Source organism: Streptomyces sp. NBC_00885, assembly GCF_045207475.1.
Taxonomy (GTDB): Bacteria; Actinomycetota; Actinomycetes; order Streptomycetales; family Streptomycetaceae; genus Streptomyces.
In genome coordinates, this window is the sequence record NZ_CP108796.1 from 7,849,542 (window position 1) to 8,080,227 (window position 230,686).

Sequence of the window (230,686 nt, forward strand, 5' to 3'; positions counted from 1 at the left end):
CGCGGCACAGCAGGACGGGTCCCAGCTGGCAGTGTCCGCAGTGCCCGGTCGCGCAGCGCATGTTCCGCTCCAGTGAGACCCTGATGCGTTCGGCGGGCAGCCCGCGGTGGAGGAGCTCGCGGGCGGTTGCGCGGATCATCACCTCGGGCCCGCACACGAATGCTGTTGTCCTCTCAGGTTGGAAGCGGGCGCCGTTCAGCAGGGTGGTGACGACCCCGACTCCGCCGCGCCAGTCCCGGCCCGCCCGGTCGACGGTCACGGCCATGTGCAGGCCGCCGCGGTGCGCCCAGTGCCGAAGCTGCTCACGGAAGACGACATCGTCCGGGCTGCGGGCGCCGACCAGCAGGTTCAGCCGCCCGTACGCGCCTGGGTCGAGCAGCGCGGCGACCATCACCGGCCGCAGCGGAGCCAGTCCGATGCCGCCCGCGACGACCAAGAGGTCATGCCCGGCCGCCCGCTCCAGCTCCCAGCCGGTGCCGAAGGGGCCGCGCAGCCCCACCCGGTCCCCGGGCAGCAGTGCGTGCAATGCCCCAGAGGTCGCACCGACGGCACGCACGGTGTGTTCGAGGGACGGGCCGTGGATGCCGGACACCGAAACCGGGATCTCGCCGACCCCGAAGGCGTACATCATGGCGAACTGACCGGGTGCAAAGGCGGGCAGCGCGTCGGGACCGACCGGGGACAGCCTGAGCGTGATGGTGTCGGCGGTCTCGGTATGGCGGCGCACCACGCGGTACGGGACGGGGGGTGCGGTCATCGCGGACTGCCGCTGCCATAGGGGGCGTACAGGTCGAGCAGCCGGGTCCTGGCCGCTTGCAGCCGGTGGGCGATCACCTGGCCCACCCACTCGGCGACCGCTGCCCTCAGCTCGGTGTCGGTCTGGCACATCAGGCGCACCGCAGTGGCGTCGAACTCGTAGGCGCGCACCGGACTCATCGCCTCTGCCCCCAACTGCCAGGTGTGCGGCGGGAACAGCCAGGACCAGCCGACGAGCTCGCCCAGGCCCAGATTCTCGATGACAGCTGCCCGGCGGCCCGGCACATGCATGTCGAGGGTGACCGTGCCGGAGCGGATGATCCAGAAACGGTCCGCCCGCCGTCCTTCCTCGAAGATGCGGGTTCCCTGCGGGAAGTCGACCTCGCGCGCGATACGCAGCAGCTCGTTGCGGTGCTCGGCGGGCAGCGCCCGCATCATCGTGGTCGCGTTCATCGGCCTGCCTCTTCCTGGAGTTCCTCGTTGAGCGCCGTGATCTCTTCGGTGAGGTCTATGCCGACGGGGCACCAGACGATGCAGCGGCCGCAGCCCACGCAGCCGGAACTGCCGAACTGGTCGTGCCAGGTGCCGACTTTGTGCGTGAGCCACTGGCGGTAGCGGCTGCGCGCGGAGGAGCGGACCGGCCCGCCGTGCAGATAGGAGAAGTCGAGGTCGAAGCAGGAATCCCAGCGCTGCCACCGCTCGGCGTGGTCGCCGGTCAGATCGGTGACGTCCTCGGTGGTGGTGCAGAAACAGGTCGGGCACACCATGGTGCAGTTTCCGCAGGTCAGGCAGCGCTGTGCGACGTCGTCCCAGCGCTCGGCGTCCAGGCTCGCGCCCATCAGCGCCCGCAGGTCGACCGGCGGCACGGACCGGCCCATCCGGTCTGCGGCTCCGGCGACGGCGGTGCGCGCGGCGGTTTCGGTTTCCGGGTCGGCGGGCTGGTTCGGAATGTCCGCGAGCAGCGCCGCGCCTTCGTCACTCCCGGTGCGTACGAGGAAACGATGCCCGGTACCGTCCACGATCTCGGTGAGCGCCAGATCGAAGCCGGCATCGGCTGCGGGCCCGGAGCCCATGGAGGCGCAGAAGCAAGTGGACCCGGGCTCGGTGCACTCGGCGGCGATCAGCAGCGCGCCCGTCCGCCGCCCCGCGTACCCGTCGTCGCGGAACCGGCCCCCGGAAAGTACCCGGTCCTGGATCGCGATGGCCCGCAGATCGCAGGGCCGTACGCCCAGAAACGCATACGAGGTGGGAGGCGCTTGCTCGGCCCGTACCGTCAGCTCACCGTCGGGCCCACGGTCCGCGCTCCACAGCTTCTCCCGCTGCGGGTGGAGGAACGTCTTCCACGACTGGGGCCCCGCGCTGTGCGCGAAGGCCGCCCCGTCCTCGCGCGGGCGCAGCCGGTAGTGACCGGCCTCCAGCTCGACGCCCCACCCGAAGGGCAGTTCGTCGGCGGAGGTCAGCTCGGCGAGGACGACCGCTCCGTCCCGTACCGTGGGTCCGACGACAGTGCGCCCCTGCGAAACGAGCAGCCTGATGAGCGCGTCGAGTCCGGTCCTGTCGAGTACGGCGACTGCCGGATTGTCATCCATGTCGTCCCCCTGGACGTATGTATGAGGCTGACACCCTCAGCGTCCGGCAGGCACCGCACCGCGACTACGGGCCGCCCGGCCCTTGGCCTGGGTCGTTCGGCCCTCAAAAGGGAAGCTCGGCACCCCTGTGTCGCACTCCGCGCCGCTATGTGATGGAAGGGAGAGAGCCCACAGCCGGGCGGGACAGGAGGCCCGGATCGCGCGGCCGCCGCCGCGCCGGCGATGATGTACAGCAACGCGGTGACGGCGGCGAGGGACACGGCCGAGACGTTGACCGCCGACCGCGGCATACCGGATTCCGCAAGCTTGTGCGGACATGCTCGCTGTCCCAGCAGGGCCGCGAGTCGCGCGGGGAACAACTCTGAGCCGAGCGGGGATGGTTGGCGGCGTCCGCAAGGACGACACGGACGGCGAGCGGGGGGCGTAATCCGGGGCGTCTCAGGTCGGCGGCGCCGGCCCCGCCCCTTCGCCGATTTCCTTCGCAATGCTGCGGGCCCAGGCTCGTATCCGCTCCATGTCGCGGAAGTCACCGCCCCGCCCCTGCTTGACGATCATCCGGGCGACGAAGCCCCGGGCTCCCTCCTCGAGCCGGCCGCCGAACGTGACGTGCTCCCGGGCGTCGAGCCGGGTCGCCGCGCGGGCAGCACCCGGCACCGCAGGGATGTCGCGCTCGCCTGCCGAGGCGTCCAGCGGACCGCTGCTGAACAGCCACACCGGGCGTTCGGCCAGGGCGTGCTCGTGGCGGCGGGCGAAGCGTACGGCGTCGCGGTGCCAGCGGCCCGCGTACAGGGCGCCGCCGAGCACCACCGCGTCGTACGCCGTGACATCGCGGGCCTCCGCCGCGGGCCGTGCCTCGGAGCGCAGTCCCTCCTCTTCCAGGGCGTCGGCGATGACACCGGCGATCTCGGCGGTCGAGCCGTTCTTCGTGCCGTACGCGACAAGTACTCTCGCGTTCATCCGTACACCTCCTCAGTGCCTGCGCAGCCACTCCTCGCCGACGCCATAGACGGCCGGGTCGTCGGGCCGCAGATGCGAGTCGTCCACGCGGTACGTCAACTTGTCGACGACGGCCACGACTCCGTCCACCTGGCTGACCATCCGCAGCGCAATCGGTACGTCGCTGCGCCGCTCCAACTGGCCGCCGAGCGTGACGACGCCCTCGCTCACGTCGACCGTCACGGTCTCCGGCTCGAGCCAGAGGGCGTTGACGATCACTTCGTCCACCACCGCGCGGCGGACCTCCTCGTCCGGCCGCAGGAAGACCTGGAGCAGATCCCGGCGGGTGACGATGCCGACCAGCCGGTCCTCCTCGTCGACCACGGGCAGCCGCTTGATCCGGCGCTGCGCCATGGTCCTGGCGGCGTCCGCGATGGTCGACTCGGCCCGCACGGTGATGGCAGGCCCGGACATCAGGGTTCCCGCAGTACGCGCATGGGCCTTGTCCGCATCATGCCCCTTGGAGATGTGCAGCCAGCTGAGCCAGTGCGGCCGTCCTTGCTCGTCCAGAGGCGGTTCCTCGGCCTGCCGGGCCATCAGGTCGGACTCCGAGATCACCCCGATGACCTTTTCGTCCTCGTCGACCACCGGCAGTCCGCTGATGCGGTGCTCGCCGAGCAGCCGGGCCACTTCCTTGAACGGAGTGTCGTACGTGACCTTGACGACGTCATCGATCATCAGCCCACCGATCTTCATGTGCTTCATGTCCGTAGCTCCTCTCAGCGCAGCCGGCGCAGATACGGGTCGCGGGCTCGCCGCGGCACCAGCCGGACGCGAACGTCCAGGGCCGTGATGCCGCCCGGGCGGGCGATCACGGGATTGAGATCGGCCTCGGCGAGCTGGGGAAGGTCGCAGGCCATCCGGGACAGTCGCAGCAGCAGTTGCTCCAGTCCTTCGAGGTCGACGGCGCCGCCGCCGCGGAAGCCGAAGAGCAGCGGCGCGCAGCGTGGCGAGGTGATGAGGTCGTGCACGTCGTGGTCGGTCAGCGGGGCGAGCCGGGCCGCGTGATCGGCCAGGAGCTCGGTCGCCGTGCCGCCCAGGCCGAACAGGACCAGCGGGCCGAAGACTTCGTCCTGAACGACGCCGGCGAACAGCTCGATGCCGCGTTCGGAGAGCGGCTGGACGACCACTCCGGTCATCAGGTCTCCGAAACGGGTTACCAGGTCGCGGTGCGCAGCCCGCACCTGCGAGGCATTCTGAAGATCGAGGTGGACGGCGCGCTGTTCGCTCTTGTGGACCAGGCCCGGCCAGTGGGCTTTCATCACGACTCGTCCGTCAGGTCCCGCCAGCCGTGCCGCGGCGGCGACGGCGGCTTCTTCGTCCTCGGCCCACTCCCAGCGGATCTGAGGGATGCCGTAGTGGCCAAGGAGTTCGGCCGTCGCGCGGGGGTCGAGCCAGTCCCCGTCGGGGTGTTCGGCGAGGAAGGCGTCGACCATCGCTTTCGCCGCCGCGGTGTCCACGTCCGCGAGTTCGGGGACCGTGCCCTCCGGGCGGGCGCGCCAGCGTGCGTAGGTCACGGCGTGTGCCAGGGCGCGGGCCGCGTCCGCCGCGTCGGAGTAGGCGGGTACAAATCCGCCGCCCGCGGTGGGCAGCAGCTCCACCCGCGCCGCCTGGGCGGGCAGGACCGCGGCGACCGTTCGGGAGCGACGGCGGTCCGGGCCGGGGGAAAGGGCCCGGACGAGATCGTCGCCGGTCGCCGCGGCGACCGCGGTGGGGACCAGCACCACGAGTACGGCGTCGACGGCTCCGTGCGCCGCGAGCCGGTCTACGCACTCCTGCAGTTGTGTCTCGCTGACGGCGGCAGTGGCGTCGACGGGATTGATGGCGGCGGCCCCCTCGGGCAGCCCGGCCAGCAGCTCGGCGACCAGCTCGCTGCCGAGCTCGGGAATCCTCAGCCCGGCCTCTGCGCAGGCGTCGGCGGCCAGTACGCCTGCCCCGCCCGCGTTGGTGACGATGGCGACCGAAGAGCCGGAGGGCAGTGGCTGGGAGTGCAACAGCGCTGCACTGTCGAGGAGTTCGCCGATCGTGCGGGTCGCGATGATTCCGGCCTGGGTGAACAGGGCCTGCCGGGTCATGGTGCGGGTGGCTGCCGCCGCGGTGTGCGAGGCGGCGGCCCGGCGCCCGGCCTCGGAGCGACCGGCGTCCACGGTCAGGACCGGCATCGTGCGGGCCACCCGCCGCGCTGTTCGCGAGAACGCGCGCGGATTGCCGAAAGACTCAAGGTGCAGCACAGCAAGGTCGGTCTGCCCGTCGCTCTCCCACCACTGCAGCATGTCGTTGCCGCTGACGTCGTACTTGTCGCCCAGCGAGACGAAGGTGGACACCCCGATGCCGAGCCGGGACAGCCCGTCGAGCAGCGCGATGCCCACCCCTCCGGACTGCACGGCCACTCCGGCCGTGCCCGCCAGGGGGCGGTCGGCGGCGAAGGTGGCGTTCAGCCGCAGATCCGGGTCGGTGTTGGCCAGACCGAGGCAGTTGGGGCCGACCAGCCGCATCCCGTACGCACGGCACGTGGCGAGCAGCGCGGCCGCCTGGTGGGCGTCGAGGCCGGAGGAGACCACCAGCAGCGCCCTCGCGCCAAGCTTTCCGCAGTCCTCGGCGGCCTGCGGTACGGCGGCCGCGGGGACGGCGAGCACGGCGAGATCGGGCGGGAAGGACAGCTCGGCCACGGAGCGGTGGCAGCTCACCCACTCGATCGCGTCCGCATGCGGATTGACCGCGTCCAAACGGCCGGTGAAACCACCGGTCCGCAGATTGCGCAGCACGGCCCGGCCGACCGAGCCCGCCTTGCGGCCCGCGCCGACGACGGCGACCGTGCGGGGCCGCAGCAGCGGCTTCAGGCTCGCCACGTCCGCCGTGCTGCCTCGGTTGTCGACTGCCGACAAGTAGTCCTCGTCCACGGCCAGTTGGACCGTCCACCGCACCTCGGGACCGTCGAAGCGACGGGTCGTGCGCAGGCCGAGGTCGGCGAATACTTTCAGCATCTGGTGGTTCTCGGACAGTGCGTCGGCCGCGAAGGCGGTGATGCCCGCCCGGCGGGCGGCGTCGACGAGATGCTCGAGCAGCAAGGTGCCGAGTCCCCGGTGGTGCCAGTCGTCCGCGACGGTGAGTGCGATCTCGGCCGTGGTCGATTCCGGTATGGCGTCGTACTCAGCCAGTCCGACGAGCCGCCCGCCGCTTTCCGCGACCAGAGCGCGGTAGCCCGACCGGTCGCGCCGGGTGAGCCGGTCGGCCGCCTGTTCGGCGGACAGGTGGCTCACCGTGAAGAAGCGCCGCCGCAGATTCTCCGCCGACATGCCCTCATACAGGGCCAGGACGGCGTCGTGATCAGCCGGCTCCGCCTGCCGTATCCGCACTGTCGTGCCGTCCGTCAGCAGCGCGTGCACCTGCTGGGCGTTGCTCGCGGGGCTGTGGATCTGCGTCATGACGGTGCCTTCCTCGTGGGGAATCCACGTCCAGACTTGGGCGGGAGTGCGGCAGGCCGCAGGGGTCGGCCGGGCCATTGAGCGGGGCCGACCGGCCCTCAGGGCGCGTCCGGTCGGTCCCGGGGCGCCTGCGGCAGCGGCTCGCCCAGCTCGCCGGTGACGGCGTCCGCCATCGCGCGCAGCACCCCGAGCGTCCGCTCGGCCTCCGCCTCGTCGACGGTCGTGATCGCGAAGCCGACATGGACGATGACGTATGTTCCGGCCTCGGCCTCAGGGGTGTACTCCAGGCACACCTCGCGCCGCACTCCGCCGAAGTCGACCGTCGCCATGCGCAGTCCGCCGGAGTCGTGGACCTCAAGGACCCGGCCTGGAATGCCCAGACACATCGCGCTCACCCCTTCGCCTTCGCCAGCCGGGCGGCGGCCACCGCCGCCTGGCCGTAGCTGATGCCGCCGTCGTTGACCGGGACCGCGCTGCCCACCAGTACGCGCAGACCCTGGGCGCGCAGCAGCGTTCGTACGGCGGTGAGCAGCCGCCGGTTCTGGAAGCAGCCGCCTGACAGGCACACGGTCCGCGGGGCTCCGGCAGCCACGGTGCGCTCGACGAGTGCGGCGGTCGCCTCGGCAATGGTCGTGTGGAAGGCGGCGGCGATACGGGGCACAGGGACGCCCGCCGCGAGCTCTTCGAGGAGTGCGGTCAGGGTCGCGACCGGATCGTAGACCCACAAGCCCTCGGCGCGAACCAGCCGCCACGGCAGCGCGTCGGTGTGGATGTCACCGGCCGCGGCTTCCAGTGCGACGGCTGCCTGGCCTTCGTACGACACCTCGTTGCCGAGCCCCAGCAGACCGGCGGCCGCGTCGAACAGCCGGCCCGCGCTGGAGGCGCGCGGACAGTTGATCCCGCGTTCGGCCATCGCCCGCACCAGCCGCACCTCGCGGGGATCGAGCCGTTCGGTGAACGGCTTCGTCAGCCAGGGCGCGGGGCGGGGCGTACCGAGCGTCTCCGCGCCGTACAGGTAGCCCAGTGCCATCCGGGACGGGTGGCGCACCGCCGCCTCGGCGCCCGGCAGGGGTGCGGTGGCGAACCGGCCGACGCGCCGGTAGCCGGCCAGGTCCGCGACCAGGATCTCGCCGCCCCACAACGTGCCGTCGTCGCCGAGCCCCAGCCCGTCGTAGGCCACCCCGATGAAGGGGCCGTGCACGCCGTGTTCCGCGGCGCAGGCGGCCACGTGGGCGTGGTGGTGCTGAACGGCGATGCGGTGCTCGACGGGCCAGGAGTGGGCCCATTGGGTGGAGAGGTATCCCGGGTGGAGGTCGTGGGCGACGGCGCTCGGGGTGATGCCGGTGAGGCGTCGGAGATCGGTGTACGAGGTCGCGAAGGCGTCCAGGGTCGCTGCCTCGGCGAGATCGCCACCGTGCGGGCCAAGGTGTGCGTGCCGGCCCTCGGCGAGGGTGAAGGTGTGCTTGAGCTGTGCACCGGCTGCGACCAGAGGCAGCGCTGCCGGGACGGGGAGCGACAGCGGCGCGGGGGCGAGGCCGCGGGCCCGGCGGAGGGTGAGCACGGCGCGCCCGGCGACGATGGCCACGGAATCGTCGTAGCGCGCGCGGATCGGCCGGTCGTGGGTGAGGAAGCCGTCGGCGACCGATGCCAGGCTCCGGCGGGCCTCGGCGTCGTCGATGGCGGTGGGCTCCTCCGCCCGGTTGCCGCTGGTGACGACGAGCGGCCGGTCCAGATCGCGCAGCAACAGATGATGCAGTCCGGTGGTGGGCAGGAACAACCCGATCCTGTCGGTACCGGGGTGGACCTCGGGGCACAACTGCCCCGCACGGGCGGTGAGCAGCACCACGGGCCGCGACGCAGACGTCAGCACCGCCTGCTCCGAGCGGGTGGTCCGCGCCAGACGCTCGACCGCGGCCCGGTCCCGCACCATCACCGCGAACGGCTTCGCGGGACGCCGCTTGCGGCGGCGGAGTTCGGCGACGGCGGCCGCGTTGCCCGCGTCGCACACCAGTTGGTAGCCGCCGATGCCCTTCATCGCGATGATCCCTCCCGCTGTCACGGCGGCCACGGCGGCGCACAGCGCGTCCTCCCCGGCCAGGCCGTTCCATGCGAGGACGGGGCCGCAGTCGGGGCACGCCAGGGGTTCAGCGTGGAAGCGGCGGTCGGCGGGATCGGCGTACTGGGCCGCGCAGGGCGGGCACAGGCGGAAGCCGCGCATGGCGGTGCGCACTCGGTCGTACGGGAGATCGTCGATGACCGTGGCACGGGGGCCGCAGTCGGTGCAGTTGATGAACGGATAGCGGTAACGGCGGTCGGCAGGATCGAACAGTTCGCGCAGGCATGCCTCACAAGTGGCCGCGTCCGGCGGGATCTCACGGGGCGCGTCCGGCGCGTGGGCGGAACTGCCGCGGACGGTGAACCCCGTTCCGGGCGCCGGGGGTCTGCCGGCGATCCCCGTCACCCGTATCCGGCGTACAGCGGCCAGCGGGGGCGCATCGCTCCGTATCCGGTGGACGAAGTCGCGCAGTGCGGACGGCGGCCCGGCAACGGTAAGTTCCACATGGCCGTTCGCGTTGCGCACCCAGCCGTCCAGCTCCAGGCCGGTCGCCAGGCGGTGCACGTGCGGGCGGAAACCCACACCCTGGACCGTGCCGAAGACCTCGATGCGCTGGGCGGTGCGCTCGCCGCTCATGGTGGGCCTCCGCTGTGTGTATCGCGGAGGCCGCGCGCGGCCGCGTCCCGGCGGCGGACGATCTCGTCCTCCACCCGTTCGACGAGTGCTTCGACCCTCGCAGCAACCGGCTCCGACAGACCCGTGCCGAGCGAGGTGTCCGCCCCTTCGACGGCGTACACCACGAGATGGCCGGGCAGTCGCCCCAGCGCCCGCGACAGCTCGACGGCCTCACCGAGGCCCAGCCCGTGTGAACTCGTCGTGTGCGGCTGCCCCAGCTCGGCGGCGTCCAGCTCCAGCCGGTGCAGCCGCCCCGGGTGGCCGGGATGGGCGTGTGCGGCGTCCAGTACCACGGCCAGGTCCGCGTTCTCCCACAGCCCGATCAGTCGGCCCGGATCTCCGTCGCACCCCGACAGGACTGTTCCCGGGGGCAGGGGACGGCCCTCAGCCCGCTCCCGCAGCCGGGCGATCACCGCCCAGGCCACCCCGTCGTCGTGGCGGAACTCGTTGCCGACCCCGATGATGGCGATACGGGCGGAATGCGTGGAGCCGGACATGATTCCTCTCCCTCCGCTGCGTTTGCCTCCAGCCTGCGTGCGGACCTGCCGGGGAGCGTTGGGCCGAAGGGCCCCAGGAAGGGTCTGTGTGGCCCCTGCGCACCCGACCGCGCGCACGCCAGGCTCGACGGCAAGGCACGAAGCAGTCCCTGCACAGGAGGTGCGGATCATGCATCGACACGTCGTCGCCGGAATCGACGGATCCCCCGAGAGCCTCGCCGCCGCGCACTGGGCGGCCCGGGAGGCCCTGCGCCGCGGCCTGTCGCTGCGGCTGGTGCACGCCTGGCAGTGGCAGCCGCGTCCCCCCATCTACGTGCCCGCCGGCACGACCCAGCGCTACTGGGCGCACCGGACCCTCAGCCAGGCGAGCGACAGCGTGCGTGCCTCACACCCCACGCTGCACATCGATGACGAGTCGGTGGCCGAATCGACGGTCACGGCCCTGCTCACGGCGGCCGAGCAGGCCGAGATGCTGGTACTCGGCTCCCGAGGACTCAGCGGCGTCGCGGGGTTCCTTGTCGGCTCGGTGTCCCAGGCGGTCGTCGCGCGGGCGGAGCGCCCTGTGGTCCTCGTACGCGCCGGTGAGGAGGCGGCCGACGAACAGTTCCCGGCCCCGGAGGGAGCCTCCCCGGACGGGTACTCGGTCAAGACCTCGTACCGGAACATCGTCCTCGGCCTCGACACCAGCAGCCCCTGCGACGAACTGATCGAGTTCGCCTTCGACGTCGCACAGCACCGTCATGCTGCGCTCCGCGTGATCCACACCTTCAGCGCCCCGCCGCCGTATGCCGCCATCGACCAGTTCGTCCCGACGCCCGGCCCGGAACTGCTCGCAGAGCAGGAACACGCCGTGAGTGCGGCGCTGCACCCGTGGCTGGAGAAGTTCCCCGAGGTCACTGTCACCGGGACGGTCACCGAAGGCCGGGCGGCCTCCGAGCTGACGCGCGCCTCGACCGGGGCGGGTCTGGTCGTCGTCGGGCGCCGGATCCGCACCGGGCACCTCGGCATCCACATCGGCCCCGTCGCTCATGCGGTGCTGCACCACGTCGGCTGCCCCGTGACCGTCGTCCCGCACGTCTGACCCACCTTCTGCAGGAGATCGAGACCATGAGGCAGTACGTGTACGGATTCGGAGAGGGCAGCCGTGAGATGGCTGACCTGCTGGGTGGCAAGGGCGCCAACCTGGCCGAGATGACCCGGCTGGGGCTGCCCGTGCCCCCGGGGTTCACCGTCACCACGCAGGCCTGCCGTGAGTACCTGGCCGCCGGCGAGGAACCGGTGGAGCTCGGGGTGCAGGTCGCGCGGGCACTCGCGGATCTGGAGCGGCGAGTCGGCCGGCAGCTGGGCGAGAGCGACAACCCGCTGTTGCTGTCCGTGCGTTCGGGCAGCAGGTTCTCGATGCCCGGCATGATGGAGACGATCCTCGACATCGGCCTGAGCGACGCATCCGTACGCGGACTCGCCAAGGCCACCGGACAGGAGCGGTTCGCCTGGGACTCGTACCGCCGACTGCTGCAGATGTTCGGCCGCACAGTGCTGGGCATCGACCCGGAGCTGTTCGAGAAGGCACTGGCCCGGCACAGGGCGGACCGCGGAGTGGCGAGCGACACCGGGCTCGACGCGCATGATCTCGCTCTGCTGGCCGACGAGTTCAAGACGCTGATCCGTGAGGCGACCGGTGAGGAGTTCCCACAGGACCCGGTCGAGCAGCTCTACCAGGCGATCCGTGCCGTCTTCCGTTCGTGGAACGGCGAGCGCGCCCGCCTCTACCGCAGGCGGGAACACATTCCCGACGACTTGGGCACCGCCGTCAACATCCAGGTGATGGTGTTCGGCAACCTCGGTCCCGATTCCGGCACGGGCGTCGCCTTCACGCGCGACCCGGCCACCGGAGCGCGAGGTGTCTACGGCGACTACCTGACCGACGCGCAGGGAGAGGACGTCGTCGCGGGCATCCGCAACGCCGTACCCCTCCAGGAGCTCAAGCGTCTCGATCCGTCCTCCTATCTGCAGCTCGGCGACCACCTGCGGACCCTGGAACGCCACTACCGGGACCTGTGCGACGTCGAGTTCACCATCGAACGCGGCAAGCTGTGGATGCTCCAGACCCGGGTCGGCAAGCGCACCGCCGAGGCCGCGTTCCGTATCGCGCACGAACTGGTCGACGAGCGCCTGATCAGCGAGGACGAAGCACTCGCCCGGGTCGGCGGGCACCAGCTCGCCCGGCTGATGTTCCCCCGCTTCGCCGAGGACGCGACAGGCCAACCGCTGGCACACGGTGTCCCGGCCTCCCCGGGCGCTGCGGTCGGAGCGGCCGTGTTCGACTCCGCCGAAGCGGTACGCCGTGCCGCGGCCGGGGAGAAGACAGTCCTCGTACGACGTGAGACCACGCCCGACGACCTGCCGGGGATGGTCGCGGCGGAGGCCGTACTGACCAGCCGGGGCGGCAAGACCAGCCACGCGGCGGTAGTCGCGCGGGGCATGGGCAAGGTCTGCGTGTGCGGGGCCGAGGAACTCGCGGTGGACACCGGGGCACGGCAGTTCACCGCGACCGACGGGACCGTGGTCACCGAAGGCACGGTGATCTCCGTGGACGGCACCGCGGGCACGGTCCACCTCGGCGCCCTGCCGCTGACCGAATCCCCGGTTGCGCGCTTCCTGGAGACGGGCGAGCAGGACGGGGCGCTGACGAGCGCTGTGGCCCGAACCCTCGAACGGGCCGACGCCGTACGCCGACTTGAGGTCCGAGCCAACGCCGACACCCCCGAGGACGCGGCCCGTGCCCGGCGCTTCGGCGCCCAAGGCATCGGGCTCTGCCGCACCGAGCACATGTTCCTGGGCAAGCGCCGCAGCCTCGTCGAGGCGATGATCCTGGCGGAGGACGAGGCCGGGCGGCGCGCGGCCCTGGACGCCCTCTTGCCGCTCCAGCGCAGCGACTTCACCGGAATCCTCGCCGCCATGGACGGCCTGCCGGTGACGATCCGCCTCATCGACCCGCCCCTGCACGAGTTCCTGCCCGACCGCACCGAACTCGCCGTGCGTGTCGCCACCGCCCCGACCGACCACGACAGGCGGCTGCTGGCGGCCGTGGAGCGGATGCACGAGAGCAACCCCATGCTCGGGCTGCGTGGTGTGCGCCTCGGGCTCGTCGTCCCGGGACTGGTGCAGATGCAAGTACGAGCGATCGCCGAGGCCGTCGTGGAGCGAACGCGGGCCGGCGGCGATCCACGGGCCGAGATCATGGTCCCGCTGGTCGGTACGGCCGAGGAGCTGCGGATCGTACGCGCCGCCGCGGAGCGCGTCCTCGCCGAGGTGTCGGACGCCTCCGGCATCGCTGTGCGGTGCCCAGTCGGCACGATGATCGAACTGCCCCGCGCCGCGTTGACGGCCGGCCGCATCGCCGAGGCAGCCGACTTCTTCTCCTTCGGCACCAACGACCTGACCCAGACCGCCTGGGGCCTGTCCCGGGACGACGTGGAAGCCTCGTTCTTCCCCGCCTACCTCGACCAGGGCATCTTTGCCACCTCGCCCTTCGAGACGCTCGACAGGGACGGAGTCGGCCGGCTCATCCGCATCGCCGTCGAGGAGGGCCGCGCAGCCCACCCGGGCCTCAAGATCGGTGTCTGTGGCGAACACGGCGGGGACCCGGACTCCATCCACTTCTTCCACGACGCCGGACTCGATTACGTCTCCTGCTCCCCGTTCCGAGTCCCGGTCGCCCGACTCGAAGCGGGACGCGCCGCCATCGAGGTCCGGTCGGCCTGAGCAGCCATGCCATCAGGCGTCTCGCCGGGTGGTCACTGAGCCTGGTCGTTCCCCTGGGCGCTGCTCCACTTCCGGTATGCGGCCACGGCGGTCGGCAGCGTGGGGAAGATCCGGTCGGTGCCGACCGATTCGGTCAGCCCGTACGCGTCCAGATCTTCGCGCAGCTCCTGTTTCACGCGGGCGAGTGCGAAGACGATGCCGCGACCGGTCAGTTCGTGGCGCAGCGAATCGACCGCGTCCAGCGCGGTGATGTCCACCTCCACATTGGCCTCGGTGTTGAGGACGAACCACGACACGCGACCTTCCTGCTCGTCAACCGAGGCCAGTGCGCGGTGTCTGAAGTCCTCGGCGTTGGCGAAGAACAGCGGCGAGTCGTAGCGGTAGACGAGCAACCCGGGGATGGTGCGGGCCTGCGGATAGTCGTCCACGTCGTGCATCCCGGCCACACCGGGCACCAGGCCCTCGACGGCATCGTGCGGCCGGGCCACCCGCGCCAGCAGCTCGGCCACCGAAAGCCCGACCGCCACCAGCACGCCGTACAGGATGTCCAGGGCCAGCACGCCGGCCAGGCAGCCGAGCGCCAGCAGCAGTTCCCGGCGGCGGAAGGAGGCCAGCCGCCGGAACCCCGCCAGGTCGATCATCCGGACGGCGGCGTAGACGACCAGGGCGCCGAGCACGGTCGCGGGCGTGTCCGCCAGAAGCGGGCTGAGGAAGAGCAGCACCGCCAGCACGGCCGCGCACGCGACGAGCGAGTACGCCTGGCTGCGGCCGCCCGCCGAATCGGCGAGCGCGGTACGGCTGGTGCTACTGCTGACGGGGAAGCCGTGCAGGACGCCGGCGCCGAGGTTCGCCGCTCCCAGGGCCAGCAGTTCCTGGTTGGCGTCGAGCCGTCGGCCCCCGTCGCGTGACGCGAAGGCCCGCGCCGTGAGGATCACATCGGTGTAGGCGACGAGGAGGACTCCGAGTGCGGGCAGCAGCAGGTGCGGCAGCTCGCCCAGGTCCGGTACATCGGGCCGCGGGAGTCCCGCAGGAATCTCGCCGATCACCGCGATGCCGTGGTCCTCGAGGTCGAATGCAGCCACGGCGGCGGTTCCGAGGACCAGGGCCAGCAGCGGGGCGGGCACGGCGTGGGCGTACCGCGAGAGGGCGAAGAGAAAGATCAGCGTGGCCGCGGCGAAGAGGGTTGTCGCCGCGTGGATCTGAGGAAGATGCCGTACGAAGGAGGCGAGCTGGGGGAAGAATCCGGACCCCTCGGTTCGTACGCCGGTGAGCTTGGGCAGCTGGTCCACGATCAGGATGAGCGCCACGCCGGCCAGATAGCCGATCAGGACCGGCCGCGACAGCAGATCGGCGACGAAACCCAGCCGTACCGCCCACGCCACCAGGCACAGCAGCCCGACCGCGACAGCGAGCGTAGCCGCCAGCACGGCATATCTGCCCGGATCTCCGACAGCGAGCGGCCCGACCACCGCGGCGGTCATCAGCGCGGCAGTCGACTCAGGGCCGACCGAAAGCAGCCGCGACGAGCCCAGCAGGGCATACAGCGGCAGTGCGGGAAGGATCGCCCACAGCCCGGCGACCGGCGGCAGCCCGGCCACGCCCGCGTACGCCATGACCTGCGGCACGAGATACGCAGCCACCGTCACCCCGGCCAGCAGGTCGCCGCGCAGCCAGGAGCGCTCGTATCCCACCAGCACCGCCATCCCGGGCAGCAGGCGCCACCTCTGGCCGCCCGTACCGGTCCGCTGGGACATGGGACTCCTTTCGTCGCGGCCCCTCAGCATCCCGCCGCCCCCGCGCAGTCGCGAGGGCCGACCGGCCCCATGATCCGCTTCCGTACCCCAACGAGCCGCGGAACCAGGGCCGTTCAGCCCCTGCAGTAATGCCCTTCGGCCTCCGGCGGCGCGGGCGCCGGGGCACGACAGTGAGCGATGTCAGGCACCGACCCGGCATCCTCCGAAGGGAACACCACCATGGCTGTGCACGAGCACCCCCACAAGCGCCCTGTCTTCCACTTTCCCTCGTGGCGCAGGACCAGGACCGCCTCCGCGACGGCCGCCGGAACACGGACCGGGTCGGCCTACGCCATCGCGGCCCTGCGCCTCCTGACCGGCTTCGTCTTTCTGTGGGCGTTCCTCGACAAGACCTTCGGCTGGGGGTATGCCACCCCGTCCGGCAAGGGCTGGATCGACGGCGGTTCGCCGACCAAGGGCTTCCTGAGCTCCGTCGCAGCCGGGCCGATGGAGTCCACGTTCCACGACTGGGCAGGTGCAGCCTGGGCGGACTGGCTGTTCATGCTCGGCCTGCTCGGCATCGGTGCCGCCCTGCTGACCGGTACCGCGCTGCGCCTGGCGGCAGTCGCCGGCACGGCGATGATGGCGCTGATGTGGCTCGCGGAGTGGCCGCCTGCCCAGCACCTGTCCGACGGCTCGCCGAGCATGTCCACCAACCCCGTCGTGGAGTACCACGTCATCTATGCGGCCGCCCTTGTCGCCCTCGCCCTGACGTCCGCGGGCGAGACCTGGGGGCTCGGCCGGATCTGGGCGCGATTGCCGTTCGTACGCCGCAACGGCTGGCTGCGCTGACCCCTGTGCCACTTTCCGAGGAGGGGGCTGCCGGTCTCCGGCCGCCGACCGCCGACCGCCCAGGTATGGGCCGGTCGGCCCCGGCCGGGGACCTGCGGCCCCTCCAAGACGCCCGCCCCGCCCATGACGCTGGAAGCGGGACGTCCGACAGATCCGCTCGCCACCCAGGAGGTACGCATCATGTCCCGCACCGTCACCGTCGGCTTGGACGGTTCGCAGGAGAGCCTGGCCGCCGCCGAATGGGCCGCCCGCGAAGCGCGGCTGCGCGGTCTGCCGCTACGGCTCGTCAACGTCTGGGAACCGCAGCCCTACATTCAGGCTCCGCTCCTGGGCGGCGAGACGGTGCAGCACTGGGCGGAGCGTATTCCCCGCGATACGGCCGACGAGCTGCGGCTCCGTCACCCGGATGTGGAGATCACCGCGGATCAGGTCGCCGGCCGGCCCGGTACCGTCCTGCCCGACGAGGCCCGGGGCGCCGAGCTGCTGGTCCTGGGCTCCCGCGGCCTGAGCGGCGTCGCCGGATTCATGGTCGGGTCCGTCGGCATGGCAACTGTGGCCCACACGGAGCGGCCCGTCGTCCTCGTACGGGCAGAGGAGAAGGCCAAGGACGAGCGCGCGCCCGGTTCCACTGCGAACCGGCCCGTTGTGCTGGGTCTCGACACCGAGCACCCGGACGACTCCGTGATCGAGTTCGCCTTCGACGCGGCTGCGCGCCGTGCAACCGCCCTGCACGTCGTCCACGGCTGGAACTTGCCGCCCTACTTCGCATACGGGCTTCCTGCCGACCCGAGGATGAACGCCCAACTGGCCGCCCACGAGGCGGACTCCCTGGCCGAGACGCTGCGCCCCTGGCGGCAGAAGTTCCCGGCCGTCGAGGTCGTCGAGCGGTCGAGATCGGGCAAACCCGCCAACCACCTGGTGGACGCCTCCCGAGACGCGTCCCTGGTCGTCGTCGGTCGCCGTACTCGCCGTTCGACGCTCGGCGCCCACATCGGGCCCGTCACACATGCCGTGCTGCACCACGCCACCTCGCCGGTCGCCGTGGTCCCACACGACTGACGCCACGCCGAGGAAACACCCCCCGGGTGAAAACGGACCGTGAAGCGTCAGTCGTCCTGGGAGAAGTCCGAACTCCTATGGAGAAGGGAAGAAGGTGGGGACAATGGAGTTGCCCCTCGTCGTAGGCGTGGACGGATCCGAGTCCAGCCTGCGGGCCGTTGACTGGGCGGCCGATGAGGCAGCCCTGCACGGTGTGCCGCTGCGCCTGGTGAACGCGTCGATGTGGGAACGGTACGAAGGGGCGGCGCTCGCCGATGATTTGGGACGCCCCTCGGAGCGGGTCATGGCCGAGAACATCGTCGGTACGGCCGCCGAACGCGCCCGCCGTCGCGACCCGGACCTCAAGATCCAGACGGACATCCTGCCCGAGGACACGGTGAGCGCCTTGCTCAGCGAGGGCCGCAACGCCTCCGCCCTCGTCACCGGCTCGCGCGGTCGTAGCGGAATCGCCGAGATGCTGCTCGGCTCGGTGAGCCTGGCAGTCGCCGCCCGCGCCGACTGCCCGGTGTTCGTCATTCGCGGCAACCACGATCCGCGGGGCGGCACGCACCGGCGGATCGTCCTCGGCGTCGACGAACCCCCGGAGGGCTCGGCCGCTGTGCGTTTCGCATTCCGCGAGGCGGAGAGGCGCCGGGCTGCCCTGCACGCCATCCGGGCGTGGCGCCGCCCCGCGCACGAGGCGGCCGACCATCCTCTGGTCGCCGCAGACGCCGCCCGATACCACGAAGGCCGGGCCATGGAGATCCTCGAAGCGGCGCTGCGTGAAGCCGTAGCGGACCACCCCACCGTGGAGCTGCACCGGGCAACGACCGAGGGTCCCGCCCGCATGGTGCTCATGAACGCCTCGGCCGCGGCAGATCTGCTGGTTGTCGGCGCCCAGCGGCGGCACGGGCACTTTGGACTCCAGCTCGGCCGGGTCGCCCACGCGGTGCTGCACCACTCGGTGTGCCCCGTGGCCGTCGTACCGCAACGGGCGTGACGACATGAGCGCTCGGCCCCGCGCGCTGCGGGGTATGGCGGCCGTGGTCCTCGACACCGACGGAGTGATCACCGACTCCGCGCGGTTGCACGCCGCCGCCTGGAAGACGGCCTTCGACGCTTACCTGCGCGATCACCCGCCCGCCGATCCCGCCGAGCGGCGCCCCTTCGACGTGCGGGAGGACTATCTGCGGTACGTCGACGGCAAGTCACGGATGGACGGCGCAGCGGCTTTCCTGGAGTCCCGGGGGCTGCGGCTGCCCGACGCGGAGCTGCAGGCCGTGGCCGGGAGCAAGGAGCGGTTGTTCACAGGACGGTTGCGGGAACACGGTGTCAACGCCTACGAGGGCACGGTCCGGCTGCTGCACGCCCTGCGCTCAGCCGGCGTACCCCTGGCCGCCGCCTCCGCCTCCCGGCACGCCCGCGAACTCATCGAACACGCGGGAGTGCTGGACCTCTTCGATGCCCTGGTGGACGGCGGTGAGGCGGCGCGCCTTCACTTGCCCGGCAAGCCCGACCCCGCGCTGTTCCTGGAGGCGGCCCGCCGCCTCGGTGTCCCCGCCTCCCGTACCGCTGTCGTCGAGGACGCTCTGGCCGGAGTCGAGGCCGGGCGCCGCGGCGGCTTCGGCCTGGTCGTCGGCGTGGACCGGGCGCGTACGCCACAGACGCGTGCTGAACTGCTCAAGCACGGCGCGGATGTGGTGGTCCGCGACCTCGCGGAACTTCTCACCGACAGCGACTGCCCGAAGGGTTGACGATGCGTGACTGGACCTGGGAGTACGAAGGCTACGACCCGGCACACGAGCGCCTGCGCGAGTCGCTGTGCACCCTCGGCAACGGCTACTTCGCGACCCGTGGCGCGGCCCCCGAGTGCACGGCGGACTCCGTCCACTACCCGGGCACGTATGCGGCGGGTTGCTTCAACCGGCTGATCTCGGACGTGGCGGGGCGGCACGTCGAGAACGAGGACATAGCCAATCTGCCCAACTGGCTGCCCCTGCGTTTCCGTACGGGCTCCGGGAGTTGGCTCACTCCGGACACCCACAGGCTCCTCGACCATCACCAGGCGCTGGACCTGCGCGTCGGCACGCTGGAGCGCACGTTGCGGTACGAGGACGAGGGCGGCCGACGCCTCCGGGTGCGACAGCTGCGCCTGGTCCACATGGCTCACCCCCATCTGGCGTTGCTGCGCACCGAGTTCACCGCGGAGGGCTGGTCCGGGGAGATTGAGGTCGAGTCGGCCCTCGACGGCGCCGTTGCCAACACCGGCGTCGAGCGTTACGGACTGCTTGCCGGCCGTCATCTCACCCACGTTCACACGGGGACCTCCGCGTCGGACACCACGTGGCTCCGCTGCCGCACCAGCACCTCTGACATCCGGGTCGGCCTGGCCGCACGCACCGTGGCCGACGTCCCGGCCGAGCCCACCAACCGCCACGAGGACTTGCGGGTTGCTCACGTCCTGCGCCTTCCCTTGGCCGAAGGCCGGACCGTCACCGTCGACAAGACGGTCGCCCTGCACACCTCCCGGGACCGGGCGATCAGCGACCCGCTGCACGCCGCCGTCGACCGGGTGAGCCGTGCCCCGGACTTCGACGCCCTGCTGGCCTCGCACCGCGCGGCCTGGCGCCAGCTGTGGCGCACGGCCGAACTCGACGTGCCGAACAGCTCGGGCCCGGTCCTGCGGCTCCACCTCTTCCACGTGCTTCAGACGCTCTCCCCGCACACCGCGGACCTCGACGTCGGAGTTCCGGCCCGGGGACTGCACGGCGAGGCGTACCGCGGTCATGTCTTCTGGGACGAACTGTTTGTCCTGCCCTATCTGAACCTCCACTTTCCCGAGGTCTCCCGGGCCCTGCTCAGCTATCGCCACCGGCGTCTGGAACGAGCTTGCTTCGCAGCCCGCGACGCCGGACGCGCCGGGGCCATGTACCCCTGGCAGAGCGGCAGCAACGGCCGGGAGGAGACCCAGCAGCTGCACCTCAACCCGCGCTCGGGGCGCTGGCTGCCCGACCACTCCAGGCTCCAGCACCACGTCGGATCGGCGATCGCGTACAACGTGTGGCAGTACTGCGAGGCGAGCGGCGACACGGAGTTCCTGCACACCAAGGGCGCCGAAATGCTGCTGCAGATCGCCCGGTTCTGGGCGTCGTCCGCCGCCTACGACGAGACGCTCGGCCGCTACCGGATCCGCGGAGTCGTCGGCCCCGACGAGTACCACGACGCCTATCCCGAGGCGAAGGAACCTGGCCTTGTCGACAACACGTACACCAATGTCACCGCGGCCTGGGTGCTCGCCCGCGCCGTCGACGTGCTGCATTCTCTCCCGGAACCGCGCCGCCGGGACTTGGCCGAGCGCATCGGGCTCGACGACGGCGAACCCGCGAGGTGGGAGGAGGTCTCCCGCAAGCTGCACGTCCCCTTCCATGCCGGGGTGATCAGTCAGTTCGAGGGCTATGGCGAGCTCGCTGAACTCGACTGGGACCGCTACCGGGACCGCTACGGCGACATCCGGCGCCTCGACCGGATCCTGGAGGCCGAGGGCGACACGGTCAACCGGTACCAGGCATCGAAACAGGCCGACGTGCTGATGCTCGGCTATCTCTTCTCACCGGCCGAGCTCCAGGGGCTCTTCCGTCGGCTGGGCCACGAGGTGGACGAGACCATCTGGCAGCGCACCGTCGACTACTACCTACGTCGCACGAGCCACGGCTCGACGCTCAGCAGCCTCGTGCACGGCTGGGTGCTGGCGAGAGTGCGGCGCGCGGAAGCATGGACGTTCTGCCAGGAGGCACTGGCAGGAGACATCGCCGACCTGCAGGGTGGCACCACCGGCGAGGGCATCCATCTCGGCGCCATGGCCGGCACCCTCGATCTCGTGCAACGAGGACTGACCGGCCTCGAGACCCGGGGCGGCGCGCTGTGGCTCAACCCGGTGCCGCTGCCGGAGCTGTCGGAGTACGGCTTCGCGATCCGCTACCAGGGCCACTGGGGCGTCCGGCTCCGGCTGCGCGCGGGGGAGCTGCAGATCACCGTGCCCGAATCCGACCGGTCACCGATCGACATCGCCCTGCTGGACCGCACGGTCTCGGTGGCGCCCGGGGAATCCTGCACACTCACCCTGCCAGGGGAGCGATAGGGATGTTCGGCGCCGGCGGCGGGTTCGGGATCGCCCCGCCGAGTCTGATGCCCCTCAGATGGTCGTCGGCGGCGTGACCGAGCGGCCCCGCTCCGTGGACAGACGGTTCGAGGTCCGTGCCGTGCCAGACCTGACCATCACCTTCGACCACAACGTGATCGGAGGTGCTACGCGCACTCGACGGCACGAGCAGCATCCAGCCGAGTGAGGCCGGGACCGCGTGCCGCCGGCTCACCGACGGCACCTGAACCGACGTCGGCGGGTCCGCTGCCCCGATCGATGACTTCAATGGCGCTGGGTGTATCCGACGACGCTGTCGGGGTTGGTCGCTTCGGCCGCTCCAAACTCGTCGTCGCCGGGTGAGTCGAGAACCCCGTGCACGGTGACGACGCCGTCGACGGCCTGACACAGCCGCATCGCGATCGGGATGAGGCTGCGCTGCCTGACCCTGCCGGTCAGCGTCACCACACCGTCGACCACACTGACTTGGACCTCTTCGGAAGAGAGGGACAGCGTGTCCCTCAGGACCTCTCGGGTGATCTCCTCGCGGATCGCGCTGTCCTGCCGCAGAAAGACCCGAAGGAGATCGCTTCGGCTGATGATCCCGACGAGGTGTCCGGCCTCGTTGACCACGGGCATCCGCTTGACCTGGTGGCGGGTCATTTCCCGTGCCGCTTCGACGATGCTCCACTGGGCGCGGGCGGTCACGGCGGGCGAGGTCATCAGCCCTTCGGCGGTCTCTGCCGCGGCGCGGTCGCGGTCGCCGGGGCGCATCCCCAGCGTCGCCGCACGGCCTCCCGGATCGGGCCTGGCTGCCTCGTGGCGGAGCAGGTCCGCCTCCGAAACCACGCCGACGGGGTTGTCCTGCTCGTTGACAACGGGCACTGCGGTGACGCCGTGCTCGGCGAGCAGCCGTACGACGTCCTTGAAGGGCGTGTCGGGGCGGACCCGGATCACTTCGCGCGTCATCAGGTCTTCGACGGTTCGGTGCTGCATGGCTTCCTCATCCCTCTGCTGCGCCCCCTCCGCGAGAGGCGCGGTCCAATAGGGGAGCGGGCGTCCGGAGGGCGTGTGCCGGTCCAGGGGCGGGCGTCGCTCGCTGGTTGTCGGCCGGACGATGGCTCTGATGCGGATCACCTTGGCCACCTCCCGACGGACCGGAAGGATCCGACGGTCCGGGCTTTCACCCTCGTTCTGCGCCGGGCTGAGCGGAAGGGGACAAAGGTCCTCCGCAAGGGGCCGGTCGGCCGTGCCGGAGACCTCTGCGGGCTGTGCGGCGGCCCGCCGCTTCGCAGGCCGGGCCACTGTCGCGGGCAGCACGGACACCCGGGTACGGCTCTCCGCCCGGAGAGGGACGTTCGGCCCCCACGTTGGGCCTGAGCGGCCCTCCTGGCCTCGCGGGCACCGTGGCAGCGTGAGCAGATGTCACCCCCGGCGATCGCGACACGGGAGGAGGACACGATGGCTGGCAGCGCTTCGGCGTCCGTTGGAGGACACCCGGGCGCGTCATGGTCGGCACGGACGGTTTGGCCCATGCGCCAAGGGCTGGCTGTCGTGCCCCACCGGGACGCGACGCCTCGGGCGCACAAGGGACTGAACGGCCTTTGTGCCGACGGTGGTTGGGTCTTTACGCCCCGATCGTCAATGGCTCGCCCGCCGTTCGCGGGAACAGGCCCGGAGTGTCACGGTCGTCCCCGGCCACCAGGGGGTGTGGAGTCAAGATGAGGAGCAACGGGCGTACGAGTACGAGGTTCTGGCGATGGCGGCGCAGCCCGCTCAGGCGCCGCAGCGACGTGGTCGAGGCCTGGATCGTGCTGGCCGTATGGGTGCTGGCGGTGATCGGCGGAGCAGCCGTCACCCTCGCAGCGGGCTTGGCCGTCGTGCACACCCAAGAGCGGCATCGGGCGGAACGGTACGCCGTCAAGGCCGTGCTCACCGAGGCCGTGCCGGAGGCGATTCCCACGGCAGACGGTGTGAAGGCGCAAGTCCGGGCGCCGGTGCGCTGGACGGACCGATACGGCGTGGTCCGTACCGCGACGGTGAGTGTCGAGGCGAGCGGCCGTGCCGGATCGAAGGTCGTGTTCTGGACGGCCCGCTGGGGGACTCCGACCACGCCCCCGGTCGCCGGTGCGGAGGTGGCGGCCCAGGCGGTTGCCGCCGGAGCACTGGCCCTCGGCGTCTGGGGTGGGCTGGTGGTGGCCGCCGGCTGTGTCGCACGCGGGCGTCTTGACCGTATCCGCATGGACCAGTGGGCGAAGGAGTGGGACGAGGTCGGTCCGGGGTGGCGGCGCAGGATCACCTGATCCGGACCGGCCGGTCCCCGACGGGGGCCGGCCGGCCCTGGCATGCCGACCGGGAGCGGCGGAGGGCGACGGCCCGTGCCGCACATCTCGCACCCGCGCGCCTTGGAGTACCGAAGCGCGCGGGTGCTTCTCACCGTGAACATTGCTGCTCACACCGCCCGGCACGGGCCGTTCGCCCGATGACCAGGGACTCTCGGCCCCTTCCCAAGCACAGGCCGACACCGGAGCGTTGGGAGCGTACAACCGCAGTTCCGGACAACGGGAGGTATCGGCGAGGCCTTGCGTGCCCTACCTCGATCCGGGCGGACCGCCCTAAGGATGGACGCCATGCACCACCACGACGGCTTCCGAGAGCTCGACCGGCAGGAGTGCCTGCGTCTGCTGGGGCAGGTGTCGATCGGCCGTATCGTCTACACCGACCAGGCCCTGCCTGCCGTCCTGCCGGTGAACTTCTCCCTGGACCACGACTTCTCGGTGGTGCTGTGCACGTCGGCGGCCTCCCGTGTGGCCCGCGCAGTGGGCCAGGCAGTGGTGGCGTTCGAGGCGGACCGGTTCGACGAGGCGGCCGGCACCGGTTGGAGTGTCGTCGTCATGGGCCCGGCGATCCTGGTCACTGACCCGGGGGAGCGCGAACGGCTGCTGCGGACCGGACCGCGCTCGTGGGTGCCGGTGCCGGACGGAGTATTCATCCGGATCCGTCCCGAGCTGGTGACCGGACGTGTTGTGGACCGCAATGAATTCCGTTCGGACGGGCGCGTGTCGCACGAGCAGCAGTCCGCCCCGTGATCCCGGTGGAACCTGGGAGTGGGACTCAGGGGGTGTGTACGGGTACGCGCCATACCAGCGAGGTTCCGCCACCGGCCGGGCAGGTCAACTCCACCTCACCGCCCAGCTGCTGGGCTCGCTCCGAGATGTTGGCCAGGCCGCTGCGGCGCCCGTCGGGAGGGAGCCCCACCCCATTGTCGGAGACGGTCAGCACCACTTCCCGTCCGTCCGTCTCCAGAGCCACGTCGGTCCGGGTGGCGTGCGCATGGCGGCAGACATTGGTCAGCGCCTCCGAGAGGACCGCCACCAGGTGGTCTGCAGTCTCCCGCGGCACGTCGGTGTCCAGCAGCCCCTCCATCCGGAGGCTCGGCGCGAAGCCCAGGGCCGGAGCCGCTTCCCCGACCGTCCGCACAGCGCGTGCCCGCAGGCCCTGCCCGGCCCCCGTCTCGTGCGAGCGCAGCCCGAAGATGGTCGAGCGGATGATCTTGATGGTCTCGTCCAGGTCGTCAACCGCGCGCAGCACACGCTCCGAAGCTGGGGAGTTCTCGATCAGACGCCCCGCGCTCTGAAGTGTCATGCCGGTGGCGAAGAGCCGTTGGATCGCGAGGTCGTGCAGGTCACGGGCGATCCGGTCGCGGTCCTCCAGCAATGCGATCTGCTCCGCGTCGTTGCGTCGCTCCGCCAGCTCCATGGCCACCGCCGCCTGACCGGCGAAACTCCGCAGGGGGTCGATCTCCTCGCCCGCGAAGACCGTCGCGCCCGCCTCGCGGGCCAGCAGCAGCACTCCTCGTACCCCGTCCGCGGTGCCAATGGGCACAGCCACCGCGGGCCCCAGCCCGGCGAACCGCGGCGGCCCGGCCGAAACGCGCTCGTCGTGGGCGACATCCGCACTCGTCACCGGCGCGCCCGCGCCGAACGCGGCGCCGCTCAGGCTTCCCTCGACCGGCAGCACCAGCCCCCGGTGAGCATCCGCGTCCCGCCCGATCGCCAGCTCGACCGCCAGCGTGCCGGTGTCGGGCATCGGCAGCGCCACCACAGCCAGTTCCGCGCCGGCGATCTCCTTGGCCCGTTCGGCGATCAGAGTGAGGACTTCGCTGCGGGGGCTGCCCGACATAAGGCTGTGCGTGATGTCCGCGTTCGCCCGCAGCCAGCGCTCGCGCCGCTTGGCCTCCTCGTACAGACGGGCGTTGTCGATCGCCACCCCGGCCGCGACAGCCAAGGTGGACAGGACGGACTCGTCCTCTTCGTCGAACTGGACTCCGCCCCGCTTCTCGGTCAGATAGAGGTTGCCGAAGACGTGGTCGCGCACCCGGATCGGGACGCCGAGGAAGGTGTTCATCGGCGGGTGATGCGGTGGGAAGCCGTACGACGAAGGGTGCTCGGAGATCTTTGGCAGCCGCAGCGGCTCCGGGTTCCTGATCAGCTCGCCGAGGATGCCGTGCCCGGACGGGTACGGGCCGATCGCGGCGATCTGCTCGTCGCTGACCCCGACCGTAAGGAACTGCGAGAGTGACGTCCCGCTCGGCGCGATCACACCCAGCGCAGCGTATTCCGCGTCGACGAGCACGGCCGCAGCCTCAGTGATGCTGTGCAGCACCTGCTCCAGGTCCAGCTCCCGCCCGACCGACAGCACGGCCTCCAGCAGGCTGTGCACCCGGTCCCGGGTGCCACGCGCCGCGTCCAGGCGGGCCTGCAGCTCCTCCAGCAGCTCGTCCAGCCTCAGCTGCGGCAGCCGTACGCGGCCGTCCTCCGAGCTTCCCACCGCTGCTCCCTCCGGGTGTGCCTCGACGGGCCGACGGCTGACTCTGGCGGTCATGGCTACCGTACCGGGCCTCATGGCGTGGCGGCATGGGGAACTGTGGCTCGGTGGCCGGGTGTCCGGGGTCGGGTGTACTCGTCGGGCGGCGGCAGCGGCTGCGGGCACGCGGAATCAGCGGACCAGAACGGCCTCACCTGAGCGGGGCACGACCGTGGTCCAGCCCAGCTCCTGGTCGATACGGTCGCGAAGCGCCCCGGCGGCGCCGGGCTCACCGTGGACCATGTAAGTCGTATCGGGGGCGGGAGCGCCACGAAGCCAGTCGACGATCTGTCCCGCGTCGGCGTGCGCCGAGAAATGCGGCACATTGGCGATCTCGGCCCGCACGGGCACGTACTGGCCGAACATCTTGAGCGTCCGGGCGCCGTCGACCAGGTCCCGGGCCCGGGTGCCCTCGGCGGCGAACCCCACGATCACAACTGCGTTGCGCGCGTCGGGAAGCACACGCCGCAAATGGTGCAGAACGCGTCCGCCAGTGGCCATACCCGCCGACGACACGATCACGGCAGGCCCCGGGGCGTCGTTGATGTCGATCGACTCCTGGACCGAACGGGCCGCGAGGAATGGGTCCGGACTGATCGCGGTCATGCCCTGGGAGATGACGGAAGGGAGCAGCTCGGGAGAGCGGGCGAGGATCGCATCGCGGTAGACGTCAAGGGCGGCCAGTGCCATCGGGCTGTCCACGAAGACAGGAACTGCGGGCGGCAGTACGCCCTCGCGCCGGAGGCCTGCGAGCTCGTGGAGGACCACTTCGGTGCGGTCGAGGGCGAAGGACGGGATGACGACAACGCCTCCTCGGCCGAGCGTCCGGATCAGCACGGAGGCGAAGCGTTCCCTGCCAACCGCGTCATCGTGCCGGCGATCGCCGTACGTCGACTCCATGAGCAGCACGTCGGCCCCGGAGAACGGCTCGGCGGGACGCAACAGGGGGTGCCCGGGCCGCCCCAGGTCGCCGCTGACAGCGAGAGTGTGTCCGTCCTCGAGAGTGAGATGCGCCCAGGCCGAGCCGAGGATGTGGCCGGCATGGTGCAGCGTGAGCCTGGTGCCCGCGATGATCTCGGTCTCGCTGTTCAGCGGTACCGGATCGAACATCTTGACCGTGTTGTCGACATCGGCGTCGTCGTACAAGGGCTTGGCCGGACGGTGCTTGGACCAGCCGTGCTCATTGGCGTGCTGGGCGGACTCGATCTGGAGCCGGGCACTGTCGCGCAGCACGATCTCCGCGAGCCGCGCGGTATGCGCGCTGGTCAGTACGGGCCCGCGGAAACCCTGCCGGACCAGACGGGGAAGGTAACCGCAGTGATCGAGGTGGGCGTGTGTCACGACCACGGCGTGGATGTCGGAGGCATCGCACGGCAGGCGCCGCCAGTTGCGCCGCCGGAGGTCGGCGAGCCCCTGGAACAGGCCGCAGTCGAGCAGGATCCGGGCGTGATCGCTCTCGACGAGGAACTTGCTGCCCGTGACGGTGCCGACACCGCCGAGAAAGGACAACAGTGCGGGCCTCGGCGCCGCCGCCGGATTCGAGAGTGTCACTTCTTTCATGGCTGCACACTCCTCGCTTCGCGGAGTCGACCTCCACTGTCACACTCCGGGCGTCTCGTTCGGATGGGCCGACAGGTCCCGGCGCAGGGTCGTTCGGGCCCGTTTCGGCCCAGTGGGTGCACTCACTGGAACGCCGAGTGGATCTCCTGCTCGGTGGCGCTGTGCGAGACAAGAAGCAACTCGTCACCGGGCTGGAGGCGGACGGCCGGTCCGGGCACGGTCGGCCGGCCGTCCCGTATGACGGTGGCGACGACGGTTCCGTCGGGCAGAGGGATGTCCGAGAGGGGTTTGCCGACTGCGCGAGAGTGCGTGGTGATCACGGTTTCGATGATGTCGACGCCCGCCTTGCTGAGGCGCAGCAGGGCCACGGTATCGGTGGCACCGGTTGCCTCCTCGATGAGGGAGATGAGCGGAGTGGCAGCGGGGACGGCGATGTCGACACCCCAGCGCCGGTCGAACAGCCAGGCGTTCTCACTGTCGTTGACGCGGGCCACGACGCGTGGCGCGGCACACTGCCGTTTGGCCAGCAGGCTGATGACGAGGTTGTCCTCGTCCTCTCCCGTGGCGGCGATGACGAGGTCGGCCGTGTGGGCGCCGGCCTGGTCCAGAACCGCAGGTTCGCAGGCGTCCCCCAGGATGAGGTGTACGGCGAGCTGTCCCTGAAGCGTATTGATGCGGTCGGCGTTCGCGTCCACCACGGTGACGTCGTTCCCGGCGGCGGCGAGCACCTGGGCGATCTGGGTGCCCAGTCGCCCGGCGCCGGCGATGAGGGCCTTCATGTCCCCAGCTCCTTGTCGATAAAGCCACGCAGACGGCCGAGCGCGGTGGCGGCGACGGCGAAGGTGACGAGATCTCCGGGCTCGGCTGCCGTGCCGTGGGCGGGCACCAGCGAGCGGCCCCCTCTCGTCACTTCCACGACACGGATCTCACTGTCGACGTCGAACTCGGCGAGCTGGCGCCCGGTGAGGTAGGCCGGGAGCTGCGAACGGACCAGGAGCGTTTCGCCGTTGCCGAAGGTGAGTTCCGGTGTGAGATGGCGGTGCAGCAGCATCTGATGGATCTGGTTCACGGTCCAGCGGACACTGGCGATGGTGGGGATGCCCAGTTCCCGGTACATGTCGGCGCGCCATGGGTCGTAGATGCGGGCGAGCACGATGGGTACTCGGTACGTGTCCTTCGCGGTCCGCGCGGTGACGACGTTGCTGTTGTCCCCGGAGGTGACGGCGACGAGCGCGTCGGCGTGCTCGATACCCGCTCGCTCCAGGACGGCGCGGCTGAATCCGTTCCCTTCGAGGAACTGGCCGGGGAACCCTGCGGGCAGGCGCCGTCGGCTGCTCTGTTCGCGGTCGACGAGCCGTACGTCATGGCGTTCCTCGGTGAGCCGGACGGCGAGTGCGGATCCCGTCCGGCCGCAGCCCACGATGATGATTCTCATCGCTTTCCTCCCTGCTCGACGGCTCTGGAGCTGCGGCGTTGCCGCAGCCACCACTTGCGGGCCTCATCGGCGGCCAGCGGCAGGGTGCCGAGTCCGGCGAGGACCGCCCAGTCCGTGACGGCGATGGGGGCCGTGTTGAACACGTTCTGGAGCAGAGGCCAATAGCTGATACCCGCCATCCAGACGAGCCCGATACCCCCGGCGGCAAGCAGCCAGGGATTGCTCAGCAGACCGGCCCGGAAGACGCTCTCGCGTTCCGTGCGCAATGTCAGGGCGATGAAGAACTGGCTGATGACGATCCCGGCCTGCACCAGAGTGATCGCCTCGCGGTAGACGGTGTTGTCCTCGGTGAAGTGGGAGTACGGAATGCCTGAACCGTTGACGTGCCAGAAGAAGACGGCGCACCCACACAGTGCCTGGATCCCACCCAGGAAGAGGATGCGTCCCATCACGGCCCCCGAGAACAGCCTCTCGTGCCGCGAGCGTGGCGGACGGTCCATGACATCGTCCTCCGGGCGCTCGGCACCGAGGGCGAGTGCGGGCAGGACGTCCGACCCCAGATCGATGGCCAGGATCTGTACCGCGCTGATGGGAACCAGGGGGAACCCGGCGAAGGTCGCGGCGATGATCGGGCCGAGTTCCCCGATGTTGCTGCTGAAGACGTAGACGAGAAACTTCCTGATGTTCTGGTAGACGGAACGGCCCAGCCGCACAGCCGTGGCGATGGAGGCGAACGAGTCGTCGAGCAACACCATGACGGCGGCTTCCCGGGCCACATCCGTTCCCGACGCGCCCATGGCCACACCGATGTCGGCGTGCTTCAGTGCCGGGGCGTCATTTGCGCCGTCGCCCGTGACAGCGACCACCTCGTGACGCCGCTGGAAGGCGGTGACCACTCGCATCTTGTGCTCGGGGCTGACCCGGCACAGCAACAGATCGCCCTGGCCGGCCAGCAGTCCGTCGAGGGCTTCGTCGTCCAGTTCGTTCAGCCGGGCGCCGGTCACGACCGTCGGAGCGGAATGCCGCACGATCCCCACGCGCCGGGCCACGGCCTCAGCGGTCAGCGGATGGTCCCCGGTCACCATGACGACACGGATACCGGCCCGGTGGCAGGCGGCGACCGCCTCTCGTACCTCGGGCCTCGGCGGGTCCAGCATGCCGACGAGTCCCAGGAAGGTCAGCCCCGACTCGACAGTGTCCCGGTCGGGATGCGGGCCTGAGAGTTCCCGCCGGGCGGAGGCAAGGACCCGCAGTCCCTGCGTGGCCAGCTCGTCATTGACGGCCATCACCTCCGCACGCAGCGCGTCGGTCAACGCGATCACTTCGCCCTGTCGGTCGATGGCCGTGCACCGTTCGAGCAACTCCTGGGGAGCGCCCTTCACACAGGCGTGGTAACCGTGGTCCCCGGAGTGCACCGTGCTCATCAACTTGCGTACGGAGTCGAAGGGATGCTCGCCGACGCGCGGAGCGGCCGCCTCTTCGGCGGCCCGATCGAGCCCGGCCTTGGCGGCGGCTACGAGCAGCGCACCCTCGGTGGTGTCCCCGAGAACATGCCATCGACCGCCGTCGGAGGGCGGCACCAGACGAGCGTTGCTGCACAGCGCCGCGGTCCGCAGGACAGCGCGCACCGGTTCGGGATCCGTGACCTCACCGGTCGGCTCGTAACCCACCCCGGACACGGTGTGGATGGCGCCTCCGGCCCAGACCTGGACGACGGTCATCTCCGCCTGCGTCAGTGTCCCGGTCTTGTCCGTGCACACCACCGTGGTCGAGCCCAGCGCCTCGACGGCGAGCAGTTGCTTCACCAGAGCATGGTGGCGGGCCATGCGCCGGACGCCGATCGCGAGGGACACGGAGAGCGTGGCGGGCAGCCCTTCGGGGACGAGCGCGACCATCACGCCGAGGGCGAAGACGAATGCCGACACGAGGTCCTGCCCCGCGGGCAGCCGTACGGCGAACAGAAGCGATCCGACGGCCAGTGCCGCACCCGCCACCCGACGCGCCATCGAGGCGACCTGGTGCTGCAACGGAGTTTTCTGCCGCGGTGCGGCGGCTGTGAGCTGGAAGATCCGCCCGAACTCGGTCGACCGGCCGGTGGCGAAGACCACGGCCTTTGCGGTTCCCGCCACGACGTCGGTGCCCATGAAGACACAGTTGCGCGCCTCAAGGACCGGGCCCTGCCGCTCGGGCTCGTGGCCGCGACGGACCGCGTCGCTCTCCCCGGTGATCGCGGCATTGTTCACGGTGATGTCGTGCGCCTCCACCAGGCGGCAGTCGGCGGACACCGCATCCCCGGCTTCGAGAATCACCACGTCCCCCCGCACCAGCTCCCGCGCGGGCAGTTCCCGGAGCACGGCGTCGCGCAGCACGCGGCAGGTGTGCGGCACCATCGCCTGCAGCGACTCCGCCGTCCGCTCGGCCGAGTACTCCTGGGCGAACCCGATGGACGCATTCAGGACCACCACTGCGAGGATCGCCACGGCGAGTTGCAGTGTGCCGGGGTCCCGTGGCTCCTGGAGTGTGTACGCGAGAGCGGTGATCGCCGAAGCGATGAGCAGGACGACCGCGAAGAGGTCCGTGAACTGGGCTGCCAGTTGCCGCCACAGGGCCGGGTGCGCCGCTCGCGGGAGTTCATTGGACCCGAACCGCCGGAGCCTGGCGCCGGCTGCCTCGGTCGTCAGGCCACGGGGCGACGTGTCCAGCGCGGAGTACACGTCGGCGGGCGACAGCGTCCGTATGGCGGGACCCTCGGCATCCGCCGAAGCGTCCCCGCCCGAGCCGCCGGGAGTCAGCACATCCGTCGGGGCGGCCACTACCGCGTCCCTGAAGCGCGCCGACCCAAAGGGCGGGCCGGGCACCCGTGCGGGTCACGTGAATTCGAGGACATCGCTCACCGACCGGCGCGGGGTCGCGGGACCTTCGGGGCCGTATCCGAGGCGGATCACCATCTGTACATGACCCATCGCCGACCCCGGGTCGCGTACCGCCCACCGCAGTTCCGGCCATTCGAGGGCCTGCGACGTCAGGGACGTGACCAGCCCGTCCAGCGTGGCCTGGAGCAGAACCCGCTCCATCGCCTGACCCGCGCGCAGCCAGTCCTCCGCCCGGTCTCCGGCCGTACCGAGCAGAGCGAGGCGGGGTTGCTTCTCGAAGGTGGCGGAGCCACGACCGGGAACGGGATGCCGGCCGGCGAAGTCCCGCATGGGAGCGGTGACATCGTGCTGACGGGGGCCGAAGGCATATGCGGGGATTCCTTCCCGCCGCGAAGTGTCGGCCTTGGCGCCGGTGTCGGTCCAGCGCGCCATCTCTTCCCGCACTTCGGGGTGGAGCGCTTCACGGCCCTCGGCGTCGTGCACCAGGTTCAGTACGGACTTCACGTGCCACGCTTCGGGAAGGTACAGCCGGGCGCCTTCGAGCAGGGCGGCGCCGCGCAGCCCGTCCAGGATGTCGTCCGGGATCTCCTCGTCGGTGAAGGGGTGGCGGCTGGTGTGCCGTTTGCGGACAGCGGGGTGAAGTACGGCGAGATCGTGCTCTGGGCCCGCGGGTTCGGCGAGGTTCACCTCGGCCAGCAGCCACGGATCGGAGGGGTCGGGGAGCAGTGTGGTGACCGGTTCCCGGCCGGCGTGCACGGCGGCCACCCGCAGATTGAACAGCGCGGCGGCACAGCCGAGATGGACGGCACGGTGCGTCGGGTCCGACTTGGGCATCGTGCGCTCCGGATCGGCGCGCAGCTGCATCGTTCCGGTGCCGCTCAGGTACCGGAACTTCCAGGGCTGTGCGTTGTGCATGGACGGGGCTGCCGTGGCGTCCTCGACAAGGGCTGTCACGGTGGTCGGGTCGAGCGGTGGTGAGGGCACTTGATCCTCCTCCCGAGCGGGGTCAGTCGTGGGCGACGACGGCGACAGGTGCGGCGCTGTGGTGCATCACCGCGTGGGCGACCGGGCCGATGTGCCCACCCAGTGGAGCCCGGCGGAGGCGCCGGCCGACGACCACCAGGTCGGCGTCGGCCGCCGAGTACACCAACTGCTGCCCAGGCGAACCGATGAGAGCCCGCTCGACAACCTGCACCGACGGGAACTTCTGCCGCCATGGCAGCAGCATGTCGCTCAGGGCCCGCTCGAATTGCCGGCCCACTTCCAGCTGGATGCCGGGGTCGAGTATCGGTGCGTAGCTGAACACGAGGGGGAGCGTCCAGCCGTGTACGGCGCGGAGAGTGCAGCCACGGCGTGCGGCCTCGTCGAAGGCGAAGGCCAGGAGCTTGTCGCAGGACTGGTAGACGTCCAGGCCGACGACCACGTCGCGGTACGGGGACGCGGTGTCCAGCTGCTCGGCGTCGCCGGATCCGGCCCGGGGCTCCTTGTCCTGGTGTTTGGGTGCCCGTACCAGCACGACCGGCTGCTCGGTGGCACTGACCGTGGCCATGCCGACCGAGCCGATGAGGAAGCCCATGATGCTGCCGAGACCCCGTGAGCCGAGCACCAGCATCTCCGCGTCACCCGCCTCGATGGGCAGGGCGGCGGCGGGCCTTCCGGAGAGCCGTCGTGCAGTGATCTCCAGTCCGGGATGGCGCTGCCTCAGCTCGTCCGCGGCATCGGCCAGGACCTTGTCGGCCCACTGCTGCTGCACTTCGGGTCCGACCATGGGAATGGCCGCGGTCGTGGGCCACTCCTCCGCGTGAACGAGGTGCAGGGGCACTTCGCGCAGCAATGCCTCCTGGGCAGCCCAAGCGGCGGCGGCGCGGCTCTCGGGCGACCCGTCCAGGCCGACGGTCACATTGCGAGTCATGGTGCGGACCTCCTCAGGGCCGCGCGTGCGGCCACAGTTCCAGCGTCATGGTCCGGCGGCCGTGACAGGAGGGGCCAAGGGGCCCACGAAGGGGCCGACCGGCCCCGGCGCCCCGCGGGACCTCCCCTGATCACGGCCGGGCGACCGGATCCGCGCCACCCATGTGCAGCCGGAACGGTGGGTACTCGTCCGTCGTCAGACCCGCGTACGCGACGACCCGCAGCACCCACCGGTTCAGCCCGATGATCAGCTCGAAGAGGTCGTGCTGATGGCGTTGCTGTTTCAGCTGTCACGGCTCCAGGCTGGGCCCGCCGGGGACTGCGGCGCGAGGGCCGGGCCGGCTGCTCCGGCAGGGCCGGTCGGCCTTGGGGGTGTCGTCCCGGGCTCACCAGGGCCACCCGTACTCCGCGCCTTCGGGTGGTGTCAGCCCGGAATCGTTGACGCGTGACGAGAGGCGGTCCACCACCGACACCACTCCGTCCAACCGCTGCGTGAGCTGCAGGACCACACGGATCTGACTGCGCCGCTCCAGCTGCCCCTCCAGCGTGACCACCCCGTCGACGACATGGACCTCGATCACGTTCGGGGCCAGTCCGAGTGTGTCCGTGAGCACGTCTTCGATCACGTGGCGGCGGATTTCGGAGTCGGGGCGCAGGAACACCTGGAGAAGATCGCGCCGTGTGACGATGCCGACCAGGCGGTCTTCGGCGTCCACCACCGGAAGCCGTTCGACGCCGCGCCGGAGCATCGTCCGGGCGGCCTTGGCAACCGTGTCTTCGGCATGGACTGTGATCGCGGGTGCGGACATCAGCAGGCCGGCGGTGAGGCCTTCCCGCTTGTCGTCCCGCGTGTCCGCAGCCGAGCCCGCGGTCCGGCCGTGCCGAGGTCCCTGTTGTTCCTCGTCCGCCCCGCCGGCTGACGCCTGACGGACGAGAAGGTCGCTTTCGGAGACGACCCCGAGCACTCTGCCGTCGTCGTCGAGGACGGGCAGCCCGGTGCTGTCGTGCTCGGCGAGCAGTTTGGCGACATCCTTGAACGGCGTGGCAGGCATCACCGAGATGACCTCGCCCACCATCACGTTTCCGACCTTGCTCAGTTTCATGTCCGTATCTCCTCCTCGATACGGTGACGCACGGCCGCGGTCAGGGCCGCCAGCCGCTCGGATGTGACCGGACGGAGTGATTCGGGGCCGTGGATACGCCGTGCCGAGGCCGGGAGAGCGGCGAGATCGGCGTCGAACCGCGCGCGGGCGTCCGACAGGCTGTCCGGCCTCCCCGTCCTGCTGCCCCTGCGCATGACCGTGCGGAGCAGAGGTTCCGCGCCGGGTGGCATGTCCTCGCTCCACACGCCGATCACGTCGGCGAGGCCGGACCGGCGGAAGACCTGCTTCGGCGCAGGGGCCGTGACCTTCGCGGAGGAGAGCTTCATGACCGGCCGCCCGTCGTACTCCACCAGTTTGTACGCCGCGTCGAGGTAGGGCGCGTCCGCGGCCACGCCGACGCGGGTACCCACCGCATACACGTCGATCGGGGCGCCGGCCCGCACGAGCTCGTCCACTGCGTACTCGTCGAGGCCACCGCTGGCGATGATGCGGACGTCCATGAGCCCTGCGGCGTCGAGAATGTCCCGCGCCCTGCGCGCGAGAGCCCCGAGGTCACCGCTGTCGAGGCGAATGGCGCAGCCGGGACCGCGCCCGAGCTCCTTGAGCACCCGCGCCGCGATCGCGACTCCGCCATCGGTGTCATACGTGTCGACGAGGAAGGTCACCGGTCCTGGATGGGCACGTGCGAATCCCCGGAACGCCTCCTCCTCGCCCTGGAAAGCCTCGATGTACGAGTGAGCCATGGTGCCCGAAGCGGGTATACCGAGGCTCGTGGCCGCGGCGACGTTGCTGGTGCCCGCGAAGCCGACCAGTGCGCCCAGCCGGGCGGCCTGGAATCCCGCCTGAGGCCCGTGCGTACGACGCAGTGAGAAGTCCACCAGGGGCCGCCCCGCGGCGGCAATGACACAGCGGGCCGCCTTGGAGGCGACCGCCGTCTGATGGCACAGCTGAGTGAGCAGGTAGGTCTCGACGAGCTGGGCCTGCGGCAGTGGCGCGGTCACTTCCAGCAGCGGCTCTCCGGCGAACACGAGCCGCCCCTCGGGGACAGCACGCACCTCGCCGTCGAATCCCAGGCCGAGCAGCGGTTCAAGGTCCGCGGCCGGCCGGTGCAGGGCGTCGGCGAATTCCTCCACGTCGTGCGGACCGACGCGGAAGCGGGACAGGTAGTCGAGCGACGGCTCCAGGCCGGCCGCCACAAGGAACCCGCGGTCGGGCGGCAAGTCCCGCACGAACAGACTGAAAGTGGCCGGAGCACGCATCCCCTCCCGCAGGTAGGACATGGCCATCGTCACTTCGTACAGATCGGTCGTGGTCACCTCAGACATGGCGGTCGCCGCCCTTCACAGCCGCGGAGTCGTCCACGTCGTAGGCGAGCCGGTCGATCACGTCCACCACCCCGTCGACGCTCTCGCACAGCCGCAGGGTGATGGGGATGAGGCTCTTGCGCGCCACGGTGCCGCTGAGAGTGACGCTGCCGTCGGTGACCTCTACCGTCAGCGCAGAGGGCGGCAGCCCAAGGGTGTGGGTGACGACGTCCTCGAGGATTTCCTCCTGGATCGCCCGGTCCCGCCGCAGGAAGAGCTGCAGGAGGTCGCTGCGGCTGATCACACCGACCAGACGGCCCGACCCGTCGACGACGGGCAGCCGTTTGATCCTTTTCTTCTCCATGACCCTGGCTGCACGGACCACGCTCCACCCCGGCTGCGCGACGATCGCCGGACTGGACATCAGTCCCTCGGCAACGCTGGATGTGTCTCTCGATGTCTGTTTACGTAGCAGGTCGGCCTCGGAGACGACTCCGACGGGCCGCTCGTTGTCGTCGATCACCGGTACGGCGGTGATGCCGTATTCGTCGAGGAGGCGGGCGATCTCTTTGAACGGGGTGCCCCGCTGCACGCTCACGGCCGTGGGGGACATCAGGTCCGCGACACTGCGGTGCCTCATGGCGCGCCAGTCCTTTCCATCACGTGCCGGATCAGGCCGTCCTGAATGCAAGCGTGGAACGAATCCCGCCCGCGTGCACAGGGCCGAGAGGTCCTCGGAGGGGACCGAATGGATCAGCGGCGGCCGGAGAGGGACCTTCGGCCCTGCCACGGACCCCTGTGGCCCTCACCCTGCCCATCTCGTGGTGACACCGTGAGGGCGTGATCCCCGATGGAACTCGGCAAGGAGTAGACATGGGCAGCAGCACTGCGGCCGAACCGGAGCTCGGGACGGTCGTCGTGGGCGTGGACGGTTCGGCGAATGCGGCGACGGCTGCCGACTGGGCCGCGGCCGAAGCCGACCGGCGAGGAAGGCCGCTGCGCCTCCTCTATGCCGCCGACACCTACCGGAGAGCTCTGTACGCCTCGGTCGAGACCGTCGAGCGCGTGCGCCAGCGCGGGCGCGACGTGCTCAAGGACACGGCGGACCGGCTGGCGGAGCAGTACCCCGAACTGCAGATCAACAAGGAACTGAGCCCACGGGAGCCAACCGTCAGCCTGCTCGACGCTGCAGGCAGTGACGGCACGATCGTCGTGGGGAACCGCGGCTACGGAGGCTTCGCCGCGTTGCTGCTCGGCTCCGTCGGGCTCCGCGTGGCGGCGGGTGCGACGGTCCCCGTCGTGGTGGTCAGGGGCGCAGCACAAGGGGCGGGGGCCGGTGTGGTGGTGGCCGCCGTCCGCGACGAGGACGACCTCGACTGCGTCCGGCACGCGGCGCGCGCCGCGGAACTCCGCAAGGCGTCGCTGCGTCTGCTGAGCGTCTGGCAAGTGCTGCGGTACGTGGGCATGGTGGCCACCATGCTGGACGACGTCGACGAGATCGCCCAGCAGCACCTGCACCGTGTTTCCACGCTGGCCGACCGGATCCGGGATGAATTCCCCGAGCTGACCGTGACCGCGGACGTGGAAGAGGGCGCCTCCGTCGCCGGGACCCTCGTGGAGGCATCACGTCAGGCCGACCTGCTCGTCATGGGCGGCCGGCGACCGCCCGATGCCTTCGGCCCCACGCTGGGACGGGTGACGCATGCGGTTCTCCACCATGCCGAATGCCCCGTGGAGCTCATTCCGCGCGAGAGCAAGCGACACCGGGAGGAACAGTGACAGCCCTCGCAGAGCGCCGCGAGATGATCGTCGGCGTCGACCCGCAGCACCAGTCCCGCCCCGCACTTGCCTGGGCCGCCGACGAGGCCCACCGCCGACAGCTTGCCCTTAGGCTGCTGCTGGCCGTGCCGCCGTCGCACGACACACGCCACGCCGATTCCACCGCGCACCACATCGAGCTGCGGCGTCGAGGAGCCGAGGCACTCACGTCCGCTGCCTCCTGGATACGGGAGCGGCACGGGAAGCTTGAGGTGATCACGGACCTGCTCGACGGGGTTCCCGCCCCGGCGCTATGCCGCCACTCGGCACAGGCCCGGATGGTGGTCCTCGGCTCTCGTCGGCTCGGCCGGGCGGAGGAGTTCTTCAGCGCGAGTTCGGTGGTGGTGCCTGTCAGCGCACAGGCGAACTGTCCGGTCGTCGTCGTGGGAGAGCCCGAGCATGTGACGCAGCAGCCGCCCTACCTGGTGGTCGGCGTCGACGGCAGCCAGGCTTCGCGCGCTGCCGTCGCCCAGGCCTTCGAGGAAGCAAGCCTGCGGGGGGCCGGCCTGCGTGCCCTCTGGGTGTGGCCGCCCCCGGTGGTCTCGTTCACGGACGAGGCGGAGGCGGTGCAGGAGCGCCGACGGCTGCTCTCGGAAACAACGGCGGGCTGGTCGGAGAAGTACCCGGATGTGGCCCTGACGCACGAGGTGGTCCGCGGGCATCCGGTCGAGGAGCTTGCGCGGGCCTCCGAGCACGCACTGGCAGTCGTGGTCGGCCGTCGGGGCCGGGGCGGACACAGCGGCATGCGGCTGGGATCGGTCGTCCACGGCGTGCTGCACCGGGCTCGCTGCCCGGTGATCACGGTTCCCACGCCGTGAACCGCGCCTCGCGATGCCACGACCCGATCCGCTTCATACCAGCCCCGTCGCCGTCGATCGGAGCACCCACGTGACCTCGCACCCCGTCCGCACCCCGCAGTCCACCGACGAGCGCCATCGAGGGCTCACGGAAGAGGATGCGGCACGCCGCCTCGCCGAATACGGCCGCAACGAGGTGGCCACCCGGAGAACCGTGCGCCTGCATACGCGCGTTGTGGCGCAGCTCCGGGATCCGCTGATCATGGTCCTCCTCGGGGCCGTGGCACTGACCGTCGCGATCGGGGACCACGCCGACTCCGTCGTCATCGCCCTCGTGATCGTCGTGAACACCATGGTGGGAGTGATCCAGGAGGTCAGAGCCGACAACGCGGTTGCCGCACTCTCCGCCATGTCGGCCCCGAACGCACGTGTCCTGCGCAGCGGTTGCGAGCGGGAGGTGCCCGCGGCCGAAGTGGTCCCCGGCGATGTGCTGGCACTCGGCGAAGGGGACATCGTTCCCGCCGACGCGCTCCTCACGCAGGCATCGGCGCTGCTCCTCGACGAATCCATGCTGACCGGTGAATCCGTACCCGTGGACAAGGACCTGCGCTCCGGACGGCCGGGGGCCGCGACGCTGAGCGCGGGCACTGTCGTGGTCCGGGGGAGGGGCATCGCCACGGTGACAGCCACCGGGGCCGCCAGCGCCCTGGGCCGTATCGCCGCGTTGCTGGAAGGGCGACTCGAGGCGACACCTCTGCAGCGGCGGCTGGCCTCACTGGGACGGGTTCTCGCCGTGGCCACCCTGGCACTGTGCCTACTGGTGTTCGCCCTGGGACTGATCCGTGGCCTGGCACCAGGCACCATGGCAGTGACCGCGATCAGCCTCGCCGTCGCCGCCGTACCCGAGTCGCTCCCGGCCGTCGTCACGCTGGCACTGGCCCTGGGCGCTCGGCGCATGGCCGCACGCCACGCCGTCGTACGACGCCTCCCCGCCGTGGAGACGCTCGGATCGGTGACCGTACTCGCGACGGACAAGACCGGCACTCTCACCGAAGGCCGCATGGTCGTCGAACGCGTATGGACACCTGAAGGCGCCGTCGATTTCACAGGCGCCGGGTATGAGCCGTTCGGCGACGTATCCGTCGACGGCCGGGCAGCGGAGCCCGCCGAACTCGGCCCCGTACAAAAGCTGTTGACCACCGCAGCGCTGTGCAACGACGCCGCGCTGCGCCCACCGGACGAACCGTCCGACGGCACCGGCAGCCGCTGGACTGCCCTCGGCGACCCCACCGAAGCCGCGCTCCTGACGGCCGCGGCCAAAGCGCACTGCGAGGAACCGAGCACGCTTCACCAGACCTACCCGAGGACCGACGAAGCGCCCTTCGACAGCCTACGCAAGCGCATGAGCACGCTCCACGGAACGCCGTCGGGGCAATTGATGGTGTGTCTGAAGGGCGCTCCGGAAGCAGTCCTCGACCCCGCTCTGCTCGACGAGTCCGCGCAGCTCCTCGATCGGGCCCGGGACGAGGCAGCGCTGCTCGCCGCGCAGGGATACCGGGTGCTGGCCGTGGCTTGCGGCGAGCGGACCGAGGCTCCGACGCGGGCAGCGGACGCCGAATCGGGGCTGCGGCTGCTCGGCCTGGCGGCGATCAACGATCCTCCCAAGCCGGCTGCGGCCGCCACGCTGGCCGCGTGCCGGGCTGCGGGCATCACCCCCGTGCTCATCACCGGTGACCATCCCGCCACCGCACGGGCCATCGCCACGCGCGTCGGTCTGCTGTCCCCCGACAGCGAGCCGGGCGAGGTCGTCACAGGTCAGTCGCTGGCGGCGGGAACCGTGGACGACCTCACGGCGGTCAGGGTGTTCGCCCGCACGGACCCGCAGCAGAAGCTGGACATCGTCGAAGCCTGGCGCGACCGCGGGGACGTGACGGCGATGACCGGTGACGGCGTCAACGACGGACCTGCACTACGACAGGCTGACATCGGCGTCGCCATGGGGCGGCGAGGCACCGAGGTGGCGAGACAGTCGGCCGATCTGGTGCTCACCGACGACGAGTTGTCCACCGTGGTCGCGGCGGTCGAGGAGGGGCGCCGCGTGTACGACAACATCCGGCGCTTCCTCGTCTACGGACTCGCCGGGGGCACCGCAGAGATCCTGGTGATGCTGTTGGGCCCGTTGCTCGGATTGTCACTGCCGCTGCGTGCGGGTCAGATCCTGTGGATCAATCTCCTCACCCATGGCCTGACCGGCGTGGCGATGGGGGCGGAGCCAGTGTCCCCGCGCGCCATGCACCGGCCCCCGCGTCCGCCGCAACAGCACGTGCTCGGGCACGGCCTGTGGCAACGGGTGCTCTTCCTCGCAGCCGTGGTCACCATGGCAAGCCTCGCTGCAGGACTCTCGGCCCGTGCCGTGGACGCAGCTTGGCAGAGTGTGCTGTTCCTGTCCCTGCTGGCCGCACAGCTCGGGGTCGTCATGGGGCTGCGGGACCGCCTTCTCACACGGGAAAACCTCTTCCTGCCGGCGGCGGTGCTCGCCTCGGCCGGTCTCGCGATGGCGGCTCTGTACGTACCGTTCCTGCGATCTGTACTTGAGACCCAGCCACTCGGCGGGACGGAGGTCGCTGTGGCCGCCGCCGTGGGCCTGGCCGGATTCGCCGGCGCCCGCCTCAGCAGGCAGCCGTGGCTGCGCCGATTGGTCGTCAAGCAGTAGTCGTCACGCAGTAAGGGAGGGGTGGGAGGGGTGGGGCCGAGCGGCACCGAAGGTGGGGCTGTTCGGCCCTGGCAGCAGCCCACCTCCCGTGTTTCCATGGAATTGACGGAAAGGGCCCCTGAGGAAGACGTGGAGAAGCGGCTCGTGGCCGTGCACCACGCAATCAGGATCCGGGAGAACCGGATGGGCCCTTTTCGCCTTGATGTGCCCGGGCTGTACCGATGCCTCAGGGCGCTGGGGGTGCCTGGTTGTTGAGGCTCAGGCGGACGTCCACGACGCCTTCGACCGCGCGGGCGGCCCGGGCAAGCAGGGAGACCAGCGCCCGGTCCCGGAGGTTGCCGTGGAGGGTGACCACGCCGTCGGTGACGGAGACTTCCACGTGTGCCGTGGGTGGCAGGTGCTCGATGACGGTACGACGGATCTCGTCGGCGATGGTCTCGTCCGGCCTGAGGAACACCTTCAGCAGGTCGCTGCGGCTGACGACACCTTCCAGCAGGCCGACACCGTCGACCACGGGCAGGCGCTTGACCCGACGGCGCGCCATGATCCGTGCGGCCTCGGCGACCGTGGCGCTCGCGTGAACAGTGACGGCCGGGCTCGACATCAGCTCCTCCGCCGAGACCGCCCTCGCCTTCGCCACGTCGGACAGCGGCCGGTCTGCCTGTGCGGGGTCGTCGAGGCGGTACTCCTCCTTGGGGAGCAGATCCGCCTCCGAGACCACGCCGATCACACGGCCCTCGCCCTCCAGCACCGGCAAGGCACTGACCTTCCACTGCTCCATCAGCTCCACGATCTCCTTATAGGTCGCACGGCGCCCCACCGCGACTGCGGTGTGCGTCATGACATCGCTCACTGTGTGTGGGGAATCGGGCATGGCGGGCCTCTCGGACGTCGGTCACAGAGTCATGCCGCTGCCGTGCGGCGCGTACAGATCGAGCAGCCGTATACGGGCGGCATGCAGCCGGTGAGCGAGCACCCTGCCGACCCAGTTTCCGATCGCGGAGCCGAAGGCGGGGTCGGCATCCATCATCATCCGCACCGTTGACGCGTCGAACTCCTGGGCGCGTACGGGTGTCATGGCCTCGGCGCCGAACTGCCACACATGCGGTGGGAACAGCCAGGACCAGCCCACGAGTTCACCGAAGCCCAAGTTCTCGATCACCGCCGGGCGCCGTCCCGGAACTTTGATGTCGAGAGTGACAGTGCCGGACTGGACGATCCAGAACCGGTCGGCGCGGCGGCCTTCTTCGAAGATGCGGGTTCCTTCAGGGAATCTGACGTCCCGGGTGATGCCCAGCAGCCGGGCACGGTGCTCGGGGGAGAGAACGGCGGTCATACGAATGGGGGAGGGGGTGCTCATTGCTGGGCCTCCGTTTCGAGCGCGCGGCTTCTTCGGTGATGACCGGTGAGCCTTCCGGGCCTCACTCGCCGGTTGTCCTGCGGGGCCGCTGTCTGTGCTCAGCGTCTGTCATCCGATCGGCGCCGGGGAAGGGCCGGGCGGCCCTGTCTGCGGCCCCAACAGGGCCAGTTCTGCCCCGCTTCGGTTTCGCGGTCAGGCAGGCGGCGATGCATTCGGCCCACATGGCGATCCGTTTGAAGTCGCGGCAGTCGTCGCCGTCCTCCTCCAGGATCACCCGGGCGATGCGTCCTCGCGCTCCGTCCGCCGGCCGTCCGCCGAACGTGACGTGCTCCAGCGCTCCCAGTCGACGCTCGACCTGGCGGACGCCGCGCACAGCAGGGATGTCCCGTTCCAGTGCCGACGGGTCGAGGGGGCCACTGCTGAACAGCCACAGCGGCCGTCCGGCCAGAGCATGGCGGTGGCGCCGGGCGAAGCGCCGTGCATCCCGGTGCCAGCGCCCCATGCGGAGCGCGCCTCCGAGTACGACGGCCTCGTACGGGCGGATGTCAGGCACCTGGGCCGCAGGCCGGGCGTCGGCCTTCACTCCTTCGTCGCGCAGGATGGAGGCGATGAACTGGGCGATCTCCGCCGTCGAGCCCTTCTTGCTGCCGTAGGCGACGAGCACGGTGCGAGTCATCGTGACCACTTCTCCTACAGTGTGCCCCTCCGGCCGCTGTCGCCGTGGAACTCTTCCTCGGACAGCCCACCGCGCGAGTCGGTGACGCTGAAGGTCAGCTCGTCGGCGACCGCGATCACACCGTCGATCTGGAGGGTCATTCGCAGCGCGACGGGTACGTCGCTGCGCCGTGGCAGCTGCCCTGTCAGGGTCACGACGCCGTCACGCACGTCGACCCGGACAGTCTCGGGCGGGAGCCAGAGCGCGCGCACCAGAACCTCGTCGATCACCTCGCGGCGGATCTCGGGGTCGGGCCGCAGGAAGACCTGGAGCAGGTCGCGTCGCGTGACGATGCCGACGAGACGTTCCTCCTCGTCCACGACCGGGAGTCGTTCGATGCGGTGCTCCGCCATGGTGCGGGCCGCCGCGGCGATCGACTGGTCGGCGTGGACGGTGACGGCCGGGTGAGTCATCAGCTGCCCGGCGTTGCGAGCCTGTGCCTTGGACTCACGGACGCGTGCCCTGCGGGTGAGTGAGGACCAATTGAAGCGGCCAGGAGTGTCTTCCTCTCCGGACTGGTGGACCATGAGATCGGTCGTGGAGATCACCCCGATGACCTTCTCGTCGTCGTCGACAACGGGAAGGCCGCTGATCCGGTGCTGCGACAGCAGCCGGGCGATCTCCTCGAAGGGGGTGTCGTAGGCGGCCTTGACGACATCACTCGTCATCGTGGATCCGACGTTGTCGTGCTTCATCGTCCAGTCCTCCTTCAGCGGAGAGGGCGCCGGCGCATTACCTGCGCGGGACGACGCGTCCAGAGTCCGGCGAACGGACGACGGATCACAGGGCTGCAAGGGGCAAGAAGGGGGGCCGGACGGCCCCCCTCATCGCCGTTGGCCCTGGTCACGGCCTGGAGACGCGTACTGCCGTGACCTTGTACTCCGGGCACGATGTCGCCGTGTCCGAGCGGGAGGTGAGGTTGTTGACTCCGCTCGCCATGGAAGGAGCAGAAGACCTGGCCGGGGGCCGTCTCTTCGCAGACCTGGACCGGCCATCGGTGCGCCGCACGGTTCAGGCGCTGTGCGGACCTCGTGAGGCACCGGCGCGCGCTCAGCCACTCAATGGGGCCTTTCGGCCAGGGAGCCCGGGCCATGTGGCACCTACGTGATCGCGCCCATGTCGGCTTCGCTGGGATACATGGGCGACCACCAGCCACTTCTCATCGCCTCCGGAGTGCAGAAGATCTACCGGACGGGCTCCGTGGCGGTGACCGCCCTGCTTGACCTGGACCTTGTCGTTTTCCCGGGCGAGCTGGTCGGCGTCATGGGGCCCTCTGGGTCCGGGAAAACCACCCTGCTGAACTGTCTGTCCGGTCTGGACGACATCGACGGCGGGCGGGTGGAGGTCGACGGCCACGACCTGTTCGCCATGTCGGACGCCGCGCGCACCGAGCACCGGGCCCACACGATGGGCTTTGTCTTCCAGGCGTTCAACCTGATTCCGGTCTTTTCCGCGGTGGAGAACGTCGAACTCCCGCTCCTGCTTGTCGGCACCCGGCCACGGGAGGCCCGGCGCCGGGCGCTGGCCATGCTCGACCGGGTCGGCCTCGGCCACCGGGTCCATCACCGGCCGAGCGAGATGTCGGGCGGCGAACAGCAGCGGGTGACCATCGCCCGCGCGCTGGCCGGCCGCCCGGCCATCGTGTGGGCGGACGAACCCACCGGCAATCTGGACAGCGCGATGGCCATCCAGGTCATGGACCTGCTGTGCGAACTGAACCAGGACGAAGGCCAGACGATCGTCCTGGTCACCCACGACAGCGCCATCGGGGACCGTGTCCCCCGGCTGATCCGTATGCGTGACGGACGACTGGTCGACGACGTCCGCCAGCGCGTGCCCGTTCCCGGTGCAATGCCCAACATCCCCACGGGCTGACCTCATGTACCCGAACCTGTTGGCCCCGCTGCTCATCGCCCTGGCGATCGCAATCGCAGCGCTCCTGCTGGTCGCCGTCCGGCAGCCGGTGTCCCGCCGTCTGGCCTTCCGCCAGCTCGCCCGCCGCAGGACAGAGGCGGCGCTCGTGATCAGCGGTTCGGTGCTCGGGACGGCCATCATCGTCGGCGCGCTGGTCGTCGGCGACACCTTGAATTTCTCGGTACGCCAGGAGGCCTACCGGACCCTCGGGCCGGTCGACGAGCGCGTCGTCGCACCCGCCGGTCCGTCTGGGCACAACGTCGCGGAACGGCTCAGCGAACTCGCCGGAAATCCTGACATCGACGGAGTGCTGAACGCCCAGGCCACACAGGCGGCAGCGGTCAGCCGCCCCGGCGGCCGGCCGATCGCCGAACCGCGGGCGCTGGCGTGGCAGATGGACTTCGCCGAGGCCTCCCGCTTCGGCCGCGCGGGTGGCGACTCGGGACTCGGCGGCGCGAACCCGAAACCGGGCCACGTCGTGGTCAACGAGCCGCTGGCCCGGTCACTGCGGGTGGGAGCCGGGCAGCAGGTCACGTTCTACCTGTTCGGGACACCGCAGACGTTCCGCGTCGACCGCGTTGTGCCGGAGCAGGGCCTGGCGGGTGTGGGACTGGGCGGCAGGCTCAACCGCGACGCATTCCTGCCTCCGGGCACGCTCGAGTCCGCTGCCCGGGCCACCGGGGCGGAACCGCGCTCGGTCACCTTCGTGTCCAACCGCGGCGGCGTCGAGGGAGGCGACGCGCTGACCGAAGGAGTGACCGCGGACATCCGCAGGACTCTGGGTCTGGTCGCCGAGCAGGCCGCCATCGAGACGCCGAAACACACCGTGCTACGAGAGGCCAAGGTTACCGGGGACAGCCTCGGCGCGCTGTTCCTCATGATCGGCAGCTTCAGCATCATCGCGGGAGCCCTGCTGCTGGTGAACATCTTCGTCATGCTGGGCGAAGAGCGGAAATCCCAACTCGGCATGCTGCGTGCGGTGGGCATGAAGCGCTCGCGCCTGGTCGGGTCCTTCACTCTCGAAGGGGCTGCCTACGCGCTGCTGTCCGCTCTGCCGGGCGTCGCCATCGGTGTCGCGGTCGGCTGGGGAGTCGCCGTCGTGGCCGCGCAGATCTTCCGCGGCTGGGCGGTCGGCGGAAGCAGCCTGCAGATCGTCTTCGCCGTCACCCCCACCAGCATCCTCAACGGGATGGCCATGGGCCTGCTCATCGCGTTCGTGGCGATTCTCGTGACGACGGTGCGGATCAGCCGCTTCAACATCATCGCCGCCATCCGGGATCTCCCGCCGGCAACCGGACGCAAGCCGCGCCGCAGGCTGCTCGTCATCTCCAGCACGCTTGCGCTGCTGTGCGCATTCGCCGCCGTTCCCGCCCTGGCGCGCAGCCAGGCCGAACAGACCTACCTCATGCCGGCGCTCGCCATCGCCTTCGCCACCCCGGCCATGCTGCGCGTCATGCCCGGACGCACCGCCATCACAGTGGCGGCGGGCGCCGTACTCGCCTGGACCCTGCTGGCGCCCGTCGTCCGCCCCCGTATCTTCGACACACCCTCGATGGCCGTCTACGTCATCCAGGGCAGCCTGGCCGCGTTCTCCGCGGTGTTGCTGGTCAGCGAGAACCAGACGGTGCTGGTGCGCCCGGTGCGGCGGCTGCTGGAGCGACCCTCGGAGTCCGGCCTGGCCGCGCGGCTCGCGGTCGCCTACCCCCTCACCAAGCGGTTCCGCACCGGAGCGACGCTGGTGATGTACACGCTGATCGTTCTCGTTCTCGTGCTGCTGACCGAGATCTCGGGCATCCTCAACGCGAGCGTGAACAATGTCGTCTCCGACGCCACCGCCGGATACTCCCTGCGGCTGGACTTCAATGCCCAGGTCGCACGTGATCGTCTTCTGACGGATCTGCGTAGCGGCCCGTCGGCCGGCCAGATCTCCGCCGTCACGCCGCTGCTCAATGCCACCGGCCGCGCCACCGATCCCGGGCATCGCACCAGCTCGCCCCTGGACACCGCGGTCGTCGGGGTGCCCGACGGCGCGATCAAAGGCATCGCCTTCGGCGACCGGCTGCCCGGCCTGCGCGACGACGCGGCGGTCTGGGGCGCGCTCGCCTCCCATCCGCAGTACGTCGTGCTCGACGCGTTCTTCGGCAGCACCGGCGGCCCCAGCGGCGACTACTACGACGCCGGTGACACGCTCGCCCTGACCGACCCGCGCACCGGCAGGACCGAACAGAAGACCATTGCCGGAGTCCTTAAGAACGGCATGGTCTTCTACCCGGGCACCGGCGCCAGTTCGACGGTGTATCCCGTCGTGATCGGCGAGACCGGCATGCGCGACCTCTTCGGCACGGAGGCCCAGAACGCCTCCGCACTCGTCAGAACCCGGCCCGGTGTGTCCCCCGACATCCTGGCGACCCAGTTGCAGGGCGAGCAGTTGTCGTCCAGCGTGGTCGCCACGCCGATCGCCTCCGATGTGCGCCGTCAGTTCGACTCCAGTACCGCCTTCTTCCGCCTCATGCAGGGCTTTCTCGCTCTGGGACTCCTTGTGGGCGTCACCGGCCTCGGGGTGGTCATGGTCCGGGCCGTCCGAGAACGGCGTCGCACCATCGGAATCCTGCGGGCACTCGGCTTCAGGGCCCGGACGGTCCAGCGGGCCTTCCTGTGGGAGAGCGCCTTCATCGCCGTGGAGGGCATCGTTCTGGGCTCGCTGCTCGGGGTGCTCACCACGTGGCTGATGTATCGCAACAGTTCTGCGTTCGCGGGCCTCGAGGGAGGATTCCCCATCGAATGGGCCAGCATCAGCGTGCTCGCGGCAGCGACCTTCGCCGCATCCCTCCTGGCCACGATCGGGCCGGCTCGCCGCGCCGCCGCCATCCGCCCGGCTCTCGCCGTCCGCATCGCCGAATGAAAGCGGCGGTTCCCGCGTCACGAGGGGCAACAGGGGCGGGGGGATCCCGGCGGATCCCGCCGCCCCTGTTGTCCGCTCCATGCGGACTCAGTGCGTCAGTTCATGCCGCGTTCGGCCGCCCGCCGGACCAGATCGTGCGGGCGGGAGGTGCCGTACCGACCCTTAAAGCCCTTGGGAGAGGAGGAGTTCGTGCGCCAGCCGCGCGCCGCGGGCTGCCTGCTTCTCCATCTCAGTGTCCTTTGAGGGGATGTCCTCCAGTCCTTCGGCCAGTGCTCTGACGGCCTGTGCCAGAACCTGCACCTGGGACTCCAGCGTGCGCAGCCTTTCGTGCTCGCTCGGGGCAACGTTCTCAGTCATCGCAGGTCTCCGTTCTCTGTACGGTCGACGAGGAAGCCGGCGCTACCGGACAGTGTGGTGAGGTGCACCGTGTCCTCGTCGTCGATGCGTATGCCGGTACGTTCGCTGAGGGTCTCGACGAAGCTCAGGAAGTCCAGCGAGTCCATCTCGAGGGCGTCGCGGAACGCGTCGTCCGGCCCCAAGGCGGCGAAGTCGGCATCGGGGATGACGCGGGCGATTGACTCCTTGACCACGTCCAGTGCTTCGGTTCGGTTCACAGCTGCTCCGGGTTCTGCAAGAGGCGGTCGACCGTCGTCAGGTAGCGGGCTCCGACGGCGCCGTCCGTCGCTCGGTGGTCCGCCGACAGGGTGGCTGTGACGACGGGCCGTACACCCAGCAGGCCGTCGACAGCGCACGGCCGGTCGACCACTCGCCCGAAGCCGACGAGAGCCAGCTGTGGGGGGTAGATCACGCCGAAGACTGACTCCACGCCCTGATCGCCGAGATTGGTGACCGTGATCGTCGAGTCGGATACCTCCGATCCGCGCAGCCGGCCCGTGCGGGCACGGGCGACCAGGTCCTTCAAGGCGGCCATCAGCTGCGGGAGTTCGAGGATGTCGGCGTCGTGCAGGGCGGGGGCGACGAGCCCGCCGCCGCGCAGGGACACGGCCACGCCGAGGTGTACGCCGTCGCCGGCGGTGAAGTGGTCGTCGGTCCAGAAGCCGTTGAGCTCGGGGACCTCGCGAGCTGCGCGGGCCGCGGCCTTGAGCAGCAGGGCTGCGGGAAGCAATCGCTCGGCGACCGGGCTGCGCCGGTTGTGCTCGTGCAGCCAGTCCATGGCGGCGGCCATGTCGACGGTCGTGGACAGGTAGTAGTGCGGGATGTCCCGGTTGGCGCGGGTCATCAGTCCGGCGATCGCCTGGCGCATGGCCACTGCCCGGTCTTCGGAAGGTCGCGCAGAGGCGGCGACGTCACGCGAATGCCGGGGCGGGGTCGTCGGGCCGGGGGCTGCCTTGCGCACGTCCCCGGCACGGACGGCGGAGTCCTTGCCGGTCCCCGTCACCGTGGCAAGGTCGACGTCCAGTTCGGCGGCGAGCCGCCGGGCGAGGGGGGTGGCCCGTACGCGCATTGGCTGACCAGCAGTCGCGGCAGCCGCTGCCCGCTCGACGTCGGTTCGGGTGACGCGCCCTCCGCGCCCGGATCCGTGGAGGGCGTCGAGGTCGATGCCGCTGCGCTCCGCGAAGTGCCGAAGCAAGGGGCCCGTTTCGGTGTGCCCGCGTTCCTGGGCAGCGGACGGCACCGGAACCCCGGCGGGTTCGGGCCGGGTGGGGGGCGTCGCGCGGGTCGGCGCAGACCGGACCGATCGTTTCCCCTCGGCCTTTTCGGGCTTTTGACGCTTCTCGCGTTTCTCGGGTCCTTCTGCGGCCGGCTCGATCAGCGCGAGCGCCGTGCCGACGGGCACCGTCGTGCCCGGCTCGACGAGCAGCTTGCCCATCGTCCCGGTCTCGAAGCACTCCACCTCGATCGTGGACTTCGCGGTCTCGACGACGGCGACGGGATCGCCCTTCCGGACGGAGTCACCGGGCCGTACCAGCCATTCCTGGAGCGTGCCCTCGTCCATGTCGGCGCCCAGCGACGGCATGGTGAACTCGGCCATCGTCAGTCCACCGCCCGGTGCGCCGCCGCGACGATGTCGGCGGTCTGCGGCAGGGCCGCCTCCTCAAGCCGCCGGGCATATGGAATGGGGACTTCCGCGCTGCAGACTCGCTGTACGGGGGCGTCCAGTTCGTAGAGCGATCGCTCGGCGATGCGGGCGGAGACCTCCGCGGCGAGGCTGCCGGTGCGCCATGCCTCGTCAATGACCACGACTCGGTGCGTACGGGCCACGGAAGAGGTGATGGCCGCGTCGTCGAGCGGCCGGAGGGTGCGCAGGTCGATCACCTCTGCGCTGATGCCTTCGGTGGACAGCTCCTCCGCCGCCGCGAGCGCCTTGGGCAACGACCCCCCGTACGTGATCAGGGAAATGTCGGTCCCGGGCCTGCGGATCGCAGCGTGGTCCAGGTCCACCGGGGCTGTGGACGGGGCGAGTTCACCGGAGGCGTTGTAGAGGCTTCCGTGCTCGAAGATCAGTACGGGGTCGGGGTCGGCCAGCGCCGGGGCCAGCATGTGGCGCGCGTCCTCAATGGTGGCCGGTGCGAGGACGCGGATCCCGGGGATGTGCGCGTACCAGCCCTCCAGACTGTGCGAATGCTGTGCGGCGAGCTGCCGTCCCGCGCCCGTCGTCATGCGGATCACCAGCGGCACGGGCAGCTGGCCGCCCGACATGTGCAGCAGGGTGGCGGCGTTGTTGAGGATCTGGTCGAGGGCGAGCAGGCTGAAGTTCACGGTCATGATCTCGACGATGGGCCGCATCCCGGCCAGGGCCGCGCCGATGCCCGCGCCCACGAACGCGGATTCCGACAGCGGGGTGTCGCGGACCCGTTCCGGCCCGAACTCCTCCAGCAGGCCGAGGCTGACGCCGAAGCATCCGCCGTACCGGCCCACGTCCTCGCCCATGAGAAAGACGCGATCATCGGAGCGCAGGGCATCCCGCAGGGCCTCACGCATCGCCTCCCGGTAGGTGGTCTTCTGCTCCTGCGGCTGTCCGGTGGCGCCCATGGTCAGCTCACCTCCACCGGAGCGCTGGTGACATGGCGGAGCAGGTTTTCGACCGGTTCTTCGGGCGCCTGTTCGGCCGTTTCGACGGCGCGGTCGATCTCGTCGGTGACCTGGTGCTCGATCCGGGCGAGCTCCTTGTCGCCCAGCTCATCGTTCTCGCGCATGCGGTCCACAAGGCGGGTGATCGGGTCCCGGTGCTTCCACTGCTCGACCTCCTCCTTGTCCCGGTAGCGGTCCGGGTCGTACATGGAGTGTGCGCGGAAGCGATAGGTGCGCAGCTCCAGGAAGTGAGGTCCGGCGCCGGCCCGGATGCTCTCGGTGGCCCGGCGGGCTGCTTGCTCGACGGCTTCGACGTCCATGCCGTCCACGGCCCAGGCGACCATGCCGTACGAGGCGGCGCGCATGGCCAGGTCGGTCTGCGCCTCGTGCCGCTCGATGGCTGTGCCCATGGCGTAGAGGTTGTTCTCGCAGACGAGCAGCAGCGGCAGATTCCAGAGAGCGGCGAGGTTCGCCGTCTCGTGGAACTCGCCCTCGGCGAAGGCCCCGTCACCGAAGAAGCAGCACGTGACGCGGGGCTGTGCGCGCAGGCGGTCGGCGAGGGCGAGGCCGGCGGCCAGGGGGAGCCCGCCGGCGACGATCGCGTTGCCGCCGTAGAAGCGGCGGCTCGCGTCGAAGAGGTGCATGGACCCGCCGCGGCCTCCGCTGCAGCCGGTCGTCCTGCCGTACATCTCGGCCATGACTGCCTCGGCGGGGATGCCTCGGGCCAGCGCGTGGCCGTGCTCGCGGTAGGTGGAGACGACCGCGTCCTCTGAGGTCAGCGCCTCGTTGACACCTACGGCGACGGCCTCCTCGCCGATGTAGAGGTGGACGAAGCCGCGGATCTTGGCGGCGCTGTAGAGCTCGACGCATCGTTCCTCGAAGCGCCGGATGCGCAGCATCGCCTCCAGCAGATTCACCTTGTGCTCGATGCCAGGCCGGTCGGCGGGAAGCTCTGACGCCGTGCTGTGCTTGCTCGTCGGAGCCTTCTTCGCAGGCTTCGAGGTCGCCGAAGTTTTTCGGGTGTGGGTGCCGCGTGCGGGGCTCATGCGGATCCCTCCAGGGTGGACAGGTCCCCGGCAGGCAGGCCGAGTTCGCGGGCGCGCAGCACCCGGCGCATGACCTTGCCGCTGCGGGTCTTGGGCAGGTTCTGGTCGAATGCGATCTCCCGGGGTGCGACGGCGGGGCCCAGCCTGCGGCGGGCGAAGGCCAGCAGTTCGCGTTCCAGATCCGGGGCGGGCTCGATGCCGGGGCGCAGCGACACGAATGCCTTGACGATGTTTCCGGCGATGGGGTCCGGCCGTCCGATTACTCCGGCTTCGGCGACCGCCGGGTGTTCCATGAGCGCGCTCTCCACCTCGAACGGGCCGATCAGGTGGCCTGCCGACTTGATGACGTCGTCGGCACGTCCCACGAACCAGTACCAGCCCTCCGCATCCCGCCTGGCCAAGTCACCGGTCAGGTACCAGCCGTCGGCGAACGCGGCCTGGTAACGCTCCTTGTCGTGCAGATAGCCGCGGAACATGGACGGCCAGCCCGGCCGCAGCGCCAACTCGCCCTCCACCTCCGGGTTCTCCACCTCCGTGACCCTTCCGTCGGTGATCAGCGCCCGGCCGTCCTCGCCGCGCTTGAGCACGGCCGCCTCGACGCCGGGCAGCGGCCGCCCCATCGAGCCGGGCCGGATGTCGCATGCCGCGAAGTTCGCGATCATGACGCAACCGGTCTCGGTCTGCCACCAGTTGTCGTGGACCGGCAGGCCCAGCACCTCCTGGCCCCACACCACGGCCTCGGGGTTGAGCGGCTCGCCGACGGAGGCTATGAACCGCAGGGCCGACAGGTCGTACGAACGCGGCAGGTCGTAAGGGCCCTGGCGGGGTGTGGCGCGCATGAGCATCCGCAGGGCTGTGGGCGCGGTGTACCAGACGCTGACCCGCTGTTCGCCGAGGATGCGGTACCAGCGCCGGGCGTCGTAGTCGCCCTCGTCGACGACGACTGTCACACCGTGGGCGAGCGGGGCGATGATTCCGTACGACATGCCGGTGACCCAACCGGGGTCCGCAGTGCACCAGTACACGTCCTCGGGGTGCAGATCGAGCGCGGAGGCAGCCGTGGCGTGATGGGCGACGACCGCTTCGTGGACATGGATCGCACCCTTGGGAGTTCCGGTGGTTCCGCTCGTGAAGTGCAGCAGCGCCATGTCCTCCGGCGAGGTCGGCGGGATGGTGAAGGAGTCGGAGACGGAGGACATGAGCTCGTCGAAGGAGACCGTGCCGGGCAGCTCCTCGGCACCCGGCCCGACGATGAGCACCTGCTCGAGCCCGGGCAGCGAAGCCCGGCGATCGGCCACCTTGCGCCGGTACAGGGCCGCGGTGGTGACCAGGACCCGGGCGTCGCCGAGACGCAGCCGCTGCTCCACCGGGTCGGGTCCGAACGCAGAGAAGAGCGGGCACAGCACGCTGGTGTTCTTCAGCGTGCCCAGCACCGCCGTGTAGAGCTCGGGACAGCGGCCGAGCAGGGTGAACACCCGGTCCCCATGGCCGACGCCGAGCGACCGCAAGACGTTCGCGAAGCGGGCCGTACGACGGGCCAACTCGGTGTAGGTGACTGTCGAGACGGCGTTGTCGCGGGCGATGCACCGAAGCGCGACCCTGTCCCGTGATGCGGAACCCGCGTGCCGGTCGACCGCCTCGTGCGCGATGTTCAGCCCGCCGCCGGGCAGCCCGGCCAGCGCAGTACGTGCCTGCGACCAGGTGAAATCGAAACGAGCCCGGTCGTAGTCGGCGAGATTCGGTGCGACACCCGGCGCGGTGTCCTTATGGATCGTCTCCCAGTGCATGGGCGCTCCTCCCGATGCATGCCTCTGCCTCCAGAGTCACCGAGCCTGGCCCGGGCCGCACTGCGACTGATCCTGATCGGGACTGGCCACCGACGAGGGGGCCGCAGCACGCTGCCGGCATTCATGGAGCCCGGGACTGCCCGCTTCTCGCAGGCCCGAGGCGATCGACTAGTCACCAGCCTCCTCGCCCGCGGCGACAGCACTCGCCCCGGCGACAGCAGGCGTCACATACGTCCTGGATATCCCTGAAGCCTTGGCTAGGAGTTCCGGGGTGTCCACGCCCGGGCTGCGAAATTCTCCCAGGCCCAGGTGGACGTCGGGGCGAAGCGACGGTTGAGAGCCAGTTCCCGCTCGCACGCCGCACGCCGAGCCGCCACGGTGGAGTAGTCCAGAAAATCCAGGTCCACCGGCCTCTTGAGCTTGTAGACGCGGTCGCCGACGAAGAAAACGACCGCTGTATGGAGCGTTGGTGCATCGACGCCGGTGCCTGTCCGGAGCACGGATGCGTCGGTTCGGAGCGTGGACATCGTGATCCTCCCTGCGGTGGTCGCGAACAACCTCTGGTCGACCACGGCGTGCGGTGCAGCGTTCGGAAGGCCTACGTGCCGCTGGTGGAACTCGCGGTGTCGTCGGTCCGGTACGCGATGCGTTCCGACACGGAAACCACGCCGTCCACACTCCGGCACAGCCGCACAATGATCGGGATCAGACTCCTGACATCGACGGACCCACCGAGCGTGACCTGCCCTTCGTGCACCTCTGCGGTCACCTCCGAAGGGCCGAGGCGCATCGTCGACTGCAGCACATCCCGGTTGATCTCATCGCGGATGGCGTCGTCGCGACGCAGGAAGATGCGCAGCAAGTCGCTGCGGCTGAGGATGCCTTGCAGTCTGTCCGCCGCGTCCACCACGGGCAGCCGCTTGACGTTCTGAACTGCCATGAGGCGAGCCGCCTCGACAACGGTCCAATCCGGACGCGCGCAAACGGCCGGAGCCGACATCAGTTCCTCGGCGCGGGCTCCCTCGGCCTTGGCCCGCTCCCACGCCTCCAGATGCGGCATCGGCACCCGGCCTGACGGGTCGGACTGGCCGGACGACTTGCGCAGCAGATCGGCCTCGGACACCACACCCATCGGGCGGTCCAATTCGTCCACGACGGGTACGGCGGTGACATCGTTCTCGGCAAGCAGCCTGACGATCTCCTTGAACGGCACGTCACGCCGTACCCGGACGACCTTCCGGGTCATGAGCTCTCCGACTGTTCGGTGGTGCATTCCGCCCTCCCTTCGGCGTCGTGACAACCAGTCACGGTCACAGATCAAGCCTGTCAGGGGCCGGGCGTCATCGGATGAGCCGTCCGGCCCCCATTTGGGGCCGATCGGGCCGAGACCGGCCCGTATGGCCCTCCGGACTCGGGCTTCTCGACCCATGCGCCAGGACACCGCGCGTGGCACTTTGGGGGTACAGCGACGCTTCGCAGGAGCGGTGATGATCATGCGAGCTCACCTTGGCGATCAACTCGTCGTCGAAAGCCCAAGCACCGGCGCCACCAGGCGCGACGGTGAAATCGTCGGGCTCCACCACACGGACGGAACGCCCCCGTACGACGTGCGCTGGTCGGACACGGACGAAGTGACGCTCGTGTTCCCCGGGCCGGACGCGCACATCCATCACGTCGAGCACGGGCCGGGCGAAACGCCGTCCCACGCAGCACACGGCCCCAGCGACATCGGCCGGCGAGTGGCACTCGAACGCGCGCGGCAAGGACTGACCCGGACAGAGACAGCGCGGCGCGCCAAAATGGCGCCGCAGTACCTGGCGTACATCGAAGAGCGTCCGGCCGACCCCAGCCTGGCGAGCCTCATCAGGCTGGCCGACGCGCTGGGGACCACCACATCCGCTCTGCGCGGCGGCGGCATCGATCTACCGCCCGGCCGCGGTCAGGCGCTCCTGCACCCTCGGCTGCGAGACCTCGAAGGCGAGGAATGCCGCGCCCTGCTTTCCACGCATGGCGTCGGCCGCGTCGCCGTATCGACGCCCGATGGCCCGGCGGTCATCCCCGTGAACTACGAGGTCGTCGATGACGCGATCGTCTTCCGTACCGCATCTGGCTCCGCCCCGGCGGCAGCCATAGGAACGGACGTGGCTTTCGAGGTCGACCACGTGGACGAAGCGATGAGCCGGGGCTGGAGCGTGCTCGCAGTCGGCCCTGCGCGGGCCGTTACGGAGCCCGACGCGGTACGACGGCTGGCCGATCGCGCGCACACCAGGCCGTGGGCAGGGGGCAACCGCGAGCTGTGGATCTCGATCCAGCCCGAGCGCCTCACGGGACGGAGTATCAGTCCGTCGGATCAGTGAGCGTCTTCGGGATTACGCCGCGGCAGCGCGGAGACGAGTCGGGCGACAGCGGCCCCGGATGCGGCCTCCCGCGACGGACTCCACGATGAAGGCATGGTGCCCGTCCGCCCCGCCGACCGTTTCGACGCCTTCAGGGCCCTCGCCGAACGGCGTGGGAAACCTGCAGGCCGGTTGATGACGTCGCTGGCAGTGGCCCGGACTGGCACGGCGACCCGCCCCGAGGCCTGGGCGCCGGCTGTGGCCGCCGATGTTGGCCTGCCTGCCGCTGCCGCGCTAGGACCGGCCAGTTACTACGCGGACTTCGCCGCCCCGCACGGCCGCCGTCACATCCGGGTATGCGCCGCGACAGCGTGCTTCGCCGCCCAGGCCGGCCTGCATCTCACCGCTGTCGAGCGCGAGCTGGGCGTCACCGCGGGCACAGCCTCTTCCGACGGAGTGGCGTCGGTACAGACCGTGCGCTGTCTCGGATACTGCTACGCGGGGCCCGCCGCGCTCGACGGGGATGTGCCCTGCACGGGCCCGACCCTGGCTGGTCAACTCGCGGGTCGGGAGCCACCGCGGGCGCCTGGGATCCCGGCGGCCGACGCCACCGGCGACCCGGTTCTGCTGGGCGGTGTGGTGTCCGGCGAACGCCCGTGGCAGGTGTGGCCTCGGACGGTGACGGAACGTACTCCCGACGAGGTGCACCAGCAGGTGGACGCATCCGGGTTGCGGGGGCGCGGCGGCGCGGGGTTCCGGGTGGCCGCGAAATGGGCCGCGGCGGGCCGTCGTCCTGACACCGTGGTCGTGGCCAACGGGGATGAGGGCGATCCCGGCTCCTACGCCGACCGGCTGCTGATGGAGGCCGACCCGGGGCGGGTGCTGGAAGGGCTGGCCCTGGCCTGCTTCGCCTGCGGAGCGTCCCAGGGCGTTGTGCTGGTGCGCTCCGAGTATCCGATGGCCCTGGCCCGGATGCGCGAGGCGGTCGGGCAGGCGTACGCGGACGGTCACCTAGGCCCATCCCTGTACGGAACGACCACCACCCTGGACATCCAGGTCGTCGAAGGCGCCGGCTCGTACGTTGCCGGTGAGGAGACCGCGCTGATCGCGGGTCTTGAGGGCGGCCGGGGCTGTGCCAGGCCGCGCCCGCCCTACCCGACCGAGCGCGGGCTGTGGGGTGCGCCGACCGTGGTCAACAACGTCGAGACCCTTGCGGCTGTCCCATGGATCGTCCGGCGCGGTGGCGCGGCATATGCACGGCGCGGGACGGCGTCCGAGACCGGGACGAAGCTGGTCTGCCTGTCCGAACGGTTCGCGCGACCGGGTGCGTACGAGGTCGAACTCGGCACTCCGGTGCGGCGCATTGTCACCGAGCTGGGCGGCGGCCTGAAGGACGGCACCGAGCTGGTCGCTCTCCAGGTCGGCGGCCCGCTGGGCGGCTTCCTGGCGGCCGACGCGCTGGACGTGCCGCTCACGGAGGCCGACCTCACGGCCCGGGGCGCCGCCCTGGGCCACGCCGGACTGGTCGCCTTCGACCGGAGCGTGGCACCGCAGGATGTGCTGCTCCACATCTGGCAGTTCGCCGCCGCCGAGAGCTGCGGCGCCTGCTCACCCTGCCGCGTGGGCTCACGCCGCGGTCTGGAGATGGCCTCTGCGGGGACACCGCCCGGAGAGGAATACGGACGGCTGTCGCGGGTGCTGGCCGAGGCGAGCCTGTGCGCCTTCGGACGCCGGATCCCGCCCGCGGTGCGCAGCCTCGCCCGCGCGTACGGCGACCGGCTGGCGGGATGGGACCAGTGACCGGGACCGACATCGACGGCACGAGCGTCGAGGTGCCCGAGGGAACCTCGCTGCTCTCGGCCGTACGCGCAGCGGGCATCGAGCTCCCCTCGCTCTGCCACGACGACCGGCTCAGCCCCGCAGGATCGTGCCGTACCTGCCTGGTACGGGCCGACGGGCGAATCGTGGCGGCCTGTGTCACCCCGGCCGTCGCAGGCGCACGCGTCGAAACCGGCACCGACGATCTGCAGTTGCTGCGCCGGGACGCGATGGAGCTCATCGCCTCCGCCCTGCCGCCGAGTGCCCTGGCCGACGACAACCGCAGCGAGTTGGCGCAGGCCTGCCGGTCGCTGGGGATCGGCTCGGGCGCGGCACAGGGTGCCGGAGGCCGGGGGAGCGACGAGTCGCACCCGTACGTTCACCTCGACCGCGACCTGTGCATTGCCTGCGGCCGGTGCGTCCGCATGTGCTCCGAGGTGCAGGGCACCTTCGCCCTCACCCTCGTCGGCCGGGGCGCCGACACCGTCGTGGCTCCCGGCACCGGCGGACCGTGGGCCGAGTCGGACTGCGTGGCCTGCGGCGGCTGCGTCGACACCTGCCCCACCGGTGCGATCACCGAGCCGGGCCCGGGGCGCGGGCTCACCTCGGCGAACCGGCCGGAGGCAGGACTCACACGCACCACCTGCGGCTACTGCGGTGTCGGCTGCTCCCTTGAGGTCACCACCCGGAACGGCGAGGTCAGCGCGGTTCTGCCCGCTCGGGACGGCCCCGTCAACCAGGGGCACGCATGCGTCAAGGGCCGCTTCGCCCACGGATATCTCGCCTCGCCCGAACGGCTCACCCGGCCACTTCTGCGACAACGCGACGGACGGCTGGAGCCCGTCGGCTGGGACGAGGCGCTCGACCACATCGCCCGCGGACTGCGCGCAGCGGTTGACGCCGGCGGCCCCGACGCCGTGGCGGCGATCTCCTCCGCGCGGGCGACCAACGAGGAGAACTACCTGATCCAGAAGTTCATGCGGGTCGCGATCGGAACCAACAACATCGACAACTGCTCCCGGCTCTGCCACTCCCCGTCCGCTGCCGGCCTGGCTGCCTCCTTCGGGCTCCCCGGCGGCACCGACAGCTTCGACGACGTCGAGCGTTCCGACTGCCTGCTGGTGGTCGGGGCCAACCCGGTCGAGGCCCACCCGGTGGTCGGGGCGCGACTGCTCCAACGCGTGCTGCACGGAGCCCGGTTGGTCGTCGCCGACCCGCGGGCCGTCGGCCTCGCCCTGCACGCGGACGTGCACCTGCGGCCGCGCCCCGGCACCAATGTCGCCCTGTTCCACGGCCTCGCCCATGTGCTGCTCGCCGAAGGCCTGACCGACGCGGACTTCCTTCGCGAGCGGGCCACCGGCCTGCCGGAACTCGCCGAGCTGCTTGCCGACTACCCACCCGACCGGGTGGCGGACATCACCGGCGTGCCCGCCGCGCACCTGGTCGCTGCCGCCCGGCTCTACGGCCGTGCCGAACAGCCCGCAATCGTCTACGGCCTGGGCGTCACCGAACACCTCCACGGCACCGACGGGGTCCGCGCCCTGTCCAACCTGGCGATCCTGCGGGGCGCCGTCGGCACGGATCACGGCTATGGGATCAATCCGCTGCGCGGTCAGAACAACGTGCAAGGCGCCTCCGACATGGGCGCGTTGCCCGATGTCCTTCCCGGGTACCGGAAGGTGACGGACCCGGCTGCCCGGTCACGGGCCGAGGAACTGTGGGGCGCGCCCGTTCCGCAGCGGCCCGGGATGCGTATCCCCGAGATGTTCGCGGCCGCGCGGGGCGGGGATCTGCGAGCGCTGTGGATCGTGGGGGAGGACGTGTGCGCCACCGACCCCGACACGCAGCGGGTGACTCAGGCCCTGGCCGCCTGTCCGCTCGTCGTCTGCAATGAGCTGTTCCTGTCCGAGACGGCTCGCCGCGCGGACGTCGTGCTGCCGGTCGCGTCCTGGCTGGAAAAGGACGGCACCTTCGTCAATTTCGACCGCCGCTTCCAGCGGGTGCGCGCCGCCGTTTCCCCGCCGGGAGAAGCCCGTACCGACTTCGCGGCCGTACACGCCCTCGCCTCCGCCCTGGGCGTCGACCTCGGCTGCCCGACCCCGGCCGCAGCCCTCGCCGAGTGCGCCCGGCTCACTCCCCTCTTCGCCGGTCTGTCCCACGACCGGCTGGACCGCGAGGTCGCCGTCCCGTGGCCCTGCCCCGGCCCCGACCGCCCTGGGGAAGCCACGTTGTACCGGCGCCGGTTCGCCACCGCGGACGGCCGGGCCCATCTGGCCGCCGCCCCCTATCTCCCGCCGGGTGAGCAGCCCGACGAGACGTATCCGCTGGTCCTGGTCACCGGGCGGCGCTGGGCGCACTACAACTCCGGCAGCATGACGCGGCGCGGTGGCAACCTCAGGCTCGATCCGGTCGACCACCTGGACCTCCATCCCGACGACGCCGCCCGGTACGGACTGCGCGACGGCAAGCCGGTCACGGTGGAGAGCCGGCACGGCCGGGCCCTGCTGGTCGCCCGGGTCGGCGAAGAGATGGCGCCCGGCCAGGTCTTCTGCTCCTTCCACTTCCCGGCGAGCGGCGTCAACAGCCTCACCTCCGACCGCTCGGACACCGTCACGTCCTGCCCCGAGTACAAGGTCACAGCAGTACGCGTGTCCAGGCCGTGACGGCGACCGGCAAAAACACGACGATGGGTACCGGATCCCCCGTACTGACACCCGGTGACGGGGGCCACGGGGCGCCGTCCCCCAGGGGGGGCCGCCGGCCCCGCCGTGCAGACCCTCGCGACCGGGGAGGTCTTCGTGGCACTGGGCATCTCGCCGCGGGGACTGGCGTCGGCGGAGGTGACGGCGCGGCGGGCCCGGTTCGGCCCCAACGAGCTGCCGCACGCTGGACGGCCCGGCCGCCCAGGGGCTGCGAGTGCTTGCGGTGGATGGCGGCCTGTGACAGCCGCCCAGCGTCATCCGAGAAGGCCAACCCACCGTCCCCACGCCCGAGATGCGGCTCCAGCCCGGCGACGCACTCCACGTCGTCTCCCACGCCGCCACCGAACAGGAGGTCCTCGCCGCCTTCCAGTGACGATCATGGGCCCAGGCCCACCGCCGAATGGTCAGGTGGTCCCGCAGACGACCTCGACGAAGTGGCCCACCTGTTCCTCCGACAGGCGACGTGCGAGATCCGCCTCGCTGATCATGCCGACCAGGCGATGGTTGTCGATGACCGGCAGCCGCCGGATCCTGTGCTCCTCCATGGCCCGCAGGACTTGGTCCGTGTCGGCCTCGGCGTCAATCGTGATCGGCTTGCCCTGTGCGAGCTGGCCCGCAGTCATGCTCCTCGGGTCCTTGCCCTTGGCAAGACACTTCACCACGATGTCACGGTCGGTAATGATCCCGTGAAGCCGGTCGTCCGGCCCGCAGATCGGCAGAGCGCCGACATCCAGCTCACTCATCCGGCGCGCCGCGTCCTCCAGCGTCTCGCTCTCCTGGACGCAGGTGGTACCGACGTGCATGATCTCCCGTGCAGTCGTCATGGCCGTCTCCTTCCTCGCGATCTGCGCGGGGAGATCCCACAGAGCCGGACCGCCCCGACTGGTACTTCTCAAGGCCAGTGTGGATACTCCGCATCCCGTACGCATGCCGGGGAAGAAGCCAGGCGCTGCTCTGCCCCATCCACGGGTACATCGCCCCGGCCAGCCTCACCGGCAGCTCGGCAGGCCTGCGACAGCCCCCGGTTGCGGTGGTTCAGCAGCGCCCGGAAGACCGGTTCGCTCAGCGCGAGCGACAGTCCCTGGGGCCACTCACTGATCGGCCGGACTGATGCGGCGTCCCGTGAGGCGCGTGGGCGACGGCTGGCCGACCCCCACGGCACGTGAGGCCTGGCGGGACCGGCCGACCTGCCGCAGCATGCGTCCTCGGTTACCTCCATATCGGCAAGCGGCGACCTCGTCGCGGCCGCGACGAGGTCGCCGACACCGGGAAAGGCGGACTGCAGGAACGTCAGCGCCCCCGCCCTTGGAGACGGACCCAGCGCTCACCGGCGCGGGTCTCCGGGCCGACACCGGACAACCGAGAGGTTGTCCACGTTGCTTCGCCATCGGCGGTCACATACCAGCAATCCGGCGGGTGCTCGGCCCGGTCGCGGCAGCGCCGATGCCCTCGATGTCGCGCTGGGCGACATCCACCAGGTGCTGGCCGAGGTCGCGCATGGCCCTGCCCGCCGCCAGTTCGTCACCGATCTCCGGCACGTCCGCGTCCGCCGGGTTACAGTGCGCGACCCCGTAGCCGGTGAGCGCAGTGGCTCCGGTATCCAGCACCACACGTGCCTTGGTCGTTCCCTCATCCTCGAAGAGGTAGAGGCGAACCTTCCACTCCACCGTATGCGGCATCACTGCACTCCTCACCTCGGTACGGACCGATGTGGTCCGGCGATGGTTCGTTCCGGGCTCGAGGCCGCTCGGCTGGGCCCAGGGTCTCCTCCTCGATGCGCCGCCGGACCCGGTCAGCCGCCCAGCACGCCGTACCGGGACCGGGGACGCCGCCCTCGCCGCCCGCGTGGCGCAGCGAAGGGCACGCCCGGGCCATGAACCCAGGTGCCCGGCACAGCGGCGACTGACTCGTCTTGCGTGTCTCACACATCAGCCAACGGGACCGCCGGGTCGATCTCCAGCGGGTCTTACTCGGCGGAGAGATGATCGACGACCTCGGCGACATCTTCGATCTCCTTGATCTGCGCCAGCAGTCGGGGGATGCCGTCCTCGTCCATCCGGCCGCTGAGTTCGACCACGCCGTTGTGGACGGTCACTTCGACCGTGTCCCGGGCTTTCGGGAAATGGCGTTCGAGAATCTCGGACTCGACCTCCTGGCGGATCATCGAGTCGTCGCGCACGAGTGCCTGCAGCAACGCATGCCTCTGCACCACACCCACGAGGCGTCCTTCGTGATCCGTGACCGGCAGCCTCTTGAGCCGGGAAAGCGCCATCACCCAGGCGGCTTCGGCAACCGACGCTCCGGGGTACACCGCGACCGCCGGGCTCGTCATCAATGTCTCGGCCGTCTCGCCGTGCGCCTTCTCGTGGATTCGCCGCTCGCGCAGCCTGCCGATCGGGCCGGGGCGGTGGCCTGATGCCTCGACCGCAGCCTTGGCCAGCAGGTCGGATTCCGATACCACGCCCATCACCCGGTCCTCTTCGTCGACGACCGGCACGGAACCTACACGCTCCCGCGACAGCACCCGGGCGATCTCCATGAACGGCAGGTTGCCCCGGACCGAGGCAGCTGGTACGTCCATCACCTCTCGCACGCGCAGCGGCGTGGGCGTGGCAGCGGGCGAGGGCTCCGGCTGCTCGGGGGGCCGCTCTTCGTGGACGGGCGGCTCTTCATGGGCAGGCCGCGCGCCGACCGCCTGCTTCGTGGAAATCGCGGCGACAGCACCGATGTAGCGCACCAGCATGTCCTGCCGATGGGTTTCCTCGGGACTCCAAGCCCGGCCTGGCATGGCGCGGCGGGCCTCGGCTCCTGCAGAGAACTTCTCGCGCTCGCTCACAGCGGCCTCCCAGATCGACAGGCGTTTCTGCCACATCAACAGTGTTCCGCCATTTGCGTCCCAGCCAAGTGCCGGACGGCCCCAGGTGGCCTGACAGACGGCCCATGCCAGGGCGACAGGCCGCATTCGATGTGGAACCTTGAGAAGGAGGCGACGGAAGAGAGGGCCACCGTGGTGAAGTTTCCCAACTTCCTCGCGCGATTCCGCCCCGTCGGCACCCCGGGGGCGGCCGCCACCGGAGTCCCCGCGGACCGCACGACCGAGCTGGCTGCCGAATTGGAGTCTTCCTTGTCGCAGCTGACTCAGGCCCAGGAACAGGCCGCCGCGATCCGTGCAGCCGCATCCCGGGAGGCAGCGGCCATCCGCCAGGAGGCCGGCGCAGAAGCGGCTCGGATCGTGGCCGAGGCCAGAGGCAGAGCCGCACACGTACGACAGGATGCGGCCACCCCCCTGCTGCTGGCGGCTCGCAAAGAGGCGGCCCGATCGCTCGCCGTGGGCGAGCAGACCGCGGCGCAGCTGCGGCGCCGGGCGGCGGAGCGGATGCCCGTCGTGGTCGACCGCTTGGTGGCCGAAGCGTTCCGGGGGCTGGGCGGCCCTGGACCGGACGACACCGGAAGACCGCGATGGGCCCCGGGTGGGTCGGGGCGGTGACCAGGGCGCGGGCCCTGATCACCCGGAGTTTGGGCGTCTCGGGCGCCAGTGAGGTCGCAGCCGCCGCGACACTGGGCGCTGCCCTGCGACAGCTCGCTGCCACGCCCTACCGCAGATACGTCACGACGGACGCCACGCTGGCGCAGGCGCAGCGAGCGGTGTCAGCAACTCTCCTGTGGCATCTGCGGGTACTGGCGGGATGGCTCCCGTACACCGGGGCGGATGCCCTGAGGCTGCTGGCCGCCGGATTCGAGGTCGCCAACGCCGAGCAGCGGCTGCGGTCGCTCTCCGGCGGTTCGGCGCCGCAGCCGTACCGGCTGGGCTCACTGGCCACCGCATCGCGCCGGATCGGACAGGCAGCCGCACCGAGCGAACTGCGGGCCGCGCTCACATCCTCGGCATGGGGAGATCCGGGCGGAGACTCACCGGCCGCGATGGCCACGGGCATGCGGATCTCGGCCGCCGCCCGCACCGCTGAACGGCTGCCGCCGGCGCGGCGGTGGGCCACCGGCCGCGCCGCCCTGCTGATGGGCCGTGAGCTGTTCGTCCACGGCCGTCCCCTGACGGAGCCGACAGCCCGTCGTGCCAGTGAGCTCCTGGGCCGACGGGCGATCGAAGCCTCTTCCTTCGAGGAGTTCCGGGCGTTGCTGCCCCGCCAAGCGCGCTGGCCGCTGGACGACGTCGCCGACGCGGGCGAACTCTGGCGGGCGGAAGCCCGGTGGTGGACCGCCCTGGAGGAGGACGGCGTCGCCATGACACACGACAGGGGCTATGGCCTCACTCCTGTGGTGGGCGCCGTCGCCGTGCTGTCCGTGGACGCGTGGCGGGTCCGGGCCGCGCTGGAGCTCGCCGCACGCGGCGGCGGATCGCTGGAGGTGCTCGGTGCCGTGGACTGAGGTCATGACGCCGGTGCGTATGCAACGGGTGGCAGTCGTTGCACCTCGTGCGGTGCTCAGGGAGACACTGGTGAGGATCGCCGATGCGGGATGCGTGGAACTCGACCGCGCCGAGGAGGGGAGCCCGGGCCCGGCCGCGCGGCTGCTTCAGCGCCTTGCATCTCCCCCGGCCGCTCCGGTGCTGGCTGCCGAGGCGCCCGACCTTCATGTCCTGGAGCGGGAGCACCGCATGGGGCTCCTGGCGGGTGAGGCTCAGCTGGAGGAGCGCCTGGCCGGTGCCGTCAAGCGCGGGGACGTGGCCGCGCTCGCCGGCTGGTGCCCGGCCGGGGAAGCTGTTCGCCTGGCTGAGCGGCTCGCGGGCACCGGGGCCGCGCTGGTGCGGCTGCCGGTCCCTCGTGGGATGGATCCGCCGACGCAGTTGCGCGCCACGGGGCGGCCCCAGGGCTCGTTCACACCTCTGGTGACGACCTACGGCACGGTGCCCTATGCGGATGTCGACCCGACCTGGCCGGCCGGGATCTCCTATGTGGCGATGTTCGGTGTGATGTTCGGGGACGCCGGTCACGGCGCGCTGCTGCTCCTCGGCGCCCTGCTGCTGCGGCTCGGCCGCCCACGGCGACTGCTGCCACTGCGCCACCTTTGGCCTTTCCTGGCCGGAGCGGGCGTCGCAGGGACCCTGGCGGGGATCGCCTACGGCGAGTTCTTCGGGCCGACCGGGGTCCTTCCGGTTCTGTGGCTGAACCCGCTGGACGAGCCGGAGCGGCTGCTCGTGGCCGCGATCGGGCTCGGCGCGGTACTGCTCGTACTCGCCCATGTGGGCGGGACCGTGAACCGCTGGCGGGAGGGCGGCCCGGCCAATGCCCTGTACGCGGCCTCGGGAACCGCGGGCCTGACACTCTTTCTGGGACTCGCACTGGGCGGCGCGGGCCTGTTTCTCCACCGCCCTGGGTATGCCGTTGCCGGGGTGGTGCTCGCCTCGGCAGGACTGGCACTGACGGTGACCGGGCTGTACGCAGCCACGGCCGGCGGGCTCGGCGGAGCGGCTCAGACCGGCGTCCAGCTCTTTGATGTCGTGGTGCGGATCGGCACGAACACCGTGTCCTTCGCCCGCCTCGCGGCCTTCGGTCTCACCCATGCGGCACTCGGAGATCTGGTCTGGCGCGCCACATCAGGGCTGGCTTCGCGAGGCGCCCTGCCGCTGATCGGGGCGGCGCTCGTGTTCGTCGCCGGTACTGCGGTCGCCTTCGCACTTGAGGCACTGGTCGCCGGAGTACAGGCACTGCGGCTGGAGTTCTACGAACTCTTCTCCCGTGTCTTCACGGCTCAGGGTCGGCCGTTCCGCCCCTGGCACGTGCCCACGGGACATCTGGAGGTGACCTCGTGATCACTTGGCTCGTCGTCATGCCCGTTCTGGCGGCCGGTTTCTGGGCCGTACGTCTGCTGGCCCGGCGGCGTGGGAAAGGAGCCGTACGGTGGCTTCTGATCTCCAACCTCGCTCTGCTCGGCGGTGCGTTCGTTCTGCTGGCGACGGCTCTCGGAGGTGCGGCCGAGGCTGCCCCAGGCCAGGCCGCCGCAGATCAGGGGGTGGGATCGGCAGCACTCATTGGGGCCGCCATCGCGGTGGCCGGGGCGTCGATCGGCGCCGCCATCGCTGTCGCGTACACCGGAGCCGCGGCGCTGGCGGCGCTGAGCGAACGGCCCGAACTCTTCGGGCGGGCCATGGTGATCGTGGGACTCGCGGAAGGGATCGCCGTGTACGGCTTGGTCGTCGCCATCCTGCTCATCGGGAAGGCCTGACCATGGGCACCGTGGCCGCTATCGGAGAGCAGGTCCGGGTGGGCGGGCTGAGTCTGGTCGGTGTCACGGTCCATGCGGCCGAGGATCCGGAGGAGGTCCGCCGCGCCTGGCAAGTGCTGCCCGGGGGGTCCACGCTCGTCATCCTCACCCCGGCGGCCGCGAAGGCGCTCGGGGCCGTCGCGCTGGAGAGCGTTCGGCCACTGGTGGTGGTGATGCCGCCATGACCCGCCCGCCCGCCGACCCGGCCGACGCCCTGGAGCCCGCACGTGCCGAGCTGCGGCGCGAGGCCGAGGCCGATGCCGCAAGGCTGCTCGCCGAGGCGCACAAGGACGCGGCAGATGCGCTGGCGGCGGCCCGTGCGGAGGCCGCGGAGATCCTCGACAGGGCTCGGCGAGAGGGGGAGGCTGACGGTGCCTCGGCCGCGGCGGAGGAGCGAACGCATGCCCGCGGCATGACCAGAGTCCTTGAACTCGCTGCCCAGGGCGAGACGTACCAGGAACTGCGCCGCCGCGTCATCGAACGCGTCCAGCAGGCCGGTCGGGGTTCTGCCCCCGTGCAGGCATCCCTTCAGGCGCGGGCCAGCTTGCTGCTCGGGCCGAAAGCGCAGATCACCGCGCACGCCGACGGCGGAGTCGTGGCCGTTGCGTCCGGGAGGCGGGCCGACCTCAGCCTGACGGCCCTGGCGAATCGTGCCCTGGACAGGGCCGGCGCGGAGGCGGAGTCCCTGTGGGCGCCGTAGACCCGCCACGGATCCTGCGGGTGGCGGGGCCTCTGGTCGAGCTGGACCGCGCTGCCGGTACCGCCATGCATGACGTTGTGCTTCTCGGAGACGCCAGGCTTCCCGCAGAGGTGGTGGCCATCGCCGGCGACGTGGTCACCGTGCAGGCGTACGAGTACACCGGCGGCCTGGCTCCCGGACATACGGCACGCCCGCAGGGCAGTCCGTTGTCCGTTCCGCTCGGCCCGTGGCTGCTCGGCGGCGTCTACGACGGTCTGCTGCGGCCGCTCCAGGGGGCCGGGGACCGGCTTGTCACCGGCTCGGGCTCTCTTGTGTCCGACGAGCGCACCTGGCCATTCACCCCGTGTGTGACGGAGGGGCAACAGGTCGACGAGGGCGAGGTTGTCGGCGAAACCGGCGGCCCTGGCCCCGTGCCCGTCAGTGTGCTGGTACCCCCGGGCTGCTCGGGTGCAATTTCGCGCGTTGCCCCGGAGGGCCGGTACCCGGCGGAAGCGGTGCTGGCCGTCGTGACGGACACCGAGGTTCGCATGGCGGCCCCCTGGCCGGTCCGACGCGCCCGCCCGGTACGGGAGCGCTTGCCGGCGACACAGCCGCTCACCACCGGACAGCGCGCCATCGACCTCCTGTTCCCCGTGGCGCGGGGCAGCGCGGTCGCCGTTCCAGGAGGCTTCGGCACGGGCAAGACAGTGCTCCTGCAGCAGATTGCCAAGTGGTGCGACGCTCACGTGATCGTCTACGTCGGATGCGGAGAGCGCGGCAACGAAATGGCCGACGTGATCAAGGAGTTGTCCGCGCTCGACGACCCGAGGACAGGGGGCAGGCTCGCCGACCGCACGGTGACCATCGCCAACACCTCGAACATGCCGATGATGGCCCGGGAGGCGAGCATCCACACCGGGGCCACGGTCGCCGAGTACTTCCGGGACATGGGGCTCGACGTCGTGGTCATCGCCGACTCGACATCCCGCTGGGCCGAGGCATTGCGTGAGTTCGCCTCCCGCATGGGCGCGCTGCCCACCGAGGAGGGCTATCCCGCCGGACTGGCCTCGGAACTCGCGGCGTTCTACGAACGGGCCGGAGCGGTACGGACACTGGGCGGTCGAGAGGGCTCGGTCTCCGTGATCGGTGCAGTCTCGCCCCCCGGCGGCGATCTCACTGAGCCTGTCACGGCACACACACAGCGTTTCGTGCGGTGTGTGTGGACCCTCGACCGGGAGCTGGCCTACGCCCGGCACTACCCCGCTGTCTCCTGGTCGGATTCGTTCTCCCGCGAGGTCGGTGCCCTCGCCGTCGTCCACGCACAGTCAGGAGATCCGGCCTGGGCGGAGCGACGCGGCAAGGTGGCCGCGCTGCTCTCGGAGGCCGACCGGCTTGCCGACCTCGTCGACCTCGTCGGCATCACCGCGCTGCCCGCACAGGAGCGGGTCAGCGTGCTCGGCGGCCGCCTGGTCCGCGAGGGCGTGCTTCAACAGAGCGCGCTGTCGGAGCTGGACGCTTACTGCGCGCCGGAGAAGACAGCCGCGTTGGTGGATGCCGTCCTGGCGGTCGTCGCCCGCTGCCGGGACCTGGTCGAATCGGGCACAGCGGCCGAAGCCGTCGAAGAGGCCGACTTCACACCTCTGTTGCGCGCCCGCGAAGAGGTGGACCCGGACGATGCCGCCGGTGTGCACACCCGCCGGGACGAAGTTCTCGCCGGCCTCCGGGAGTTGGCGTCATGACCGACTGGGGAGAGATCGAGTACACGGCCGTCCGGGAGCTGCGCGGGCCACTCGCAGTCGTCGAGGGCGTGGCAGACGTCGGCTGGGACGAGTTCGTGCGGATCAGTCTTGACTCCGGCGAAGTGCGGCACGGACTCGTCCTGGAAGTCGACCGCGACCTCGCCGTGGTCCAGGTCCTGGAGGGTACGGCCGGAATGGCTGCCGACCGCACCCGGGTTGCCTTCGCCGGCACTCCCCTGCACATTCCCGTCGGAGCCGGCTGGCTGGGACGCGTGTGCAACGGCCGCGGTGAGCCGATCGACGGAGGCCCTCCGGTCTTCGGTTCCGCCGACGCCGCCGTCGGGGGCTCCCCGATCAACCCGGTGCGGCGTGAGCCGCCGGCCGAGCCGGTGCTGACCGGTGTCGGTGCCGTCGATGTGCTCACCACGCTGGTACGGGGTCAGAAGCTGCCGGTCTTCTCCACGGCCGGGCTGCCCCACCTCGAACTGGCAGTTCAGATCGCGGCTCAGTCGACGAGCGGGGGTGAGCCCTTCTGCGTCGTCTTCGCCGGCATGGGGCTCACACACGCCGATGCCGCCGGCGTCCGCGCGGGCCTCGCGGAACGGTTCGGCGCGGGCGAACTGGCGCTCATGCTCAACACCGCCGACGACCCGGTGATCGAACGGCTGCTCACTCCTCGTGTGGCTCTCACCGTCGCCGAGCATCTGGCCTTCGAGGAGGGACGGCACGTGCTGGTCGTCATGACCGACATGACCGCGTACGCGGAGGCATTGCGAGAGGTGTCCGCCGCCAGGGGCGAGATTCCGGGCCGACGTGCGTACCCCGGCTATCTCTACAGCGACCTCGCCTCGCTGTACGAGCGGTGCGGGAAGATCCGGGGAGTGCCCGGCTCCCTCACCGTACTGCCGGTCCTCACCATGCCTGCCGGCGACATCACGCACCCGGTTCCCGATCTGACCGGGTACATCACCGAAGGCCAGATCGTGCTGTCGCCAGAGGCCCACGCTCGCGGTGTGTACCCGCCCGTGGACCCTCTCGCCTCGCTCTCCCGGCTGATGCGCAAGGGGGCAGGGCGGGGCCGGACGCGGGCCGACCATCTGGACGTCGCCGCCCAACTGCTCGCCGCTCTGGCCCGGGCCCGGCAGATCCGCGAACTCGCCGACCTGATCGGACGAGCGGCTCTGAGTCCGACCGACGAGCGGTATCTGGACCTCGACCAGGCGTTCCTGGACCACTTCCTGGCCCAGCGGCCCGACGAGAAACGTCCCTTCGACGAGGCCCTGGACCGCGCCTGGCAGGTGCTGCGCACCTTGCCACGGAGCCAGCTCGGAATGATTCCGGCCGAGTTCCTCGACGCCCTCGGCGACGAGGCTGCGGACGTGGGGGGCGACGGGTGACCCGGGCACGGCGTGTTCCTCCTGGTCGGGCCGGGCGGCTGCGTCTTCGACACAACCTGGAAGTGGCACTGCGCGGCGCCGACCTGCTGGAGCGGAAACTGCGAATCCTCCGAGGCCGTCAGCAGAGCCTCCAGGAGACGGAGGAGAGCGCGCGCCGCGCCTGGCTCGAGCTGCTGGCGGAGGCCGAGACCTGGCTGCTGAGGGGGCTGGCTCTGAGCGGGGAAGGGGTCCTGGAGGCATCCGCTGTCGCGGACCGAGCCGACGTAACCGTCGAATGGACAACCTCCATGGGGGTTCTGCACCCGTCCGGAGTTGTCTGGACGCCGGCGGTACGGTCCCCGGATGAGAGGACCCCGGGGAACGCGGCCCTTGCCCGCGCCGAGGCCGCCTACCGCGAGGCGGTGCGCGCCGCGGCGGAGTACTCGGCTGCCCGCACCGCCTCCCGTTTGGTCGGGGCCGAGGCGGAGCGGACCCGGCAGCGGACCCGTGCACTGCGCAGGCACTGGATCCCACGACTGACCGAGGAACTCGCGGCGGCGGACTTGGCGCTGGAGCAGTCGGAGCACGAGGACTTGATACGGCGACGATGGGCCGCCGGTGTGCCGGACAGGCCGACGACGCCGTAGTGCTCACCTGCTGCCGCACGTGCTTTCCCGTACGGGAAAGCAGCCTGCCCCGGGTACGGCCCGACACCCAGGACCATTGGCCCTTCCCTGGGCCCCTGCGGCCCTCTCGCGCCACCGCCCGCCCGGTGCCACCGTAAGAGAGATCCCTTCACAGTGTGGGAGGAAACCGTGGACACATCCGAAAGACCGGAAACCGGGCCGGTCGTTGCGGGCGTGGACGCCGCCAGCGCCGCTGCGGCCGTGCTGTGGGCGCGGCCGAGGCGGACCTGCGAGGGCAGCCGCTGCGCATCGTGTACACGGCAAGGTACGGACAGCCGGGCGGCGTATGCGTCGGTCAAGACCTCCAGTAGGGCCCGTAGCCCAGCCCCCTGTGTAAGCCGCTCCGAGACACCCCCGGAGGAGACATGTCGGACCCCAGCAATCGCCCTCACATCACAGTGGGTGTCGACCCGCTCAAGCCGAGTCTTCTGGTTCTCGCCTGGGGCGCCGACGAGGCCGTACAGAGGCACCTGGCAGTGCGCCTGCTGCTCGCGGTGCCCACGGAAGAGCACCGGGACGTCGCCCACAGAGAAGGCCTGCCGCACCATCGTGCCCTGCGCAAGCGGGGCGCGGACTCACTGGAAGCGGCGGCCTCATTCGTGCGGGCGCGCCATCCGGACCTTGAGCTGACCACTCATCTGATCGACGGCAGCCCGGCCCTCTCGCTGTGCCACGAATCCGCGAAGGCGCACATGATCGTCCTCGGCACACGTCGCCTCAGCCGAGCCGAGGAGATTCTGAGCGGCGGTTCCATCGTGGTCCCGGTGACGGCACAGGCGGACTGTCCTGTCGTTGTGGTCAGCGAGCCGGAACACATCACCCAGGACCCGCCGTACCTCGTCGTGGGCGTCGACGGCAGCGTCTCTTCTCTCGCCGCGGTGGCGCAGGCCATGGAGGAGGCGAGCCTGCGCGGTGCCGCAGTGCGTGCGGTCTGGGCGTGGCCACGCCCGGTGTTCGCCCACGGCGACGAGTCGGCAGGCTTCAGCGAACGCCGCAGGCTGCTCTCGGAATCCACTGCCGGGTGGGCGGACAAGTACTCCGACGTCCGGTTGACCCACGAGGTCGTGCGCGGCCACCCTGTGGAAGAGCTGGCCCGTAGCTCCGAACATGCGTTGTCTGTTGTCGTCGGAAGACGAGGCCGCGGCGGCTACACAGGCATGCGCCTGGGGTCGGTGGTGCATGGACTGCTGCACCGCGCGGTCTGCCCGGTGATCACCGTTCCCACGCCACCCGCGAAATGAGGACCGGGTGTGCGGTCGGAGCTGACTGGAACACCGGTACGTCAGCGGACCGGCACCCAGAGGAATCGCCACTGCTCTTACCTCCTCCCGCCGGATTCCGCGCCCACCCGGGCCCTGCCGCATCGGGGTCCACATGCGCCGCTGGAAGATTTGGGGTACTCCTCGAATGAGAAGCGGCCGTGCTCGGCGCATCGGCGCAGATGCTCACACATCGAGTACTCCTCGCGGTCGCCTGCAAGGCCACCAACGAGGGCACGGGGGACGACAGCAGCCCGGTCAGCCGGACTCGCTCACCGTCGTTCCAGCTTGGTACGAGACGGAGGCAGTCGCCATGGAGCCAGTCGTCACCGTGGGCCTCGACGGCTCACCCGAGAGCCTTGCCGCCGCCCATTGGGCCGCCGACGAAGCCGAGCGGCGCAAGCTCACGCTGCGCCTGCTGCACGCGTGGCCTCTGCTGGTGCCGGAACCGACCCGCATCCCCGCCGAGATGGACCAGAACTACTGGGCGAAGCGGATCGTGCACAACGCGCGGGCGGAGCTCCAGGCGCGTCACCCGGGCCTCTCCATTGTCGGCAACCTGGTCGCCGACGACGCCCAGGACGCACTGCTCCAAGCGGCATCGGAGTCCGAGATGATCGTGCTCGGTTCGCGGGGGCTGGAGCCCGTCGAGAGCTACTTCCTGGGCGACATCAGCATGCCCGTTGTGGCACGGGCCGAGCGGCCGGTGGTCCTCGTACGTGCCGAAGCCCCCGAAGAAGGGCCACCGCCCACCCCAGGTACGGCAGGTGGCGTAGTGGTGGCTCTGAAATTGCACGGCCCATGCGACGACCTGCTCGAATTCGCCTTCGCCACCGCCGCAGCGCGGGGCATGCCTCTTCGGGCCGTGCATGGCCGAAGCGTGCCGATCCATGCGCGTGTTCCCTGGGGCGTGGATCACGACGTGACCGAAGAGATCACGCAGGACGCGCAAAATCAGTTGAGCCAGGCCCTCCGTCCCTGGCGCGAGAAGTTTCCGCGAGTGGAGGTGGCCGACAGCGTCGATCTCGAAAGCCCCGCCAAGGCCGTGGTACAGGCCGCCAAGGGCGCCGGGCTGCTGGTGGTCGGCCGACGCAAGCATCGTCCCGCCGTGGCGCCACGTCTGGGTTCCGTGGCCACGGCCGCCATCCATCACGCGCGCTGCCCTGTCGCCGTCGTCGCCCATGACTGAGCCGAGCCGCCGCCGCGAGCCGATGGTGTCGATGCATCAGGCCGACGCGTCTGCGCTCCGGACAGGCACTGGCATTGATGGGCCACCGCTCCCGCGAGCAGAGGTGTGCGAGACCCATACCGCGGTCGTTTTCTTCGTCGGCGACCGCGTCTACAAGCTCAAGAAGCCGGTGGACCTGGATTTCTTGGACTACTCCACCGTGGCGGCTCGGCGTACGGCGTGCGAGCGGGAACTGGCTCTCAACCGTCGCTTCGCCCCCGACGTCTACCTGGGTCTGGGAGAGTTTCGCAGCCCGGGCGCGGACACCCCGGAACTCCTCGTCGTGATGCGCCGCATGCCGACGGAGCGCCGCCTCTCCCGGCTGATAAGCGAGGGCGTCGTCGTCGACGACGCCCTGCGGGCCGTCGCCCGGCAGCTCGCCGCCCATCACGCGGATGCGCCCCGCAGCCGGGACGTGGACGAGCAGGGCACCCGGGACGCGCTGTCATCGCGCTGGGAAGCCAGCTTCGCGCAGGTCCACGCGCTGGCCGACGACGCACACGCCTCTGACGACGTGGAGGAGGTCGAGCGGCTGGTGCGCCGCTACCTCGCCGGCCGCAAGCAACTGTTCGACACGCGCATCGCGCAGGGGCGGATCGTTGACGGCCACGGAGACCTGCTCGCGGAAGACATCTTCTGCCTCGATGACGGCCCGCGCGTCCTGGACTGCCTGGAGTTCGACGACCACCTGCGCTACGTCGACGGCCTCGACGACGCCGCCTTCCTGGCCATGGACCTGGAACAGCGGGGAGCCCCGGAGGCCGCAGGGTTCTTCCTCGCCCAGTACAGCGAGTACTCCGGTGACCCGGCGCCGCCGTCCCTGCGGCACCACTATGTCGCCTACCGCGCCTTCGTCCGGGCCAAGGTCTCCCTCATCCAGGCCCGGCAGGGCGCGCCCGGCGCTGAGTCCGCGTCACGGCGACTGGTCCTGACGGCGCTGCGTCACCTGCGGACTTCCGCTGTCGGCCTGACGCTCGTCGGCGGGCTGCCGGGCAGCGGGAAGTCCACACTCTCCGGCGCGCTGGCCGATCGCCTCGGCGTCACGCTGCTCAGCAGCGACCGCCTCCGCAAGGAGCTGGCGGGCATCCCAGCAGAACAGTCCGCGGCGACCGGCTACGGCGAGGGTCTGTACACACCCGAGTGGACCGCCAAGACCTACGCGGCCCTGCTCGACCGCGCATCCGCCCTGTTGTCCACGGGAGAGTCCGTGGTCCTGGACGCCACCTGGTCCGATGCGGAACAACGCGAAGCTGCCCTGCGCATGGCCGAACGCGTCAGCGCCGACCTGGTGGCCCTGCACTGCCAGGTTCCGGGCGAGGTGTCGGCGGCCCGCCTGCGTACGCGCGCCCCCGGAGCATCCGACGCAGGGCTGGAGGTGGCCACCGCCATGGCAGGCAAGGAGTCGCCATGGACGGAGGCGGTCACGGTCGACACCAGCGGTCCTTTGGAGGCCGCCGTCGTCCAGGCGCTGGCAGCCGTACGCCCTTACGGCACCGGCCAGGCCCCAGTCTTCCGCCGCCCCTACATGGAACCGGACTGAGGAGAGTCGCGACGACGCAGCGGGCGGTCCCGCCCTGTGCAGGGGAACCGACGAAATGCCCTGGTCAGCGACTATGCGGATCGTAGAAAGATCGATTCCCGCGATTAGGTTGATCGTTTCCCACCGCGCAGGTGAGGGCGCCTTCCAGTCAGGCCGAGGCGGTACCGCCTCGGTAGTTCTTCGACCTTGGCCACGTCGTGATCGAGGGTGGGCACCAGGGTGCCGTCCACGATCAGCACGGTGTCCTTGCGGAACCGACGCCGCGTGCGCCCGCAGCGCCAATTTGCGGCCCGAGATTGTTGATGATCCGGTCGGCTGCGGACTTTGAGATCCCGAAGAGCGGGGCAAGCTGCCGCAGCGTCAGATTGGTGCGCCAGTAAGCCGTGACCAGCAGCACCCGGTCTTCCGGGTCGAGGTTCCAGGGCCGTCCACGCCCTGCTGCCGCAGCGCGATCACCAGCTTGCCGAAGCAGCGCGGGCTCAGCCCGGTAAACGGGAAATCCAGGACGGCCCCGAAGCCGTGATCACACCTGTCACATGAAGATCATCTCGCGCGGTGAGATCACTCCCGTGGGCGCTGGCCTACTCGGATTGCAACTCGCGAACTCGGGCACGGAACATGCGCCAGCGCCTCTCGTTCTCATGCACAAGCGTGGCCGACTCCGCCATCAGGTCGGCAGCCCGGTCGAACAGCTCAGAAGCCGAATAGAGGTAGGAAGGGGCCTTCCGCCCACCGCGCAGGTCGGCCCGAAGCGCCGCCGGGGAGAAGTCAACCCGGTCCAGCAGGTCAAGGGCGCGGCGCAGCAGCCGCGCGATCAGAGCCTGCATGCCCGCCGACTGCCAGTCATTGGCGATGATCCGGTGCCGCTCCCCCAGCAGGTCGGCAAGCGCCGGAAAGGCAGCCAAGCTCCCCGCGATCTCCCACGCCTGCTCCATCGCCTGGGCCAGCCAGGCACCACCCTGCTCGGTATCATCGGCAAGCATGCCGACTTCACGCTTCAGCCTCCGGAGTTCGGCGGGCTCGCCCTCCCCTTCCATGAAGAGGATCCCCGACTCCGCTACGAGCCCCGGAGCATTGAGGTCCTCCGTGCCGACGAACACAATCCCCGACGCCTGCTCACTGGCCTCGACGTCGCTCCACCGATCGGCCAGTGACTTCAGCGCCCGAGATCGCGCCTGGAGCTCACCCGCCTGCCGCAGTGGCGCCTGCGAGTAGTACTCCTCATGCTCTCGATGGAACCGCGAGAGGTTGTCGATCACCTGCAGCAGTGACTCGGGAGGAGTGAGCTGCGCCTCGTCCTCGGGCATGCCAGCAGTCTGCACGACGCCTCACGCCAACGGCATCGGGGCACGCCCATCAGGTGAGCACCAGCTCGTTTGGCGGGAGGCGGCATTGATGTACCGGCCCCTCACCCATGCTCGCCGGTTGGAGGGACCACCGATGGGGCAGCGTCACGCACTTGGAGATCATTTGTGGGACAGCCCTCAGAGGGCGGGAGCAGGATCCAGACCGGCCGCGAGAAGGGCTGGGGCGATCCGATGGATGGAGCGGGCGAGGCAGGAAGCGTCGCGCCGGTGGCGACGGGTGATGTGGACGGCGTAGGCGGCGATGGCCAGGGCGCCCAGGGCGATCAGTGTCCAGGCGAGCACTTCCATGTCCGGTCACCTCCGTGCGGTCGGCCGCCGGGGGTGCGTGCCCCGGGGCTGTCCTGGTCCCGCGGTGGAAGCGCGTTCGGCGGCCTCCAGGGCAGCGCCGTAGCCCCGGAGCCGAGCCCGGGGGAGGGCGTCGGCTCTCGCAGGGTGTGACCAGGCGGGCCGTATCGTAGGCCGGAGCCGCCGTGATCAGCGGGCGATCAGGATCGCCATCAGTGCCTGCGTGGCACGTCCCTGCCGTCGGCGTCTGTCTCAGCGGAAGGGCTTGTGGTCGTGCGGCTCGCGGTCCTTGGCCGGATCGTCGTGGTCATGCCCGCGCCCCTGCATGTCATCGCCACCGTGCATGCCGCGCATCATGAAGAACATCATCAGCGGGCAGGCGAGCATGATGAGAAGGAAGGCGAGGGTGCCCATGGGCACTCCGAGCGCCAGTGCGCCGACGAGGGCGATGGCGACCGCAATCGCGTACGGGCCGTAATTCCGGTTGTTCCTCATGGCTGGTCCTCCTCCTCGGGCGGGCGTCAGTGTTTGGTGAAGGGACCGGAGGAGCGCAGGGCAGCCAGGCGCCGCTGGTACTCCTCTTCGTCGATGTCGCCGCGGGCGAACCGCTCGGCGAGCAGCTGCTCTGGCGAGGGCCCGCCGTGCATGTGAGTGTGCTCGGGGGCACGGTTCAGGGCGCGGAAGAGCAGGACAGCGGCGGTAATGATCAGAGCCCAGAAAAGGATCATGCTGGCCGACATGGCGAACCAGCCCCATCCGCTGACGTCGTGGTCGTACCAGAACATCATCGCGAGTCACTTCCCCGGGCTCGGGGGCTGCGGGCACGGGGCCCGCCGTCCATCCGGCCTTCTCTGCCACTGCCACGGTCGCTCCCGCCCGGGTCCCGTGCCCAGGGTCGCCCGGTCCTGTTCATCGGGCCGTTCGGCTCCTACCTGACAGGGGTAGCCGAGAGCGATGCTGAGGGTGTCACCGGGCAGAGAGGAGTTCGCCATGGGCGTCGCCGATGCGGTCGTGGTGATCTCTGCGGTCGTGCTGATCGCCGGTCTGGGGTGGTTCTTCTTCGGGCCGCGCCGTGCCCGTACCGCGCGGCTGGAGGGCGGGGTGCAGCGGGTCGAGGTGACGGTCCGGGGCGGCTACAGCCCCGATGTCATCAAGGTCCGGCAGGGCATTCCGCTGGAGCTGGTCTTCGACCGGCAGGAGTCCGGAGAGTGCACCAACCGGGTGGTCTTCCCTGATCTGCGGGTGAGTGCCGGGCTGCCGGCGTATGCGCGAACCACCGTGCGGGTGCATCCGGCCGAGGCGGGCTCGTTCGGGTTCTCCTGCGGGATGAACATGATCCAGGGCACGCTGCTCGTCGAAACGGACAGTGGGAAAGGCCCTTCGGAGGGTCGCGAGGTCCGGGGCGCTGCTGCGTCCGGGGCGCCGGGCGGTGATGCCGCAGCGGCCGAGGCCGAGGCAGCAGAGGCCGCCGAGCGGCGCGCGGAGATCAATGACCTGACGCGCCGGGTGGCCCTCGGCGCGGTGCTGACGGCGCCGGTGCTCTTCGCCGTGATGGCGCATGAACTCTTCGGCGCCGACTGGGTGCCGGGCTGGATGCTCAACCACTGGTTCCAGCTGGCTCTGATCACGCCGGTGATGTTCTACACCGGGTGGCCGATCCACCGCATCGGCTGGCTGACCCTGCGCCACCGCGGCGCGGACATGAACTCCCTGATCACACTGGGTACTTCGGCTGCGTACGGCTACAGCCTGCTGGTCACGCTCGCACCGTCGCTGCTGCCCGAGGATGTGCGCGAGGTGTACTTCGAGGCGGTCGGAGTGATCCTCACCCTGATCCTGCTCGGACGTCTCCTTGAGGCGCGCGCCAAGGCCGGAACCGGCGAGGCAATCCGGGCGCTGCTGGGCCTTCAGGCCCGTACCGCCCGGGTCATACGGGACGGGACCGAGGCCGAAGTCCCCGTGGAGGACGTCGTCGTGGGCGACGAGATCGTGATCCGGCCCGGGGAAAAGATCCCCGTCGACGCCGTGGTGCTGTCCGGGTCCTCGGCGGTGGACGAGTCCATGGTCACCGGTGAACCGATGCCCGCCACCAAACGGGCGGACGACACGATCATCGGCGCCACCGTCAACACCACAGGTTCCTTGCGGGTACGCGCGAGCAAGGTCGGCGCCGACACGATGCTGGCCCAGATCATCCGCCTCGTGCAGCAGGCCCAGGCGTCCAAGGCGCCGATCCAGCGGCTGGCCGACGCGGTCTCCGCCTACTTCGTGCCCGCCGTCATCGCCATCGCCATCGCCACCTTCGCGCTCTGGTACACGGTCGGTCCGGCCCCGGCGCTCACACTCGCCCTGGTCTCCGCGGTCGCCGTGCTGATCATCGCCTGCCCCTGCGCACTGGGCCTTGCCACCCCGCTGTCCATCATGGTCGGCACCGGCAAGGGCGCCCAGGCGGGCATCCTCATCCGCTCCGCCGAAGCCCTGGAGACCGCCCACAAACTCGACACCGTCGTCCTGGACAAGACCGGCACCGTCACCGCGGGAAAGCCTGTCCTGACCGATGTTCACGCGGCTGACGGCTTCGACGCGTCCCAACTGCTGACACTGGTGGCGGCGGCCGAGGCCGACAGCGAGCACCCATTGGCAGGAGCAATCTTCACAGGAGCCCGGGAGCGGAAGCTCACCGTGCCCGCTGCCAGCAGCTTCGACTCGGTCACCGGCAAGGGCGTGCAGGCCACCGTCGACGGCCGCGCCGTGCTGGTCGGAACCGCCCGCCTGCTTTCGGAGGTGGGCATCGACGCCAGCGCCCTCGCCCCGGCCGCGGCCGAGCTGTCGGCGCAAGGCAAGACGCCCGTACTCGCCGCCGTCGATGGCCGGGCGGCCGGAGTGCTGGCCGTGGCCGACACTGTCAAGGACGACTCCGCCCAGGCCATCGCCGCCCTGCAAGGGCTCGGCATCGACGTGGTCATCCTCACCGGCGACAACACCCGCACCGCCGCCGCCATCGCGGGGCAGGTCGGCGTGGACCGGGTGCTGGCCGAGGTGCTCCCCGAGCACAAGGCCGACGAGATCCGCCGCCTGCAGGGCGAGGGCCGCACCGTGGGCATGGTCGGCGACGGCATCAACGACGCCCCCGCCCTCGCTGCCGCCGACGTTGGGCTCGCCATCGGGACCGGCACCGACGTGGCCATCGAAGCCGCCGACATCACCCTCATCTCCGGCTCCCTGACCGGCGTGGTCACCGCCATTCGGCTCTCCCGCGCCACCATGCGCAACATCCGGCAGAACCTCTTCTTCGCCCTGGTCTACAACGCCGTGGGAATCCCGCTCGCAGCCGGCGCTCTGTACCCGTGGCTCGGTCTGCGGCTCAGCCCGATCATCGCCGCTGCCGCAATGGCGCTGTCCTCCCTGTCCGTCGTCACCAACTCCGGCCGCCTGCGCCGCTGGCACACCGCCCCGCTGGCGACGGCCGAGCCGGCCCCCATAGAGCCCCGGGTCGAATCCGCCGCCGACCGGACCGAGCCCGAAGCCGCAGGCCATCACGAGCACAGCGACCACACCACGGTGGTGGACCCGGTGTGCGGCATGCGCCTTGACCCGGCAGCCGCCGCCGAGCGGCGCGACACCGCCACCGGCAGCCTCTACTTCTGCTCCCCGCATTGCGCAGCCGCCTACGACACCGCCCCGGACCATTACCGCGCACCGGCACCCGGCGGATCGCACGGAGATGAACCGCACTGACCACCGCGCCCAGTCAAGCGCCGCCGTTCCGCCTGCTCGACGACATCGGGACGACAGGTCTCGTCGCGGTCGGCGTGCTCGTCACTGCCGTGCACCTGGGGCGGTATGGCACTGCTGGCGAACTGGCGGTGGACGGGCTGGGCAGCCGGCATCGTCCTGGCGGTGGTCCTTGCGAAGGTCATCGTTCTCACTGGCCTGGGCCGCCTCGCCATCCGCCGCGGGCAGCCTCCAAGTCGGGCTGACTGTGGGGGTGGCTGGTTGTATTCCGGAGGGTGGTTTCGTTCACGGATCACGACGGCGATTGTTCTGCACTCTGGGAGGCGCACGCCCGGGCCGAGGTCGATGTTCACGAGAAACGGACAGCACCCGTCGACTGACTCCCCGCCCGGGCAGGGGGTGGCCCTCCTGGGCCTCGGTACCCGTAGTAGCCGTTGTTCGACTGGTCGGTATTCGGCCTGGTGACTGCTGCAGTTCCCGGCGGACAGGCAAGGCAGATCGGCCCTGTCGTCGGTCCCTGGGTATCGGTGGACCTTTCGCCTCGCCCGCGGCGCACGCACGTGGTGCGATGAAACAGGGGGTCGGGAAGGAGAGAGCGATGATCCCACCGGCAGGGGAGCGCAAGAGTGGCACGGGCCCTGTGTCGGTCCGCCCGCTGGGTGAGGCGGACCTGGATCGGGCCGACGAGATCTTCAGGGTCGCCTTCGGGACGTTCCTCGGGGCTCCCGAGCCGAAGACGTTCTTCGGGACCGCCGACTACGTCCGCAGTCGCTGGGCGGCCGATCCACAGGCGGCCTTCGCAGCGACGGTCGAGGGCGAAGTCGCCGGATCGAACTTCGCCGTCAACTGGGGCAGCGTCGGGTACTTCGGCCCGCTGACCGTGCGTCCGGACCTGTGGGACCAGGGCGTCGGCAGGCGCCTCATGGAGCCGGTCATGGACTGCTTCGACACCTGGGAGAACCGCCACCTGGGCCTGTTCACCTTCTCGCACAGTCCCAAGCACCTTGAGCTCTACCGCCGTTACGGTTTCTGGCCCCGATTCCTCACAGCCATCATGAAGAAGCAGGTGGCAGGCAGTGCCGCAGTCCCCGGCCGAGTGCTGTACGGCCAGCTGCCCGCCGCCGAGCAGCCCCACGCCCTGAGCCTTTGTCGCGCACTGACCGGGGCCGTGTACGAGGGCCTGAGCCTGGAACGCGAGATCGTGGCCACGCACGCGCAGGGACTCGGTGACACCATCCTGCTCCAGGGCGCCGGCTCAGAGCTCGATGGCCTGGCCGTCTGCCACTGCGGAGCCGGGTCGGAGGCCGGAGAAGACGTGTGCTTCGTCAAATTCGGCGCCGTACGCCCTGGCCCGGAGGCCGCCAACCGGTTCGAACGACTGCTCACCGCGTGCGAGCAGCTCGCCGCCGAGCGCGGCCTGGGGCAACTGGACGCTGGAATGAACCTGGCCCGCCAGGATGCCTACCGGCGAATGGTCGACCGCGGTTTCCGCACCTGGCTGCAGGGCGTGACCATGCACAGGCCCAACGAACCCGGCTACAGCCACCCCGACGCCTACGTGATCGACGACTGGCGCTGAGACCCCGCCACACTCGGCCCGCGAGGAAGACCCTGTGCTGCCCGAACCCGTGAACATTCCGCGTCGGCACCGACGGCCAGACACCTCCCCGACCACTGTCGAAGTGCTGTCCCTTCTCATGGACAGAGCCAGGAGGGGCCGCCTGGGGTGGCGCCGTCGGCGAGCAGGCCATGGAAGGCAAGGGCCGGTGGCTGCTTCGAAGGCTTCGCTGCAGTACCAACCGGACACCGACGGTGTCCTCACCCTTACCTCGCCTCATCGTGAGGTCGGAAATGGGCTCAGTGCCTGTAGAGATTTCCGCACGCCCTCAGCGAAGACCTCGACGTCGGGACAGGCTTGCGCGTCGGCGACCACGGTGATGTTGAACTGGCCAGCGTACGTGAGCGCCGCGATGCCCAGCGTGATGTTCGCGCTGATCGGCACCACCGGGAACACCTCGAGCAGTTGCGCCCCGGCAAGGTAGAGCTGCATCGGGGGGCCGAAGATGTTGGCGACGTACACGTTCGCCCACCGTTGACGGGCGAAGCGGCGCATCGTGGCCCGCTGGAGGAGGCGGTTGCGGGCAATTATGCCTTCGGGAGGACGAACGACATGCTTCTTCCGTTCGGCGCTCTCCGCGGCGATCAGCCACAGCCTCCGAACAGGATCGGGTTCACCGATCGGGAGCGGCACGAACATCATCCCGTCTTGGTTGCCGCGCGCCCGGCCGTGTTCCTCGTTGTGCAGCGAGACGGGCACAAAGGCCCGCAAGACCAGATCCTCAACGAGTTCTTCGCGGCCGCGCAGCAGATCCCGCAGGCCGCCGGCGATGGCTGACATCAGCACGTCGTTCAGTTTCGCATCGTATGTGTGAGCGATCTGCTTGGCGACGTCGAGGCTGCTGCGGATGACCGCCAGCTCGCGGCTCGGGCCGATCGGGAGGTTGAAGCTGGTACGCGGCGCTCGCTCCTTGATAAAGCCCTCGCGTACCGCCGGCCACGCCTCCCGCATCTGTTGCAGCGTGGTGACGGGCTGGAAGAGCTTCGACAGCGCAGACCGGGCCGCCTGTACGCGCAGACGCAGGTTGTCCTCGATCAGGTCGCGGCTGGAAGGCATTGACGCCGGCGTCCAGGGCGGCGCGAGCGTCGTCGGCACATCGGCGTCCAGATCGAGGAACGCACCCAGCAGAGCCACCCCCGCCGCGCCATCGGCGATGGTGTGGTGCATCTTGATGAACATGGCGACTCGGCCCCCGGACAGGCCCGGCAGGAACCACATCTCCCACAGCGGCCGTGACCGTTCCAGCCAGCGCCGACGCAATCGCTCAACAGTGACAAGAAGCTGCGCCTCATCGGCAGGAGCCGTGAGCGGCAGGACCCGGACGTGCTCGGCCAGATCAAAGGATCGATCATCGACCCACAGCGGCCAGCCCAGCCCCCGTCGAGGCGTATACAGCAGCTGACGGAACCGAGGGACCAGGGGCAGACGGCTTTGGATCACATGACGCACAGCCTCGATCCGGAAGCAACCGTCCGGATCGAGCAGCCTTGTGCCATCGAGAATGGCGAGGGCGCCGATGTCCTCGGGCCAGCCGAGTTCATCCGGCCACAGCAGCATGAGATCCTGCGCGGTCAACCGCTCCATGATTGTCACCCCGGGGCCCGGCTAGGCTGCCAGACGTTCGGAGGAGGGTGCCCTGGGTGGGATGAGCACTCCGCTGGATTTGTTCAATGATCCCACCCCGTTCATGAGGACCAAGAACTTGTCTCTCACTCGACCGTTACCCTGACCCGACTTGCAGTGGTAGGGGCCGAAAGCTGCCGTCAGGGCCACTTCCGCCTGCGGAACAGTGTCGAGAGCCACAACGGCTGCGCGAAGAACCCCCTCGCCAAAGCCATCGAAGCCGCTGGCTCCCGCCGCATCCGGGGCATCGCCGCCCAGACGGATCCTCCTTGTCCTCCAGCTCGCCCACGGCAACCGCCGGAAGATCAAAAACTGGGTCGAGACGCTCGCCCTCAACGGCCAGCGACCCCGCAGACCCACGCACCAAGGGGGCTGCTGCTGGGCTCGGTCGGTCTGGCCGTTGCGGCCAAGGCGCACTGCCCAGTCATCGTTGTGCGCGGCGACAGGGCGGCACTCAGGAGAACGCACGGGCGGATCCTCCTCGGCGTAGCTGACACAGCCGGGGGACAGGCGGCGGTCACGTTCGCCCTGCGCGAGGCCGAAACCCGCGGCTCCACCGTCCAGGCGGTCCGTGCCTGGCGTCGCCCAGCGCATGAGACGACGGACCATCCGATGCTCGCCGGCGATCCTGCCCGCTACCACAAGGAGCGGGCCGCGACGCTGCTGGACCAGGCGCTCGGAGAGTTCGTCCGTGACAACCCGGCAGTGCAAGTGCACCGGACCACGGTCGAGGGCCCGGCCCACAAGGTGCTGGTGCAGCGTTCGGCAGCCGCGGATCTGCTTGTTGTCGGCGCCCAGCGGCGCCAGGGCCACTTCGGCCTCCAGCTCGGCCGGGTGGCGCATGCCGTGCTGCACCACGCCGACTGCCCCGTGGCCGTCGTACCGCAGCCGGTGTGATCGCGTGCTGCCCTTGCCCCCGCTGCCCGTCACATGGTCGGCGCGCCGGAATGGTTGACCGCCGATCGGTTCGGTCAGGAGGGCACGACGGCCACAGGGCAGTTGGTTCGACACAGGAGTGAGTGAACGGCAGGAGCGAGCGCGCCCCCTCGCCGCCCCACCACCAGCAGATCCGTCCTGGCAGAGGCCCACTCCAGCGCCTGAGTCGCGGTGAAGAGGACGACGTCCTGGAGGACCGGAACCCGGGGGTACTTCTCACGCCACGGCCGCAGAGCATCGGACAGCAGTTGCACCTCCTGGTCTTCCTGCTCGCACCGGTCCCGCTCGGGCATCGGGAAAGGCATCCGCTCGGCGTCCCCGGAGGAGGGGGACCATGCGTGAACGGCGTGCAGGGGGCCGCCCAGCCTCTGGGCGGCCTCGAACGCGAAGGCGATCGAGGCGTCCGCCGCATCGCGCGCGTCGATTCCGACCGCGACCCGGTCGGTTGTTGCCTCCACGTCGGCCGGGAGGCCACCGGGCACGAGCACGACCGGGCGCGCGGACTGATCGGCGACGCTTTCGGCGGTGGAACCGAGGGGCAGTCCGGCGAAGCCGCCGGCCCCATGCGTTCCGAGCACGACGACGGACGCTTCCGTGCCCTCGGCGACCAGCGCCGGGACGGCCGGGCCGCTCAGCCATACGCCCTCGGCCCGCAGGTCCGGGTACCGGGCGGACAGCACCTGAAGAGACCGCTCGGGCAAGTGAGCGGGCCGGTATGGCCAGACGTCCACCAGGTCCTGTGCGGACAGCGGCGACACATGGACGACCCGCAGGCCCTGGGCACGCCGCAGCGCCTCCCGGGCCGCCCAGTCCGCAGCGATCGCACTGCGAGCGGACCCGTCGACGCCCACAACCACTCGCTGTTCCATGACGGTTCGCCTCTCGCCCGGCGGGGTGTGTCCTTGCCCACCACTTTGGTCCGCTTTCTCCCGGTCGGCATGGGCCGTACGGGTCCCAGCTCGGCGCCTCGCGGCCCCTCTGTCTGTCCGCAGCAGTGGAGGTGTGACGCTCGCCAAGCCTGCGGACTGAGGTCAGGCCAGCCGTCCCCAGGTGTGGACCGTGTGGCCCTGATCCCGCCGCTGCACGGGGCACCAGGATGGTGGCGAAGGAAACGGAGACAAGGGGCTCGGTCGGTGACACCCGTTGGGGAATCCGGTCCCGATCGCGCGCCAGAAAGCGGGAATCGTGAAGGAGACGCTTCCGCTGGGCCGGATAGCCGCTATACGCGTCGGGCTCCACTGGAGTGTGCTGGTCATCGTCGTCCTCGTCGCGCTGACTCTCGCACGAGGGCGGTTCCCCTCTGCGCACCCAGGTGAAGCGGCCTGGGTCTACTGGGCACTTGGGATCGTCACGGCGGTCGTCTTCCTTGTGTCGCTGCTGGCACATGAGCTCGCACACGCCGTTGTCGCGCGTCGCAACGGCGTCGAGGTCGAAGGCATCACGCTGTGGATGCTGGGCGGAGTCGCACGACTGCGCGGCGAGGCGAAGGACCCGGGTGCAGAACTGCGTATCGCCGGAGTGGGACCGCTGGTCAGCGCTGCGGCAGCGATTCTGTTCACAGGAGCCGCGGTCTGGCTGGAGATCCTGGCAGTGCCCGGGCTCGTGATCGAGGCCATCGCCTGGCTGGCCGCCATCAACTTCGTGCTGGCAGTGTTCAACGCCGTGCCCGCAGCACCGCTGGACGGCGGTCGAGTGCTGCGCGCGTTCCTGTGGTGGCGCAGCGGCGACCGGGTGCGCGCAGCGCTGAGCGCCGCGAACGCAGGGCGGGCGCTGGGCTGGTTCATGCTGTTCGTCGGCTTCACATCGGTCCTGGTCACCGGAGATCTCGGTGGCTTGTGGTCGGCCCTCATCGGCTGGTTCCTGATCGCCGCCGCGACGGCGGAGGGGCGGGAGGCACAGCTCCGGGGCGCGCTGGCCGGGGTGGCGGTGCGGCAGGTGATGACACCCGACCCCGTCACCGTCGCGGCCACGGACACGGTCGAACAGGTCTTGAGCACCATGCCGTTCGGCCGCTATCGCCATTCGACGTTTCCGGTGGTGTCGCCCGACGGTACGCCGGTCGGTCTGATGACGGTCGCAAGGATCAACCGCGTGCCTGCGGGGGCTCGCTCCGCCACCTCCTTGGCAGGCGTCATGTGCCCATTGACCGATGTGGCGACGGCGGAGCCCGGTGAGGCCGTCATTGACCTTCTGCCGCGCCTCGAGTCGAGTGCCGAGCGGCGCGCCCTGGTGCTGGACGACGGACACCTCGTCGGCATCGTCGCTCTGTCGGACATCACTCGCGCGGTCTCGTGGCTGGCGACAGCGAAACGTTCGGGGCCAGTCATAACTGACAAGCAAGGGAGGCACGGTGATGGATGACCAAGCCAGAGCCGGCGGCGGTGCGGCTCTGCGTTCCGGGGCGGGAGCACCCCAGGGACGTATCGATGTCACGCACGTGTCCGGTCAGTCGTACGCAGTGTTTGTGCGCGATCACGAACTGACCGTCGACCAGCCGGTCGACGCGGGAGGCTCCGACGAAGGGCCCACCCCCGTGGAGCTGTTCGTCTCCTCGCTCGCTTCGTGTGTCGCTTACTACGCAGGACGCTTTCTGGAGCGCCATCACCTGCCGTACGAGAGCCTGCGGGTGCGGGCGGAGTTCGACATGGCCGACGACCGCCCGGCGCGGGTTTCGGCCGTGCGCATGAGGATCGAACTGCCCGAAGAGATCGGCACGGTGAGGCGCAGGAGCCTGCTTGCTGTTGTCGATCACTGCACGGTGCACAACTCGCTGCGCGTCCCTCCCGAGATCAGCGTGGGTGTCGGATGATGCCGGCCGGACAACTGTCCAGGGTGGGGCGAGCGATCCCCCTGGCCTCACCGCCGTACTCGACAGGACAGGGCTAGGAACCGGCATGAAGCAATCGACGTAAGAGTGCCTGGTCGTGGGCGTGGACGGCTCTGACGCGTCGCTCACCGCGCTGCGCTGGTCGGCCACCCAGGCCAGGTTGTTGCGGACTCACATGGTTGCCGTGCACGTCTGGCTGCCGACGGGCACATACCGCGCACCTTACGCGTCTCCCGCCGAGCTGCCCTCGCCGGAGCAGGATCGCCGGCGTGCAGCTTAGACGCTCCACGGCACGTGTCCCGCCTTCTCGAACTGGACCCGGACGCACAGGTATGCACCCTGCTGGACCAGGGGTCGCCCGTCCCGGTACTGCTGCGCCACGTTGCCCGTCGAAGTGGCGGCCCTGACGAGTACTACGGGCCGTTCGGTGGCACTGATCGTTGCCATGGTGACGGAACCGATGAGGGAGCCCGGCACTCCCGTCAGCCGGAGCGAACCGATCACCAGCATTTCCGCCTTCGAAGCCTCGGCGGACAGGGAGGCCGCGGGCCGCCCGGACAGCCGGCTCGTGGTGATCTCCAGACCCGGATGGCGTTTTCGCAGTTCGTCGGAGGTGCGGCTCAGGAGGGTGTCGGCCCATCGACGCTGCTCATCCGGGCTGACCAGGCGGACTACCGCCGTCGTGGGCCAATCGTCCGCATGGACGAGGTGCAGGCGGTCTCGGCGCAACTCGGCCTCACGTGCCGCCCAACTGGCCGCGGCGATACTTTGCGGCGAGTCGTCCAGGCCCGCGGTGACGGTTCCAGTCGTGGTCGGGACCTCCTTCGGCCGGCCGGCACGGACCCGAACAGGCCCGCGTTGCCCACCCGATCGGTCCCTGCCAAGCGGGCTGCGGCCTGCGGGTCAAGGCTTGGCGGGTGGACCGGAGGCGTGCAGCGTGGCGAGGCGCCGGCGGTACTCCTCCTCGTCGATCTCGCCACGGGCGAACCGCTCGGCAAGCACCTGCTCCGGTGACGGCACGTTCGGGCTGTGGGTGTGCTCGGGAGTCTGGCCCAGGGCGCGGAAGAGCAGAACGGCAACGGTGATGATCAGCACCCAGAACAGGATCATGCTGGCCGACATCGCGAACCAGCCCCAGCCGCTGACGCCGTGGTCGAACCAGAACATCATCGTGATCACCTCCCCGGTCGCCCGGACTGCGGGTGCGGACCCGCTGTCCGGTTTGGCTGATGCGTCACTGCCATCGTCGCCGGACATTGGCCGGTGGGTGCAGAGTCCACTGGTCCCGGGCTGTTGGGCCGGTCAGCCCCTACCGGAGGCGGACAACGCGACGGGGCGACGGCGTGGTGAGGGCCGGTCGTCAACCGAGCGTCGCTCCCAGAACCAGGAAGACCGCGACCGCGGCCAACAGGATGCCCATCAGGGGTGCCATGAACCGCAGGTAGCGGTCGTAGCGGACCTTGGCGAGGGCCAGGCCGCCCATCACGACCGCGGAGGTCGGGGTGATCAGATTGACCCAGCCAGAAGCCGATTGGTAGGCGGTGACCACCAAGGCGCGGCTGACGCCGGCGAAGTCGGCGAGCGGGGCGAGGATGGGCATCGCCAGCGCCGCGTGGCCGGACGAGGAGGGCACGAGGAAGGCCAACGGTATGTTCACCAGGAACATCAGCACCGTGAAGATCCCCGAGGACGTTCCCGAGACGGCATTGTTGAGGCTGTCGAGGATGGTGTCGGTGACGCTGGCATTGTTCATGATCACGGTGACACCGCGGGCCAGCATGATGATGAGTGCTGCTCCGATGAAGTCTCCGGCGCCCGCGACGATCGCGTCTGCTGTTCCCTTCTCGCCCAGTCCGGCGATGAGGCCCACCACGACGGCTGCCACGATGAACAGGGCCGCCAGTTCGGGGAAGTACCAGCCAAGGGTCGGCAGGAACGTGACGTTCAGGTCCGCCCAGGGAATTACGGCGAAGATCATGAAAAGGAAGGTCGCCGCGAACACCGTCAGCACGATCCGCTGACGCAGTGTCAGTGGTGTGGTGGAGGAGCCCTGGGACCTGAGTTCGTCGTCCTCGGGCATCGGGGCGACAAGGGAGCGGGAGGGGTCCTTGTGCACGCGGTTGGCATAGCGCACCAGATAGGCCGCGGCCAGTGCTGTCAGGACGGCCCACATCAGCAGCCGCAGCACGATGCCGTCGCCAGTGCCGATGCCGGCGCTGTCGGAGGCCACGCCAGTGGCGAACGGGTTCACAGTGGAGGCGAGCGTGCCCACTCCGGCACCGACCATGATCACACTCGCGCCGGTCATCCTGTCGTAGCCGAGTTTGAGCATGAGCGGGATCATCAGCGCGTAGAAGCCCAGCGTTTCCTCGGCCATGCCGTAGGTGGTGCCGCCGAGCGAGAACAGTGCCAGGAGCACGACGAGCAGGAGTGACCTGTGCCCCTTGAGGCGTTCGGCGAGGTGTGCCACGCCGGAGGTGAGGGCGCCGGTGCGCAGGGTTACGGTGATGAAGGCGCCGACGGCCAGGACGAACAGGAACACTCCCGCAGCTCCGAAGAAATCGCCGCTGCCTCCCGGCGCGGTGAGTCCGGACTGCGTGTCGGTGACCCCGTAGAGGCCGTTGACGGGGGCGAGGAAAAGGTCCTTGAGTCGACTCCAGAACCCCGTGGCCAGCTCCACGGAGTGGTATGTGCCCGGGATCGGGCTGCCGTCCTTGGTGTCGTAGCGGCCGGCGGGGATGACGAAGGTCAGTGCCCAGACCACGAGGGTGACGGCCACCAGGACGGTGAAGGCCGATGGAAAGCGCAGCTTTCTCCTTCGCGCCGATGGGGCCGGGTCCGGGGTTGCCGAGGTGGCTTGTGTAGTGGTCATGTCTGGCTCCCTGGTGCGTCGTTGGTGTTCTGGGGGTATCGGCCGTTGGGCGTGACGACCGTGCCTGCTGAGCCGTCGAGGATGGCCTGTGCGTCGTTGAGAGATCCGATGGCTGCCATCCCGCCGGTGAGTTCCACGAAGCGGCAGGCCGCCTCGGCTTTTGGCCCCATGGATCCGGCCGGGAACGGTTCCGCGCGCAGCCCTGCCGGTGTGGTGCGACCGATGGGTTCCGCGTCCGGTGTGCCGTAGCGGCGCATGGCCTGAGGGACGTCCGTGAGCAGCAACAGCGCGTCGGCATCGAGTGCTTCGGCGAGCAGGGCGGCGGTGAGGTCCTTGTCGACGACCGCTTCCACACCCGTGAGCTGTCCGTGCTCGTCCCGGATCACGGGGACACCGCCGCCGCCTGCGCAGACGGCAACGGCGCCGGAGGTGAGCAAGAGACGGATCAGCCTGGTTTCCACGACGCGCTGCGGATCGGGCGACGGCACGACCCGGCGCCAGTGCGGTCCGTCGGCCCTGACGGTCCAGCCGCGCTCGGCGGCGAGACGCTCGGCTTCTTCGCGTTCGTAGACAGGGCCCACGAACTTGGCGGGGTTGGCGAAGGCGGGGTCCGCGGCAGAGACGAGGGTCTGGTTGAGCAGGGCGCAGACCTGGCGCCCGGGCAGGGCGTTCTGCAGGGACTGCAGCAGCCAGTAGCCGATCATTCCCTGTGTCTCGGCGCCCAGAACGTCGAAGGGGTAAGGGCTGGTGAGGGACCTGTCGGCGGCGCTCTGGAGGGCGAGCAGGCCGACTTGTGGGCCATTCCCGTGAGTGATCACCAATTCGTGCCGGTGGGCGAGAGGGGCCAGGGCGGCCACGGCCGCTTGAATGTTGGTGTGTTGGACGGCGGCGTCCGGCCGGTCTCCCCTGCGGAGCAGGGCGTTGCCGCCGAGTGCGATGACGACGCGCATGACTTCTCCTGTGTGTGCGGTTCCGAACGGGCGACCTGCGTCAGTCGCCGAGGGTGGCGACGAGAAGGGCCTTGATGGTGTGCATCCGGTTCTCGGCCTGGTCGAAGACGATGGAGTGGGCCGACTCGAAGACCTCGTCGGTGACTTCGAGGGCACTCATGCCGGTGTGGGACAGGATGTCCGCGCCCACGGTGGTCCCGCTGTCGTGGAAGGCCGGGAGGCAGTGCATGAACTTCACCCGCGGATTGCCCGTTGCCTTGAGCACGCGCGAGGTGACCTGGTATGGCTTGAGCAGGGCGATACGCTCGTCCCACATCTCCTTCGGCTCTCCCATGGAGACCCAGACATCGGTGTAGAGGAAGTCCACGCCGGCCACACCTTCGGCGAGGTCCTCGGTGAGGGTGATCCGTGCGCCGGTGGACTCGGCGATCCGCCGAGCCTCCTTGACCACCTCAGGGGCGTTGCGCAGGCTCGAGGGCCCGACCATGCGCACATCCATTCCGAGCATCGCGGCGGATGCCAGCAGTGAGTTGCCCACGTTGTTACGAGCATCGCCGAGGTAGGCGAAGGAGATCTCGTGCAGGGGTTTGTCCGTGTGCTCCCACATGGTCATAACATCGGCGAGCGACTGGGTGGGGTGCCACTCGTCGGTCAGGCCGTTCCACACCGGGACGCCGGAGTATTCGGCCAGTTCCTCGACATTGCTCTGGCTGCTGCCCCGGTACTCGATGCCGTCGAAGAGACAGCCAAGGACGCGGGCGGTGTCCTTGATGGACTCCTTGTGGCCGATCTGGGAGCCCGACGGCTCCAAGTAGGTGACGTGGGCGCCCTGTTGATGAGCGGCCACTTCGAAGGCGCAGCGGGTGCGGGTGGACGTCTTCTCGAAGATCAGGGCGATGTTCTTACCCAGCAGGCGCTGCTGCTCGGTGCCCGCGTACCGGGCGGCCTTGAGACGGGCGGACAGGTCCAGAAGGTAGTGGAACTCGGCCGGAGTGAGATCGAGTTCCTTCAGCAGTGAGCGGTGACGCAGGTTGACGGGCATGGCGGGGCTCTCCTTGAGCGCGTGGTGCGGGGGTGGGAAGCCGGATCGGCGGGAGCGCGGGCGGTCGGTCTCAGACGGCGTCGCGTTCTACGGGGCAGCTCATGCAGCGTGGTCCGCCGCGGCCCCGGCCCAGCTCGCTGCCCCGGATGGTGATGACCTCGATGCCGTTGCGGCGCAGGTGGGTGTTGGTGGTGACGTTGCGCTCGTAGGCGAGTACGACGCCGGGTTCGACGGCCAGGACGTTGCAGCCGTCGTCCCACTGCTCCCGCTCGGCGGAGTGCACGTCTTGGGTGGGCGTGAGCACGGTGATGGCATCCAGGTCCAGAGCGTCGGCGATCGCGTGATGCATGTGCTCCGGCGCGTGGTCGGTGATCCTCAGGCTCTGGCCGTCGGGACCGGGTTCGATGGTGCAGGACCGCAGCATGCCCAGCCCCGCGTACTTGGTGAAGGTGTCACCGCTGACCATGGTCATCACGGTGTCGAGGTGCATGAAGCTGCGGGACTTGGGCAGGTCGACCGCCACGACGCGGCGGGCCGAACCGGCGGCGAACATCCGCAGGGCGAGTGCTTCGACGGCCTGGGGAGTGGTGCGCTCGCTCATGCCGACGAGGACCGCGCCGTTGCCGATGACCAGGACGTCACCGCCCTCGATGGTGGACGGGTACGCCGACTGCCCGTCGGCCCAACGACGGAACTCCTGCTTCTCGAACAGGGGATGGTGCCGATAGATGGCCTCGAAGTGGACGGTCTCCCGGCGCCGCGCCCGCTTCTTCATTGGGTTCACACTCACCCCGTCGTAGATCCAGCACGAGGTGTCGCGGGTGAACAGGTGGTTGGGCAAGGGCGCGAGGACGAAGTCGTGGGGCGCCATGGCGTGCAGGCGCACACTGGGGACGGCGCCGAGGCGGCCCAGCAGTTCGCGCTGGGTGATGCCGCCCACGAGGTAGGCGGTCAGCTCGGCCGGTTCGAGGGAGTCGAAGAAGGCTCGTATGCGGTCCGTGGCGAGCGGGCCGTATTCCCGGTCGTCGAAGACCCGGTCGTGGATGAGCGTCCGGGCGGCGGGGTGTGCGAGCGTCTCGGTGAGCAGGTCGGAGAAGAGGTGCACGCCCACGCCGCGGTCGCGCAGGGCGTCGGCGAAGGCGTCGTGCTCCTCCCTCGCCCGCTTGACCCACAGCACGTCGTCGAAGAGCAACGCGTCCTTGTTCGTGGGTGTCAGGCGCTTCAGCTCCAGGTCGGGCCGGTGCAGGATCACCTGCTTGAGCCGCCCGGTCTCGGACTCGACGCGAAAGGACATGGGGACTCCTGGGAAGGGGAAATGAGGGACGCGATCGATCTCCGAAGCCGGGCGCACGGCCGCTGCGGCCTCACCGGCTGTCCTCGCCGGTGACTGATGGTGCGTCGGGGAGATCAACTGAACCCTGTCACCCGACCCGCCCCACGGCCGGGCTGCGAAGGTCCCCTTCCGCCGGCCGCCCGGTACCGGAGGCCGTGGCCTGATCGGGACGTTGGAGGGGGCCCGTTCGGCCCTGGCATACGCATCGCTGCGCCGGGGCTACGAGCGGTGGCGTGTGCGTCGTCGCCCTCGTCGGCCCATGGCGATGGCTGAACGGCGGCCCATGCGGACAACAAGGTCACCCTGACGGTCCGTTGCGGGTCGATGGGCTCGGCGGGAGGGGCCGTCGGCCCTGGCAGGCCGGGCGGTGCGCGCGGCAGCCTGAGGTCGATCAAGATCCCGCCGCGTAGGCGCGTGAACCACGGGCGCCACCGCGTTGTGAGTTCACCCCGCGGTGCCTCGAGCGCCGCCGACGATGGATCAGACACGGGCCCGGCGTCGCAGTTGCTGCGCCGCACCTGGGGGCTCTGAGATGAGGGACGCTCGGCCCCGTTTCCGTCGTGCTGATCGCCCTCGCGGCGGCCGGCGCAGGGGCGACGTGGGGCCTGGGCACGCTTGCCGTTCGTCAGCCGGAACCGCTGGCTGAGCTGACGACTCGGTCCCGATCGGGGCGCCACGCCACAACGCGGTGGCGCCCCGATTTCGTGCTGCGGCGCGCGGGATTGTCGGCCTGGACAGCTCTCCCGAGAGGCGAGTGGTCCTCGTACGAGCCGGTGTGGGAGGACAAAGACCTGCCGGGCGCCGCCGGGCTGCACGCGGCCGTTCCCCTCGGCGATGACATTCACCGGTGCCGTGCACCGGGCGAGCGCCGGCGCCCTGGCCGGTGTGGCTGAACGGCTGCCACCAGCGCGGTGGTCACTGCGCCTCCCGGCCTCATTCAGCGGGGGTGCCCGGTCGGCCGTAGTAGGCCGTGCGCATGATCTGTTGCATGTCGTCGAGGACAGGCATGCGGGGGTTGGCAGGAGCGCACTGGTCCTCGTAGGCGTTCAGGGCTTGGTGGGGCAGGGCGTCCAGGAAGGTCTGTTCGTCGACGCCGAGGGTCTGGAAGGACGGCTCGATGCCCACGGCGTCGCGAAGGTGTTCCACGGCGGTGGCGAGGGATTCGACGCCTTCGGCCGGGGAACCGGCGGGAAGTCCGAGGGTGCGGGCGATGTCCTGGAAGCGTTCCGGGGCGCGGTACTGCTCGTACTTGGGCCAGCCCGTGAGCTTGGCCGGGACGGTGCCGTTGTAGCGGATGGCGTGCGGCAGGAGGACGGCATTGGTACGGCCGTGAGCCAGGTGGAACGTGGCGCCGAGGGTGTGGGACATGGCGTGCACGATGCCGAGGAAGGCGTTGCCGAAGGCCATGCCGGCGATGGTGCCCGCGTTGTGCATCTTCTCCCGCGCGTCGGGCCGGTCGGCCCGGTCGTTCACGGCAGCTTCGAGGTTGTCGAAGATGAGCCCAATGGCGTGCAGGGCGGGGCCGTCGGTGAAGTCGTTGGCGTAGACCGACACGTACGCCTCGATGGCGTGGGTGAGGGCGTCGAAGCCGCTGTCGGCGGCCAACGCCGGGGGCAGTTCGGCGGTGAGCAGCGGGTCGATGATGGCCACGCTGGGGGTCAGCGCGTAGTCGGCCAGTGGATACTTCTTGCCGGTCGCGGGGTCGGAGATGACGGCGAACGGGGTGACTTCGGCGCCGGTGCCGGAGGTGGTGGGAATGCACACGAGGCGGGCACGCTCGCCGAGGACAGGGAAGCGGAAGGCTCGCTTGCGGATGTCGGAGAACTTCTGCCGCATGTCGGCGAAGTCGATGTCCGGCTGCTCGTACAGCAGCCACATCACCTTGGCCGCGTCCATGGGTGAGCCGCCGCCGAGAGCGATGATGGTGTCCGGGCGGAATTCGCGCATCAGGCGGGCGCCGCGCTGTACGGAGTCGATGCTCGGCTCGGGCTCGACGTTGTCGATGACCTGCACGGTCACCGGTTCGCGGCGGCGCTGCAACACGCGGCTGACGCGGTCGACGAAGCCGAGCCGGGTCATGGTCGCGTCGGTGACCACGGTGACCCGGTGGACATCCGGCATGGACGCCAGATAGCGGATGGCCTGCGGCTCGAAGTAGATCTTCGGCGGGACCTTGAACCACTGCAGGTTGTTGTGGCGGGTGCTGACGCGCTTGATGTTCAGCAGGTTCGCGGCGGAGACGTTGTTGGAGACCGAGGTGCTGCCCCAGGAACCGCAGCCGAGGGTCAGCGAGGGCAGCAGGCTGTTGTAGATGCCGCCTATGGCGCCTTGGGAGGAAGGGGCGTTGACGATGATCCGTACCGTCTTCATGCGCCGGCCGTACTCCTCGGCGAGCGCGGCGTCCGCGGTGTGGATGACCGCGCTGTGTCCCTGCCCGTGGAAGGACACCATGTCGGCGGCCAGGTCGAAGCCCTGCTGCTGTGAGCCGGCGCGCAGCACCGTGAGCACCGGGCAGAGCTTCTCGCGGGTCAGCGGCTCCTCCGGGCCGACCCGGTCGGCCTCGACGAGGATGATCGAGGTGTCGACGGGCACGGTGAAGCCCGCCTGCTCAGCGATCCACGCCGGGCTCTGGCCGACGGCCGCAGGGTTGACCTTGGGCTCGCAGCCGCTGCCCGTGACACCGGTGGGGAAGAGGTACGCCTCCAGCTTCGCCTTCTCCTCGGCGTCGGCCAGGTGGGCGTGCAGGGTACGGAACTCGGCCAGGGCCGCGTCGTAGATCTCGGTGTCCAGGATGACGGCCTGCTCGGAGGCGCAGATCATGCCGTTGTCGAACGACTTGGACAGGACGAGGTCGTTGACGGCCCGGCGCAGCTTGGCGCTCTTGTGGACGTAGGCGGGGACATTGCCCGCACCGACGCCGAGTGCGGGCTTTCCGGCCGAATAGGCGGCCTTGACCATGGCGTTGCCGCCGGTGGCAAGGATCAGAGAGACGCCCGGGTGGTGCATCAGGACGTTGGTCGCCTCGATGGACGGAGACTCGATCCACTGCACACAGTGCTCCGGCGCGCCTGCGGCGATGGCCGCGTCCCGTATGACGCGGGCCGCCTGCGAGCTGCAGCGCTGGGCGGAGGGGTGGAAGGCGAAGACGACCGGGTTGCGGGTCTTCAGCGCCATGAGCGCCTTGAAGATCGTCGTTGAGGTCGGGTTGGTGACCGGGGTGACCGCGCAGAGCACGCCGACCGGTTCGGCCATCTCGATGATGCCGTCGATGTCGTCGCGTGCGACGACGCCGACGGTCTGCATCCGCGCCATGCTGTGGGTGACGTGTTCGCACGCGAACATGTTCTTGGCGGCCTTGTCCTCGAAGACGCCGCGGCCGGTTTCCTCGACCGCGATCCGGGCCAGTTCTGTGTGCCGGTCCAAGGCTGCGACCGATGCCTTCTTGACGATGTGGTCGACCTGCTCCTGGGTGAGGTCCTCGTAGTCGGCGAGCGCCTTGAGCCCGTGTGTGACCAACTGGTCGACAGCGATGGCAGTGTCTGACGGCGCACTGCCGGGGGCAGCGGTCGGGATTCGATCGTCCTGTCGGGTCATGGGGATGTGCCTCCGTCGTCGCATGCCACGGCCTGAAGGCCGAAGGCGTCCGGGTGGGAGCGGCACCGCGGGGGATCGGCACCGCTCCCGCCACCACCGTCTCTCGGGCGGGTCCGGCGACCCAGGTACCGATGGTCCCCGGTGAGCGGAGACCGGCCCCGGCCCGGCGCGGACAGTCAGGTCCGGCTGCGGGCGTGCACCAGGCGCAGGGGCGGCGAGCGGAGCTGCGCCTCGCGGGCGGCCCAGTCGGCGGCCAGGCGGCCTCCGGCCCTGCCCATCACTCGGCGGGCTGCTGAACGCCCTGCATCGCGAGGGGCGTTGGGTCGGCGGTTGTGGCGCGCACGGCTTCGGGATGCTGGGCCGAGTGTCCCTGGCCCGGCCCCGTACGGCCCATGCCCAACCCTGTCCCGCGTCCGCAGTCTGGCATCGCACACCGGATACCGATCGGGAGGACAGCGGACATGAGCGTGGGCGTAGGCATCAACGGCTTCGGCCGCATCGGGCGCAACTACCTGCGTTGCGTGCTGGAGCGCGCGGAGACCGGGACCGGCACGCCGATCGATGTGGTGGCCGTCAACGACATCACATCGCCGGCAGCGCTGGCCCACCTGCTGGAGTACGACTCGACATACGGCCGGCTGCGCCGCACGGTCGAGCACGACGACACGTCCCTCACCGTGGACGGACACCGCATCGCGGTGACCGCCGAGCGCGATCCCGCCGCCCTGACCTGGGGTGCACTCGGTGTGGACGTGGTCATCGAGTCGACCGGTCGCTTCCGCACCCGCGAGGACGCCGGACTGCACCTGCGAGCGGGCGCGCGCAAGGTGCTGTTGTCCGTCCCGGGGAAGGGCGTCGACGCCACCGTCGTCATGGGTGTCAACGAGGGTGCCTACGACCCGGAGCAGAACCACGTGATCTCCAACGCTTCGTGCACGACCAACTGCGTGGCGCCGATGGCGAAGGTGCTGGACGAGTACTTCGGTATCGCCAAGGGTCTGATGACCACCATCCACGGCTACACCAACGACCAGGTGGTGCTGGACGGCCCGCACAAGGACCCGCGCCGGGGTCGCACCGCCGCGGTGAACATCATCCCGACCAGCACCGGAGCGGCCCGGGCGGTCGGCCTCGTACTACCGGAGCTGGCGGGCAGGCTGGACGGTATCGCCGTACGCGTACCGGTCGAGGACGGCTCGCTGACCGATCTGACCGTGGTCCTCGACCGGCCCGTGACCGCGGACGAGGTCAACACCGCCTTCCGCGAGGCCGCCGACGGGCCGCTGAAGGGAATACTGCGGGTGTCCGACGCCCCGATCGTGTCCCGCGATGTCGTCGGTGACCCGGCCTCGTGCGTCCTGGACGCCCCGCTGACCCAGGCGCACGGCGACCTGGTGAAGGTCTTCGGCTGGTACGACAACGAATGGGGCTACACCAACCGGCTCCTCGACCTCACCGAGTACGTGGCAGCCCGGCTCCCGCAGAGGTGAAAGCAGCACCAGTGCGCGGCGCGTGGCCGCCGGCCCCGACATGGAAACGGGCCGGCTGCTACTCGCTTCCGCCCGGTACCAGTCGGCCTGCCCGCACCTTGGCAGAGGGCCGTTGAGCCTGGTCCGCATCGAGCGTCTCTGGTCCGCCCGGACCCGGCCGAGGGACCACCGGCCCCTCACGGCACCGCGCCGGAGCGGTCAGGATCGCAAGACGGGACGCCTGTCCCAGCCGGTCCAGGAGGTGGACATCATGGACTCCGCGACTCTCGACGCGTCGACCTTGGAAGCCTGTATTTCGGCCGCGGTCGCGGCGCCGTCGATCTACAACACCCAGCCTTGGCGCTTCCGCCTGGATCCCGACACGGTCACGTTCCAGGTACGTGCCGCTCCGGAACGGGGCCTGCGCCAGATGGATCCCACGGGCCGCGCCCTGCACCTCTCGGTGGGTGCGTCAGTTTTCAACCTCCGTGTCGCGGTGGCTCACTTCGGCTGGTCACCCGTCACGCGCCTGCTGCCCAGCCCGGGGGACTCCGGGCTGCTGGCCACCGTCCGCCTGACCGGGGCCGCCTCCCGCCGGCCGACAGGACATCGGGCCGACCTGTACGCGGCGATCTGGCGCAGGCACAGCAGCCGGTTCCCCTTCTCCGGGAAGCCGCTTCCGTCGCACGTACGCAACGAACTCGCCGAAGCCGCCCGGGTGGATGGGGGTCTGCTCAGCTTCCCGTCGGCCGACGAAACGGCTCGTGTACTCGCACTTGCGCATGAGGCCGAACACCGCAACAGGAACGACCCCGACCGCGGTGCGGAGAGCCGTCGGTGGGTACAGCGGGACGGGCACGAGCCCGCAGATCTCGGGCTCCCGCAGACGGCACTCAGCCCGCAGGACGCACACGAGCGGCTCGCCATGCGTGACTTCACCGCACAGCGGCATCCGGAGCGGCTCCTTGCCCAGCCCTTCGAGCCCGACCCGGTCATCGCGATGCTGACCACCGAACATGATCGCCGCAGCGACTGGTTGCGGGCAGGGCAGGCCCTGGAACACGTTCTGCTGGTCGCGACGGCCCAGGGCCTGCGCGCGTCTCTGCTGCATCAGCCGATGGAATGGCCCGACCTGCGGCGGTCGCTGAGCCCGATGCCTGGTCACAACGGGCACGCCCAGATGCTGGTCCGCCTGGGATACGGCCCGGCAGGCCCGGCCACCCCGCGACGTGCCGTGAACAGGGTGTTCGACATCGGGCTGCCGCAGTGCGGATGAGTGGCGGCCGGCCGCATTCGGCGCCCCTGCCGTGACCAGGGCCGAACGTCCCTACGCCAACGGGCCGGACGGCGCGCGGACGGGCTCCCGCCGGCCCTGCCCCGTGCCTGGGTGGGCGGCCACCATCGTGAGTGGAGCCGCTTGCGGGACGTCCGCGGGCAGCGTCGTGAACGAATGCGGAGGCAGTGATGACTGTGGCAACCCGCGCAGACGTGGAAGCGCCCGCCGCGGCCTGGCACCGCTTTGCCGGACAGCGCTGGCGCGACGAGATCGAAGTACGCGATTTCATCCAGGCCAACTACACGCCCTACGAGGGCGATTCGGGGTTTCTGGCCGGCCCGACCGAGCGCACTCGCTCGGTCTGGGACAAGGTCAGCGCCCTGTTCCCGGAGGAGCGCCGACGCGGGATCCTCGACGTGGACGCCGCCACCCCGTCCACCATCACCTCGCACCGGCCGGGTTTCATCGACCGGGAGCGTGAGCTGATCGTCGGGCTGCAGACCGATGCCCCGCTGAAGCGGGCAATCATGCCGAATGGCGGGCTGCGCATGGTGGAGAACGGGCTGCGCGCGTACGGGTATGAGCCCGACCCGTTCGTGACGAGGGTCTTCGGCTCCTACCGCAAGACCCACAACGACGGTGTCTTCGATGCGTACACGCCTGAGATGCGCGCCGCCCGCAAGGCCGGCATCATTACCGGCCTTCCCGACTCCTACGGCCGCGGCCGGATCATCGGCGACTACCGTCGGGTCGCGCTGTACGGCACCGCCCGCCTGATCGAGGCCAAGCGCGCCGAGCGACGCCTGCTGGATGCCGAGCCCTCCAGCCCGGACGTCATCCGTGACCGTGAGGAGCTGGCGGAACAGCTCCGGGCGCTGGGCGAGTTGACGGACATGGCCGCCTCCTACGGGTGCGACGTCACCCGCCCCGCCGGCACCGCCCGCGAGGCCGTGCAATGGCTGTATCTCGGCTTCCTCGCCGCGGTGAAGGAACAGAACGGCGCCGCGATGTCGCTTGGCCGCACCTCCACCTTCCTGGACGTCTACTTCCAGCGGGACCTGGACGAGGGCGCGATCGACGAGACCCGCGCCCAAGAACTGATCGACGACTTCGTGATCAAACTGCGGATCGTACGGTTCCTGCGCACCCCGGAGTACGACGCGCTGTTCTCCGGCGATCCCACCTGGGTGACCGAGTCCATCGGCGGCATCGGCGAGGACGGCCGCCCGCTGGTCACCCGCACCTCGTTCCGCTTCCTGCAGACCCTGTACAACCTCGGCCCGGCCCCGGAGCCCAACCTCACTGTGCTGTGGTCGCCCCAACTGCCCAAGGATTTCAAGCGGTTCTGCGCCCAGGTCTCCATCGACACGAGCTCGATCCAGTACGAGTCCGACGATCTGGTGCGCCCGTACACCGGCGACGACACCGCGATCGCCTGCTGCGTCTCGGCGATGGCGGTCGGCAAGCAGATGCAGTTCTTCGGCGCCCGCGTCAATCTCGCCAAGGCCCTGCTGTACGCGATCAACGGCGGCCGGGACGAGATGACCGGCGAGCAGACGGCGCCCGAAACGCCTCCGCTCAGCAGCGAGTATCTCGAGTACGAGGAGCTGGCAGCCGCGTATGACAATACGCTGGACTGGCTCGCCGCCACCTACGTGAACGCACTCGACGTCATCCACTACATGCACGACAAGTACGCCTACGAACGCATCGAGATGGCGCTGCACGACCACCCGGCCCATCGCTACATGGCCTGCGGCATCGCAGGACTCTCGGTCGCCGCCGACAGCCTGTCCGCGGTCAAGCACGCCCGCGTCAAGGTGATCCGCGACGACACCGGGCTGGCCGTGGACTACGAGGTCGAGGGTGATTACCCGGCCTACGGCAACAACGACGAGCGGGCCGACGCCATCGCCGTCGGCCTGGTCCGGAGCTTCATGGAGAAGGTGCGCCGCCACCCGACGTATCGCAATGCGGAGCACACGCAGTCGGTGCTGACCATCACGTCCAACGTGGTGTACGGCAAGCACACCGGCAACACCCCCGACGGGCGTCGCGCCGGCCGGCCGTTCGCCCCCGGCGCCAATCCGATGAACGGCCGGGACCTCCACGGCGTCGCCGCGTCCGCGCTCTCCGTCGCCAAGCTCCCCTACGAGCAGGCCCGCGACGGCATCTCGCTGACCACGACGATCACCCCCGAGGGCCTGGGCCACGACCCGGCCGAGCGCGCCGGCAACCTCGTCGGCATCCTCGACGGTTATATGACGGCGGGCGGCTTCCACATGAACGTCAACGTCCTGGACCGGGCGACGCTGCGGGACGCCATGGAGCACCCGGAGAAGTACCCGAACCTGACCATCCGGGTCTCCGGATACGCCGTCAACTTCGTCCGCCTGACCCGCGAGCAGCAGCTCGACGTCCTCAACCGCACCTTCCACGGATCACTGTGAACACCGGCCGTGTCCACTCCTGGGACCTGTCCACCGGCGTGGACGGTCCGGGGACCCGGTTCGTGCTCTTCGTCAGCGGCTGCCCACTGCGCTGTCTGTACTGCGCCAACCCGGACACCTGGCACCTGCGCGACGGGAAGCCGACCACCGTCGACGAGGTGATGGCAGAGATCGACAAGTACCGCGCCTTCGTCACCACCGCCGGCGGAGGGGTGACGATCACCGGCGGCGAGCCGCTCCTCCAGTCGGCCTTCACCGCCGAGATCTTCCACCGCTGCAAGGAAGCCGGTCTGCACACCGCCCTGGACACGTCCGGCTTCCTCGGCGCCCGTGCCGACGACGCGCTGCTCGCCGACGCCGACCTGGTGCTCCTCGACATCAAGTCCTTCGACATCGGCACCTACCGGAAGCTGACCGGCGGCGAACTCGCTCCCACCCTCAGCTTCGCCACCCGCCTGGACCGGCTCGGCGTCCCGGTGTGGATCCGCTATGTCCTGGTCCCGGGCTGGACCGACGACGAGACCGCCGTCGACGCACTCGGCGCCTTTCTGGCAGGGCTGCGCAATGTCGAACGGGTCGAGGTCCTGCCGTTCCACAAGCTCGGCACCCACAAGTACGACGCCCTCGGGATCCCTGTCCCGCTGCGCGACACTCCCGTGCCCGACCTTGCACTGACCGAGCGAGTGCGCGAGCAGTTCCGGGAGCACGGTCTGCGTTCGTTCTGACCAACCGTGCATCACCGAGCACAGAGGGGCGCCCCGTCCGGCGCCCCTGTTGTCCCGCCCAAGCCCAACCAGCGAGTGAGGAAAGGCCGTTCGGCCCCATCTCTGTGGCCTCCTGGTCCCAGGACGTGGGCCGACGCACCGCGGGAAATTGGAACCACGTTCCTGGTGCCGCCCGGCAGTGGTGCGGCTGCGCCACCCCTACCCCACTCGGAGGAAGTACCTCATGTCTCGTACTGTCATCGCTGGACTGGACGGTTCCGCCGAGTCGCTGGCCGCCGCCGAGTGGGCCGCCCGTGAGGCGCGGCTGCGCGGGCTGCCACTGAAACTCCTGCACGCCCTGGAGGACTGGGCGCCCGACTATGGCTCAGCACCGCTGATCGGGACCATCGCCGCGCCGGTTGCGTACACGCCCAAGTACTGGGCCGAGCGCATCCCGCGTGAGGTGTCCGAGGGGCTGCGCGAGCGCCACCCCGGCCTCGAAATCAGCACCGAACAGGCAGCCGGTCGGCCCGTCGAGGTCCTTCAAGCCGCTGCGAAGGAGGCCGAGGTGCTGGTGCTGGGCTCCCGGGGCCTGAGTACCTTGACCGGCTTCGTCATCGGGTCCGTATCGATGTCCGTGCTCGCCCATGCCGAGCGGCCGGTCGTCCTCGTACGGGCGGGCGAGCGGGCCGAGGACGAGCACCTGCCCACCCCCGGCGGGAGCGGGCAGCAGCGGCGGGCGTATCGCGACGTGGTACTCGGCCTGGACATCGCCCGGCCGTGCGACGAGGTGATCGAATATGCGTTCGCCGCCGCCGCCGCGCGAGGAGCCGACCTGCGCATCGTGCACGGCTGGAGCCTGCCGCCCGTCTTCGGCTACGATCCGGCCGCCATCGACCCGGTCCACAACGCCGAACTGGCCACGCGCGAATCGGTTGCGCTCACCGACGTGCTGCGCCCCTGGCGAAGCAAGTTCCCCGGTGTGCGGGTCGAGGAGCAGTGCGTGGTGGGCAGGGCAGCCGATCACCTCGCCGATGCCTCGTCCGATGCCTCACTCGTGGTCATCGGACGTCGCATGCGCCGCGCCGCGGTCGGCGCCCACCTGGGACCTGTTGTCCATGCCGTGCTGCACCACGCCATCGCACCCGTGGCGGTCGTGTCGCACCAGTGACCCGGCGCGTCCGGTGCTCCACCACCCGCTCCACCTCAACGGGAGATCTCCCGCCCGTTTGACCGCGGACAGTATCGTCTCCGGTGACGGGGGTTTGGTGCGGGCGGCCTGGAGGATGCGCAGATGGGTGGGGACGGGACGGCGGCACGGATGCCGCAACTGCACCTGGACGAGTTGCTGGATGAGCTGCAGGCGCGCATCGAAGCTGTGCGCGGCACCCGCGATCGTGTGCATTCGTTGCTGGAGTCGGTGTTGTCGGTGGGCAGAAGCCTCGACCTCACCCAGGCGCTGCACAGGATCGTGGGAGCAGCCGCGACCCTCGTCGACGCTCAGTATGCGGCGTTGGGGGTGATCGGCAATGACGGTGAGACGCTCTCGCACTTCCTCACCGTGGGTATCAGCGAGGAGGAGATCGCGGAGATCGGCTCCTATCCGACCGGGATGGGCGTTCTCGGCGAGTTGATCCACCGCCCCGAGGCGTTGCGGCTGAGTGACCTTTCCGCGCACTCTTCCTCGCACGGCTTCCCCCCGAACCATCCGCCGATGCGCAGTTTTGTCGGTGTGCCCATCCGGGTGCGTGAAGAGGTCTTCGGCAACCTGTATCTGTGCGACAAACGCGGCGGCCTGGACTTCGACGCCGAGGACGAGACCGTCCTGTCCACCCTCGCCGTGGCCGCGGGGGTGGCGATCGACAACGCCCGCCTGTACGACGAGGCGCAACGCCAGCACAACTGGCTTCGGGCCAGCGCAGAGATCACCAGGAGCCTGCTGTCGGGCTCGCCGAGGGAACAGGCTCTGACGCTCATCGCCGAGCGGGCGAAGGAGATCGCCGGGGCGTCGCTGGCCGACGTGTCCGTACCGTCGTCCGAAGGCCGGCTCACCGTCGAGGTCGCGCTCGGCGAGGACGCGCCCGCCCGGCTCGGTCTGGTTGTTCCCGTCCAGGGCACGCTGTCGGGCGCGGCCTTCACCGAGGGTTCGCCGGTGGCCTGCGCGGATCTGGCCGGTGACGCCCGTTTTGGCACTGGTCCGCGCAGGTTCGACGGGCTGGGTCCGGCGGTTGCGGTGCCGCTCGGTGATGCCTCCGGCAGCAGTCGCGGCGTGCTGCTGCTCGCCCGTTCCGCCGGCGGTCAGGCCTTTACGGACCAGGAGATCGGGCCGCTGCTAAGCTTCGCCGACCAGGCTGCCCTGGCTCTGGAACTGGCCGTACGCCGCACTGACGCAGAGCAGTTGGCGCTGCTGGAGGACCGCGACCGGATCGCCCGGGATCTGCACGACCTGGCCATCCAGCGGCTGTTCGCCACCGGCATGACCTTGCAGAGTGCCGCCCGCATGATCCAGCAAGAGGCCCCCGCGGAGAGAGTCGTACGTGCGGTGGACGACCTCGACGAGACCATCAGGATCATCCGGTCGACGATCTTCGGCCTGCGGGTCCGCGAGGAGACCGGGCCCAGCTTGCGTGCCCGGGTGTCCGAGGCCGTCGGCCAGGCACACGGGACACTTGGCTTCGCACCCCGCTTGATCATGGATGGCCTGCTCGACACCGATGTGCCGCACGGTCTCGCCGAAGATGTCGTTGCGGTCCTCGGCGAGGCGCTGAGCAACGCCGCCCGGCACGCCCGGGCCACGCGGGTGGAGGTGTCCTTGCGAGCCACCGGCAGTGAGGTCGTACTTGAGGTGAGCGACAACGGCGTCGGCATTCCCGAGGGCGGGCGGCGCAGTGGCCTGCTCAACCTCGCCGTACGGGCCGAAAAGGCGGGCGGCACGTTCACCGTGACCGCCCCGCAAGGCGGTGGCACGCTCCTGGGCTGGACGGCACCACTGACCGAGTGCCCGACCGCCCAGAGCTGAGCGATGAGACCGACCGCCCGCCAGGTCGTGTCTTCAAAGTCCCGTCCGCCCGGCCCGCCCTTCGGGCGGACGACGCTACTTTGAAGACACTCCCTTCAGCCCGACCTGGGGGACGCTCCGATGCTTCGGCCGGTCACCAGTTCAGGATGGAGCCGGATGACTGTCCGCCCGGCGGGCTCGATGTCTGCGGGTGCGGCCGGGCTTCTCGCGGGCATCAGCTCTTCCGCGCGTGTGATCACTTTCGCGTGGCCCAGGACCGTGACGCTCCAGCCTTTGCCGTCGAGTTGGTCGATCTCGCCGGTCTCGAAAGCGATCACCCCGCTCTCGGCCGCACGCAGCAGATCGGCCGGCGCGTGAGCGTCCAGAAGGAGGCTTCCGTCCTCGGCGAGACTGCAGCGCACAGGCAGCACCGCAGGCAACGCCTGGGCGGTGTAGACCACCCGGCCGGTGGCCATGCCCGCGAGCAGGTGCAGGGCCTGCTGCCTGCTCAGGAGGTCGCGGTTCGCGTTCATGGTCCGTATCCTCGCCCGCGGTCGGCCACGGCGTCAGGGGCCGATGGTCCCCGTGGCAGGTCCGTTGTTCCTCCGCGAGAGGGACTCCCGTCGGGGCAGTGTCACGGCCGGGTGCGGCCCGCGGCATCAGTGTTGCCCGTCGGCGCCTGCCCGCCCAGTACCTGGGCGGCGATGACCGCCGCCTGGACCCTGCGCGCCACGCCCAGCTTGGTGAGCATCCGCGAGATGTGGTTCTTCACCGTCTTCTCGGCGAGATAGAGCCGCTGCCCGATCTCCCGGTTCGTGAGTCCCTCACCGATCAGAGCCAGGATCTCGCGCTCTCGGTCGGTCAGCTGTGACAACTCGTCAGGCCGTTGCTCCTCCGCCGCACCATGGCGCAGCCGGGCCATCAGACGACCGGTGGTCTCCGGGTCGAGCAGCGATTGCCCGGTCGCCACGGTGCGCACGGCCTTGACCAGGTCGGTGCCGCTGATTTGCTTGAGGACGTAGCCGGCCGCACCGGCCATGATCGCGTCCAGCAGGGCCTCTTCGTCGTCGAACGAGGTCAGCATGAGGCACACCAGGCCGGGGACGCGCGAGCGCAGCTCGCGGCAGACGGTGACACCGTCCCCGTCGGGCAGCCGCACATCGAGCACGGCCACGTCCGGGCGGAGTGCGGGGACCCGCGCCAGGGCCTGCTCGGCAGTGCTTGCCTCGCCGACCACCTCCAGGCCGGGCTCGACATCGAGCAGGTCGTGCACTCCCCGCCGCACCACCTCGTGGTCGTCGAGGAGGAAAATCCGGACCGGAGGCTGGGCATCGGCCTCGGCAGGGCTGTGCGGCATTACCACTCCGTACCTATGGGAAGCGCAAACGCCTGCATCTTCTCCGTTCCTCCTGCTCCGGGCTAGGGCCGAACGGCCCCATCGCGCTGCACGGGCCGCCGAGGCCGAGCGGGAGGGTTCCTTCGTGGGTCCGTCAGGGACGATTCGTCGGGCACCATGTACGAGCGCCGGAACAGCCTGGCGCGGCGGGGTGTGTCTTCCGGGTGTATCACGGCCAATACCTGCTGTACGGCGGTCTCCAGCGACCCGCGCCCCCGCCCGGACTTCCCCGGTGCCGCCCAGTGTCCACCGTGACGGCGTCCGGCCGTGGCTCGGCTGTCGCAGCCACGGCCTCGGCGTCAGCACAGTGGCGGCCTACGCGTCCGACGCTTTGCGGGTCTGGCGCCGGACAGTAGTGGCGGTGAACGCCGCGGTGGCGCCAGCGGTGCCAGCCAGCAGCACGTAGCCCCAGGTGTAGTCGTCTGCGGCTCCGTAGATGGCGCCCATGACCAGAGGCGGGAAGAAGCCGCCCAATCCTCCGGCAGCGCCCACGACACCGGTGACCGAGCCGACCCGCTCCGTGGGCACTAGGCGGGCGACAAGAGCGAACACAGCACCCGATGCCGTACCCAGGGCAGCCGCCATGCCCAGAAAAGCGAGCGTTCCGAACGGGATCAGCGGCAGCTCGAAGGAAGCGAGAAGGGCGAGAGCGGCCACGGCCGCGTAGGCGGCGATGAGCACGGGCACGGGGTGCGCCCGGTCGGACAGCCATCCGCCGACCGGGCGCATGACGACGGCGAGGACGACGAAGCCCGCCGTACGCAGCGCGGCGTCGGACCGCCCGAGACCGTAGGCGCTGTTCAGGTATGTGGGCAGGTAGACGCTGAAGGCGACGAACCCGCCGAAGGCTACGGCGTAGAGGAGGGCCAACTGCACGGTGGCGGGCATCCGCAGGGTCGCCGTGGTGCGCGCGAGCAGGGACCCGGCCGGTACGGCGCGGCCAGGCTTGTCGCGCAGGAGGAGGTGTGCCGCCACGGCGTATACGGCCAGGAGGCCGGCGACCACGTCGAAGGGGAACGCATGCCCGACGGCATCAGCCAGTTGCACGGTGGTGAAGGAGGAGAGGGCGGTGCCACCCGTGCCGATGCCGAAGATTCCGAGGGCCAGTCCGCGGCGTTCGGGCGGGTACCAGGCGTTGACGAACGGCACGCCGATGGCGAACGTCGTACCGCCCAGGCCGAGGAAGAAGCCACCTGCGAGTACCTCGGCCAGGGAGTCGGCCAGATGGCCCAGGTAGAGCACGGGAAGGATCGTCAGAGCGGCGACGACGGGGAACATCCGGCGCGCTCCGATGCGGTCGGTGAGGGCACCGACGGGGATCCGGCCGAGCGAGCCGACGATCACCGGCACCGCGACGACGAGCGACTGCTGGAACGAGGTGAGGTCCAGCTCGTCCCGTAGCGTCGGGCCGAGCGGGGCCAGCAGAGCCCAGGCCCAGAAGCAGAGCATGAACCCGGCGGTGGCCAGAGCGAGCATCCGTGCCGGCTGCGCAGTGGCCGCTGCATTGGCTGGCTGTCTCTCGGCGCTCCGGCTCATCGCGCTTCCTCTCCGGACGTACGTCTGTCTCCCGGGCTTGCCTCGCTTACGTCACTTCACATCCGAACTCGCTGCCTGAGGTTGAAGAACCCGCCTCCCTTCGGGTGATGCTCCGCGGGGAAGGCCGTCGGCGGGAGGGCCCGCTGGACCCGGACGGTGGGACCTTCGGCCCCTGTCGGCGCATCGGTCCGACGGCATATGAACCATGCATCGGAGACCTGCCGGTGTAGTTTGCCGGATTGGTCCTCATTTGGAATGAGTAGGCGAGGTGACGGCCGTGACGGATGCCGGGATGCCCAGGACCTCTGCAGCACCCGCCGGGCGCGGTGAAGAAGGCGCCGCAGCGGACGCGCTGTTGCGGGCCGGTCACTTCTTCACCCGGCGCGATGTCTCGCCCGATCTGCGGGCGGTTTTCCGCAAGGGAGGGCGGGAGGGCGACGTCTTCTACCGGGACCGGTGGAGCCACGACAAGGTCGTGCGCTCGACGCACGGTGTGAACTGCACCGGCTCGTGCTCGTGGAAGGTCTACGTCAAGGACGGGATCATCACCTGGGAGAGCCAGCAGACGGACTATCCGTCCGTCGGTCCGGACTCCCCGGAGTACGAGCCGCGCGGCTGCCCACGGGGGGCGGCTTTTTCCTGGTACACCTACTCGCCCACCCGGGTGCGCTTCCCGTACGCCCGCGGAGTCCTGGTCGAGATGTACCGGGAGGCCAAGACACGACTGGGCGACCCGGTGCTCGCGTGGGCCGACGTGGTGGGTGACCCGGACCGGCGCCGCCGCTATCAGCAGGCTCGTGGCAAGGGCGGCCATGTGCGGGTGACGTGGGACGAGGCGGTGGAGATGGTGGCCGCCGCCCATGTGCACACGATCAAGAGGTGGGGCCCGGACCGTATCGCCGGATTCTCGCCGATCCCGGCGATGTCGATGGTCTCGCACGCGATCGGATCGAGGTTCATCGAGCTGATCGGCGGTTGTATGACCTCCTTCTACGACTGGTACGCCGACCTGCCGGTCGCCTCCCCGCAGGTGTTCGGGGACCAGACCGATGTGCCGGAGTCCGGTGACTGGTGGAACGCCGCCTACTTGATCATGTGGGGCTCCAACGTCCCGGTCACGCGTACGCCCGACGCGCACTGGATGGCCGAGGCCCGCTACCGGGGCCAGAAGGTTGTCGTGGTGTCGCCGGACTACGCCGACAACACGAAGTTCGCCGATCAGTGGCTGCCTGCCCAGCCGGGCACCGACGGGGCGCTGGCCATGGCGATGGGGCACGTGATCCTCACGGAGTTCTTCGTCCAGCGCCGGGTGCCGTTCTTCGTCGACTACGTGCAGCGCTATACCGACCTGCCGTTTCTCGTGACGCTGGAGGAGCACACCGGGGCCTTCGTACCCGGCAAATTCCTCCGGGCCTCCGACCTCGGCGAGACGGCAGAGGGGGCGCAGTGGAGGACCGTGCTCATCGACGGCCGAACCGGAGAGCCTGCCGTGCCGGGCGGGACGCTGGGCGACCGGTGGACCGACGAGGGTCTGGGCCGCTGGAATCTTGATCTCGGCGACATCGCCCCCCAGTTGACTCTCCTCGGTGATCTCGGCGAGCGGGCGGAGCCGGTCGAGGTGCTGCTGCCGCGCTTCGATACAGCGGAGGCGACGGGCGCCGTAGTGCGCCGCGGAGTCCCGGCGCGACGTATCGGAGGCCGGTTGGTGACAACGGTCTTCGACCTCATGCTCGCGCAGTACGGCGTCCCCCGCGAGGGCCTGCCCGGCGACTGGCCGACGGGGTACGACGACGCCGGGCAGCCCTGCACCCCGGCATGGCAGGCGCAGTTGACCTCGGTGCCGGCCGGTGCGGCGATCCGAGTGGCCCGGGAGATGGCGCGCAATGCCGAGCGGTCCGAGGGCCGGACGATGATCATCATGGGGGCGGGTATCTGCCAGTGGTTCCACGGGGACGCGACCTACCGCGCGATCCTCGCGCTGCTCATGCTCACCGGAGCCATGGGCCGCAACGGAGGTGGTTGGGCGCACTACGTCGGCCAGGAGAAGTGCCGGCCCTTCACCGGCTGGTCCACGATGGCGATGGCGACGGACTGGCAGCGCCCGCCCCGGCAGATGATCGGCACGGCCTACTGGTACACGCACACCGACCAGTGGCGGTACGACGGATATCGCGCCGATGCGCTCACCTCGCCTCTGGCCCGAGGCGATCTGGCCGGGATGCACACTGCTGACACGCTCGCCCTGTCCGCACGGCTCGGATGGATGCCCTCCTACCCGCAGTTCGACCGCAACCCGCTCGACCTGGCCGACGACGCGGCGGCCGGCGGTGAGGAGGCATCGGCCTACATCACCCGCAAGCTGTCCGCGGGCGAGCTGGGCTGGGCCTGCGAGGACCCCGACGCTGCGGAGAACTGGCCGCGCTGCCTGACCTTGTGGCGCGCGAATCTGCTCGGCTCCTCGGGCAAGGGCAATGAGTACTTCCTCAAGCACCTGCTCGGCACGCACACCAGCCTGCGCGCGCAGGAGACCCCGCCCGACCTCCGGCCCCGCGATGTGACGTGGCGGAAGGAGGCACCCGAAGGGAAGCTCGACCTGCTGCTGGCGCTGGACTTCCGGATGACCAGCTCCACGCTGCTCGCCGATGTCGTGCTGCCCGCCGCGACGTGGTACGAGAAGCACGATCTGTCGTCGACCGACATGCACCCCTTCGTCCACGCGTTCAACCCGGCGATCGACCCGCCCTGGGAGACCCGGTCCGACTTCGCCGCCTTCACGGCGATCGCACGCAGGTTCAGCGAGCTGGCACGGGAACACCTCGGAGTGCGGCGTGATCTCGTCGCCACAGCGCTGCAGCACGACACACCGGGCGAGACGGCACAGCCGCTCGGCACCGTCGACGACTGGCGCACCGGCGACATCGCCCCGCAGCCCGGCCGCACGATGCCGGTATTCACCGTGGTCGAGCGCGACTACGGCGCGGTCGCCGACAAGCTCAGCGCACTCGGACCGCTCACCGAGCAGCTCGGGCTGACCACCAAGGGCGTCACCTACCGCCCCGACGAGGAGGTCGCACGGCTCGCCGCGACAGGCGGAGTGATGCTCGGAGGAGCGGGCGACGGAAGACCGGCCCTGGACACCGACGCCAAGATGGCGGACGCCATCCTGGCCCTGTCCGGCTCCACCAACGGCCGGCTCGCCGTACAGGGCTTCCGCACCGCGGAGCAGCGGGTCGGGCAGCCGCTCGCGCACCTCGCCGAAGGCAGCGAGGAGCGGCGCATCACCTTCGCTGACACCCAGGCCCAGCCCGTCCCCGTCATCACCAGCCCGGAGTGGTCCGGCAGCGAGACCGGCGGCCGGCGCTACGCCGCGTTCACCACCAACGTCGAGGAACTCAAGCCCTGGCACACCCTCACCGGCCGGATGCACTTCCTCCTCGACCACGACTGGATACACGAATTCGGCGAGACGCTGCCGATCTACCGCCCGCCTCTGGACATGCACCGGCTGTTCGGAGAGCCCGAGATCGGCCCGGACGGCGCGCGGCAGGTCACGGTCCGGTACGTGACACCGCACTCGAAGTGGTCGATCCACTCGGAGTACCAGGACAACCTGTTCATGCTCTCGCTCTCCCGCGGGGGTCCGACCGTATGGATGAGCCCTGCCGACGCGGCGGCCATCGAAGTGCGCGACAACGACTGGGTCGAGGCCGTCAACCGCAACGGTGTGATGGTGCTGCGCGCGATCGTCTCGCACCGCATGCCCACCGGCACCGTCTACGTCCACCACGCGCAGGAACGGGTCGTCGACGTCCCCATCGCCGAGGCCAGCGGGCGGCGCGGCGGCATCCACAATTCGCTGACCCGCATCCTGATCAAGCCCACCCATCTGATCGGCGGCTACGGGCAGTTGTCGTTCGCCTTCAACTACCTGGGCCCAACGGGCAACCAGCGCGACGAGGTGACGGTGATCCGTCGCCGCTCCCAGGAGGTGACGTACTGATGAAGGTGATGGCCCAGCTGGCCATGGTGATGAACCTCGACAAGTGCATCGGCTGCCACACCTGCTCGGTCACCTGCAAACAGGCATGGACCAATCGCAGCGGCGTCGAGTACGTCTGGTTCAACAACGTCGAGACCCGGCCCGGCCAGGGCTACCCGCGGCGCTACGAGGACCAGGAGAGGTGGCAGGGCGGTTGGGTCCGCACCCGCAGCGGGCGTCTCAGGCTCAAGGCCGGCGGGCGCCTGCGCAAGCTGCTCACCATCTTCGCCAACCCGGTGCTGCCCAACATCCGTGACTACTACGAACCCTGGACCTACGACTACGAGAAGCTCACCACCGCGCCGCTGGGCGACGACTTCCCGGTCGCGCAGCCCAAGTCGCTCATCTCCGGCGAGCCGATGCGCATCGAGTGGAGCGCGAACTGGGACGACAGCCTCGGCGGCGGGGCCGAGGTGTGCGACGGCGACCCCATCGTCGAACGCATCCGCCGCGAGGCAGAGGAGAAGGTGCGCTTCCAGTACGAGCAGGCGTACATGTTCTATCTTCCGCGCATCTGCGAGCACTGCCTGAACCCTTCGTGCGTCGCGTCCTGCCCTTCGGGCGCGCTGTACAAGCGCTCCGAGGACGGCATCGTCCTCGTCGACCAGGACCGCTGCCGGGGGTGGCGGATGTGCGTGACCGGCTGCCCGTACAAGAAGGTCTACTTCAACCACCGCACCGGCAAAGCCGAGAAGTGCACGTTCTGCTATCCCCGTGTGGAAGTCGGCCTCCCTACCGTGTGCTCAGAAACCTGCGTGGGACGCCTGCGCTACATCGGCCTCGTCCTCTACGACGCCGACCGGGTCGGCGCCGCCGCATCGGTCGCCGACGAGAAGGACCTCTACCAGGCGCAATTGGATCTTTTCCTCGATCCGTCCGACCCGCAGGTGATCGCGGCGGCACGCCGGGACGGCATCCCCGACGACTGGCTGGAGTCCGCGCGCCGCTCCCCCGTCTACGCCCTGGCCAAGGAGTACCGGGTGGCGCTTCCGCTCCATCCGGAGTTCCGCACGATGCCGATGGTCTGGTACGTGCCGCCGCTGTCGCCGATCGTCGATGCGCTGACCGACACCGGCCACGACGGCGAGGACGCGGACAACCTCTTCGGCGCCATCGACACGCTGCGGATTCCGATGGAATATCTCGCCGAACTGTTCACCGCCGGGGACACGGAGCCCGTGCGCCAGGCGCTGCAGCGGCTCTCGGCCATGCGGTCGTACATGCGGGCCGTCAACCTCGGTGACCCACCTGACGAACGGACTGCGGAGGCAGCCGGTATGACCGGCCGGGAAGTCACGTCGCTCTACCGGCTGCTCGCCATCGCCAAGTACCACGACCGCTACGTGATCCCCACGGCGTACGAGGCAGAGGGACGGCAGCTCGAAGAGACCGGCTGCAGCCTCGATTTCGAAGGCGGCCCCGGGATGTACGGCAGTGGGCCGTTCGGCGAAGCCTCGGGCCGGCCCGTACCCGTATCCGTGGAGACCTTCCACGCGCTCAAGGAACGGCAGACCACCGGCGGTATCGCCGACCCGCAGCGTCAGGGCGCTCGGATCAACCTGCTGAACTGGGACGGCAAGGGGCGGCCCGATGGCATGTTCCCGCCCGAGCGCCCGCAGCCGGAGGAGAAACCGTGATCGCCGAACACCACGCCGCAGTGGTCTGTCAAGCAGCGTCGGTCCTGCTGCGGTATCCCGACGAGGACGTCAGGGACCGTGTCCCCCTGGTCACCGGGGCCGTGACCGCACTGCCCTCCGGCGCGGCGCGATCCGCGCTGACCCGCTTCCTCGAACATCTCGCGGGCACGTCGCCACGCGACCTCGCCGAGCACTATGTCGCCACCTTCGACCGACGCCGCCGCTGCTGCCTCTACCTGACCTGGTGGACCGACGGCGAGACCCGCCGCCGTGGCCAGGCCCTGGCCACCCTCAAGGACCGCTACCGCCGCAGCTGTCTCGAACTCGGCGGCAACGAACTGCCGGACTACCTACCGGTCGTGCTCGAGTACGCGGCAATCGGCGACCTGGCCGACGGGCTTGCCCTGCTGCAGGAACACCGCGCCGGCATCGAACTGCTCAGACTGGCACTACGGGACGCGGGCTCGCCGTACACCGCCGTGGTCGAGGCGGTATGCGCACTGCTGCCCGGCCCCTCACCCCAGGACCGCGCTGCCGCTCAGCGCCTCGCCCGCAGCGGACCGCCTCAGGAGACCGTCGGCCTGGAGCTGGAGCCTTACGATCCGGCACCATCGGGAGGTGCCCGGCGGTGAGCGCTCTCGATGTCCTCCTGTGGGGCGTTCTGCCGTACGTCACCATCGTGATCCTCGTCGGCGGCACCGTGTGGCGGTACCGGTACGACCAGTTCGGCTGGACCACCCGCTCCTCCGAGCTGTACGAGTCGCGGCTGCTGCGCATCGGCAGTCCGCTCTTCCACTTCGGCATCCTCGTGGTCGTCATCGGCCATGTGATCGGACTGGTCATCCCGCAGAGCTGGACATCGGCCGCGGGCCTCTCCGAGGGGGCGTACCACGTGCAGGCGCTGGTACTCGGTGGCGTCGCCGGCTTTGCCACGCTCATCGGAGTGGTGATCCTCATCTACCGCCGACGCACCACGGGTCCGGTGTTCATGGCGACGACGCGGAACGACAAGGGCATGTACGTCGTCCTCGTTGCGGCCATCGTCGCGGGACTGGCGACCACTCTGCTGGGCGCGGGTGTCATCGGCGAGGAGCACAACTACCGCGCGACCGTCTCGCCCTGGTTCCGTTCCGTCTTCACGCTGCAGCCCGATATCGACGCCATGGCCGCCGCGCCGCCGTCCTTCCAGCTGCACACGCTCATCGGCATGCTGCTCTTCGCCGTCTGGCCGTTCACCCGGCTCGTACACGCCTTCACTGCGCCGATCGGCTATCTGTTCCGGCCGTACATCGTCTACCGGTCCCGCTCTATCGGCGCCCGGTCGCGACCGCGTCGACACGGCTGGGTAGGCCCGGGCTCGTAGCGCGTCGGACCCGTCATGGCTGCCTGCCCGCGGACCGACGTCAGGGCCTGCCGTCCTCAGGTGTGGACCGTGTGGCCCTGATCCCGCCGCTGCTGGGGGCACCAGGATGGTGGCGAATGGACTAACCCGAACTCACGACTTTCGCCGATGCCTGGGAGTTCCTGGTCGCCCGAACGGGTCCAACGCGTTGGCGGTTGACGGTCAGCCGCACGTTCTTGACGATCACCGCCACTCCGCGCACTGGCACAACAGAGAGCAGAAGCCATGAACGTTCTGGTGGGATACGCCACCGCACACGGCTCCACACGGGAGATCGCGGAGCGGATCGGAACACGCCTCGGCGAGGCGGGCCTGAAGGCCGATGTGCGGTCCATGAGCGAGGTCGAGGACGCGGACGAGTACGAGGCGTTCGTGCTCGGCAGCGCGGTCCATGGGCAGGCCTGGCTGGACGCGGCGAAGGACTTTGTGCACCGCAACAGCCATCTGTTCCGCGTCCGCCCCGTGTGGATCTTCAGCGTGGGGATGCCCGGCGCGATGCGCGGCCCGTGGAAGCGCTTGGCCGGCAAGGAGGAAACGGTCATCATCGACGACCTCCCCGATCACATCCCTTACAGGACCCACCGGCTCCTGTCGGGTGTCATCAAGCCCGGCCAGCTGCCCATCACCGGGCGAGTGATCTTCCGGCTGATGGGCCTCAGGTACGGCGACTACCGTGACTGGTCGGCCGTTGACACCTGGGCGGATGGCATCGCCAGGGAACTTTGCACCCCGTGACGGGGAGAGGCCTCCTCCGGTCGGTCGGATGCGGCGAGCCTCACGCGGACGCCGAGATTGTGGGCAGCATCCTCGCGTGGCGGGCTTCGCTGAGGGCGGGCAGCGTGGACTACGGGGGCAGAGTGAGAGAGGCGACAGGGCATGGAGAGCAAAGCGTCGGCGGGCAGGGTTGTGGTGGGTGTCGATGGTTCGCCGTCGTCTCAGTCTGCTCTGCGGTGGGCGATGAGACACGCCGGTCTCATCGGAGGCGTCGTGGAGGCGGTGGGTGCGTGGGAACTTCCGGGGATGCGCGGCTGGTCGGCTCCGGCGGTGGACGCCGACCTCGACGAGGAGGTGGCGCGTTCCCAATTCGTCGAAGAGCTGCGAAGTGTGGTTGGGGACGAGCCGTCCGTGGAGGTGCGCGAGCGTCTCGTGCGGGGTAATCCGACGGAGGTGCTGCTGGCCGCGGCGGAGGGAGCTGAGGTTCTGGTGGTGGGAAGCCGGGGGCGGGGTGGATTCGCCCGTGCTCTTCTGGGCTCTGTGAGCCAGCAATGCGCTCAGCACGCGACGTGTCCCGTGGTCATCGTCCGGCCGGACAGCAAGTCAGGAGTGGACCCGACCGAGGCCGCCTGAGCCACGTTGCCTGCGTCCTGCTCGGCAGGGGGACGGCGAACGGCGCCTTCGTCGGCAAGAGAGGGAGGCGGGACGGTGCAGCGCGCGACACCGGCGATCGAACTCAATGCCCTGACGAAACGGTACGGGAAGACCATCGGCGTCGAGCGGCTGGACATCACCGTGAACAGGGGAGAGGTGTTCGGATTTCTCGGCCCCAATGGAGCGGGCAAGACGACGACCATCCGCTGCCTGGTCGGGCTCCTGCGGCCGACGTCCGGGCGCGTCCGTGTGCTGGGCCTGGATCCCATCGCCGACCACCTCCGGCTGACGCCGGCACTTGGTTATCTGCCCGGTGAGCTGCGGCTGTACCCGGAGTTGACAGGCAGGCAAATGCTTGAGCTGCTGGCCGACCTGCAGGGGGCGGCGGTCCCGCGCTGCGCGGAATTGTGCGAGCGGCTCGCGCTGTCCGACGCGGTCCTCGGGCGCCGCGTCCTGGAGTACTCGCGTGGGATGAAGCAGAAGCTGGGACTCGTCCAGGCGTTGCAGCACGACCCCGAGCTGGTGGTGCTCGACGAGCCGACCGAAGGCCTGGACCCGCTGGTCCAGGAGACGTTCTTCGAACTGCTGGCGGAGGCCGTGGCGGCGGGGCGCACCGTTTTGCTCTCCAGCCATGTGTTGCCCGAGGTGCAGCGCACCTGCGAGCGGGTGGCCATTGTCCGGGACGGGCGGCTGGTGACTGTACGCAGCGTGGCGGCCCTGCGCGAGGCCCGCGCCAGAAAGGTCCGGCTCACCTTCACCGACGGCCAGGGGCGGCGCCCGCTCGGTGCGGCCGAACAGTGGGCGCCGAAGTGGGAGGGTGAACAGGTCGAGCTGCTCGTACCGCCCGATCAGGTGGTGGATGCTCTTCGCGATCTGCTCACACTGCCGGTCGGAGACCTGACGGTCGAGGAGGCGGGCCTGGACGAGGCGTTCCTCGACTTCTACCGCCATCCTGATGCCGAGGACCAGCCGTGAGGAGCCGCTTTGCGCTGTTGTGGCTCGCGCTGCACCGGCGCCGTCGGATGCTTGCGGCGCTGGCCCTCGGGATGGTCGTCTTCGAAACCCTCATCGTGGTGATCGCCAACACGATTCCGCCCACCCAGCTGTTCGGCGGACAGGGACGAACGCCGCCGGGCGCGTTCAAGGCCTTCAGCGGTTCCACCGGCGATGTGTCGATCGCCAGTTATCCCGGACTGCTGGGCGCCGGACTGGTCCACCCTTTCTGGATTGCCATGCAGCTCACGGTGATCGGATCGCTCGCAGCCGCCGCGGTGGCTGCCGACGTGGAGTCCGGGACGATCGAACTTCTGATGGTCCGGCCCGTCTCCCGGGCACGGCTGCTGGCCGAGCGGACGGCCGCCCTCGCCATCGCCTCCGTACTGCTCAACGCTGCGGCCACGGGCACCGTGGCCGCCGGAGTTCTGCTCTCACCGCGCCTGCACCGCGAGGTGCCGATCACTGGCGTCTTCGCGGCGGGGCTGCTCGGCTGCGGCTTTGCCCTCTGCCTGACCGGTTTTGCGCTTGCCGTCTCGGCAGTGGGCCGAAGGAGGGGGCAGGTGGTCGGGGCGACGATAGCCGTCGGATCCGTTGGATTCGCCGTGAACTTCGTCGCGCTGGCCTGGTCCAGGGCAGCGCCATTGCGTTTCGTCAGCCCGTTCCACTACTACACACCGGGTGACGCGCTGGCCGACGGCACGGTCCCGTGGATCTCGTTCGGCGTACTGGCAGGTGCCGGTCTGGCCGGACTGACCGCGGCGTTCGTGCTGCTCGCGCGTCGGGACCTCGCACCGTAGCGCGAGGCTTGAGAGCACCCGGGCCAGGGCGACTTCCCCCACACACCGTCAGTGATGGGCGACGACGGCGACGGGTGCGTCGGCGTGGTGCATCACCGCAAGGGCTACGTGGCCGATGTGCGCGCCGACGGGACTGCGCCGAATACGGCGGCCGACGACCACCAAGTCCGCGGAGGCGCATTCAGCACGTGCTGCGCGACAGGTCCGGCGACGGCCTTCTCGACGACGTTCACCGACGGGAACTTTTCTCGCCATGGGATTAGCAGGTCGCTGAGTGTCTTCGCCGCCCGCCGTTCCACGTCCGACGGGATCCCCGGATTGAGGGCCGGCGCGTAGCTGAAACCGAGAGGCAGGCTCCAGGCGTGGACGACCTGCAGTGTGCACCCGCGCTGTGCGGCCTCGTCGAAGGCGAAGGCAAGGAGTCCGTCGCAGGATTGATCGATGTCCACGCCGACTACCACTTCCCGGTACGGGCCCGTGCCCTCGGCCGGTTCGACGCCTGTATCCGGACCGGTCTCCCCCTTGCCCGTCGAAGTGGCGGCCCTGACGAGTACTACGGGCCGTTCGGTGGCACTGATCGTTGCCATGGTGACGGAACCGATGAGGGAGCCCGGCACTCCCGTCAGCCGGAGCGAACCGATCACCAGCATTTCCGCCTTCGAAGCCTCGGCGGACAGGGAGGCCGCGGGCCGCCCGGACAGCCGGCTCGCGGTGATCTCCAGACCCGGATGGCGTTTTCGCAGTTCGTCGGAGGTGCGGCTCAGGAGGGTGTCGGCCCATCGACGCTGCTCATCCGGGCTGACCAGGCGGACCACCGCCGTCGTGGGCCAATCGTCCGCATGGACGAGGTGCAGGCGGTCTCGGCGCAACTCGGCCTCACGTGCCGCCCAACTGGCCGCGGCGATACTTTGCGGCGAGTCGTCCAGGCCCGCGGTGACGGTTCCAGTCGTGGTCGGGACCTCCTTCGGCCGGCCCGCACGGACCCGAACAAGCCCGCTCTCGGCTCAGTGCACCGGCGTATCCACATCGATGTCTGCCTCCACGTTCACGACGCCCGGCACTGCCCGGGCCGCCCGGGCGAGCACGTCCGGAAGTGAGGTATCGGAGACCGTGCCGGACAGAGTGACGAGCCCGTCCTCGACATGCACGTGTACCGTTCCTGAGCCGACCGGGACCAGCTGCGCGACGAGCTCGCTCCGCACCTCCTCTGCTATGTCGGCGTCAGGGCGGAGGTAGATCTTCAGCAGATCGCCCCGGCTGACGACACCCAAGAGGTGGCCCTCGCCGTCGACGACAGGGAGCCGCTTGAGATGACCGAGCGCCATCAGCCGGGCGGCTCCGGCGACCGTCGCGTCGGCTGACACCGTCATTGCCGGAGCGGTCATCAGCTGTTGTGCTGTCACCGCCCCTGACGTGTCATCCCCCTGCGCCTTCACCAGCAGATCGGCCTCGGAGACCACGCCCGCGACGCGCCCGTCACCCGTGAGAACCGGCAGGGCGCTGATCCGCCACTGCCGGATGCTCTCGACCATTTCCTTGATCGGCGCGTCGGGACCAACCGCGATCACGGCGTGGGTCATCACGTCACCGACGGTTCGCAGATGCTTCATGACCGACCTTTCGCAGCGGTCCGCGATTCTTTGCCATGAGCGTCCGTCTCGAGCTGTACGACGGATAGGGCCGACCGGGAACGAATGGAGAGCCGTTCGGACCTCGGCCCGCCCGATCGGCCCCTGCCAAGCGGGCTGCGGCCTGACGTGGGCGGCCCGTCCGGGGCGTCCAACCTGGCGGCGTCGACGCACCGCGTTCATGAACGTCGGCCTCTGGGCAAGCCGCCGGGGGAACGCCATGAGGGAGCCTGCCCTGCGACGGCACTCGGCCGGCGAGTACGTCAGGGAGTTCCGCCGAAGGCCGCGTCGAATGAGGCGGACGGCGGGCTGAAGTCGTACTCCTTCAGCCGGGCGAGTGCCTCAGGGGCACCGTGCAGGTCGGCGGCCCGGACTAGCTCTTGACCAAGTATGACTGCTTCTCGATCACCTTTCCGTCCTTGAAGCAGAAGCGGAAGACGGGTTCCTTTTCCGGGTCGTCCGCCGTCTCTGTCGACAGCAGGGTGAGGCACGTGGCGTCCTTCGGCTTTGCGGGCCCCTTGTCGTCCAGGCCCTCGGTCAGGAACGACTTGCCTTCCGGCAGCTTGTCCCGCACGGCCGTCTCGGTGTCGCCGACCTTCACCGAGTTGTAGACCGACGGTTCGATCATGGCTTCGTCGGCCTCGCCCATCAGCATGTAGAACCCCACGGCAACCAACGCCCCGAGTATCAACACTGCGAGGCCGCACCCGATCGCAATGCCCTTCGTCTTGCTTCCCATAGCGTTGTCGAACTCCCTCTGCCTCTGCGGCGGTCCGGACCAGTCGATGACCGCTCCACCGTCGCCGGGCAGTGCCCCTCCGCTCTGCTCCCGAAAGTAGTTCCCCGCATCGACGAAGGTCTCCCCGGTCAGCCCCGGGCCCGGCCGCCCCGTCCCGCCGCTGTCCGCCGGGTCCAGCCCCTGAGGCCCGTACGGCAGTACACCCGCGACCCGGAAACCGCCGCCGGCCGGCCCGGCGTGCACCATGCCACCGACCAGCCGGGCCCGTTCACCCAGCCCGGTCAGCCCCTGCCCGCCGCTCACCACAGGCCGCCGCCCGCCACCGGGCATCACCGGCACCGGACCATTGGCCACTTCGACCACCATCGAGTCCGGCTCATACCGCAGCTCCATGGTGATGGAGGCGCCCGGCGCGTGCTTCAGTGCGTTGGTCAACGCCTCCTGGGCGATCCTGTACGCCGCGTGGTCCGCAGCGGGGGCAAGCGGCCGCACATCGCCCGAGCGCCGCAGCTCAACGTCGGTCCCCGCGCCCCGGGACGCCTCCACCAGAGCGTCGATGCCGGCCACACCGCGGGACGCGGGCTCCGCTTCGCTCTCGCGCTCCTGCGCCTGCGTACCGTCGCGCAGGATACCGACGGCCTCGCGCAGCTCGTGCATCGCGGCCACGGACGCTTCGCGCAGCACCCCGACCGCCTCCCGCTGCCTGTCCGTCAGCTCCCGGTCCACTTCCAGCGCGCCCGTGTGAACGGCGATCAGCGCCAGCTGGTGGCCGAGGCTGTCGTGCATGTCCTGGGCTATCCGCTGGCGCTCGCGCATGCGCGCGTGGGACGCGATCATCTCCCGCTCGCGCAGCAGCTGGGCGTTGTGCTCGTGCAACGCGTAGAGGAGCGTGCGGCGCTGGGCGCGGTAGCGACTGGTGAGGCCGGGCACGACCACCGTCGCCAGGAACGAGAAGGCGGCGAACAGCAGCGCCGTCAGCGCGGACAGCCCGGGCATCTCCTGCTTCACGGACAGGCCCGCATAGAGGACGCACGAGGCCGTGAACGCCAACAGCGCTCGCCGCCGCGACTCGATCCTCGCGCCCGCCGACCAGCCCGCCACCGTGAGCAGGATCAAGAATTGGCCGAACAGAGCGGCGACAGCACCGGCGAGAACCAGCACGCTCGCTGGGAACACCCGCCGCAGCAGCGACAACACGGGGGTGGCACCGGCCACCGCCACGGCGGTCATCCGATCAGCGCCGCCGTCCGACAGACTCACAGCAGCCGCCGCCAGCAGGGCCATGACGAGCGCCAGGACCACCTCGCCGACGATCCGCCGCCGAGACCACATGCCCGGCACGACCAGGCGTTTGAACACGGCGCGGGCCCTCGTCGTCACTTCCACAGGGCAACGGTAGGTGCCACCTCCCGCGTACACAGCATCCGTTCGTCGCACCCGCGTGCGACGAAAGTCGCACCGCGTCGCTTACCGCCGCCAGGCTGCTACGAGGTTCTGCACCGGGTCGCCGCCTTCGCGCGCGAGGTAGAGGGCGCGGGAGCTGACCCAGAGAACGGTCGGGCCGAGATGGTCCGGGTAGCGGTCGAGCATCGCCCGGAAGAACGCGTCCGCGGTGTCGTGCGCGGCCAGCGCGGCCTCGGCGTCGTCGAGGTACCGGCGGGTCTCGGCGAAGAGGCGCGCGAGCTGGCGATCTTCGCCCCGATCGACGGGGGCCCGGCGGCGGTCATCCGTGGCTGTCCGTTCCACAACGCCGTCGTCGAGGGCGCCGGGGGACTGCCCGAGATCGCCCACCTCGCGCAGCGGCACAAGCAGGTCTTCCGCGACCGCCTCGTGGCCACCGCCGCGGAGGCCGGAGCAGCCGACCCGGAGGCACTGGGTCGGCAACTGGCCGTGCTGTTCGAGGGTGCCAACGCGCTCGCGGCCTCCTGCAACGACGCGGAGGCCTTCACCGACGCTCGGCGTGCGGCCGAGACGCTACTGGACGCAGCCTTGAGCAAGGACTCTTGGCCACCTGGGCAAAGGCGCTCGGAGCCCTCTGAGCGGTGAGGTCACCGCTCAGAGGGCTCCGAAGACCTGCGTGACCTCGGGCGCGCTGCCGACGGTCACCTTCGGCAAGGCGATACTTCTCAGTCGGTGCAGGTGGTGCCAGAGGTGGGCAGCGCGCGGGTGGTCAGGTAGCGGTTGGTGGCCTCCTGGACGCACTTGGAGACCAGGAACATGCTGTAGTCGTCGCCTTCATGGCCGAGTACGACGCTGCCGGGCAGCTGGGCGGCCATGGCCGCGCCCGCGCGGTAGGGGGCGAGGGCCTGGTGGGTGGACTGGAGGACCAGTGCGGGCGGTGCGCCGTGGACCGGGGCGCCCGCCTCGACGGGCTTGGCCGGGAGGGGCCAGCCGAGGCAGCCCGCGATGGTCTTGTAGGAGCGCACGGCGCCGCCGAGGTGCGGGGACACGCGGGCGAGTTCCTTCCGCAGCCGGGTGAGCTGGGGGAGGGTCTGCACCGTTCGGGCGTTGTCGAGACAGGCGGGCACCTGTACCTGGACCGGGTCGAGGGTGTTGTCCGGGTCGTGGGTGAAGTCCGTCGCGTCGCCGCCCTTGGCCTTGACGACGGCCTCCGCCAGCTCCGGCCAGGTCACACCGGACAGGGTCAGGTAGTCCTGGGTGGCCTCGCGGATGTCCTCACCGGTCAGCGGCTGGTGGCCCGTGCCCCCGGTCGGGATCGGATCGCGGTCGGCACGGGCGACGAGGGCGTCGTACTCGGCCGCGACGTCCTTGCCGTGCAGGGCGCAGTCCTTCGACGTGGTGCACCAGGCGGTGAAGCGGTTGAAGGCCGTCTCGGCGGTGGCCGCCTCCCGGGTGACTCGCGAGAGAGGCGAGCCGGTGTCGTCCAGGGCGGTGTCGAGGACCATGGTGCGCAGTCTGCCGGGGTAGAGCTTGGCGTAGGTGCGTCCGAGGAGGGTGCTGTAGTGGATGCCGTACCAGTTCAGCTGCCGTTCGCCCAGCCCGATCCGGACCGCCTCGAAGTCCCTTGCGGTGCTGGTCTGGTCGACGTGGGCGATGAGCCGGCCGTTGCGGCGCAGGCAGTCTTCGGCGAAGGCCCGGTTGTGGGACACGAGCGCGTTGAACGCGGCCCGGCTCTGCGGGAAGTGGCTGACTCCGGCGGGCTTCAGCGGTTCGCCGCAACGGATCGGCGTGCTGTGCCCCACTCCGCGCGGGTCCACCGCGACCAGGTCGAAGTTCTGCGTCATGGCGCCGGCGAAGTTCGGCATGCCGATGTGCATCGCCAATCGCAGCTGCTCGATGGCGGAGCCGCCGGCTCCGTCGTTGAGGAGCAGGGTGCCCTGGCGGTGGGCCCGGTCGTCCGCCGGGCGGCGGACCACGGCGAGGGTGGTGCTGCCGGAGTCGGGGTGAGACCAGTCCACTGGTACCTGGATCGATCCGCACTGCATGTGCTTGAAGTCGGTGTCGGCGCAGGCGTGCCAGTCGATGCCCTTGGCGGGGCTTCGGTGGTCGGCGTCCTCGGTCTGCGCGAGCGCCGGTACGGCGATGATGGTGACTGCGAGCGCGGAGACGGCGGCCATCCAACGGGCGCTTTTCCGGATTCTTGTCATGTCGAGTTCCTTGGTCGTGCGCCTCGGCCTGTGGGGGTTCGAGGCGTTGTTCGGGGGTGCTCCGGGAGGAGGCGGGGCCAGGGAAACCGGCGACGCTTACGGAGCTGTGGGCGGTGCCGGAGCCGGAGCGTCTCGCGGCCGGCAACTGCCTTGGCGGGATGGGGTTTCGGCGGCGTGCGGTTGTCCGATGCGCGCCTCGCGAGTCGGCGGCGTCTTCTCTGTGGCTCAGCCCTGGGTGGCCTCCAGGGCGGTGTCGGGGATCCAGGAGCCGTGGATGCCGCCGGTGACCCGGCGCGGGAGGTGGACGGTGGCGATCCGGTCGAGGCCGGAGGCATCGAGGACGAGGAGCTGGGAGGCGTCCTGCTTGAGGTCCGAGGTCACGGTGAGGAGGTAGCCGTCGTCCTCACGGGTGGCTCCGGCGGCGGGGACGAACACCGCTTCGCTGGGCATGCGGGCGTCGCCGACCTGGTGGATGCGGCGGGCGCCGGTGGTGCGGTCGTACTTGACGATGCCGTAGCCGCCGAAGCCCTTCTCGTCGGGGAAGGAGATGGCGTACTGGTAGCGGTTCTCAGAGCCCAGGTAGTCCTCGTTGATGGTCGGGAACTCCACCGTGAGGTCGTCGATGATCTGCTCGTCGACGGAACCGGCCGCCATGTCGACCACCCAGCGGCGGGTGTAGGAGCGGGCGGCGGGCTCGGTGCCGCGCCCGGGGGCGCCGACCCACCAGTTCCAGGAGAGCTGGAAGCCCTCCCGGTCCACGGTGGGGCCTTCCAGGACGATCCGGCCCTGGCCGTCCTCGTAGGCGTTGGCGACGTGCAGCAGGTTGCCGGGCTCGATGGAGAACCAGCGGACCTGCGGGGCGCCGTCGGTGCCGCGGGCCATGATGCCGATACGGGCGGGCTGGGCGTCGCTCCAGCCGTAGGGGATGCCGGAGTGCTCGGCCGGGTCGAAGGTGACATTGCCCTCGATGAAGACCACATGGCGGCGGGTCAGGGCGAAGTCGTGCTTGAGGGAGGCGGTCGCTCCCGGGATCTCGGCGCTGTGGACGATCCCGCCCTTGGCGTCGGCGACGTAGTACGTCAGGAACGGCGGGAAGGGCGAGGAGCCGAAGAAGTGCAACTCCCCGGTGACCGGGTCCTCCTTGGGGTGCGCGGTCATCGCGCTGCGCAGCGTGCCGCCGAAGTCGTACGCGCCGACGGTCTCAAGGTCCGGGGTGAGTTCGAAGGGGAGGTTTGCCTCGCACAGGGCGAGCAGCCGTCCGGCGTGCTCGATCACGTGGGTGCCGGCGGCGCTGGCGGTCAGGTCGGGGCCGCGCTCGGTCATGTAGGGCGCGCCGTCGAGGGCGGGGGTGTGCACCCAGCGGTTGCGGTACCACTCGGCGCGGCCCTCACGGAGGCGGATGCCGTGGACCATGCCGCTGCCCTTGAACCAGTGGGTCGGGGTGACACCGGGCTTGGGGTTGTGGCCGTTGCGGATCAGCCGGCCGTCCAGCTCCTGGGGCAGCGTGCCCTCCACGGTGAGTCCGGTGGCGGTGACCTCGTCGGCGACGGGGGTGTAGTGGCCGGTCAGGTAGGGCTTCGCAGCAGTCATGGCAGGAACCTCTTTCTGGGGATGTGAGCTCGTTTGTCAGGCAGCTTGTTCGGCACGGGACTTGAGGTGGGAGAGCCAGCTCTCCAGGGAGTCGTGAAGGGCCTTGCCGAGGTGGTCGGCCGCGGCTTCGACCGGGGCGCCGCTCCAGGACTCCACGGTGCGGACGGTGACGTGGTCGCCGTTCTGCTCGAACGTCCACACATGGATGCCGGTGATGCCGGCGGCGGGGCCGCCCCACACGATCCGCTCGCCGGGGACCAGTTCGCGCACGGTGGAGGTGATCTCCATGCCGTGGGTTCGCCAGCTGAAGGAGTTGCCGGGCATCAGGGGGCCGTTGAGCTTGGCCTCGTCGATGTCCGTGTTCCAGGTGGGCCAGGACGCGATGTCGGTGTGCAGCCCCCACACCGTCTCCAGCGGGGCGTTGACCTCGGTGCTCAGGCGGACGATGACGGGGGCGGTCATGTCGATGGTGACCATGGCTGCGGGTTCCTCTCTCTGGGGGACATGTTCCGGTGGCGCGGCTGATCCATCGGTTCAGCCGGATTCAGGAGATTCAGGCGGGTTGCGGGTCGGAGGCCGGGCCGGTGGAGGTGGTTGCGGGACGCGGGCCGGTGGAGCGGGTGAGGAGCAGCGCGAGGAGGGATGTTGCGGCCAGGACCGCGGCGGCGACGGTGAAGACGGTGCGGTAGCCGGCGGTGAGGGCTTCCAGATGGGGCTGGTGGGTGGACGCGTGGGCGGTGACGGAGCCGGCCAGAGTGGCCAGGGCGGCGAGGCCGATGGCGCCGCCGACCTGGCGGGTGGTGTTCACCAGGCCGCCGGCCAGACCCGCGTCCTCCCGTGGGACGCCGTCCACGGCGAGCGCGGTGAGCTGGACGAAGGCGATGCTGAGGCCCAGGCCGATCACGATGCTCGGGCCGAGGAGGTCGGCGAGGTAGCTGCCGTGGGCGCTGATCCGTGACAGCCACATCAGGCCCGCGGCCTCGGTGAGCAGGGCCGCGGTTACGGTCGCGGAGGCCCCGATGCGCCGGGCGATGCGCGGCGCCAGGGCGGCGCCGAGCATATTGGCGCCCGCGAGCGGGAGTTGTCCCGCTCCGGTTGCCAAGGGGCTGGAACCGAGGACCTGCTGCTGGTAGAGCGGCAGGAAGAAGAACAGGGCGATCCACACCGAGCCCAGCAGCGCCATCAGCAGGTTGCCCGCGGCGACCTGGCCGGTAGTGAACAGACGCGGCGGTATCAGGGCGTTCGGCCGGCGGCGCTCGATCACGGCGAAGGCCGCGAGCAGCGCGGCGGCGGCCACGAGGGCGCCCAGCACCCGGCCGTCGGTCCAGCCGGCGCCGCGTGCGGTGGTCAGGCTCCAGACCAGGCAGGTCAGGGCGAGGGTGACGGTGGCAGTGCCCAGCAGGTCGAACCGCCCTGCCTTATGTCCGTCCGCCCGTGGCACCAGCACAGCCACGGCGGCCAGGACCAGCGCCGCCCCGAGCGCGACCGTGTGGAAGATCCAGGGCCAGCCCCACGCCTGCGTGAGCACACCGCCCAGTAGGACGCCGCCTGCTCCTCCCGCGCCGGAGACCGCCCCCCACACCCCCAGTGCCTTGCCACGCCCCGGGCCGGAGGGGAACTGGTCCATCGTCAGCGCGAGCGCGGCCGGGGCGATGGCGGCGGCGGCAAGTCCCTGAACGGCGCGGGCAGCGATCAGTACGCCCGGAGTGGTAGCCAGTCCCGCCGACAGCGAAGCCGCGGCGAACAGCGCGAGCCCGGCGATAAGCACCCGACGGCGGCCGAGGAGATCGGCCGCCCTCCCGCCCGCCAGGAGCAGTGCCCCGAACGCCAGGCCGTAGGCGTTGACCACCCAGGTGGTTCCGCCGTCCGACAGGCCGACTCCGGCGCGGATCTGCGGGAGCGCCACATTGACGATCGAGGTGGCGAGCATGACGGTGAACTGCGCCGCGGCGAGTGCCGCGAGCACGGCTCCCGGCCGGGGGGCTCGGCGGGCTGCCTGGTTCGTCTGCGTGCGTGCAACGTTCATGTCGCACAGGCTCGGGTCGGACGCTGTCCACTTTCCAGGCCCGACAGGGGCGAGGACTGTCCACTGCTGTCCGCACCTGTCCACTCGCAACTGCCGAAGCGCGCGGCTTCGGTTGCTATGCCCTGTCCTGTCGATCAGGCCGGATCAGCGAGCGGGTTCTGGCGATGGGGGCACTTCCCCTGCCCGAAGGGCTACGGGGGAGAGGTGCCGCTCCAGGGGACGCGAGCCCGGCAAGATCGGCCGGACGGGCCCAGGGCGTGTTTGGAAGTAGCGCCGTCCGCCCGCAGGGCGGGCCCCGCGGCGTCCGGTGCGTGCAATCGCAAGGCGGTGGGGGCACCCCCGGACGAAGTCTGGGGGAGATCGCCCTCGTACTGGACGCACTTGGGCGACCGCGACAACACCGCGAGTGCGCGTGCCAGGCGTCGCGGGGTGGGGGTACCTCCCAGGCGAAGCTCTGGGGAGGGACTTCCAAAACACGCCCTAGCGGGGGCCGTGCAGCTCCTGCTGCCACAGGGCTTCGCAGAGCAGGTCCAGGCCCTGGCGCAGGTGGCGACGGTAGGTGCCGTACGGAAGGCCCAGCCGGCGGGCTGCGGCCTCCTGGGTGGGTGCACCGGAGAAGTGGCCTGCCGTCAGGGCCTCGCAGGCGCGCACTCCGCGCGGGTCATGGGCGAGGTCGTCGACGGCCCGGCGCAGCAGGGTGCGCAACTCCTCGACGGGATCACCGAAGTCGGCTGCGAGACGCGTACGCATCAGGGCACAGGCGGCGAAGGCGCCCGGATCGCGCCAGTGCGCCAACGCTTCGCGCACGGCCTGGTCGAACGCGGTACGTGAGATGGGCGACGGTCCGGACGGGACCGGTGCGTCGGGGGCCGATATGAAGCGGAGAAGCCAGGTCTCCACGGGTACCTGACGCCAGTCGACGCTGAACAGCCCGTAGGTGTGCTCACCGACTCGCGGGCGCGCCCCGGTGTCGCTGAGGGTGCCCTTGACGCGCTCGGCCCAGGTCTCGGCGTCCTGGTAGACGGCGAAGCCGTAGGCGCGACCGCGGGCACGGGCTGCCTCCGCCTGGGCCCGGGAACTGCTCAAGTCGATGACGCGCGAGGGGATCTGGTACCGCTCGGGGTAGATCGAGAAGCGGCTTACGCCGATGTGTTCACCGGGGCTCACCGGCGAGGTGGCATCGGCGTACCGCCATGCGGCGGCGACGACTGGATCGGTGGCAAGGTCCTGGGGGTCGGGAGGGGCCGGCAGAGCGAGTCGGGCGGTGAAGGCCACGATCCGGCCCGTGCTCACGAGACGGTAGACGCTGAAGGCCTGCGGCTGGCGCTGTGCCCAGTAGCGGACCAGTTCCGCGGAGGCGGCCCCCTCGGTCTCCTCGGCCATCCGCAGCATGACATCGATGTCGTCCGGGTGCAGGGGACGGTCGTGCACCTCGTCCTCGCGGGACCAGGTGCGCAGCCGGGCCAGGGTCTCCCCCTCCCGGAAGAGGTAGAAGAGCTCGTCGGTGACGGTCCACACCCGCTCCTCGGGCCCCTCGCGCAGGATGCGCAGGTACTCGTCCGCCAGGCGCCGGCGCATCGTCTCGAACGCATTGGGAGCACGCCAGCGCAGGTCGGCGGCCAGCGTCTCGCGTGCGGCGTCGTGCGGGTGGAGCCCCCGATGCGTGGACTCCATGAAGGGCAGGTCCCTCAGCCAGGAGAAGAGCAGATGGGCATCCTCCCCCGGCAGCACGGCGGCGAGCAGTTCCTCGGACGTCGAGTGGGCCTGTGCCGCCACCTCCAGGGCGCGGCGGTGGGCAGCCGTGGGGACCTCACCGATCAACCCCGCCAACAGTGTGCGCAGGACGTCCGCCGACGGGGCCCAGATCTCCTCCCTGGAGCAGCCCGCCGATCCTGCCGCGGCCGCCAGGGACAGAGCCAAGGGGTTGCCGCCGGCGAAGCGGAGCACCCGGTCACGCAGTTCGGGACGGATCTGCGCCGCGACCAGCAGACTGCGGGCCTGTTCCGCGGAGAACGGCTCCAACTCGGTCACGTGCAGGAGCCGGGACCAGGCGGGGTCGGCGGTCCACTGCGGCTGCGGAGCGTGCCGTCCGGCCAGGACGACCAGGGTGTCGTCCGCGGCGCGGGGCAGAAAGTGGTGCCACAGCCAGCTCTCCAGCCACTGGCAGTGCTCGAAGGAGTCCACGAACAGGACCGCGCCCGGAACATCCAGGAAAGGACCGGCAGCGCGCTCGAATTCGGCCGGGTCCCGGCTGACGAACCGGCCGTCGAGTTCGACGAGCAGCCGGCCCGTCGCACGAGCGTGGTCCGCCAGACGCCTCAGGAGCGTCGACTTCCCGATGCCGCCCGGCCCGTACACGTAGAACGCGAACGGTGCCTGCGGATCGCCGGCCAAAGCCTCCTCGAAGCGCCCGAGTTCCTCGTCCCGGCCGATGAAGGCCCGCACGCGCGCTCTGCTCAGTCTCTCTCCCACGGACACCATGGCGGCTCCCATCCCCTTTGCTCCAGCGCTCGACAGCCATGCCCTCATGACACCCATCGGGCCGCGCGGTGACAGCCACCGGCACGAGTTGCGCAGGGCGGTGTCGCATCCGGCGCTTCGGAGACCGATTCCCCCTCCAGGGCCGCTACTCCGCGGAGATCCTAACGGAGGCCCTGCCATGTTCACTTGATGAGGCCGGGGTCAGGGACGGCCGTCAGCCGTGGCCGGTGCCGCCGCGTTCGTGGACGGAGTGAAGTCCAGCGACAGGGAGACAGGGCCTCGGGTGTACAGGCCGGTCTCCTGGTAGCGGAAGCCGGGGCTGTAGCGGACCTGGTCCAGCAGGGGCAGCAGCATTGCGGCGACGGTCTCGATCTCGGCGCGTGCGAAGGCCGCGCCGACGCACTGGTGGAGTCCGGTACCGAAGGCCAAGTGCTGGGCGGCCGCGGTGAAGGAGCGGGCGGTGCCCAGGTCCGGGCGGTGGATGTCAAAGGTGTCCGGGGCGGTGAAGGCCTCGGGGTCGCGGTTGGCCGCACCGATCATGCAGAAGACGGTGGCACCTGCCGGGACGGTGGTGCCTGCGAACACCGCGTTCTCCTCCGCCTGGCGGGGAATGAGCTGGACCGGCGGCGTGTGGCGCAGGGTCTCGGCGATCGCGGCGGCCAGCAGGTTCGGGTCCTGGCGTACCTGCGCCATCTGCTCGGGGTGGTCGATCAGGTGCTTGAAGAGCAGGGCGAGGGTCTTGTCCGCGGGCTCGGTGGCGGCAGCCAACACGTTGATGATCAGCGCCGTGACGTCGCGATTGCTCATGGCGACGCCGTCGAACTCGGCGGTGCACAGCGTCGATATCAGGTCCTCGCCGGGGTGGCGGCGCCGCTGTTCGATGACGGGTACGAGATAGGCCTCCAGCTGCTCCGCGCAGTCCATGCAGTGCCGGCGGCGCTCGGGGGTGAGAGTCATGCTGGTGATGAACTCGACGACCCCGCTGTGCCAGGCGGCCACCTGCCGCCAGTCCTCTCTGTCCAAACCGAGGACATCGAGGGTCACGTGGACGGCGAAGGGCTTGCCGAAATCGTTGACGAGGTCCATCCGGCCTCGGGAAAGGAAGGGGGCCATGAGTTCGGCGGCGTTGGCCTGGACGGCGCGTATCTGGTTCTTCAGGGCCTGGCCGGTGAAACTCCTGACGACGATCTTTCGCTTGGCGGTGTGCTCGGCCCCGGTCATCTGGGCGAGAACCGGCCCGCGCATCACCGGCTCGGCGCGCACCTGCAGCGTCTCGGTAGTGAACGCCTCATGGTCGGTAAGCACCCGCTTGACGTCCTGGTAGCGGGAGAGGAAATAGCTGTCGATCCCCGGCTCGTAGTGCACCGGAGCGTGCTCCCGCAGCTGTGCGGAGTAGCGGTAGGGGTCTGCGGCGAAGTCCTCGGAGAGGATGCTGAAACGGGGATTGGCCACGGGCATGGTGAAGACCTCTCGATGCGCAGTGCCCTGGAAGAACGAAGGCCGCGACCGGCCGTCCCCGGGCCGATGACCGGCTGGTCGTCAACGGCATGGTCTACGTGCTGAGGTCGTTGCCTTACCCGCATCAAACCCCCTGAGGCCCCGCCGTCCCAACCTTCGGTGAGACGAACATACTGATCATCGGTCCTCGGCGACAATGATCAGTCTTCGGGCGGTTCAGAGTGCTGTGGTCAGTGCTGTGCGCCTGCTCGGCCGGCGGGCTTGCGCCGAGTCTCCAGTCGCTGAAGCCAGTTGGCACCAGTTCAGGTCACGAATTGCCCTGATGCCAACTGGCACCGCCGCGATCAGACCACCGGAACCGGGTAGGTCGGGTACTCCACCCCGGAGACGTGCTGGACGACGCGGATGACCTGGCAGGAGTAGCCGAACTCGTTGTCGTACCACAGGTAGAGGATCGCGTTGTCGCCGTCGACCTTGGTGGCGCCGGCGTCGACGATCGAGGCATGGCGCGAGCCGATGAAGTCGCTGGAGACCGCGTCGGGGGCGGTGGTGAAGTCGATCTGGCGCTTGAGCGGCGAGGTCAGCGAGACGTTGCGGAGGTAGTCGAGGACGTCCTCGCGGGTGGTCTCGCGCCCGAGCCGCAGGCTGAGGATCGCGATCGAGACGTCCGGCACCGGGACGCGGATCGAGCTGCCGGTGATCGGCGCCTTGAGGTCGGGCAGCGCCTTGGCGACGGCGGAGGCGGCACCGGTCTCGGTGATGACCATGTTGAGCGGCGCCGAGCGGCCGCGCCGGTCGGAGCTGTGGTAGTTGTCCAGCAGGTTCTGGTCGTTGGTGAACGAGTGGACGGTCTCCACGTGGCCGCGCAGGACGCCGTACTCGTCCGCCATCGCCTTCAGCGGCGGGACGATCGCGTTGGTGGTGCACGACGCGCAGGACAGGATCTGCTCGTCCGGCTTGATCATGTCGTGGTTGACGCCGTGCACGATGTTGGGGACGTCGCCCTTGCCCGGCGCGGTGAGGACGACCTTGTCCACGCCCGGGCGCAGGTGCTTCGACAGGCCCTCGCGGTCGCGCCACTTGCCGGTGTTGTCGATGAGGATGGCGTCCTTGATGCCGTACGCCGTGTAGTCGACCTCCGACGGGTCGTTGGCGTAGATCACCTTGATCTCGTTGCCGTTGGCGATGATCGTGCTGTTCGCCTCGTCGACGGTGATCGTGCCCTGGAACTGGCCGTGGATGGAGTCGCGCCGCAGCAGCGAGGCTCGCTTGACGATGTCCTGGTCGCCGCCCTGGCGGACGACGATGGCGCGCAGGCGCAGGCCGTTGCCGGAGCCGGACTTCTCGATGAGCAGGCGGGCGACGAGACGGCCGATGCGCCCGAAACCGTAGAGGACGACGTCGCGCGACTCGCGGCGCTCGATCTTGTTGGCACCCGTGGCGCCGACGACGGCCTCGGCGGTGAACTCCTGGGCCGAGAGACCGCGGTTGTCGGCCTTGTACATCGCGGCGAGCATGCCGATGTCGATCTGGGAAGGGCCGAGATCGAGCGTGGTGAGCGCCTGCAGGAACGGCAGCGTCTCGGTGACGACAAGTTCCTCACCGTCGATCTGCCGGGCGAATCGGTGGGTCTTGAGGATGCTGACCACCGACTTGTTCACCAAGGAGCGGCTGTGAAGCAGGACCGTGACGTCCCGCTCCCGGTGCAGCTTCCCGATGATGGGGATCATCGACTCCGCGATCTCCTCGCGGTTTTTCCAGTTGGTGAACGAGTCGTCATTGACAGTCACAGAATTATCTTTCGAGCTAGGCGGCGCTCATATGCTAACCCGCCGCCACTTTGATCGTTCAAACGGTGCCGCCTGGGCGGGAAAGATGTGCAGATTTGATGGGATTTGGACCGGCCTGTCAGCCAAGAGCGCGGTCGAGGTTGAACGCGGCGCTGATCAGGGAGAGATGGGTGAATGCCTGCGGGAAATTGCCGAGCTGTTCGCCGGTCAGCCCGATTTCCTCGGCGTACAGGCCGACGTGGTTGGCGTAGGTGAGCATCTTCTCGAAGGCCAGCCGGGCCTCCTCCAGCCGTCCGGCGCGGGCGAGCGACTCGACGTACCAGAAGGAGCAGATCGAGAAGGTGCCCTCGGCCCCGCGCAGGCCGTCCGGGCTGGCTTCGGGGTCGTAGCGGTAGACCAGGGAGTCGGACACCAGGTCAGCGGTGAGCGCGTCCAGGGTCGCGAGCCATTTCGGGTCGGTGGGCGAGATGAACTTGGCCATCGGCATCATCAGCACCGAGGCGTCGAGTACATGATCGTCGAGGTGCTGAACGAACGCCCCTCGGTCAGGGGACCAGCCGCGCTGCATGATCTCCCGGTAGATCGCATCACGGCTCTGCCGCCACCGGGGGAGGTCCGCGGGCAGCCCGCGCCGGTTCGCCATCCGGATCGCTCGCTCGATCGCCACCCAGCACATCAGCCGTGAGTAGACAAAGTTCCTGCGTCCTCCGCGCGTTTCCCATACGCCGTCGTCCGGCTGGTCCCAGTGTTCGCAGAGCCAGTCCACCAGTACACCGAGCTCGTCCCAGCGATCGCTGCTGATGGGCTGTCCCCACTTGTCGTACAGGTAGACGGAGTCGATGAGCGCTCCGTAGATGTCCAGCTGGAGCTGGCCGGTGGCGGCGTTGCCCACCCGCACCGGGGCTGAGCCCAAGTAGCCCTCCAGATGGGGCAGTTCACGCTCGGGCAGCTCGTTGCGCCCGTCGATCCCGTACATGATCTGCAGTGGACCCTCGGAACCGCCGCCCCGCATGATGCCCCGCTCGGACAGGAAGCCCATAAACGCCTCGGCCTCTTCCGTGAAGCCCAGCCTGAGCATGGCGTAGACACAGAAAGCGGCGTCACGGACCCACACGAACCGGTAGTCCCAGTTGCGCTCGCCGCCGATCTGCTCGGGCAGGCTCGTCGTCGGGGCAGCCACAATGGCACCGGTAGGCGCATAGGTGAGCAGCTTCAGCACGAGCGCGGAGCGGTGCACCATCTCCCGCCACCGTCCGTGGTAGCGCGAGGCGGACAGCCAGTTGCGCCAGAACCTGACGGTCGTCGCGAACTGGTCCTCCGCCTCGGCCTGGGGGCAGGCTCGCGGGATGACGCCATCACTGACCGGATCCAGGGCGAACACCGCGGACTCGCCTTCGAGGAGCTTGAAGCGCGAGCGCGCGTCCAGGCCGTCGCACTCCAGCGGCGCGGTGGCGCTCAGCGCCAACGACAGGCTCTCGGACCGGAACAGCGCGGTGTTGCCCTGCAGCTCCGCGGAATGGGCTTCGGCCCCGTATCCGAAGCGGGGAGCCACCCGCGCTGTGAACGGAAGGGATCCGCGGACGCAGATCACCCGCCGGATCAGCCGGTGCGGGGCCGCCGCGCCCGGGTCGTCGGTGATCGGCATGAAGTCCTGGATCTCGGCCACCCCGTCGGAGGCGAAGAACCGCGTGATGAGAACGTTTGTATCGGGAAAGTAGAACTGCCGGGTTCGCGTCGGCACGTCGGCGGCCAGCTCGAAGGATCCGCCCCGGTTCGCGTCCAGAATGGAGGCGAACACGCTGGGTGAGTCGAAGCGCGGGCAGCAGTACCAATCGATGGTGCCGTTGGTGCCCACGAGCGCCGCACTGTGAAGATCGCCGATGAGGCCGTGCTCGGCTATGGGCAGATAGGGCGAGACGCCCTCTTGTCCGAATCCGGTATTCGCCATACCGGCCTCCGTGGGGCCGCAGTACGCATAGCACCTATACGTAATGGTAAAAAGCCTAAGATAATGGGTCATAGTGCTGCAAGGGGGCACTCCCGGCAGAAAGGGCCGCGGCGCCCCCGGCGAGCTGGGCGCACGCTGATCGCCCCGCGTCTTACGACCGGATCGCAGATGGACCACACTGAGCTGACATGAGCGATGGCGACGCGGACCCCGGGCTCTTCGGACCCGAATCGGTGACCTGGCAGATGCACGGTGACCCGATGATGTGGGTCGCCGGGGTACGCGCCCTCTACCTCCAGGCGCTGCACCCCCGCGCCGTACGAGGCGTCATGCAGAACTCGGACTTCCGCCACGACGCCTGGGGTCGCCTCATGCGCACGGCGAACTTCGTCGGCACCATCACCTACGGCACCGCCCCGGCCGCCGAGCGGGCCGGTGCCCGGGTCCGCCGTATCCACACCCACCTGGGGGCCACCGACCCCGTCACCGGGGAGCGCTACGGCGTCGACGAGCCCGAGCTCCTGCTGTGGGTGCACTGCGCCGAGGTCGGCTCCTATCTCGCCGTCGGACGCCGCTCGGGGTTCCCCCTCAGCGACGCCCAGGCCGACCGCTATCTCGACGAACAGCGCGAGGCCGCCCGCCTTGTCGGACTCGACCCGGCCGGCGTGCCGTCGTCCGTGGCAGAGCTCGACGCCTATTTCGACCGGGTACGCCCCGAGCTCGCCGCCGGGCCCGAGGCGCACGACGTGGACGACTTTCTCCAACGGCCGCCCATCAACCCCCTGCTCGTCCCGGCGCGTGAACTGCTGTGGCGACGCGTCGCCACGCTCGCCTACAACGCACTGCCCCCTTACGCCCATGAGCTCTACGGCAGACCCGCCCCCGCCCCCGAACACGTCACGCATCAGCTCATCGCCACCGGCAACCTGCTGCGCTGCGTTCCCTCCCGTCTACGCTGGCAGCTCCCGCCAGGTCACATCTTGAAAGCGATGGCGCGACTCGGCCCCGGCAGCCGCCCGGCCCCGTACAAACTGCGCAGACAGGAGGCCATACTGGACGGGCCGAGGAGGGCGCAGCTCAGCGACGGGGGCGACAGCACGCGATGGCGGAAACCAGGCTGATCCAAGGCCGGTACCGACTGCTCGATCTCATCGGGCGCGGAGGCATGGGCGAGGTGTGGCGGGCCCGTGACGAGGCGCTCGGGCGCAATGTCGCGGTCAAGTGCCTCAAGCCACTGGGACCTCAGCGCGACGACCAGTCCTTCACGCGGGTCCTGCGGGAGCGCTTCCGGCGCGAGGCGCGGGTCGCCGCCGCGCTCCAGCACCGCGGGGTGACCGTCGTCCATGACTTCGGCGAGTACGAAGGCGTGCTCTACCTGGTCATGGAGCTGCTCCAGGGCCGTAACCTCAGCCAGCTGCTCGAAGACAACAAACAGCATCCGCTGCCCGTGGCCGACGTCGTCGACATCGCCGAACAGGTCGCGGACGCCCTCGCGTACACCCATGAACAGGGCATCGTCCACCGCGACTTGAAGCCCGCCAACATCATGCGGCTCACCGACGGCACGGTGAAGATCTGCGACTTCGGCATCGCCCGCCTGGGCGCGGACATCGGCTTCACCTCCAAGCTCACCGGCACCGGCATCGCGATGGGCACCCCGCACTACATGTCGCCCGAGCAGATCAGCGGCGACCATGTCGACCACCGCAGCGATCTGTACTCCCTGGGCTGTGTGCTCTACGAGATAGCCACCGGCGTCCCGCCCTTCGACCACGAGGACACCTGGGCGGTCCTCGTCGGGCACCGCGACACCTCGCCGCAGCCGCTGCGCACCCACCGGTCCGAGATTCCCGAGTACTTCCAGCAGATTGTCCTCGATCTGCTCGCCAAGACCCCCGAGGGACGTCCCGACGACGCGAATGACCTGCGACGGCGGATCGGCTCGGCCGCGGGCCAGGGACAGCCGCACGGGGTCGTGCCGGGGCCCCGCCCCGAGCAGCCGCCGTCGAGTGAGCCGCGGCTCCCGTCCTGGACCCGCGGTATGACGACCGGCCACAAGGCGACCGGGACCTCGGCCCTGCGGCCCGCGCTTCCCGACCACACCGCGGGGCTGACGGGCGAGTGGACGACGTACACCGATCCGCGTGGCGGCCCGCTGCTGCCGCCGCCCGCCGGGGCCGGGCGCCCCACGCCGCCGCCCGAACTGCTCGCCGTCCTCGTCGGCCGCCACAACGCGGGCCTCAGCCTCGGCCGGCTCGGCCGCTGGGAGGAGGCGGGCGAGGTGCATCGCGCGGTCGCCGCGGAGCGCGAACACTCCCTGGGACCCGACCACCCGGACACCCTGGCCAGCCGCTACGAGGTCGGCTTCACCCTGAGCCGTACCGGGCGCGCTGCCGATGCCCTGCGGGAGTTCGTCCGGGTCGCGGAAGGGCGCGAGCGGACCTTGGGCGCCGACCATCCCGAGACGCTCGCCGCCCGCCAGGAGACGGCATACGTCCTCGGCCAGCTCGGGAGACACTTCGAGGCCCACGAGGTGTACGCGGCGGTGCTCGAGTCCCGTGCGCGCACCATGGGGCCCGAACACCCCGACACCCTGCGGTGCCGCCACAACCTCGCCTTCAACCTCAGCAGACTGGGGCGCCTGGAGGACTCCTACCGGATGGCGCACGAGGTCGCCGCGGCGCGGGCCCGGGTGCTCGGCGCCGAACATCCCGACACGCTTGTCACCCGGTACGAAGTCGCATACGCACTCGGTCAGTTGGGGCGCTGGGCCGAGGCCCTGCAGACGTATCGCGAGGTGGTGGTCTCCCGGGCGAGGGCGCTGGGCGCCGACCACCCGGACACCCTCGCCGCGCGCTACGAGGTCGGCATAAGCCTCGGCCGGCTCGGCCGCAGCGCACAGGCCCTGGAGCTGTACCGCGAGCTCGTCGACGACCGCACCCGACTGCACGGGCCTGCCGACCCCGAGACCCTGCGCGCCCGCCACGGCCTCGGTGTGAACCTCGGGCGTCTCGCCCGCTGGGAGGAGGCCCTCGCCGAGGCCCGCGACGTGTGCGCCCTGCGCGAGCGCGTCCTCGGCGCGGACCACCCCGACACCCTCGTCAGCCGCCGCGAGGTGGCTGTGGGCCTGGGCTGGCTGGGCCGCTGGGCGGACGCGCTGGCGGTCTACGGCCAGGTCGCCGAGGCGCGGGAACGGGTCCTGGGCATGGACCATCCCGACGCTCTGGCCAGCCGGAACGACGAGGCGCACTGCCTGGAGCAGCTCGGCAGACACACGGAGGCGGTCGAGTTGTACCGCCGCGTGGCGGCCATGCGACAGCAGCGAGGCACACAGGGCGGCTAGACCCTGACCGGCCGATCCTGCCCGGCTGCCTGATCGACCGAACAGGACCTGGCGGTTAGGGTCCGGCCATGCCCGCACACACTTCGTACGACGTCGTGATCGTCGGCGGCGGCCACAACGGCCTGGTCGCCGCCGCCTACCTTGCCCGTGCCGGACGCTCCGTCCTCGTCCTGGAGCGCCGCGGAAACACCGGGGGAGCCGCCGTCTCCACCCGCCCCTTCGACGGGGTCGACGCCCGGCTCTCCCGCTACTCGTATCTCGTGTCGCTGCTCCCCGAAAAGATCGTGCGAGACCTGGGACTGAGCTTCGCCGTCCGCAAACGCACCGTTTCCTCCTACACCCCCAAGGGCACCGGTGGTCTCCTCGTCGGCGGCGACGGCACCCGGGATTCCTTCGCCCGTCTCACCGGCGGGGACCGGGAGTACGAGTCCTGGCAGGACTTCTACGCGATGACGGGGCGCGTCGCCGAGCGCGTCTTCCCGACGCTGACCGAGCCGCTGCCGACCCGCGAGGCCCTGCGGGCGCGCATCGGCGACGAGACGGCGTGGCGGATCCTGTTCGAGGAGCCCATCGGCGTGGCGATCGAGAAGCGGTTCGCCGACGATCTCGTACGGGGAGTGGTGCTGACCGACGCCCTGATCGGTACCTTCGCCGACGCCCATGACGCTTCGCTGCTCCAGAACCGCTGCTTCCTCTACCACGTGATCGGCGGCGGGACCGGGGACTGGGACGTGCCGGTGGGCGGCATGGGCGCGCTGACCGAGGCGCTCGCGGACGCGGCGCGGGCGGCGGGAGCCGAGATCGCCGTACTGCACGAGGTGACGGGGATCGAGACCGACGGCGAGCGGGCCGAGGTGACCTTCCGCACCGACCGGGCCGAGGGCGCGGTCGCCGCGGGCCATGTCCTGGTGAACGCCTCGCCGCAGGCCCTTGCCGCGCTGCTCGGCGACGAGCCTCCCGCGCCCGCGGAAGGCGCCCAGCTCAAGGTCAACATGCTGCTGCGCCGGCTGCCGCGGCTGCGTGACCGCTCGGTGGACCCGCGCGACGCGTTCTCCGGGACCTTTCATGTATCGGAGGGGTACGGGCAGTTGGCGACCGCGTACCGGGAGGCCGCCGAGGGGCGGCTGCCGAGCGCGCCGCCTTCCGAGATCTACTGCCACTCCCTGACCGACCCCTCGATCCTCGGTCCCGAGCTCGCGGCGCAGGGGTATCAGACCCTGACGCTGTTCGGGCTGCACACCCCGGCGCGCCTGTTCGCCGCCGACAACGACGCGGCGCGCGGCGAACTGCTCGCGGCGACCCTCGCCGAGCTGGACTCGTATCTGGACGAGCCGATCACCGACTGTCTCGCGCTCGACGAGCACGGCGAGCCCTGCATCGAGGCGAAGACCCCGCTCGACCTCGAACAGGAACTGCGGCTCCCGGGTGGCCATATCTTCCACCGCGATCTCGCCTTCCCCTACGCGACCGGGTCGACGGGGCGCTGGGGCGTCGAGACGGCACACGCCAATGTGCTGCTGTGCGGTGCGGGCGCCGTGCGCGGCGGCGGGGTCAGCGGTGTGCCGGGGCACAACGCCGCGATGGCGGTGCTCGGCCGGTAGGTCATTCCGTGGGGGGTGTCCGTCGGACACCCCCCAAGGCTCAGTCCCGCGACGCCGCCCAGCCGTTGGCCTCGATCCGGGCGGCGTCCGCGGGCCGCGACTCGTCGAAGACCGGGCGGCCGTCGTCCTCGACGCGCAGGGCGTCCACATACACGCCGCGGCCGACATAGAGCTGATCGGTCGCATATCGCCAGCGCAGCCGTACCGTGCCGCCGCGCCACGCCGAGAGATCCGCGGTGAGCCGGTGCCAGACACGCCCGGACCAGCCGGTCGCCGACCCTGTGGGGTGCGGCTGCGGTTCGGCCCCTTTGCGTACGGTCGTGAACGGCACCGCCCGCCAGGTCACCCCGTCGTCCGACGACCCCTCCAGGAACAGCGCGTCCGACCCGGGCTCGGTGTCCCACCACAGCGAGCAGCACAGCCGGGCCCGCGGCGAGGTGAGGGCGATCGCGGGGAGGCCCAGCACGGCGTTCGTGGCACCGGCCATGCCGGAGAACCAGGCGGTGCGGCCGCGCTCGGGGCGTACGGCGACTGCTCGGGCCATGTTGTTGGCGGCGGAGACCCGCGGTGCGCTGCCGGAACGCCAAGTGCGCACCGGATGGACGGAGTTGCCGAGCACGATCAGGAACGAGTCGGTGCTCGGGTCGAGCACCAGGCTGGTGCCGGTGAAGCCGGTGTGACCCGCGGTGCGGGGTGTGGCCATGGCGCCCATGTACCAGTGCTGGTAGAGCTCGAAGCCGAGGCCGTGCTCGTCGCCCGGGAAGGCGGTGTTGAAGTCGGTGAACATCAGCTCCACGGACTCCCCGCGCAGAATGCGGGACCGACCATAGTCGCCGCCGTTGAGGAGGGTGCGGGCGAGGATCGCGAGGTCCCAGGCGCAGGAGAAGACTCCGGCGTGACCGGCCACGCCGCCGAAGCCGAATGCGTTCTCGTCGTGGACCTCGCCCCAGACCAGACCGCGGTCGAGACCCGACCAGGGCAGCCGGGCGTCCTCGGCGGCGGCGATCTTCGGCTTCCAGGAGGCGGGCGGGTTGAAGCGAGTGCGGTGCATCCCGAGTGGAGCAGTGATCTCGTTGTGGAGCAGCACATCCAGAGTGTGACCGGTGATCTTCTCCAGGATCAGCTGCAGCGAGATCAGATTGAGGTCGGAGTAGAGGTACTTGGTGCCGGGAGGACTGGCGGGAGCCTCGTTCCAGAGCAGCCGGAGCTTGCCCTCCCTCGTCGGCTCCTTGTAGAGCGGAATCCAGGAGCGGAACCCCGAGGTATGGGTGAGCAATTGACGCACGGTGATGTCCTGCTTGCCCGCGCCCCCGAAGTCCGGGAGATACGAGGCGACTTCGGCCTCCAGGGCGAGGGCGCCACGTTCGATCTGCTGCACCGCCAGAATCGAGGTGAACAGCTTCGAGACGGACGCCAGATCGAAGACGGTGTCCTGCGCCATGGCGATCTGCCGCTCCGCCGGGAACTCCACGCCCGCGTCGGCCTTCTCGTCGTACGCCGCATAGCGCACGGCCTTGCCGATCGGCCGGTGCAGTGCCACCGTGCCGCCGCGTCCCGCGAGCAGCACCGCTCCCGCGTACCAGGGGTGCTTGAGGGACGGGCCGAGAAACTTCTCGGCGTCGGTGACGAGTCGGTCCAGATGGGCGGGGATCAGTCCGGCCTGCTCGGCGGAGCCGCGCCGCAGAGTGGGCTGCCCGGCACCGGACAGGCCGCCGGAGCCGCCTTCCGGCCCGCTGCCCGAGCCGCCTTCCGGCCCGCCGGCCAAGCCCGCTCCCGGTCCGCCTCCCGAGGCCGAAGCCGCCTCGGCGAAGGGAATCGGTGCCAGCGCGAGCGCTCCGCCCAGGGCCAGGACCCCGCTGCCGAGCCTGCGCCGGCTGATCCCTCTGCCCGCTGCGTCCTCAGTCATCCAGCACCCTCCTGAAAGTATCTTTCGGGAACTGCCACGGCAGTGAAACTTTCTTGCCGAGGCGGGGTGGTGTCAACCACCTCAAATAATCTGACACAGCATCAGAAAATCTCTTCCCTCGTCCGGCGGGCTGCGGCATCCTGCGGCTCATGGAGACGGAGCTGAGCAAGAGACTGGGAATCGAGCAGGCCATCTTCGGCTTCACGCCGTTCCCCGCGGTGGCCGCAGCCATCAGCCGGGCCGGTGGATTCGGGGTCCTGGGCGCGGTCCGCTACACCGCGCCCGACGACCTCAAGCGCGACCTCGACTGGATGCAGGAGCACACCGGAGGTAAGCCCTACGGTCTCGATGTCGTCATGCCCGCCAAGAAGGTCGAGGGCGTGAGCGAGGCCGATGTCGAGGCGCTGATCCCCGAGGGCCACCGGCAGTTCGTCAGGGAAACCCTCGCCAAGCACGGCGTCCCCGAGCTCCCCGAGGGCGAGGCCTCCGGCTGGCGGATCACCGGATGGATGGAGCAGGTCGCCCGCCGCCAGCTCGACGTCGCCTTCGACTATCCGATCAAGCTGCTCGCCAACGCTCTCGGCTCGCCGCCCGCCGACGTCGTCCAGCGCGCTCACGACCAGGGCGTCCTCGTCGCGGCCCTCGCCGGAAGCGCCCGGCACGCACGCCACCACGCCGACGCCGGCATCGACATCGTCGTCGCCCAGGGATACGAAGCGGGCGGCCACACCGGCGAGATCGCCTCCATGGTGCTCACGCCCGAGGTCGTGGACGCCGTGAACCCCCTTCCCGTACTCGCCGCCGGAGGCATCGGCAGCGGCGAGCAGATCGCCGCCGCTCTCGCCCTCGGCGCGCAGGGCGCCTGGCTGGGCTCCCTTTGGCTGACCACCACCGAGGCCGACCTCCACTCCCGGGGGCTCACCGAGAAACTCCTCGCCGCGGGCTCCGGCGACACCGTCCGCTCCCGCGCACTGACCGGCAAACCCGCCCGCCAGCTGCGGACGGAGTGGACCGAGGCCTGGGACGACCCGAACGGCCCAGGCGCCCTGCCCATGCCGCTGCAGGGCCTCCTCGTCGCCGATGCCGTATCGCGAATCCAGAAGTACGAAGTGGGCCCGCTGCTCGGCACCCCCGTCGGCCAGATCGTCGGCCGGATGAACTCCGAACGCAGTGTGCAGCAGGTCTTCGACGAGCTGACCCGAGGCTTCGAACGGGCCGTCGACCGCATCAACCGCATCGCCGGAAGGAGCCAGTCGTGAGTGAGCCCAACGGCTTCTGGGCCCAGGCCGCCGCCGACCCCGGCCGTACGATCCTGATCGCACCGGACGGCGAGGAATGGAGCGCCGGGCGACTGGACGCGGGCGTGAACAGGCTCGTCCACGGCCTGCGCGCAGCCGGCCTCGAGCAGGGCGACTCCTTCGCCGTCGTCCTGCCCAACGGCGTCGAGTTCTTCACCGCGTATCTCGCGGCCTCCCAGGCGGGGCTGTATCTCGTCCCCGTCAACCACCATCTCGTGGGCCCGGAGATCGCCTGGATCGTCGCCGACTCAGGCGCCAAGGTGCTCATCGCGCACGAGCGCTTCGCGGACGCGGCGACCGCCGCCGCGAACGAGGCGAAGCTCCCCGCGAGCCACCGCTACGCCGTGGGCACGGTGGACGGCTTCCGCCCGTACGCCGAACTCCTCGACGGACAGCCGGAGTCGGTGCCCGAGGACCGGGCGCTCGGCTGGGTCATGAACTACACCTCGGGCACCACCGGACGGCCGCGCGGCATCCGCCGCCCCCTGTCCGGCAAGCTCCCCGAGGAGACCTACCTCGGCGGCTTCCTCGGCATCTTCGGCATCAGGCCCTTCGACGGCAACGTCCATCTGGTCTGCTCGCCGCTCTACCACACCGCCGTACTCCAATTCGCAGGCGCCGCCCTGCACATCGGGCATCCGCTGGTCCTGATGGACAAGTGGACGCCCGAGGAGATGCTGCGACTCATCGACGCGTACGACTGCACCCACACGCATATGGTGCCGACGCAGTTCCACCGGCTGCTCGCGCTGCCCGATGAGGTCAAGGAACGCTACGACGTCTCGTCGATGCGGCATGCCATCCATGGGGCGGCTCCCTGCCCCGACCATGTGAAGCGGGCGATGATCGACTGGTGGGGCACCTGTGTCGAGGAGTACTACGCGGCGAGCGAGGGCGGCGGCGCCTTCGCGAGGGCCGAGGACTGGCTGAAGAAGCCGGGCACGGTCGGCAAGGCCTGGCCCATCAGCGAACTCGCCGTCTTCGACGACGAAGGACACCGGCTTCCCCCCGGTGAACTGGGCACCGTCTATATGAAGATGAGCACCGGCGGCTTCAGCTACCACAAGGACGAGGCCAAGACGAGGAAGAACCGCATCGGCGACTTCTTCACCGTCGGCGATCTCGGCATCCTCGACGAGGACGGCTATCTGTTCCTCCGCGACCGCAAGATCGACATGATCATCTCGGGTGGCGTCAACATCTACCCGGCCGAGATCGAGTCGGCGCTGCTGACCCATCCCGCCGTCGCGGACGCGGCAGCGTTCGGAATCCCGCACGCCGACTGGGGCGAAGAGGTCAAGGCGGTCGTCGAACCGGCCGAGGGCCATGAGCCCGGCGCCGCGCTGGCAGCCGACATCCTGGCCCACTGCGAACGCCGACTGGCAGGCTACAAACGCCCCAAGACGGTGGACTTCATCGAGGTCATGCCGCGTGACCCGAACGGCAAGCTCTACAAGCGCAGGCTGCGCGAGCCGTACTGGGAGGGCCACGAGCGCGCGATGTGAGCCCGGACAGCGTGGCTGCCGTCCGGGCCCCTGAACGCGTCAGCCCCTGACCCACACCACCTTCAGTGCGGGCGAGCGCAGGATGTCCCGCTCGCAGAACCGGGACGTCACCCAGCGCTCGCCCGAGAACAGCTCGGTCTGGTCGCTGTAGTGCGGGGAGTTCGGGTTCGACGACTGGGAGTACGTGAGCAGGGTGCGGGCCACCGGACAGCGGTCGCCGTCCCAGCCGACCGCCTGGATATGGCTGGAGCCCGCCGCCACCTCCGTATATCCCGTCGCCGGACTCCACAGCGGCTCGATCTTGTTCCAGACGCCGAGGCTCTCCGTGCCGCCGTGGACCGGGATGCGCTTGCCGTTGCGTACGACGAACTGGTGCTCACCCAGCGGCGAATCGAGCGCGATCCCGGCCGAGCGCAGCTCGGCGACGGCCGCGGTCAGAGCCTGCGCGAAGCCGGGCGATGCGGTGTTGAGCGTGTGGGGCGTACGGACGGGATCCGCCGCCGAGAACGGCACCTGCCACAGCTGTGCCGCCGGCACCCTGGCCGTGAGCCCGCGCCAGAACCGGTCGAAGAGCAGCGCGCCGCGGCTGTCGGTGTTCATCGTCCGGTCCCAGCGCCCGATCACCGAGCACGCCTCGGTGTCGCCGGGCAGCACGGCCGTGCATGCCTTCGCCGCGTCCGCAGCGGCCATGTCCCCTGCGGGCGCGCGGTTCGCGAACTGCTGCTCTTGCAGATCGGAGACCGTCAGCCCGCCCTTCCCGGCCATCGCCGCCACATCCTCGATCGCGCCCCGGGTACGCAGCGACCTCGGTGTGCCGAAGGAGCCGAAGACACGCTCGTAGCCGATCAGCGGCCGGTCGGGATTGGCCAGCCAGGCACTGTCGTTGGAGTTCTCGGCGTACGGAGCGTCCTTCAGCGTCGGCATCTTCGACGGGCCGAAGATGCCCGGCTGCACCGCGTCCGGGTCCGAGCCGAGCGCACAGTCCCCACGCGAGCCGTCCAGGACGGCGACACCCGAGGCGGGGTACGTCACCTTGCCCAGCGGCGTCGAGCATCGCTGTGCCAGCTCGTCGGTGATCCGCGGCAGGACCTGCGACTGGGAGAAGAGGGTATGGCCCTTGGAGTCGGCGGCGATGGTGTTCACCCACGGCAGCCCCTGCGTACGCCGCAGCGCCCGCAGCACATCCTTCGTGGAGCGGGCCTTGCCGAAGGCGAGAGCGGTGTCGGAGCCGCGCAGATTGCTCGCGTTGGGGTCGTTCAGCGCGTACGCGCTCGTCGTCGACCAGGGCAGGGGGAGCGTCGGGCCGAGCGAGGTGACGACCGGGCCGTACCGCGTCCACCACTGCGTACGCGTCACGGGCGCGCCGTCCTTGACGGGGACGCTGACGGTCCGCTTCGTCATACGCTCCGGCTTCCCGTCCACCAGATAGGTGGTCGGGTCGGCCGGATCCAGTGTCAGCTGATGCAGATTGAGCGTCACGCCGGTCGCGACGGTGTGGCTCCACGCCACCTTGTCGTTGAAGCCGATGTTGACGACGGCGGTGCCGAGCAGCGAGGCGCCCGAGACGTTCAGTTCACCGGGGATGGTCTGCTGCGACTGCCAGAAACGGCGTCCGCCGTGCCAGGGGTAGTGCGGATTGCCGAGCAGCAGGCCACGCCCGTTCGCCGTCGTACCGCCGCTGAACGCGACGGCGTTGGAGCCCATGTCGGCGCCCTCGGCGGAGAACAGCTCCCGGGCCGCTTTCGCCGTCGCAGCCGCGCCGGGCGCGCCGACGGCGGCTTGACCCGGCGGCTGCGCGGCGGTGATGCCGTCGATGCCGCGTCCCTGGCCGCCGAGCACCGACACGGCGAAGCCGCGCCTGGCCACGTCCAGCGTGGTCACCGGGCCCACCCAGTCGGCGTCCTTGCATGCCGGATCGGTGATGCGATGCTGCTTCAGCCAGGCGTTGTAGCCCGCCGCCCAGCCCCGCATCAGCTCCTTGACCTGCCGTCCCGGCCCAGTGGGCGCGGGCGTCGCGAGCAGCTTCTCCACGGTGCCCGCGTCCCGTACACCACGGAAGTAGAGATCGCTGGAGAGGTTCTTGGCCGCGGAGGAGAGCGAGCCGTCGGGAGCCGCGTCGGGGCCGAAATGGCGCGAGCGTTCGCCGCGCACGGTGAGGAAACCGTCGGCCAGGACGCACACCTGGTCGGCGGCCTGCGCCCATCCGGTGCCGAAGCCGAGACTCGCGTAGTTCTTGGCGACGATATGCGCAATGCCGTGCTCGGTATAGCGGATGACGGCGGACAGACCGCCGCCGGAAGGATGCCGGCCGTGCCGGTCACCGGAATCGGCGGCCGCGGCCTGCGGCAGTACGGCGGCTGCGGTCACCAGAGCGATGCAGGCGAGCCCGAGCCGTCTCAGGCGGGTGCGGAAGAGCAACGTGCCTCCCAACAGGACTGCGGTGAAAGCGGGTTGGTCCATGCAGTCAGCCGGGGCGTGCGCTGTCAACATTCCGTTCGGTATCCGAGGCCTTGACCCTCAGGTCGCCGCCGCCGAGGATCGCGCCATGACAGCTGTACGCAGCAACACAGTCGACTCCGTCGTACGGAGCACCGCCAAGCGCACCCCCGACCGCACCGCCTTGCGCTACGCGGACCGGACCTGGAGCTACGCGGAACTCGACGCCGCCGTCACCACGGCGGCGGCCGTCCTCACCGGCCACGGCCTGCGCACGGGGGACCGGGTCGCCTCCTACGGCCACAACTCCGACGCGTATCTCATCGGCTTCCTCGGCTGCGCACGCGCGGGACTCGTCCATGTCCCGGTCAACCAGAACCTCACCGGTGACGATCTCGCCTACATCGTCGAGCAGTCGGGCAGCGCCCTCGTGCTCGCCGACCCGGATCTCGCGCCCCGGCTGCCGGGCGGACTGCCCGTCAGGCCCCTGCGCGACGCGGACGACTCGCTGCTGGCCGAGCTGCGTACACCCCGAAGCTTCACCCCGGAGCGGCAGCCGGGGACCGAGGACCTGGTCCAGCTGCTCTACACCTCGGGCACCACCGCCCAGCCCAAGGGCGCGATGATGACCCACCGGGCGCTCGTCCACGAGTACGTCAGCGCCATCACCGCCCTCGATCTGAGCGAGAGCGACCGGCCGCTGCACTCGCTGCCGCTCTATCACTCCGCCCAGATGCATGTGTTCCTGCTGCCGTATCTCGCGGTCGGCGCCGAGAACACCATCCTGGACGGCCCGGACGCGGAGAAGATCTTCGACCTCGTCGAAGCGGGCCGCGCCGACAGTCTCTTCGCGCCGCCCACCGTGTGGATCGGCCTCTCCAACCACCCGGACTTCCAGGCGCGCGACCTCGGCGGACTGCGCAAGGCCTACTACGGTGCTTCGATCATGCCGGTGCCCGTCCTCGAAAAGCTCCGCGAGCGCCTGCCGGAGCTGGGCTTCTACAACTGCTTCGGACAGAGCGAGATCGGCCCGCTTGCCACCGTGCTGCGCCCGGACGAACACGAGGGCCGGATGGACTCCTGCGGCCGTCCGGTCCTGTTCGTCGAGGCGAAGGTCGTCGACGAGGATGGCAAGGAGGTCGCCGACGGCACGGCGGGTGAGGTTGTCTACCGTTCTCCGCAGCTCTGCGAGGGGTACTGGGACAAGCCCGAGGAGAGCGAAGAGGCGTTCCGCGACGGCTGGTTCCGCTCCGGCGACCTGGCGGTGCGGGATGCCCAGGGGTACTTCACCGTCGTCGACCGGGTGAAGGACGTCATCAACTCCGGGGGAGTGCTCGTGGCTTCACGCCAGGTCGAGGACGCCCTCTACACCCACCCCGCCGTCGCCGAGACCGCCGTCATCGGCCTGCCCGACGAGCGGTGGATCGAGGCCGTCACCGCCGTCGTGGTGGCGCGCGGCGAGGTCACCGAGGACGAACTCATCGACCACGCACGCGAGAAGCTCGCCCACTTCAAGGCCCCCAAGAGGGTCCTGTTCGTGGACGAGCTGCCGCGCAACGCCAGCGGGAAGATCCTCAAGCGTGAGCTGCGGGACCGCTTCGCTTCCACCTGACCGACTGCCGCCGGACTCACTTCTGCCTGAGGTCCACGATCCGCTTGATCTTGCCCACCGACCGCTCCAGGGTCTCGGGGTCCACCACCTCGACCGCGATCGACACCCCGACCCCGTCCTTGACGGCCGCAGCGATGGCACGCCCGGCGGCCTCCCGCTGCTCGGGCGTGGCCCCGGCGCGCGCCTCCGCACGCACCGTGAGCGCGTCGAGGCGGCCCTCGCGGGTCAGCCGCAGCTGGAAGTGCGGCGCGACATGCGGCGTACGCAGCACGATCTCTTCGATCTGGGTCGGGAAGAGATTCACCCCGCGCAGGATCACCATGTCGTCGCTGCGCCCGGTCACCTTCTCCATCCGCCGGAAGACCCGGGCCGTGCCGGGCAGCAGCCGGGTCAGGTCCCGGGTCCGGTAGCGGATCACGGGCATGGCTTCCTTGGTGAGCGAGGTGAAGACCAGCTCACCGTGCTCCCCGTCCGGCAGCACCTCACCGGTGAGCGGATCGACCACCTCCGGATAGAAGTGGTCCTCCCAGACGTGCAGCCCGTCCTTGGTCTCCACGCACTCCTGCGCCACGCCGGGGCCGATGACCTCGGACAGTCCGTATATGTCGACGGCGTCGATCGCGAACCGCTCCTCGATCTCGCGCCGCATCTCCTCGGTCCACGGCTCCGCGCCGAAGATGCCGACCTTGAGCGATGTCGTACGAGGATCGATGCCCTGCCGCTCGAACTCGTCCAGGATCGTGAGCATGTACGACGGCGTCACCATGATGATCTCGGGGCGGAAGTCCGTGATGAGCTGCACCTGGCGGGCGGTCATTCCTCCGGAGGCCGGAATCACCGTGCAGCCCAGCCGCTCCGCGCCGTAGTGCGCGCCGAGACCGCCCGTGAAGAGCCCGTATCCGTACGCCACATGGACCTTGTGGCCCGGGCGGCCGCCGGCCGCGCGGATCGAGCGGGCCACTACGTCCGCCCAGGTGTCCAGATCGCGCTCGGTGTAGCCGACGACGGTCGGACGGCCCGTCGTCCCGCTGGAGGCGTGGACGCGGCGCACCTGGGACTGGTCCACCGCGAACATCCCGAAGGGGTAGTTGTCCCGCAGATCGGCCTTGGCGGTGAAGGGGAAGCGGCCGAGATCGGTGAGCGTACGGCAGTCCTCGGGGCGCAGGCCCGCCTTGTCGAAGGACTGCCGGTAGAAGCCGACGTTGTCGTACGCATGGCGCAAGGTGGCCCGCAGCCGCTCCAGCTGCAGCGCCTCGAGCTCCTCGCGACTCAGCCGCTCCGCCGAGTCCAGCAGGTCCGCCTCCGTCATACGGATTTCTCCCGTCCCGAACCGGACGACCGATCATTCGGTCGTGCTGCTCCTGGATCAGTAATCCACCTCTCCCGGTCTCCTGGCAAGGGGGTGATCCGCGCAATCGGGTCCGCGACGACCGGTCCCCGGTGCCCCTCCGGCGCGCTGAGTGGCGCGTAACGGGGGAAGATGCTGGTAAGAAGTTGAAACCAGCAAACAACCTCCGAGAAGGAGTCCGTGATGCCCCAGCCCGAGGGTGCCGAGCTCGATGCTGTCCTTGCCCGACAGGAAGAGCTGCGGCAGCTCTATCTGCGCCCCATAGAGGAACGGCCCCCGACCACGGCCCGCGGCATCCATCATGTGGCCTTCATCTGCCGCGACGTAGAAGAGACCATCCGCTTCTACCAGGAGTTTCTGGGCTTCCCGCTGGTCGAGATCGTGGAGAACCGCGACTACCGCGGCTCCACCCACTTCTTCTTCGACATCGGCCACGGCAATCTGCTCGGCTTCTTCGACTTCCCGGGCCATGAGCACCCGCCGATCATGGAGACGATCGGCGGCGTGCAGCATCTGGCCCTGTCGGTGGGCGCGGCGGAGTTCGATGCGGCACGCAAGGCGCTGGACGAGTCGGAGACCGAGTATCTGGGGCCCGACCGAGGGGTCGAGGACAGCCTCTACATCCGCGATCCCAACGGCGTGCCGCTGGAGCTCTACCGGGAGCGGCTCGGCGTCTTCAACGGCGAGCGCATCCTCGCGACGGCGGCCGCGGACTAGGGCCTGTCGTTCCGCGTGCCCGGGATGCGCTCAGCGGTCGACCGCCTCCGCCGCGACCGTGCGGGCCCAGCGGTAGTCCGCCTTGCCGCTCGGTGAGCGCTGGATCTCCGGCGCGATCACCAGCTGCCGCGGGATCTTGTAGCCGGCCAGCCGGGTGCGGCAGTGCGACTGGATGTCGTCCAGCGTCGGTGTGAGCGCGCCGCTGCGCAGCTGCACCACGGCCGCGACATGGTTGCCCCACCTGCTGTCCGGCACACCCGCGACCAGCGCGTCGTACACATCCGGATGGGACTTGAGCGCCTGCTCGACCTCTTCCGGATAGACCTTCTCGCCACCGGTGTTGATGCACTGCGAGCCCCTGCCGAGGACGGTGACGATGCCTTCCTCGTCGACCGTGGCCATGTCGCCGAGCAGGACCCATCGCTCCTCGCCCCGCTGGAAGAAGGTCTCGGCGGTCTTCTCCGGGTCGTTGTAGTAGCCCAGCGGGACGTGCCCGCGCTGGGCGATGCGGCCCGGCTCGCCCGGTTTCACCGGCTCGTACGTCACCGGGTCGACCACCGCCGTGCGGGCGTTGACCCGCAGCCTGAAGCCCTTCTCGGGGCCGGAGTCCTCGGTGGCGGTGCCGTTGAAGCCGGACTCGGAGGAGCCGAAGTTGTTCAGCAGCATCACCTTCGGCGCGAGCGCGGTGAACTCGGCGCGCACCGTCTCGGACATGATCGCGCCGGACGACGAGACGCTGAACACCGAGGAGAGGTCGGTGCCCTTCATCGAGCCGTTCAGCGCGTCGATCAGCGGCCGCAGCATCGCGTCGCCGACCAGCGACACACTGGTGACCTTCTCCTTGGCCATCGTACGCAGCACCTCCACCGGCACGAATTTGCGGTGGATGACGATCCGCTGGCCGAAGTTGAACCCGATGAACGCGGTCAGTGTCGACGTGCCGTGCATCAGCGGGGGAGTCGGGAAGAAGGTGATGCCCTCGCCGCCCGCCGCCACCCGCCCGGCGAGCTCCTCGGGCGAGGAGACCGGCTCCCCGGTCGGCGCGCCGCCGCCCAGGCCCGAGAAGAACAGGTCCTCCTGCCGCCACATCACGCCCTTGGGCATTCCCGTCGTGCCGCCGGTGTAGATGATGAACAGGTCGTCGGCGGAGCGCGGCGCGAAGCCGCGCTCCGGCGAGGCGGCAGCCTCGGCCTCGGTGAAGGGGACGGCGTCCAGCTGCGGCGCACCGTCCGGGGGTGTGCCCACCCGCATCAGATGCCGGAGCTTGTCCGTCTGCGGCAGCGCGGCCGCGACCCGCTGCGTGAACTCCGCGTCGAAGACGAGCGCCGCAAGATCGGCGTCCCGGTAGAGATAGACCAACTCCTCCTCGACGTACCGGTAGTTGACATTGACCGGTACGAGCCGGGCCTTGAGGCAGCCGAGTACGGACTGGAGGTATTCAATGCCGTTGTAGAGGTGCAGGCCGAGATGTTCGCCGGGCCTGAGGCCGGCGTCGATGAGGTGGTGCGCGACACGGTTGGCCGCCGCGTCCAGTTCCGCGTAGCTGAGCCGGCGCTCCGCGCCCGTGCCGGGATGGTCGATGTACACAAGCGCCTCGCGGTCGGGGACCGCGTCGACGACCGACTCGAACAGGTCGGCAAGGTTGTACTCCACCGTTCCTCCTGACCCCGGCGAACTTCGGCCCGGCGGTCATTAGAGCGCCGGCGGGCACAACTGGGAAGAGCTGCCGCAGAAGAAATCTGACTGACTGTCAGAAAACTATTGAACTGGACCCCGGCCTCCTGCAACCTGTTCTAGGTCTTGAGACGGAGGTCCGCACATGGAACGACGTGGTGGTACCGAACACCTCACCGTGGAGCGCCAAGGCGCCACGCTGGTGCTCACCCTGAACAGGCCCGAGGCCAAGAACGCGCTCTCGCTGCCGATGCTGGTCGGCCTGTACGACGGCTGGCTGGAGGCGGACGAGGACGAGGAGATCCGCTCCGTCGTACTGACCGGAGCCTCAGGCTCCTTCTGCGCCGGAATGGATTTGAAGGCCCTTGCGGGCAAAGGCATGGAAGGAGAGCAGTACCGGGACCGGCTCAAGGCCGACCCCGACCTGCACTGGAAGGCGATGCTGCGCCACCACCGCCCGCGCAAACCCGTGATCGCCGCCGTGGAGGGGTACTGCGTGGCCGGAGGGACCGAGATCCTCCAGGGCACGGACATCCGGGTCGCGGGCGAGAGCGCCACCTTCGGCCTCTTCGAGGTCAAGCGCGGCCTCTTCCCGATCGGCGGCTCGACCGTACGGCTCCAGCGCCAGATCCCGCGCACGCACGCGCTGGAAATGCTGCTCACCGGCCGCCCCTACAGCGCGGCCGAGGCAAAGGACATCGGGCTCGTCGGCCACGTCGTCCCCGACACGACGGCGCTGGAGAAGGCGCTCGCCATCGCCGAACAGATCAACGCATGCGGGCCGCTCGCGGTGGAGGCGGTGAAGGCGTCGGTCTACGAGACGGCGGAGATGACCGAGACGGAGGGGCTGGCGGCGGAACTGGCGCGGGGGTGGCCGGTGTTCGACACGGCGGACGCGAAGGAGGGGGCGCGGGCGTTCGCGGAGAAGAGGACGCCGGTGTATCGGCGGGGGTGAGTGTTCCCCAGCCCCGCCCCTTCCCGAACTGGGGCTCCGCCCCAGACCCCGCGCCTCAAACGCCGGCGGGGCTGAATGTGCGGCCCTGCCGCACATTCAGCCCGTCCGGCGTTTGAGGACACGCGCGAAGCGCGTACGGGGGTCTGGGGGCTTGCCCCCAGTTCGGGAAGGGGCGGGTAGGGGACAAGGCCCGCCGCAGGCGCAACCGCCCGCCCCCTCGTCGACCTCAATGAAGGAGCCCCATGTCCCCCGCCCCGCACCTACTCACCGCCCCCCTCATCGTCGAGTTCCCCTTCACCCGTTCCCTCGGCCCCGTCCAGTCCGCCTTCCTCACCGGGCTCCGCGAGCGCACCGTCCTCGGGGTGAAGGCCGCCGACGGCACCGTGCTCGTGCCGCCCGTCGAGTACGACCCCGTCACCGCCGAGGAGATACGCGACCTCGTCGAGGTCGCCGACACCGGCACCGTCACCACCTGGGCCTGGAATCCCGCACCGCGCCGCGACCAGCCGCTTGCCGAACCCTTCGCCTGGGTGCTCGTCAGGCTCGACGGAGCCGACACCTCGCTCCTCCACGTCCTCGACGCCCCCGGCCCCGAGGCCGTACGCACCGGCATGCGTGTCCGTATCCGCTGGGCCGGGGAGCGCACCGGAGCGATCACCGACATCGCCTGCTTCGAGCCGTACGAAAGCGAACCAACCACCCAACCGACCGCACACAGCGGTGAGTTCGCCGAGGCGGTGACCGGCATCGTCGCCCCCGCCCGGCTGGATTACACCTACTCTCCCGGCCGGGCCCAGAGCGCGTACATCAACGCACTCGCCGGACGAAGGACCGTCGGCGAGCGCTGCCCCCAGTGCCGCAAGGTGTACGTCCCGCCCCGTGGCGCCTGCCCCACCTGCGGGGTGGCCACCGACGAACAGGTCGAGGTCGGCCCCCGCGGCACGGTCACCACGTACTGCATCGTCAACATCAAGGCGAAGAACCTCGACATCGAAGTGCCGTACGTCTACGCGCACATCGCCCTCGACGGAGCCGACCTCGCACTCCACGGCCGCATCGGTGGAATTCCCTACGACCAGGTGCGCATGGGCCTGCGCGTCGAACCCGTGTGGACGGACGGCAGTCGCCACCCCGACCACTACCGGCCCACCGGTGAGCCCGACGCCGACTACGACGCCTACAAGGAGCTCCTGTGATGCGATACGCCAGGGACGTGGCCATCGTCGCCTTCGCGCAGAGCGACCATCTGCGGCGCAGCGACGAGCTCTCCGAGGTCGAGATGGTGATGCCGGTCCTGCACGAGGTGCTGCGCAGCACAGGTCTGCAGACCAGCGACATCGGCTTCACCTGCTCGGGCTCCAGCGACTATCTCGCCGGCCGGGCCTTCTCCTTCACCATGACCCTCGACGGCGTCGGCGCATGGCCGCCGATCTCCGAGTCCCATGTGGAGATGGACGGCGCCTGGGCGCTCTACGAGGCCTGGGTGAAGCTGCAGACCGGCGAGGCCGACACCGCGCTCGTCTACGCGTACGGCAAATCGTCGCCCGGTGAGGTCCGCGATGTGCTGACCCGGCAGCTCGACCCGTACTACCTCGCCCCGCTCTGGCCCGACTCGGTGGCGCTCGCCGCGCTCCAGGCGCAGGCCCTGATCGACGCGGAACTCGCCGACGAACCCGCCCTGGCGGGAATCGCCGCCCGCAGCCGCGCCGCCGCCACGGACAACCCGCACGCCCAGCTGAAGGGTTCGATCCCGTCGGGACAGTACGTCGTCCAGCCGCTGCGGACCGGGGACTGCCCGCCGGTCGGCGACGGCGTGGCCGCCGTGATCCTCGCCGCCGGCGGACGGGCCCGCGAGCTGTGCGAACGCCCCGCCTGGATCCGCGGCATCGACCACCGCATCGAGGCCCACAGCCTCGGCGTCCGCGATCTCACCGACTCGCCCTCCACCCGGCTCGCCGCCGAACGAGCCGGTGCCTTCGAGCGGCCCGTCGACACCGCCGAACTGCACGCGCCCTTCAGCTCGCAGGAAATCGTCCTGCGCCGGGCCCTCAAGCTCGACAACAGGGTGAGGGTCAACCCGTCCGGCGGAGCCCTCGCCGCCAACCCGGTCATGGCCACGGGCCTCATCCGGCTCGGCGAGGCCGCCGCGCGTATCCACCGCGGCGAGTCCGACCGGGCGCTCGCCCACGCCACATCGGGCCCCTGCCTCCAGCAGAACCTCGTCGCCGTACTCGAAGGAGATGCCTCCGATGCCTAAGGAGCCCGTGGCCGTCGTCGGCATCGGCCAGACCAAACATGTCGCCGCCCGCCGGGACGTCTCCCTCGCGGGCCTCGTCCGGGAGGCGGCGGGGCGAGCCATGGACGACGCCGAGCTGACCTGGGCGGACATCGACGCCGTCGTCATCGGCAAGGCCCCCGACTTCTTCGAGGGCCTGATGATGCCGGAGCTCTATCTGGCCGACGCGCTCGGCGCGGTCGGCAAGCCGATGCTGCGCGTCCACACCGCGGGCTCGGTCGGCGGCTCCACCGCGCTGGTCGCCTCGAACCTGGTGGCATCGCGCGTGCACGGCACCGTCCTGACCCTCGCCTTCGAGAAGCAGTCAGAATCCAACGCCATGTGGGGCCTGTCCCTTCCGATCCCGTTCCAGCAGCCGCTGCTGGCGGGCGCGGGCGGCTTCTTCGCCCCGCATGTCCGGGCGTACATGCGCCGCACCGGCGCCCCTGACACGGTCGGCTCCCTCGTCGCCTACAAGGACCGGCGCAACGCCCTGAAGAATCCGTACGCCCATCTCCACGAGCACGGCATCACCCTGGAGAAGGTCCAGGCGTCCCCGATGCTGTGGGACCCGATCCGCTACTCGGAGACCTGCCCGTCGTCCGACGGTGCGTGCGCGATGATCCTCACCGACCGTGCGGGCGCCGCCCGTTCACCGCGGCCGCCCGCGTGGATGCACGGCGGTGCGATGCGCAGCGAGCCCACCATGTTCGCGGGAAAGGACTTCGTGTCACCCCAGGCGGGCAAGGACTGCGCCGCCGATGTCTACCGGCAGGCGGGCATCGCCGATCCGCGCCGCGAGATAGATGCGGTGGAGATGTACGTCCCGTTCTCCTGGTACGAACCGATGTGGCTGGAGAACCTGGGCTTCGCCGACGAGGGCGAAGGCTGGAAGCTCACTGAGTCCGGGGTCACCGAACTCGACGGCGATCTGCCCGTCAACCCGTCCGGCGGGGTGCTGTCCACCAACCCCATCGGGGCCTCCGGCATGATCCGCTTCGCCGAGGCGGCCCTCCAGGTGCGCGGCCGGGCGGGCGAGCACCAGGTGGAGGGGGCTCGCAGAGCACTGGGGCACGCCTACGGTGGCGGGGCACAGTTCTTCTCCATGTGGCTGGTCGGCGCCGAACCGCCCACTACCTGACCTCCCGGCGCCGGGCGCATCACCGGGGAAGGCCGCGGTCTGCTTCCGTGGCCTGTCCCGGGCCGGGGACGCTCGCTAGTCTGAGGCGCGGAGACGACCCGGGAGGAGCACGGACGTGGCCGAGAGCACGACCACCACGCAGAGGTTTTCGGGCTGGGACAAGCCGGAACTGGATCTCAGCAATGCCGACTGGCAGTCCAGCAGTCAGGGAACGGGAGACGTCCAGATCGCCTTCGTCGAGGGATTCATCGCGATGCGCAACGGCGGCCGGCCACAGAGTCCGTCGCTCATCTTCACTCCTGCCGAGTGGCGCGCCTTCGTCCTGAACGCCCGCGACGGGGAGTTCGACCTCACCTAGGTTCGACCTCAATCCAGGTCCGACTCACGGCCGCGGCCGAGGATCAGCGCCGCTGCCCCGACATGCCGCGCCCATGTGGACTTCGCCTGGATGCAGTTGATCCTGGACTGAACACGCGGCGGGCGTTTCCCGTATCACTCTGCGCACCCCGGAATCCGGGGTGCGCAGAGTTCCCGCGAGGATTCCGTTCCGAGACCGTGAGGACAGCCCATGAACGACTCCGTCATTCCTCCCCTCCAGGCCCTCCCGGACGGGGAGGCCGAACTCCGTCTGGTCGTCCGCCTGCAGTGGGAAGATCTCGCGGCACTCGGGCAGGAGGCGAGCCGGCTGGCCGCCCAGATGCAGCGTCCGGTGAGCCTGGACGAGGCCGCCAGCCATCGGCTGCGTACGCGGTCGGCGGGTCACGCGAGGCCCGCGGAGCGGAGCCAGGTCGCCGCGCCCTCCTCCGTGTCGTCGCTGACCGGTCGCACCCCTGGTGAGCACGCCCGGCAGGCGATAGAGAAGATCAACGGTGCGGCCGTACCCGGGATGGGCCCCACCCAGACGTCGGCCTGACTTGCCCACCGGGGATTCGCATAAACGCATTTGTCAAGGCCGCTCCCCATGTGGCCTCGCGGGCGTACCCTGAGGTGCCTTGAGGACGTCCGTCCGGCAGCCCCTTCATCGCGCCGGGCGTACGCCCCGGGCCGTGGGGGTGCACCATGACGCGACGCGCCGGCAGAACCAGGCGTCGACTCTACGAGCGTGAAGCCGAACTGGCTGCCGTGGACGAGGCGTTGGGCGAGCTGACGGGCCTCAGCACGGACGACCTGGACCCTCCCGAGCGCCCCGGCGGTGCTCTGCTCGCCTTCGCGGGCCACGCCGGCCTGGGCAAGACGACCCTGCTCACCGAGGTGCGCCGCCGTGCCGCGGCGAAGGGCTGCACCGTCCTTGCCGCGCGCGGCGGCGACCAGGAGCAGCAGGTCGCCTTCCATGTCGCACGCCAGCTGCTCCAGCCCCAGCTCGCCGGTTCGTCGGACGCCGCCCTGCGGCTCCAGCTGGGGAGTTGGTACGCGATCGTGGGACCCGCACTCGGCCTGTGCACCGCCGAGACGGGCGCCCCGCCCGACCCCCAGGGCCTGCGGGACGGCCTCGACTGGGTCCTCACCCATCTCGCCGTTCAGCGTGCCCCCGTCGTCCTCGTACTCGACGACGCCCACTGGGCGGACCCGGAGTCGCTGAGCTGGCTCGCCGCCTTCGCGCCCCGGGCCGAACAGCTGCCCATGCTGCTCGTCGTCGCCTACCGACCCGAGGAACTGCCCGACCACGCACGGCAGTTCCGCGGTCTTCCCGGCCGGGCCGGACAGCGCCCCATCGACCTCGAACCGCTCACGGTGCCCGCCGTGGGCCGACTGGTGCGCGAACAGCTGGGCGCACACGCCGACGACGCCTTCTGCCGCGAATGCTGGGCCGTCACCGCGGGCAACCCCTTCGAGGCCGTCGAACTCACTGCCAAGATCAGCGACCGCGGACTCGAACCCAACGAGTCGGGCGCCCACCTCCTGCGCGACCTTGCCACCGCCGTCAAGGGCAGCGGACTGATCGCCCGCCTCGACCGTCTCGGCACCTCCAGCGTGCGCCTCGCCTGGGCCGGCGCCGTACTCGGCACCGAGATCCGGCCCGACCTCGCCGCCGACGTCGCGGGCCTCGGCAGGGAAGAGGCCGCCGACGCCGTCGACAGGCTGCGCGACGCCCGTATCCTCACCGGTCCCGCCGGCGCCGACGGCACTCTCGAATTCGTTCACCCTCTGATCGCCACCGCCGTCTACCGGGCCATCCCCGACGCCGTACGCGTCGCCCTGCACGGCCAGGCCGCCTGGTCCGTCGTCGATGCCGGACTCGGCTCCACGGCCGCAGCCCGCCATCTCATGGAGACCCACCCCGAGGGCGACCCGTGGGTGGTCCACCATCTGCGCCAGGCCGCGCGCGAGACGCTGCGCGCCGGAGCGCCCGACGCCGCCCGCCGTCATCTCGCCCGCGCCCTGCGCGAACCCCCGGCCTATGACGACCGGGCCGCCGTCCTGTACGAACTGGGCTGCGCATCGCTGCTCACCGAGCCCGCCACCACCGTCAACCACCTGCGCGCGGCCCTCGAAGAGCCCGTCGCCGACCCGGCGCTGCGCCAGGGCATCGTCTACCGGCTCTCCCAGGTACTGGCGCACTCCGACCGCCTCGGCGAAGCCTCCGACACCCTCGCCCGCGAGGCCCACCTCACCAGCGATCCGCGCACCCGGCTGCGGATGCAGTCCGAGAAGTTCATGTGGGACGCCTTCCGCGCCGACGAGCCCGACTCGCCCGCCCGCTCCCGCCGCCTGACCCGGCTCGCCGACCGGCTCACCGGACGCGACCTCACCGAGCGGTACATCATCGGGCTGCGGGCCTGGGACGCCATGCTGCGCGCCGAACCGGCGGGCGTCGCGCTGGCCCACGCCGAACGGGCCCTGCAGGGCGGCCTCAGCTGGGCCGTCGAGGACCGCGGCTTCGAAGTCCCCGTGCTGGTCGCGCTCACCTTCATGTACGGCGACCGGCCGGGCCGCGCCGAGGAGCTCTTCGCTGCCGGGACCGCGGAGTTCGAGCGCCAGGGCTGGCGCGGCGCCCATCTCTCCTTCGCGTACACCCTGCTCGCGTACATCCGCTTCCGGCGCGGGCGTCTCGCGGAGGCGGAGGACTTCGTACGCGCCGGGCTGCGGCTCGCCGAACGGGTCGGGCCGCGTACCCCCGTCGAGTGGTACGCGCTGGGCACCCTCATCGAGGTCCTGCTGGCCAGAGGGCGTGCGGAGGAGGCGGTACAGGTCGCCGAGGACCACGACTTCGGCGAACCCTTCCCCGCGGCGGTGACCTTCCCCGATTCCCAGACCGTGTACGGCGAGCTCCTGCTGGCCCGCGGCCGTACCAAAGAAGCGGCCGTCGAACTCGCCGCGGCGGGCAGGCGACTCGACCCGCGCGGAATGCGCAACCCCGCCTGGTGCCCCTGGCAGCTCCATCTCGCCCTTGCCGAGATGCACGACGCGCCGGAGCGGGCCCGCGCGACCGCCTTGGAGGCGGTGGGACGCGCCCGCCGCTTCGCCACCGCATCCGCCGTCGGCCAGGCTCTGCGCGTGGCCGCCGAAGTCTGCGGCGGCACCGAAAGGACCGTCTTCCTCCACGAGGCGGTCACCCATCTGGAGCGCTCACCGGCCGCGTACGAACTTGCCCGGGCCCTCGTCGACCTCGGCGCCCAGCTGCGCCGCACAGGCCGCTCGAAGGACGCAGCCGAGTATCTCTACCGCGGCCTGGAGGCCGCCGGACAGTGCGGCGCCGACGGGCTCGCCGACACCGCCCGCCACGAGCTGGCGGCGGCCGGCTTGCGCCCGCGCAGATTGCGTGCCATCGAAACCGACGCGCTGACCACCCGCGAGCGGACCGCCGCCGTCCTCACCTCCCAGGGCTGCGACAGGCCATCCGTCGCCGCTGCCCTCCATGTCGACGAGCAGACGGTGACCAGGCTGCTCTCGGCCGTCTACCGCAAGGCGGGCACCGACGAGGCGGGCCTGGCGGACGCCATCGGCAAGGGCCCGGCCGAGGGGCTGGACGGCGGCCGTGGACGGTGACCGGCGGCGTCCCAGAGGCTTCGGGCCCCGGCTCGGCCGGGCCCGCCCGGACACGTACCATGGCGGTATGTCCTTCCTCCGCCGCCGCAGCGCCGCCACCCCCGCGGGCCCGGACTTCGACGTCCTGGCCATGGATCCGGGCGACTGGCCCGGCAATCTCGGCGCCGGTCTGCTGCCCGCCCCCGACGGAACCTGCCAGGGCGTCTTCCTGCGGTACGACCTGTTCGGCGGCCGCGGCCCCGCGATGATCATCGGCAATCTGCCGGAAGGCTCGCCGGCCCGTGAGATCGAAGAGGGACAGATCCCCTTCGAGGTGGCCCAGCTGCTGCTGGCGCTGGAGAACGACGAGCCCGTCGACGTCGTGGGTGTTGAGGACACGCCGGTGATGCAGGGCGACAACCTGCTGATCGTGCGCCGCGTCAAGCTCTCCGAAAGCCGTATCTCCTGCGTGCAGTTCGACCGCAGCGACAATGTCCTCGTCACGATCGCCAGCTGGGACCGGCCGATCACCGACGATCTGTACGCACTGCTCAAGCCGCTGCCCGCGGAGCTCTTCCAGCAGGGCTGACCGCCTGCGCCACCGGATCCCACGAACGGCGGCGCACCGCGGCTCGCGTACTACCGCACCAGGGTCACGTCGGCGGCCTTCACGAAGGCGACCCGGTGCCCGAACTGGATCTCGTAGTACGGCTCCTGGCCGCGTACCACCGTGTGTCCGGCGGTGTCGAACGTCGTCGCGTACAGATACTCACCGGGTGTCCTGTCGCCCACCACATACTTCTGACCGGCGAGGAGCTTGTACGGCAGCGCCGAGATCGCCTGCACGGGGACACCGGCCGGGTACGCCGCCGCCTCCGGGTAGGCACGTCCGTACACCGGGATCTGCGGCGCGCCCGGCTTCGGTGTCAGCAGCATGCCCCGGGCGCCCACCGCCGTCGGGCGCCTGCGCGGATTGTGGAACCACGCCTGCTGACCCAGGTACCAGATCGCCGTCCAGTCGCCCTCGCGACCGGCGACCGCGTACTGCTGGCCCGTCGAGGCCCGGGCGCCCGTGTCGTTGACGCCGGTGGTGGAGTCCTCGCCGCCGGGGCGCAGACCGATGTCCTTGACCAGCGGGGCGTCCTCCGAGGGTGTGGTGTGCAGCCGTACCGCCCCCGAGCCGTGCGGCACGCAGGTATCGGCGGGCTTCGCACAGCCCGTGTACACCGGCTGGTTGCGCGCGTAGTCCGGGCGGATCGTCACCACATCACTGCCCGGGCCCGCGGTCGGCGTGAACGGGCGGCCCAGCAGCCGGAAGTAGTGCGACCAGTCCCAGTACGGGCCCGGATCGGTGTGCATCCCGCGGATCGTCGCGGCCGTCGTGCCCGGCACATTGTCGTGCCCCAGAATGTGCTGGCGGTCCAGCGGGATGCCGTACCTCTTCGCCAGGTACCTCACCAGCCGGGCCGACGAGCGGTACATCGCCTCCGTGTACCAGGCGTCCGGCGAGACCAGGAAGCCCTCGTGCTCCAGACCCACCGACTTGGCGTTGACGTACCAGTTGCCTGCGTGCCAAGCCACGTCCTTGAGGGGCACGTGCTGGGCGATGTGGCCGTCCGAGGAGCGCAGCGTGTACTGCCAGGAGACATAGGCCGGGTCCTGGACCAGCTTGAGCGTGGTGTCCCAGGAGCCTTCGGTGTCGTGGATGACGATGTACTTCACCGACTGGGACGCGGGCCGGTCCGCCAGATCGTGATTGCCGTAGTCGTTCTCGCCGAACTCCTCGTACGGCGCGGGAATCCACTCGCAGGCCACCGTCGGCGGGCACTGCGTCTTGCGCGCGTCCGCCGTCCGCAGCCCGAGGCGTGCCGCCTGCGCCGGATCGGTGACCACGGCCGGGTCGGCCGCGAGCGCGACCCGCTGACCGCTGTCCGTGATCCGCGACTCGCCGGTCCGGATCACGTCGAAAACGTCGTTGGCGTACGTCGTCGCCGTCGCGATGTCGTCGGCGCCGGAGAAGCGTGCCACCGCGCCGTACCAGTCCGCGGGGTCCTCGCTCAGCGGGCGGCCCAGCTTCTTCTGCGCGTCCGCGAGCAGGGCCGCGCCACCGCTCACGTTGGCGGCAGGATTGTCCCGAAGCCGCTCGGCGGAGTACCCCGACAGTTCTGCCGCGCGGTCCAGTGTTCTCAGCCGGGCCGGGAGTTCGGAAACCTGCGCAAGCTCCGCCCCGGCGGTGATCGGCGCCGGTCGGGCGTCGTCGCCGCGCGCGTCCTCGCCGCCGTGCGAGTGGTGCGGCGCCTCGGCAAGCGCGGTCCTGGCATCCGTCAGGTGCATCGGCCCGTAGCCGCCCGTGACGCTCGCGGCGCCGCCGTGGGTGTCCCAGCGGGACTGCAGATACGAGACGCCGAGCAGCACGCTCCGCGGCACCCGGTATTTCGCGGCGGCCGCGGCGAAGTCGCTCTGCAGGGCGTCGCCGGCGCGCTGATCGGCGGTGGCCGAGGGACCGGCCGAGACCAGGGGCAGCAGCAGGGCGGCGGACGCCACCGCGCCCCCCGCCCTCAGCATGCGCCGGCGGACGCTTCTCACTCGTACGGGGGCGGATCCTTGCAAGGCGGCCTCCAGGGACGGATGGTGCGCGACGAGTCTGCCGGGTCGGGTTCGTCTACAGGCGTATCGACTCCCGGACGATCCGTCAATCTTGGCTCGCGGTAAGGATTTCGCACGTCACACAGGTGTTGCCGAGTTTCGGCGGGACGGGTCCCGGGCCTGCGGCGCGTCAGTGGCGTGGACCAATGTCCGGATACGGAAGGCATGTTCGGGTGTCCGGCAATGCGGGGTCGGGAGCGGGCAGCGCAGCGCGCTGCGCGCCCAGTGTGTCGGCACTGGGCGCGCAGCGCGCTTCCCCCTCTGTGGCGGTCGGTCAGCGAGTGCCGACCGCCGCACGCACGGCCCGGCGGGCCATTGCGCAGTCGTCGTGCAGCCGCCGCAGCAGCAGCCGCTGCTCCTCACCGGCAGACAGTCCGCCGGGCGGAATCTGGGCGCCGCCGACGGGCGGCGCGTCCCGCATCGTGCGCTGCACGGCCGTCTCGTACGTACGGATCTCCCGGGTCAGCACCATCATCAGATTCACCAGGAACGCGTCCCGCGCGGCCGGTCCCGCCTGCTGTGCCAGCTGACTGATCTGACGGCGCGCCACCGGTGCGTCCCCCAGCACCGACCACAGCGTCGCCAGGTCGTAGCCGGGCAGATACCAGCCGGTGTGCTCCCAGTCGACCAGCACCGGACCCGTGGGCGACAGCAGGATGTTGGAGAGCAGAGCGTCGCCGTGACAGAACTGGCCCATGCCCTGCCGCCCGCCGGCGTGCGCCAGACCGTGCAGCAGCTTCTGCAGGTCCCCGAGGTCGCGGTCGGTGAACAGCCCCAGCTCGTGGTAGCGCGCGATGCGCGCCGCATAGTCGAGCGGGGCGTCGAACATCCCGGCCGGCGGGCGCCAGGAGTTGAGTCGCGCGATCGCGCCGAGGGCGGCCCGTACATCGGCACGGGGCGGAGCCTCGGCCGGGTGCCGTGCAAGGGCCGCCGCCCGGCCCGGCATCCGCTCGATCACCAGTGTGCAGTTGTCGGGATCCGCGGCGATGAGCCGCGGAACCCGCACTGGTGGGCGGTGCCGAACGAAGGCGCGATATGCAGCTATTTCGTGGCGGAGCCGCTCGGCCCAGACGGGCGAGTGATCCAGTAAGCACTTGGCGACCGCCGTCGTCCGTCCGGTGGTGCCGACGATCAGTACCGAACGTCCGCTGCGGCGCAGCACCTGCACCGGATGGAACTCCGGGCAGATCCGGTGCACCGACGCGACAGCCATGCGCAGCTGTGCGCCCTGAGGGCCGGACAAGTCGATTCTCCCGCTGAGGGGTTGGCCGACGGCTCCCGCCGGCCGTCGAGCCCGGCCGGCGTGGATCGGGTCGAGATACGGCCCGGTGCCGACGGCCGGGACAGCGGTGCGCTGCGGCCGGTGAGGGACGGACACGGAGGACGATGCTGTGTACATGGGGTGACAGATCCCTTCGTGTGCCGACAAGTTGCGTACGCGGCCCCGCCCCGGCAGCCGGGCAACACCCTGGGGAATGCCTCCGGCTGCCGAGCCGAGGTGGCGCGTTCCTACGTCACACCCCGTCGCGGGTGGCACACCATCTGGCGCACCCTGGCGAACCGTGGCGAATAGTCGCCAGCCCTATGACAGACGGTTAGTGTCAACTCAGCCGAGAACCTGGGGGCTTGACGTGACCGGAGAACCCAACACCCGCCTCTGCGACCTGTTCGGCCTGGCCGGCTGGTCCAAGGGCGAACTCGCGAGACTCGTGAACCGGCAGGCGGCGGCCATGGGCCACCCCCAGCTGGCGACCGACACCTCACGGGTGCGGCGTTGGATCGACATGGGGGAGACCCCGCGCGATCCCGTGCCACGAGTGCTGGCAGCTCTGTTCACCGAGCGACTCGGTCGTGTCGTGACCATCGAGGACCTCGGGTTCGTACGAGTCGGGCGAGCGGGTAGACGGCGGGACGTCAAGGGAGCAGGCAACCCTGACGGCCTTCCGTGGGCGCCCGAACGGACGGCGGCGGTCCTCACCGAATTCACGGGAATGGACCTCATGCTCAACCGACGCGGCTTGGTGGGTGCGGGCGCCGCGCTCGCCGCAGGCTCAGCACTCAGCGGCGCCATGCACGACTGGCTCCACACCGACCCCGCACTCGTCCAGGACGCTCCCCGTACCGACCATCCCCTGCACGCCGACCCCGCTGGGTTCGACCGCTATGAGGCCGCCCCCATCGGGTCGCAGGAGATCGAGGCGCTGGAGCGTTCCGTCGAAGTGTTCCGCGCCTGGGACGCCGCCCGCGGCGGCGGACTCCAGCGCAAGGCAGTCGTGGGGCAGCTCAACGAAGTGGGCGGCATGCTCGCCTACCGCCACCCCGACCATCTCCAGCGGCGCCTGTGGGGCGTCGCCGCCAACCTCGCCGTACTCGCCGGCTGGATGTCCCACGACGTCGGCCTCGAACCCACCGCCCAGAAGTACTTCGTCATCGCCGCCCACGCGGCACGCGAGGGCGGCGACCGTCCGCGCGCCGGCGAAGCGCTGTCCAGAGCTGCCCGGCAGATGGTCCATCTGGGCCGTCCCGACGATGCCCTGGACCTGATGAAGCTCGCCAAGTCCGGCTCGGGCGAACAGGTCCTGCCGCGCACCCAGGCGATGCTGCACACCATCGAGGCCTGGGCTCAGGCGTCCATGGGCCGCGGCCAGGCCATGCGCCGCACTCTCGGCGAGGCGGAGGATCTCTTCGTCTCCGACAAGAGTGATGTGCCGCCGCCCAGTTGGATGCAGATGTTCGACGAGGCGGATCTGCACGGCATGCAGGCACTGGCGTACCGCACCCTCGCCGAACACGACCCGTCCGCCGCGGCCACCGCGCAGAACCACGCCAAAATGGCGCTGGAGCTGCGCGAGGGCGGCCGTCAGCGCTCGAAGATCTTCGACTACATCTCACTGGCTTCGGCGTGCTTCATCGCCGACGACCCCGAACAGGCCGACCGCTACGCACGGCTGGCACTCGTCTCGATGGGGGAGACCTCCTCGCACCGGACGTGGGACAGGCTGCGGGAGATGTACCGGCTGACCGGACACTACTCCGGCTATCCGAGGATCCAGGATCTGCGCGAGGAGATCCAGCTGGCCCTGCCCAACAGCCCCTCGAAGAAGCCGAGGAGCGCGGAAATCTAGTCCAGTCCGGCGCGGTTCGCGCCAAAGGACCCGACCCCACTACCGACCTCTACCACCCACTGGGCGAGCCTGCCCACGCGGCCTCCTACACGCCGATCCTCGCGACCATCACGCAGGCGTCGTGCTCACGGCCGTCCTCACCGAAGGTCTCGACGACCCTCCGTACGCATTCCTGGGCGTCGCGGGCCTCGGCGAACCGCGGTGCCAGCGCGAGCAGCCGGTTCGTGTCGCCCTCTTCGGCAGCGTTCCTGCGCGTCAGGCCGTCGGTGTGCAGGATGAGCAGATCGCCGGGGAGCAGCTGCACTTCGGCCTGCTCGTACTCGGCGCCGGACGTGGCACCGAGCAGCACCCCGGCGGGCGGCGTCAGGGCGTGCCCCGTCCCGTTGCGGAACAGCAGCGGGGCGGGGTGGCCCGCCTGCGCCCAGGACAGCGTCCGGCTCGCCGGGTCGTAGCGGCAGCACACCGCACTGCCCAGGGCGGGCTGCACCGAGGTCTCCAGAAGCTGGTTGAGATGCGCCATGAGCGGTCCGGGTCTGATACCCGCAACGGCCATTCCGCGCAGGGCGCCCAGCAGCATCGCCATCGCCGATGTCGCGGTCACGCCGTGGCCGGTCAGGTCGCCGACACTCAACAGCGAGTCGCCGCACGGCAGTTGGAGCGCGTCGTACCAGTCGCCGCCGATCAACGCGCTGTTGGCGGACGGCAGATAGTGCGCCGCGACATCCAGTGCGGCCGGCCCGTCGCCGTCGAGCGGGAACTGCAAGGATCCCCGCCAGGGCGGAAGTACGGCCTCCTGGAGCTCGACCGCGAGCCGGTGCTCCGTCTGGGCGAAGTGCTGCCGGCGCTGCAGGGAGTCGCGGGTCTCTCGGACCGCGCGCTGGCTGCGGCGCAAGTCGCTGACGTCCCGCAGCACCGCCCACATGGCGGCGGTCGATCCGTCGGAGTCGAGTACGGGCTCGCCCATCATGTGAACGGTGCGGACCCGGCCGTCGGGGCGCACCATACGGAACTCGCCGTCGATGGGCCGGCCGTCCACCAGACAGTCCGTCACCAGCGCGGTGAGCAGGCCCTGGTCCTCCGCGAAGACGATGGAGGGCAGCTCGTCCAGAGACATGGGGCCGCTCTGCGGGGAGCGCCCGAGGATCTGGTACAGCTCGTCGGACCAGCTCACCTCGTCGGTGAGGAGATTCCATTCTGCGCTGCCGACCCGGCTCAGCAGCGATCCGGTGCTCCGGGCGCTGTCCGCCTCGTACTCGGCGAGCTCGTCCTCGAAGGCGTCGAGCGGCTCCTGCGGCAGGCCTTCCTTGAGCTGTCCCAGGTGCGCGCCGAGGTCGTCGAGATGGTGAACTGCGAGGTCGCACAGTGCCCGCTGCCAGCGCCCCTGCGGGTCGTCCTCGTCCGTCGCGGCGTCACGGCGGACGGCGTCCACATCGCCGCGCAGCCGGCGCGTCCGCGTGATCAGCGCGTCGACGGTGCCGCGCTCGGGCGGCTGCGGGGCGGGACGGTCCGCGAACACATGGGACGGCATGTCGTACTCCGATACAGGCGCGGCCACAGCCAGGTCTCAACAAATGGACCGGTTACGACTGTTGCACAGGGAGCGATGGCCCGTAAGGGATTTGGCAACACTCGATACGGTGGTGCCTCTGCCATATGCCAATGGCCGCCCGGCCGGGTCGGCGCAACGTCGTGTACGCCTTCGAGGCGACAGTATCCGCCGCGCCCCGTTTTCCGCTTGACGGACACCGCTGACGAGACAAGGCTCGCGCCATGTATGACGAGGCGGAACAATCGGTCGACGCGGCGGTCGAGGGGGAACTGCACCTGCTCGATCCGGTGGTGCGAGCCTCGCCGGACGAGGTCCTGGAGCTGCTCGATCCGGAGTTCTTCGAGTTCGGGGCATCGGGGCAGCGCTGGGACCGTACGACGATTCTGAGCACGACGACACCGGTTCCGGGCGAGCCTGTGAAGCCCGTCGCCGTCAGTGACCTGCATGGCACGCTGCTGGCTCCCGGGCTCGTTCAGGTGACGTACGTGTCCGACGAGAGCGGTCGCCGGGCCCGCCGCAGCTCCCTGTGGCGCAGGAACCCCGAGGGCTGGCGGCTGTACTTCCATCAGGGGACGCCGATCGGCTCGGAGTAGGGGGCCGGGGGAGCGCGGGCCAGGGCCGTTGTCAGTGGTGGGCGGCACTATGAGAGCCATGACGACTTCAACTCCCGCGCATGCCGCTGCCGCGACTCTCGAAGACTCCGCTGCCTACGCCGAGGCGGTCGAGACCGCGACGAAGGCCGCCGCCGCGTACTACGCGACGGGCGAGAGCATCCTCGACGACGATGCGTACGACCGGCTGGTGCGCGGCATCGCCGCCTACGAGCAGGCGCATCCGGACGAGACGGCGGACCGGTCGCCGACCGGGAAGGTGGCCGCGGGCGCGGCCGTGGGGGATGTGCCGCACACCGCGCCGATGCTGTCCCTGGACAATGTCTTCTCCGCCGAGCAGCTGCAGTCGTGGGCCGCCTCGCTGGAGCGCCGGATCGGCCGGCCGGTCGAGCAGTGGAGTGTCGAGCCCAAGCTGGACGGCCTGGCGATAGCGGCTCGCTACGAGCAGGGGTTGCTCGTCCGGCTCATCACCCGGGGTGACGGCAGCGCGGGCGAGGACGTCTCGCATGCGATCGGCACCATCACCGGCCTGCCGGACCGGCTGGCAGAGCCGGTCACCCTGGAGGTGCGCGGCGAAGTGCTCATGACCAACGAGCAGTTCGAGCAGGCCAACACGGCGCGCACCGAGCACGGCGGAGCCCCCTTCGCCAACCCGCGCAACGGCGCGGCGGGCACGCTGCGTGCCAAGGACCGCGAGTACCGAGTGGAGATGACGTTCTTCGGCTACGGCGCACTGGCGCTCGCCGACTCCGGCGCGGCTCTCGCCGAGCAGTTGGGGCAGTGGCCGCACAGCGCGCTCATGACGTATGTCGCGGGCCTCGGTGTGCACACCGCCGAGACCACCGCCGTCGCGCCTCGCACCCTGAGCACCGTCGAGGAGATTCAGGTGCGCGTCGGTGAGATAGGGGCGCTGCGTGCGGAGTTGCCTTTCGGCATCGACGGCATCGTCATCAAGGCCGACCTCGCCGCCGACCAGGCTGAGGCGGGCTCCGGGTCGCGGGCGCCGCGATGGGCCATCGCGTACAAGCTGCCCGCCGTGGAGAAGGTGACGACCCTGCTCGGTGTGGAGTGGAATGTCGGTCGCACCGGCATCATCGCGCCTCGCGCCGTCCTGGAGCCGGTGGAGATCGACGGATCGACCGTCACCTATGCGACCCTCCACAACCCCGCCGACATCACCCGCCGTGATCTGCGCATCGGTGACCGCGTGATGGTCTACAAGGCGGGCGACATCATCCCGCGTATCGAGGCGCCGGTCGCCCACCTGCGTACGGGGGACGAGCAGCCGATCGGCTTCCCCGAGGCGTGCCCGCAGTGCGGCTCGGAGATCGACACCTCCGAGCAGCGCTGGCGGTGCGTGCGAGGGCGCGACTGCCGCCTGGTGGCCTCCGTCTCGTACGCCGCGGGGCGCGACCAGCTCGACATCGAGGGCCTCGGTACGACGCGCGTCGTTCAGCTCGTCGAGGCGGGCCTGGTGAGCGACTTCGCCGGTCTGTTCTCGCTCACCAGGGAGCAGTTGCTCGGCCTGGAGAGGATGGGGGAGACCAGCACCGACAATCTCCTGGCAGCCATCGGGGCGGCGAAGGAGAGGCCGCTGTCCCGGGTCTTCTGCGCGCTTGGCGTCCGCGGCACCGGCCGTTCGATGTCGCGCCGCATCGCGCGTCACTTCGCGACGATGGAGCACATACGAGCCGCCGATGCCGAGGCCCTGCAGCGGGTCGACGGCATCGGCGTGGAGAAGGCCACGATGGTGGTTGCCGAACTCGCCGAACTGGGACCGCTCATCGACCGGCTGGCCGCGGCGGGCGTCAATATGACCGAGCCCGGTGCGACCCCGCCCGTCGAGGCCGAGGAGGACGGAGGCGCGGGGGCAGCCGCGGACGCGGGCCCGCTGGCCGGGATGACCGTCGTGGTCACGGGCGCGATGACGGGCGTACTGGAGAAGCTGTCCCGCAACCAGATGAACGAACTCGTCGAGCGGGCCGGCGGCAAGTCCTCCTCCAGCGTCTCCAAGCGCACTTCACTGCTTGTCGCCGGTGAAAACGCCGGATCCAAGCGGGAGAAGGCCGAGCAGCTGGGCACGCGCGTCGTCGGCCCGGACGAGTTCGCCGAGCTGGTTGCCGACTTCCTCGACCGGACCGGGTGACGGGACCGGACGGTCAGCCGCGGCGCGCCATCGCGTCGCGGCTGAGAAAGGCCAGCCGTGCCCGCTTCTCCGGCTTGTCGATCTCGGGTCCGAGCACGAAGCCGGCCCGCACCATGCGCTCGATGGCCTTCGTGTTGCGGGCGTCCGGCTCGACGACGATCCGCCGGTGTGCCGGGTCGGAGAGCGCGTAGGCGATGAAGGCGCTGAGCAGCTCGCCGGTGAAGCCTCGCTGCGGGGCGCCGTTGGCGGGGCCGATCAGGAGGTGGACCCCGACGTCGCCGGGCTGCACGTCGTAGCACTCGCCGACCGGGTCGGCGTCCGGTTCGTACTTCTGGAAGAGCGCGACAGGCTCACCGTCCCGCTCGACGAGAAAGGCATGGTGGGTGGTGAGCGAGTCCAGGTACTCGTATATCTCCAGCACCTGCTCGCGGCTGTGGTCGGTCATCCCCCAGTAGCGGGCGCGTTCCTCGGTGACCCAGCCGTGGATCAGACCGGCGTCGGCGGCGGGATCCACCGGGACGATGCGTACGGTCCCGAAGCCGTGGACGACCTTCTCGAACACAGCCTCGCGGGGCCGGGCGTGTTCCTGGCGGGCGGGGGACTGCGCGGTGGATTCAGACGTCATGGCTCTCCTCGGTGAGTCGGTTCCAGTCGGTGACGACGGGGACGAGTTCGCCGCGCAGCCACAGCGGCAGCTGGTCGCGGTGATGGGCGTCGCCGGGTATCCCGGACGTGCCGAAGGGGACCACCCAGAGGCTGTCGTCGCGGCACCCCAGGTCCCACACATAGCGCGCAGCCGGTCCTCGCATGCTGTGGTCCGTGATGCCCGGCACGCTCGACGTGGACAGCACGCAGTCGTGGTCGCCGGACAGCCCCGGCCACACCTCGGTCTCGGCGCCCGGCTGCGCGTCGGGCAGTGCCTGCCATGGTGCGAGCCGGTGCCGCTCACCCCAGGGCGTGGGCGTACGGTCCGTGCCCGCGACCTCCTCCAGCGCGGCGCGTACGACATCCGCGCGATTCAGGCCCGGCAGTGCAGCGGTCGTCAGCAGCCCCTCCAGTGCGAAGGCGACGCGGGGGACGAGCGCCAGCCAGGGCCAAAACAGCTCGGGATACGGAGCGGACTCGACCCGTGCGGCCAGTTCCTCCAGTGCAGGATGCTCAGCGATGCGCCGTACCACCGCGGACCGCACCTCCGCGTAGGCGGTCGCGTCCACGCTGTCCGCGTCCATCCGGAGGTCCCAGCCCAGCAGTTGGTCCCGTAGGACCGCGGCGTCCGCGCTGAGCCCGCCGAGCGTGGCGATCAGCTCCAACAGGGGCTTGGCGGAAGCGAGTCGAGTGTCCATGTGGACGGTGGCCATGCCCTTGGCGGTCCAGGTGCGCGACTCCTCGAGCAGGGCCCGTATGCGTTCGGCACGGTGCGGTGGCGCGAACTCGGCTCCGAGCGGGGCGGCCAGACCTCGCTGGTTCGCCATCACCGCGACGCCTTCCACCCTCTCGCGGGGCAGCGGTTCGCTCCCGCCGCGCCATGTGTGCGCGGCTTCCCAGGCGGGCACGACACGCAGGCGGTTGTCCGGGTGCCGCAGGGGCACCTGACCCGCGACGCGGTGCAGCAGTCCGCCCGCGGTGTCCGCCGCCTGCACGACATTGACGGGCTCCGACCAGCGGTCGAAGGCCCGGTCCACATCGGCGACCGTCCGCGCGAGAAGCAGCGCGGGCAGCGCGCCGAAGCCGAGGTCCCCGCTCACCCGAGGGGGAACGCGCAGGCTGATCGCCACTTCCTCGTCGGGGCCGCCGATCACGACCGGTCCGCGCGCGGTCTCGATCACCTCGACCTCGACCGGGTCACCGCCCGCGACGTCGACGGTCTCCCGGTGCGCGGAGGCAGGACGCCAGCCGTCGGGCCCGAGCGCCTCCACGTCCGCGCCACGTCTTCGCAGCCGCTCCCGGTAGAGGTCCTGGTAGTCGGCCATGGCATTGGTGATCGCCCAGGCGACGCTCCCCGTGTGCCCGAAGTGCGCGATTCCGGGGACGCCGGGCACGGCAAGTCCCACCACGTCGAACTCCGGGCAGGCCAGGCGGATCTGCTGATAGATGCCCGGGTCCTCGATGAACCGGTGCGGGTCGCCCGCGATCAGCGGCGCCCCGCCGGCCGTGCGCTCGCCGGTGACGAGCCAGCCGTTGCTTCCCGACGTGCCGTTCCCGTCGGTGGCGAACAGCTCGATCGACTCGTCGCCGAGGGCGCGGGCGACCTCCTCGCGCCACAGCTTGGTGGGGAAGCCTGCGAAGAGAATGTGGGTGGAGAGCCAGATCCCCAGCGGCGTCCACGGGCGCCAGTGGCCGGGGGCCAGTCCGGCAGCCGCGAACTGGGGAGCCCGGCCGGCGCCCTCGTCGAGACTGGCATTGACCCCCTCGACGTACCGCGTGATCCACGAGGCGGTGTCCTTGTCGAGGCCGCCGAAGCAGCGCCGGGCGGTGTCGTCGAGCCGCGCCCGGCGGGCGAAGACGTCCCACCCGACGGCGTCCCGGCCCAGGAACGCGGCGGTGGTTCCCTGTGACCGGTGCCGTTCGACCTCGATCTGCCAGGCCCGGTCCAGCGCGGCATTGCGCCCCTGGGCGAAGGCGAGTTCGCTCGCGCTGTCCGCCCGCAGATGCGGGATTCCCCAGGGGTCCCGGTAGATCCTTGTGCTCACTCTGTTTCCCCGACTCTTTAGGTTAGGCTGGCCTAACTTAAAGCACAGGTGTTCGGGTGACAAACCCGGCCCAGGGGAGGAGACCGCTGTGGGGCATGGCTGGGAGGGCGTCCTCCTCAAACTGATGCGCGGCAAGGACTTCGAGTTCACCGTGACCGGCGCCGAGGAGGTCACCGACCACTTCCACAGGGTGCACTTCACCGACGGCGGCATGCTCGCGCTGACCGGCGTGCACCCCACCATGTGGGCCCGTATCTGGTTCGACGACGGCGGCAAGCCGCATCAGCGCGCCTACACCCTCGTCGACGCGGACCCGGCCGCCGGGACCTTCAGCCTGGAGTTCGCACTGCACGACGGCTGCGCCAGCGACTGGGCGCGCAAGGCCCAGCCCGGTGACAAGATCGAGGCCACCCTCCAGGGCACCGGCTTCACCGCCCCCGACCCGCTGCCGGCCCGGCTCTTCGTCATCGGCGACCCCGCTTCGCTCCCCGCGATCAACTCCCTGCTCGACGCGCTGCCTCGAGTACCGGCGACGATCTGGTTCGAGACGACGCACGATTCGGACAAGGACCTGCCGCTGTGCCTGGACCCGGCGCACCACGATCTCCACCGGGTCCCGCGCCGCGACGCGGGTGCCCACCTCGTCGACGAGGTGAAGGCGGCACTGCCCGGACTGCTCGACGACCCGGTGGGCGCGTACGTATGGATGGCCTGCGACACCGCGACGACCCGGGCGCTGACGACCTACGTACGCAGGGACCTTGGGCTGCCCAAGGACCGCGTCAACGCCCTGGGGTACTGGCGCGCGGTCTGAGGGGGCGGTGCGCTCGCTACTCTGACGCGGTGACCACCGCCGATCTGCTGCTGCGCGCCCTGCAGGACAGCGACGAACTGCCCCTGCGTCCGCTGCCCGAGCGCGCGGCCGAGCTCCTTCGGGCGCTGGACGCTCCACCGCGCCTCGCCGCGCACCTGCGCGCCGTTCACGATGTGGCGGGCCAACTCGTGGAGTGGGTGCGGCTGCGGTATCCACACCTGCGGTTCGACACCGAAGCCGTGCTCTTCGGCGCGGCCACCCATGACGTGGGCAAGACCCTGTACCCCGACGAACTCAGCAGCCCGGGCTCGGAACACGAGAAGGCGGGCCGTCAACTCCTGCTCGACCACGGGGTCGACGGCCGGCTGGCCCGGTTCGCCGCAACTCATGCGTCGTGGTCCGACCCCGATGCCGAGCTCGGCATCGGGGTCGAGGATCTCCTGGTGAGTCTCGCCGACAAGATCTGGAAGAACAAACGCGTCCCGGACCTCGAGGACCTGGTGGTGAACCGGCTGGCCGCGGCGAGCGGTCGGCCGGTGTGGGAGGAGTTCATGGAACTCGACGAGATCCTGGCGCGCATCGGTGAAGGCGCCGACGCGCGCCTGTCCTTTCAGGCGGCGTACCCGGTTCACGGCTGACGCCCGCGCCCGCGGCAGATCAGGGGTTGTGCAGCTTCACCTCCGGGTTTTGCGGCGAAGGCCCGTCGAGCAGCGGCTGGGGGATGCCCCGAAGATGCAGGTCGTAGAAGGCGCCCACATAGCCGAGGGTGATCTCGCCCGCGCGCTGCCCCGGCAGCGGCTCCGCCGGATCGCTCATCCCCAACTGCGCGCCGAGCACCGGCAGATCGGTGAAGGCGAAGTGCCCGGAACCGGCGACCGTCACCCAGCGCTTCCAGCCGTCGAGACGGCGCCAGGCCCGATCCCAGGTGGGGTCGCTGCTGCCGCCCGGGCTGTGACCCGCCTCCGTACCGAGCAGCATGAAGGGACGTCCGCCCAGCCCGGCTGCGGTGGGCGCGGTGGCGAAGCCGCCGTCCATGTTCACACCGGCGCGGATCCGCCGGTCGAGAGCCATCGTCGAGGCGGTGCTCGCGCCCCCGATGGAGTGCCCGCCCATCCCGATCCGCTTCGGGTCGATCAGGCGCGCATACCTCCAGGCCGGGTGACGTCCCGTCAATCTGTCCAGTACGAAGGAGAGATCCTTGGCCCGCCCGTTGGCGATCGCTTCGTGATCGGCCTCGTCATCGGCGAGTTCACAGGCCGTGCAGGGCAGGGTCCGGCCGCCGGGGAACGGCACTCCCACCGCTTCGTAGGCATGGTCGACGGTGGCGACGACATAGCCGCGGCTCGTCAGTTCCTCCGCGAGCGCGCTGATCGTCGTACGCGGAGCGGTGAAGCCGGGGGAGAGGACCACCAGCGGGAAGCGGCCGTGCGCTGGCCGCGCGCCGGTGGCCGAGTGGGTGCGGGTGCCGCTGAGAACCTCGGCGGGGACGAGCTTGTCGAGGTCCTGGTACTCCAGCAGGAGCCGGGCCGACTCGGTGGTCATGTACGGGGCTTGCGTGCCGGTTCTGGGCCGCGCCGGGTAGTACATCGACACCATCAGCTCACGGGCGCCCGCCTCGGGCACCCAGTGGTCGGTGCGGGACGTGTCGACGAGGTGCAGGGTTTCACGTCCTACGGCGTACGGCCCCGTCGGGCGCGGCAGGGAGAGCCGAACCTCCTTGGCGTCCGAGGACGCGGGCGCGGCGACGGCGGGACCGTTCTGCGGAGCGGCTAACGCCGTCCCGGTGCCGGCCAGTGAGAGCACCAGCGCGGCGGCGACGGCGGCAAGACGGACTCGGGGCATCGAGGAGGTCCCTTCTCCCGTTGGCCGCGCAGGGGGCGACGGCCTCATGAAGGGGGAGCCTAGGAAGCGCCCGAGGGCGCGGCGTCACTCCACGGGGCCAACTCGTGCTACCACTCACGGTGGACAGGCGGCCGGAAATGTCCCCCGTCAGGCGGGGCACCATATGCAGGCCCGCGGCTGTCGGCAGTGGCAGGCAATACTCTCCCCATGAGTGCGCATATGGCCGGTGCCGCCCGCGGGGCCCGCGCGGATGCTGTAGGGATCAGACGAGCCACCGCCCGCGACGCCAAGCGGCTCACCAAGCTCGTTCGCGGCTCCCGCGCCTATGAGGGCCCGTACGCCCCGATGATCGCCGGATACCGGGTGGGTCCCGACTACATCGAGACCCACGACGTCTTCGTGGCACTCGGCGCCGACGACAGAGTGCTCGGTTTCTACGCCCTCCTCCTCGCCCCCGCGGAGCTGGACCTGATGTTCGTCGCCGATGCCGCCCAGGGACGCGGCGTCGGCCGCCTGCTCATCGAGCACATGATTGGCGAGGCGCGTGACGCCGGGATCCCGGCCGTGCGCATCGTCTCGCACCCGCCTGCCGAAGGCTTCTACCTCAGCGTGGGCGCGCGGCGGACCGGCACCGTGCCGGCGAATCCGCCCGCCGTGATGTGGGACCGTCCCGAGCTGATGATCCAGGTCACTTAGGTCCTGTCCGGCACAGCGGACCTGACAGGACCTGCCGCGCCACGCCGTCCCACATGCTGGTACACATCGTGGACAGGCACCTCACCCCACGCGTCCCGTGCCTTACGATCTCCGACGGGCGGCCCGCCGTGATGGCCACCCACCACGCACACCTATGGAGGTCAACCCGTGTTCTGGACGGCCAGCGGTTCGCGCAGCCACCGCACCGGTATCCGTGCCCGCGCCACCGTCGGAGCCGTTGCGGCGGGGATGTTCCTCGCCGTGGGCTGTTCCTCCAGTGGCGATGGAGCGGGTGAGGCGGCGGGCGGCGTCCCCGTGGTCCACAAGGGACAGCTGACCACCTGCACTCACCTCCCGTACCCGCCGTTCCAGTTCGAACAGAACGGCAAAGTCGTCGGCTTCGACGTGTCCCTGATCGACCTGGTGGCGAAGAACCTCAAGGTCGATCAGAAGATCCTGGACACGCCGTTCGAGAACTTCAAGACCGGCGCCTTCCTCAACTCCGGCGAGTGCGACCTGGCCGCCGCGGGCATGACGATAACCGCCGAGCGCAAGAAGAACGTGGACTTCTCGGTCCCGTACTTCGACGCCACGCAGGCGCTGCTCGCGAGCAAGAAGAGCGGCGTGAAGTCCCTGGCGGACATCAAGGCCAAGAACAAGAAGCTCGGCGCGCAGGCGGAGACCACCGGCGAGAGCTACGCCAAGGACCAGGGCTTCGACCCGGTCGCCTTCGAGAGCTCGGACGCGGTCCTCAACGGACTGCGCACCGGCCAGGTCGACGCCGTCGTCATCGACTACCCGGTCGTTCAGGGCTGGCTCAAGGACAAGACCAACGCCGCCGAGTTCGTCCTCGGGGACAACATCACGACAGGTGAGCAGTACGGCATCTCGGTGAAGAAGGGCAACAAGAAGCTCCTCGACGCCATCAACAAGGCGATATCCGACGCCCGCGCGGACGGCACGTACAAGAAGCTGTACGAGCAGTGGATCGGTCCGCTGCCCCAGGCCACGTCGTGACCTCTCGGCTGACCAGGCGCCAGCGGCGCCGCGTATCTCAGGGCATTCAGTACGCCATATTCGTCGCGGCGATAGCCGCGATCGGCTTCCTGGCCGACTGGGACCGGCTGCAGAACCAGTTCGCGCAGAAGGACCTGGCCAAGGAGCTCTTCCCGGACATCATCACCACCGCGCTGCGCAACACGGTGGTCTACACGCTCTCCGGGTTCGCCTTCGGTCTGGTGCTCGGCCTGATCGTGGCGCTGATGCGGCTCTCATCGGTCGCTCCCTACCGGTGGGTCGCCACCGTCTACATCGAGTTCTTCCGGGGCCTGCCCGCCCTGCTGATCTTCATCTTCGTGGGCGTGGCGGTGCCGCTGGCCTTCCCCGGGACGCAGATTCCCGGCGGTACGTACGGCAAGGTCGCGCTCGGTCTCGGACTGGTCGCCGCGGCCTATATGGCAGAAACGATTCGGGCGGGCATCCAGGCGGTGCCCAAGGGGCAGATGGAGGCCGCACGATCGCTGGGCTTCTCGCACGCCCGGGCCATGGTGTCGGTGATCATCCCGCAGGCCTTCCGCATCGTCATCCCGCCGCTGACCAACGAGCTCGTCCTGCTGTTCAAGGACTCCTCACTGGTGCTGTTCCTCGGGGTCACACTGGAGGAGCGGGAGCTGACCAAGTTCGGCAGGGACCTGGCCAGCCAGACCGCCAACTCCACCCCGATCCTGGTCGCCGGGCTCTGCTACCTCCTCGTGACCGTGCCGCTGAGCTTCGTGGTGCGCCGCCTGGAGGCGCGCGCCGAGAAGGCCAGGTGAGGAATCCAGATGTCACAGAAGACGGAGACGGTGGGCAGCATGGGTGAAGGCCGAGCGGAGATCGAGATCCGGGGCCTGCACAAGTCGTTCGGGGACAACGAAGTGCTCCGCGGCATCGACCTGGAGATCGCCCGGGGCGAGGTCGTGTGTGTCATCGGCCCCTCGGGCTCGGGCAAGTCGACGCTGCTGCGCTGTGTGAACCTGCTGGAGGAGCCCACCTCCGGCAAGGTCTTCGTCGGTGGCACCGAAGTCACCGACCTCGATGTGGACATCGACGCGATACGCCGCCGAATCGGCATGGTCTTCCAGCAGTTCAACCTGTTCCCGCACGTGAATGTGACCGAGAACCTCACGCTGCCGCAGCGCCGTGTGCTGGGCCGGGACAAGGCGAAGGCCGCCGCCGTGGCCAAGGAGAACCTGGACCGGGTGGGGCTCGCCGACAAGGCCGATGCCTTTCCGGCGCAGCTGTCCGGCGGGCAGCAGCAGCGGGTGGCGATCGCACGGGCACTGTCGATGGGCCCGGAGGTGCTGCTCTTCGACGAGCCGACCTCGGCGCTCGACCCCGAGCTGGTCGGCGATGTGCTCTCGGTGATGCGGCTGCTGGCCGCCGAGGGCATGACGATGATGGTCGTCACGCACGAGATGAGCTTCGCCCGCGAGGTCGCCGACCGGGTCGTGTTCATGGACGACGGCGTGATCGTCGAACAGGGTCCGGCGGAGCAGGTCGTGGGCGATCCGCAGCACGAGCGGACGAGGAACTTCCTGACGCGGATCCTGGACCCGGCGGCGGCGGAGGCCCCGGCGGAGAAAGCCGGGCCGGACGTGCGCAAGGCGGTTGACGGCTCGTCCGGAGGATGACGGCTTTCAGAGTCGACCACCTGCGCCGCAGGCTGCACCTTCACATGCTGCGCCGTGAGCCGTTCTAACCGAACGAAATGCCCCCTCTCGTCTCCACATCAAGCGGGACAGGAGGGGGGTTTGCGTTTACGGCAGGCGCTTTACCGCGATGTCCTCTTGAGGTATCAAGACGTACCTACCGTCATCCTTGCGAATGGTGGCGTGTTCGCTTGTCTCGCTCTTAATCTGGCCGTGCCCAGTGTGGGCGCCCGCCCGGTACACAACTTCCGGGCGCTTCCGCAGGCTCACCATTGCTGCCCCTTTCACGCTCCGATCGCTTTTAAACCCTCGTATGCCTCGCGCAGGTCGGGCGCCTCCGGCAGCACTCTGGCCTCAACCACGTTGACCACTTCTAGCGCTCGCCAATGATTGGACGGCACTACCCTGCCGCTCAGTATGGCTTTCTGGACGGAATCACAGGCTTCGTCAAGGCGGTTGCCCACGAGGAGAACTAGCGCCAAATCGATGTTGGCGGAGGCCACTCGGCGGGGCCATTTGCTGATGTCGTTGGAGGGACTCAGACGCTTAATGACCTCACGCGCGTACGGCTCCGCGGCAGCGTCGCCCAACCATGCGAGGGTTGTTGCTGTGTAGGCGAGTGACTTTGCGGGGTCGTACTGGTAATGGTGCTCTGTCGGGCGCTCTGGACTCCCCAGCGTGGCGGCCATCTTCTGTACTCGGTCGATAGCCGCGTATGTCTCTCTGGCTTCGCCGAGCCTCGCGCGTGCGCGCCCTTCCTGGGCGGTGGCCTGAATCTGGGCCGATGTTCCCACGGGTGCGATGTCCTGAGCGGCTAGGGACAGTTCAAGCGCGCGTACATAGTCGCCATTCGTCAGCACGCGCCACGCGTCGGTTTCGTAGCACCATGCTTCGATTTCCGGGTGTTCTGCTTGCCGCGCGAGCGTCACCGCGGCTTGCAGTCCGGCCGTTGCTGCGTGCTCTTGCTTGAGGTCGATATGCAGCGTTGCGCCAAACAGGGACAGCCAACCCCCGACGACCAGCAAGCGCCGATGTTCCGAAAGCGTCTTGCGCGCGTCAAGTAGGTGTACGACATAGGCGGAGTGCTGCCGTACGCGCTCCAGTAGTTCGGCCGGAGGAGTGACCGGGTAAGCCGTCGCCAACTCATCAAAGGTTCGCTCTAGACGCGTGAGTGTTTCCGGTCCAACGTCGCTTGCCTGCACACGTCGAGCTAATTCCCAAGCGGCCACCTCATCATCGTTGGCCGGCTGAGTGGGGGTTATCCAACTGGGCGCCGCAGCAACGGGCAGAGTGTCCGCCGCTAGCAATTCGTCCAGTTCTCTGGACGTGAGCTGCAAGAGCTTTGCCATCTTCGGCCGTTGATGCGGCTGGGGATCTACCTCCCCGCGTTCCCAGCGTTGCACCGTGGTGCGGTCGACGCTCAGGGCGTCCGCGAACTGTTCCTGTGTGTAGCCGCTCGCCCTCCGGCGCTGCACTAGACGCTGCCGCTTACCTGCCATGCCCGTACTCCGTCCGGGATGCCGTCTCCGCTGGTCAGGGTACCGCGTGCAGCCAACATGCCGCCTAAATGCGGCACTTCTGCCGTGGTGCAGCCTCATGCAGCGCGGCAGCGTGGTCCGACGCAAGACCCCCGCACCGCTGGAACGGCCGGGGGCGTGGACCACCTGAGAAAGCAGGCAGTCAATGAACGTTGTAACACGGCTACTCGCGTGGCTGACAGGCGCGTTAGGGCGCCGCCGTACGCCCGGTAGGCACAGCCGCACCGACGCGCCCCCCGCGGCCCCTGTGGCGCCTTCCCAGTCCAGCCCCTACGTGTGCGGGGCCCGACTGGTCGCAGCCCGCAGGCTCCGCGCGAGGCGCGCCCCAGATGTGCCGACCCTGCCGGAGCCTCGCGCGGAGTGGTTCCCGCCTGCGGCCTGGGAACGGCCGCTCACCCTGGTCCGGCCGTACGTGGTCGCCTCGCTGGGCGAGGACTGGCGCCATGCGGAATCCGGAAAGGGCGCGTGATCACATGGCCGCCATCACGATCAGCGTCTACCGGATCAATGCCCAGACAGGCACCCGGACGGAAGTTCAGGACAAGGTGACGCACCTCTGCCCGCCCGGCAATCCGTCCGATAAGGGATTCGGATTCCCGCCCTGCACATGCCCGCCCTGTAGGGCGCAGCGACTCGCCGCGGAGGTGACGCTGTGACCCGGACTGGGCGAATCGCGAGCGCGCTCATGTCAGCAGAGAGCGCCACGCAACAGGTGTACAGGGCATGGCTGGAGCACGCCCAGGACTGCGCAGGCTGCACTACTGCCGACAAAGCCGATAACGGCTGTGAGACCGGTCAACGCCTATGGCGCACCTACCGGGAGTCGCGCGACCAGTAGGCGCCCAGGCGCCCCAGCAAGACCAGCACCAAAACGGATGGCTGCCGATTCCCGGTTAAGGGCAGCGACGAATGCCCCCGTGCCGGTCGCCCCCGTCCGGCACGGGTGAGCGCCCCCAACTGCCTGCCGACCACCTGCGGTTGGGGGCGCGCAACACGGCGCGGGGACCGATTCCCCGCACTCAGAGGGAAGGACACACGCTATGGACGCAAGTCCCGAATTCGAGTTCGTCACCGCGGCAGCATGCCGTGACAAGAAGGTGGGCAACTGCCCGCAGGTGGCAATGAACGTTCCGGGAGTGGTGGCGCTTCGGGACTCTGAGCGGCCGGACGCGATCGTCACCATGACGACGGACGGATGGGCGACACTTGCCGCAGCCGTCAAGGCCGGAGAGTACGACGTGACCGCCTGAGAGTAGGACGCATGCAAGAGTGCCCCCGCTGCCGCGCTGGATGCCCTGTGGACCCTGAGAACGGGTTGCCCTGGTGCGCGCAGTGCGGGGCATTCTTCGCACTCTCGCCGCCTGCCTGCCGTGGCTTGTGGTGGTGGCGCAACGCTGCCACCCGCGCATCTGTCCGGCCGCGCGAGCACTGATGCGCCTGCCCCTGAAACGGTAACGGTCCGGTCTCGATGTCAGGTGCCCAGGGACCGCGCGCCACCCTTGGACTCTCCCCGTTTTCGCAGGTCAGGGCCTCTAGCTGTGATGGACCACAGAGAAAATCCTTCCCTGGCGGCCGTGGGAGGTACCCCCATCCCGAACTGGGGCTCCGCCCCAGACCCCGTACGCGCTCCGCGCGTGTCCTCAAACGCCGGACGGGCTGAATGTGCGGCTCGGCCGCACATTCAGCCCCGCCGACGTTTGAGGCGCGGGGGTCCGGGGGCAGCGCCCCCGGTTACGGGAAGGGGCGGGGTGGGGTGAAGCCTCGCGCAGCGGCACCCGCACCCGCACCCGCACCCGCACCCGCACCCGCACCCGCACCCGCACCCGCACTAGCGTGACCTCATGGGAACGCATGAAACCGCAGGTGCACCGCACCCCGATGACCGCGACTTCCCCGCGCGCCGTGCACCCCGCTGCCGCGGACTCGCCGAGCTGGATGCGGCCGTGACCCAGTGCCGTGCGTGCCCGAGGCTGGTGGCCTGGCGCGAGGACGTCGCCGTCACCAAGCGCCGGGCGTTCCAGGACTGGGAGTACTGGGGAAGGCCGGTCCCGGGCTTCGGCCCCCCGGACGCGGCGCTGGCGGTGGTCGGTCTCGCGCCCGCGGCGCACGGCGGCAACCGCACAGGCCGGATGTTCACCGGGGACGACTCCGGCGACATCCTCGTCAAGGCGCTCCATGCCGTGGGTCTCGCGTCCCAGCCGACCTCCACACACCGCGGGGACGGCCTGGAACTGCGCGGCGTGCGGCTCGCCGCACCTGTCCACTGCGCTCCGCCGCAGAACAAGCCCACGCCCGGTGAACGGGACACCTGCCGGCCGTGGCTGGCGAGAGAGCTGGAGCTGCTGAGCCCTGCCCTGCGTGCAGTGGTCGTCCTGGGAGCCTTCGGCTGGCAGGCGGTGCTGCCGGTGCTGAGTCATGCGGGGTGGCAACTGCCGCGGCCCCGCCCGGTGTTCGGGCACGGAGCCCGGGTGACGCTGCACAGCTCCGGCACCGGACGGGAACTGCACCTGCTCGGCTGCTATCACCCGAGCCGGCAGAACACCTTCACGGGGCGGCTCACCCTGCCCATGCTCGTCGATGTCTTCCAGCATGCGGCCGACGTCGCGGGCCTCAGTCCGTGAACAGCGAGCCGGTTCCTACTCCTTCGCCCTGCCTCGCGGTCAGAGCAGCAGACGCAGCGTGGTGTCCGCGACGCCGAGCCGTACCGTCTGACCCCAGGTCAGTTCCAGCGCGTCGCTCTCGATGCCGTCGCCGAACGCGACCAGTCGGTCGGACTCGACGACGAGCCTGAGCTGCTCCGCGCGTTGCAGTGTTCCCTCCACGAGCGAGGTGCCGGTGGTGGGGGAGGGCCAGGCCTCGCGTACGAACCAGATGAGCCGCGGATCGGCAGGACCGGGCAGCGTCAGCGCGCTGGTCCGCTCCTGCCACAGCGAGCGCAGCCACCCGGTCGCTCCGGTGCCGGTGCCGACCAGGACGCCCGAGGATGCCTGCGCCTCGACGGGTGTCGCCTCGTCGTCGTTCCCGATGCGGTAGCGCGCCGTCTGATGGCCGCGCGCGCCGAGATAGATCTCGTTGAGTGCCAGCAGCCGCTGGGTGTCGTCGGCCACCGCCTCCACCATGGTGAGCTCGTCCGTCGCGCAGTTCGGGGACGCGGCGGCGGGGAGAAGTTTGGCCGCGTCGCCCGCCCGGTGGCGGACCAGGACGCCCGGGTTGCGGCCCGGATCGGCGTCGATCCCGATCACGGGCTGTCCGGACAGATATTTGGCCGCGTTGGCGACCAGCCCGTCCTGTCCGACCACGATCACCACGTCCTCGGGGGCGAACAGAAACCGGTCGAGGTCCATGCGCTCAACCCGTGCCTGCCGCCACTGAAGCGGAACCGCCGCCGTCACCTGGGCGAGGGTGCGCCGAGCACGGTGGTGGCGCTCGGCCACCTCCTCGATGCCGCGGCCTCGCGAGGAGAGGAAGAAGCCGGCCTGGCCGTGCGTGCCGTGGCGGGCGAGCAACTCCTCGTACTCGGTGGTCCGATGCACGAGCACCGCCCGCGGCGCGAGGCTCATCCCCGGTCCCCTTCGGGGCGTCCGAGCCTGGCCAGCAGGCCGGTCAGGACGTCGGGCGAAACGGTGAGGCTCTCGATGCGGGGCAGGTTCTCGGCGAGCCGGGTGGCGGTCAGGGCGTGCAGCGTGGCGGCGTCGACGTCGGCGTGCACCCGCAGCCAGGCAGCCTGGGCCTGGGCCCGTGCCTCGCCGACCTCGCGTGCCGCTTCGGCCTCGGCCTTGGCCAGCCGTACCGTGCGGGCGGCCTCTGCCTCGGCCCGTACGCCGTCGGCCGCCGCGCTCTCCTCGGCCTCGCGGCGGGCATTGGTGCCACGCTGCTCGACCAACTGCTCCTCGCGTCGGGCCAGTTCGATCTTGCTGGCGAGTTCGTTCTCCGCGATGGTGCGCTCCCGCTCGACAGCCACGGCCCGTCGTTCGTACGTAGCGCGGTCGGCCTCCTGCTGGATCTGCTCCCGCGCCGGGGTGCGCAGTGCGCGTTCGACCTCGGGCTCGGGGCGCAGAGCGACGACGCGCACGGCGACCACCGCGATGCCGGTGGCCTCCAGCCGCGGTTCCGCCGCCAGCCCCTCGGCGATGCGCCCGCGCACGGACGCGACGCCGTCGACCAGTGCCGCGGCCAGCGGGGTACGGGCCAGCACATCTAGCGCGTGCTGCTGGGCGGTCTCGGTGAGCAGGGTGGAGATCTGCTCCAGCGGGGCGCTGCGCCAGACGCCGGTGTCCGGGTCGATGGAGAAGTCCAGCCGGGCGGCCGCGGTGGCCGGATCGCCGATGCGGTACGTCACCGTCGCCTGCACCGTGACGTCCTGGAAGTCGGACGTACGGGCGTGGAAGGCCATGGCCAGTTCCCGGTCGTCGACGGGCACTTCGCACAGCGCCGCCGTCAGCGCGCGGTACCAGAAACTCAGCCCCGGCCCGTCGTGGACGAGCCGGCCCCGCCGGTGGTGGCGGACATGCGCGGTGGGTGCGGAGCGAAGATGACGCCAGCCGAAGCGCCTGATGATGTCGGCCATGACAACCTCCCCTTTTCGTCGTATCGACGATATAGGGACAGGTTCCTTATCGTCAATACGACGAAATGCGGTCGCGGGGAACCGCGCGGGCCGCACTCAGTTCCGCACTCAGGGATCGTGCTCAGGACCGCAGCCGGATCCAGACAGGCGCGTGGTCGGAGCCCGCCGCGTCGCGGCGCTCGGCGGGTGATTCGTCGACAGAGGGCAGCGGCTGCGGGGTGGCCGTCCCGCTGAGCCCCGTACCTGCTGATTCCACCTCGTCCAGGAGCCGGTGGCTGACGAGTATGTGGTCTATCAGTTCGGGCCGTCCCGAGTGGATGCGGGAGAACCGCCGGCCCTGTGGGATCAGTGGTGCCACGTTCCACAGCCGATGGGCGTCGCCCTTGTCCGGCCGGTCGAAGCCGGGCGTGCCGATCTCGGAACCCGGCGGTCCCTGAAGGAGCTGGGTGGTGGCCGCGCCCTCCTCGTCGTTGAGATCACCCAGGACCACCACGGCGCGCTCCTTGCCCCGGCCGTCGAGCAGGGTGTCGGCCAGCGCGCGCAGGGTGGTCGCCTCGGCGGCGCGCCGGAACAGCGCGTAGGCGCCGTAGCGGGCGCGTTCACCCTCGTCGCGGGGCTGGAACCGGCCGCCCGGGTAGCTGAGCAGTTTCGATTTCAGGTGGCAGACGGCGGCCACGATGTCCGGCCCCTGGTCCGGCTCGATACGTACGGCCAGCGCGCCGCGGCCCATCCGGGCCACCGGATCGGCGCGGTCGTCACTCTGCACGGCAAGCAGTTGCCCGGGAAACGCGGCGGTGTCGGCGATGACGGTGAGCGGATGGCGGCTGAGGAAACCGACCCGGATGCCCCGGCTGTCCGCGTGCTCGGACAGCGCCGTGTGCCACGTGCCGCCGAGCACGCTGGTGAGATCGGCCAGCGCCTGCGGGTCACCGACCTCCTGGACTCCCAGCAGACCCGGATCGAGCGCGGTGACGGTTTCGGCGAGCGCGGCGAGCTTCGCCTCGAACGAGGCCTTGTCGCTGGGGCCGAAGGGTCCGCCCGGCAGGTAGAGGTTCTCGAGATTCCACGTCCCCAAGAGCATGGCCTGGCTCCGTCCTGAGACTGGGACTTGCCCGGACTGTCATCGTGACAGGGCCACGGCAAGGGAGCCAGGTGTCTGCCGTTCAGGCCGGCGGAGCCGCTCCGTGGGCGGCGGTGACGGGGACTTCGGTTCCATCGCGCACCGCGTCGACGATGGCCTGGTGGAGGGTACGGCTGGCCTCTTCGGATGGGCACGGCACAGGGCTGCCCGACATGGTGAACCAGTCCGAGGCCCCGCTGTACTGAACGGCGATCTGAGCCTGGCCGTCCGACCAGGTGGTGTGGACGGTCACGTCCCCTTTGATCACGCCGACTTCCTCGGTGAGAACGCCGCCGGGTCCCGCGTAGATTCCGGTGGTGGTCCACGATGCCCAGGTCATGGCGCATGCCTTACTGACGGTGGGAGAAGGTGAAAGGACACGGCTGCCTCCGAGCGCCGCTCTGCGAGACGCCGTCCTTCGAGTCTGACACCTGCACGACGGGTGCGCGCGGTGGTGTCTGGGTGCGGTTCCATAACAGGGTGCGTAGCGGCTCCTCACCGCTGTCCACGCTCCGTGACGACCACTGTGCGTCACGAGGACGCACGTCTTGTCACGGCAAGGAGCTGAACGGCATTCGGTGAGCCCGCGGCCCTCGATAGGGTGCGGCGCATGATCCTCGAAGAGCTGGCAGTGGCCCGAGGCGAGCACGGCGCTCCTGACATCTCGGGCGAGCTGCTCACCGAGATCGCCGAACTCTATGCGTCCAACCAGGAATTCTTCGCGCTGAGCGGCGACTTCGCCGACCCGTACGACATCCGGATCGAGGAGGTCGCAAAGGCGCTCGCCGACGAGCTGGCGCACGAGGGGGCGCAGGTGCTGCTCGCCAGGTCGCGCGGTGAACTGGTGGGACTTGCCGTGACGTTGGACCACCACCCGGCAGATCCGGACGACCAGGATCCATGGATCGGGCTGCTGATGATCGACCGGCGTCGGCAGCGATCGGGGTTCGGCCGACGCCTGGCCGGCATGCTCGAAGACCGTTTCCGCCGGGCGGGCCGTACGGGCTCCCGCCTCGCCGTCCTGGAGAACAATCCGAGGGCGCTCTCCTTCTGGACCTCCCTCGGATACACCGAGCTCCGCCGCGCCAACGACCGCGAGCTGAACCGCCCGAGCATCGTCCTGGGCAAGCCCTTGTAGGCGGCTCCGGGACGCCGACCGGGATCGGGGCGGTATTCGGCCAACCGCCTTGCTGCTGAGGCCCGTTGGTATGGACCTCTCCCTTGCCTTCGGTTAAAGTCCGCCCGGGCGCGCTCTGAGAGCGCTCTCGCCTGCTCGCTGTTCCATCCCCCACGAAGCTGGAACAACTGAAGGGTCAAGGCCTTGAGACGCACGACAGGTATAGGTACCGGACTGTCCGCACTCCTCCTCCTGGGCGCCTCGGTAACCGCCGGGTCAGCCCCGGCCGCCGCCGCGGCGCCCGCCCCAACTCCCGAGCCCGCCGCCTCCGCCGGTCTGCTCACCGCCATGCAGAAGGACCTGGGTCTGACGAAGAGCCAGGTGCAGGCGCGGCTGGCGGCCGAGAAGACGGCAGTCGCCGTCGAACCAAACGCGCAGCGCGCCGCCGGATCCTCCTACGGCGGATCCTGGTTCGACGCGAAGAGCGGAAAGCTGACGGTGGCCGTCACCGATGGCCACAAGGCCGGAGCCGTACGCGCGACGGGTGCCGCGGTCCGGCTGGTGACGCACAGCGCGCAGCAGCTCGACGCCGCCAAGAAGAAGATCGACGCGCTTGACGCGCCCGCCGGGGTCAGCAGCTGGCACGTCGACCCGAAGGCCAACCGGGTCGTGGTGAACGTCGTCGCCTCCGAACGTGGTGACAACGATGTCGCAACGTTCGTCGCCCGCGCCCGTCAATCCGGTCCGGTCCAGATCAAGGAGACCACCGAGGCCCCGAAGACCTTCGCCGCCGGCACCGTGGGCGGCGACCCGTACTACACCGGCAACGTCCGCTGCTCCATCGGCTTCTCGGTGTACGGAGGCTTCGTCACCGCCGGGCACTGCGGTCAGCCGGGCATGGGCGTCAGAGGCTGGGACGGCTCCTACATCGGGAACTTCCGGGGATCGTCGTTCCCCGACAACGACTACGCCTGGGTCAACGTCGGCAGCGGCTGGTGGACCGTCCCCGTGGTCCTCGGCTGGGGAACCGTCTCCGACCAGCTGGTCCGCGGCTCGCGCGAGGCTCCCGTCGGCGCATCGATCTGCCGCTCCGGCTCCACGACGCACTGGCACTGCGGCAATGTCCTGGCCAAGAACGAGACCGTCAACTACAGCCAGGGCGCGGTCCATCAGATGACAAAGACCAGCGTCTGCGCCGAGGGCGGTGACTCGGGCGGGTCCTTCATCAGCGGTGACCAGGCGCAGGGCGTGACCTCCGGTGGCTGGGGCAACTGCAGCGGCGGAGGCCAGACCTGGTACCAGCCGGTCAACGAAATCCTCGGCCGGTACGGTCTGACCCTGCACACGACGTAGCCCCCCACGGGTGGAGCCCGTCGCGACGTGATCAAGGGCCTCGGGCGTGTTTTGGAAGTAGCGCCGTCCGCCCGCAGGACGGGCCCCGCGGCGTCTGGTACGTGCAATCGCAAGGCGGAGGATCGTCCTCGTACTGGACGTACTTGGGCGACTCCGACAACATCGCGAGTGCGCGTGCCAGGCGTCGCGGGGCAGGCGGGACTTCCAGAACACGCCCGAGCGGGCCCTGCGCCGCGACGGGTTTTCCGTATGCCGGGGCATGGCGTCGGGAAGGACCCTATCCACTTCTCGCGGATCCTGATTGCGCGGTGCGCGGCTGCCGGCCGCTCCTCCGCGTCGTCCTCGGGTCCTTCCCGGCCACTCCATGGAATCACCGGGGCCCCCTCCAAGGCCAGGGTCATGCAGAGCCGTACCAGGCGGGTGTCCTCAAAGCGCCGTCGTCCATGCGTACGGCGGTGCGAGCCGTTCACCGCCACCGGCGCCCACGCTCTCCAGGTCCCGGTCCGCGATCCGCGTCAGCTGTGCCGCGAGGTCCTTGAAGGCCCTGCCTGCCGCGAGCTCGTCGCCGATTTCGGGCACGTCCGGGTCCTCGGAGCTGCATCGGGCGGTCCCGTGGCCCGTGAGGGTCGAGCTGCCGGTGTCCAGCACCACCCGCGCCTTCGTCGTCCCGTCCTCCTCGAACAGGTACAGGCCGACCTTCCACTCCAGAGTCCGTGTCGTCATGGCCTACCTCCTCGACGGCATCCGGCCGCAGTGGGCCGCCGCTACGTTCCCGCTGCGTTGTCCTGTCTTCAGGGTCCACCCATCCGGCGCCCGCCGTGAATTTCTCTCGGGCCAAGGGGGCCGACCGGCTGTCGGACGAGGCCCGTCGGGCCCATGCTGGAGGTGGGACAAATCAGTCACCGTGGGCACCGGGCGAGCGGACGCCGGCTCGGTCCTTCGAGTGAGCGAGGTCAGGCCATGACTGCACATCTGCCCGGCCGGTGGCGGGGCACGCATTCGGAGCCGGAGCGCGGAACACCACGCGGGAATCCTCTGCGCCGCAGGTCGGACCGCGTGCAGCGGTGGGCCGGAGCCTTCGCGGTGGTGCTGTCCCTCGGGGCCGTGCCGGGGGTGGCCGCCGGGGTGGGGCTCGCCGTCCACCGAGCCGAGATGCACAAGGTCCAGGACGCTGCCGGCTCGTACATGGTCGAGGCGCGCCTGGTCGCCGACGCGGGTGCGCGCAAGGCGGCCCGGGGGGACGACCCCGTGGTAGCACAGGTCCAGTGGAAGCAGCGCGACGGCGTGGTGCACACGGCGCGGGTCAGGGTCGACCCGAGCACCCCCGCCGGCTCCGCGGTCCAGATCTGGGCGCGCCCCGACGGCACTGCGACCAGGGTGCCGCCGACGACCCCTTCGGAGGCGGTTCTCGCGGGCTGGCTGACGGCGATTGTCACGGGGGCCGGGGTGAGCGGAGTCTGCTACGTGTCGTGGATGGGCTTCGTCCACGTGATGGATCGCAGAAGGTACGCGCAGTGGGAGCGCGAGTGGGCGGAAGCGGAGCCGGGCATGTCCGGCCGGACACATGACCTGTGAGCCTTGAAGGCCCGGAACCCTCCGGGGTGGTCACGGCCGTGACCACCCCGGAGGGGATTCAGGCCGTCGCGGCGGTCGTCACCGACTGCCGGCCGATCATCCGGTGCAGCCGCTCGGCGGCCGCCCGCCCGAAGGCCGGGTCGTTGATGTGTGTGTCGAACGTCTGGAACTCGACGTCGGAGTCGCTCAGCCCCGTGCTGAGTTCGGCGACCAGGGCGGCGTCCGCACGGGGGTCGTGGTACGGGCCGTTCAACACGCCGAGAGTCGACAGCCCGCGCAGGGGAGCGAGGACGGCGGTGGGACCGGTCGCGGTCCGCAGTTTCGCGGTGATACGGCGCCCCAGCTCGGCGCACTCCTGCGCCGTCGTGCGGACCACGGTGATCGACGGATTGTGGACGCGGATCATCCGGTCACGGAACCGGCCTGGGAGGGTGTCGAGCGGTCCGAACTTGACCATGTCCAGCGCTCCCAGGCTCACCACCTGAGGAACACCGGCCCGGCCCGCGGACTCCAGGCGGTCCGGTCCGGCCGTCAGGATGCCCCCGACGAGGTCGTCCGCGAGTTCGCTCAGCGTCAGGTCGAGGACCCCGGCGAACAGGCCCTGTCCGGCGAGCGCTTCCAGCGACCGGCCACCGGTGCCGCTGGCATGGAACACCAGTACCTCGTAGCCGAGTTGTGTCAGCCGCTCGCGTGCCGCGTCGACGCCGGGAGTGGTCACGCCCGCCATGGACGCCGCCACCAGCGGCCTGCCCTCGGCGAGGAGATCCTCCGCCCGTACCGCTCGTGGCGTGCGGGCGTAGCCCTCGGCCATTCCTGCCATGGCGTCGGCGGCGTTGGCGAGCAGCGGGGCCGAGATCCGGTTGACTCCGGCGATGTCGACGACGCTGTACATCAAGGTGATGTCCGAGGCACCGACGTACGGGGCGACATTGCCCGAAGCCATCGAGGAGACCATCAGCTTGGGCACGCCGATGGGCAGGGCGCGCATCACCTGCGTCGCCATCGAGGTCCCGCCGCTGCCGCCGAGGGCGAGTACGCCGTGGAGGCGGCCTGTGGCATACAGGTCCAGGGCTATGGCCGTGGCGCCGCGCGCCATGGCCGTGACAGCGGCACCGCGATCCTGTTCCCGCAGGTGACGCAGGTCTTCCCCGGCGGCGCGAGCCACGTCGCAGTGAGTGATGTCCGGGCGCACCAGTGGCTCTCCGATGACGCCGGTGTCGATGAGGATGGTCTCGATGCCGTGCCGGTGCAGGTGATCCCGCAGTCGGCCGTACTCCGTTCCTTTGGTGTCCAGCGTGCCCACCAGTGCAACGATTGCCATGACAAGTCATGTTCATGGCTTATGGCGTACGGGGCAAGGCGGCACCCCGGTAATCGGACGCTCCCGCCAGGGCGTTGAGGCGACGTCCGGGGCAATTCGGCAGCCAGGCAAAGCGACCTGGGGGCCGCTACCGCCCGGACCGCGAGTGCCGCGCCGTATACCCGAGCCTTGTGGGGATTGTGCCGGGTTCTTCAACTCCTGCCCCAGCCCGTGTGGTTAGTCCCTATTCTGGGCGTCTCGCCGGGCCCGACATTGGGGGGTGCCCGGCCTGAGTCGAGGGACATTCATGATCCGTACCCGCTCCATCGCGGCCGCCGCTGTCGCGGCGTCGCTGACCGGGCTCGTTCTGCTGCCGTCACAGGCGCAGGCCGTGACCGGCTCGGTCCACCTGTACAAGATCTACTACGACAGCCCGGGATCGGACCGCGGCTCCAACGCGAGCCTCAACGCCGAGTTCGTGCAGATACGCAACACTACGGCGAGGGCCGTCAGCCTCAAGGGCTGGACGCTCGTCGACGCCTCGAACCACAAGTACGTGTTCGGCACCTACACCCTGGCCAGTGGAAGGATGGTGACGGTCCGCACGGGCAAGGGGACGAACACCGCCACCAACCGCTATCAGGGACGCGCCTGGTACGTGTGGAACAACGACAAGGACACCGCCACGCTCAAGACGTCCACGGGCGGCAGGGTCGACACCTGCTCCTACAACTCGACCAGAGTCGACTACAGGATGTGCTGAGCGTCTGATCGCAGCGTGACGAGCGCCCACCCCTCCCCGGGGTGGGCGCTCGTCCGCGTTCCGGCTCCGGATGTGAGAAAGGTCGTCGGGTGGAACGCACCCTGCCCGCAAGCACGTCAAACAGGGGGGCTGACCAATGCCGCGGCCGGCCCCTGTGTGACGTCCTTCACTTCCTTATGGAGGTGATGTGACGGAACGTAGTGAGACCCCTACATCATCTACACGTACTGTTACGTGTGGCACCGCCATATCGTGAGCACCAAGGAGACTCATGCGACCGTTCGTGCTGAACTACGCGCTCCCCGCTGAGAATTCAGCGGTCACCATCCCCTACACGTACGACGCCAACCTGCAACTGAACGTCCTGCCCGACGGCCGCCCCGCCATATCCGACCGGGCGGTGATCCTCGCAACCGGTACGACGACGTCAACGGCCGGCTCGCAGACGCACTTCGACGACTGACCGGCCCGGCGCACCGATGACAGTGCTGATCCTGACCTGCCAGCAGGACGTGACGACGGACATGGTGGTGGCCAAGCTGCATGAACGGGGAGTCCCGTTGGTGCGCTTCGATCCCGCCGACCTGCCCGGTGAGGCCGACATGTCGGCCGAGTACGTCCGCGGCGACTTCGAGGGCTACCTGTCGACCGACGGGCGCCTGCTCAGCATGAGCGGGCTGCGCTCCATCTGGGTGCGCAGGCCGGGTGAGCCCGCGGCGCATGCCGAGGAGCCCTCGGAGTGGCTGAGCGCCGAGTCCCGGCAGGCGCTGTACGGGATGCTGTACTCCACCACGGCGCGCTGGATGAACCATCCCTGCGTCGCGGCGCAGGCCCGGTGCAAGCCGTGGCAGTTGCGTGTCGCCCACCGCAGCGGTTTCGCCGTGCCGCCCACGCTCATCACCACCTTCCCGCGCGTGGCCCGGCAGTTCGCGGAGCAGTACAAGGAAATCGTGGTGAAGTCCGCCTCCGGCCCGCCGACCACCGATCCCCCCGTCGCCCTGCCCACGACCCGCATCGGGCCGGACGCCGATTTCTCCGGCGTCGCGGCCGGGCCCACCCTGCTTCAGGGTTACGTTCCCAAACTGGCCGACATCCGGCTGACGTTCGTTGGCGGGAGGATGTTCGCCGCGCGGAAGGATTCCGCGTCCGGACAGGTGGACGGGCGCTACGGCACCACCGGCCACGCCTGGGAGCCGGCGGACGTACCCGACCGGGTGGCGCGTGCCGTGCGTGAGTACGCCGATCTGTCCGGAATCGCTTACGGCGCCTTCGACTTCGCCGTGGACGGCGACGATGTCTGGTGGTTCCTGGAGTGCAATCAGGGCGGCCAGTTCGGCTTCATCGAACTGGAGACCGGTCAGCCCATCGCCGAGGCGGTCGCGACCTGGCTGGCCGCCACGCCGACGTCGACCGCTCGCGTTCCCTGGGCGGGCTACGGCTGGGGCGATGTGGACGCCGGCCCGTAGAGCACCGACGCCAGGACGGCTCCGAGCAGGCCGCCGGGACGCCGAAAGCCGCCGGCGGTACCGGACCGTCAGGAGTCCGGCACCGCCAGCGACCTGGCCTGCGCTTCCGTTACTTGACGGAGCCCGCCATCACCCCCTGGACGAAGTGCCGTTGGAAGGCGAAGAAGACCACCAGCGGGACCACCAGGGAGAGGAAGGCTCCCGGCGCCAGGACTCCGATATTGCTGCCGAACTGCCGCATCTCGGACTGGAGGGCGACGGTGAGCGGCTGGGACTCGCTGTCGGCGAAGAGCAGCGCGACCAGCATGTCGTTCCAGACCCAGAGGAACTGGAAGATTGCCAGGCTGGCCAGTGCAGGCCGTCCCAGGGGCAGGATCAGCTGGTAGAAGATCCGCCACTCCCCGCCGCCGTCCATCCGCGCCGCCTCCAGCATTTCGCGCGGGATCTCGGCGAAGTAGTTACGGAGCAGGAAGATCGCGAAGGGCAGCCCGTAGGCGACATGGAAGAGGATCACGCCCGGGATCGTGCCGAACAGGCCTATGGCGCCGAAGAGTTTGGCCACCGGCAGCAGCCCGATCTGGACGGGCACCACCAACAGGCCCACGACCACCAGGAAGATCGCGTTGCGGCCGGGGAACTCCAGCCAGGCGAAGGCGTATCCGGCCAGTGCCGCGATGCCGACGACCAGCGCGGTGGCGGGCACCGAGATCAGGACGGTGTTCCAGAAGGACTGCGTGATGCCGGAGTCCTTGAACAGGGCGGTGTAGTTGTCCAGGGACAGCTGCCCCGGATCGGTCAGCGCCGTCCACCAGCCCTTGGCCGCGTTGTCCTGCTCGGAGCGCATCGAGGACAGGAACAGACCGGCCAGCGGAGTGATCCAGACGAGTGCGACAACGAGCAGTACTGCCTGGACCACTCCGTTGCTGAGCCATGTGGTCAGCCGGCTCACGAGCCCTGGACGCGGCGGCAGGGCAGGCGCGCGGTCGGAGTTCTTGGCGACCGGCAGGGACGCACCGCGCTCGATGGTGCTGTGGCCGCTCATGCTCCGCTCCTTCGGAAGCGCCGGACGTTGAAGATCATGGCGGGCACGACCAGAAGCAGCAGCAGCACGCTGAGGGCACTGCCGAGCCCCTGGTTGTTGCCACCGCCGAAGGACACCAGCCACATCCGGGTCGCCAGCACATTGGCCTCTTCCTGCACCGGCCCCGGCGCGATGATGTAGACGAGGTCGAAGACCTTCATCACATTGATCACCAGGGTCACGAAGACCACCGTCAGTACTGGTGCCAGCAGCGGCACCGTGATCTTCCGGAAGATCTGCCACTCATTGGCGCCGTCCATCCGGGCCGCCTCCAGAGCGTCCCGGGGGATGGCGGCGAGTCCCGCGGCGATGAGCACCATCGAGAAGCCGGTCCAGATCCACAGATAGGCACCGATGATCGCCGGGGTGACCAGGGCGGGGCCCAGCCAGGAAATGCCCTGGTAGGGGGCCGCGAAGTTGTCGGCAGGGAGCTTGACGGTGTACGAACCCGCCTCCAGGCCGCGGAAGTTGAACGAGCCGTCCGCGGCGGTGGTGGCTTTGGCTGCCACCTTTCCGTCCCGTACCGCCTCGACCGACATCCCCGGCAGACCCTTCTCGGCCGGGTCGACCTTGCCCGGTGTGCCTCCGCCGCCCGGGGTGAAGTCGAGATAGACGACGCCCCTGATCTCGTCGGCGCCGGGCGCGGCGGAAGACGCGGCCTGGGCGGGCCGGGCGTCGGAGGGCATCTTGTCCGGTGCCACTCCGACGAAGCCGAGGCTGATGGACTTGCCCGGGCTGACCGCCTCGGTCGTGCGGTAGTCGCTGCCCGGATTCCCGGTCAGGTTCTGGCCCTGCCGGGCCCTGGCGGTGGGGTAGGCGGACGAATCGTCGAAGGCGTCGTGGACGCCGACGGTGACGGCGTTGAGCACGCCGCGGTTCGGGTCCTCCTCGTAGGCGAGCCGGAAGATGATGCCGGCGGCCAGGAACGAGACAGCCATCGGCAGGAAGAGCACCAGCTTGAACGCGGTCGCCCAGCGCACCTTCTCGGTGAGTACGGCCAGCACGAGGCCGAGACCGGTCAGCAGCACCGGAGCCACGACAACCCAGATGGTGCTGTTGCGGATCGCCTTGAGCGTGGCCGGATCGCTGAATATCTCGGCGTAGTTCTCGCCGCCGACGAAGCGGTCACCGCTCGCGTCGAAGAGGCTCCGCCCGGCGGAGAACAGCACCGGATAGACGACCAGGGCGCCGAGGAGCAGCAGTGCGGGGAGGACGAACACCACCGCGATGTTGCGCCTCCTGCGCTGCGCCCGCCGCCGCGGATTCGCGGCGGGGGCGGTTGTGGTGAGTGCAGCCATGAGTGCGGGGCCTCAGCTCTTGTAGGCCTTGGCGGCCGCGGCCTCGAGCTTGGCCGCGGTGGCCGTGGGGTTCGAGGGGTCGCGCAGGAAGTCCTGGAGGAGCTTCCACTCGCCCGCGCCCTTGGTTCCGCCGAACGCGGCCGGGGCCTGGTCGGACATGTCGAAGCGGACCGTGTCACCCGCGTCCACCAGCGACTTGGCCGTCGCGCGGGTGGTGTCGTCGGCGTACGAGGCGAGGTCGACGTCCTTGTTGGGGGATATGAAGCCTCCCGCACCCGCCCACACGGCGGCCGCCTCGGGCGTGGCCAGGAACTCCAGCAGCCGCTGCGCGCCCTTCTTGTTCTTGCCTTCCTTGAGGACCACGGCCGCGTCACCGCCGCTGACCACCGGTGCCTTGCCGCTGTCCACGGCGGGGAACGGGAAGAACTTGGCGTCCTCGCCGAGCTTCTTGCCGAAGTCGTCCTTGGCCATGCCGCCGACGAAGTCGCCCTCGTAGACCATGCCGGCCTTGGGCTTGGGGCCGAAGACCTGCTCGATGGAGCCGGGGAAGTCGGTGTTCAGCGCGGCGCTCGAACCGCCGGCGACGAGCTGCTTGTCCTTGAAGACCTCGCCCAGGGTGGTCAGCGCCTTGACCACGCTGGCGTCGGTCCAGGGCATGGTGTGGGCTGCCAGCTGGTCGTACTTCTCGGGTCCGGCCTGGGAGAGGTAGATGTTCTCGAACCAGTCGGTCAGCGTCCAGCCGTCCTCGCCGGCTACGGAGAAGGCCGGAAGTCCGGAGTCGGCTATCGTGCGGCCGGACTTGAGCAGCTCCGCGAAGCTCTTGGGCTCGGAGACCCCGGCCTGCTCGAACGCGCTCGGGCTGTACCAGACGGTCGACTTGTGGGCGGCCTTGAAGTAGAGGCCGTAGAAGGTCTTGTCGACGGTGCCGTAGTTCTTCCACACCTCGGCGAGGTTGGCGCCGGCGGTCGTGGCGGCCTTCTGCGAAAGGGGTTCCAGCCAGCCCTCCTTGGCGAACTGCTGGAGCACGCCGACCTGGGGCACCATCGCCACGTCCGGGGCGTTGCCGCCCTCGATCTTGCTGCCGACGAAGGTGGAGACATTGTCACCGGTGGGCACGAAGACCGTCTTGGCGCCGGTCTGCTCGGTGAAGGCGTCCAGCACCTTGCGGAAGTTCTTCTGCTCGCTGCCGGTCCAGACTCCGGCCACGGTCACGGTCTGACCCTTGAGGTCCTTGCCGCCGCTCGCCGGCTCCGTCGACCCGCCGCAGGCACTCGCGCCCAGGCCGAGGGCGAGCACGGTGGATGCGGCCGCGGCCGTCCGGATGCTGGTCGTGATTCGTCGCATGATGATGGTCCTTTCGAAAAGAGGGTGTGTTCAGGGGGTGGGGCAGTCGCCCGTCCACCACGCGGCGGTCGCTCCGGGGAGCACGCCGTCCGGGCAGGGGCCGCTGGAGAGGAGCGGGGTGCCCGCGACCGGGGCCGGTACGGGCTCGGTGCCGAAGTTGACCGCGCAGATCAGCCCTTCACCGCGGGCCATGGCCAGGACCTGCGGGGGTGCCTCCAGCCAGCGCAGGCTGCCTTCGCCCAACTGGGGCAGGCTGCGCCGCAGTTGAAGGCCCTCGCGGTAGAGGTGCCAGAAGGAGCGGGTGTCGGCCAAGGCCCGGTCGGTGGCGTGTTCGGCGAACCATTCGGGCTGCGGCAGCCAGGGCCGCGCGCCTGCCGCGCCCTGGCTGAAGCCGAACGGTGAGGCGTGGCCGGACCAGGGCAGCGGCACTCGGCAGCCGTCGCGGATGCGCGCACGGCTGCCGGTGCGGCGGAAGATCGGGTCGGTGAGTACCTCGTCCGGAAGATCCAGGACTTCGGGGAGGCCGAGCTCCTCGCCCTGATAGACATACGCGGCGCCGGGCAGCGCCAGCATCAGCAGGGCGGCGGCGCGGGCACGTGCCGCGCCCAGACCGCTGGCCTCCACACCGGGCTCGCCCGCGTACCGGGTGACCGTGCGCACCTGGTCGTGGTTGTTGAGCACCCAGGTGACGGTGGAGCCCGTCCCGGCGATGTCGCGTATCGCCTCCGTGATGGTCGCCTGAAAGGCGTCGGCGTCCCAGGGCGCGCTGAGCAGGTCGAAGAAGAAGGCCTGGTGCAGTTCGTCCGGCCGTACGTACTTGGCGTGCTCGCGTGCCGTGGGCACGGAGACCTCGCCGACCAGGAGCCGTTCGGTGCCGTCCAGGGCCGCGTACTCCTCGCACACCGATCGCCAGCGGCGCCACACCTGGTGGACCTCCGGCTGGTTCCAGGCCAGCGGGTTCACCGAGTCCCGGGCGCGCTCGTCGGCGCAGGGGTCGATGGAGTCGGGCAGCTCGGGGTGCTTGAAGAGTCCGGCGGCCACATCGATGCGAAAGCCGTCGACGCCCCGGTCGAGCCAGAAGCGGAGCACCCGCTCGAAGGAATCGCCGACTTCGGGGTTGCGCCAGTTCAGGTCGGGCTGCTGCGGGGTGAACAGGTGCAGGTACCACTGGCCCGGGGTGCCGTCGGATTCGGTGACCCGGCTCCAGGCGGGCCCGCCGAACATCGCCCGCCAGTTGTTGGGCGGCTCATCGCCGTCCGGGCCGCGACCGTCGGCGAAGTGGAACCGGGAGCGGGCCACGCTGCCGGGTGCGGCGGCGAGTGCCTCGCGGAACCACGGGTGCTCGCTCGAGCAGTGGTTGGGGACCATGTCGAGCAGCAGCTTGAGTCCGAGCCTGCGGGCGTCGGCCATCAGCAGGTCGAACTCGGCCAGGTCGCCGTAGACGGGGTCGACGTCGCAGTAGTCGGCGACGTCGTAGCCGTGGTCGTGCTGCGGCGAGGGAAAGAACGGGCTGAGCCAGATGCCGTCGACACCGAGCTTCCTCAGATACGGCAGACCGGCCCGTACGCCGGCCAGGTCACCGATGCCGTCCCCGGTGCTGTCGAGGAAGCTGCGCACGTAGACCTGGTAGATCACCGCGTCGCGCCACCAGGAGGTGGCGGTGCGGGAGGAGTGGCCGATGGCGGCCGGGAGAGCAGTGAGCATCTCGCGTTGACCCGTTCCTGCTGGATGCGAGAGCGCCCCAGAGCGGGTGCGCTGTTATGCATGCATGTTAAGTAGCGGTGACGGGAGGGTGTCAACGATGCTGCACGAACCGGCCCTGGTATGTCCAGATTTTTGGGGGTATGCCAGACGAGCTTGCTACTTAACATGTAAGTAGCAAGCTCGTGGTGAGGGTGGAGAGGGCTCAGCCCTTGCGGGAGATCGATCCCAGCTCGCGCGACAGGCGACCGGCGGCCGCCTGTGGCGTCTGGCGCAGCGCCATGACGTCCTGCACGACGGCCTGCACGGCAAGGCTCACCTGGTCGTAGCGAGGGCTCTTGGGGCGCGGCTCGGCCGCCAGCACGCTCTGGCGCAGGGTGGGCAGATACGGATAGGCGCGCACCAGTGCGGGATCCTCGTACAGCGCGGCGCGCACCGGAGGCAGTGAGCCCTCGGTGAGCACCTTGCGCTGGACGCGCTCGCTGGTGAGATAGGCGATCAGATCGGCCGCCGACTCCGGATGCCGGGAGCGGCTGCTGACCGCGAGATTGGAACCGCCCAGCACGCTCGTGCCCGGTCCGTGCGGCCCGGGCAGCGGCACCGCGCCGAACCTGCCGGCCACCTTCGATCCCGGCGCATTGGCCATCGCGTACACATAGGGCCAGTTCCGCAGGAAGAGCAGCCGGCCGTCCTGGAAGGCCTGCCGGGACTCCTCCTCCTCGTAGTCACGGGCGCGGGGGGAGATCCAGCCGTCCCGGACCCCGCCCGCGAGGAACTCGAGACCCCTGCGGGCCGCGGCCGAATCCACCGTGACCCGGGTGCCGTCGTCCCGCAGAATCGACCCGCCCGCCGAATGGACCGCCTCGGTGGCGTTGACGGTCAGTCCCTCGTAGGGCAGGAACTGGCCGGCATAGCCGTCCATCCTGTACTTCGGTGCGAGGGTCTTCGCCTGCCGGGCAAGCTCCGCCCAGGTGCGCGGCGGCCGTTCGCCCGCCCGTTCCAGAATGTCCTTGCGGTAGTACAGCAGACCGGCGTTGGTGACATACGGGACGGCGTACAGGCGGCCCTCGAAGGTGGCCGTGTCCACGACGGGCGCGAGGAAGGTGTGCAGCGGGAACGCGTCCCGCTCCAGCGGGGAGATCCAGCCCGCCGCCGCGAACTCGGAGGTCCAGGCCACGTCGATGTTCAGTACGTCGAACCGGTCGCTGCCCGAGCGCAGTTCGCTGATCATCTGGGCCCGGGTCTCGTCCGCGGTGTCGGGCAGCTCGACGAGCGTGACCTTCTCCTGAGGGTGACCACGGTTCCAGTCATCCAGCAGCGGACCGAGATAGTCGGTGAGATCGCCCGCCGTCACCAGGGTCATCGGACCGCGGCCCTTGGGAGCCGCCGCACCCGGCTGGCTGCCGATGCCCGCGTACCCCGCGAAGATCACGGCAGCAGCGAGGAGCCCCCTACCCGCGGCATGCATCCACCGCATAGGTTCCTCCCAGTGCACCGACCCGGCCGCGTCGCCGTCCAATGTGGCCTATGTATACCTGTTAGGCATGGGCGATACTAGACGTCCAGGCTCAGAAGGCGGGTGGCGCGAACCACAGCCCGCATCCGAGCAGAACTGTCAAGTACGGAGCGGGAGGGAGGGGAGCGCGTGCGGCTGCCGCTCCTGGCACTCCTCACCCGTGGCCCGGCGCACGGTTACGAGCTCAAGCAGGACCTTGAGAAGCTCCTGGGCGCCGCGTACCCTCAGCCGAATGTCGGCCAGATCTATGTCACTCTCGGGCGGCTGGAGAAGTCCGGCCTGATCGCCGGCGAGGATGTCGAGCAGTCCGGCAGACCCAATAAGCGGACGTACAGTCTCACCGACGCCGGGCGCGAGGCGGTACTCGCCTGGTTCGACGAGACCACGGACGAACCGCGAGTCCGCGACGAGTTCTTCATGAAGATCGCCCTCGCACCCGAGTCCGGTCTCGCCGACCCGATCACGCTGATCAACAAGCAGCGGCGGCAGTACCTGAACACCATGCGCGATCTGTCGAAGCTGGCCGCGGCCGAGGACCGGGACAACAGGCTCTCCCAGTTGTTGATCGAGGGCGCGATGCTGCATCTGCAGGCCGACCTCGACTGGTTGGAACGCTGTCAGGAGGAGCTGGAATGAGCGACGACACCGCTCCCGGCGCGCTGGACGCGCCCGGCCGGCAGGGCAGTGTGCCGATCGTGCGCGCCGAGGGCCTGACCAAGACGCATCACGGCGAAGGCGCGCCGGTTCAGGCCGTACGCGGAGTTGATCTGACCGTTCAGCCCGGGGAGTTCGTTGCCGTCACCGGCCCCTCCGGTGCCGGAAAGTCCACCCTTCTCCATCTCATAGGCGGTCTCCAGCGGCCCGACAGCGGCTCACTGTGGCTGGACGGCCGTCGCGTGGACGCCTATCGCGAGGCCCGCTGGGCGGTGCTGCGCCGCCGGAGCATCGGCATCGTCTTCCAGTTCTTCAACCTGGTCTCCGACCTCACCGTCGCCGACAACGTCGAACTGCCCGCGCTGCTCGCGGGCGCCTCGCCCAAGGCCGCCCGCGACAGCCGGGCGGAACTCCTCGCCGAACTCGGCCTCGAAGGCCGGGAACGCTCGATGCCCGGCGAACTCTCCGGCGGCGAGCAGCAGCGTGTCGCCCTGGCCAGGGCACTGGTGAACCACCCGGCACTGCTGCTCGCCGACGAGCCGGCCGGAAGCCTCGACAGCAAGGGCACCCGGGAAGTGCTCCGGCTGCTCTCCCGTTTCCACCAGCGCGGCCAGACGATCCTGCTGGTCACCCATGACGCACGGATGGCCAGCGCGGCCGACCGGGTCATCAGCTTCTTCGACGGGCGCATAGCCGACGACGCGACACTCGACGCGGGGCACCGCACCACGGGCCGCGGGGTCTCCGGCGTACTCGAACTGAAGGAGTGACCGTGCGGGCCACTCTGCGCTGGGCACACGCCGACCTGCGGGCACACCGCGGACAGTCGGCCTTCGTCGTCCTGGCCAGCGCCGGCATCATCGCCTCGCTGCTGCTGGCCGTGGCCCTGTTCAGCTATGCCGCCAACCCCTGGCAGCGGATCTTCACCCAGTCCCAGGGCGCCCATGTCTGGCTCCACACCCGGGCCGCCGCGGACACCGGGAAACTGTCCGAGCTGGATGGCATCGCCGGTATCGCGGGGCCCTACCGCACCGGGCGGGTCACCGTGGAGTCCCGCGGGGTGAGGGCAAGCGTGTCCCTGCGCGCGGCCGACACCCGCCCCCCGGAGATCGCCCGGCCGCTCGTCACCGCAGGCGACTGGCTCGACAAGCAGCCCGGGGGAGTCGTACTGGAGAGCTCCCTCGCCCGCGTCCTGTGGGCGGAACCCGGCGACACCCTGACCGTGGCGGGACCGGACGGCACCGCACACACCCTCCGGGTGGCCGGTGTCGCCGAAGCCGCGGAACCCCGCTACCGGCCGGGCGGCGAGTCCGGCATCGGCTGGGTGCTGCCCCGCACGCTCAACCGCGTCGCGGCGGGAAGCACCGGACAGAGCGTGGGGCTGCGTCTGAAGGATCCGGCCGACCTCGACTTCACCATCCAGCAGGCCGTCACCCAGCTCGGCGCCGACCGGGTCGCCCAGGTCACCAAATGGCAGCAGGCGCGGGCCGAGGCGGGCAGCGACGACCGGCTGCTCGGTCAGCTCTTCGCCGTGTTCGGTCTCGGTGCGCTGCTGGCCGCCGCGCTCGCCGCGTCCGGGGCCATCAGCGCCCGTATCCGCGGACAGCTGCGGGACATCTCCATCCTCAAGGCGATCGGGTTCACCCCCGGCCAGGTGGTACGGGGCTTCCTCGCCCAGCACCTCGCCTTCGCGCTGCTCGGGGTCACTCTGGGCACCGCGGCGATCGCATTCCTCGGCGCGCGGATACCCGGCCGGATCGGGGAGGCGGCCGGGGTCTGGCAGGACCTGCCCGGGCACACCGCGCTGATGATCGGCGTCCCGAGCGGCGCGGTGCTGCTGATCGCCACCGCCACCGGACTCGCCGCCTGGCGGGCCGGAAGGGTCCCTCCCGTTCCCGTCGCCCGGGCCGCGCTTCCCTCGGCCGCGCCGATGACCGGTCTCGGCCGCCGGGCGCTCGGTATGCGGGTCCCGCCCGCACTGGTCCTCGGCTGGCGGGCGGCGTTCCCCCGACGGCCGCGCACCCTGATCACCGTGGCCCGGCTGGCACTGCCGCTCCTCATGATCACGGTCGCGCTCGTCGCCTGGTCCACGCTGGACATGTTCCGCAGCCGCCCCGCCGAGATGGGCGTGCCCGCGGCGCTGTCCGTACGGGCCGAGCAGCCCGGGAGCCTCAGCGGCCAGGACCTTCAGCGCGCGCTGACCGCGCCCCCGGACGTCGTCGCCGTCCACCCGGGCGTGGAGGTCGCTGCGCTGGTGCCCGGCCAGACCGGCACCATCACCCTGCGCGGGCTCGGCACGGCAGGCACGCCGTACCCCTTCACCGTGGTCGAGGGGCGCCCGGCCGACGGCCTCGACGAGGCGGTCGCCGGCCAGGGACTGCTCGATCTGCTGGATGTGCGGGTCGGTGACTGGGTGCGGATGACGGTGGAAGGCCGGCCGCAGATCCTGCACATCGTCGGACGCAGCATCGAACCCGAAGCCGGCGGCCGGGTGATCTCGACGACCGTCGACACGCTCCAGGAACGCGACCCCGCGCTGCGGCCGGACTTCTACCACCTTGTCCTGCGGCCGGGCGCGGATCCCCGGGCGGTGAGCAGCGAACTCGCCGACAAGGCCGGAGGCGCCCTGGAGATCCGCGAGACCCCCAACCCGGGGGACCGGCTGGAACCGGCGCGGGGCGTGATCGCGGCCCTGATCGGGGTGCTGGCCCTGATCGGGCTCACCGAACTGCTGACCCTCATCGGTACGTCAGTCCGCGACCGCGGCCGCGATCTGCTCGCGCTCAAGGCGATCGGTCTGACGCCTCGCCAGATCAGCTCGGCGATCGTCGCGGCCGCAGGCTTCACGGCTCTGCTCGCCGCCGCGATCGGCACGGGACTCGGGGTGCTGTCCGGCCGGTGGCTGGTGGACATCCAGGGCCGCTCCAGCGGAATGGGCGCCGGCATCGCCCATGTCCCGCCCACGCTGCTGCTGGCTTCGGTCGCCGTCGGTGCCGTGCTGGGCGCCGTCGCGGCCGCGGCGCTGCCCGCGGCCCGGACGGCCCGCCGCCGACTGGCGGATTCACTGGCCGAGACGCTCTGAGCGCTGCGCCTGTGAACTGCCGTTATACCGCCTCACGATCCGGTCGCCGGGCGTGACGTAACTCATCGTCCTTGCTCGCGATCCGTCCCAAGTCCTCGGGTACGGTGACCAACGCTCCGTACTGACCACCACACTCATCGACACCGTCCACGTCCACGAGGACACCGGATGCCCATGTTCCGGCGCCGGTTGCGACATCCCTAGACCCTTGGGCCGACGGCCCGCGACACGACAGGGGAGTTTGATGTTCCGCAAGGTTTTGGTCGCCAACCGAGGTGAGATCGCGATCCGCGCATTCCGCGCAGCGTTCGAACTCGGCATCTCCACGGTGGCGGTGTTCCCTCATGAGGACCGCAACTCATTGCACCGCGCCAAGGCGGACGAGGCGTACCAAATCGGTGAACCGGGCCATCCCGTACGGGCGTACCTGTCCGTCGACGAGGTGATCAAGGCAGCGCGCAAGGCGGGTGCCGATGCGATCTACCCCGGCTACGGATTCCTGTCGGAGAACCCGGACCTCGCCGCGGCATGTGCGGACGCGGGGATCACTTTCGTCGGACCGCCCTCCTCCGTACTGCTTCTGACGGGCAACAAGTCCCGGGCGGTCGCGGCGGCACGGGAAGCCGGAGTTCCGGTCCTGAAGTCCTCGCAGCCGTCCACCGATGTCGACGCGCTGCTGGAGGCCGCGCAGGACATCGGTTTCCCCCTGTTCGTCAAGGCCGTCGCGGGTGGCGGCGGCAGGGGCATGCGCCGGGTGGCCGAGCCCGGCGAGCTGAGGGAGGCGGCCGACGCGGCGATGCGCGAGGCGCAGTCCGCGTTCGGCGACGCGACGGTCTTTCTGGAGCAGGCCGTCATCAACCCCCGCCATATCGAAGTACAGATCCTCGCCGATGCCCACGGCAATGTCGTGCACCTCTACGAGCGGGACTGCTCGGTGCAGCGGCGCCACCAGAAGGTCGTCGAGATCGCGCCCGCACCCAACCTGGACCCGGATCTGCGCGAGCGGATCTGCGCCGACGCCGTCGCCTTCGCCCGTCACATCGGATACGTCAACGCGGGAACCGTGGAGTTCCTCGTCGACGAGCGCGGCAATCACGTCTTCATCGAGATGAACCCCCGCATCCAGGTCGAGCACACGGTCACCGAGCAGGTCACCGGCCGCGACCTGGTCATCGGGCAACTGCGCATCGCCGCCGGAAGGTCCCTGCCCGAACTGCGCCTGACCCAGGACGACATCGTCCTGAACGGCACCGCGCTGCAGTGCCGTATCACCACCGAGGACCCCGCCAACGGCTTCCGGCCCGACGTGGGCACCATCTCCGCCTACCGCTCACCGGGCGGGCCCGGCGTCCGGCTCGACGGCGGCACGGTGCACACCGGCGCGGAGGTGTCGGCGCACTTCGACTCGATGCTGGTCAAGCTCACCTGCCACGGGCACGACTTCGCCAACGCCGCCCGCCGCGCGCGCCGGGCGATCGCCGAATTCCGTATCCGCGGAGTGGCCACCAACCTGCCCTTCCTCGGCGCGGTACTCGACCATCCCGAATTCCGGGCGGGCCGGATCACGACGAGCTTCATCGGCGAGCATCCGGAGCTGATGCGGGCCCGCCCCTCGGCCGACCGCGGCAGCCGCATGCTCACCTACCTCGCCGAGACGACCGTCAACCGGCCGCACGGCCCGCGTCCGCGCGTGATCGAGCCCAGCCACAAGCTGCCCGCCACATCGCTCGCCGCACTGCCGCCCGACGGCTCGCGCCAGCGCCTCGCGGCGCTGGGACCGGACGCCTTCGCCGCGGAACTGCGCAGCCAGTCGGCCGTCGCCGTCACGGACACCACGTTCCGCGACGCGCACCAGTCCCTGCTCGCCACCCGTGTGCGCACCCGCGATCTGCTCGCCGTGGCCCCGCACGTCGCGCGCACGGCGCCGCAGCTTCTGAGCCTGGAGTGCTGGGGCGGTGCGACCTATGACGTGGCGCTGCGGTTCCTCGCCGAGGACCCCTGGGAGCGTCTGGCGGCGCTGCGCGAGGCGGTGCCCAACGTCTGTACGCAGATGCTGCTGCGCGGGCGCAACACCGTTGGCTACACGCCCTATCCGACCGAGGTGACGGAAGCGTTCGTCGCCGAGGCGGCAGCCACGGGCATGGACATCTTCCGGATCTTCGACGCGCTCAACGACGTCTCCCAGATGCGCCCGGCGATCGACGCGGTTCGCTCCACGGGCACGGCACTGGCCGAGGTCGCCCTCTGCTACACCGCAGATCTGTCCGACCCCGGCGAGAAGCTCTACACGCTGGACTACTACCTGCGCCTGGCCGAGCAGATCGTCGAGGCGGGCGCGCATGTGCTCGCGATCAAGGACATGGCCGGGCTGCTGCGCCCGCCGGCCGCCCGCACGCTGGTGACCGCGCTGCGCGAGCGGTTCGACCTCCCGGTGCACCTGCACACCCACGACACGGCGGGCGGACAGCTCGCGACGCTGATGGCCGCGATCGACGCAGGTGTTGACGCCGTTGACGCCGCCGTCGCCTCGATGGCGGGTACCACCAGCCAGCCGCCGCTGTCGGCGCTTGTCGCGGCCACCGACCACACGGAGCGGGCAACCGGGCTCTCGCTGCAGGCCGTCGGCGATCTGGAGCCGTACTGGGAGGCCATGCGGAAGGTGTACGCGCCGTTCGAGTCCGGCCTCGCCTCGCCCACCGGGCGGATCTACCACCACGAGATCCCCGGGGGTCAGCTGTCGAACCTGCGTCAGCAGGCCATCGCGCTCGGCCTGGGCGACCGCTTCGAGCTGATCGAGGACTGCTACGCGGCGGCGGACCGGATGCTCGGCCGCCTGGTGAAGGTCACTCCGTCGTCCAAGGTGGTGGGCGACCTCGCGCTGCATCTGGTCGGCGCCGGGGTCGAGGCCGCGGACTTCGAGTCCGACCCCGGCAAGTTCGACGTCCCGGACTCGGTGATCGGCTTCCTGCGCGGCGAGTTGGGCGACCCGCCCGGTGGCTGGCCCGAGCCGTTCCGCGCGCGGGCCCTCAAGGGCCGTCCGGCGAAGGCGGAGGCGCCCACGCTGTCGGACGAGGACCTGCGCGGCCTGCGCGACACGCGCCGGGCCACGCTGAACCGGCTGCTTTTCCCCGGCCCGACCAAGGAATTCGACGCCCACCGTGAAGCCTACGGAGACACCTCCGTACTGCCCACGCAGGACTTCTTCTACGGCCTGGAGCCGGAGAGGGAGCACACGGTCACCCTCGATCCGGGCGTCACGCTGCTGATCGAGCTGGAGGCCATTTCCGATGCCGACGAGCGGGGCTTCCGCACGGTCCTGGCCACGCTGAACGGGCAGCTGCGGCCGGTGTCCGTACGCGACAAGTCCATCGCCACCGAGGTCAAGGCGGCGGAGAAGGCCGAGCGCGGCAACGAGCGCCATGTCGCCGCACCCTTCGCCGGGGTGGTCACGCTGCAGGTGGACGAGGGCGACGCGGTGTCCGCGGGCCAGACGGTGGCCACGATCGAGGCGATGAAGATGGAGGCCTCCATCACGGCTCAGTCCGCGGGAACGGTCGGCCGGCTCGCCATCGGCAAGATCCAGCAGGTCGAGGCGGGCGACCTGCTGATCGAGATCAACTGACGCTCCCGCGTCCACGACGTCGCGGTTCGGGGGGCCCTCTGGGCCCCTCGTTCGGCGGCTCGTACGGTCGAGCTCCTCGCTTGGGCAGGTCCGACCCCGTAAAAGGGAGGCACCCACATCTCGTCAGGGAGCCGCCCGTGAAAGCCCTCGTCGCCTCCGAATACACGCCGCTGGACCGGATCAGCGTCACCGAGCACCCCACGCCCACCCCGGAGGCGGGCCAGGTGCTCATCAAGGTCGAGGCAGCGGCGCTCAATCCGCTCGACCTGATTCTGATCACGGGCGCGGCGAAGGAGAGCTATCCGGCTGCCCACCCGCTGGTGGTCGGAATGGACGCCGCGGGCACCGTTGCCGAGGTGGGGGAGGGCGTGTCCGGATACGCGCCGGGTGATCCTGTGCTCGCCTTCACCGGACAGGCCGGCGCCGTAGCCGAGTACACGGTGGCGTCACCCGGACCCCTGCTCGCCCGGCGGCCCGCGGGCCTGGACAGCGCGCACGCGGCCGCGATCCCCGAATCGGGGCTCACCGCCGTCTGCCTGCTGCGCGCCGTCGCGCTCGCCGAGGGTGAGAGCGTGCTGGTCGTCGGGGCCACCGGCGGCATCGGGCTGTACACCGTGCAGTTGGCCACGGCACTCGGAGCCCGGGTGGTCGCCACGGCGACCGAGGAGGACGAGGAGTATCTGCGCGGCCTCGGCGCCGCCCACACCGTCGACTACAAGAGAGGCGACGTGGTGGAGGAGACCTTGCGCCTTGTCCCGGGCGGGGTCGATGTGGTCGTCGACGTGGTCAACATGGGCGAGCGGCTCACCGACACCGCGCGTGCCGTGCGTCCGGGCGGCCGGCTGGTGTCGCCGCTCTTCGGGCCCGCCGCACTGGGGCGCGATGTCACACCGGTCTACATCGGCCGGTTCCAGGCGCAGCCGGGCGATCTGGAGGACCTGGCAGCCCGGGCGGCGGACGGGAGGCTGCACGTGGAGATCGGCGCGCGCTACCCCTTGGACAGCGCCGTACAGGCCGTCGCCGACTTCGCCGGGAAGCACATCCGGGGCAAGGTTGTCATCACCACCGCATGAGCGACGGCGTGCACGAGACACACGGAAGGGGTGGCTCTCATGAAGCGCAGAATCCTCGGCGCCACGGGAATCTCGGTCAGCGAGTACGCGCTGGGCGCCATGATGTTCGGCGCCTGGGGCAACGCCGACCCGCACGAGTCGGTCCGTATGATCCACCACGCGCTGGACGCCGGGATCAACGTCGTGGACACGGCCGACGTCTACAGCATGGGTGAGTCGGAGGAGATCGTCGGCAAGGCCCTCAAGGGCCGCCGGGACGATGTCGTGCTCGCCACCAAAGGCAGCAGCTCGATGGGCGGCGACCCCAACCACAGTGGAAACTCACGGCGTTGGCTCACCCGCGCCGTGGAGAGCAGCCTTCGCCGCCTGGGCACCGACTACATCGACCTCTACCAGGTGCACCGGCCCGACGCGGACACCGACATCGACGAGACGCTGTCCGTCCTGTCCGATCTCGTACGGGCGGGCAAGGTGCGCGTGATCGGCCACTCCACCTTCCCGGCGGAGCAGATCGTCGAGGCCCAGTGGACGGCCGAGCGCCGCGGCCACATCCGGTTCCGCACCGAGCAACCGCCGTACTCCATCCTGGCCCGGGGCGTCGAGGCCGCCGTGCTGCCCACCGCCCAGCGCTACGGCCTGGGGGTGCTGACCTGGGGCCCGCTCAGCGCGGGCTGGCTGTCCGGCAAGTACGCCAGGCCGACGGACATCAACCTCACGGAGGGCAGCGGGCGGGCAGCTCTCGAGCGGCACAAGTTCGACCCGTCGGTTCCCGGCAACGCCCGCAAGCTGGAGGCCCTCGGCGAACTGACGAAGCTGGCCGACGAGGCGGGCCTGAAGCTCCCGCACCTGGCGATCGCCTTCGTACGCGCCCACCCGGCCGTCACCTCGGTGATCATCGGCCCGCGGACGAGCGAGCACCTGGAGGACCTGCTGGAGGGCGTGGACGTCGAGTTGAGCACGGACGTCCTGGACCGGATCGACGAGATCGTGCCTCCGGGCACGGACCTGAACAGGAACGACTTCTACTACACGCCCCCCGCGCTCATTGAGGCATCCCGACGGCGCCGCTGAGGCTGCGGGGGTGCCGTCCAGGCCATCCGGTCCAGGCCATCCGGTCCCGGCCCTGCCGCGGCGCGGCGCGCGGCAGGCCCGGCAGCGGTCAGCGCGCGGCAGGCCCGGTCCAGTCGGCCGCCACATGAGCGATCCGTACACGCTGCGGGTGGTCGCCGACCGCGACGGACGCGACCTTCCCGCCGGTGGCGAAGTCGATGGCGGTGACGCGGTCGGCGCCGCTCTCGGAGATGACGCAGGATCCGCCGTCGCCGCTGACGGTCGCCCAGTACGGCTTCGAGGCAGCCACCAACGGCCCCTCCTGGAGCGATGCCCTGTCGACGATCGTCGCGTAGTCGTCCATCGTCCCCGCGATGCACAGCTTGTCGCCCGCGGCGTTCATCGACATGCCATGGTGGCGCGAGTCGTTGACCCAGGTGGTGCGGTCCTCGCTGGTCGCGGGATTCTTCGGCAGTGTCTTCGCCCGGGTGATCTTGTCGGAGGCGATGTCGTACTCCAGGAAGCCGTTGAAGAACGAGACCTGGAAGTAGAGCTTCGACTCGTCCGGGGTGAAGGCGACGGGTCGTACCGCGTCGGACAGATCCTTGCGGCCGAAGGCGTCGAGGCGTGCGCGCATGTCGATGACCCTGACCTCCTTGAAGGTGGTGGCATCGACGACGGTGATGCGGCGGTCGCCCTTCGTCCAGTCCCACGCGGGATCGTCGAGGTCGGTGTTGACCTCGCCGATCGACATGTTCCACAGATACCTGCCGCCGTCGGTGAAGACGTTCTCGTGCGGTTTGTCGCCGGTCTTGAACGAGCCGAGCTGCTTGCCGGTCCGGATGTCGAGTACGTGCACGGTGTTCGAGGTCGAGGCCGACACGGCGACGCGGGTGCCGTCGGGCGAGACCGTCATGTGGTCGGAGCGGTAACCGGACACGGGGAAGCGCCAGTTGATCCGTCCCGAGGCGAGATCGATCGACACGACGTCGGCGAAGCTCGGGCGGGAGACGACCATGGCCGTGCCGTCGGGCGTGGAGTACATGTCGTCGACGAACTGGTCGTGTCCTTCGCCTGGGCCGTTGCGGATGCCGAGGAAGTAGATGAGCTTGATCGGGTTGAGATAGATCTCGGTGAGCCGCTGCTCTTTGTCCGGTATGACGTTGATGCGGCCGATCTTTGCGAAGTCGCCGCGGGAGTTGATGACGTCGGCGGTGCCGTCCCAGTTGTTGCCCACGAACATCACCTCCTTGAGACCAGCGGCGGCGGTGTCGGTAGTAGCGGCGGGTGCCACGGGCGCGGTGGGTGCGGCGAGAGCCGTTGTCGAACCTGCGACGGCTACGGCGACGGCCGTGGCGAGTGTGCGCAGCGCGCGCCGGGTGATCCGCTGTGGACGCCGGCTTGCGGGCAGAGACATCGTCGTCGTTCCTTCCGTGGGGGCGCTACCGGACGGGCTTGTGCGAAGAGGTGCGGCGGGCAGAGTCTGAATACGAGCCGCTTCAGACTGGGCTACTGGAAAGTAACGACAGGCGGTGAGGTCCACAAGACTCGCGACACGAGAAAATGACCGGGACCGACGAGGGAGGACGCGTGGCCGGCAGGCTCAGACAACCGACGGGCCGCTACGGGGGCAGGTCCGCCGAGGAACGGCAGGCCGAACGGCGCCGGCGGTTCCTCGACGCCGCACTCCAGCTCTTCGGCGACAGCCCCGGCTACCGGGCCACGACCGTGGCGGCGCTGAGCGAGGCGGCCGGCCTGTCCACCCGTCAGTTCTACGAGGAGTTCCGCACCCTCGAAGACGTACTCGCCGCTCTGCACCTCCAGGTCAACGACTGGGCGGAGGGGGCAGCGCTGGCCGCGCTCGCCGAAGCCGAAGGCATGCCGATCGCAGAGCGCGCAGCGGCGGCGTTTCGCGCGTACGCCGCCAACGTCACCGGCGACCCGCGTCGTATCCGCATCACGTTCGTCGAGATCATCGGTGTCAGCCCGCGGCTGGAGGAACAGCGTCTGGCCCGGCGCTCGCGCTGGGTGGCTCTGATCTGCGCCGAGGCGGCAGCGGCGGTCGAACGAGGTGAGGCGGCACCGCGGGACTATCGCGTCGCCGCGGCTGCCTTCATCGGAAGCGTGAACGGCCTGCTGCACGACTGGAGGGCGGGCTGGGTGGACGCGACGCTCGATCAGGTCGTGGACGAGCTGGTGCAGTTGCTGCTGGGAATCCTGCGCCCGGTCGACCGGGCCCAGGGCACGTAGAACGCCGGGCCTGCCGTGAGGCCCGGCGTCGGGACCGCTCGCCGTGTTCGGCGTGCTCCGGCGCGGCACCTCACTTCCCGGGCGGCACCGAGCTCTCGATATGCGTGAGTTGGGCCGCGAGGCTGCTCAGCCACTGCTCCAGGTCGATCAGCATCGGCAGGACGGCGAAGCCCCGCACCTCGGGCGGCGGGTGGTACGCCACAGCGCCGGGCGGCCCCGGCGCCCGGTTCTCGTCGGCGCAGAGCGCGGCGATCCGGTCGGTGGCCCGGACGAGCTGTTCGGTGGTCGTACGGGCCCAAGCGGCGGCGTCAGGGGGAATACCGGTCGGCGGCAGGTCGAAGCGGGGCAGCCAGTGGGCGCCGAGCAGCACATGGTTCGCCGTGATCAGTGCGGCGTGCCAGTCCATGGGATCGGCCGACGCGTCGCCCGGTTCGCTCCGGAGCTGGAAGTACGCGGCCTCGGCGAGGCGGAGTCGGTGGACGACCGGGTGGGTGGGTTGTGCGGGCGCTGTTCCCGCCGGGGTGGCGAGCAGCACCCGCACCGTCCCGGTGATCAGCGGGCCGCAGGAGCGCAGCAGGTCGGACATGGTTCTTCGTACCTCGCGCCGGGCCCCGGCCGGCCAGGCGAGGAGCCCGCACAGCAGACCGATAGCGCTGCCCGTGACCACGTCCAGGATCCTGTCCTCGGCCAGCTGCCAGGAGGCGGGGGCGATCTGGGCGAACGCGGCCGACACCACCAGCGTGAACAGAGCCTGCGCCCAGGCGATCCCGAAGAGCGGCCCGAGTGCGAAGGCGGCCAGCATGGCGGGCGCCAGCACGGCCGCGTACGCATCGGTGTGCCGTCCGACGACGAGCAGGAGCGTGCCCGCGGCGACCGCGCCGACGAGCGTGCCGATCAGCGCGGAACGCACGGCCGTCCAGGTGGCCCCGGCGGTCGTGCGGCCAAGAGTGAGCACGGCGAGCAGCACCCAGAAGCCGTGGGACAGGTCCAGTGATCCGGCGATCAGGCGGGCGGCCCCCAGGCCGAACGCGGTCCGGGTGGCGTTCTGGAAGAGGACCGAACGCAGCGTCAGATGGCCGGCGAGGCGGCGCCACCACAGGTACGGGGTGCGAGCGTCGGCGTACCAGAAGAGTGCGTGCGGCTGGATCGGCGCAGTGCGTCTGCCGTCCAGTCCGACGCGTACGGCGGTCTGCAGGATCCGTGCCGATTCGGCCGTGCCCAGTACCTCGGCCTGGCGGCGCAGCGCCGGGACCGGGGGTGCGGTCTCCGGCGGCCGGGCAGCCCGTGCCACACGCAGCGCTTGGAAGCGCTGTACCGCCGTGTCCAGGGCTGGGGCTGCGGACCGCGGGGGCGGGTGGCCGGTGCGCAGGGCCTGTGCGGTGGAGGCGCAGTGCGCGGCGACGCGGGCGAGCATGTCGGCCGACGCGGCATCGGCCTCCGTGTCCCGGCCGGCCGACGGGGTTGCGCCCAGGTGCGCCAGCTGGTCGAGGAGTCTGCGCGCCGCGGATCCGGCCTGTGCCAGCGCGCGGGCCGAGCGGCCGGCCCCGGCCGGCCGTTCGGCGGGTGGAAGACGGGAGAGCCGCAGCCGTCGGCCGGTCGCCCGCAAGTCGTCCGCAGAGTCGCCGCCCTCTCCGGCCGCTGCCGCGGCCGCCGCGCGACCGGCGGTCGCGACGGCTTCCGTCAGGCTCTCCCGGTAGGAGACGGCCGGCGCCGCGGGCAGCAGGAAGACCTCGCACGCCGCGAGCAGCAGCACGCCCAGGGTGAGTCCGGCCAGCCGCGACCCGAGGGAGTCCGGTGCGTAGGGCGGAAAGCAGGCCAGGATGTAGAAGAGCTGGAGCCCGGGTGCCGCTCCGGCCGGCCGGGGCCCCGCGACCGCCGCGAAGGCGAGAGCGAAGCCGACCACCAGCATCCCGAGAACCGCCGCCCAGGTGTCGACGGCCAGCGCCGTGCCCAGGGCGACGAGCACCAGGCCGACCGGCAGCGCGCGCAGCATCACGGCCGCCCGCTGCCGCCCGGAGCCGGGGATGGGGGACAGCATCCCGAGTGCCACCGGTCCGAACAGGGCGTACAGAGCCGGCACCGGCTGATCCGCCCAGTACAGGAAGGGGTAGAACCCGGCGCACGAGGCCGTGGTCACCCGGACGGCCCGGTGTACGACCGCCGTACGGTCCGCCTTGTGCGCGACGGCGCGGTGGCGCCCCGAGTCCGCCTCGGCGGGGCGTGCCCGGCTCACGGCCGGATCTCACGGTTGCCGGGGCCCCAGTCCGCGGGCCCCGGCGCGTGCACGGAAAGCGGCGGCACCTCGCCGTGGACGACGAGCCGCCGGCGAACACGGGACAGCGCGACCGGGACCACGGCAGAGGCCCCCGTTCGCGCGGCCGATGACGACTCTGCGCGCATGGGCACGTTCCTCTCGGGCGACGCCGCCGCAGCGTCGCGGGTCGTTGGGGCATGCGCCCTCGATCCCTCGAGTCATTGTCGGCTCGGGGCCGCGGGTCCGCAGCCCGGGCCCTTACCGGTGGCGGTGCCCCGCGGCGCAGGATCGGCCGGATCGCGGGAGAGCGCCGGCCGGGGCCACCATGGCAGTGAGTGCACGGACCCGGCCCGTGGCGCAGCGGGGCCCCGGACCCCTGCGGAACGTGGGAGGTCGTATGTCTGCCGAGCGGGCTGCCCCGCTGATCTGGGACACGATCGAGCGCTACTTCGCACTGCTCCAGGCCCATGTCCCGGCGGAGCGGATGCGGGCCGAAATCCTCACCGACGACTTCCGTACAGGCTTCGTCAACGGGCTGATCTGGCAGGGCGACGAGGGGCTGCGGGACTTTCTCGAAGCCCGCGCGGAATTCTTCGACGAATCCCACGTCGTGGAGCAGTTGTCCCGGCCCGAGCGGCTGCCCAACGGCCGCTGGCGCGCCCACACCCGGCTGGAGTTCTTCCTGAGGCAGCGGCTCGAAGGGTCGCCCGTGAGCGAGACGTTCACCGGAAAGGCCTTCCACGTCTGGGAGTTCGCGCCGATGCCCACGCTCGTCGATCCACCCGGTGACGACCCATCCGGTGACGATCCACTCGGTGACCAGCCACCGGGTGACGAGCCGTCGGACGGCGGCTGGCGGGTCGCGGCGCAACTGGTCGAAGGCTTCGCCGCCCTCGACGAGAACGCCCGCCGGCTGTTCGCCCAGCCCTCCGCGGGACTGAACCTCGACGAACTCTGAGAGCGGGAGACCCATCACCGTGCACCTACTGCTGCCGGTCCTCTTCGCCCTCTGCGCGGCACTCAGCAACGCGGTCGCCACCGTGCTGCAGCGCAAGGCGGCCCTCACCGTGCCGCGCTCCGAGGGCCTGCGCGCGGGGCTGATGCTCGATCTGCTCAAGCGCCGCGTCTGGCTGGCCGGAATCCTCGCCGTCATCGCGGCCGCCGTCTGCCAGGCGCTGGCCCTGGTGACCGGGCCACTGACGATCGTTCAGCCGCTGTTCGTCCTGGAACTGCCGCTCACCCTGATCGTCGCCTCGCTGCTGATGCGGCGGCACCTTCCGCGCGTCGGCTGGGTGGCGGTGACCGGTGTGGTGGCGGGGTTGGCTGTCGCCCTCGCCGCGGCGTCCCCCACGGGCAACCGCACCCACGTGCCGCTGGACCGCTGGGTCCCCGCGCTCGTCGCGTGCGGGGGACTGGTCGTCGTCCTCGCCCTGGCGGCACTCAAACGCCCCGAGGGCCGGGCACGGGCCGCCTGTTTCGGCGCGGCAACCGCGATCAGCTACGCGCTGACCGCGGCTCTCATGAAGGCGGCGATGCACATCCTGGACGACGACGGGATCGTGGCGTTCTTCACCGCATGGCAGACCTACGCCTTCGCGGCGGTCGGCGGGGGAGCGCTCTTCCTGCTGGAGAACGCGATGCAGGCCGGCCCCCTGGTCGCCTCCCAGCCCGCACTGACCCTCGGCGACGCGACGGTGAGCCTGGCCCTCGGTATCACCCTCTACGAGGAACATGTCCGCTCCGGCTGGTGGCTGCTCCCGCAGCTGCTCGGCCTCGTCATGATCGCCACGGGAGTGTTCGCGCTCGCCCGGATCCCGCTGACCCGGTCGGTGGTCTCCCCCGACGAGCCACAGCGAGTCGCAGACGCGCCGTGAGCGCCCGCACATCAATGCGTACGGGAGTGCCCACCCGGTTGTGCCCGTCGCGGGCAAGGCGGATTCTGGAGGCAATGAACCGGGCTGGTGTGGCGCTGTGAGCCCATGGGGCACGGCGAAGAGTGCCGATTTCCGTGGTCCGCTCGATGTCGCCAGGGCTGCCACGGTGGTTCTCGATGCCCAGGACACGGTCATCGGATGGAGCCGCACGGCCGAGGAACTCTTCGGATACGCGCAGGACGAGATCATCGGAAAGCCCCTGGACACGTTCCTGCCGTCCCGGCAGTCATCCGGGCTCACCGAGGCCGACGAAGCGGGCGCACCGCTGAGCGGCGGCGAGATCCGTGTCGCCCACCACAGTGACGGCCGCTCGCTGCTCGTGGCCACGGCGGTGAGTTCCCTGCCCGGCAGCGGCACGGCGGCCCACGTCCTCGTCGCGACGGCACTGGAGAGTCTGCGGCTGTGGGAGTCCCGGCTGGCGCTGCTGCAGGGGCTGGCCACCCAGTCGCCCGTCGGCCTGGGTATCTACGACACCGAACTGCGGCTGACGTGGTGCAACGCCGCGTACGAGCTGGAGATCGGGCTGCCCTTCGCCGAGTTCCGCGGTCTGCGGGCCGACGAGCTGTACTCCGAGGGAAGCTTCCTGACCGAGGGCTACCCCAACACCCTCGACTCGGTCATGAACCAGGTACTCGACACCGGAGAGCCGATCGTCGACCTGCACTTCCGTGGCCGGCCGCCCAGCGATCCGGACGTCGAGCACCTGTGGTCGTGCTCCTACTACCGGCTGCAGGACGCTGACGGGCATGTCTTCGGGGTCTGCGAGGACGCGTTCGACATCACCGATCGTTACGAGGCGCAGAAGCGGCTGGCCCTTCTCGTCGAGGCCGGCCGTGGAATCGGCACCGTCCTCGACGTGATGGTCACCGCGGAGGAGATCGCCGAGGTGGCGGTCCCGGAATTCGCCGATGCCGTGACGGTCGACCTCGTCGAGGAAGTGGTGGAGGGCGGGGTGCTGGGCGCCGGTGGCCCGGCTGGGGGCGCTCTCGTACGGGTCGCTTCGCGATCGGCCCCGGCGAAGGGGCCGGCCGGGCCGGGGGGGCCGGGCGAGTCGGGCGGGCCGGTCGAGTCGGAGAAGACGGATCCGCCGTCCCCTGTCGACTACCCGCCGGGTTCCCCCCAGATGCGCAGCCTCTCCTCGGGCGGGCTCGTGCTCGCGGACGACACCTTGGTCGTTCCGTTGCGAGCCGGCGGCAGCCCGCTGGGACTGGTCACCTTCCGGCGCGCACCATGGGCCACCTTCGACAACGGCGAGATAGCTCTCGCCGACGAACTGGCGGCCCGTACAGCGGTGTCCATCGACAACGCACGGCGCTACTCCCGTGAACGCGCCGCCTCACTCGCCCTCCAGCGCCAACTGCTGCCGCGCCACCTGCCCCAGCAGACAGCGGTCGACCTGGCCTACCGCTATCTGCCCACCGACGATGTGACAGGGGTGGGCGGCGACTGGTTCGACGTCATCGCACTGTCCGGAACCCGTGTTGGGCTCGTCGTGGGGGATGTGGTCGGCCATGGCCTGCAGGCGGCGGCGACCATGGGCCGGCTGCGCACGACCGTACGCGCGCTCGCCCAACTGGATTTGCCTCCTGACGAGTTGCTCAGGCGGCTCGACGATCTGGTGGGCCAGTCGGCGGAGGATCTGATGGACGCGGTCGGTCCGCCCATCGAGCCGCGTGAGGACGACGCCACCGGCGCGACCTGCCTCTACGCCGTCTACGATCCGGTCTCCCGCCGCTGCACCATGGCCCGGGCGGGGCATCTGCCACCGGCGATCGTGGACCCCGAGGGCCGCCTGTCCTATCCGGACCTCCCGGCCGGTCCGCCGCTGGGGCTCGGCGGTCTGCCGTTCGAGTCGAAGGAGCTAGAGCTGCCGGTGGGCAGTCTCATAGCCCTCTTCACCGACGGCCTGGTCGAAACCCGCGGCCGCGACATCGATCAGGGCCTCAACACCCTGGGGCGGGTGCTCGGAGACCCCGGCAGATCGCTGGAAGAACTGTGCGACCGCACCCTGTCGGAACTCCTGCCGTACGGTACGACCGCCGACGACACGGCACTGCTGCTCGTACGCACCCGGGAACTCGACCCCGGACACGTGGCCCACTGGGAACTGCCCGCCGAACCGGTCGCGGTGGGCCATGCCAGGGAACTGGCTACCGGTCAGCTGCGCGAATGGGACCTGGAAGAGCTGACGTTCTCGACCGAACTCGTGGTGAGCGAGCTGGTCACCAACGCCGTCAGGCACGCCGAGGGCCCGTTGCAGCTGCGCCTCATCCGCGACCGCACGCTCCTGTGCGAGGTCGCGGACGCCGGCCACACCTCGCCACATCTGCGCCACAGCGAGGAGGAGGACGAAGGCGGGCGCGGCCTGTTCATCGTCGCGCAGCTGGTTCACCGATGGGGCACCCGGTACACGGAGTCCGGCAAGACGATCTGGACGGAACAGGTCTTCCCCTCGGCGGAATGACAGTCCGGCGACGGCTCCCCCGGACGTCCCTCGCGGCGCGCCGAGCTGTTACGGCGGGCAGGACCGTGGCACGGATCAGTCCAGGGTGCGAGGTCCGTAAAGGGCGGCAGCGGCCCCGGTGGCCAGGGCCCAGTAGCGGTCGCCGAAGGACCAGTGCCACCATTCCGTGGGGTAGTTGACCAGGCCCGCACCCGTCAGCGCGCCGCGCAGGATGTCCCGGTTGGCACGGGCGTCCACCGGGATGTTGGCGGCATGCGTATAGCAGGCGCCGTCGCTCTCTTCGGGGCTCGCGTTCATCCGGGTCCCCAGGTCCAGTTCACGGCCGTCGGCATGCGCAAGCGTCAGGTCGACGGCCGCACCGGCGCTGTGCGGGGCGATCTCGGGCGGGGACACATAGCGGCTCGCCGCGGAGTGGACCTGGTCGTCGGACCAGTCGGGATGGTCGGCTCGTAGCTCGTCCGCGTACTGCTCGAAGTACTGGCGCTGCAGCGAAGGCGGCCGGTAGCCCTCGACGAACAGCAGCCGCAGACCGGGCGGAAGCAGTGTCTGAGCCTTGAGCAGACGATCGTAGACGCCCTCCCGCAACCGGGCGAAGGCGCCCGAGGGATCCTCCTTCCTGGCATCGACCAGCAGGGAACCGCCACGGCGGACGTCCACGAGCCGCGCCCCGCACTCCTGGACAGGCAGGGCCACGATCTTCGGGTCCGACATCAAGATGATCTCGTTCATGACCCGAACCCTAGGATGATCCGCGCCGCCCGGTGCGGCCCGCGCGGTCACGGACAAGCCAGATCCGCGATGCCACCGGCCGCCCCAGACACGTCGGTCCCGGCGCCCCCCAGTTCGGCGACCACCGCTGCATGATCCGACGGCCATACCCCGTCCACCGGGCCGTCGCCCGCCCGGCGAATGGAGCGGACCGTGCCGAGGCCGCCGGGGCCGGGTGGGCCGACGTGGATGTAGTCGATACGGGCGCTCGGGCTGAACGTCGCCGCGACGAAGGGGTTTGCCGCATCCCAGGTGGCTGACGGTGCCTCAGGGGAGGCGTACTCCCAGGCGTCGAGGAGGACTTGGCCGGGTACGGCGGCTGCCGTCTTGTAGCCGCCGAACAAGCGGATCTCGTCGGAGTCCGGCCACGCGTTGAAATCCCCGGTGACCACCGGTGGAAAGCGGGTCCCGCCCCGGTGAGCCGCTACGAAACCGGCAAGCGCCGCGACCTGCTCGCAGCGCACGGCCGAAGCATGAGGTACTGAGGTCAAATGCGCGGTGAAGAAGGGCACTTGGTGGCCGGGAGCATCCAGCCGTGCGTACAGGGCCAGCCGCCCGTCGTCATACGCTTCGGGGGGGCAGCCGCAGCACCGCGCGGTCCACGATCGGCCAGCGGCTCAGTACCGCGTTGCCGACGTCGACGGTCGGGTCCCCGAGCCGCTGCCGCCACCGCTGAGGCGCATGGGAGGGCGCCCAGGTCCACTGCATGCCGAGTTCCTGCGCCAGCCACCGCGCCAGATTCTCCCCGCCGCCGGCCCACACCTCCTGCAGTCCGACGACATCGGGCCGCAGCTCGCGCAGCACACTGACAATTGCCTTCTGCCGCTGTTCCCACGGCCCGAACCGCCACCACACATTCCAGGTCAGTACGCGCATCTGCCCACCTCACTCGGGTATGGAAGTCCCAGTCTGGGGGCAGCGCCGTCGATCTATGTCACCGCCTCCGACCAGCCGTACGGCGGCCCCGCGCGCCCCGTCCCCGGACCCGCGCCCACGGCCTCCAGGTCCCGGTCCGCGGCCCGCATCAGCTTCCCGGCGATGTCCCGCATGGCCCGGCTCGCCGCGAGTTCGTCGCCGATCGCGGGGACGTCCACGTCCTGGGGGTTGCAGTGGGCCACCCCATGGCCGGTGAGCGTCGTGGTGCCCGTGTCCAGCACCGCGCGGGCCTTCGTCTTGCCGTCCTCCTCGGACAGATGGACGCTGACCTTCCATTCCAGGGTCCGATGAGTCATCGCACACCTCCTCGCCCGCGGCCGCGGAGCCGCCGCGACGCAGTCATGCCTTCAGGATCCACCCACCTGTTCCCGGTCGCGCGCCGCCCCCTGGCCATACGGGGGATCTGCGTCCACGACGCGCCGCGTCGCACCTGACAACGGCAGGGGAGCGGCTACCTTCACCCGACGAAGGCGCTGCGCGGGGTGACCAGGCACCCGGTGACCGCCGGGTCCGGGAGGTGAATGGTGGGGCGCACGAACGGACAGGCCCGTCCGGTACGGGTGCGCGGCAAAGCATCGCCGCGAACCGCCGGCCGTCGTGCCGCGGGGCGGCTGCGGTGCCTCGCCGCGCTGTCGCTGCTGGCCGGGCTGCTGACGTCCTGCGGCTCAGAGGAATCCGGCGGCCCGGTCCGCCTGAACTGGTACAACTTCCCGGACGACTCGGGCGCCCTGGCCAGTGCGGCGAGCAACTGCAGCCGCTCCTCTGGCGGGCGCTACACCATTTCGTACAACAAGCTCCCGCGCGCCGCGGACGGCCAGCGTCAGCAGCTCGTCCGCCGGCTCGCCGCCGAGGACAGCGCCATGGACATCCTGGGCCTCGATGTCACCTGGGCCGCGGAGTTCGCCGAGGCCAAGTGGATCCTGCCGTGGACGGGCGCCAATCGCCGCAAGGCCACCGTGGGCACCCTCGAAGTGCCGCTCCAGACGGCGACGTGGAAGGGCAGGCTGTACGCCGTCCCGTACAACACCAACACCCAGTTGCTGTGGTACCGGAGCGATCTCGTGCCCAAGCCCCCCACGACCTGGGCGGAGATGCTGGCCATGGCCCGCGTCCTCGCCAAGCAGGGCAAGCCGCACTTCGTGGAGATCCAGGGCGCCCAGTACGAGGGACTGACGGTCTGGTTCAACACGCTCGTGGAGAGCGCGGGCGGCTCGATCCTCAACCGCACGGCCACCGCACCCTCGCTCGGCCCGCCCGCTGTCCGGGCGGCCACGATCATGCACGACCTGGCGACATCGCCCGCCGCCGACCCCTCCCTGTCCAACCAGATGGAGGACCAGAACCGACTCGCCATGGAGTCGGGAACCGCCGCCTTCGAGCTGAACTACCCGTTCGTCTACCCCTCGATGAAGGCGAACCAGCCCGAGCTGTTCAAGAGTTTCCACTGGGCGCCGTACCCCTCAGTGGACCCCGGCCGGCCGGCGAAGCCGACCATCGGCGGCATCGACCTCGCCATCGGCGCCTATTCGAACCACCCGGACCTCGCGTTCGAAGCCGCCCTGTGCCTGCGTAATCGTCAGAACCAGATGACCGCGGCGATCGAGGGCGGACTTCCGCCCACCCTGCGCTCGCTCTACTCCGACAAGGCGTTGATCAAGAGCTACCCGTTCGCCGCCGACGTGCTCTCGGCCCTGGAGAACGCGAGCACCCGCCCCCAGACCCCCGCCTACCAGAACGTGTCCATCGCGATCTCGCACACGCTCTCCCCGCCCTCGGCGATCAATCCCCGAAGCGATGTCGATGAAATCGGCACCCAGATCGAGGACGCCCTCGAGTCCAAGGGGCTGATCCCGTGAACACCCCAACCTCCGCCACGGCTATGGCCCCGGCCCCCGGCACGGCCGAGGCACTGTCCGAGGGCGCACGGCAGGAACGACGGCTGGGCTGGCTGCTGTGCGCGCCGGCGGTGGTCGTCATGCTCGCCGTCACGGCCTACCCCATCGGCTACGCGATCTACCTTTCCCTGCAGCGCTACGACCTGCGCTTCCCGAACCAGGCGAAGTGGGTGGGCCTGAGCAACTACGGGGCCGTGCTCTCCTCCGACTTCTGGTGGGAGGCGTTCTGGGTCACGCTGTTCATCACCGCCGTCTCGGTGGCCGTGGAACTCGTCCTCGGCTTCGCGCTCGCCCTGGTCATGCACCGCGCCATCTTCGGCAGAGGGACCGTGCGTACCGCGATCCTCGTCCCGTACGGCATCGTCACGGTCGTCGCTGCCTACTCCTGGCAGTACGCCTGGACCCCGGACACCGGCTATCTCGCCGCGCTGCTTCCGTCGGGTGAAGCCCCGCTGACCGAGCAGTGGCCGGCCATCGGGATCATCATCCTCGCCGAGGTCTGGAAGACCACCCCCTTCATGGCCCTGCTCCTGCTGGCCGGACTCGCCCTGGTGCCGGAGGAGACGCTGCGCGCCGCCATGGTCGACGGTGCGTCCTCCTGGCAGCGTTTTATTCTGGTTACGGTGCCGTTGATGAAGCCGGCCATCCTGGTCGCCCTGCTGTTCCGCACCCTGGACGCCTTCCGGATCTTCGACAACATCTACATCCTGACGTCGGGTGCTCATGGCACAGGATCGGTGTCGATTCTCGGCTACGACAACCTGTTCACGTCACTCAACCTCGGCATCGGATCGGCAATCTCCGTGCTCATCTTCATCTGCGTCGGCGCGATCGCCTTCGCCTTCATCAAACTCTTCGGGGCTGCCGCCCCCGGCGCAGGGGAGGCGGGACGCTGATGGCCAGCGCAGGCAAGAGGCACATCACCGGCTGGGCCATCACCAACATCGTGGTGATCGCCTACGCACTGTTCCCGGTCTGGTGGATCGCGGCTCTGTCGTTCAAGGACCCCAGCACCCTCACCGACGGCAACTTCGTCCCCGACAAGTGGACGTGGGAGAACTACAGCGGCATCTTCGACACCTCGGAGTTCACCCGTGCCCTGATCAACTCGATCGGTATCGCCCTGATCTCCACGGTGATCGCCGTGGTGCTCGGCACCATGGCCGCCTATGCCGTGGCGAGGCTTCGCTTCCCCGGCAAGAAGCTGCTGATCGGTATGTCCCTGTTGATCGCGATGTTCCCGCCGATCTCCCTGGTGTCCCCACTGTTCAACATCGAGCGCATCATCGGGATCTTCGACACCTGGCTGGGGCTGATCATCCCGTACATGACCTTCTCCCTGCCGCTCGCGATCTACACGCTCTCCGCGTTCTTCCGGGAGATCCCCTGGGATCTGGAGAAGGCGGCCAAGGTCGACGGGGCAACTGCCGCCCAGGCCTTCCGGCTGGTGATCGCACCCCTGGCGGCGCCGGGCGTGTTCACCACCGCGATCCTGGTCTTCATCTTCTGCTGGAACGACTTCCTGTTCGCTATCTCCCTGACCTCGACGACCGCGGCCCGCACCGTGCCGGCGGCGCTCGCCTTCTTCACCGGGAGCAGCGCGTTCCAGCAGCCCACCGGTTCGATCGCCGCCGCCGCGGTGGTGATCACCATTCCGATCATCGTCTTCGTGCTGCTGTTCCAGCGGCGCATCGTCGCCGGACTGACGTCCGGGGCCGTCAAGGGCTGACCGGCAGCAGCCGACCGTCAGGACAAGGAGCAGCGACCGTGGCCGAGATTGTTCTCGAGGGCATCACCAAGAGGTATCCCGACGGCGCCCTGGCCGTACAGGACGTCAACCTCACCGTGGGAGACGGGGAGTTCGTCATCCTGGTCGGCCCCTCCGGTTGCGGCAAGTCCACGACCCTCAACATGATCGCCGGGCTGGAGGACATCACCGACGGCACCCTGCGCATCGGCGACCAGGTGGTCAACGACAAGGCGCCCAAGGACCGCGACATCGCGATGGTCTTCCAGAGCTACGCCCTCTATCCGCACATGACCGTGCGCGACAACATGGGCTTCGCCCTGCGCCTGGCCAAGGTCGACAAGGCCACCATCAAGAGCAAGGTGGAGGAGGCCGCCCAGATCCTCGACCTGACGGAACATCTGGACCGTAAACCGGCGAACCTCTCGGGTGGCCAGCGACAGCGTGTCGCCATGGGCCGCGCCATCGTCCGCAGCCCCAAGGCGTTCTTGATGGACGAGCCGCTGTCCAACCTCGACGCGAAGCTCCGGGTGCAGATGCGTACCCAGATCTCGCGCCTCCAGCAGCGGCTGGCCACCACCACCGTCTACGTCACCCACGACCAGACCGAGGCCATGACCCTCGGGGACCGCGTGGTCGTCATGCGCAGCGGCATCGTCCAGCAGGTGGGCACCCCGCAGCACCTCTACGATGCCCCGCGCAACCTGTTCGTCGCCGGGTTCATCGGCTCACCCGCCATGAACTTCATCCACGCCACGCTGGAGGAGAACAGGCTGCAGACCGCCATCGGTGACTTCCCGGTGAACGACGAGATCCGTCGCAGCCTGGAGCGCCAGAACGCACCGCGCGACCTCATCGTCGGGCTGCGGCCCGAAGCGTTCGAGGACGCCTCGCTGGTGGATCCGGACCGGGAGGGGACGCGGTTCAGCGCCAGCGTGGACGTGATCGAGTCCCTCGGCTCGGATGTCTACGCGTACTTCAGCGAGGAGGGCTGGGAGGCGACCATCACCTCGGAACTCGAGGAGCTGGCAGCCGACTCCGGTCAGAAGGAGACCGGAGCCGCAGCCAACAAGATCGTCACCCGGCTCGACGCGTCGACGCGCATCACCGAGGGAGGCCGGGCCGAGCTGTGGGTGGACACCTCGCGCATGCATGTCTTCGACCCGCGCACCGGTGTCAACCTCACCCACCCGGAGAACAGCGGCTGAGCCTTTCGCAATTGCCAGCGTGTCATGGCGCGCCTGGCAGCGGACGGGTGGGGAACATTTGAGAGCCGGAGCCGCCATGGGCTGCGGTCGGCACGTCAAGGACATGCCGTGGCATGCGATCAAGGAATGTGACCAATGGCAACTGGCACGGTGAAGTGGTTCAACCCGGACAAGGGCTTCGGCTTTATCGAGCAGGACAACGGCGGCCCGGATGTATTCGTCCACTTCTCCGCCATCCAGACCACCGGCTTCAAGGAACTGGCTGAGGGAAACAAGGTCGAGTACGAGGTCACGCAGGGCCCCAAGGGCCCCCAGGCGGAAAACGTCGTCCCGCTGACTTAAGGGCCGAGCCCGACCCACACGACTGAGACACGCTCTGCCCACCGGGTGACCCCGAGGGCAGAGCGTGTCTGCTTCAGCGACCAAGGGATCAGTGCATGAACAGCTCAGACTTGCTGGCCGATGCGTTCGAGCGCATCCGGGAAGCGGTACACGGTGCCGTCGAGGGCCTTTCGCCGGACGACCTCAATGCCCGGCTGGACCCGGACGCGAACTCGATCGCCTGGCTCGTGTGGCATCTTTCGCGCATCCAGGACGACCATGTGTCCGACGCAGCCGCGGTGGAGCAGGTGTGGTTCTCACAGAAGTGGGCGGACCGTTTCGAGCTGCCCTTCGCCAGGGGAGCGACCGGCTTCGGCCACACCAGCAAGCAGGTCGCGGCAGTACGGGTCGAATCCCCCGAGCTGCTGCTGGGCTACTTCGACGCCGTCCACGAGCAGTCCGTGCGATTCGTCGCCGGCCTCGACGACGCGGCACTCGACAGCGTCGTGGACGAGTCCTGGTCCCCGCCGGTCACCCTGGGCGTCCGTCTTGTCAGCGTCATCGCCGACGATCTGCAGCACGCCGGCCAGGCGGCTTTCGTCCGGGGCTCCGTGGAACGGCGGTAGCAGGCCCTAGGACTGCGGTGCCGCCGGGTCCCGGACCCGGCGGCACCTGTGGATCATGTGCGCCGCCTTCTACGGCAGCTTCGCGAAGGGGGAGAGGAAGGCGCGTGCCCCGGGGGTGTCCAGACGGTACGCGACGTTCGTGGCGTAGCACGGTGTGTCGCCCGTGATCGTGGTGGCGACCAGGGTGATCTTCCCGCCCAGCGTGGCGAAGTTGGGGCCGCCGGAGTCGCCGTAGCACGCGCCGCCGTTGCCCTGCGGTGCGGTCATGGCGAGGCGTACCCAGGTGTTGTTGAGCGCGTTGAAGGTGACCGGAGCCTTCATCCGTACACCGCCGCCGGGATGGGTCTGGCCGCCGGGGCCTCGCTGGGCCTCCTGCGTCCCGTAACCGGCCACGAAGAACGAGGTGTCGTTGAGACCCTGCGACCCCAGCGCACCCAGCGCCCCGGCCTTGGGAAGCGTGGCAGGGGTGAACGTCCAGCGCGCCTTGACCTGGGCGGCGGGCAGTTCGATCACCGAGATGTCGTGCGTGTCCGAGGCAGGGCCCGGGTATGCGGGGTGGCTGTGGGCCGTGCCCTGGACGGCCACGGCCTTCGCCACGGCCGCCGGGTCGCCGGGGTGCGCGGCGGAGGCCTTGTCGAGTGCGCCCTGTACGTCCTGGTCGAGAGAGACGTAGAACTTCACGTTCGCCGGCCAGTCGGTGGTGCAGTGCGCGGCCGTCAG

The 230,686-nt window shown here is 70.0% G+C and carries 185 protein-coding genes and 8 pseudogenes (2 of these 193 only partly in view); 100 read left to right on the plus strand and 93 right to left on the minus strand.

Translation table 11 applies throughout. The annotated features are described in order from the left end of the window. The 9 genes from OHA61_RS35825 to OHA61_RS35865 form a co-directional block, all read right to left on the minus strand. Positions 1-757, minus strand: partial view of an FAD/NAD(P)-binding protein gene (locus OHA61_RS35825; protein ID WP_406306530.1) — the 5' portion only. It extends 59 nt beyond the left edge of the window; only the first 757 of its 816 coding nucleotides appear in the window; its start codon is at positions 755-757; its stop codon lies off the left edge, out of view. After that, a complete protein-coding gene (locus tag OHA61_RS35830; protein ID WP_406306531.1) occupies positions 754-1,209 on the minus strand; it encodes a Crp/Fnr family transcriptional regulator in 456 nt (151 codons plus the stop codon). Before OHA61_RS35830 ends, OHA61_RS35825 begins: the two co-directional genes overlap by 4 nt. Beyond that, entirely contained in the window at positions 1,206-2,345 is a 1,140-nt protein-coding gene (locus OHA61_RS35835) for a 4Fe-4S dicluster domain-containing protein (protein WP_406306532.1), read from the minus strand. Before OHA61_RS35835 ends, OHA61_RS35830 begins: the two co-directional genes overlap by 4 nt. Before the next feature lie 438 nt (positions 2,346-2,783). After that, a complete protein-coding gene (locus OHA61_RS35840; RefSeq protein ID WP_406306533.1) occupies positions 2,784-3,302 on the minus strand; it encodes a flavodoxin domain-containing protein in 519 nt (172 codons plus the stop codon). A gap of 12 nt (positions 3,303-3,314) precedes the next feature. Further along, positions 3,315-4,046, minus strand: a complete 732-nt coding sequence (locus OHA61_RS35845) for a CBS domain-containing protein (protein WP_406306535.1) — start codon at positions 4,044-4,046, stop codon at positions 3,315-3,317. Positions 4,047-4,060: 14 nt separating this feature from the next. Next, positions 4,061-6,766: a GNAT family N-acetyltransferase gene (locus OHA61_RS35850; RefSeq protein ID WP_406306537.1), complete on the minus strand. Its 2,706-nt coding sequence runs from the start codon at positions 6,764-6,766 to the stop codon at positions 4,061-4,063. A 98-nt stretch (positions 6,767-6,864) separates the two neighbouring features. Continuing rightward, positions 6,865-7,152 (minus strand): HypC/HybG/HupF family hydrogenase formation chaperone, encoded by a 288-nt coding sequence (locus tag OHA61_RS35855; RefSeq protein WP_266486493.1) that lies wholly within the window; start codon positions 7,150-7,152, stop codon positions 6,865-6,867. Positions 7,153-7,157: 5 nt separating this feature from the next. Next, the gene (gene hypF / locus OHA61_RS35860; protein WP_406306538.1) at positions 7,158-9,458 is read right to left on the minus strand and encodes a carbamoyltransferase HypF; all 2,301 of its coding nucleotides are present in this window, start codon (positions 9,456-9,458) and stop codon (positions 7,158-7,160) included. Continuing rightward, positions 9,455-9,994, minus strand: coding sequence for a hydrogenase maturation protease (locus OHA61_RS35865; protein ID WP_406306539.1), 540 nt, complete (start codon positions 9,992-9,994; stop codon positions 9,455-9,457). Before OHA61_RS35865 ends, hypF begins: the two co-directional genes overlap by 4 nt. Before the next feature lie 169 nt (positions 9,995-10,163). On the opposite strand from OHA61_RS35865, the gene OHA61_RS35870 reads away from it, so the two are divergent. Together OHA61_RS35870 and ppdK are read left to right on the plus strand one after the other, a co-directional pair. After that, entirely contained in the window at positions 10,164-11,075 is a 912-nt protein-coding gene (locus OHA61_RS35870; RefSeq protein ID WP_406306540.1) for a universal stress protein, read from the plus strand. A 26-nt stretch (positions 11,076-11,101) separates the two neighbouring features. Next, a complete protein-coding gene (gene ppdK / locus OHA61_RS35875; RefSeq protein WP_406306541.1) occupies positions 11,102-13,759 on the plus strand; it encodes a pyruvate, phosphate dikinase in 2,658 nt (885 codons plus the stop codon). 32 nt (positions 13,760-13,791) lie between these two features. Here ppdK and OHA61_RS35880 read toward each other — a convergent pair whose 3' ends face one another. Continuing rightward, a complete protein-coding gene (locus tag OHA61_RS35880; RefSeq protein ID WP_406306542.1) occupies positions 13,792-15,513 on the minus strand; it encodes a SulP family inorganic anion transporter in 1,722 nt (573 codons plus the stop codon). Between the two features lie 219 nt (positions 15,514-15,732). On the opposite strand from OHA61_RS35880, the gene OHA61_RS35885 reads away from it, so the two are divergent. From OHA61_RS35885 to OHA61_RS35905, 5 genes are all read left to right on the plus strand, one after another. Then, a complete protein-coding gene (locus OHA61_RS35885; RefSeq protein ID WP_406264180.1) occupies positions 15,733-16,344 on the plus strand; it encodes a hypothetical protein in 612 nt (203 codons plus the stop codon). Positions 16,345-16,524: 180 nt separating this feature from the next. After that, positions 16,525-17,403 carry a universal stress protein gene (locus OHA61_RS35890; protein WP_406306543.1) on the plus strand — a complete coding sequence of 293 codons (879 nt, stop codon included), beginning with the start codon at positions 16,525-16,527 and terminating at the stop codon, positions 17,401-17,403. A gap of 103 nt (positions 17,404-17,506) precedes the next feature. Then, positions 17,507-18,382, plus strand: coding sequence for a universal stress protein (locus OHA61_RS35895; protein ID WP_406306544.1), 876 nt, complete (start codon positions 17,507-17,509; stop codon positions 18,380-18,382). 4 nt (positions 18,383-18,386) lie between these two features. Beyond that, positions 18,387-19,136, plus strand: a complete 750-nt coding sequence (locus OHA61_RS35900; protein WP_406306545.1) for an HAD family hydrolase — start codon at positions 18,387-18,389, stop codon at positions 19,134-19,136. Between the two features lie 2 nt (positions 19,137-19,138). Continuing rightward, positions 19,139-21,520: a glycoside hydrolase family 65 protein gene (locus OHA61_RS35905; RefSeq protein WP_406306546.1), complete on the plus strand. Its 2,382-nt coding sequence runs from the start codon at positions 19,139-19,141 to the stop codon at positions 21,518-21,520. 285 nt (positions 21,521-21,805) lie between these two features. On the opposite strand, the gene OHA61_RS35910 is transcribed toward OHA61_RS35905, so the two are convergent. Continuing rightward, complete coding sequence (locus tag OHA61_RS35910; RefSeq protein ID WP_406306547.1) at positions 21,806-22,516, minus strand: CBS domain-containing protein; 711 nt, start codon at positions 22,514-22,516, stop codon at positions 21,806-21,808. A gap of 725 nt (positions 22,517-23,241) precedes the next feature. On the opposite strand from OHA61_RS35910, the gene OHA61_RS35915 reads away from it, so the two are divergent. Both OHA61_RS35915 and OHA61_RS35920 read left to right on the plus strand, forming a co-directional pair. Then, positions 23,242-23,823, plus strand: coding sequence for a hypothetical protein (locus tag OHA61_RS35915; protein ID WP_406306548.1), 582 nt, complete (start codon positions 23,242-23,244; stop codon positions 23,821-23,823). A gap of 327 nt (positions 23,824-24,150) precedes the next feature. Continuing rightward, the gene (locus OHA61_RS35920) at positions 24,151-24,609 is read left to right on the plus strand and encodes a pyridoxamine 5'-phosphate oxidase family protein (protein WP_406306549.1); all 459 of its coding nucleotides are present in this window, start codon (positions 24,151-24,153) and stop codon (positions 24,607-24,609) included. Between the two features lie 25 nt (positions 24,610-24,634). Here OHA61_RS35920 and OHA61_RS35925 read toward each other — a convergent pair whose 3' ends face one another. From OHA61_RS35925 to OHA61_RS35975, 11 genes and pseudogenes are all read right to left on the minus strand, one after another. After that, complete coding sequence (locus OHA61_RS35925) at positions 24,635-26,404, minus strand: GAF domain-containing protein (RefSeq protein WP_406306550.1); 1,770 nt, start codon at positions 26,402-26,404, stop codon at positions 24,635-24,637. A gap of 114 nt (positions 26,405-26,518) precedes the next feature. Continuing rightward, positions 26,519-27,946, minus strand: a complete 1,428-nt coding sequence (locus OHA61_RS35930) for an MBL fold metallo-hydrolase RNA specificity domain-containing protein (RefSeq protein ID WP_406306551.1) — start codon at positions 27,944-27,946, stop codon at positions 26,519-26,521. 122 nt (positions 27,947-28,068) lie between these two features. After that, positions 28,069-28,725: a potassium channel family protein gene (locus tag OHA61_RS35935; protein WP_405595499.1), complete on the minus strand. Its 657-nt coding sequence runs from the start codon at positions 28,723-28,725 to the stop codon at positions 28,069-28,071. Then, positions 28,722-29,381 (minus strand): potassium channel family protein, encoded by a 660-nt coding sequence (locus OHA61_RS35940; RefSeq protein ID WP_406306552.1) that lies wholly within the window; start codon positions 29,379-29,381, stop codon positions 28,722-28,724. The genes OHA61_RS35935 and OHA61_RS35940 overlap by 4 nt, the downstream gene beginning before the upstream one ends. Then, a complete protein-coding gene (locus OHA61_RS35945) occupies positions 29,378-32,194 on the minus strand; it encodes a cation-translocating P-type ATPase (protein WP_406306553.1) in 2,817 nt (938 codons plus the stop codon). Before OHA61_RS35945 ends, OHA61_RS35940 begins: the two co-directional genes overlap by 4 nt. Positions 32,195-32,248: 54 nt before the next feature. Further along, positions 32,249-33,238 carry an Acg family FMN-binding oxidoreductase gene (locus OHA61_RS35950; protein ID WP_406306554.1) on the minus strand — a complete coding sequence of 330 codons (990 nt, stop codon included), beginning with the start codon at positions 33,236-33,238 and terminating at the stop codon, positions 32,249-32,251. Positions 33,239-33,260: 22 nt separating this feature from the next. Further along, positions 33,261-34,166, minus strand: coding sequence for a universal stress protein (locus tag OHA61_RS35955; protein WP_406306555.1), 906 nt, complete (start codon positions 34,164-34,166; stop codon positions 33,261-33,263). Positions 34,167-34,296: 130 nt separating this feature from the next. Beyond that, positions 34,297-34,422, minus strand: a pseudogene (locus OHA61_RS35960) (DUF4389 domain-containing protein); the annotation flags it as partial. A gap of 129 nt (positions 34,423-34,551) precedes the next feature. After that, positions 34,552-35,268 (minus strand): CBS domain-containing protein, encoded by a 717-nt coding sequence (locus tag OHA61_RS35965; protein WP_406306556.1) that lies wholly within the window; start codon positions 35,266-35,268, stop codon positions 34,552-34,554. Beyond that, on the minus strand, positions 35,265-36,593 hold the full coding sequence (locus OHA61_RS35970) for a nicotinate phosphoribosyltransferase (protein WP_406306557.1): 1,329 nt from the start codon (positions 36,591-36,593) through the stop codon (positions 35,265-35,267). Before OHA61_RS35970 ends, OHA61_RS35965 begins: the two co-directional genes overlap by 4 nt. Continuing rightward, positions 36,586-37,212: a CBS domain-containing protein gene (locus OHA61_RS35975; RefSeq protein ID WP_406306558.1), complete on the minus strand. Its 627-nt coding sequence runs from the start codon at positions 37,210-37,212 to the stop codon at positions 36,586-36,588. Before OHA61_RS35975 ends, OHA61_RS35970 begins: the two co-directional genes overlap by 8 nt. 233 nt (positions 37,213-37,445) lie before the next feature. Here OHA61_RS35975 and OHA61_RS35980 point away from each other — a divergent pair, with 233 nt between their 5' ends. From OHA61_RS35980 to OHA61_RS35990, 3 genes are all read left to right on the plus strand, one after another. After that, positions 37,446-38,351, plus strand: a complete 906-nt coding sequence (locus tag OHA61_RS35980) for a universal stress protein (RefSeq protein ID WP_406306559.1) — start codon at positions 37,446-37,448, stop codon at positions 38,349-38,351. Then, on the plus strand, positions 38,348-39,208 hold the full coding sequence (locus OHA61_RS35985; protein ID WP_406306560.1) for a universal stress protein: 861 nt from the start codon (positions 38,348-38,350) through the stop codon (positions 39,206-39,208). Before OHA61_RS35980 ends, OHA61_RS35985 begins: the two co-directional genes overlap by 4 nt. A 70-nt stretch (positions 39,209-39,278) precedes the next feature. Beyond that, entirely contained in the window at positions 39,279-41,900 is a 2,622-nt protein-coding gene (locus OHA61_RS35990; protein WP_406306561.1) for a cation-translocating P-type ATPase, read from the plus strand. A 226-nt stretch (positions 41,901-42,126) separates the two neighbouring features. Here OHA61_RS35990 and OHA61_RS35995 read toward each other — a convergent pair whose 3' ends face one another. From OHA61_RS35995 to OHA61_RS36010, 4 genes are all read right to left on the minus strand, one after another. Continuing rightward, positions 42,127-42,774, minus strand: a complete 648-nt coding sequence (locus OHA61_RS35995; protein WP_406306562.1) for a CBS domain-containing protein — start codon at positions 42,772-42,774, stop codon at positions 42,127-42,129. A 21-nt stretch (positions 42,775-42,795) separates the two neighbouring features. Beyond that, positions 42,796-43,260, minus strand: a complete 465-nt coding sequence (locus OHA61_RS36000; protein ID WP_266484830.1) for a cyclic nucleotide-binding domain-containing protein — start codon at positions 43,258-43,260, stop codon at positions 42,796-42,798. Positions 43,261-43,321: 61 nt separating this feature from the next. Next, complete coding sequence (locus OHA61_RS36005) at positions 43,322-43,936, minus strand: flavodoxin domain-containing protein (RefSeq protein ID WP_406306563.1); 615 nt, start codon at positions 43,934-43,936, stop codon at positions 43,322-43,324. 14 nt (positions 43,937-43,950) lie between these two features. Beyond that, positions 43,951-44,670 carry a CBS domain-containing protein gene (locus OHA61_RS36010; protein WP_406306564.1) on the minus strand — a complete coding sequence of 240 codons (720 nt, stop codon included), beginning with the start codon at positions 44,668-44,670 and terminating at the stop codon, positions 43,951-43,953. 421 nt (positions 44,671-45,091) lie between these two features. On the opposite strand from OHA61_RS36010, the gene OHA61_RS36015 reads away from it, so the two are divergent. Together OHA61_RS36015 and OHA61_RS36020 are read left to right on the plus strand one after the other, a co-directional pair. Beyond that, positions 45,092-45,850 carry an ABC transporter ATP-binding protein gene (locus OHA61_RS36015; protein WP_405595466.1) on the plus strand — a complete coding sequence of 253 codons (759 nt, stop codon included), beginning with the start codon at positions 45,092-45,094 and terminating at the stop codon, positions 45,848-45,850. A 4-nt stretch (positions 45,851-45,854) separates the two neighbouring features. Next, positions 45,855-48,791, plus strand: coding sequence for an ABC transporter permease (locus tag OHA61_RS36020; protein WP_406306565.1), 2,937 nt, complete (start codon positions 45,855-45,857; stop codon positions 48,789-48,791). A 162-nt stretch (positions 48,792-48,953) separates the two neighbouring features. Here OHA61_RS36020 and OHA61_RS36025 read toward each other — a convergent pair whose 3' ends face one another. The 8 genes and pseudogenes from OHA61_RS36025 to OHA61_RS36060 all read right to left on the minus strand — a co-directional run bounded on the left by OHA61_RS36025 (position 48,954) and on the right by OHA61_RS36060 (position 55,930). Then, the gene (locus OHA61_RS36025) at positions 48,954-49,148 is read right to left on the minus strand and encodes a hypothetical protein (RefSeq protein ID WP_406306566.1); all 195 of its coding nucleotides are present in this window, start codon (positions 49,146-49,148) and stop codon (positions 48,954-48,956) included. Beyond that, a complete protein-coding gene (locus OHA61_RS36030; RefSeq protein WP_406306567.1) occupies positions 49,145-49,405 on the minus strand; it encodes an acyl carrier protein in 261 nt (86 codons plus the stop codon). Before OHA61_RS36030 ends, OHA61_RS36025 begins: the two co-directional genes overlap by 4 nt. Beyond that, positions 49,402-50,784: a 2-oxo acid dehydrogenase subunit E2 gene (locus tag OHA61_RS36035; protein WP_406306568.1), complete on the minus strand. Its 1,383-nt coding sequence runs from the start codon at positions 50,782-50,784 to the stop codon at positions 49,402-49,404. Before OHA61_RS36035 ends, OHA61_RS36030 begins: the two co-directional genes overlap by 4 nt. A gap of 2 nt (positions 50,785-50,786) precedes the next feature. Further along, complete coding sequence (locus OHA61_RS36040) at positions 50,787-51,785, minus strand: alpha-ketoacid dehydrogenase subunit beta (protein WP_406306570.1); 999 nt, start codon at positions 51,783-51,785, stop codon at positions 50,787-50,789. Between the two features lie 2 nt (positions 51,786-51,787). After that, the gene (gene pdhA / locus OHA61_RS36045; protein ID WP_406306571.1) at positions 51,788-52,870 is read right to left on the minus strand and encodes a pyruvate dehydrogenase (acetyl-transferring) E1 component subunit alpha; all 1,083 of its coding nucleotides are present in this window, start codon (positions 52,868-52,870) and stop codon (positions 51,788-51,790) included. Further along, a complete protein-coding gene (gene acsA / locus OHA61_RS36050) occupies positions 52,867-54,657 on the minus strand; it encodes an acetate--CoA ligase (RefSeq protein WP_406306572.1) in 1,791 nt (596 codons plus the stop codon). Before acsA ends, pdhA begins: the two co-directional genes overlap by 4 nt. 258 nt (positions 54,658-54,915) lie before the next feature. Then, positions 54,916-55,184: pseudogene (locus OHA61_RS36055) on the minus strand (gluconate kinase); the annotation flags it as partial. Positions 55,185-55,255: 71 nt separating this feature from the next. Continuing rightward, positions 55,256-55,930: a CBS domain-containing protein gene (locus OHA61_RS36060; protein ID WP_266484835.1), complete on the minus strand. Its 675-nt coding sequence runs from the start codon at positions 55,928-55,930 to the stop codon at positions 55,256-55,258. A gap of 220 nt (positions 55,931-56,150) precedes the next feature. Between OHA61_RS36060 and OHA61_RS36065 the strand changes: the two genes are divergently transcribed. From OHA61_RS36065 to OHA61_RS36080, 4 genes and pseudogenes are all read left to right on the plus strand, one after another. Next, positions 56,151-57,014: a pyridoxamine 5'-phosphate oxidase family protein gene (locus tag OHA61_RS36065; RefSeq protein ID WP_406307591.1), complete on the plus strand. Its 864-nt coding sequence runs from the start codon at positions 56,151-56,153 to the stop codon at positions 57,012-57,014. Positions 57,015-57,107: 93 nt separating this feature from the next. Beyond that, a complete protein-coding gene (locus OHA61_RS36070; RefSeq protein WP_406306574.1) occupies positions 57,108-58,793 on the plus strand; it encodes an NAD(P)H-dependent oxidoreductase subunit E in 1,686 nt (561 codons plus the stop codon). After that, positions 58,790-61,474 (plus strand): formate dehydrogenase subunit alpha, encoded by a 2,685-nt coding sequence (fdhF, locus tag OHA61_RS36075; RefSeq protein ID WP_406306575.1) that lies wholly within the window; start codon positions 58,790-58,792, stop codon positions 61,472-61,474. The genes OHA61_RS36070 and fdhF overlap by 4 nt, the downstream gene beginning before the upstream one ends. 135 nt (positions 61,475-61,609) lie before the next feature. Next, a pseudogene (locus OHA61_RS36080) lies at positions 61,610-61,693 on the plus strand (cation-transporting P-type ATPase); the annotation flags it as partial. Positions 61,694-61,917: 224 nt separating this feature from the next. On the opposite strand, the gene OHA61_RS36085 reads toward OHA61_RS36080, so the two are convergent. The 3 genes from OHA61_RS36085 to OHA61_RS36095 form a co-directional block, all read right to left on the minus strand. Further along, positions 61,918-62,337: a CBS domain-containing protein gene (locus OHA61_RS36085; RefSeq protein WP_406306576.1), complete on the minus strand. Its 420-nt coding sequence runs from the start codon at positions 62,335-62,337 to the stop codon at positions 61,918-61,920. Positions 62,338-62,907: 570 nt separating this feature from the next. Then, positions 62,908-63,192, minus strand: coding sequence for a DUF1876 domain-containing protein (locus tag OHA61_RS36090; protein ID WP_406306577.1), 285 nt, complete (start codon positions 63,190-63,192; stop codon positions 62,908-62,910). A gap of 287 nt (positions 63,193-63,479) precedes the next feature. Then, positions 63,480-64,385 carry a CBS domain-containing protein gene (locus OHA61_RS36095; RefSeq protein WP_406306578.1) on the minus strand — a complete coding sequence of 302 codons (906 nt, stop codon included), beginning with the start codon at positions 64,383-64,385 and terminating at the stop codon, positions 63,480-63,482. Positions 64,386-64,478: 93 nt separating this feature from the next. Between OHA61_RS36095 and OHA61_RS36100 the strand changes: the two genes are divergently transcribed. The 12 genes from OHA61_RS36100 (at position 64,479) to OHA61_RS36155 (ending at position 76,239) form a co-directional block, all read left to right on the plus strand. Then, complete coding sequence (locus OHA61_RS36100) at positions 64,479-65,000, plus strand: hypothetical protein (RefSeq protein WP_406306579.1); 522 nt, start codon at positions 64,479-64,481, stop codon at positions 64,998-65,000. After that, the gene (locus OHA61_RS36105) at positions 64,997-65,896 is read left to right on the plus strand and encodes a hypothetical protein (protein ID WP_406306580.1); all 900 of its coding nucleotides are present in this window, start codon (positions 64,997-64,999) and stop codon (positions 65,894-65,896) included. Before OHA61_RS36100 ends, OHA61_RS36105 begins: the two co-directional genes overlap by 4 nt. Positions 65,897-65,966: 70 nt before the next feature. Further along, on the plus strand, positions 65,967-67,280 hold the full coding sequence (locus OHA61_RS36110) for a V-type ATPase 116kDa subunit family protein (RefSeq protein ID WP_406306581.1): 1,314 nt from the start codon (positions 65,967-65,969) through the stop codon (positions 67,278-67,280). Further along, complete coding sequence (locus tag OHA61_RS36115) at positions 67,277-67,693, plus strand: ATP synthase subunit C (protein WP_360884527.1); 417 nt, start codon at positions 67,277-67,279, stop codon at positions 67,691-67,693. Before OHA61_RS36110 ends, OHA61_RS36115 begins: the two co-directional genes overlap by 4 nt. A 2-nt stretch (positions 67,694-67,695) precedes the next feature. Continuing rightward, a complete protein-coding gene (locus tag OHA61_RS36120; RefSeq protein WP_406306582.1) occupies positions 67,696-67,917 on the plus strand; it encodes a hypothetical protein in 222 nt (73 codons plus the stop codon). Further along, entirely contained in the window at positions 67,914-68,432 is a 519-nt protein-coding gene (locus tag OHA61_RS36125) for a hypothetical protein (protein ID WP_406306583.1), read from the plus strand. Before OHA61_RS36120 ends, OHA61_RS36125 begins: the two co-directional genes overlap by 4 nt. Further along, a complete protein-coding gene (locus tag OHA61_RS36130; RefSeq protein ID WP_406306584.1) occupies positions 68,420-70,150 on the plus strand; it encodes a V-type ATP synthase subunit A in 1,731 nt (576 codons plus the stop codon). The genes OHA61_RS36125 and OHA61_RS36130 overlap by 13 nt, the downstream gene beginning before the upstream one ends. Continuing rightward, positions 70,147-71,547 (plus strand): V-type ATP synthase subunit B, encoded by a 1,401-nt coding sequence (locus tag OHA61_RS36135; protein ID WP_406306585.1) that lies wholly within the window; start codon positions 70,147-70,149, stop codon positions 71,545-71,547. The genes OHA61_RS36130 and OHA61_RS36135 overlap by 4 nt, the downstream gene beginning before the upstream one ends. Then, a complete protein-coding gene (locus tag OHA61_RS36140; RefSeq protein ID WP_406306586.1) occupies positions 71,544-72,173 on the plus strand; it encodes a V-type ATP synthase subunit D in 630 nt (209 codons plus the stop codon). Before OHA61_RS36135 ends, OHA61_RS36140 begins: the two co-directional genes overlap by 4 nt. Positions 72,174-72,577: 404 nt before the next feature. Beyond that, on the plus strand, positions 72,578-73,453 hold the full coding sequence (locus OHA61_RS36145) for a universal stress protein (RefSeq protein ID WP_406306587.1): 876 nt from the start codon (positions 72,578-72,580) through the stop codon (positions 73,451-73,453). Positions 73,454-73,784: 331 nt separating this feature from the next. Continuing rightward, positions 73,785-74,660: a universal stress protein gene (locus tag OHA61_RS36150; protein ID WP_406306588.1), complete on the plus strand. Its 876-nt coding sequence runs from the start codon at positions 73,785-73,787 to the stop codon at positions 74,658-74,660. A gap of 103 nt (positions 74,661-74,763) precedes the next feature. Next, complete coding sequence (locus tag OHA61_RS36155; RefSeq protein WP_406306589.1) at positions 74,764-76,239, plus strand: AAA family ATPase; 1,476 nt, start codon at positions 74,764-74,766, stop codon at positions 76,237-76,239. A gap of 160 nt (positions 76,240-76,399) precedes the next feature. On the opposite strand, the pseudogene OHA61_RS36160 reads toward OHA61_RS36155, so the two are convergent. From OHA61_RS36160 to OHA61_RS36180, 5 genes and pseudogenes are all read right to left on the minus strand, one after another. Next, positions 76,400-76,775 (minus strand): annotated as a pseudogene (locus OHA61_RS36160) (transposase family protein); the annotation flags it as partial. Between the two features lie 45 nt (positions 76,776-76,820). Further along, entirely contained in the window at positions 76,821-77,546 is a 726-nt protein-coding gene (locus OHA61_RS36165; protein ID WP_406306590.1) for a hypothetical protein, read from the minus strand. Positions 77,547-77,723: 177 nt separating this feature from the next. Further along, complete coding sequence (locus OHA61_RS36170) at positions 77,724-77,894, minus strand: hypothetical protein (protein ID WP_406306591.1); 171 nt, start codon at positions 77,892-77,894, stop codon at positions 77,724-77,726. A gap of 249 nt (positions 77,895-78,143) precedes the next feature. Then, complete coding sequence (locus OHA61_RS36175; protein WP_406306592.1) at positions 78,144-78,386, minus strand: DUF2933 domain-containing protein; 243 nt, start codon at positions 78,384-78,386, stop codon at positions 78,144-78,146. A 26-nt stretch (positions 78,387-78,412) separates the two neighbouring features. Next, positions 78,413-78,679, minus strand: coding sequence for an SHOCT domain-containing protein (locus tag OHA61_RS36180; protein ID WP_406306593.1), 267 nt, complete (start codon positions 78,677-78,679; stop codon positions 78,413-78,415). Positions 78,680-78,881: 202 nt separating this feature from the next. On the opposite strand from OHA61_RS36180, the gene OHA61_RS36185 reads away from it, so the two are divergent. Continuing rightward, complete coding sequence (locus tag OHA61_RS36185) at positions 78,882-81,629, plus strand: heavy metal translocating P-type ATPase (protein WP_406306594.1); 2,748 nt, start codon at positions 78,882-78,884, stop codon at positions 81,627-81,629. A gap of 595 nt (positions 81,630-82,224) precedes the next feature. Continuing rightward, positions 82,225-83,205: a GNAT family N-acetyltransferase gene (locus tag OHA61_RS36190; RefSeq protein WP_406306595.1), complete on the plus strand. Its 981-nt coding sequence runs from the start codon at positions 82,225-82,227 to the stop codon at positions 83,203-83,205. 255 nt (positions 83,206-83,460) lie between these two features. Here OHA61_RS36190 and OHA61_RS36195 read toward each other — a convergent pair whose 3' ends face one another. Continuing rightward, entirely contained in the window at positions 83,461-84,828 is a 1,368-nt protein-coding gene (locus OHA61_RS36195; RefSeq protein WP_406306596.1) for a wax ester/triacylglycerol synthase family O-acyltransferase, read from the minus strand. Between the two features lie 405 nt (positions 84,829-85,233). Between OHA61_RS36195 and OHA61_RS36200 the strand changes: the two are divergent. Beyond that, a pseudogene (locus OHA61_RS36200) lies at positions 85,234-85,764 on the plus strand (universal stress protein); the annotation flags it as partial. Positions 85,765-85,838: 74 nt separating this feature from the next. Here the strand turns inward: OHA61_RS36200 and OHA61_RS36205 are convergent. Next, entirely contained in the window at positions 85,839-86,672 is an 834-nt protein-coding gene (locus tag OHA61_RS36205; protein WP_406306597.1) for a universal stress protein, read from the minus strand. A 316-nt stretch (positions 86,673-86,988) separates the two neighbouring features. On the opposite strand from OHA61_RS36205, the gene OHA61_RS36210 reads away from it, so the two are divergent. The 3 genes from OHA61_RS36210 (at position 86,989) to OHA61_RS36220 (ending at position 88,910) form a co-directional block, all read left to right on the plus strand. Continuing rightward, the gene (locus tag OHA61_RS36210) at positions 86,989-88,164 is read left to right on the plus strand and encodes a site-2 protease family protein (RefSeq protein WP_406306598.1); all 1,176 of its coding nucleotides are present in this window, start codon (positions 86,989-86,991) and stop codon (positions 88,162-88,164) included. Beyond that, complete coding sequence (locus tag OHA61_RS36215; protein ID WP_406306599.1) at positions 88,157-88,612, plus strand: OsmC family protein; 456 nt, start codon at positions 88,157-88,159, stop codon at positions 88,610-88,612. Before OHA61_RS36210 ends, OHA61_RS36215 begins: the two co-directional genes overlap by 8 nt. A 121-nt stretch (positions 88,613-88,733) precedes the next feature. Next, entirely contained in the window at positions 88,734-88,910 is a 177-nt protein-coding gene (locus OHA61_RS36220) for a universal stress protein (RefSeq protein WP_406306600.1), read from the plus strand. On the opposite strand, the pseudogene OHA61_RS36225 reads toward OHA61_RS36220, so the two are convergent. From OHA61_RS36225 to adhE, 7 genes and pseudogenes are all read right to left on the minus strand, one after another. Beyond that, positions 88,907-89,419: pseudogene (locus tag OHA61_RS36225) on the minus strand (universal stress protein); the annotation flags it as partial. The gene OHA61_RS36220 and the pseudogene OHA61_RS36225 overlap by 4 nt on opposite strands. Before the next feature lie 114 nt (positions 89,420-89,533). Further along, positions 89,534-89,800, minus strand: a complete 267-nt coding sequence (locus tag OHA61_RS36230) for an SHOCT domain-containing protein (RefSeq protein ID WP_406307592.1) — start codon at positions 89,798-89,800, stop codon at positions 89,534-89,536. A 190-nt stretch (positions 89,801-89,990) separates the two neighbouring features. Beyond that, complete coding sequence (locus OHA61_RS36235; protein WP_406306601.1) at positions 89,991-91,502, minus strand: YfcC family protein; 1,512 nt, start codon at positions 91,500-91,502, stop codon at positions 89,991-89,993. After that, positions 91,499-92,452 (minus strand): carbamate kinase, encoded by a 954-nt coding sequence (locus OHA61_RS36240; protein ID WP_406306602.1) that lies wholly within the window; start codon positions 92,450-92,452, stop codon positions 91,499-91,501. Before OHA61_RS36240 ends, OHA61_RS36235 begins: the two co-directional genes overlap by 4 nt. Before the next feature lie 40 nt (positions 92,453-92,492). Continuing rightward, complete coding sequence (gene argF / locus OHA61_RS36245) at positions 92,493-93,494, minus strand: ornithine carbamoyltransferase (protein WP_406306603.1); 1,002 nt, start codon at positions 93,492-93,494, stop codon at positions 92,493-92,495. A gap of 70 nt (positions 93,495-93,564) precedes the next feature. Continuing rightward, positions 93,565-94,788 carry an arginine deiminase gene (locus OHA61_RS36250; RefSeq protein WP_406306604.1) on the minus strand — a complete coding sequence of 408 codons (1,224 nt, stop codon included), beginning with the start codon at positions 94,786-94,788 and terminating at the stop codon, positions 93,565-93,567. A gap of 972 nt (positions 94,789-95,760) precedes the next feature. Next, positions 95,761-98,421, minus strand: a complete 2,661-nt coding sequence (gene adhE, locus OHA61_RS36255) for a bifunctional acetaldehyde-CoA/alcohol dehydrogenase (RefSeq protein ID WP_406306605.1) — start codon at positions 98,419-98,421, stop codon at positions 95,761-95,763. Positions 98,422-98,882: 461 nt separating this feature from the next. On the opposite strand from adhE, the gene gap reads away from it, so the two are divergent. The 6 genes from gap to OHA61_RS36285 all read left to right on the plus strand — a co-directional run bounded on the left by gap (position 98,883) and on the right by OHA61_RS36285 (position 107,339). Then, a complete protein-coding gene (gap, locus tag OHA61_RS36260; RefSeq protein ID WP_406306606.1) occupies positions 98,883-99,911 on the plus strand; it encodes a type I glyceraldehyde-3-phosphate dehydrogenase in 1,029 nt (342 codons plus the stop codon). A gap of 250 nt (positions 99,912-100,161) precedes the next feature. Next, positions 100,162-101,166 carry an Acg family FMN-binding oxidoreductase gene (locus OHA61_RS36265; protein WP_406306607.1) on the plus strand — a complete coding sequence of 335 codons (1,005 nt, stop codon included), beginning with the start codon at positions 100,162-100,164 and terminating at the stop codon, positions 101,164-101,166. A 188-nt stretch (positions 101,167-101,354) separates the two neighbouring features. Further along, positions 101,355-103,616, plus strand: coding sequence for a formate C-acetyltransferase (gene pflB, locus OHA61_RS36270; protein WP_406306608.1), 2,262 nt, complete (start codon positions 101,355-101,357; stop codon positions 103,614-103,616). Further along, positions 103,607-104,341 carry a pyruvate formate-lyase-activating protein gene (gene pflA / locus OHA61_RS36275; protein WP_406307593.1) on the plus strand — a complete coding sequence of 245 codons (735 nt, stop codon included), beginning with the start codon at positions 103,607-103,609 and terminating at the stop codon, positions 104,339-104,341. The genes pflB and pflA overlap by 10 nt, the downstream gene beginning before the upstream one ends. A 223-nt stretch (positions 104,342-104,564) precedes the next feature. Further along, on the plus strand, positions 104,565-105,491 hold the full coding sequence (locus OHA61_RS36280; protein ID WP_406306609.1) for a universal stress protein: 927 nt from the start codon (positions 104,565-104,567) through the stop codon (positions 105,489-105,491). A gap of 123 nt (positions 105,492-105,614) precedes the next feature. Then, positions 105,615-107,339, plus strand: a complete 1,725-nt coding sequence (locus OHA61_RS36285; protein WP_406306610.1) for a GAF domain-containing protein — start codon at positions 105,615-105,617, stop codon at positions 107,337-107,339. 95 nt (positions 107,340-107,434) lie between these two features. On the opposite strand, the gene OHA61_RS36290 is transcribed toward OHA61_RS36285, so the two are convergent. From OHA61_RS36290 to OHA61_RS36300, 3 genes are all read right to left on the minus strand, one after another. After that, positions 107,435-107,851, minus strand: a complete 417-nt coding sequence (locus OHA61_RS36290; RefSeq protein WP_406306611.1) for a pyridoxamine 5'-phosphate oxidase family protein — start codon at positions 107,849-107,851, stop codon at positions 107,435-107,437. Between the two features lie 101 nt (positions 107,852-107,952). Next, positions 107,953-108,675 carry a response regulator gene (locus OHA61_RS36295; RefSeq protein ID WP_406306613.1) on the minus strand — a complete coding sequence of 241 codons (723 nt, stop codon included), beginning with the start codon at positions 108,673-108,675 and terminating at the stop codon, positions 107,953-107,955. Positions 108,676-109,029: 354 nt separating this feature from the next. Further along, positions 109,030-110,250 carry a nitrate/nitrite transporter gene (locus OHA61_RS36300; protein ID WP_406306614.1) on the minus strand — a complete coding sequence of 407 codons (1,221 nt, stop codon included), beginning with the start codon at positions 110,248-110,250 and terminating at the stop codon, positions 109,030-109,032. 292 nt (positions 110,251-110,542) lie between these two features. Here OHA61_RS36300 and OHA61_RS36305 point away from each other — a divergent pair, with 292 nt between their 5' ends. The 8 genes from OHA61_RS36305 to OHA61_RS36340 all read left to right on the plus strand — a co-directional run bounded on the left by OHA61_RS36305 (position 110,543) and on the right by OHA61_RS36340 (position 120,489). Further along, positions 110,543-114,250, plus strand: coding sequence for a nitrate reductase subunit alpha (locus OHA61_RS36305; protein WP_406306615.1), 3,708 nt, complete (start codon positions 110,543-110,545; stop codon positions 114,248-114,250). Continuing rightward, positions 114,250-115,926 carry a nitrate reductase subunit beta gene (narH, locus tag OHA61_RS36310; RefSeq protein WP_406306616.1) on the plus strand — a complete coding sequence of 559 codons (1,677 nt, stop codon included), beginning with the start codon at positions 114,250-114,252 and terminating at the stop codon, positions 115,924-115,926. Before OHA61_RS36305 ends, narH begins: the two co-directional genes overlap by 1 nt. Then, on the plus strand, positions 115,923-116,558 hold the full coding sequence (gene narJ, locus OHA61_RS36315) for a nitrate reductase molybdenum cofactor assembly chaperone (protein WP_406306617.1): 636 nt from the start codon (positions 115,923-115,925) through the stop codon (positions 116,556-116,558). Before narH ends, narJ begins: the two co-directional genes overlap by 4 nt. Continuing rightward, complete coding sequence (gene narI / locus OHA61_RS36320; protein WP_406306618.1) at positions 116,555-117,289, plus strand: respiratory nitrate reductase subunit gamma; 735 nt, start codon at positions 116,555-116,557, stop codon at positions 117,287-117,289. The genes narJ and narI overlap by 4 nt, the downstream gene beginning before the upstream one ends. 264 nt (positions 117,290-117,553) lie before the next feature. Beyond that, the gene (locus OHA61_RS36325; RefSeq protein ID WP_406306619.1) at positions 117,554-118,063 is read left to right on the plus strand and encodes a flavodoxin domain-containing protein; all 510 of its coding nucleotides are present in this window, start codon (positions 117,554-117,556) and stop codon (positions 118,061-118,063) included. Between the two features lie 141 nt (positions 118,064-118,204). Further along, complete coding sequence (locus OHA61_RS36330; protein ID WP_406306620.1) at positions 118,205-118,675, plus strand: universal stress protein; 471 nt, start codon at positions 118,205-118,207, stop codon at positions 118,673-118,675. Positions 118,676-118,750: 75 nt separating this feature from the next. Continuing rightward, positions 118,751-119,671, plus strand: coding sequence for an ABC transporter ATP-binding protein (locus OHA61_RS36335; protein WP_406306621.1), 921 nt, complete (start codon positions 118,751-118,753; stop codon positions 119,669-119,671). Further along, positions 119,668-120,489, plus strand: coding sequence for an ABC transporter permease subunit (locus OHA61_RS36340; protein WP_406306622.1), 822 nt, complete (start codon positions 119,668-119,670; stop codon positions 120,487-120,489). The genes OHA61_RS36335 and OHA61_RS36340 overlap by 4 nt, the downstream gene beginning before the upstream one ends. Before the next feature lie 48 nt (positions 120,490-120,537). Here the strand turns inward: OHA61_RS36340 and OHA61_RS36345 are convergent. From OHA61_RS36345 to OHA61_RS36355, 3 genes and pseudogenes are all read right to left on the minus strand, one after another. Then, positions 120,538-121,415, minus strand: a pseudogene (locus tag OHA61_RS36345) (universal stress protein). A 78-nt stretch (positions 121,416-121,493) separates the two neighbouring features. After that, a complete protein-coding gene (locus tag OHA61_RS36350; protein WP_406306623.1) occupies positions 121,494-122,099 on the minus strand; it encodes a CBS domain-containing protein in 606 nt (201 codons plus the stop codon). A gap of 391 nt (positions 122,100-122,490) precedes the next feature. Further along, positions 122,491-124,188 carry a sensor histidine kinase gene (locus tag OHA61_RS36355; RefSeq protein WP_406307594.1) on the minus strand — a complete coding sequence of 566 codons (1,698 nt, stop codon included), beginning with the start codon at positions 124,186-124,188 and terminating at the stop codon, positions 122,491-122,493. 234 nt (positions 124,189-124,422) lie between these two features. Between OHA61_RS36355 and OHA61_RS36360 the strand changes: the two genes are divergently transcribed. Beyond that, positions 124,423-124,902, plus strand: coding sequence for a hypothetical protein (locus OHA61_RS36360; RefSeq protein ID WP_406306624.1), 480 nt, complete (start codon positions 124,423-124,425; stop codon positions 124,900-124,902). A gap of 80 nt (positions 124,903-124,982) precedes the next feature. Here the strand turns inward: OHA61_RS36360 and OHA61_RS36365 are convergent, their stop codons facing one another. The 8 genes from OHA61_RS36365 to OHA61_RS36400 all read right to left on the minus strand — a co-directional run bounded on the left by OHA61_RS36365 (position 124,983) and on the right by OHA61_RS36400 (position 137,757). Further along, the gene (locus OHA61_RS36365) at positions 124,983-126,464 is read right to left on the minus strand and encodes an alpha/beta fold hydrolase (protein WP_406306625.1); all 1,482 of its coding nucleotides are present in this window, start codon (positions 126,462-126,464) and stop codon (positions 124,983-124,985) included. A 225-nt stretch (positions 126,465-126,689) separates the two neighbouring features. Continuing rightward, positions 126,690-128,054, minus strand: a complete 1,365-nt coding sequence (locus OHA61_RS36370; RefSeq protein WP_406306626.1) for a carotenoid oxygenase family protein — start codon at positions 128,052-128,054, stop codon at positions 126,690-126,692. A 36-nt stretch (positions 128,055-128,090) separates the two neighbouring features. Further along, positions 128,091-128,531, minus strand: a complete 441-nt coding sequence (locus OHA61_RS36375) for an SRPBCC family protein (RefSeq protein WP_406306627.1) — start codon at positions 128,529-128,531, stop codon at positions 128,091-128,093. 76 nt (positions 128,532-128,607) lie between these two features. After that, the gene (locus OHA61_RS36380; RefSeq protein ID WP_406306628.1) at positions 128,608-130,080 is read right to left on the minus strand and encodes an MFS transporter; all 1,473 of its coding nucleotides are present in this window, start codon (positions 130,078-130,080) and stop codon (positions 128,608-128,610) included. Positions 130,081-130,560: 480 nt separating this feature from the next. Then, positions 130,561-132,552 (minus strand): AAA family ATPase, encoded by a 1,992-nt coding sequence (locus tag OHA61_RS36385; RefSeq protein WP_406306629.1) that lies wholly within the window; start codon positions 132,550-132,552, stop codon positions 130,561-130,563. A 210-nt stretch (positions 132,553-132,762) separates the two neighbouring features. Further along, positions 132,763-134,019 (minus strand): cytochrome P450, cyclodipeptide synthase-associated, encoded by a 1,257-nt coding sequence (locus OHA61_RS36390; RefSeq protein WP_406306630.1) that lies wholly within the window; start codon positions 134,017-134,019, stop codon positions 132,763-132,765. 344 nt (positions 134,020-134,363) lie between these two features. Next, complete coding sequence (locus tag OHA61_RS36395) at positions 134,364-135,809, minus strand: glyceraldehyde-3-phosphate dehydrogenase (RefSeq protein WP_406306631.1); 1,446 nt, start codon at positions 135,807-135,809, stop codon at positions 134,364-134,366. A 118-nt stretch (positions 135,810-135,927) separates the two neighbouring features. Next, positions 135,928-137,757, minus strand: coding sequence for a glycoside hydrolase family 15 protein (locus OHA61_RS36400; protein WP_406306632.1), 1,830 nt, complete (start codon positions 137,755-137,757; stop codon positions 135,928-135,930). Positions 137,758-137,945: 188 nt separating this feature from the next. On the opposite strand from OHA61_RS36400, the gene OHA61_RS36405 reads away from it, so the two are divergent. The 3 genes from OHA61_RS36405 to OHA61_RS36415 all read left to right on the plus strand — a co-directional run bounded on the left by OHA61_RS36405 (position 137,946) and on the right by OHA61_RS36415 (position 142,701). After that, on the plus strand, positions 137,946-138,878 hold the full coding sequence (locus OHA61_RS36405) for an oxygenase MpaB family protein (protein ID WP_406306633.1): 933 nt from the start codon (positions 137,946-137,948) through the stop codon (positions 138,876-138,878). Beyond that, a complete protein-coding gene (locus OHA61_RS36410) occupies positions 138,860-141,100 on the plus strand; it encodes a tetratricopeptide repeat protein (RefSeq protein ID WP_406306634.1) in 2,241 nt (746 codons plus the stop codon). Before OHA61_RS36405 ends, OHA61_RS36410 begins: the two co-directional genes overlap by 19 nt. 68 nt (positions 141,101-141,168) lie before the next feature. Further along, complete coding sequence (locus OHA61_RS36415; protein ID WP_406306635.1) at positions 141,169-142,701, plus strand: phytoene desaturase family protein; 1,533 nt, start codon at positions 141,169-141,171, stop codon at positions 142,699-142,701. Positions 142,702-142,741: 40 nt separating this feature from the next. On the opposite strand, the gene OHA61_RS36420 is transcribed toward OHA61_RS36415, so the two are convergent. Next, positions 142,742-144,607, minus strand: a complete 1,866-nt coding sequence (locus OHA61_RS36420) for a serine hydrolase (RefSeq protein WP_406306637.1) — start codon at positions 144,605-144,607, stop codon at positions 142,742-142,744. A 149-nt stretch (positions 144,608-144,756) separates the two neighbouring features. Here OHA61_RS36420 and OHA61_RS36425 point away from each other — a divergent pair, with 149 nt between their 5' ends. Next, positions 144,757-145,866 (plus strand): NAD(P)H-dependent flavin oxidoreductase, encoded by a 1,110-nt coding sequence (locus OHA61_RS36425; protein ID WP_406306638.1) that lies wholly within the window; start codon positions 144,757-144,759, stop codon positions 145,864-145,866. After that, positions 145,863-147,410, plus strand: a complete 1,548-nt coding sequence (locus OHA61_RS36430; RefSeq protein ID WP_406306639.1) for an acyl-CoA synthetase — start codon at positions 145,863-145,865, stop codon at positions 147,408-147,410. Before OHA61_RS36425 ends, OHA61_RS36430 begins: the two co-directional genes overlap by 4 nt. 39 nt (positions 147,411-147,449) lie before the next feature. Here the strand turns inward: OHA61_RS36430 and OHA61_RS36435 are convergent, their stop codons facing one another. Further along, a complete protein-coding gene (locus tag OHA61_RS36435; protein WP_406306640.1) occupies positions 147,450-149,870 on the minus strand; it encodes a penicillin acylase family protein in 2,421 nt (806 codons plus the stop codon). Between the two features lie 85 nt (positions 149,871-149,955). Here OHA61_RS36435 and OHA61_RS36440 point away from each other — a divergent pair, with 85 nt between their 5' ends. After that, positions 149,956-151,458, plus strand: a complete 1,503-nt coding sequence (locus OHA61_RS36440) for an acyl-CoA synthetase (protein ID WP_406306641.1) — start codon at positions 149,956-149,958, stop codon at positions 151,456-151,458. Between the two features lie 16 nt (positions 151,459-151,474). Here OHA61_RS36440 and paaK read toward each other — a convergent pair whose 3' ends face one another. Then, on the minus strand, positions 151,475-152,767 hold the full coding sequence (gene paaK / locus OHA61_RS36445) for a phenylacetate--CoA ligase PaaK (protein WP_406306642.1): 1,293 nt from the start codon (positions 152,765-152,767) through the stop codon (positions 151,475-151,477). A 222-nt stretch (positions 152,768-152,989) separates the two neighbouring features. Between paaK and OHA61_RS36450 the strand changes: the two genes are divergently transcribed. After that, a complete protein-coding gene (locus OHA61_RS36450) occupies positions 152,990-153,523 on the plus strand; it encodes a VOC family protein (RefSeq protein WP_361906201.1) in 534 nt (177 codons plus the stop codon). A 30-nt stretch (positions 153,524-153,553) separates the two neighbouring features. Here OHA61_RS36450 and OHA61_RS36455 read toward each other — a convergent pair whose 3' ends face one another. Then, positions 153,554-155,176: an acyl-CoA synthetase gene (locus tag OHA61_RS36455; protein ID WP_406306643.1), complete on the minus strand. Its 1,623-nt coding sequence runs from the start codon at positions 155,174-155,176 to the stop codon at positions 153,554-153,556. A gap of 166 nt (positions 155,177-155,342) precedes the next feature. On the opposite strand from OHA61_RS36455, the gene OHA61_RS36460 reads away from it, so the two are divergent. The 8 genes from OHA61_RS36460 to OHA61_RS36495 all read left to right on the plus strand — a co-directional run bounded on the left by OHA61_RS36460 (position 155,343) and on the right by OHA61_RS36495 (position 164,123). Next, a complete protein-coding gene (locus OHA61_RS36460) occupies positions 155,343-156,152 on the plus strand; it encodes a crotonase/enoyl-CoA hydratase family protein (RefSeq protein ID WP_361906205.1) in 810 nt (269 codons plus the stop codon). Positions 156,153-156,394: 242 nt separating this feature from the next. After that, complete coding sequence (locus OHA61_RS36465; RefSeq protein WP_406306644.1) at positions 156,395-157,348, plus strand: Zn-ribbon domain-containing OB-fold protein; 954 nt, start codon at positions 156,395-156,397, stop codon at positions 157,346-157,348. Beyond that, a complete protein-coding gene (locus OHA61_RS36470; protein ID WP_406306645.1) occupies positions 157,348-158,409 on the plus strand; it encodes a thiolase domain-containing protein in 1,062 nt (353 codons plus the stop codon). The genes OHA61_RS36465 and OHA61_RS36470 overlap by 1 nt, the downstream gene beginning before the upstream one ends. Further along, the gene (locus OHA61_RS36475; protein WP_406306646.1) at positions 158,402-159,568 is read left to right on the plus strand and encodes a thiolase domain-containing protein; all 1,167 of its coding nucleotides are present in this window, start codon (positions 158,402-158,404) and stop codon (positions 159,566-159,568) included. The genes OHA61_RS36470 and OHA61_RS36475 overlap by 8 nt, the downstream gene beginning before the upstream one ends. A gap of 115 nt (positions 159,569-159,683) precedes the next feature. Beyond that, the gene (locus tag OHA61_RS36480; RefSeq protein ID WP_324972864.1) at positions 159,684-159,926 is read left to right on the plus strand and encodes a DUF397 domain-containing protein; all 243 of its coding nucleotides are present in this window, start codon (positions 159,684-159,686) and stop codon (positions 159,924-159,926) included. Positions 159,927-160,136: 210 nt separating this feature from the next. After that, a complete protein-coding gene (locus OHA61_RS36485; protein WP_324972861.1) occupies positions 160,137-160,481 on the plus strand; it encodes a hypothetical protein in 345 nt (114 codons plus the stop codon). 146 nt (positions 160,482-160,627) lie between these two features. Then, the gene (locus tag OHA61_RS36490) at positions 160,628-163,555 is read left to right on the plus strand and encodes an ATP-binding protein (RefSeq protein ID WP_406306647.1); all 2,928 of its coding nucleotides are present in this window, start codon (positions 160,628-160,630) and stop codon (positions 163,553-163,555) included. Between the two features lie 67 nt (positions 163,556-163,622). Then, entirely contained in the window at positions 163,623-164,123 is a 501-nt protein-coding gene (locus OHA61_RS36495; protein ID WP_324972856.1) for a hypothetical protein, read from the plus strand. A 50-nt stretch (positions 164,124-164,173) separates the two neighbouring features. On the opposite strand, the gene OHA61_RS36500 is transcribed toward OHA61_RS36495, so the two are convergent. Together OHA61_RS36500 and OHA61_RS36505 are read right to left on the minus strand one after the other, a co-directional pair. Beyond that, positions 164,174-166,099, minus strand: coding sequence for an N-acetylmuramoyl-L-alanine amidase (locus OHA61_RS36500; RefSeq protein WP_406306648.1), 1,926 nt, complete (start codon positions 166,097-166,099; stop codon positions 164,174-164,176). Positions 166,100-166,454: 355 nt separating this feature from the next. Continuing rightward, on the minus strand, positions 166,455-167,579 hold the full coding sequence (locus OHA61_RS36505; protein WP_406306649.1) for an aminoglycoside phosphotransferase family protein: 1,125 nt from the start codon (positions 167,577-167,579) through the stop codon (positions 166,455-166,457). A 232-nt stretch (positions 167,580-167,811) separates the two neighbouring features. Between OHA61_RS36505 and OHA61_RS36510 the strand changes: the two genes are divergently transcribed. Continuing rightward, the gene (locus tag OHA61_RS36510) at positions 167,812-169,305 is read left to right on the plus strand and encodes a hypothetical protein (protein WP_406306650.1); all 1,494 of its coding nucleotides are present in this window, start codon (positions 167,812-167,814) and stop codon (positions 169,303-169,305) included. Between the two features lie 85 nt (positions 169,306-169,390). On the opposite strand, the gene OHA61_RS36515 is transcribed toward OHA61_RS36510, so the two are convergent. Further along, the gene (locus OHA61_RS36515) at positions 169,391-170,833 is read right to left on the minus strand and encodes a PP2C family protein-serine/threonine phosphatase (protein WP_406306651.1); all 1,443 of its coding nucleotides are present in this window, start codon (positions 170,831-170,833) and stop codon (positions 169,391-169,393) included. Between the two features lie 242 nt (positions 170,834-171,075). On the opposite strand from OHA61_RS36515, the gene OHA61_RS36520 reads away from it, so the two are divergent. After that, on the plus strand, positions 171,076-171,447 hold the full coding sequence (locus tag OHA61_RS36520; protein ID WP_266485077.1) for a DUF4440 domain-containing protein: 372 nt from the start codon (positions 171,076-171,078) through the stop codon (positions 171,445-171,447). A 58-nt stretch (positions 171,448-171,505) separates the two neighbouring features. Next, positions 171,506-173,611 (plus strand): NAD-dependent DNA ligase LigA, encoded by a 2,106-nt coding sequence (ligA, locus tag OHA61_RS36525; RefSeq protein ID WP_406306652.1) that lies wholly within the window; start codon positions 171,506-171,508, stop codon positions 173,609-173,611. 13 nt (positions 173,612-173,624) lie between these two features. Here the strand turns inward: ligA and OHA61_RS36530 are convergent, their stop codons facing one another. Beyond that, the gene (locus OHA61_RS36530; protein ID WP_406306653.1) at positions 173,625-174,236 is read right to left on the minus strand and encodes a GNAT family N-acetyltransferase; all 612 of its coding nucleotides are present in this window, start codon (positions 174,234-174,236) and stop codon (positions 173,625-173,627) included. Next, positions 174,226-176,301, minus strand: a complete 2,076-nt coding sequence (locus tag OHA61_RS36535) for a penicillin acylase family protein (RefSeq protein WP_406306654.1) — start codon at positions 176,299-176,301, stop codon at positions 174,226-174,228. The genes OHA61_RS36530 and OHA61_RS36535 overlap by 11 nt, the downstream gene beginning before the upstream one ends. An 88-nt stretch (positions 176,302-176,389) precedes the next feature. Between OHA61_RS36535 and OHA61_RS36540 the strand changes: the two genes are divergently transcribed. Beyond that, positions 176,390-177,115, plus strand: coding sequence for a siderophore-interacting protein (locus tag OHA61_RS36540; RefSeq protein ID WP_406306655.1), 726 nt, complete (start codon positions 176,390-176,392; stop codon positions 177,113-177,115). Positions 177,116-177,144: 29 nt separating this feature from the next. After that, positions 177,145-177,753, plus strand: coding sequence for an HD domain-containing protein (locus OHA61_RS36545; protein WP_406306656.1), 609 nt, complete (start codon positions 177,145-177,147; stop codon positions 177,751-177,753). A gap of 19 nt (positions 177,754-177,772) precedes the next feature. Here the strand turns inward: OHA61_RS36545 and OHA61_RS36550 are convergent, their stop codons facing one another. After that, a complete protein-coding gene (locus tag OHA61_RS36550; protein ID WP_406306657.1) occupies positions 177,773-178,957 on the minus strand; it encodes an alpha/beta hydrolase family protein in 1,185 nt (394 codons plus the stop codon). Positions 178,958-179,164: 207 nt separating this feature from the next. On the opposite strand from OHA61_RS36550, the gene OHA61_RS36555 reads away from it, so the two are divergent. The 4 genes from OHA61_RS36555 (at position 179,165) to OHA61_RS36570 (ending at position 182,325) form a co-directional block, all read left to right on the plus strand. After that, positions 179,165-179,653: a GNAT family N-acetyltransferase gene (locus OHA61_RS36555; RefSeq protein ID WP_406306658.1), complete on the plus strand. Its 489-nt coding sequence runs from the start codon at positions 179,165-179,167 to the stop codon at positions 179,651-179,653. 249 nt (positions 179,654-179,902) lie between these two features. Beyond that, positions 179,903-180,670 carry an ABC transporter substrate-binding protein gene (locus OHA61_RS36560; protein WP_406307595.1) on the plus strand — a complete coding sequence of 256 codons (768 nt, stop codon included), beginning with the start codon at positions 179,903-179,905 and terminating at the stop codon, positions 180,668-180,670. Then, positions 180,637-181,467 carry an amino acid ABC transporter permease gene (locus tag OHA61_RS36565; RefSeq protein ID WP_406306659.1) on the plus strand — a complete coding sequence of 277 codons (831 nt, stop codon included), beginning with the start codon at positions 180,637-180,639 and terminating at the stop codon, positions 181,465-181,467. Before OHA61_RS36560 ends, OHA61_RS36565 begins: the two co-directional genes overlap by 34 nt. Positions 181,468-181,476: 9 nt before the next feature. After that, positions 181,477-182,325, plus strand: coding sequence for an amino acid ABC transporter ATP-binding protein (locus tag OHA61_RS36570; protein WP_406306660.1), 849 nt, complete (start codon positions 181,477-181,479; stop codon positions 182,323-182,325). 302 nt (positions 182,326-182,627) lie between these two features. Here OHA61_RS36570 and OHA61_RS36575 read toward each other — a convergent pair whose 3' ends face one another. Next, complete coding sequence (locus OHA61_RS36575; protein ID WP_406306661.1) at positions 182,628-183,842, minus strand: helix-turn-helix transcriptional regulator; 1,215 nt, start codon at positions 183,840-183,842, stop codon at positions 182,628-182,630. A gap of 370 nt (positions 183,843-184,212) precedes the next feature. On the opposite strand from OHA61_RS36575, the gene OHA61_RS36580 reads away from it, so the two are divergent. The 3 genes from OHA61_RS36580 to OHA61_RS36590 all read left to right on the plus strand — a co-directional run bounded on the left by OHA61_RS36580 (position 184,213) and on the right by OHA61_RS36590 (position 186,502). Beyond that, on the plus strand, positions 184,213-184,350 hold the full coding sequence (locus OHA61_RS36580; protein WP_406306662.1) for a hypothetical protein: 138 nt from the start codon (positions 184,213-184,215) through the stop codon (positions 184,348-184,350). A gap of 571 nt (positions 184,351-184,921) precedes the next feature. Beyond that, entirely contained in the window at positions 184,922-185,131 is a 210-nt protein-coding gene (locus tag OHA61_RS36585) for a DUF397 domain-containing protein (RefSeq protein ID WP_406306663.1), read from the plus strand. 591 nt (positions 185,132-185,722) lie between these two features. Next, positions 185,723-186,502: a uracil-DNA glycosylase gene (locus OHA61_RS36590; RefSeq protein ID WP_406306664.1), complete on the plus strand. Its 780-nt coding sequence runs from the start codon at positions 185,723-185,725 to the stop codon at positions 186,500-186,502. Between the two features lie 39 nt (positions 186,503-186,541). On the opposite strand, the gene OHA61_RS36595 is transcribed toward OHA61_RS36590, so the two are convergent. The 4 genes from OHA61_RS36595 to OHA61_RS36610 all read right to left on the minus strand — a co-directional run bounded on the left by OHA61_RS36595 (position 186,542) and on the right by OHA61_RS36610 (position 189,908). Beyond that, positions 186,542-187,441 carry a hypothetical protein gene (locus OHA61_RS36595; protein ID WP_406306665.1) on the minus strand — a complete coding sequence of 300 codons (900 nt, stop codon included), beginning with the start codon at positions 187,439-187,441 and terminating at the stop codon, positions 186,542-186,544. Beyond that, on the minus strand, positions 187,438-188,448 hold the full coding sequence (locus OHA61_RS36600; protein WP_324991360.1) for an SPFH domain-containing protein: 1,011 nt from the start codon (positions 188,446-188,448) through the stop codon (positions 187,438-187,440). Before OHA61_RS36600 ends, OHA61_RS36595 begins: the two co-directional genes overlap by 4 nt. 121 nt (positions 188,449-188,569) lie before the next feature. Then, on the minus strand, positions 188,570-189,529 hold the full coding sequence (locus tag OHA61_RS36605; RefSeq protein WP_406306666.1) for an endonuclease/exonuclease/phosphatase family protein: 960 nt from the start codon (positions 189,527-189,529) through the stop codon (positions 188,570-188,572). 82 nt (positions 189,530-189,611) lie between these two features. Next, a complete protein-coding gene (locus tag OHA61_RS36610; protein WP_266485100.1) occupies positions 189,612-189,908 on the minus strand; it encodes a hypothetical protein in 297 nt (98 codons plus the stop codon). Positions 189,909-190,178: 270 nt separating this feature from the next. Here OHA61_RS36610 and OHA61_RS36615 point away from each other — a divergent pair, with 270 nt between their 5' ends. Further along, the gene (locus tag OHA61_RS36615) at positions 190,179-190,706 is read left to right on the plus strand and encodes a GNAT family N-acetyltransferase (protein WP_406306667.1); all 528 of its coding nucleotides are present in this window, start codon (positions 190,179-190,181) and stop codon (positions 190,704-190,706) included. 183 nt (positions 190,707-190,889) lie between these two features. Further along, entirely contained in the window at positions 190,890-192,038 is a 1,149-nt protein-coding gene (locus OHA61_RS36620) for a S1 family peptidase (protein WP_406306668.1), read from the plus strand. Positions 192,039-192,464: 426 nt separating this feature from the next. Here OHA61_RS36620 and OHA61_RS36625 read toward each other — a convergent pair whose 3' ends face one another. Next, the gene (locus OHA61_RS36625) at positions 192,465-192,761 is read right to left on the minus strand and encodes a DUF1876 domain-containing protein (protein WP_361912699.1); all 297 of its coding nucleotides are present in this window, start codon (positions 192,759-192,761) and stop codon (positions 192,465-192,467) included. Between the two features lie 237 nt (positions 192,762-192,998). Here OHA61_RS36625 and OHA61_RS36630 point away from each other — a divergent pair, with 237 nt between their 5' ends. Then, positions 192,999-193,613: a hypothetical protein gene (locus OHA61_RS36630; RefSeq protein ID WP_406306669.1), complete on the plus strand. Its 615-nt coding sequence runs from the start codon at positions 192,999-193,001 to the stop codon at positions 193,611-193,613. Between the two features lie 58 nt (positions 193,614-193,671). Here the strand turns inward: OHA61_RS36630 and OHA61_RS36635 are convergent, their stop codons facing one another. Next, entirely contained in the window at positions 193,672-194,934 is a 1,263-nt protein-coding gene (locus OHA61_RS36635; RefSeq protein WP_406306670.1) for a Tm-1-like ATP-binding domain-containing protein, read from the minus strand. A 286-nt stretch (positions 194,935-195,220) separates the two neighbouring features. Between OHA61_RS36635 and OHA61_RS36640 the strand changes: the two genes are divergently transcribed. From OHA61_RS36640 to tgmB, 3 genes are all read left to right on the plus strand, one after another. Beyond that, positions 195,221-195,676, plus strand: a complete 456-nt coding sequence (locus tag OHA61_RS36640) for a lamin tail domain-containing protein (protein WP_406306671.1) — start codon at positions 195,221-195,223, stop codon at positions 195,674-195,676. Positions 195,677-195,947: 271 nt separating this feature from the next. After that, positions 195,948-196,139: a putative ATP-grasp-modified RiPP gene (gene tgmA, locus OHA61_RS36645; RefSeq protein WP_324991378.1), complete on the plus strand. Its 192-nt coding sequence runs from the start codon at positions 195,948-195,950 to the stop codon at positions 196,137-196,139. 16 nt (positions 196,140-196,155) lie between these two features. Next, a complete protein-coding gene (gene tgmB, locus OHA61_RS36650; protein WP_406306672.1) occupies positions 196,156-197,142 on the plus strand; it encodes an ATP-grasp ribosomal peptide maturase in 987 nt (328 codons plus the stop codon). A 109-nt stretch (positions 197,143-197,251) separates the two neighbouring features. Here tgmB and OHA61_RS36655 read toward each other — a convergent pair whose 3' ends face one another. The 5 genes from OHA61_RS36655 to OHA61_RS36675 all read right to left on the minus strand — a co-directional run bounded on the left by OHA61_RS36655 (position 197,252) and on the right by OHA61_RS36675 (position 204,043). Continuing rightward, positions 197,252-198,184 (minus strand): carbohydrate ABC transporter permease, encoded by a 933-nt coding sequence (locus tag OHA61_RS36655; protein ID WP_324991382.1) that lies wholly within the window; start codon positions 198,182-198,184, stop codon positions 197,252-197,254. After that, a complete protein-coding gene (locus tag OHA61_RS36660; protein WP_406306673.1) occupies positions 198,181-199,521 on the minus strand; it encodes a carbohydrate ABC transporter permease in 1,341 nt (446 codons plus the stop codon). Before OHA61_RS36660 ends, OHA61_RS36655 begins: the two co-directional genes overlap by 4 nt. Before the next feature lie 12 nt (positions 199,522-199,533). Further along, positions 199,534-200,868 (minus strand): ABC transporter substrate-binding protein, encoded by a 1,335-nt coding sequence (locus OHA61_RS36665; RefSeq protein ID WP_406307596.1) that lies wholly within the window; start codon positions 200,866-200,868, stop codon positions 199,534-199,536. A 27-nt stretch (positions 200,869-200,895) separates the two neighbouring features. Next, positions 200,896-202,569 carry a glycoside hydrolase family 13 protein gene (locus OHA61_RS36670; RefSeq protein ID WP_389370767.1) on the minus strand — a complete coding sequence of 558 codons (1,674 nt, stop codon included), beginning with the start codon at positions 202,567-202,569 and terminating at the stop codon, positions 200,896-200,898. A 202-nt stretch (positions 202,570-202,771) separates the two neighbouring features. Beyond that, positions 202,772-204,043 carry an ABC transporter substrate-binding protein gene (locus OHA61_RS36675; protein ID WP_406306674.1) on the minus strand — a complete coding sequence of 424 codons (1,272 nt, stop codon included), beginning with the start codon at positions 204,041-204,043 and terminating at the stop codon, positions 202,772-202,774. A gap of 168 nt (positions 204,044-204,211) precedes the next feature. Between OHA61_RS36675 and OHA61_RS36680 the strand changes: the two genes are divergently transcribed. From OHA61_RS36680 to OHA61_RS36705, 6 genes are all read left to right on the plus strand, one after another. After that, entirely contained in the window at positions 204,212-204,718 is a 507-nt protein-coding gene (locus tag OHA61_RS36680; RefSeq protein ID WP_406306675.1) for a PadR family transcriptional regulator, read from the plus strand. After that, on the plus strand, positions 204,715-205,506 hold the full coding sequence (locus OHA61_RS36685; protein ID WP_389370765.1) for an ABC transporter ATP-binding protein: 792 nt from the start codon (positions 204,715-204,717) through the stop codon (positions 205,504-205,506). Before OHA61_RS36680 ends, OHA61_RS36685 begins: the two co-directional genes overlap by 4 nt. Before the next feature lie 2 nt (positions 205,507-205,508). Beyond that, a complete protein-coding gene (locus OHA61_RS36690; RefSeq protein WP_406306676.1) occupies positions 205,509-207,818 on the plus strand; it encodes an FtsX-like permease family protein in 2,310 nt (769 codons plus the stop codon). 244 nt (positions 207,819-208,062) lie between these two features. Further along, positions 208,063-211,440, plus strand: a complete 3,378-nt coding sequence (locus tag OHA61_RS36695) for a pyruvate carboxylase (protein WP_406306677.1) — start codon at positions 208,063-208,065, stop codon at positions 211,438-211,440. A 137-nt stretch (positions 211,441-211,577) separates the two neighbouring features. Continuing rightward, complete coding sequence (locus OHA61_RS36700; protein ID WP_406306678.1) at positions 211,578-212,513, plus strand: NADP-dependent oxidoreductase; 936 nt, start codon at positions 211,578-211,580, stop codon at positions 212,511-212,513. A gap of 39 nt (positions 212,514-212,552) precedes the next feature. Next, on the plus strand, positions 212,553-213,584 hold the full coding sequence (locus OHA61_RS36705) for an aldo/keto reductase (RefSeq protein ID WP_406306679.1): 1,032 nt from the start codon (positions 212,553-212,555) through the stop codon (positions 213,582-213,584). An 88-nt stretch (positions 213,585-213,672) separates the two neighbouring features. Here the strand turns inward: OHA61_RS36705 and OHA61_RS36710 are convergent, their stop codons facing one another. Beyond that, positions 213,673-214,980, minus strand: a complete 1,308-nt coding sequence (locus OHA61_RS36710; protein WP_406306680.1) for a YncE family protein — start codon at positions 214,978-214,980, stop codon at positions 213,673-213,675. 173 nt (positions 214,981-215,153) lie between these two features. Between OHA61_RS36710 and OHA61_RS36715 the strand changes: the two genes are divergently transcribed. After that, positions 215,154-215,813 (plus strand): helix-turn-helix domain-containing protein, encoded by a 660-nt coding sequence (locus OHA61_RS36715; protein ID WP_406306681.1) that lies wholly within the window; start codon positions 215,154-215,156, stop codon positions 215,811-215,813. A 70-nt stretch (positions 215,814-215,883) separates the two neighbouring features. Here OHA61_RS36715 and OHA61_RS36720 read toward each other — a convergent pair whose 3' ends face one another. After that, complete coding sequence (locus OHA61_RS36720) at positions 215,884-218,046, minus strand: FUSC family protein (protein ID WP_406306682.1); 2,163 nt, start codon at positions 218,044-218,046, stop codon at positions 215,884-215,886. Between the two features lie 418 nt (positions 218,047-218,464). On the opposite strand from OHA61_RS36720, the gene OHA61_RS36725 reads away from it, so the two are divergent. From OHA61_RS36725 to OHA61_RS36735, 3 genes are all read left to right on the plus strand, one after another. Continuing rightward, positions 218,465-219,025, plus strand: a complete 561-nt coding sequence (locus OHA61_RS36725) for a hypothetical protein (protein ID WP_406306683.1) — start codon at positions 218,465-218,467, stop codon at positions 219,023-219,025. Positions 219,026-219,044: 19 nt separating this feature from the next. Beyond that, a complete protein-coding gene (locus tag OHA61_RS36730) occupies positions 219,045-219,941 on the plus strand; it encodes a DMT family transporter (RefSeq protein ID WP_406306684.1) in 897 nt (298 codons plus the stop codon). 97 nt (positions 219,942-220,038) lie between these two features. Next, on the plus strand, positions 220,039-222,465 hold the full coding sequence (locus OHA61_RS36735) for a SpoIIE family protein phosphatase (RefSeq protein WP_406306685.1): 2,427 nt from the start codon (positions 220,039-220,041) through the stop codon (positions 222,463-222,465). Positions 222,466-222,540: 75 nt separating this feature from the next. On the opposite strand, the gene OHA61_RS36740 is transcribed toward OHA61_RS36735, so the two are convergent. The 3 genes and pseudogenes from OHA61_RS36740 to OHA61_RS36750 form a co-directional block, all read right to left on the minus strand. Further along, entirely contained in the window at positions 222,541-223,194 is a 654-nt protein-coding gene (locus tag OHA61_RS36740) for a M15 family metallopeptidase (protein ID WP_406306686.1), read from the minus strand. Positions 223,195-223,241: 47 nt separating this feature from the next. Continuing rightward, positions 223,242-224,109: pseudogene (locus OHA61_RS36745) on the minus strand (endonuclease/exonuclease/phosphatase family protein). A gap of 53 nt (positions 224,110-224,162) precedes the next feature. After that, entirely contained in the window at positions 224,163-224,465 is a 303-nt protein-coding gene (locus tag OHA61_RS36750) for a dsRBD fold-containing protein (protein WP_324989413.1), read from the minus strand. 225 nt (positions 224,466-224,690) lie between these two features. On the opposite strand from OHA61_RS36750, the gene OHA61_RS36755 reads away from it, so the two are divergent. The 6 genes from OHA61_RS36755 to OHA61_RS36780 all read left to right on the plus strand — a co-directional run bounded on the left by OHA61_RS36755 (position 224,691) and on the right by OHA61_RS36780 (position 229,966). After that, positions 224,691-226,025: an ABC transporter substrate-binding protein gene (locus OHA61_RS36755; RefSeq protein ID WP_406306687.1), complete on the plus strand. Its 1,335-nt coding sequence runs from the start codon at positions 224,691-224,693 to the stop codon at positions 226,023-226,025. A gap of 23 nt (positions 226,026-226,048) precedes the next feature. Beyond that, the gene (locus tag OHA61_RS36760; protein ID WP_406307597.1) at positions 226,049-226,960 is read left to right on the plus strand and encodes a carbohydrate ABC transporter permease; all 912 of its coding nucleotides are present in this window, start codon (positions 226,049-226,051) and stop codon (positions 226,958-226,960) included. Continuing rightward, positions 226,960-227,793 (plus strand): carbohydrate ABC transporter permease, encoded by an 834-nt coding sequence (locus tag OHA61_RS36765; protein ID WP_360864915.1) that lies wholly within the window; start codon positions 226,960-226,962, stop codon positions 227,791-227,793. The genes OHA61_RS36760 and OHA61_RS36765 overlap by 1 nt, the downstream gene beginning before the upstream one ends. A 38-nt stretch (positions 227,794-227,831) precedes the next feature. Continuing rightward, a complete protein-coding gene (locus OHA61_RS36770) occupies positions 227,832-229,019 on the plus strand; it encodes an ABC transporter ATP-binding protein (RefSeq protein WP_406306688.1) in 1,188 nt (395 codons plus the stop codon). Between the two features lie 135 nt (positions 229,020-229,154). Continuing rightward, positions 229,155-229,361 (plus strand): cold-shock protein, encoded by a 207-nt coding sequence (locus OHA61_RS36775; protein WP_406306689.1) that lies wholly within the window; start codon positions 229,155-229,157, stop codon positions 229,359-229,361. Positions 229,362-229,456: 95 nt separating this feature from the next. Then, the gene (locus OHA61_RS36780; RefSeq protein WP_361906739.1) at positions 229,457-229,966 is read left to right on the plus strand and encodes a mycothiol transferase; all 510 of its coding nucleotides are present in this window, start codon (positions 229,457-229,459) and stop codon (positions 229,964-229,966) included. 69 nt (positions 229,967-230,035) lie between these two features. Here the strand turns inward: OHA61_RS36780 and OHA61_RS36785 are convergent, their stop codons facing one another. Beyond that, positions 230,036-230,686 carry the 3' portion of a trypsin-like serine protease gene (locus OHA61_RS36785; protein ID WP_406306690.1) on the minus strand. Its footprint extends 228 nt past the window's final position, so only the last 651 of its 879 coding nucleotides appear in the window; its start codon lies beyond the right edge, outside the window; it ends in the stop codon at positions 230,036-230,038.

What these genes read in the sequence shown, in the direction of transcription:
- OHA61_RS36195 (WP_406306596.1), bottom strand. Translation starts at nt 84,828, where the DNA reads ATGGAGCGGTTGACCGCGCAGGATCTCATGCTGCTGTGGCCGGATGAA.
- OHA61_RS35975 (WP_406306558.1), bottom strand. Translation starts at nt 37,212, where the DNA reads ATGAGGCACCGCAGTGTCGCGGACCTGATGTCCCCCACGGCCGTGAGC.
- OHA61_RS36520 (WP_266485077.1), top strand. Translation starts at nt 171,076, where the DNA reads ATGTATGACGAGGCGGAACAATCGGTCGACGCGGCGGTCGAGGGGGAA.
- OHA61_RS35835 (WP_406306532.1), bottom strand. Translation starts at nt 2,345, where the DNA reads ATGGATGACAATCCGGCAGTCGCCGTACTCGACAGGACCGGACTCGAC.
- OHA61_RS36300 (WP_406306614.1), bottom strand. Translation starts at nt 110,250, where the DNA reads ATGAGCCGGAGCGCCGAGAGACAGCCAGCCAATGCAGCGGCCACTGCG.
- OHA61_RS36590 (WP_406306664.1), top strand. Translation starts at nt 185,723, where the DNA reads ATGGGAACGCATGAAACCGCAGGTGCACCGCACCCCGATGACCGCGAC.
- OHA61_RS36420 (WP_406306637.1), bottom strand. Translation starts at nt 144,607, where the DNA reads ATGACTGAGGACGCAGCGGGCAGAGGGATCAGCCGGCGCAGGCTCGGC.
- OHA61_RS36170 (WP_406306591.1), bottom strand. Translation starts at nt 77,894, where the DNA reads ATGGAAGTGCTCGCCTGGACACTGATCGCCCTGGGCGCCCTGGCCATC.
- OHA61_RS36230 (WP_406307592.1), bottom strand. Translation starts at nt 89,800, where the DNA reads ATGATGTTCTGGTTCGACCACGGCGTCAGCGGCTGGGGCTGGTTCGCG.
- OHA61_RS36740 (WP_406306686.1), bottom strand. Translation starts at nt 223,194, where the DNA reads ATGAACGAGATCATCTTGATGTCGGACCCGAAGATCGTGGCCCTGCCT.
- OHA61_RS36440 (WP_406306641.1), top strand. Translation starts at nt 149,956, where the DNA reads ATGACAGCTGTACGCAGCAACACAGTCGACTCCGTCGTACGGAGCACC.
- OHA61_RS36280 (WP_406306609.1), top strand. Translation starts at nt 104,565, where the DNA reads ATGTCTCGTACTGTCATCGCTGGACTGGACGGTTCCGCCGAGTCGCTG.
- OHA61_RS36295 (WP_406306613.1), bottom strand. Translation starts at nt 108,675, where the DNA reads ATGCCGCACAGCCCTGCCGAGGCCGATGCCCAGCCTCCGGTCCGGATT.
- OHA61_RS35830 (WP_406306531.1), bottom strand. Translation starts at nt 1,209, where the DNA reads ATGAACGCGACCACGATGATGCGGGCGCTGCCCGCCGAGCACCGCAAC.
- OHA61_RS35910 (WP_406306547.1), bottom strand. Translation starts at nt 22,516, where the DNA reads ATGCAGCACCGAACCGTCGAAGACCTGATGACGCGCGAAGTGATCCGG.
- OHA61_RS36330 (WP_406306620.1), top strand. Translation starts at nt 118,205, where the DNA reads ATGGAGAGCAAAGCGTCGGCGGGCAGGGTTGTGGTGGGTGTCGATGGT.
- OHA61_RS36020 (WP_406306565.1), top strand. Translation starts at nt 45,855, where the DNA reads ATGTACCCGAACCTGTTGGCCCCGCTGCTCATCGCCCTGGCGATCGCA.
- OHA61_RS36710 (WP_406306680.1), bottom strand. Translation starts at nt 214,980, where the DNA reads ATGTCTCTGCCCGCAAGCCGGCGTCCACAGCGGATCACCCGGCGCGCG.
- OHA61_RS36575 (WP_406306661.1), bottom strand. Translation starts at nt 183,842, where the DNA reads ATGGCAGGTAAGCGGCAGCGTCTAGTGCAGCGCCGGAGGGCGAGCGGC.
- OHA61_RS36365 (WP_406306625.1), bottom strand. Translation starts at nt 126,464, where the DNA reads ATGACAAGAATCCGGAAAAGCGCCCGTTGGATGGCCGCCGTCTCCGCG.
- OHA61_RS35995 (WP_406306562.1), bottom strand. Translation starts at nt 42,774, where the DNA reads ATGCCCGATTCCCCACACACAGTGAGCGATGTCATGACGCACACCGCA.
- OHA61_RS35970 (WP_406306557.1), bottom strand. Translation starts at nt 36,593, where the DNA reads ATGTCTGAGGTGACCACGACCGATCTGTACGAAGTGACGATGGCCATG.
- OHA61_RS36750 (WP_324989413.1), bottom strand. Translation starts at nt 224,465, where the DNA reads ATGACTCATCGGACCCTGGAATGGAAGGTCAGCGTCCATCTGTCCGAG.
- OHA61_RS35890 (WP_406306543.1), top strand. Translation starts at nt 16,525, where the DNA reads ATGTCCCGCACCGTCACCGTCGGCTTGGACGGTTCGCAGGAGAGCCTG.
- OHA61_RS36600 (WP_324991360.1), bottom strand. Translation starts at nt 188,448, where the DNA reads ATGGCCGACATCATCAGGCGCTTCGGCTGGCGTCATCTTCGCTCCGCA.
- OHA61_RS36705 (WP_406306679.1), top strand. Translation starts at nt 212,553, where the DNA reads ATGAAGCGCAGAATCCTCGGCGCCACGGGAATCTCGGTCAGCGAGTAC.
- tgmA (WP_324991378.1), top strand. Translation starts at nt 195,948, where the DNA reads ATGCGACCGTTCGTGCTGAACTACGCGCTCCCCGCTGAGAATTCAGCG.
- tgmB (WP_406306672.1), top strand. Translation starts at nt 196,156, where the DNA reads ATGACAGTGCTGATCCTGACCTGCCAGCAGGACGTGACGACGGACATG.
- OHA61_RS36780 (WP_361906739.1), top strand. Translation starts at nt 229,457, where the DNA reads ATGAACAGCTCAGACTTGCTGGCCGATGCGTTCGAGCGCATCCGGGAA.
- OHA61_RS36610 (WP_266485100.1), bottom strand. Translation starts at nt 189,908, where the DNA reads ATGACCTGGGCATCGTGGACCACCACCGGAATCTACGCGGGACCCGGC.
- OHA61_RS36675 (WP_406306674.1), bottom strand. Translation starts at nt 204,043, where the DNA reads ATGCGGTGGATGCATGCCGCGGGTAGGGGGCTCCTCGCTGCTGCCGTG.
- OHA61_RS36470 (WP_406306645.1), top strand. Translation starts at nt 157,348, where the DNA reads ATGCGATACGCCAGGGACGTGGCCATCGTCGCCTTCGCGCAGAGCGAC.
- OHA61_RS35980 (WP_406306559.1), top strand. Translation starts at nt 37,446, where the DNA reads ATGGGCAGCAGCACTGCGGCCGAACCGGAGCTCGGGACGGTCGTCGTG.
- OHA61_RS36025 (WP_406306566.1), bottom strand. Translation starts at nt 49,148, where the DNA reads ATGACTGAGAACGTTGCCCCGAGCGAGCACGAAAGGCTGCGCACGCTG.
- OHA61_RS36100 (WP_406306579.1), top strand. Translation starts at nt 64,479, where the DNA reads ATGTGGAACCTTGAGAAGGAGGCGACGGAAGAGAGGGCCACCGTGGTG.
- OHA61_RS36515 (WP_406306651.1), bottom strand. Translation starts at nt 170,833, where the DNA reads ATGCCGTCCCATGTGTTCGCGGACCGTCCCGCCCCGCAGCCGCCCGAG.
- gap (WP_406306606.1), top strand. Translation starts at nt 98,883, where the DNA reads ATGAGCGTGGGCGTAGGCATCAACGGCTTCGGCCGCATCGGGCGCAAC.
- OHA61_RS36595 (WP_406306665.1), bottom strand. Translation starts at nt 187,441, where the DNA reads ATGAGCCTCGCGCCGCGGGCGGTGCTCGTGCATCGGACCACCGAGTAC.
- OHA61_RS36555 (WP_406306658.1), top strand. Translation starts at nt 179,165, where the DNA reads ATGAGTGCGCATATGGCCGGTGCCGCCCGCGGGGCCCGCGCGGATGCT.
- OHA61_RS36015 (WP_405595466.1), top strand. Translation starts at nt 45,092, where the DNA reads ATGTCGGCTTCGCTGGGATACATGGGCGACCACCAGCCACTTCTCATC.
- OHA61_RS36670 (WP_389370767.1), bottom strand. Translation starts at nt 202,569, where the DNA reads ATGCTCACTGCTCTCCCGGCCGCCATCGGCCACTCCTCCCGCACCGCC.
- OHA61_RS36355 (WP_406307594.1), bottom strand. Translation starts at nt 124,188, where the DNA reads ATGTGGTCTCGGCGGCGGATCGTCGGCGAGGTGGTCCTGGCGCTCGTC.
- OHA61_RS36725 (WP_406306683.1), top strand. Translation starts at nt 218,465, where the DNA reads ATGTCTGCCGAGCGGGCTGCCCCGCTGATCTGGGACACGATCGAGCGC.
- OHA61_RS36190 (WP_406306595.1), top strand. Translation starts at nt 82,225, where the DNA reads ATGATCCCACCGGCAGGGGAGCGCAAGAGTGGCACGGGCCCTGTGTCG.
- OHA61_RS36215 (WP_406306599.1), top strand. Translation starts at nt 88,157, where the DNA reads ATGGATGACCAAGCCAGAGCCGGCGGCGGTGCGGCTCTGCGTTCCGGG.
- OHA61_RS36475 (WP_406306646.1), top strand. Translation starts at nt 158,402, where the DNA reads ATGCCTAAGGAGCCCGTGGCCGTCGTCGGCATCGGCCAGACCAAACAT.
- OHA61_RS36005 (WP_406306563.1), bottom strand. Translation starts at nt 43,936, where the DNA reads ATGACTCGCACCGTGCTCGTCGCCTACGGCAGCAAGAAGGGCTCGACG.
- paaK (WP_406306642.1), bottom strand. Translation starts at nt 152,767, where the DNA reads ATGACGGAGGCGGACCTGCTGGACTCGGCGGAGCGGCTGAGTCGCGAG.
- OHA61_RS36035 (WP_406306568.1), bottom strand. Translation starts at nt 50,784, where the DNA reads ATGGCCGAGTTCACCATGCCGTCGCTGGGCGCCGACATGGACGAGGGC.
- OHA61_RS36145 (WP_406306587.1), top strand. Translation starts at nt 72,578, where the DNA reads ATGTCGGACCCCAGCAATCGCCCTCACATCACAGTGGGTGTCGACCCG.
- OHA61_RS36180 (WP_406306593.1), bottom strand. Translation starts at nt 78,679, where the DNA reads ATGATGTTCTGGTACGACCACGACGTCAGCGGATGGGGCTGGTTCGCC.
- OHA61_RS35880 (WP_406306542.1), bottom strand. Translation starts at nt 15,513, where the DNA reads ATGTCCCAGCGGACCGGTACGGGCGGCCAGAGGTGGCGCCTGCTGCCC.
- OHA61_RS36755 (WP_406306687.1), top strand. Translation starts at nt 224,691, where the DNA reads ATGGTGGGGCGCACGAACGGACAGGCCCGTCCGGTACGGGTGCGCGGC.
- OHA61_RS35930 (WP_406306551.1), bottom strand. Translation starts at nt 27,946, where the DNA reads ATGAAAGAAGTGACACTCTCGAATCCGGCGGCGGCGCCGAGGCCCGCA.
- OHA61_RS36585 (WP_406306663.1), top strand. Translation starts at nt 184,922, where the DNA reads ATGGACGCAAGTCCCGAATTCGAGTTCGTCACCGCGGCAGCATGCCGT.
- OHA61_RS36000 (WP_266484830.1), bottom strand. Translation starts at nt 43,260, where the DNA reads ATGAGCACCCCCTCCCCCATTCGTATGACCGCCGTTCTCTCCCCCGAG.
- OHA61_RS35870 (WP_406306540.1), top strand. Translation starts at nt 10,164, where the DNA reads ATGCATCGACACGTCGTCGCCGGAATCGACGGATCCCCCGAGAGCCTC.
- OHA61_RS35935 (WP_405595499.1), bottom strand. Translation starts at nt 28,725, where the DNA reads ATGAAGGCCCTCATCGCCGGCGCCGGGCGACTGGGCACCCAGATCGCC.
- OHA61_RS35905 (WP_406306546.1), top strand. Translation starts at nt 19,139, where the DNA reads ATGCGTGACTGGACCTGGGAGTACGAAGGCTACGACCCGGCACACGAG.
- ligA (WP_406306652.1), top strand. Translation starts at nt 171,506, where the DNA reads ATGACGACTTCAACTCCCGCGCATGCCGCTGCCGCGACTCTCGAAGAC.
- OHA61_RS36605 (WP_406306666.1), bottom strand. Translation starts at nt 189,529, where the DNA reads ATGCTCTTGGGGACGTGGAATCTCGAGAACCTCTACCTGCCGGGCGGA.
- OHA61_RS35895 (WP_406306544.1), top strand. Translation starts at nt 17,507, where the DNA reads ATGGAGTTGCCCCTCGTCGTAGGCGTGGACGGATCCGAGTCCAGCCTG.
- OHA61_RS36640 (WP_406306671.1), top strand. Translation starts at nt 195,221, where the DNA reads ATGATCCGTACCCGCTCCATCGCGGCCGCCGCTGTCGCGGCGTCGCTG.
- OHA61_RS36425 (WP_406306638.1), top strand. Translation starts at nt 144,757, where the DNA reads ATGGAGACGGAGCTGAGCAAGAGACTGGGAATCGAGCAGGCCATCTTC.
- OHA61_RS36400 (WP_406306632.1), bottom strand. Translation starts at nt 137,757, where the DNA reads ATGGCGAATACCGGATTCGGACAAGAGGGCGTCTCGCCCTATCTGCCC.
- OHA61_RS35940 (WP_406306552.1), bottom strand. Translation starts at nt 29,381, where the DNA reads ATGAGAATCATCATCGTGGGCTGCGGCCGGACGGGATCCGCACTCGCC.
- OHA61_RS36435 (WP_406306640.1), bottom strand. Translation starts at nt 149,870, where the DNA reads ATGGACCAACCCGCTTTCACCGCAGTCCTGTTGGGAGGCACGTTGCTC.
- OHA61_RS36485 (WP_324972861.1), top strand. Translation starts at nt 160,137, where the DNA reads ATGAACGACTCCGTCATTCCTCCCCTCCAGGCCCTCCCGGACGGGGAG.
- ppdK (WP_406306541.1), top strand. Translation starts at nt 11,102, where the DNA reads ATGAGGCAGTACGTGTACGGATTCGGAGAGGGCAGCCGTGAGATGGCT.
- narH (WP_406306616.1), top strand. Translation starts at nt 114,250, where the DNA reads ATGAAGGTGATGGCCCAGCTGGCCATGGTGATGAACCTCGACAAGTGC.
- acsA (WP_406306572.1), bottom strand. Translation starts at nt 54,657, where the DNA reads ATGCACTGGGAGACGATCCATAAGGACACCGCGCCGGGTGTCGCACCG.
- OHA61_RS35885 (WP_406264180.1), top strand. Translation starts at nt 15,733, where the DNA reads ATGGCTGTGCACGAGCACCCCCACAAGCGCCCTGTCTTCCACTTTCCC.
- OHA61_RS36760 (WP_406307597.1), top strand. Translation starts at nt 226,049, where the DNA reads ATGGCCCCGGCCCCCGGCACGGCCGAGGCACTGTCCGAGGGCGCACGG.
- OHA61_RS36125 (WP_406306583.1), top strand. Translation starts at nt 67,914, where the DNA reads ATGACCCGCCCGCCCGCCGACCCGGCCGACGCCCTGGAGCCCGCACGT.
- OHA61_RS36085 (WP_406306576.1), bottom strand. Translation starts at nt 62,337, where the DNA reads ATGACGACTGCACGGGAGATCATGCACGTCGGTACCACCTGCGTCCAG.
- OHA61_RS36660 (WP_406306673.1), bottom strand. Translation starts at nt 199,521, where the DNA reads ATGGCTGCACTCACCACAACCGCCCCCGCCGCGAATCCGCGGCGGCGG.
- OHA61_RS36120 (WP_406306582.1), top strand. Translation starts at nt 67,696, where the DNA reads ATGGGCACCGTGGCCGCTATCGGAGAGCAGGTCCGGGTGGGCGGGCTG.
- OHA61_RS36570 (WP_406306660.1), top strand. Translation starts at nt 181,477, where the DNA reads ATGTCACAGAAGACGGAGACGGTGGGCAGCATGGGTGAAGGCCGAGCG.
- pflB (WP_406306608.1), top strand. Translation starts at nt 101,355, where the DNA reads ATGACTGTGGCAACCCGCGCAGACGTGGAAGCGCCCGCCGCGGCCTGG.
- OHA61_RS36695 (WP_406306677.1), top strand. Translation starts at nt 208,063, where the DNA reads ATGTTCCGCAAGGTTTTGGTCGCCAACCGAGGTGAGATCGCGATCCGC.
- OHA61_RS36360 (WP_406306624.1), top strand. Translation starts at nt 124,423, where the DNA reads ATGGTCCGGGTAGCGGTCGAGCATCGCCCGGAAGAACGCGTCCGCGGT.
- OHA61_RS36285 (WP_406306610.1), top strand. Translation starts at nt 105,615, where the DNA reads ATGGGTGGGGACGGGACGGCGGCACGGATGCCGCAACTGCACCTGGAC.
- OHA61_RS36175 (WP_406306592.1), bottom strand. Translation starts at nt 78,386, where the DNA reads ATGAGGAACAACCGGAATTACGGCCCGTACGCGATTGCGGTCGCCATC.
- OHA61_RS36150 (WP_406306588.1), top strand. Translation starts at nt 73,785, where the DNA reads ATGGAGCCAGTCGTCACCGTGGGCCTCGACGGCTCACCCGAGAGCCTT.
- OHA61_RS36615 (WP_406306667.1), top strand. Translation starts at nt 190,179, where the DNA reads ATGATCCTCGAAGAGCTGGCAGTGGCCCGAGGCGAGCACGGCGCTCCT.
- OHA61_RS36630 (WP_406306669.1), top strand. Translation starts at nt 192,999, where the DNA reads ATGACTGCACATCTGCCCGGCCGGTGGCGGGGCACGCATTCGGAGCCG.
- OHA61_RS36095 (WP_406306578.1), bottom strand. Translation starts at nt 64,385, where the DNA reads ATGTGGCAGAAACGCCTGTCGATCTGGGAGGCCGCTGTGAGCGAGCGC.
- OHA61_RS36240 (WP_406306602.1), bottom strand. Translation starts at nt 92,452, where the DNA reads ATGCGCGTCGTCATCGCACTCGGCGGCAACGCCCTGCTCCGCAGGGGA.
- OHA61_RS36165 (WP_406306590.1), bottom strand. Translation starts at nt 77,546, where the DNA reads ATGCCCGAGGACGAGGCGCAGCTCACTCCTCCCGAGTCACTGCTGCAG.
- OHA61_RS35915 (WP_406306548.1), top strand. Translation starts at nt 23,242, where the DNA reads ATGAGGAGCAACGGGCGTACGAGTACGAGGTTCTGGCGATGGCGGCGC.
- OHA61_RS36415 (WP_406306635.1), top strand. Translation starts at nt 141,169, where the DNA reads ATGCCCGCACACACTTCGTACGACGTCGTGATCGTCGGCGGCGGCCAC.
- OHA61_RS35855 (WP_266486493.1), bottom strand. Translation starts at nt 7,152, where the DNA reads ATGTGTCTGGGCATTCCAGGCCGGGTCCTTGAGGTCCACGACTCCGGC.
- OHA61_RS36775 (WP_406306689.1), top strand. Translation starts at nt 229,155, where the DNA reads ATGGCAACTGGCACGGTGAAGTGGTTCAACCCGGACAAGGGCTTCGGC.
- OHA61_RS36390 (WP_406306630.1), bottom strand. Translation starts at nt 134,019, where the DNA reads ATGCCCGTGGCCAATCCCCGTTTCAGCATCCTCTCCGAGGACTTCGCC.
- OHA61_RS36375 (WP_406306627.1), bottom strand. Translation starts at nt 128,531, where the DNA reads ATGGTCACCATCGACATGACCGCCCCCGTCATCGTCCGCCTGAGCACC.
- OHA61_RS36505 (WP_406306649.1), bottom strand. Translation starts at nt 167,579, where the DNA reads ATGTACACAGCATCGTCCTCCGTGTCCGTCCCTCACCGGCCGCAGCGC.
- OHA61_RS35900 (WP_406306545.1), top strand. Translation starts at nt 18,387, where the DNA reads ATGAGCGCTCGGCCCCGCGCGCTGCGGGGTATGGCGGCCGTGGTCCTC.
- OHA61_RS36290 (WP_406306611.1), bottom strand. Translation starts at nt 107,851, where the DNA reads ATGAACGCGAACCGCGACCTCCTGAGCAGGCAGCAGGCCCTGCACCTG.
- OHA61_RS36495 (WP_324972856.1), top strand. Translation starts at nt 163,623, where the DNA reads ATGTCCTTCCTCCGCCGCCGCAGCGCCGCCACCCCCGCGGGCCCGGAC.
- argF (WP_406306603.1), bottom strand. Translation starts at nt 93,494, where the DNA reads ATGCCCGTCAACCTGCGTCACCGCTCACTGCTGAAGGAACTCGATCTC.
- OHA61_RS36065 (WP_406307591.1), top strand. Translation starts at nt 56,151, where the DNA reads ATGCGAGCTCACCTTGGCGATCAACTCGTCGTCGAAAGCCCAAGCACC.
- OHA61_RS36070 (WP_406306574.1), top strand. Translation starts at nt 57,108, where the DNA reads ATGGTGCCCGTCCGCCCCGCCGACCGTTTCGACGCCTTCAGGGCCCTC.
- OHA61_RS36350 (WP_406306623.1), bottom strand. Translation starts at nt 122,099, where the DNA reads ATGAAGCATCTGCGAACCGTCGGTGACGTGATGACCCACGCCGTGATC.
- OHA61_RS35965 (WP_406306556.1), bottom strand. Translation starts at nt 35,268, where the DNA reads ATGAAACTGAGCAAGGTCGGAAACGTGATGGTGGGCGAGGTCATCTCG.
- OHA61_RS35925 (WP_406306550.1), bottom strand. Translation starts at nt 26,404, where the DNA reads ATGACCGCCAGAGTCAGCCGTCGGCCCGTCGAGGCACACCCGGAGGGA.
- OHA61_RS36530 (WP_406306653.1), bottom strand. Translation starts at nt 174,236, where the DNA reads ATGACGTCTGAATCCACCGCGCAGTCCCCCGCCCGCCAGGAACACGCC.
- OHA61_RS36450 (WP_361906201.1), top strand. Translation starts at nt 152,990, where the DNA reads ATGCCCCAGCCCGAGGGTGCCGAGCTCGATGCTGTCCTTGCCCGACAG.
- OHA61_RS36090 (WP_406306577.1), bottom strand. Translation starts at nt 63,192, where the DNA reads ATGCCGCATACGGTGGAGTGGAAGGTTCGCCTCTACCTCTTCGAGGAT.
- OHA61_RS36765 (WP_360864915.1), top strand. Translation starts at nt 226,960, where the DNA reads ATGGCCAGCGCAGGCAAGAGGCACATCACCGGCTGGGCCATCACCAAC.
- OHA61_RS36235 (WP_406306601.1), bottom strand. Translation starts at nt 91,502, where the DNA reads ATGACCACTACACAAGCCACCTCGGCAACCCCGGACCCGGCCCCATCG.
- OHA61_RS36265 (WP_406306607.1), top strand. Translation starts at nt 100,162, where the DNA reads ATGGACTCCGCGACTCTCGACGCGTCGACCTTGGAAGCCTGTATTTCG.
- OHA61_RS35850 (WP_406306537.1), bottom strand. Translation starts at nt 6,766, where the DNA reads ATGACGCAGATCCACAGCCCCGCGAGCAACGCCCAGCAGGTGCACGCG.
- OHA61_RS36135 (WP_406306585.1), top strand. Translation starts at nt 70,147, where the DNA reads ATGACCGACTGGGGAGAGATCGAGTACACGGCCGTCCGGGAGCTGCGC.
- OHA61_RS36370 (WP_406306626.1), bottom strand. Translation starts at nt 128,054, where the DNA reads ATGACTGCTGCGAAGCCCTACCTGACCGGCCACTACACCCCCGTCGCC.
- OHA61_RS36205 (WP_406306597.1), bottom strand. Translation starts at nt 86,672, where the DNA reads ATGGAACAGCGAGTGGTTGTGGGCGTCGACGGGTCCGCTCGCAGTGCG.
- OHA61_RS36380 (WP_406306628.1), bottom strand. Translation starts at nt 130,080, where the DNA reads ATGAACGTTGCACGCACGCAGACGAACCAGGCAGCCCGCCGAGCCCCC.
- OHA61_RS35955 (WP_406306555.1), bottom strand. Translation starts at nt 34,166, where the DNA reads ATGACTCGCAATGTGACCGTCGGCCTGGACGGGTCGCCCGAGAGCCGC.
- OHA61_RS36305 (WP_406306615.1), top strand. Translation starts at nt 110,543, where the DNA reads ATGCCCAGGACCTCTGCAGCACCCGCCGGGCGCGGTGAAGAAGGCGCC.
- OHA61_RS36460 (WP_361906205.1), top strand. Translation starts at nt 155,343, where the DNA reads ATGGAACGACGTGGTGGTACCGAACACCTCACCGTGGAGCGCCAAGGC.
- OHA61_RS35920 (WP_406306549.1), top strand. Translation starts at nt 24,151, where the DNA reads ATGCACCACCACGACGGCTTCCGAGAGCTCGACCGGCAGGAGTGCCTG.
- OHA61_RS36060 (WP_266484835.1), bottom strand. Translation starts at nt 55,930, where the DNA reads ATGCACCACCGAACAGTCGGAGAGCTCATGACCCGGAAGGTCGTCCGG.
- OHA61_RS36040 (WP_406306570.1), bottom strand. Translation starts at nt 51,785, where the DNA reads ATGGGCGCCACCGGACAGCCGCAGGAGCAGAAGACCACCTACCGGGAG.
- OHA61_RS36410 (WP_406306634.1), top strand. Translation starts at nt 138,860, where the DNA reads ATGGCGGAAACCAGGCTGATCCAAGGCCGGTACCGACTGCTCGATCTC.
- OHA61_RS35840 (WP_406306533.1), bottom strand. Translation starts at nt 3,302, where the DNA reads ATGAACGCGAGAGTACTTGTCGCGTACGGCACGAAGAACGGCTCGACC.
- OHA61_RS36325 (WP_406306619.1), top strand. Translation starts at nt 117,554, where the DNA reads ATGAACGTTCTGGTGGGATACGCCACCGCACACGGCTCCACACGGGAG.
- OHA61_RS36625 (WP_361912699.1), bottom strand. Translation starts at nt 192,761, where the DNA reads ATGACGACACGGACTCTGGAGTGGAAGGTCGGCCTGTACCTGTTCGAG.
- hypF (WP_406306538.1), bottom strand. Translation starts at nt 9,458, where the DNA reads ATGAGCGGCGAGCGCACCGCCCAGCGCATCGAGGTCTTCGGCACGGTC.
- adhE (WP_406306605.1), bottom strand. Translation starts at nt 98,421, where the DNA reads ATGACCCGACAGGACGATCGAATCCCGACCGCTGCCCCCGGCAGTGCG.
- OHA61_RS35865 (WP_406306539.1), bottom strand. Translation starts at nt 9,994, where the DNA reads ATGTCCGGCTCCACGCATTCCGCCCGTATCGCCATCATCGGGGTCGGC.
- OHA61_RS36560 (WP_406307595.1), top strand. Translation starts at nt 179,903, where the DNA reads ATGTTCCTCGCCGTGGGCTGTTCCTCCAGTGGCGATGGAGCGGGTGAG.
- OHA61_RS36490 (WP_406306647.1), top strand. Translation starts at nt 160,628, where the DNA reads ATGACGCGACGCGCCGGCAGAACCAGGCGTCGACTCTACGAGCGTGAA.
- OHA61_RS36500 (WP_406306648.1), bottom strand. Translation starts at nt 166,099, where the DNA reads ATGCTGAGGGCGGGGGGCGCGGTGGCGTCCGCCGCCCTGCTGCTGCCC.
- OHA61_RS36010 (WP_406306564.1), bottom strand. Translation starts at nt 44,670, where the DNA reads ATGAAGCACGACAACGTCGGATCCACGATGACGAGTGATGTCGTCAAG.
- pdhA (WP_406306571.1), bottom strand. Translation starts at nt 52,870, where the DNA reads ATGAGCCCCGCACGCGGCACCCACACCCGAAAAACTTCGGCGACCTCG.
- OHA61_RS36550 (WP_406306657.1), bottom strand. Translation starts at nt 178,957, where the DNA reads ATGCCCCGAGTCCGTCTTGCCGCCGTCGCCGCCGCGCTGGTGCTCTCA.
- OHA61_RS36250 (WP_406306604.1), bottom strand. Translation starts at nt 94,788, where the DNA reads ATGTCCTTTCGCGTCGAGTCCGAGACCGGGCGGCTCAAGCAGGTGATC.
- OHA61_RS36635 (WP_406306670.1), bottom strand. Translation starts at nt 194,934, where the DNA reads ATGGCAATCGTTGCACTGGTGGGCACGCTGGACACCAAAGGAACGGAG.
- OHA61_RS36405 (WP_406306633.1), top strand. Translation starts at nt 137,946, where the DNA reads ATGAGCGATGGCGACGCGGACCCCGGGCTCTTCGGACCCGAATCGGTG.
- OHA61_RS35845 (WP_406306535.1), bottom strand. Translation starts at nt 4,046, where the DNA reads ATGAAGCACATGAAGATCGGTGGGCTGATGATCGATGACGTCGTCAAG.
- OHA61_RS36465 (WP_406306644.1), top strand. Translation starts at nt 156,395, where the DNA reads ATGTCCCCCGCCCCGCACCTACTCACCGCCCCCCTCATCGTCGAGTTC.
- OHA61_RS36655 (WP_324991382.1), bottom strand. Translation starts at nt 198,184, where the DNA reads ATGAGCGGCCACAGCACCATCGAGCGCGGTGCGTCCCTGCCGGTCGCC.
- OHA61_RS36685 (WP_389370765.1), top strand. Translation starts at nt 204,715, where the DNA reads ATGAGCGACGACACCGCTCCCGGCGCGCTGGACGCGCCCGGCCGGCAG.
- OHA61_RS36185 (WP_406306594.1), top strand. Translation starts at nt 78,882, where the DNA reads ATGGGCGTCGCCGATGCGGTCGTGGTGATCTCTGCGGTCGTGCTGATC.